Genomic DNA, 230,686 nt, shown 5'->3' with positions numbered 1-230,686 from the left:
GGCTATGCGCCGAAGGTGCTCGCGATCACCGGCACGAACGGCAAGACCACGACGACCTCGCTCACGGGGCTGCTGTGTCAGCGCGCCGGCAAGTCGGTGGCGGTGGCGGGCAATATCAGCCCGGCCGCGCTCGACAAGTTGTCGGAAGCGATCGACAAGACCGCGCTGCCCGAGGTCTGGGTGCTTGAGCTCTCGAGTTTCCAGCTCGAAACGGCCTATACCTTCGAGCCCGATGCTGCCGCGGTGCTCAATATCACGCAGGATCATCTCGACTGGCACGGCGGTCTCGATGCCTACGCGGCCGCGAAGGGCCGTATCTTCGGCAAGCAGACCATCCGCGTGCTCAATCGCGAAGACGCGCGCGTAATGGCGCTCGCGACGGCTGGACTGCCCGCTGCGGGCGCTGCCACGGCGCGAGATGCAAGCGAATCGGGTTCGCGTGTCGTCACGTTCGGACTCGACGAGCCGGCGCACGATGGTGACTTCGGCCTGCTGCGCGAATCGGGCCTCGCGTGGCTCGCTCATGCGATCGATCAGGCCGACGCGCCGCCCGAATCGGCCTCGACGCGTCGTCGCCGCAATGCGGGACCCGAACCCGAAATCGCGCTCAAGCGCCTGATGCCGGTCGATGCGTTACGGATCCGCGGATTGCACAATGCCGCGAATGCGCTTGCCGCACTCGCGCTGACGCGTGCCATCGACCTGCCGCTCGCTGCGTTGCTGCATGCGCTGCGTGAATACCGCGGCGAGCCGCATCGCGTCGAAGCGATCGCCTCACTGAATGGGGTCGACTATGTCGACGACAGCAAGGGCACGAACGTGGGCGCGACGGTCGCTGCGCTCGACGGCCTTGCCCAGCGCCTCGTGTTGATTGCGGGTGGCGACGGCAAGGGGCAGGACTTCGCACCGCTGGCGGCGCCCGTCGCACGCTGGTGCCGCGCGGTCATGCTGATCGGACGCGATGCCGCGCAATTGCGCGAAGCGCTTGCGGGTACCGGCGTCGAGCTGCAGGAACACGCGACGCTCGAGGCCGCCACGCGCGCGGCCGCGGCGCTCGCCGAGCCGGGCGACGCGGTACTGCTCTCGCCGGCCTGCGCGAGCCTCGACATGTTCCGCAACTACGCTCATCGCGCGCAAGTATTCAAGTCGACGGTCGAAGACATCGCCGCGGACCAGGGGATGGTGCTATGAGCTTCATTCAACGCGTGACCAATCGCTTCCTGCAGTCGGATTCGGCCTTGCCCGAAGGTGCGGCAACGGCCGGCTCGACGACAGGCCGTGCGTCGCGTCGCGCATCGGAGAGCGGGACCTCGAGCGGGCTCAACCGCATCAGTCCGACGCGCTCGAAGATGCTCGAGTACGACCACACGCTGATGTGGATCGTCATCGCGTTGCTCGGACTCGGCCTGGTCATGGTGTATTCGGCATCGATCGCGATGCCCGATTCGCCGAAGTATTCCGCGTACACGACGAATCACTTTCTCGTGCGTCATATCGTGTCGCTCGTGGTCGGGCTTGGGGCGGCGGTCTTCGTGTTCCGCATTCCGATCAACAGCTGGGACAAATGGGCGCCGCGGCTGTTCGTCGTGTCGCTGCTGCTGCTCGTGATCGTGCTCGTGCCGCATATCGGCAAGGGCGTGAACGGCGCGCGCCGCTGGATTCCGCTCGGCATCACGAATATGCAGCCGTCGGAAATCATGAAGCTCGCGGTGACGGTCTACGCCGCGAACTATACGGTGCGTAAGCAGGACTTCATGCACAGCTTCAGCAAGGGCTTCCTGCCGATGGCGTTCGCCGTCGGCGCGGTCGGCGCGCTGTTGCTGCTCGAGCCGGACATGGGCGCATTCATGGTGATCGCCGCGATCGCGATGGGCCTGCTGTTCCTCGGCGGCGTGAATGCCAAGCTGTTCGGCGGTCTGGTCCTGACGGCGGTCGGCACCTTCACCCTGCTGGTCTGGGCATCCCCGTGGCGTCGTGCACGGATCTTCGCGTATCTCGATCCGTGGGATGAGCAATACGCGCAGGGCAAGGCCTATCAGCTCACCCACTCGCTGATCGCCTTCGGCCGCGGCGAGTGGTTCGGCGTCGGCCTTGGCGGCAGCGTTGAAAAGCTCAACTACCTGCCCGAAGCGCATACCGACTTCATCCTCGCCGTGATTGGCGAAGAACTCGGCTTCGTCGGCGTGCTCGTCGTGATCCTGTTGTTCTACTGGATCGTGCGTCGCGCGTTCGAGATCGGCCGCCAGGCGCTGGCACTCGATCGCGTGTTCGCGGGCCTCGTCGCGAAAGGCATCGGCCTGTGGATCGGTGCGCAGACGTTCATCAACATGGGTGTGAACCTCGGTCTGTTGCCGACCAAGGGCCTTACGTTGCCGCTCGTCTCGTTCGGCGGCTCCGGCATTTTGCTCAACTGCGTGTCGATCGCGTTGCTGCTGCGCGTGGACTATGAGAACCGGGTACTGATGCGCGGAGGCAAGGTATGACGCATGCGCGCACCCTGATGGTGATGGCTGGCGGCACCGGCGGACATGTGTTCCCGGGGCTCGCGGTCGCCCATCGGATGCAGGCGCAAGGCTGGCGCGTGGTGTGGCTCGGCAACCCGGGTGGCATGGAGGCGACGCTCGTCCCCAAGCACGGCATTCCGATCGAGTTCGTGCGTTTCGGCGGTCTTCGCGGCAAGGGCATCGCGACCAAGCTCAAGCTTCCGCTCAACCTGCTGCGCGCATGCATGCAGAGTCTCGGCGTACTGCGCCGGATCAAGCCCGATGTCGTGCTCGGCATGGGCGGCTACATCACCTTTCCGGCCGGCATCATGACGGCATTAACGGGGCGTCCGCTCGTGCTTCACGAGCAGAACTCGATCGCAGGTCTGGCGAATCGCGTGCTCGCGAAACTTGCGAAGCGGGTGCTCGTTGCTTTCCCGGGTGCGTTGCCGGGCGGCGAATGGACGGGCAATCCGATTCGTGACGAACTCGCCGATATCGCGTCTCCCGCGCAGCGCTACGCGAGCCGTACGGGTCCGCTCAAACTGCTCGTGGTCGGCGGAAGTCTTGGCGCGGCCGCGCTCAATGAGGTCGTGCCGCTCGCCCTGGCGAAGCTGCCTGCGGATGCACGTCCGCACGTGGTTCATCAAGCGGGCGCCAAGCATATCGGCGCGCTCAAGACGTTCTACGAGAACGCCGGACTCGGCGGCGACGCGAATATCCGGCTCGTGCCGTTTATCGACGATATGGCGAGCGCGTATGCGGAGGCCGATCTCGTGATCTGCCGGTCCGGCGCGATGACGGTCGCGGAAATCGCCGCAGTCGGCGTGGCCGCGCTGTTCGTGCCGTTCCCGTATGCGGTCGACGACCACCAGACAACGAATGGCCGTTTCCTCGCCGACACGGGTGGCGCGTTGCTGATTCAGCAGCGCGAGCTCACGGTCGATGGACTCGCGGACTGGATCGGCGCGCAGACGCGCGACAGTCTCGCGGAAATGGCAGGGCATGCGCGCGAACGCGCGAAGCCCGACGCGACCGATGTGGTCGCAGGCGTTTGCGCCGCCGTCGCGCAACGCAAGGAATCTCTATGAAGCACATCGTCAAGAATATTCATTTCGTCGGCATCGGCGGCGCGGGCATGAGCGGCATCGCCGAAGTGCTGTTGAACCTCGGCTATCACGTCAGCGGCTCCGATCTCGGCCGCAGCGCCGTCACGGACCGGCTCATTGCGCTCGGCGCACGCGTGGCCTTTGGTCACGATGCCGCGAATATCGAGGGTGCGAATGCGGTGGTCGTGTCGACGGCCGTGCGCTCGGACAACCCCGAAGTGCTCGCCGCGCGTCAGCGCCGCGTGCCGATCGTGCCGCGCGCGGTCATGCTCGCCGAACTGATGCGCCTCAAGCAGGGCATTGCGATCGCGGGCACGCACGGCAAGACCACGACGACGAGTCTCGTGGCGAGCGTGCTCGCCGCAGGCGGCCTCGATCCGACCTTCGTCATCGGTGGCCGGCTCAATAGTGCCGGCGCGAATGCGCGGCTCGGCACGGGCGACTTCATCGTCGCCGAAGCCGATGAGTCCGATGCGTCGTTCCTGAATCTGTTCCCCGTGATCGAGGTGATCACGAACATCGATGCCGACCATATGGACACATATGGTCACGACTTCGCACGACTCAAGCAGGCCTTTATCGAGTTCACGCACCGCCTGCCGTTCTACGGCATTGCCGTGCTGTGCGTCGACGATCCGAGCGTGCGCGAGATCCTGCCGTTCGTCTCGAAGCCCATTATTCGCTATGGCTTCGCTCAGGATGCACAGGTCCGCGCGACCGACGTCGTCGCGCGCGACGGCAAGATGATGTTCACCGTGCTGCGCGAAGAAGCGACGCCGCTGAAGATCGAACTGAACCTGCCGGGCACACACAATGTGCAGAATGCGCTCGCCGCGATTGCAATTGCGACTGAACTTGAGGTCGCAGATGCCGATATCCAGAGAGCGCTAGCTGAATTCAACGGTGTGGGCCGACGCTTTCAGCGCTATGGCGAAGTCGCGACGGCCACGGGTGCCTACACCTTGATCGACGACTACGGGCATCACCCCGTCGAAATGGCCGCGACGATCGCGGCCGCGCGCGGTGCATTCCCGGATCGACGTCTCGTGCTCGCGTTTCAGCCGCATCGCTTCACGCGGACGCGCGATTGCTTCGAGGACTTCGTCAAGGTGCTGTCGACGGTGGATGGGCTGGTGCTGACCGAAGTCTATGCGGCCGGTGAGGCGCCGATCGTGGCGGCCGACGGTCGCGCGCTCGCGCGTGCCTTGCGCGTCGCGGGCAAGGTTGAGCCTGTCTTTGTCGAAACGGTCGACGAGGTGCCGGATGCGCTGTCGAGCTTCGTGCAGGACGGCGACGTGGTGATCACGATGGGCGCGGGTTCGATCGGCACGGTGCCGGGCAAGCTTGCGCAGGAACAGAAGGTGTAACGACGCAATCGGCGCCGCGGTCAACGTCCCGCGGCTGGATGCGTTGAGATGAACCGGTTTGCAGCGAGTCGGAGTCGACCGTCAGCAAAGCAGCGTTCGTCAGTCGAAGGATGAAGTGGACAAGAGCGGGGGAACAAGCCGGTCTTGCCACACGTTGAATACACCGTGCGGCACGTGTCGCGCGGATGGAATCGGTTAGCGGGTATTGAACATCGGGATGAAAGCAGTGGATCCGAAAGCGTTTGGGAAAGTGGCCGTGCTGATGGGCGGCGTGTCGGCGGAGCGTGAGGTCTCGCTGAATTCGGGCCGGCTCGTGTTGTCTGCGCTGCGCGAGCGCGGTGTCGACGCGCATGCGTTCGATCCGTCGGAACGGCCGCTGTTCGATCTGCAGCGCGAGGGGTTCGCGCGCGTGTTCAACGCCTTGCATGGCGGATACGGCGAGAACGGCGCCTTGCAGGGCGCGCTCGAGTTTCTTGGCGTGCGGTATAGCGGCACGGGCGTGCTCGGCTCGGCGCTGGGCATGGACAAGCTGCGTACGAAGCTGATCTGGCAACAGACCGGTATCCCGACGCCGCCGTTCGAGGTCGTGTATCGCGGCGAAGACTATGCCGCGCGCGTCGACGGCATCGTGGCGAAGCTCGGTCTGCCGTTGTTCGTGAAGCCGGCGAGCGAAGGCTCCAGCGTCGCGGTGATCAAGGTCAAGTCGGCCGAGACGCTGGCCGCGGCGCTCGAAGAAGCGGCGCGCTACGACACCGTCGTGCTCGCCGAGAAGAGCATCGACGGTGGCGGTGAATTCACCGTGTCGATCGCGGGCGATCTGGATCTGCCGATTATTCGCATCGTGCCGGCAGGCGAGTTTTACGACTACCACGCGAAGTACGTGGCGGACGACACGAAGTATCTGATTCCGAGCGGGCTGACGAGCGGCAACGAAGCACGATTCAAGGCGCTTGCGCGACGCGCGTTCGAGATCCTCGGATGCAGCGGCTGGGGGCGCGCGGACTTCATGCTCGACGCCGACGGCAACCCGTACTTCCTCGAGGTCAATACGGCGCCGGGGATGACGGACCACTCGCTGCCGCCGAAGGCGGCGCGTGCGGTCGGTATCAGCTATGCCGATCTGGTGCTGGCGATTCTGGCGCAGACACTGGTCGACGAGAAGTGATGAAAGGAGTGCCCGGAAACTCGATACGAAAACTGAGATTCCGGGAGCAACACCAGTAGAGAAATCGAATACTGTTGGGCGCTTCGCGAAAGATGCGGCAAACGTATTCGAAATGGACACACAAAGTAACAAAACCTGACCGAAAGCAACTGAACGATGTGGCATAACGTCCGCCAACTCAATATGATCGCCTCCGCGCTCTATGCGCTGGTGGCGCTCGCGATATTGGGCACGGGTGCGCGCTGGATGTCGCAGCGACCGACGTTCGCGCTGCATGCGATCCAGATCGACGGCGACACTGACCATGTCAATGCGCTGACGGTGCGGCAGACGATCGTCGATCACCTGAAGGGCAACTTCTTCACGGTGAACCTCGAGACCGCACGCACGGCGTTCGAGTCGATGCCGTGGGTGCGTCATGCGAGCGTGCGCCGCGTGTGGCCCGACAAGCTGGCCGTCGATATCGACGCATACAAGCCGCTCGGCACCTGGGGTGACGACCGGATGGTCAGTGTCGATGGCGAGTTGTTTACGGCGAACCAGGGCGAGGTCGAAGGCGACCTGCCCGTGTTCGACGGACCGGAAGGCAGTGAGCATGACGTGGTCGCGCGGTATCGCGATTTCGAGGCCTGGTTCGCACCGCTGCATGCGAAGCCTGTCGAGGTCACGCTGTCGCCACGGTATGCGTGGACAGTGAAGCTCTCGAACGGACTGCAGATCGAATTTGGCCGCGAGCGCAATGCGCAGACGCTCGCAAGCCGCGCGGCACGCTTCGTCTCGTCGTGGGACCAGACGACGCAGCGCTGGGGCAAGGACATCGAGTACGCAGACCTGCGCTACCCGAACGGTTTTGCAATACGCAGTGCAAGTGTGCAGATTGCCGACGACCCTGCAGCCGGGAAGACCACCGGCGCGAAGCCAGCGGCGCCGTCGGCGAAACCTGCGGTCAAACCGGCGGCAAAGCCGTCGGGCAACAACGGGAATTCGGTCAAAACCATCGGCAAACCGGGAATCGCCGCGCCGAAGCAACAAGGGGTGAGGCAATGAACGCGATCCAGACCGTACAGCGCTTGCCGCACGTATCAAACGCCATGAGTCATACGCTATGAGACAAGATTACAAAGACCTGCTGGTCTCCCTCGATATCGGGACCTCCAAGGTCGTCGCCATCGTGGCCGAGCTCAAGGGCGAAGGTCACTACGAGGTGATCGGACTCGGGCAGAGCGACTCGAAGGGATTGAAGAAGGGCGTCGTCGTCAATATCGAGGCGACCGTCCAGTCGATCCAGCGCGCGCTCGAGGAAGCGGAGCTCATGGCCGACTGCAAGATCACCAACGTCTTCACGGGGATCGCGGGCAGCCACATCCGGAGCTTCAACTCGAGCGGGATGGTGGCGATCAAGGACAAGGAAGTCACGCAGGCCGACGTGGCGCGCGTGATCGAGACCGCGAAGGCGATCAACATTCCGACCGACCAGCAGGTGCTGCACATCCTGACGCAGGAATTCATCATCGACGGCCAGGAAGACGTGCGCGAGCCGATCGGGATGAGCGGCATCCGTCTCGAGGTCAAAGTGCATATCGTGACGGGCGCGGTGTCCGCGGCGCAGAACATCGTCAAGTGCGTGCGTCGCTGCGGTCTCGAGGTCAACGACCTGATCCTGCAGCCGCTTGCATCGAGCCTGGCCGTGCTGACTGAAGACGAGAAGGAGCTCGGCGTCGTGCTCGTCGATATCGGCGGCGGCACGACCGATATTGCGATCTATAGCGAAGGCTCGATCCGTCACACGGCCGTTATTCCGATCGCGGGCGACCAGATCACGAACGACATCGCGATGGCGCTGCGTACGCCGACGCCCGACGCTGAAGACATCAAGGTGAGCCACGGGATCGCCAAGCAGGCGCTCGCCGATCCGGAAGAAATGATCGAAGTGCCGGGGCTCGGCGAACGCGGTCCGCGCGTGTTGTCGCGTCAGGCACTTGCGGCGGTCATCGAGCCGCGCGTCGAAGAGTTGTTCTCGCTCGTGCATCAGGTCGTGCGCGAGTCGGGTTACGAAGAGTTGCTGTCGTCGGGCATCGTCCTCACGGGCGGCGCGGCGACGATGGAAGGTATGGCCGAGCTCGGTGAGGACATCTTCCTCAAGCCGGTGCGCATCGGCGTGCCCGAGTACGAAGGCGGCCTCGCCGACGTGGTGCGCAATCCGCGCTACTCGACGGCGATGGGCCTGCTGCTCGAAGGACGTTCGCAGCGTATGCGCGGACGCAAGGTCGCGGTCCAGTCGGGGTCGGCCAATCAGGTCTGGACCCGGATGAAGGAATGGTTCCTCGGCAATTTCTAGTCATGCAGTCGGAGGCATGACGCACGTGTGATTTGCAGCATGAGCGGTCCTGGTACGTTCGACACGGCATCGGTGGCCGCCCAGGTATCAGGCAGGTGCAGTAGGAGGCGTGACGGCGCAGCAGTCTGAAGTCGGCGTCGTCACGACGATCACGCAGTTCGCAGGATGCAGTGTGCAATTGACGCAGTTTGCTCAGTTTTGAATAGGGAGCAGCGCTGGTGTTCGGCGACCGGCGCGCGGCAAAGGGTTGCCCGATCCTTTGCCGGATAACGGCCGGGATGTTTTATCTCTGACGGAGGCACTCAATGGATTTCGAAATGCTGGAAACGGAAACCAACGGCACGATCATCAAGGTCGTCGGCGTTGGTGGTGCGGGCGGCAATGCCGTCCAGCACATGATCAACCGCGGTGTGCAGGGCGTGGAGTTCATCTGCATGAACACCGACGCGCAGGCGCTGGCCCGCTCGAAGTCGCAGGTCGCGATCCAGCTCGGCAAGACCGGCCTGGGCGCGGGCGCGAAGCCGGACATGGGCCGTGCCGCAGCAGAGGAAGCGCGTGAGCGTATTTCCGATTCGCTGCGTGGCGCGCACATGGTGTTCATCACCGCGGGCATGGGCGGCGGTACGGGTACGGGTGCGGCACCCGTGGTCGCACAGATCGCCAAGGAAATGGGGATTCTGACGGTCGGCGTGGTCTCGAAGCCGTTCGAATTCGAAGGTGGCAAGCGTATGCGCGTGGCGGAAGCCGGCTCCCAGCTTCTCGAAGAGCATGTCGACTCACTGATCGTGGTGTTGAACGACAAGCTCTTCGAGGTGATGGGCGACGATGCCGAGATGGACAAGTGCTTCCAGTGCGCCGACGACGTGCTTCATAACGCAGTCGCAGGCATCGCCGAAATCATCAACGTCGACGGTCTGGTGAACGTCGACTTCGAAGACGTGAAGACGGTGATGGGCGAGCAAGGCAAGGCGATGATGGGCACGGCGACGGTTGCCGGCGTTGATCGCGCGCGTCTGGCTGCCGAGCAGGCTGTTGCGAGCCCGCTGCTCGAAGGTGTCGATCTGTCGGGCGCGCGCGGCGTGCTCGTGAACATCACCGCGAGCCGTTCGCTGCGTCTGTCGGAAACGCGTGAAGTCATGAACACGATCAAGAGCTACGCCGCGGACGACGCGACGGTGATCTTCGGTACGGTCTATGACGACGCGATGGGCGATGCACTCCGCGTGACGGTGGTCGCAACGGGTCTGGGTCGTGCCGCCAAGAAGACGATGGCTGCGCCGATGACGCTGCTGAAGACCGGTACGGACAACATGCCGGTCAACACGATGATGCACAGCCATCAGCCCGCGATGACGACCGACTACGGTGCGCTGGAAACGCCGGCAGTCTGGCGCAGCACGCGCGAGACGGCGGCTTCGCACGTTGCAGCGCTGCAGGAAAAGGGCGTCGACACGTACGACATCCCGGCCTTCCTGCGCAAGCAGGCAGACTGAGACCGGTTCGCGCCGGAGAAGTGAAAGTTGTTTCGTGTATAAGCGTCGGCATGCACTCGACGCGGCCTTTGAGGCTGCGGGAAGACGTGTCGCCCGACGAGGGGTGTTGCGGAGTCGCCGGGGACGCCGCACGCCGGGCATCGTGAACAGCGACGGTCTTGCGCCTCGGGCAGGGTGCGGGAACGGGTAAGACTCGCGGGGGAAATCCCGCTGCCAGCGGTGTGTCTCGGGCCAGCCCCGGGGTTGCCGCACGGTATGGAGCTTGCTGCTCTCTCGGTGACGTGAAGTTTTGCATCAGAAGAAGTGTCCGGCCGTCCGACGTGCCTCCGTTCGGGCGGCCGGCGCAATACGCCGCCAGGCTTGCGGGCCGGGCTGGTGCAGGTGGTAGTGAGAGGCGAGGAAAGCAGGTGGTTGAGCGGCCGTAGTCAGGCAGATGCCGGCAGCCCAGCAGGCCGATCAGTCGATGCATGACTGTCACGCGCCTGTCGTAATGCCGGGAAACAGTTGGAAACGGCGGCTTTATCCGAATAGGTTATACTCGAGCCTATTAAGTAATCGGTCGCGATTGCGATAATTTATAGAGTCTTAGAGTCCGACATGCTGAAGCAGCGAACCATCAAATCGATCGTCAAAACGGTCGGCATCGGGATCCATTCGGGTCGCAAGGTCGAATTGACACTGCGCCCCGCGGGCCCTGATACCGGCATCGTCTTTACGCGCGTCGATCTGCCTCAGCCTGTCGAGATTCCAGCTCGTGCGGACAGCATCGGCGATACGCGACTTGCTTCCGTGCTGCAACGCGATGGTGCACGTGTCTCGACCGTCGAACATCTGATGTCGGCTTGCGCCGGCCTCGGTATCGACAATATGTACGTCGACGTGACTGCCGAAGAAATCCCGATCATGGACGGCAGCGCAGCGTCGTTCGTGTTCCTGATCCAGTCGGCGGGCATCGAGCAGCAGGACGCAGCGAAGAAGTTCATCAAGGTCACGAAGCCCGTCGAGATTCGCGAAGGCGACAAATTCGCGCGCCTTGATCCGTACTTCGGTTTTCACCTCAAGTTCCGGATCGACTTCCGTCACCCGGCCGTGGATCGCACGGGCCAGGAATGTGAAGTCGATTTCGCCGATACGTCGTACGTGCGTGAAATCTCGCGTGCGCGGACGTTCGGTTTTGCCCACGAGTTCGAGCAGCTGCGCGAGATCGGCCTGGCGCGCGGCGGCAGCATGGAAAATGCGATCGTGCTCGACGAATACCGGATCCTGAATAACGACGGCCTGCGCTATAACGACGAGTTCGCGAAGCACAAGATGCTCGACGCGATCGGCGATCTCTACGTGATCGGCCACCCGCTGCTCGCGTCGTACACCGCCTACAAGTCGGGCCATGGCCTGAACAACGCCTTGCTGCGCGAATTGCTCAAGCGCGAAGATGCCTACGAGATTGTCACGTTCGAAGACGCGCAGACAGCACCGCGTGGCTTTGAATACGACGCACAAGCGGTATTTGCCTGATATTCGCTTCTGCCTCGGTGAGTACGGCGTAGGCACTCGATGAGCAATTGGTGAGCGCGCGGTAAGGGCTCTATCCGCAGTACCGTACAAAACAAAATGCCTCGCACTCGCGAGGCATTTTGTTTTAATGGCCAATATTTTTCTGAATGCCAGGTTGATCAGGAAACGCGGCTTTTCCGGCCTTATTTACCGGATATAGGGCGATATTCACCCCATGATGAATGGGTATCCAGCCACCCCGCCATGCGCATTGAGGCCGTTTCGCCGATTATTTAGGTGTGTTTCCGGCGTGCCGGGCCACCATGCGTTCCAGGGCGTCGCGCAGCGGCGACGGTTCGAGATTGCCGGCCAGTTCGCTCAGGCACTGGACGCCGGCGGCCGATACCCGTGCCTGCTTGACGCTCGCTTCGCGCGGCGCTTCGGGTTTCACCTTGACCTTGAAGCCGCTGACCGGCCAGCCCCGTTGTTGCAGCGATTGCACGAGGCCGCGCTCCAGATGACGCAATCGGGCCGCCAGTGCGCTGTGTGCCGCGAAAATCGTCAGCATCTCGCCCTTGATTGTGCCGACCGTCACATGGGGCGCAAGATAGTCGGGCAAGATCGCACTCAGGTCGCGCTCGAGCGCCGCGACCTGGCGGACGCCGGCCCGCAGCGCGGCAAGCGCGTCGGTTTCGCCGAGCAGATCGCCGACCGCGCGCGCCGACGGCTTGCGCGCCGAGGCGTGCGTGCGGCGCGGCGGCCGCATATTCGTAGGATCAGGCATGACGCGAGCTGCGAATTCTTGAAATTTCGAAGGATGCAATCATTGTAATAGCCAGTGCCGTCCCGAAAGGCAACGTCTTGCCCGAACCCCCGTGGTTTCGCGGCTCTGACGCGAAGCCCGGAGGGGTTGGCGTGATAAAATCCCGCTTTTGCAAACCCCGAGGCCAAGCCGGCGGGGCGCGAAGGCGCGCCACGACGCAGACGATCCGATGATTTCCGGTGTTCTTAAAAAGCTCTTTGGCAGTCGTAACCAGCGACTGATCAAGCAATATCAGAAAAATGTCGTCGCGATCAATGCGCTCGAGTCGCAGATGGAGCAACTCAGCGACGATCAACTGAGCGCAAAGACAGTCGAGTTCCGTCAGCGTGTCGCATCGGGCGAAACGCTCGACCGGTTGTTGCCGGAAGCCTTTGCCGTGTGCCGCGAAGCAAGCCGTCGCGTGCTCAAGATGCGCCACTTCGATGTGCAGCTCATCGGCGGGATGGTGCTTCACTACGGCAAGATCGCTGAAATGCGCACCGGTGAAGGCAAGACGCTCGTTGCAACGCTTGCAGCCTATCTGAATGCGCTTTCGGGTCATGGCGTGCACGTCGTGACCGTGAACGATTACCTCGCGCAGCGCGATGCCGAATGGATGGCGCGCCTCTATAACTTCCTCGGGCTCAGCGTCGGTATCAACCTGTCGCAGATGGAGCACGACCAGAAGCAGCAGGCCTACGGCGCGGATATTACGTACGGCACGAACAACGAGTTCGGCTTCGACTATCTGCGCGACAACATGGTGTACGACACGACGCAGCGGGTTCAGCGAGCGCTGAACTTCGCGATCGTCGACGAAGTGGACTCGATCCTGATCGACGAAGCGCGTACGCCGCTGATCATTTCGGGTCAGGCCGAAGATCACACCGAGCTGTACATCAAGATGAACGCGCTGCCCGCGCAGCTCGAACGTCAGATCGGCGAAGAAAAGGCCGACGGCACGGGCGTCGAAGTCCCGGGTGACTACACACTCGACGAGAAGGCGCGTCAGGTGTTCCTGACCGAGCGCGGTCACGAGAAGGCCGAAGCGCTGCTCGCGCAGTGGGGCCTGATCGGCGAGGGCGAAAGCCTCTACGCGCCGCAGAACATCACGCTGATGCACCACGTGTACGCTGCATTGCGCGCGCACACGCTGTTCTACCGCGACCAGCACTACGTCGTGCAGAACGGCGAAGTCGTCATCGTCGACGAGTTCACGGGCCGTCTGATGGCGGGCCGGCGCTGGTCCGAAGGCCTGCACCAGGCCGTGGAAGCCAAGGAAAGCGTGCAGATCCAGCACGAGAACCAGACGCTCGCATCGATCACGTTCCAGAACTACTTCCGCATGTACGGCAAGCTGTCGGGCATGACCGGCACGGCCGATACGGAAGCGTACGAATTCCAGGAAATCTACGGTCTCGAGACCGTCGTGATCCCGACGAACCGTCCGCCCAAGCGGATCGACAAGCAGGACCAGATCTACAAGTCGGCACGCGAGCGCTACAACGCGGTCATCAACGACATTCGCGATTGCTACGAGCGCGGCCAGCCGGTGCTCGTCGGCACGACGTCGATCGAAAACTCGGAACTGCTGTCGGGTCTGCTGAATCAGGCCAAGCTGCCGCACCAGGTGCTCAACGCGAAGCAGCACCAGCGCGAAGCCGAGATCATTGCGCAGGCCGGCCGGCCCAAGATGATCACGATCGCGACGAACATGGCAGGCCGCGGTACCGACATCGTGCTCGGCGGCAACGTCGAGAAGCAGGCAGCGTTTATCGAAGCCGACGAGGCGATCCCTGCGGACCAGAAGCCGGCGCGGATCCAGAAGCTGCATGACGAGTGGCAGACGCTGCACGACCAGGTGAAGGCGGCCGGCGGTCTGCATATCATCGGTACCGAACGTCACGAATCACGCCGGATCGACAACCAGCTGCGCGGCCGTTCAGGTCGTCAGGGTGACCCGGGTTCGTCGCGTTTCTACCTCTCGCTCGAGGATCCGCTGCTGCGCATTTTCGCGGGTGACCGCGTGCGCGCGATCATGGATCGCCTCAAGATGCCGGAAGGCGAAGCGATCGAAGCGGGCATCGTGTCGCGCTCGATCGAGTCGGCGCAGCGCAAGGTCGAGGCCCGCAACTTCGACATCCGCAAGCAGCTGCTCGAATATGACGACGTCTCGAACGATCAGCGCAAGGTGATCTACCAGCAGCGTAACGAACTGCTCGAAGCGACCGATATTTCGGAAACGATCGCTGCGATGCGTCAGGCCGTGTTTGCCGAAATGACGCGTAACTACGTGCCCGAAGGTTCGATCGAAGAACAGTGGAACCTGCCGGGTCTCGAGCAGTTGCTGCGCGACGAGTGGCAGCTCGACGTGCCGCTGGCCTCGCATGTGGAAGGCGCCGAAACGATCGACGACGAGGAAATCGTCGAACTCGTGAGCGCCTCCGCCGAGCAATCGTACGATTCGAAGGTTGGGCTGATCGGCCGCGAGGGCTTCAGCAACTTCGAGCGCTCGATCATGCTGCAGACGCTCGATCGCAACTGGCGTGAGCACCTCGCCGCGCTCGACCATCTGCGTCAGGGGATCCATCTGCGCGGCTATGCGCAGAAGAACCCGAAGCAGGAATACAAGCGCGAAGCGTTCGAACTGTTCGCGGCGCTGCTCGACTCGATCAAGCTCGAAGTCACGCGCATCGTGATGAACGTGCAGATCCAGTCGGCTCAGCAGCTCGAAGACGTGGCGGACGACCTCGAAGAAAATGGCGGCCGGCTCGAGAACGTGCACTATCAGCACGCCGAGTACAACGAAGCGGGCACGGCCGTCGAATCTGACGATTCGGTCGCCGTCGCAGCGGTATCGGCCGGTGCGGCTGCGGCAGCCGTTGCGGCAGGCAGCGATCACGCAGCAGCGGCCGGCACCGAACCGCGCGTTGCGCTGCCGAAGGTCGGACGCAACGATCCGTGCCCGTGCGGCAGCGGCAAGAAGTACAAGCAGTGTCACGGTAAGCTGGCATGATCCTGAGCAAGCCCCGCCCGGCGCGGGGCTTGTGCCGATCCGAGATCGGCTGAACCTCCCCCGCAGCCACGCCGCGGGTTTTCCTCCCAGGGCCGTGCCGTCGTTCGGCGGACGCGGTCCGTTCGAATCGAAGCGCACAACGATGCCCGTCAATTTCCCCTCGATCGATCCCGCCCAACTTCAGCCTGTCGCCGGTGTGACACTTGGCTGGGCCGAAGGCAATATTCGCAAGCCCAACCGCAAGGACGTGCTCGTGATCTCGCTCGACGAGGGCACGACGGTCGCGGGCGTGTTTACGAAGAATCGTTTCTGCGCAGCACCCGTCATCGTCTGCCGCGAGCACCTTGCCAAGGCGCCGGCGGCGGGCGGCATTCGCGCGCTCGTGGTCAACACCGGCAATGCCAATGCCGGCACCGGCGAACCGGGGCTGGCTGACGCTCGTGCGACGTGCGCGGAGCTTGCCCGGCTGACGGGGTTCAAGGCCGAGCAGATCCTGCCGTTCTCGACGGGCGTGATTCTCGAACCGCTGCCGCTCGACCGTCTCAAGGCGGCGCTGCCCGATGCGCTCGCGCATCGCGACGCGGCGAACTGGTTTCTCGCGGCGCAATCGATCATGACGACCGACACCTTGCCGAAGGTCGCGTCGAAGCAGGTCACGATCAACGGACATACCGTCACGATGACGGGCATCAGCAAGGGCGCGGGCATGATCAAGCCCAATATGGCCACGATGCTCGGCTTTCTCGCCCTCGATGCGAAGATCGCGCAGCCGGTGCTCGACGAGCTCGTGAAATACGTGGCTGACCGTTCGTTCAACTGCGTGACCGTCGATGGCGATACGTCGACCAACGACTCGTTTATCGTCATGGCGTCGGGCCGTTCGTCGTTGCCCGAGATCGCTTCGACGAACGATCCGTCGTACGCGGCACTGCGCGACGCAGTCACCGCCCACGCGCAGACGCTGTCGCAGCTGATCGTGCGCGACGCCGAAGGCGCAACCAAATTCATCACCATTCAGGTCGAAGATGGCCGCGACGTCGAAGAATGCCGCAAGATCGGATACTCGATCGCGCATTCGCCGCTCGTCAAAACGGCCTTCTTTGCATCGGACCCGAACCTCGGCCGTATCCTGGCCGCGGTCGGCTATGCGGGCGTCGACGATCTCGACGTCAGCCGGATCGATCTGTACCTCGACGACGTGCATGTGGCGAGGAACGGCGGTCGCAACCCCGACTACCGTGAAGAAGACGGCCAGCGCGTCATGAAGCAAGCGGAAATCACCGTGCGTCTGCGCCTTGGGCGCGGGCAGGCGGAGGCGACGATCTGGACGTGCGATCTCTCGCACGACTATGTGAGCATCAACGCCGATTACCGCTCCTGACCATCAGCCCGAGCGCATCGGGCTACGGATACCGGGTTTCAAATTCGATGGACAAGCTTGAACAATTTCTCGCGCGTGCCGAGCAACTGCTCGCACGCGTCGAATCGCTGCTGCCGCCCGCGGCGCCCGATGTCGCGTGGGATTCGGCGGTGGCGTTTCGCTGGCGCACGCGTCAGGGACGCGGCTTCCTTCAGGCCGTGCCGAACACCTCGGCGATCGCGCTCGACGATCTGCAGAACATCGAGCGCCAGAAGCAGCTGATCGAGCAGAACACGCGGCAGTTCGTGAACGGCCAGCCGGCGAACAACGTGCTGCTGACCGGCGCACGGGGCACCGGCAAATCGTCGCTGATCAAGGCGTGCCTCAACGCGTTCAAGGATCAGGGCCTGCGGCTTATCGAGGTCGACAAGGACGATCTTCACGATCTCGGCGATATCGTCGATCAGATCGGGGGTCGACCCGAACGATTTATCGTGTTTTGCGACGACCTGTCGTTCGAAGAGGGTGAGTCGGGATACAAGGCGCTCAAGGTCGCACTCGACGGCTCGGTCGCCGCGCAGTCGGACAATGTGCTGATCTATGCGACGTCGAACCGGCGCCATCTGTTGCCCGAGTACATGAGCGACAACGAGACGTACAAGCACACGAGCGACGGCGAGATTCATCCCGGCGAAGTGATCGAAGAGAAGATCTCGCTGTCCGAGCGGTTTGGCCTGTGGGTGAGCTTCTATCCGTTCAAGCAGGACGATTACCTGGCGATCGTCTCGCACTGGATGAAACACTTCGGTCGCAGCGATGCAGATGTCGAAGCGGCGCGCGGCGATGCGCTGATCTGGGCGCTCGAGCGCGGATCGCGGTCGGGACGGGTGGCGTGGCAGTTCGCGCGTGACTGGTCCGGGCGTGCACAGGGTTAAGCGATGAGCGATGCACGAGAGGTGGCCGCGGCGGGGGCTGCGGCTAACGGTACTTCCGACGCCGCGCGCGATGTCGCCGCGGATGGCCGGCCCGTCACCGAGGTGGCGGTCGGTATTCTGGTGAAGCCGGATGGGCAGTTTCTGCTTGCGCAGCGACCGGACGGCAAGCCGTACGCGGGGTATTGGGAGTTTCCGGGCGGCAAGCTCGAAAAGGGTGAGTCGGTCGAAGCCGCGCTCGGGCGCGAGCTCCATGAGGAGCTCGGCATCACCATCGGCGATTGCGAACGCTGGCGCGTGCTTGAACACGACTATCCGCACGCCTATGTGCGGCTGTATTTCTGCAAGGTCCGCACGTGGGAAGGCGAGCTGGTCGGTCGCGAGGGTCAGGCGTTCTCGTGGCAGCAGCAGCCGATCACGGTCGATCCGCTACTGCCGGCAACGATTCCCGTGCTTGACTGGCTGAAGCAGGGCTGAACGGCCTAATTCAAATCTTTATGCTCCGGATCGTCCGGCAGACCTTCACCGGTTTTGCCGGGGATCGTATATTTTTCGGCCGCCCAGGCGCCGAGGTCGATCTGTTTGCATCGTTCGGAGCAGAACGGGCGATATTTGTTTTGCTCCGACCATTCGACTTTCTTGTCGCAGGTCGGGCAGTTCACGAAAGTTGTCATAGCTGGATCTCTCGCTCGAGAGTCGCCGGCAAGCGGCGCGCAAGGGCGCGAGGGGCATCGCCCCGGTGCGCTGCGCGCTTACAGCGTGCAGAGTGTCAGTTCGAATGGAATGTCGCTATCGACCGCGCGCGGGCGAAGATCGCCGCCTTGAGTCGTGAATCTGACCCACAGCATATATTTATTCGCGCTCGCCTCGGGAATCACGCGCGCTTCGACGGGGACACGGACCTGCATCAGATGATAGGTCCTGCCCGAGAGCATTTGCTGATAGCTCCCTTGCACCGCCATAACCTTCGCCGATTGACCCGACTCGCGCGCGAGGCGCAGGACGATCGCGGCCGCGTCGCGCAACGGCAGCATGGGCATCACCCATTTGGCGATGTCCTGGCGGCGTTGCTCAACCGGCAGCTGTTGCCATGCGTAGTAGGACGGCAGGTCGAAGCGGCAGGTGCCGCCCGGAATGATCGCGCGGCTGCGGATGCTCGTGAGCCACTCGTTTTCGGCCAGATGCTGAGTCGACTTGCCCTGCATCTGGTTCAGATTCGCAAGCGTGCCCTCGATTTCTCCGAGCACGACTTCAAGCGTCGACTGCTCGATCTCGGGGTTGTTGCGAAACGGCGCAAGCGTGACGCGCTGCCGCTCAAGTTCCTTGAGCAGGTCCGATTTGAGATCGGAGCGTCCCGCCACTTCCGAGATTTCGAATAGCGTCGTCAGCGCGACGTGGTGCTCGCGCGGGTCTTCCTGATGCAGGAAGAAAGAGAAGCGGTCGAACAGATCTTCGAGCCGCAACAGCGTTCGGATTCGCTCGTTGAACGGATACTCGTAGAGGATCAATGCTCGCCTTTGCCGGGACCGGGTTGAAAAGTTTTGTCATTCTAATGCTGCCCGTGCTCTGGTCGCAACGACGGCGCGAGCCTAATGCGCTTGAGCGAGCAAGAGATAGCGTCCGTGCAACGCGTCGACCTCGGCATAAATCGCTTCACGGGTTGCATGATCGTTGTCGATCACGTCGTCGGCCGCCGCAAGCCGCGCCGATCTCGACGCCTGACGCGCGATGATGGCTTCGACCTGTTCGCGTGTGAAGCCGTTGCGCGACATGACGCGCCCGATCTGCGTTTCGGGCGTGCAGTCGACGACGAGGACGCGGTCGACGCGACTGCGCCAACGCCCCTCGTCGCCCGATTCCACCAGTAGCGGAACCACAAAGACGCGATAGGCGCCGGTTGCGGCCTCGGCGGCAGCATTGCTCGCCGCCCGGATAAGTGGGTGGGTAATCGCTTCGAGCTTGCGCCGCGCCCCCTCGTTGCCGAAGACCAGCGTGCGCATGCGCGCACGGTCGAGCGCGCCTTCAGGCGTCACGTACTCCGGGCCGAAGTCACGTTCGATCGCGGGCATCGCCGCGCCGCCCGGGGCGGTGAGCGCGTGCGCGATCAGGTCGGTGTCGATGATCGTCGCGCCGAGCGCCCCGAGGCGATCCGCGACCAGTGTTTTCCCGCTGCCGATGCCGCCCGTCAGGCCAACGGAAAACATGTTGCGGGGCGCGTCTCCGGAGCGGTTGGCCATTGTTAGCCGCCGAATCCGGGCGTACCGTGCAGTGCCATCGCGGGCCACAGCGGCGTACCGGCAAACAGCGTGATGCATGCGGCGATCGCAAGGAACGGTCCGAACGCCAGCGGTTCGTCCCGGCGAAGGCGTCGCAGGGCGAGCAGCGCGAGGCCAACGGCCGCGCCGGACAGCGAAGCGAGCACCAGCACCTGAACGAGCGCCCCCCAACCGAGCCACGCACCGATTGCTGCGAAGAGCTTGAGGTCGCCCAGGCCAATGCCCTCGACTCTGCGCAACCACCAGAAGCCCCAGTAAATAAGCCAGAGGAATGCGTAGCCCGCTGCCGCACCGATGACGGCATCGGCCAGCGTTGTGAACGTCGGCCCGAGATTCACGATCAGGCCGGCCCACAGAAGCGGCAGCGTGATCGAATCGGGAAGGAGGCGGGTCTGCCAGTCGATGCAAGTGAGGGCGAGTGCAACGGCAGCGAATCCGAAGGCGAACACAGCGGTCCAGCCGGGGCCGAACCGCCACCAGGCGAGGGCGGCGAGCAGACCGGTGACGAGCTCGATGAGCGGATAGCGCGCCGGAATCGGTGCGTGGCAGGCGCTGCAACGGCCGCGCAGGGCGAGGTAACTGATTACCGGGATGTTTTCCCAGGGGCGCAGGACATGGCCGCATGCGTCGCAGCGCGAACCCGGATGCATCAGGTTGAAGGCGGGCGCGGTGGGCGCGGCGGATCCTCCGATTGACGTTGATGACGTCTGTGATGCGGAAGCAGATGGCTCAGATGTGGTGGATGACGCAGGCGCCGTGGAGACAATCGACGACACGGACGAGCCGAAGGACGCGGACGCCGATGACCTCGGCGCCGACGATGATGTGGGTTCGTCGCTCGTCAGGCTTGCCTCACCGGTCTGTATCTCTTCGAGATACGCTTCGACTGTGGTTTGCCAGTCACGCTCGAGCATGATCGGGAGTCGATGAACGACCACCGTGACGAAGCTGCCGATCACGAGACCGAAAGCGATGACGAACGCATATTGCGCCGGGGGCGGCAGCAATGCGAATCCGTCGAACAGAGAAAACAACCCGTTCAGCATCGTCTTGAGTCTGGTTGGTCGAGCGCGTGAAAAGGGCAGCGGCGATGGCTGGGTGGGGCGCTCGGTGGCCGCCCATGCTACACCAGCCGTGCGGACGTTGATATCGTATCCGGATCAGACCGCATGCCCGAGCTCAATGATCGGCAGATAGAGCGTCAGCACGATGCCGCCAATCAGCAGGCCAAGCACGGCGACCAAGGCGGGTTCGAGAAGACTCAGCACGCTTGCGATTTGCGCATCGAGGTCGTGATCGGCCATGTCGGCGAGGTCCATGAGCACCGCATCGAGCGCGCCGGTCTGCTCTGCAATGGCAACGGGCCCGACGATCGAAGGCGGAAATGCCGGCCGCGCGGTGCCGGTCGAGCAACTTGCCAGCGCGAAGGACAAGCGCTCGCCACGCCGGATGCGCGCGCTCGCGTCTGCGGTGGCCCGGTCGAACGACGGATGCCCGCTTGTTCTCGACAGGATATCGAGCGCATCCGCGAGCGGGACGCCCGCGTGAAGCAGGATACCGAGCGCCCGACACCACCGTGCGACACAGCGTCGGGCAATGAACGCGCCGATCAACGGCACGATCAGTACGTGTCGCGCGCACGTATCGCGGAGCTTCCGACTGCGGCGAAGCATCGCGGCCCACGCACAGTAGGCGGCGATGACTCCGCCCAAACCATAGGGCAAACCGGATGCGATCGCGTGAGAGCCTTCGATGACCGCCTGGGTCGCCGGCGGCAGCGCCGCGTTGAAGCTCGCGAAGATCTCTTCGAACGTCGGTATGACCCACCGGGCGAGTACGGTGACGACAGTGAGGGCGAAGACCAGCAGACAGGTCGGGTAGGTAAGGGCAGCACGAAGTCTGGCGCGTTGAGCGGCAGCCCTGCTTCGTTCGTCTGCGATACGCAGCAGCACGGCCGCAAGTGACCCCGATGCCTCGCCGACGGCGATCAGTGCACGGTGCTGCTCGTCCAGCCAACGTGGATGACGTGCCAGCGCGTGACTCAACGCGACGCCCTGTGTGACATCCCGGCGCACCGCGGACAGCAACGCACTCACCGCCGGACGCGGCGCACCGGCTTCGAGTACGTCGAGCGCAGCGATCAGCGGCAGCCCCGCATTGAGCAGACTGGCGAATTGACGCAGCGACGCCGTGAGATGTGCGGGTTTGACGGCGCGCGGCGTGCCTGCCCGGTCCGGACGACGGTTCCCTGACGCCAGCGTTGACGGCGCATTTCGTACCGGTGTGATGCTCGCATCGAGCGTCTCTCGCCGACGCGGCAGATCCGACGCCTCTGGCGTATGTCGTTCGCGAAGATCGGGCGTCACATCCGGTGTGCGAGGCAGCGCTGACTTCGTCGGGGCGAGTCGGCTCACAGATCGAACTCCGTCGCACTCAATGCCGCTTCGAGCGATGTCTCGCCGCGCAGCACCTTGACGAGTGCCGCATCGCGCAGGGACGCAATGCCCTCGGCGCTTGCCTGGACGGTCAGCGACCGCACGCTCGCTCGTTCGATGATGCGGTCTCGCAGCGAAGCCGAGATCGGCATCACCTGATGCACGCCGACGCGCCCTTTGTATCCGATCCGGTGACACTCGTCGCATCCGCCCGCGCGGTGCAGCGGGGTTCCGCGTTCGATGATGGCATCGGAGTAGCCCGCGGCGCGGAGCACGTCTCGATGCGGTCGATAGGGCACTTTGCAGGCCGGGCAGAGACGTCGCACGAGTCGTTGCGCCGTGATCAGGCGGATCGCCGCGGCGAGGTTGTGCGGCTCGATGCCGATATTGAGCAGGCGGGCGAGCGTCGACGGTGCGTCATTGGTATGCAGCGTCGACAGGACGAGATGGCCCGTATGCGCCGCCTTGACCGCGACGTCAGCGGTATCGCGATCGCGGATCTCGCCGACCATGATGACGTCAGGATCCTGTCGCAGCAGCGCGCGCAATGCGACGGCGAAGCTGAGCCCCGCCTTTTCGCAGATCGGCACCTGATTGACGCCCGCAAGCTGAAGCTCGGCGGGGTCCTCCACGGTGCAGATATTCGAAGCGATGTTGTTCAACGCATGCATGAAGCCGTAGAGCGATACCGTCTTGCCGCTCCCGGTCGGCCCCGTGACAAGCAGCAGACCATGGGGGGCACTCAGCGTTCTCGACACGATGGTTTCGTGCTCAGGCTCGAAGCCGAGCGCTTGCAGGCTCAGGTTCCCGGGGAGCGTGTCGAGCCGTCGCAACACGAGCTTCTCGCCGTACAGGGTCGGCAGTGTGCTGACTCTGAACTCATCGATCACCGTGGCGCTTGTCCGGATACGCAGCCGGCCATCCTGCGGCACGCGTCGCTCGGCGATATCGATGCGCGACAGGACCTTGATGCGCGTGACAACCGCATCGCGCAGCATGGCTGCGGGCCGCGGCAGCACGTGCAAGACGCCGTCGACACGGATTCGCACACGCCAACCATGCTCGTCGGGTTCGATGTGAATGTCCGACGCGCGGCGTGCGCCGGCGTCCTGAAGGATGTCTCGCAAAAGACGAGCGGCCGGCGAGTCGGCGATATCGTCCTGCGTGGTGACGGGCTGGACCGGAGGTCGCGCAGGCCAGCCTGCGTCACGTGTGTCGCGTGCGTCGTTCGTCATGAGGGCTCCGCTTCGAAACGATCGAAGCCCTATCGTCAGCCGCGGCGAGCACAGTGCACAGTCGACCGGACGGCCAGTGAATGGGCGCACCATCCATCAATTGTCTCGGCGATGGGACGCTCCAGCGCGTCCGCTCATGCAAGCCCAAGCCCAAGCCCAAGCCCAAGCCCAAGCCCAAGCCCAAGCCCAAGCCCAAGCCCAAGCCCAAGCCCAAGCCCAAACGTAGGCGCAAACCTCCGAGCCCTAAGTGACGACAGTCGCGGCCCTGAAACCAGGCTTCAAGCTCGAGCGCGAGCCACGGGCGGTTTGAACAGTTTGACCGTCTTCACCGCCTGGTTGTCGATCTGCATGACCTCGAGCCGGCAGTCGCCGATCTTGAGTGCGACATCCCCTTCGGGAATCTCTTCGAGGATTTCGAGAATCAGCCCATTGAGTGTCTTCGGGCCGTCGACGGGCAACTTGAGCCCGAGCCATCGATTGAGCTCGCGAAGCGGCATGGCCCCCGCGACGATGCATTCGCCGCTCGCATTCCAGCCGGCGCGCGTGTTCGCCGAACGCGGGATCGACGTCGTGAACTCGCCGATCAATTCCTCGATGATGTCTTCCGGCGTCACGAGCCCCTGAACTTCGCCGTATTCATTCACGATCAGACCGATGCGCTGCCGGTTCTCCTGGAAGAACTGGAGCTGCTGGAAAACAGGGGTGCCGGACGGGACAAAGTATGGTTCGGCGAGCAATTCGCGCAGCGTCTCACGGTCGAGTTCTTCATGGTGATGCAGTGCCGCCAGCGTCTTGCGAACATGGAGCACGCCCAGCACGCGATCGATGTCCGTCTCGTAGACGACGATCTTGTTGTGATAGCACGTCTCGAGTTGCCGGACGATCTGATCGAGCGACGCCGTCAGGTCGATCGCTTCGATGCGAGGGCGCGGCACCATCACGTCGTCGACGGTGATGTTTTCGAGTTCGAACAGGTTGAGCAGAATGCTTCGGTGCTTCGTCGGCATGAAGCTGCCCGATTCGACGACGATGCTGCGCAGCTCTTCGGTCGTCATGCGCGCATTGTTCGCATTGCGCGTATTGATCCGCAGCAGCCGCAGGATGCCGGTCGCGAACAGATTGACGAACCAGATGATGGGCCGCATCGCGCGCATCAGCGGCGCGATGATGAAGCTCGCGGGCAGCGCGATCTTTTCCGGATACGTCGCACCGACGATCTTCGGCGTGATTTCAGCAAACACGATGATCAGGAACGCGACAGCACCCGTCGTGATCGACAGCACGACGTTGTTGTTGCCGAACGTATGCAGGGCAAGCGACGTCGTGAGCACCGGGATCAGCGTGTTGATCAGGTTGTTGCCGATCAGCACTGCGCTGAGCAGATCTTCGGTCCGTGCGAGCAGACCCTGTGTGTTCTTGGCGCCGACGACGCCTTTTTGTGCGAGGTGTTTGAGACGATGGCGATTGAGCGCCATCATCGCGGTTTCAGAGATCGAGAAGAAACCGGACAGCAACAGGAGGATAGCGACAAGCCCTGCCTGCGCCCATAAGGGAAGCGATTCCACGCGTCGGGATCAATGGAGAGGGAGTTGGGGACACTATAGCAGACCGTTTTTGCACACCGCCGGGCGGGGCGTTTCGGGCTTGCTGCGTGATCGAGGGGGTGATTCGGAGACCTGGAAAGAAGCGTCGACATTGCGGCGAACGCTGTTGCGATCACCTCGGCGTCACGTCCGATCACCGTTACCGTTGTCGACGCTCGTTCGAAGAGCACAAATAAAAAAACCGCACGACAAGGTGCGGTCTTTTTACTTACTGCGAATTCTGGTCGGGGTGAGAGGATTCGAACCTCCGGCCTCTACGTCCCGAACGTAGCGCTCTACCAGGCTAAGCTACACCCCGAATTGATTTCCTCGTTGCCGCGTCAGGAAGAACGTGACGTCGAGTAAGAACATAAGTCTAGCAGGCTTTCTTTATAAATGGAATCGGGAAATCGAACAATCGCGTCGAAGGCCGCGCGCGCTTCGCGTTCCGCGCATTGCAGCGTGTAGTCGAGCGCGCCCGAACGCGTGATCGCCGAGAAGATCGTATCGAATCGATCGGTGCCGCCTTGTTCGATCGCTTCGCGCGCCAGCGTGCGTTCTTCGGCGTTGCCATGCTGCATCAGCCAGATCAGGGGCAGCGTCGGCTTGCCCTCGCGCAGGTCGTCGCCGGCGTTCTTGCCCATCGATTCCGGCGTGCCCGTGTAGTCGAGCCAATCATCCATGATCTGGAATGCCGCGCCGATGTGGCGGCCGTATTCAGCGGCAGCAGCTTCTTCGGCGGGTGCCGCGCCGGCGAGCACGGCGCCGAGTTCGGCGGCGGCCTCGAACAGCTTGGCGGTCTTGTAGCGGATGACCTGCATGTACCGCGCTTCGTCGACGTCGGGGTCGTGCATGTTCAACAGCTGCAGGACTTCCCCTTCGGAGATGATGTTCGTCGCGTCGGACAGGATCTGCATGACGCGCATCGAATCGACGCCCACCATCATCTGAAATGCACGCGAGTACAGAAAGTCGCCGACCAGCACGCTCGCGGCGTTGCCGAACAGGGCATTGGCCGTTTGCTTGCCACGCCGCAGGGCCGATTCATCGACCACGTCGTCGTGCAGCAGCGTCGCGGTGTGAATGAATTCGATGACGGCCGCGAGCTCATGGCGGTGCGGGCCCGTGTCGCCGAGCGCGCGTGCAACGATGAGCAGCAGCGCGGGGCGCAGGCGCTTGCCTCCCGCACCGATGATGTATTCGGAGATCTGGTTGATCAGGACAACCTCCGACGCCAGGCGCTTCCGGATGACCCGGTTTACCTGTTCCATATCTTCGGCGATGGGTGCGAGGAGGCTTGTAGCGGAGGTCGTGGCGGTCAACGCAGGTACCGAAAGTCTTGTTGAATAACCGGGCGATTATAGACTGAACCGCTGTATTCCCGTCGCATCGGCCGCGCGAGGCGGACAGACTTGCGCGAAACCAGATGGCCGCCGCGCTGGCAAGCGCGCGTCGGGTGCATGGCCGGACCGTCGGCAAGTCCTTTGTACGTTGCCTTTGACCGCAGGCAAAACTTCTGTATAATCAATCGTTTCTCCGCGTGGTGCGGGGGAAAGAATGAATTCGAGTGAGGTTCAACAATGTACGCGGTCATAAAAACCGGCGGCAAGCAATACAAGGTTGCTGCTGGCGAAAAACTGAAAATAGAACAGATACCGGCAGACATTGGCGCAGAAATCACGCTTGACCAGGTGCTGGCAGTCGGCGAAGGTGAGTCGATCACGTTCGGCGCACCCCTGGTTAGCGGGGCTTCGGTCAAGGCTACCGTGATCTCCCAAGGTCGTCACGACAAAGTGAAGATCTTCAAGATGCGTCGTCGTAAGCACTATCAGAAGCGTGCTGGCCACCGCCAGAACTACACTGAAGTGCGCATCGAAGCGATCAACGCCTAAGGGCCAAGGAGCACATCAATGGCACACAAAAAAGCAGGCGGCTCGTCCCGTAACGGCCGCGACTCCGAGTCGAAACGCCTTGGCGTGAAGGTGTACGGCGGTCAGGCAATCCTGGCTGGCGGCATCATCGTTCGCCAACGCGGTACGCGTATGCACGCAGGCAACAACGTCGGTCTGGGCAAGGATCACACCTTGTACGCACTGGCTGACGGCCACGTGGAATTCACGATCAAGGGCGCGGCGAAGAAGCAATTCGTCAACGTCGTCCCGGTCGCTGCGGAGTAAATCGGAATCGGGCGCGTGTCGCAGATGATGATCGAGGCGAAGCCCGTCATGATCTGATCGACCCCAGCGCTCGACCGAGCCGCAGAGCGGCTTTGTCCGCCCTGGCCACGAAGGCCCCGCCTTTCAGCGGGGCCTTTTTTGTTTCTGCGCGCGTTCGTGCACTAGTGTGTAGTGATGCACGTGTCTGCGCGATCGTTCGCATGTTCCTGCCGCGTGTTGTTGTCACGCGTCGTCTGGCTCAGGCGAGCCGTTGCGGCGAACATCGGTTGTACCCCTTTATTGTTGAGCGTCTGGTAGAGCGGTCTCGCACGTCGACGGCCGCTGCACCAGGCGCTTTGAGAGAAGCAGCATGAAATTCATAGACGAAGCCCGCATCGAAGTGATCGCCGGCGACGGCGGCAATGGCAGTGCGTCGATGCGGCGTGAGAAGTTCGTGCCGTTCGGCGGCCCCGACGGCGGCGATGGCGGACGTGGCGGCAGCGTGTTCGCGATCGCGGACCGCAATATCAACACGCTGATCGACTATCGCTACGCGAAGAAGCATCTCGCGCGCAATGGTGAGAACGGTCGCGGCGCCGATTGCTACGGCAAGGGCGGCGACGACGTGACGTTGCGTATGCCGGTCGGCACGATCATCACCGATATGGACACCGGTGAGCTGATCGCCGACCTGACCGAGCACAATCAGGAAGTCACGCTTGCCGAAGGCGGTCAGGGCGGGCTCGGCAATCTTCACTTCAAGTCGAGCACGAACCGCGCGCCGCGCCAGAAGACGGACGGCAAGCCCGGTCAGCGCCGCATGGTCAAGCTCGAGCTCAAGGTGCTCGCCGACGTCGGTCTGCTCGGCATGCCCAATGCCGGTAAGTCGACCTTTATTTCGTCGGTGTCGAACGCCAAGCCGAAGATCGCGGACTACCCGTTCACGACGCTCGCACCGAACCTCGGTGTCGTGCGCGTCGGGCCGAGCCAGAGCTTCGTGATCGCCGATATTCCCGGCCTGATCGAAGGTGCGGCCGAAGGCGCGGGCCTGGGTCACCAGTTCTTGCGCCACCTCCAGCGTACCGGCCTGCTCCTGCATCTTGTTGACCTGGCGCCGTTCGACGAAGAGACCGACCCGGTCGCCGAAGCCAAGGCCATCGTCAATGAACTCGCTAAGTACGACGAGGCGTTGCACGACAAGCCGCGCTGGCTGGTGCTCAACAAGCTCGACATGCTCGATGAAGACACGCGGAAGAAGCGCGTCGCGGACTTCGTCAAGCGGTTCAAGTGGAAGGGGCCGATCTTCGAAATCTCGGCACTCACGGGCCAAGGGTGCGAAGCGCTGACGTACGCGATCTTCGACTATCTGGCCAAGCACGGCGCAGCCGGCCAGGCAGCCGAAGCCGAAGAACTCGCGGCAGATCCGCGATTCCGCGAAAGCGCGTCGAATACGCGTGCGCAAGCTTCCGACGTGCAGTCAGGCGAGGCCGAGTAAGCAGAGCAGGCAGCGTAGCGGGGCTTTCTTGCGTCGCATCGGCCCGACCGTCGCAACGCAGCGAGACGCCGCTCGCCCCGCTCGCAAATAATTTCACGTTACACGCGTCCGGGGCTGCACAAGCAGCCCCTTCGCATGGCATCCTCGCCATTCCGGACGCGTCATCCACCGATGTCCGGTCCATTGCGCCACCGGTCTACCCCTCCGATGGCATGCTGCTGCGCGACGCGAGCTAACAGCGCGACGACGGGCAACTGCGCGCATTCCGGCCCGGGCCACATTGATGTGGCGGCCGATTTCACAACATTCGCCAATCAGGTGGGGCAAACATGCGGTCGGTGATAGCCGATGCCAAGCGGCTCGTCGTTAAAGTCGGTTCGAGTCTGGTAACCAATGATGGACGCGGACTCGACCATGAGGCCATCGGTCGATGGGCGCAGCAGATTGCCGAACTGCGCAAGCGGGGCAAAGAGGTCGTGCTCGTCAGCTCGGGTGCCATTGCTGAAGGGATGCAACGACTCGGGTGGGTCAAGCGCCCGCGCGAGATCGACGAACTTCAGGCTGCGGCCGCCGTCGGTCAAATGGGACTCGCGCAAGTCTACGAAAGCCGTTTTGCCGAGCGCGGTATCCGCACCGCTCAGATCCTGCTGACCCACGCCGATCTTGCCGATCGTGAACGTTATCTCAACGCACGGTCGACGCTGCTGACCTTGCTGCGTTTGTCTGTCGTGCCGATCATCAACGAGAACGACACCGTCATCACCGATGAAATCAAATTCGGCGATAACGACACGCTCGGCGCGTTGGTCGCGAATCTCATCGAGGGCGACGCACTGATCATCCTGACCGACCAGCGCGGTCTCTATACGGCCGATCCGCGCAAGGACCCGAATGCGCAATTCGTCAGTGAGGCGGTCGCGGGGGATCCTGAACTCGAGGCAATGGCAGGTGGCGCCGGCACGAGTGTCGGCCGCGGCGGCATGCTCACGAAGATCATCGCGGCGAAACGCGCCGCACACAGCGGTGCGAACACGGTGATCGCAAGTGGCCGCGAGCCCGACGTGCTCGTGCGTCTTGCTTCAGGTGAAGCGATCGGCACGCAGCTGGTCGCACGCATGGCGCGTCTCGCCGCGCGCAAGCAATGGATGGCCGATCATCTTCAGGTGCGTGGTCGTGTCGTCATCGACGACGGCGCGTGCGCCAAGGTGTCCTCGGAGGGCAAGAGCTTGCTGCCGATCGGTGTCGTCGATGTGCAAGGTGTCTTCGCGCGTGGGGAGGTCATCGCCTGCGTCAATGCGCAAGGACGTGAAGTCGCGCGCGGTCTGACGAACTACGGCAGCACTGAGGCACGCATGATTCAGCGCAAGCCGAGTGCGGAGATCGAAGGCGTGCTCGGCTATATGCTCGAACCGGAACTCATCCACCGCGACAATCTGGTCATTGTTTGACGCGCGCAGTGCCAGCGTGTGAGCCGCCCGCCATCGCGAATCGGTGGTGAGCGGCGTGCTGCGACTACGATCAATGCTTTGGGCAGACGTCGCGTGAGTGCATTGCTCCGCCGCCCAGACTCTTCACCGTCTCAACGTACACGCTGATCGGTGAGTGTCTTCTTGTACCGGATGTTATCGACGATCGTCTTGGCGTCGCCCGCGATGGTCGAGAAGTCGCAGAAATAGTCCTTCGCCAGCGTGTTCTGATACGCGTTGAGCGAGTTGTACTGAATCCTTTCCCAGTCCGTCGACGTGTCGGTGTCCCATGCGGTGCCGTCCTCGTCGATCGCGTCATACAGCTTCCATTGCTGGCCGTCGCCGCAGCGAATGCCTTCGTATCTGACGTTACGCGCGCCGGCCGGGCTGGTGATCACCACGGTGTACCGGACCACGCCGTCCTTACCGATCGACAACGATTTGGGATCGATGGCGAAGGTGAGGGTGGTGCCCTTCGAGACTTCGAACGGCAGTAATTTGTCGTAATCGGGAAGCGGCGGCGGTGTGACGTCCTTGTCTTCGACGAATACCGATTTGCGATCGAACAGGTACTCGAAGGTGCTTTGGTCGCCGCCGGATGTGGAAGCATTGCTGGCCGGGCCGTTCATGCCGGGCGTGGTGCCGTCGTTGGGGCCGGCGGCCACGAACGCCGGCGAGAGGGCCAGGCAAGTCAGCGACGCAAGGAGACTCGCGCGAAGTGCGCGTTGGGGCAGGCGAGAGAAGTTCAAGATCTTCAAATCCAGGGCGGACAGCGCGTCAAAACGCTGTCTCGTCGGTGATGTCCGGGGTCGGGATGGATCGATAGGCTTCGTCGGCGCGCGAAACGCGGGCGCGCCGCACGACACTCAGACCTGTGAGTTTGCCACGGGTTCGGTCATCCTGACCCGAACCCGGAGAAAGGCAGTCGTTAGCTCGCGCTCGACCTCACCCGTGAGGCGGTAGCGACAAGCTCGAATGCAGGATGCCGACATCCTCGACGTCGCGCGCCGAACCAACGGTGCTCGCACCCGCTTGCGGCCCAGGCTGAGACGGCCGTGACACGGGCCTCGGCACCGGACGCGGCGCAGGTGAAGCCTCGCGCCGACGCGCAGGCGCATCGCACGGACCGCCTACCTGTCCGTTCGGACGCCTCAAAAAGCGCGACAACTCCGAAAGCGCCAGCTGATACACATCCCGCTTGAACTCGATCACCGCATCGAGCGGCACCCAGTATTCATTCCATCGCCACGCATCGAACTCGGGATGGTCAGTGGCACGCAAGCAGATGTCACAATCCCGGCCTACCATCCGGAGCAAAAACCAGATCTGTTTCTGCCCACGATAGTGGCCGCGTACCTCGCGCTTGATAAACTTGTCGGGCACCTCATAACGCAGCCAGTCGCGCGTGCGACCGAGCACTTTGACGTGTTGGGGCATCAGGCCCGTTTCTTCGTGCAACTCCCGGTACATCGCCTGCATCGGGTTCTCGCCGAACTTGATGCCACCTTGCGGAAACTGCCACGAATGCTCGCGTAGCCTTTTGCCCCAAAACACTTCGTTGCGCGCGTTCAAGAGGATGATGCCGACGTTCGGGCGAAAGCCTTCACGATCCAGCATACAACCACCTTCGAATCCTTTAAAATTGCTTTGATTATAAACAGATAACGGGCGCCGCGCACCGTTTGAGGGACGACGCCCCGCCGAGCTGGCCGAATGGCCCAGGACCGGCGGTATGCGGCGCTCTCGTCTTTTTGGAACCCCCTGAATGAAAGCATCGCGTTTTTTTATCGGCACGCTCAAGGAAGCGCCTGCCGATGCTGAGATCGTCAGTCACCAGTTGATGGTTCGCGCGGGCATGATCCGCCGCGTCGCAGGCGGTATCTACGACTACATGCCACTGGGGCTGCGCTCGATTCGCAAGGTCGAGAAGATCGTGCGCGAGGAGATGGAAAAGGCAGGGGCACTCGAATTGCTGATGCCGGCGGTTCAGCCGGCCGAGCTCTGGCAGGAGTCGGGACGCTGGGCCAAGTATGGTCCCGAGTTGCTGCGTCTGAAGGATCGTCACGATCGCGAGTTCGTGATCGGGCCGACGCACGAGGAGGTCATCACCGACATCGCGCGTCGCGAGATCAAGAGTTATCGCCAGATGCCGGTCAACTTCTATCAGATCCAGACGAAGTTCCGCGACGAGATTCGTCCGCGCTTCGGTGTGATGCGTGGCCGCGAATTCATCATGAAGGACGCGTATTCGTTCGACAAGGACGTCGACGGTCTCAAGGTCACGTACCAGAAGATGTACGACGCCTACACGGCCGTGTTCAGCCGCATGGGCCTCGAGTTCCGCGCGGTCGCAGCTGACAACGGTTCGATCGGCGGCACGGGTTCGCATGAATTCCAGGTGATCGCCGATACGGGCGAAGACGAGATCGTCTATTGCCCGACGTCCGACTACGCAGCGAACATCGAAGCGGCTGAAGCGGTGTCGCTGATCGCAACGCGCGGCAACGCGACGCAAGCGATGACGAAGACGCCGACGCCGGGCAAGGCCAAGTGCGAAGACGTCGCGGCACTGCTCGGCATCCCGCTCGAGCAGACGATCAAATCCGTCGTGATGGCGATCGATGTCGCCGACCGCGAGCCGAAGATCGTGCTGCTGCTGGTGCGCGGCGATCACGCGATCAATGAAGTCAAGGTCACGAAGCTCCCGGGCCTCGGCGACGCGCGCATGGCGACCGAAAAGGAAATCATCGACACGTTCGGCACGCCGCCGGGCTATCTGGGCCCGATCGGCACGAAGAAGCCGGTGATGGTCATCGCCGACCAGACCGTCGCGAACATGAGCGACTTCGTCGTCGGTGCGAACGAGGTGGATTTCCACATCACCGGTGTGAACTGGGGCCGTGATCTGCCCGAGGCTGAAGTCGTCGCCGATATCCGTGAAGTCGTGTCGGGTGATCCTTCGCCGGACGGCAAGGGCGTGCTCGAGATCTGCCGCGGTATTGAAGTCGGTCAGGTGTTCCAGCTTGGCACGAAGTATTCGGATGCGATGAATGCGACGTACCTCGATGAGTCGGGCAAGCCGCAACCGATGGTCATGGGTTGCTACGGCATCGGGATCACGCGCGTGCTCGGCGCTGCGATCGAACAGAACTTCGATGCGCGCGGGATCATCTGGCCCGAAGCGATTGCACCGTTTGAAGTGGTCGTATGCCCGATGGGCTATGACCGCAGCGAAGCCGTGCGCGCCGAGACGGATCGTCTCTACGCGGAGTTGCTCGCAGCAGGTATCGACGTGATCGTCGACGATCGCGGCGAGCGCCCGGGTGTGATGTTCGCCGACTGGGAACTGATCGGCGTGCCGCACCGGCTCGTCGTCGGCGACCGCGGCCTCAAGGAAGGCAAGGTCGAATATCAGGGCCGCCGCGACGCGGAGCCGACGCTGCTGCCGGCATCGGATGCCGTCGGTCATGTGACCCAACGCGTGAACGCGGCGCTCGGTCGATAATCGGCTGACTCGACTCGCAAGCGGTATGAGAGTAGGACTCGGCCCTTGCGGGACGAGTCCTTTTACTTTGTGCGTGCGCGCGCATCTCGCATGCATCCGTTCCGCTGAATACAGCGCCTCAATGAAGGCTGCCTCATGGAATACAACTTCCTGTCCGCGACGATCCTGCTGGTGCTGATCACGGATCCGATCGGCAATATTCCGATCTTCATCAACGCGCTCAAGCGTGTGCCGGTCAAGCGCCGGCCGACGGTCATCATTCGAGAAGTCGCGATCGCATTCGGGATTCTGGTCGCGTTCATGCTTGGCGGCCGGCAGTTCCTGCAGGCGATGCACCTGAGCGATCTGTCGATGCGCATCGGCGGGGGCATTGTGTTGTTTCTGATCGCGCTGCGCATGGTGTTTCCGCATCCCGATGGCGCGTTGGGCGGAGGGCCGTCACAGGCCGAGCCCTTGATCGTGCCGCTGGCGATTCCAGCCATCGCGGGACCGTCGGCGATCGCGACGGTGATGCTGCTCGCGTCGCAGGCGCCGGACAAGCGCTTCGAGTGGCTCGCCGCGCTGACCGTGACCATGCTGATCAGCGGGGTCGTGCTGCTTGCATCGGATCAGATTCAGAACTGGCTCGGTGAGCGCGCGGTGGCGGCACTCGAACGGCTGATGGGTCTCGTGCTGATCGCGATCTCGGTCGATATGCTGCTCGAAGGCATCCGGATTTTTGTGCGGCAGCTATCGACGGGCGGATAAGACCGATCAGCGAGCGCCAATGACAAAGGGCTGCAGTGTGAACTGCAGCCCTTTTCGTTTCGCGAGCGCCAGCTTATCGCGGCACCGTCAACGCACGGATCGCCGGCAGATTGCGCCAATATCCCTTCACATCCATCCCGCAACCGAACACATAACGATCGGGGACTTCGAAACCGCAGAAGTCCGGACGCAGTGGCTTCGACTGCGGAATCATCTTTTCGCAGAGCACGGCCGACTTGAAGGTCTTCGCACCCATGGCGACGATCCGGTCGCGAATCGCAGCCATTGTCTGACCTTCATCGAGGATGTCGTCGATCACGAGCACGGTGCGATCCTTGACCGACTCACCCGGCGCGACGCGCCAGTGCATATCGCCGCCCTGCGTCGTGTTGTGATATCGCGTGAGGTGCACGTAGTCGAACTCGAGCGGAAAATCGAGGTGGGGCAGCAGCATGCCCGTGAATACGGCCGCGCCACCCATCACCGAGAGCAACAGCGGAAACGAATCGCCGAGCTCGGCGCGAATCTCGGTGGCCATCCGGCGAATCGATGCCTCGACATCAGTCGCGGACACGATCTCTTCCGAGGTCTTGAACAGTTCGAGGGCTTCTTCGCGATTCATCGGCGTGGTCGGTGGGTTTTCGGGTGTATCTATATTAGTAGGGCTTGGCTCAACGCATGCCGGGCATCATGCCCTTCATGCCGCGCATCATCTTTGCGAGATTGCCGCCCTTGAGCTTTTTCATCATGCCGCGCATCTGTTCGAACTGCGCGAGCATCCGGTTGACTTCCTGCACCTGAACGCCGGCGCCGGCCGCGATGCGGCGCTTGCGGCTTGCCTTGATGAGATCGGGCTTCGAGCGTTCGGCCGCAGTCATCGAATTGATGATGCCTTCCATGCGGCGCATCTGCTTCTCGGCCTGGTTCATATCCGCATTGCCCGCCGCTTGCTGGAACTGTGCGGGCAGTTTGTCGAGCAGCGAGCCGAGCCCGCCCATCTTCTTCATTTGCGACAGCTGCGCGCGGAAATCGTTGAGGTCGAAATCGCCGCCCTTCTTGACCTTGGTCGCGAGCTTCTGTGCGGCTTCGACGTCGACGCCGCGCTGTGCTTCCTCGACGAGCGCGAGAATGTCGCCCATGCCGAGGATCCGGTTTGCCATCCGGTCCGGATAGAAGACTTCAAGCCCGTCGAGCTTTTCGCCGACACCGACGAACTTGATCGGCTTGCCCGTGACGTGGCGTACGGAGAGCGCCGCACCGCCGCGCGAATCACCGTCGAGCTTGGTCAGCACGACGCCCGTCAGCGGCAGCGTGTCGTTGAACGCCTTCGCGGTGTTGACGGCATCCTGACCGAGCATCGCGTCGACGACGAACAACGTCTCGGCAGGCTTGATCGCCGTGTGCAGCGCGGCGATTTCCTTCATCATCGCTTCGTCGATACCGAGCCGGCCGGCCGTGTCGACGATCAGCACATCGTGATAGTGCTTCTTCGCCCAGTCGAGCGCAGCGAGTGCGATATCGACAGGCTTCTGATCGGGTTGCGACGGGAAGAAATCGGCGCCGACCTGTTCGGTCACGGTCTTCAGCTGTGCGATAGCCGCGGGACGGTAAACGTCGCACGACACCGTCAGCACTTTCTTCTTCTGCTTTTCGCGCAGCAATTTGGCGAGCTTGCCGACGGTCGTCGTCTTACCCGCGCCCTGAAGACCGGCCATCAGAATGATGGCGGGGGGCGCGACCGCGAAATTGAGTTCGGCCGCCTTGCCTTCGTAGTCGCCGCCGATGACCGCGGTCAACTCGCGTTGAACGACCGAGACGAGGGCCTGGCCTGGCGTGAGGCTCGCGATGACTTCTTCGCCGAGCGCCTTTTCCTTGACCTTGGCGACGAACTCGCGCACGACGGGCAACGCGACGTCGGCCTCGAGCAGGGCGAGACGCACTTCGCGCAGCATGTCCTGGGTGTTCGCCTCGGTCAGGCGGGCTTCGCCGCGCAGCGTCTTGACGACGCGCGCCATCCGTTGAGTCAGATTGTCGAGCATAGTGGCGCAGGGATATTCATTGGCCGGGCCGCCGGATGGGCGATGCGTCCGAATCTCGGACGCGGAGCATTCGGGGAGCAGCGTCCGGCGCGCGAAGCGGCCGGGTGTACCCCTCGGGGCGGCGGGACCTTGGTGTAAACTTCAAACATGATTATTGTACTGTATGCACTGACCGCTCTCCTTTACGGCACGCTCTCCGCGTCGGCGTGGCGTTCGCGCCTGCGCTTCGCAGACGTGCCGGGCGACGTGCTCGGTGTCGCGCCGCAGAGTCTTTCGCCGCGCGATCGCGGGCTGCTCGCGGCGGCGCTCGTCACCCACGGTGCACTGCTCGAACTCACGATTTTCCCTGAAGGCGAAATGGTCTATGGCTTCGCCTTCGCACTCTCGGCGATGTTGTGGCTCGGCGTGCTGATCTACTGGATCGAGAGCCTGTTCTTTCCGCTCGACGGCCTGCGCATGCTGGCGTTGCCCGTCGCGTTTGTTGCCTCGCTCCTGCCGCTCATGTTCGGCGGCGTCAAGGTCCTGCCGTATTCGGCGGACGTTCTGTTCAAGCTGCATTTCCTCGTTGCGAATGTCGCATATGGATTGCTCGCGCTCGCGGCTGCCCATGCAGCATTGATGTTGCTCGTCGAGCGTCGCCTGCACACGGTGCGCAGTGCGCGCGTGAGTCTCGCCCGTCCCGACAGCCGCGCGGCATTGCGCGCGGCAACGCGCGATCCGTCAGTGGATCACTGGGCCAGCAACTGGCTCGACGCGCTGCCGCCGCTGCTGACGCTCGAGAAGTTGCTGTTCCGTCTGATCTGGGCCGGGTTCGCGGTGCTGACGCTCGCGCTCGCCTCGGGCATTCTCTTTAGTGAGCAGCTGTTCCATCAGCCGCTGCGTTTCGATCACAAGACCGTCTTCGCGCTCCTGTCGTGGGTCATGTTCGGCGGTGTGCTGACGGGCCGCACGTTTTACGGATGGCGCGGACGCACGGCGTTGCGCTGGGTGCTGGCCTCGTTCGTCGCGCTGCTGCTCGCGTACGTGGGTAGCCGTTTCGTGCTCGAGGTGCTGCTGCACCGCCCCGTCGTTTAGGAACCTCGCATGTCGCGATTCATTCTTCTGATCCTGATCGGCCTGATCGCCAACTGGTGGTGGCGCAATCTGCACCGCCAGCGCATGCCGGGCTCGCGCTCGCAACAGACGGGCTCCGCGCGATCGGCAGGCTCACGCGCATCGGGCACGACCGATGCAGGTAGCGCGCGGTCGGCCGGCGGCTCGCCTTTTTCGAAGGGCAAGCCTGCGCAGGCCGCTTTGCCCGAGCCGATGGTGCGATGCGCATTCTGCGACACGCACCTTCCGGTATCGGAAGCGACCTCGTCGGGTGGACTGCATTTCTGCCATCCGCGGCACGCGCACGACTATGCCGTGCGCGTTGCGCAGAGCGGTGACGGCCGGTGAAGACGGCCGTCGACGACGCTGGCTGGTACGCGCACGCGATCCGCGAGCCCTCGCCAAATTTCGACGCGCGCCCTGAAGGCGTCGCGCCAAGCCTGCTCGTGCTGCACAACATCAGCTTGCCACCGGGGCAGTTCAACGGGCAGGCGGTCATCGAGTTCTTCCAGAATCGTCTCGACTGGGACGCTCATCCGTTCTACGCGCAGATCCGCAATGTCCGCGTGTCGTCCCACTTTTTGATCCGGCGCGACGGCACGGTGGTGCAGTTCGTGTCATGCAACGACCGCGCATGGCATGCAGGCGTCTCGACGTTTTTCGGCCGGGATCGCTGCAATGATTATTCGATCGGCATCGAGCTCGAAGGCAGTGACGAACAGCCCTTCGATGATGCACAATACGCGCCCCTCGCGAACCTCGCGTCCGCGCTGATCGAGCGCTATGCGCTCGCGGCGGTGGCGGGGCATTCGGATATCGCGCCGGGTCGCAAGACCGACCCGGGACCGCATTTCGAATGGCGGCGACTGCGTCGCATGCTTGCGTTGCCCGCTGAGTATTTTCCCTACCTCGGAGCAGACCAGCTCGACGTGCGTTGATCGACGCACACGGGCATCGATATGCACGCGTTGGAGGTGCATATCGATCGGGATCCGCGCCGGCAAAGCGTCTTCGACGGTATTGCCCGGCCGGTTGAGATGGTCATTTTTTTGACATACATCCGTGCGATCCCAAGCCAGTTCGGCCTGTGCGAATGTCAAGCGTGGACGGCCAAATTTTTTGTTTGGAACCGCACACGGACGACACTATACTTTGTGCACACAGACGGGCGGGGCACTACATATAGTGTTTTCAAGTCGAATTCTCCCCCCTCGTTCCGGAAGGCGTCTGGCACCCGGGTTGGCTCCCGACAGGACTGCTCCTGATCCTCGCCAGCGCGTTCCGGACATCGTCTGATTGGTTGGCGTCCCCGACATCCGTCGCACCGGACGCAATGGGTTTTCCAGGCAGTGTGTTTTCAGGCGCCGCAATTCGGGCGTCTGACCGCAGTACTTGCATCAAGGAAGGGCCGAGCGTGTGGCGTGAGCTTGGGTTGCGTCGTCGAGCACATGGAATGTGTGCCGGCACCGCAGAGCGCCAGCGACCAATGGGGATGGTGGCCGGCCCGCCCGCAACATCGACCGCGGCTCGACCGCAGACAGTGAACACAGACCAGGAGCTTTGCAAATGCAAACCGAAAACGTGACGACGACGTCGCCAGGCCAATTGCTCGCTGAAGGAGCAGGCCGACTTGGCAATGCGCCGGGGGCACAACCGCTTGCCCCGTCCTCGGCCTATGCCGACTACAAGGTGATTCGCCGTAACGGCTCGGTGGTCGCATTCGAACCGTCGAAGATCGCGATCGCAGTCACGAAGGCCTTTCTCGCCGTCAATGGCGGTCAGGGCGCTGCTTCCGCGCGTGTGCGCGAACTCGTCGAGCAGATGACCCAGAGTGTGGTGCGCGCATTGCTGCGCAGCCGTCCCAACGGCGGCACGTTCCACATTGAAGATATTCAGGACCAGGTCGAACTCGCGCTGATGCGCGAAGGCGAGCACAACGTCGCGCGTGCTTACGTCCTCTACCGTGAAAAGCGTTCGCAAGAGCGTTCGCACGAGTCGGAGTCGCAACCGGCCAGCGGCCTCAATGTCGTCGACAACGGCGTTACGCGTCCGCTCGACCTCAACGCACTCAAGTCGCTGATCGAATCGGCCTGCTCGAACCTCGGCGAAGCCGTCAAGGCGGAGCCGATCGTCGCAGAGACCGTCAAGAATCTGTATGACGGCGTGCCGCTGAGCCAGGTCTATGACTCGGCGATTCTCGCTGCGCGCACGATGATCGAAAAGGAGCCGGCGTACAGCCAGGCGACGGCTCGTATCCTGCTGCACACGATCCGCAAGGAAATCCTCGAAGAGGAAGTCTCGCAAGAAGAGATGGCGTCGCGTTACGCCGAGTACTTCCCGCAATTCATCAAGCGCGGTATCGAAGCCGAACTGCTCGATGAAAAGCTGGGCCAGTTTGACCTCAAGCGCCTGGGCGCCGCGCTCGACTCGAGCCGCGACCTGCAATTCGGCTATCTCGGCCTGCAGACGCTCTACGATCGCTACTTCCTGCATCACGACGGCGTGCGCATCGAAATGCCGCAGGCATTCTATATGCGTGTCGCGATGGGCCTGTCGCTCAACGAGATCGACCGCGAAGCCCGTGCGATCGAGTTCTACAACGTGCTGTCGACGTTCGACTTCATGAGCTCGACGCCGACGCTGTTCAACTCGGGCACGCGCCGCTCGCAGCTGTCGTCGTGCTACCTGACGACGGTCGCCGACGATCTCGACGGTATCTACGAAGCGCTGAAGGAAAACGCACTGCTCTCGAAGTTCGCGGGCGGCCTCGGCAACGACTGGACGCGCGTTCGTGCGCTCGGTTCGCACATCAAGGGCACCAACGGCAAGTCGCAAGGCGTCGTGCCGTTCCTCAAGGTCGTCAACGACACGGCCGTCGCGGTCAATCAGGGCGGCAAGCGCAAGGGCGCGGTCTGCGCGTACCTCGAAACGTGGCACCTGGACATCGAAGAATTCCTCGAGCTGCGCAAGAACACGGGCGACGACCGTCGCCGCACGCACGACATGAACACGGCGAACTGGATTCCCGACCTGTTCATGAAGCGCGTTCACGAAAACGGCGAATGGACGCTGTTCTCGCCGTCGACCTGCCCGGATCTGCACGACAAGTTCGGTGCGGAATTCGAAAAGGCCTACCTCGGCTACGAAGAGAAGGTCGCACGCGGCGAACTGAAGCTGTTCCGCAAGATTCCGGCCGCGCAACTCTGGCGCAAGATGCTGGGCATGCTGTTCGAAACGGGCCATCCGTGGATCACGTTCAAGGATCCTTGCAATGTGCGCTCGCCGCAACAGCACGTCGGCGTCGTTCACTCGTCGAACCTGTGCACCGAGATCACGCTGAACACGAGCGACAGCGAAATCGCGGTCTGCAACCTGGGTTCCGTCAACCTCGTCGCCCACCTGAAGAAGGAAGGCGGTGCGCTGGTCCTCGACCAGGACAAGCTCAAGAAGACGATCTCGGTGGCGATGCGCATGCTCGACAACGTGATCGACATCAACTACTACGCGGTCGCGAAGGCTCGTAACTCGAACCTCAAGCACCGTCCGGTCGGCCTGGGCATCATGGGCTTCCAGGACGCGCTGCATCTGCTGCGCACGCCGTATGCTTCGGACGCGGCGGTCGAGTTCGCCGATCGCTCGATGGAAGCGGTCTGCTACCACGCGTACTGGGCGTCGACCGAGCTCGCGCAAGAGCGCGGCCGTTACTCGAGCTACCGCGGTTCGCTGTGGGATCGCGGCATCCTCCCGCAAGACACGCTGAAGCTGCTCGCGGATGCACGCGGCGGCTATGTCGAAGTCGACGAGTCGAGCACGATGGACTGGGACGCACTGCGCGGTCGTATTGCGCAGCACGGCATGCGCAACTCGAACTGCGTGGCGATCGCACCGACGGCGACGATCTCGAACATCATCGGCGTGTCGGCCTGTATCGAACCGACGTATCAGAACCTCTACGTGAAGTCGAACCTGTCGGGCGAGTTCACGGTGGTCAACGAGTACCTCGTGCGTGATCTGAAGGCGCGCGGTCTGTGGGACGAAGTCATGGTCGCCGACCTCAAGTACTTCGACGGCAGTCTGTCGCGTATCGACCGGATCCCGGCCGACCTTCGCAATATTTACGCAACGGCGTTCGAAGTCGATCCGAAGTGGCTCGTCGAAGCGGCCTCGCGTCGTCAGAAGTGGATCGACCAGGCACAGTCGCTCAATATCTATATGGGCGGCGCATCGGGCAAGAAGCTCGACGAGGTCTACAAGCTCGCGTGGTTGCGTGGCCTGAAGACCACGTACTACCTCCGCACGATGGCGGCGACGCACGTCGAGAAGTCGACGGTCGCTCACGGCGCGCTCAATGCAGTGCCGTCGAGTGGTGCGGGCGGTGCAGGTGGCGCGGGTGCGGGTGGTGCGAATGCAGGCGGCTCGGGTGTCACGTCGTCGTCGTTCGGTGGCGTGCTCGCGAGCTCGGCTTCGGCAGCGGGCACGGCACATGCGACCCCTGTCGCGAGCGCACCGATTGCCGTGGCTCCTGCGGCGATCGACACGGCGCCTGCGATCAGCGAAGACGACATCGCCGGTCCGGTCTGCATGATGCGTCCGGGCGACCCGGGCTTCGACGAGTGCGAAGCCTGCCAGTGATGTGAGGGGTCGGGCGATGCGCATGCATCGCCCCTCATCACGGCGAGGAGCGCCGTCGAGCGAAGCAGGATGATCGATCGACGACGCGCTTCCTGACCTTGCCATGACCGGACCGTCGACTTCGAACGCGCAAGCCGCTCTCTATATATAGAGAGGTCGACGAATCCGATGCTTCGACATGCGGTGCATCGCCAGGCAATGCATCGCTGAGCGGGTGGCCAGAAGGCGACTCGCATCACACGCGAACGACACATCCACTACGCGTGAATCGATCACAAGTTTTCCCGAAGCCTCGATCGAAGTGATGTCGAAGCGCACTTCGAAGTGATCGACAAACATCACTCGCGAGCAGGTGAAGCGACATCACTTCACGTTGCTCAATGCAGTGACTCGATACGTTGCATTCGCTGTTCATCACGATGTGTGACTGCGAGTGTTGTATGAAGGTCGCAGCATCCAAACAAATTCGTCAATTTTCTTCAGCGAAGTCTTTTATCGCTGAAGAAAAGATGGTACAAACCGATCTAACTTGAAGGTGAACATTCATGCTCAACTGGGATGACGAGATCACTGCCGTAACTCCCGCGAGCGGCGAGCAATCGAACGCATTGCGCGCACCCGCCGGAGCAGTCATTGCTCCTCGCACTGCAACCGCTTCGGTTGCAGCTCAGCACGCTTCCCTTCCGCAAGACATCTTCGCGCGCGATATCGCGACGCCTCCGGTGAATGTCGCTGCTTCGGTCGAACACGCGTCGACCGAGCGTGTGAATATTGCAGACAAGCGCATCATCAACGGCACGACGGACGTCAATCAGCTCGTGCCGTTCAAGTACAAGTGGGCGTGGGAGAAGTACCTCGCCGGCTGCGCGAATCACTGGATGCCGCAAGAAGTGAATATGTCGCGTGACATCGCGCTCTGGAAAGACCCGAACGGTCTGACCGAAGACGAGCGCCGGATCGTCAAGCGCAACCTCGGCTTCTTCGTGACGGCCGACTCGCTCGCCGCGAACAATATCGTGCTCGGCACGTATCGCCACATCACGGCACCCGAAGCCCGCCAGTTCCTGCTGCGCCAGGCGTTCGAGGAAGCGATCCACACGCACGCCTACCAATATATTGTCGAGTCGCTCGGGCTCGACGAGAGCGAGATCTTCAACGCGTATCACGAAGTCGAGTCGATCCGCGCGAAGGACGAGTTCCTGATTCCGTTTATCACGGTGCTGACCGATCCGTCGTTCAAGACCGGCACACCCGAAACCGACCAGCAACTGCTCAAGTCGCTGATCGTGTTCGCCTGCATCATGGAAGGCTTGTTCTTTTACGTCGGCTTTACGCAGATTCTTGCGCTGGGCCGCCAGAACAAGATGACCGGCGCAGCAGAGCAATATCAATACATCCTGCGCGACGAGTCGATGCACTGCAATTTCGGCATCGACCTGATCAATACGATCAAGCTCGAAAATCCGCATCTGTGGACGCCGGCATTCCGCGCCGAAATCGCGGCATTGTTCCAAAAGGCAGTCGATCTCGAGTATCGCTATGCCGAGGACACGATGCCGCGCGGCGTGCTGGGTTTGAATGCGTCGATGTTCAAGAGCTATCTGCGTTTCATTGCGAATCGCCGTTGCCAGCAGATCGGTCTCGATGCGCTTTTCCCGAACGAAGAAAATCCGTTCCCGTGGATGAGCGAGATGATCGATCTGAAGAAGGAACGCAATTTCTTCGAGACGCGCGTGATTGAATATCAAACGGGTGGCGCACTGAGCTGGGAGTGAGCTCGCGCAACTCGAAAAGAGAGTTGATTGGGGAGTTTGAATGCATCGGTACGGCGTGACCGGATACCGCGGTATCGATGCAAACAGAATTTGTGGAGCATGGTCGCCTGAATGCAAAGCGCGCCGAGTGGCTTAAGAGCCCCGCACGACGATGACAAGCACTTTGCCAGCCCTTCAGTGGGTCGGGCCAACTACCCCCGAAATAAAGCTGCCAGCCGAGCTGGCGACTTGATCAAACGACTATCGCCGGCACGATTGCCGGTTCGTATTTGGCGCGCACGGACCAGAATGGCCGTGTGCGCCTTGCCGTATTCATTAGCGTAAGCACGTCGAAAACGCGTACGCCGATGAATGGCCCGCTTCGTAGCGGGCGCGCCTGCGCGCGCCTTCGGGAAGCGGGTTTTGATGAAGGGTGTGGTTTGTTCGACTCTTACTTGAAACCTGAAGGAGCACGTTATGGCAACCGCCAAGAAAGCAGTAGCAAAGAAGGCACCGGCTAAGAAGGTCGCAGCAAAGAAGGTCGTCGCAAAGAAGGCAGCGCCGGCTAAGAAGGTCGCTGCAAAGAAGGTTGCAGTGAAGAAGGTTGCTGCGAAGAAAGTCGCAGTGAAGAAGGTTGCTGCGAAGAAGGTTGCAGTGAAGAAGGTCGCAGTGAAGAAGGTTGCAGCCAAGAAGGCAGCACCGGCGAAGAAGGTCGCAGCGAAGAAAGTTGCAGTGAAGAAGGTTGCAGCGAAGAAGGCAGCACCGGCCAAGAAGGCTGCAGCGAAGAAGGCTGCGCCTGCTAAGAAGGCCGCTGCCAAGAAGGCTGCCCCTGCGAAGAAGGCTGCCGCGAAGAAGCCTGCTGCTAAGAAGGCTGCCGCCAAGAAGCCTGCTGCCAAGAAGGCTGCCGCTGCCCCCGCCGCCGCTGCCCCTGCTGCGTCGGCAACGGTTGCCCCGGCTGCGCCGGCGAGCAATGTGAAGACGGCTCTGAACCCGGCAGCAGCATGGCCGTTCCCGACGGGCAGCCGTCCGTAAGCAGTGCGTGCATGACATCGGCACGCTTCGGGCGTGTCTTGGTTGAGTAGGCCTACTCAATCCGATCCCGCCACCGGCTCGCCGGTAGGCGGGATTTTTATTTGAGCCTCAACGGATCGACCGCGCGTCGCGAGACGCCGTCAAAAGAAAAACGGCGGGCATCGATGATGCGCCGCCGTTCTCTTGTGTCTCGCCGTGTGATGCACCGTTCGACTACGTCACCCGGTGCGATACATCGTCAGCTTCGATTCGCTTCAATTCCCGTCAATTCGTCGAGTCGCGAATCAGTGCGTCACGCGCGTCGTGCCGCCGCTCGATAGCAAGCGAACCCGATCACCTGCGCGGAACAGTTCGCCCGTTTGCTCCTGCGTGATCGCACGCAGATCGCCATTATCCAGACGCACCGTCAGTTCGACACCATCGCGCGTGGCCACGCCGTTCTCGATCGCATTGCCGGCCACTGCGCCCGCGATGCCACCGACGATCGCCGTCAGGATCGAGCCCTTGCCACCGCCGATCGCGCTGCCGGCCACTGCACCGACTGCGCCACCACCGACTGCGCCAAGACCGCTCGGCTGACCGCCGTTCGATTGAATCTTCACTGCGCGCACGCTTTCGAGCGTGCCGAAGCGCACCGTCTCTTCACGCTGCGCTGCGGTTGCCGTGTAGACGTCCGGCGACGTGCTGTAGTTGGCGCAACCCTGCAGGGCGGCAACGCCCAGCAGGGAAATCGCGAGTGCGAAGCGCACCATGCCTTTCATACCCTTCTCCCTTCCCAAAGAATCACGGCAGAGCGTAGCCGAACGCCTGCTTGAAGCGTTCAGCAATCTCCTCACGTGAGAATGCGTAATTTTGCGGACCCTGTTCGGCGATCTTGAGTGCGCCCATCAGGCTCGCGAGACGACCTGTCGTTGCCCAGTCCCAGCCTTGCTCGATGCCGTAGAGCAGACCGCCGCGGAATGCATCGCCGCAGCCGGTCGGATCGACGACGCGTTCGGCCTTGACCGCCGGAATCGCTTCGACACGTCCATTATGGTGGATCTGGGCACCGTGCTCGCCCAACGTCACGATGACAGCGTCGACCTTGGCGGCGATCTCGTCGATCGACCAGCCCGTCTTGTCGCTCAGCAACTTTGCCTCGTAATCGTTGACCGTCACGTAAGTGGCAAGTTCAATCATGCGGCGGAGGTCTTCGCCGCTCAGGATCGGCAGACCCTGGCCCGGATCGACGATAAACGGGATGCCGGCCGCTGCGAATTGCTCGGCGTGCTCGCGCATGCCGTCGAGACCGTCGGGCGATACGATGCCGAGACGCACGCCGTCTTCGCGCTCGACCTTGTTCAGGTGCGATTGCATCATCGCGCCCGGGTGGAACGCGGTGATCTGGTTGTTATCGAGGTCGGTCGAGATCATCGCCTGGGCCGTGTACTGGCCTTCCAGGGCGCGCACGTGGCGCGTATCGAGTCCGAGCTTCGCGAGCCGGTCGAAGTAGGGTTGCGCGTCGTGTTCGCCGACTGTGCCCATGATGCGCGCGTCGCCGCCGAGCATATGGAGCGCGTAGCCGATATTGCCCGCGCAGCCGCCGAATTCGCGGCGCATCGTCGGCACGAGAAAGCTCACGTTCAGGATATGCACCTGGTCGGGAAGGATATGTTCCTTGAACCGGCCTTCGAACGTCATGATGGTGTCGTAGGCGATCGAACCGCAGATCAGCGAAGCCAAATCAAACCTCTTGAATATGAAAAAGCCGCGGTAGCCGCGGCGTCAATGGGACTCGTTCCGAGTTCCGAGATCCGGCCGGGGCATCCACGCGATCCATTGGATCGATGATGCGCCGCCGGACGGCAATTCGCGACGGTTTCCCCGTGTATCGGTATAACCGCCGTTTACTTGAGGGCTGCGAGCGCCGCGTCGTAATTCGGCTCGGTCTTGATTTCCTTGACGAGCTCGGCGTGCAGCACCTTGTCGTCTTCGTCGAGCACGACGACCGCGCGTGCGGTCAGGCCCGTCAGCGGGCCGCTCTTGATGTCGACGCCATAGGCCGACTTGAACGCCGGATCGCGGAAGGTCGACAGCGTGATCACGTTTTCGAGGCCTTCGGTCGCGCAGAAACGCGACATCGCGAACGGCAGATCGCCCGAAATGACGAGCACGACGGTGTTGTCGAGGCCGCCGGCCGACTCGTTGAACTTGCGTGTCGACGTCGCGCACGTTGGCGTGTCGAGGCTCGGGACGATGTTGAGCACCTTGCGCTTGCCCGCGAAATCCGCGAGCTTGACGTCGGCGAGCGTCTTGCCGACCAACGAAAACGACGGCGCTTGCTGGCCGGCATTCGGGAACGTGCCGCCGACTTCGATCGGGTTGCCGCCGAGGGTAACTTGACTCATTGCTTTACTCCGCCCTTGTTCAGGGACTCGTCAGGGATAGAAGATCAGAACTTTATAGTTCGCAGGTGCCGTGCCGGTCGCCGTGAGCTGCAGATTGACGGCCTGGTGTCCGTCGGCAGCCAGGCCACCGTTGAGGTCGGCGCCTGCGGGCAGATACTGGCCGGGCGCGACCACGCGGCGGATCACGAGCTGATTATTCTGGTCGAGCAGCGAAATTTCGAGCGACGGCCAGGCAAGCGCCAGCGCCGCACGGTTGTGCAAGCTCATCGCAAGCTGGAACTGGTTGGGCACCGTGCTTTGCGTCAGCGTTGACGATTCGATCTGAAGCTGGTCGATCGCGCGCGGCGGGGTGACCAGGCAGCCGAGTTTCGCGCAAACGCTGTGATAGGTGGCGACCGAGTTCGGCCAACGCGACATGATCGGCTCGCGTTGCCACCAGGCCAGCTGCGCGACGAGCAGCACGAGCAGCAGCAATGCCACGATCCAGCCGAGCGCGCGCCGCGCGGGATGAAGCTCGTGCGCGTGCGTGTCGTGCGGCTCGACACGAATCCGGAAGTCATTGCCCGAGTCTTCCGCGAGCGGTGCGAACGCCGGTGAAGCGGTCGCGGCTTCGGCTGCGGCAGCCGCTCCTGCACCTGCAGCAGCAGTCGCCGCCGCGAACGACAGGGCCGGTTCCATGCGCGTGTCTGCGGGCGGTGCCCACGGATCCGTGTGATGGTTCGCGCCGTAGTTCGGCGTGGAGGACGTCGGCTCGACGTCGATCACTTCATCGTCGTGGCCGTAGTGAGGAACGGTGCCGTGCTGCAGGTCGTCGAGTTCGCCCGTGCGAGGCTCGACCCCGTTGGTGTCGTGCAGCTGGGCTTGCTCGGCGGCCTCGTGATCGTCGTGCGCGCCCGAGAATGCGGACTGCGCGGCTTCGGCGCCGGCAAATGCTCCTGCGTCGCCGAAGTCGTGAGCCTCGTGCGCTTCGTGACCCTCATGCACGTCGTGCGACGCATGCGATTCGTGTGCCGCAGTGTCTTCGTGATGTTCGAGCGGCTCGCTTTGGGCGTCGGCATGGAACGTGTCTTGCGCATGCACGCCTTCGTGCGTGGCGCCGTCATGATCCTGCGCAACACCATGCGTCGCGTGTTCCGCGAACGCATCGTGATCGGACGACGTGTGTGCCTCGGCTTCGTCGGACGCCGTGTGCGTCGTCGCATCGCCATGCTCGTCGACCGGCGCGTGCGCCGCGGCTTCCTCGCGGGCGAGGTCGTCGATGTGCGTGCCGGGGACCGGCACTTCGCCGAAATCGGGTGAATCGATGACCGGCGTCGGCGGCGTGGCGCCCAGGGGCGTGGCAATGTGCTCGGGTTCGGGGGCTTCGTGGCTGAAGTCGACGCGCGGCGCGAACGGGCCCGACGGCGCGCCCGGCGGCAACTCACCGAAGGTCTCATCCCATTCGGGCGGCGTTGCGGGCGCCGGCTTGCGACCCTCCGCGTCACCGCGACCTGCCTCGAACGCATCCGCGTCCGTGTCGAAGTCCGGCGCGAGGCGCGGCTCGGTCCGTCCAAGCGAATCGGCGAAATGTTCGGGGTGCTCGACAAATTCCGGCGGTACGGCGGGGGCCGGAGCTTCGGCATGTGCGGCGGCGTCTGCGTGTGCCTCGTCGTGCGATGCGGGTGCGTGTTGGCCCGCGTGCTCGTCGTGAGCTTCGTGTTCGAACGACGCGGGTTCCTCGGGGAGGGCTGCCTGTGCGAACTCGGCGGCTTCCGCGGCATCGTGAGCGACGTCCGGGTGACCCTCGTGTTCCGCAGCCTCACCGGCGGCCTGTTCAGCGGCCTCGGCGGCTTCGTGATGCGCACCTTCAGCAGCTTCAACGGTTTCGTGATGCTCAGCTTCGCCAGCCGGGTGATGTGCGGCAACAGCGTCGTCAGCGCCATCAGCGGCTTCGTGTTCGCCCGCATGATGCGATTCGTGCGAGGCCTCTTCATGCGCCGGAGCGTCGTGCTCAGGCGAGCCATGCAGCCCCTGCGTCACACCTTCGTCGTGCGAACCGGTGATCTGTTCTTCATCGGCGGACAGATGCGACGCTTCGATCGAATGCCGTGCTTCGTCGGTTGCCGCGTCGTGCTCAGCGGGTACCGCGTCGTGCGGATGCGAGAGATCGCGTCCTTCGAACTCGGGCGTGTCGTGCGGTGCTTGCTCGACAGCTTGCTCGTCGATATCCGCATGCGACGCTTCGATCGCATGACGTTCTTCGTGCTCGACGGGCGTCGATTCGGTGTGCGCAGCGTGCTTCGCGGCGAGTGCCGCCGCAGCCGCGGCAGCGGCCGCTGCGGCCGTTTCGCCGATGGTCGGCTCGGCATGCGCCACACCGGATTCGTGTGTCGCCTCTTCATGCACATCATGCTGCCCGGTCGGGGCAGCTGCAGGTGAGGACGACTCAACAGGCGTGGACGGAGCAGCAGGTGCCGGCGGCGCCGCTTTCGCGGGCGGAGGTTCAACCTGATGAAGTACGCCGTCGAATACTTCACGGCAATGTCCGCAACGGACGAGGCCCCGATGCAGCTTGAGCTGGTCGGGGACAATCCTGAACACGGTCTGGCAATGGGGGCAGCGGGTCGCGAGCGCCATAGAAGCCAAGTAGCCGGAGGCCGGTCGGTGGGCAATGGCGCTATTCTACTAACGATTCGCGCCACCCCGTCATCAACGAAACTTGTCAGGCGGCGTGTGCGCTGCCGCTCAGACAAACCCATCCTTCGTGTTCACGCCATACGGTCAGCGCGATATAGGGTGCGTAGGCGGCAATCACTTCTTCCGCCTGACGCGCGAGCACGCCCGAGAGAGCGAGCTGGCCACCTGCGCGAACGCGCGAACTCAGCATCGATGCCATGAGCTTGAGCGGGTTCGACAGGATATTGGCGACGACGATATCGAACTGACCATCGGGTGCATCGTCGGGCAACGCGTAGTCAACGACCGCATGATTGCGTTCGCTGTTCGAGCGCGCCGCGTCGACGGCTTGCGGATCGATATCGACACCGACGACACGCCGCGCACCGCATTTGTGCGCAAGAATCGCCAGAATCCCTGAACCGCATCCGTAGTCGAGCACGCTTTCGCCGCCATGCACGGTCTGCTCGAGCCACTCCATGCAGAGCCGCGTCGTCGGGTGACTTCCCGTGCCGAATGCGAGGCCCGGATCGAGTTCGAGAATCAACGCGTCGGGATCGGGCGCGTCATGCCACGACGGCACGACCCAGATGCGCTTGCCGATCGGAATCGGATCGAATTGCGATTGCGTGAGCCGAACCCAGTCTTCATTGGCGACATCGCGCACCGTGTGCGACGGCACCTGTTCGAGATCGAGTTCGTTCGCAGCCGCAGCGAGCAGCACGTCGGGCTCGGCGTCGGGCGACACCAGCGCGATTACGCGCGAGTGCGTCCAGGCCTCGCGCTCCGGCGTGAGGCCGGGTTCGCCGAACAACGGTTGCTCGTCGGGCGTATCCGCATCGGCATCTTCCACCGACACGGATAACGCACCGAGATCCATCAGCGCATCAGACAGCGCTTCCGCATGTTCGCGACCGATTTCGATCACGAGTTCACGATAGCTCGCCTGCTCAGACATCCTCGGACACCGCGTTCTTGCGCTCGTCGAGACGATGCTCAAGATAGTGAATGCTCGTGCCGCCTTCGACGAACTTCGCGTCGATCATCATCTCGCGATGCAGCGGGATGTTGGTATCGATGCCTTCCACGACCATCTCCGACAGCGCGATGCGCATGCGGTTGATGGCCTGTTCGCGCGTCGCGCCGTAAGCGATGAGCTTGCCGATCATCGAGTCGTAGTTCGGCGGCACGAAGTAGCCGTTGTACGCGTGCGAGTCGACACGAATGCCGGGGCCGCCCGGCGTGTGCCACGACGTGATGCGACCCGGCGACGGCGTGAACTTGAACGGATGCTCGGCGTTGATCCGGCATTCGATCGCGTGGCCGCGGAACTCGATATCGCGCTGGCGATAGCGGAGCTTTTCACCGGCGGCGACGCGGATCTGTTCCTGCACGATGTCGACGCCCGTGATGAGTTCCGACACGGGGTGCTCGACCTGCACGCGCGTGTTCATCTCGATGAAGTAGAACTCGTTGTTCTCGTAGAGGAACTCGAACGTGCCCGCACCGAGATAGCCCATCTTCTTGCACGCGTCGGCGCAGCGGTCGCCGATACGATCGATCAGGCGGCGCGCAATGCCGGGCGCCGGCGCTTCCTCGATGACCTTCTGGTGGCGGCGCTGCATCGAGCAATCACGCTCGCCGAGCCAGATGGCGTTCTTGAACTGGTCGGCCATCACCTGGATTTCGATATGGCGCGGGTTCTCGAGGAACTTCTCCATATAGACCTGGGGATTGCCGAACGCGCGGCCGGCTTCTTCCTTGGTCAGGTTGACGGCATTGACGAGCGCGGCTTCGGTATGGACGACGCGCATACCGCGTCCGCCACCGCCTCCGGCTGCCTTGATGATGACCGGATAACCGACCTGACGTGCGATCCGGATGATTTCCTTCGGATCGTCGGGCAGGGCGCCTTCCGAGCCCGGCACGCACGGCACGCCGGTCTTGATCATGGTCTGCTTGGCCGAGACCTTGTCGCCCATCATCCGGATGGTTTCAGGCTTCGGGCCAATGAACGTGAAGCCCGACTGCTCGACGCGCTCGGCGAAGTCCGCGTTTTCCGACAGGAAGCCATAACCCGGGTGGATTGCTTCGGCGTCGGTAACTTCGGCCGCGCTGATGATCGCGGGCATGTTCAGGTACGACAGCGGCGACGGCGCCGGGCCGATACACACCGCTTCGTCCGCAAGGCGCACGTACTTCGCTTCCTTGTCGGCTTCGGAATAAATCACAACGGTCTTGACGCCGAGCTCACGGCACGCACGCTGGATCCGCAGGGCAATTTCGCCGCGGTTGGCGATCAGGATTTTTTCAAACATGGCGAGGGGCGCTCGCTTACGCGATCACGAAAAGCGGTTGGCCGTATTCGACTGCCTGACCGTTTTCGACCAGGATTTCCTTGATGACGCCGCCCTTGTCGGCTTCGATCTCGTTGAGCAGCTTCATCGCTTCGATGATGCAGATCGTGTCGCCTTCCTTGACGGTATCGCCAACCTGAACGAACGCGTCGGCGCCCGGCGACGGTGCGCGGTAGAACGTACCGACCATCGGCGATGTGACGACGTGACCTTGAGCGATGGCAGCGGCCGGTGCGGCGGCTTCGCCGGCAGCAGCGGGTGCTGCCGGGGCTTGCGGTGCGATGCCGGCCTGGGGAGCGGCATATTGCATCGGTGCTTGCGGCATGTACACGGGCGCTGCGTTCTTGACGATGCGAACCTTGCCTTCGCCTTCGGTCACTTCGAGTTCAGAAATGCCGGACTCGGACACGAGGTCGATCAAGGTTTTGAGCTTACGAAGATCCATCGAATATCCCCAGATTCAAATCGCTATATACGAATTGCGGCGCCCTCCTGGGGGCGCCGCGCTGTCAGACGCGCCGCGGAGTCAGGCTCGCGGCGTCGTGGCGATGCGGTCCAACGCGAACTCGAGTGCGTACAGGTAGCCTTTCGAGCCAAGCCCGACGACGACCCCTTCTGCGATGTCGCTGAAGAACGAGTGATGCCGGAACGACTCGCGGCGATGCACGTTCGACAGGTGCACTTCGACAAACGGAATGGCTGTCCCGGCAAACGCGTCGCGCAGGGCGACGCTCGTATGGGTGAACGCACCCGGGTTGATGACGACGAATTCGACCTTTTCCTCACGCGCGGCGTGGATCCGGTCGATCAGTGCACCCTCGTGGTTGCTCTGAAAAGTGCCGAGCTCCACCCCGGCCTGCTGCGCGCGTGCTGTCAGGGCCGCGTTGATGTCGGCCAGCGTCTGATGGCCGTAGACGGCCGGCTCGCGCGTGCCCAGCAGATTGAGGTTGGGGCCGTGAAGCACCAGAATTCGAGGGGTCATACTAAATTTCGGTTCCGCGAAGTTGGCCGCACTTTACCGCCGTAAGAAAGAAGTTGTCCAGCAGAAGAAGAAAACGAACGGCCGGACGGCCACAGGAATACGCCGATTTTGCAGCTTTGTCGCGGAATTTCTTTGAATCCTTGCTTGTCACGCCGGTAAAACGCGAGAACGCATCAAAAGAGCGACGATCGGGGCATGAATGCGTTTGCGCGTGACTTTCGGAAATACTTTCCGGACGCGGCGCAATGGTGTCGCTTGCGTTCGCAACCAGGCAGCTTAAAACGAACGCAAGTGGTATCGGAGGATAGGCGAGTCGGCTAGAGCGCGTCGAGCGTTTGTGCGAGTTTCTCGGGTTTTACCTGACCCAGCGTTGTCGCACGCACCTTGCCGGTTTTATCGATGACGACGGTGAATGGAAGCGCGCCTTGTTCGTCACCGAACTGGCGTGCGAGGTCGCCACCGCCGAAACCGGCGATCACGAGCGGGTAGTTCACATTGACGCGGTGCACGAAGCCCTGAACGTTGGGGACCGTGTCGACGGCGATGCCGACGAAATTGATGCCCTTGGCCTCATATTGTTTATGAAGCGCCGACAAAGCAGGCATTTCGGCGATACAGGGGCCGCACCACGAGGCCCAGAAGTTCACGACGAGCGGTTTGCCGCGAAATTGCGACAGGGCTTGCTGCGTGTTGTCAGGCGCGGGCAACGTGGTTGCCCAAAGCGCGGACACCGCCGCATCGGAGCCATGTTCGGCGCCGCTTGCCCAGTCGACGACGCGCGGACCGGCAAACACCCCAACCGCCAACGCAGCGCAAGCCACCAGTGCGGGAGCGAGAAAACGTCGAGCCATGTGAATCCAACCTCAAAAAACAGAAATCCCATTGAGCATCGGGGTGCGAAGCGGCGCGCGCGCATCGCCTCGGCTGACACAGCGCAAACCGCAACTCCGGTTGCGCCGCCCGTCGCATCGCCTATGGCGATGTCGGTCGCCTACCTATCGATGCGCCGTATCGGCGCTGCCAACGGGCCCCGTGCCCTTATTTTCCGGCGCTGCAGTCAGCAGCGCATTGACCGCGGCTTCATTGGCGCGCATCGGCCGGCCCCTGCCGTCCGAACGTACCGCGCCGCGCAAATCGTCCGTGTCATACAGTGCAACGTGAATCCAGATGCGATCCGCTACCGCGGCATCGCGCCATGGAAAGCTCAATGTCTCGACCTGCCCTCGACCCGCAAAGTGCCGGGTCTCCGACACTTCATACTGCACCCCGGCGTTCAGCAGGAAGATCGCGACGTCTTTCGCGTTGTCGCAGAACGCCTGCAGGTGCACGTCCGAATGCTGGTTGGCCGTGCCATTGAGCACTGCACCCACCAGATACGGCTGGAACTCCGCGAGCCGGTGCATCCATTCCAGAGCAACGGCCCGCAGCGCCTGTAGCGTCTGCGGCTGGCTATCCGCCTGGAACAACGCCTGATATTCGCGAATTTCTTCTTCGATCTGCTCGTTATCGGGCAGCCATTCCCCGGCAATACGCGTATCGCCAATGATCTGGCGCGCAGCCTTACGTTTTGCCGTCGAGTAATCGAGGCCGTCTTCGGCGATCAAACGCGCCGCGACCGTCGCGATTTCGTCGCGCACGCGCCGTGGGTCAAGATAGGGTTTGCGAGACATACGGGGATGATACCCGACTGGCCGGTCGGTGCCTCTCTAGTTGAGCCGGACCCGGGAAAGCGGTTGCAACGACGGGCAATCGGGGCGCCGTTTGCCACGCGGCGGGCGGAGGCGGTCGGGTACAATGCCACGATTTCGGCGCGCGCTTTTCAGGCTCACATGCATATTCATATTCTTGGCATCTGCGGCACGTTCATGGGTGGCCTGGCGGTGCTCGCGCGCGAGCGCGGCCACCGTGTGACGGGATGCGATGCCGGGGTCTATCCGCCGATGAGCACACAGCTCGAGGCGCAGGGCATCGAGCTGATCGAGGGCTATGGCGAAGACCAGATTGCGCTGGCTCCCGATCTGTTCGTGATCGGCAACGTCGTCTCGCGTGGTAATCCGCTGATGGAAGCGATTCTCGATCGCGGCCTGCCGTACGTGTCGGGTCCGCAGTGGCTCGGCGAACATGTGCTGCAAGACAAATGGGTGCTTGCCGTCGCGGGGACGCACGGCAAGACGACGACCTCGTCGATGCTCGCCTGGCTGCTGGAAGATGCCGGCTACAACCCGGGCTTCCTGATCGGCGGCGTGCCACTGAATTTCGGGATCTCGGCGCGGCTGACCGATTCGGATTTCTTTGTCATCGAAGCCGACGAGTACGACACGGCGTTTTTCGACAAGCGTTCGAAGTTTGTGCACTACCGGCCGAAGACGGCGATCCTGAACAACCTCGAATTCGATCACGCGGATATCTTCCCCGATCTCGGCGCCATCGAGACGCAGTTCCATCATCTGGTGCGCACGGTGCCGAGGATCGGACGCGTCGTCGTCAACGGCATTGAGCCGGCGCTCGACCGCGTGATCGAGCGCGGCTGCTGGAGCGAGCTCGAACGCTTCGGCGTCACCGACGGCTGGGAGGCAGTGGCGCTCGACGGTCAGGCGCCCGACGCGATCGATACGCGATTCGGTGTGACGTTCGGTGGCCAGCGCGTCGGTGAAGTCAACTGGACGGTGCAGGGCGCCCATAACCGAATGAACGCGCTCGCGGCGATCGCGGCTGCGCGCCATATCGGCATCGTGCCCGAGCAGGCGGCCGAATCGCTGTCGCGTTTCCAGAGCGTCAAGCGGCGCATGGAGGTGCGCGGCACGGTTAACGGCGTGACGGTCTACGACGATTTCGCCCATCACCCGACGGCGATCCGCACAACGGTTGCAGGGCTGCGCCGCCGTCTCGGGCCGGATGGCGGCCGGATTCTCGCCGTGCTCGAGCCGCGCTCGAACACGATGAAGCTTGGCGTGATGAAGGCGCAGCTGCCCGGCAGCCTCGAAGGCGCCGACCGCGTCTACGGATATGGCGCGCCAAGCGGTCGCGACGCGCTGGGCTGGAACCTCGCTGAAGCGCTCGGTCCGCTCGGCGAAACGGCACGCGCGTTCGACAATCTTGAAGCGCTGGTGAGCGCCGTCACGCATGACGCGCGCGAAGGCGACCACGTGCTCGTAATGAGCAACGGCGGTTTCGGCGGCGTGCACGACAAGCTGCTCAAGGCGCTTGCCGCACCCTCGCAACGCGGAGCCGCTGCGTGATTGTTTACCTGCATGGGTTTCGTTCGTCGCCGCGTTCGTTCAAGGCGCGGCTGCTGGCGGAACGCATGTCGGAGCGCGGTCTTGCGCATGAATGGTTGTGCCCGACGTTGCCCGTGTCGCCGCTCGAGTCGATCGCGCTGGTCGAACAGGCGCTTGCGGGGATTCCTGCCGATCAGGTGAGCCTGATCGGCAGTTCGCTCGGCGGCTATTACGCGACTTACCTCGCCGAGCGTCACGGGTATCGCGCCGTGCTGCTCAATCCCGCGACCGATCCGGGTCGCGATCTGTCGCATTACGTCGGCGAGCAGACACTGTGGCATGGAGGCGGCAGCATCGTCGTCGAACCGCGCCATATCGATGAATTCAGAACATTGGCGGTCGCGTCGATCACGCGGCCGGAACGTTATTACCTGATTGCCGCAACGGGCGATGAAGTGCTCGACTATCGAGACATGTTGAAGTTCTATGCTGGAGTCACGACGACGCTCATCGAGGGTTCGGATCACGGCATCAGCGACTTCGATCACTACTGCGACCGGACGCTCGCTTTTTGCGGCATTGTCTAGAGAGTATTGCGTGAACGTTTTTTTTGAGGAATCAGGCAGTTTCAAGGCCGGCACGGTGCTCGCCAAGCAAGGCGACGCGTTCCAGGTGGAATTGCCCGGCGGGCGGCGTGCCAAGGTCCGCAACAAGGAAGTGCTGCTCGAGTTCGACGCGCCGACGCCGGCGGAACTCATGCAACAGGCCGATGCCGAGTCACAGGACATCGACCCCGAATTTCTTTGGGAATGCGCGCCCGCCGACGAGTTTGCGTTCGGCGCGCTCGCGGACGACTACTTCGGCGCCAAGCCGAGCCCGGTCAAGCAGGCCGGGCTGCTGTTGCGCATCCATGCGTCGCCGATTTACTTCCGCAAGAAGGGGCGCGGTCAGTATCAGCGCGCACCGGAAGAGCAACTGCGTGCCGCGCTGGCCGGACTCGAGCGTCGCCGCCAGCAGGCTTTGGTCCAGCAGGGCTACGAAGACGAACTCAAGGCGCGTCGTTTGCCCGACGCGTTCAAGGGCAAGGTCATCGGCCTGCTGACGAAGCCCGACAAGAACTCGATCGAATACAAGGCGCTCGAAGGCGCCGCGACCGCGCTTGGCGTGTCGCCGTCGCGTCTGATGCTCGACGCGGGTGGGGTGGCATCGCCGCGCGTGCTGCACGAAGCGAAGTTCCACGCCGAGTACTTCCCGTACGGCACGGGCTTCGCGCCGATCGAGTTCGCACCCGATCTCGCCGAGTTGCCCGTCGGTGAGGGCGAGGCATTCTCGATTGACGACGTCACGACGACGGAAATCGACGACGCGTTCTCGGTGCGCCGTCTGCCGGATGGCCGGATTCGCGTCGGTATTCACATTGCCGCTCCGGCGCTGGGTATCCAGCGCGGTGACGTAGTCGACCAGATCGCGCGCACGCGGTTGTCGACCGTCTATATGCCGGGCGACAAGATCACGATGCTGCCCGACGGCGTCGTCGACGTCTTCACGCTGAAGGAAGGTGGCCTGCGCCCGGCGCTGTCGCTGTACATCATCGTCAACGATTCGACGTATGAGATTGTGACGACCGAGACGCGCGCCGAGATGATTTTTGTGCGCAGCAATTTGCGGCACAACCACCTCGACGACATCGTCACGGAAGAGGCGCTCGACGCCGGCACGGGCGAGTATCCGCACAAGGAAGAGATCGCAATGCTGTGGCCGCTTGCGAAGGCGCTGTATGAAAAGCGCCAGCAGGCGCGGATCGGCTTTGGCCTGAAGCGCGAAGTCCAGCGCAACCACGACTTCAATTTTTACCTTGATGGCGAGCATGTGACGATCACGCCGCGCAAGCGGGGTTCACCGCTCGACTCGATCGTCGCGGAACTCGCGATCGTGGCGAACAGCACGTGGGGCGCGTTGCTCGGCGATCACGGCGTGCCGGGCATCTATCGCGCGCAACGCTCGTTTGGCCCGAACCGTACGCGCATGCAGACGTCGCCGGCGCCGCACGAAGGCCTCGGTGTCGATCAGTATGCGTGGAGCACGTCGCCGTTGCGGCGTTATGTCGACCTGGTCAATCAGTGGCAGTTGCTCGCGTGCGCCGAGCACGGCGTGGCCGCGAAGCTCGTTGCGCCGTTCAAGCCGAAGGACGCCGATCTGTATGCGGTGCTGCAGAGCTTTGACGAGACGTACGGCGCGTACGCCGACTACCAGAACAAGATGGAAACGTTCTGGTGTTTGCGCTGGATCCAGCAGGAGAAGCGCGAGCGCGTGTCGGCGACCGTCGTCAAGGGCGACCTCGTGCGGCTCGAAGAGATTCCGTTGATGCTGCATGTGCCGGGCCTGGGTGTGCATGCGCGCGGTACGCGTGTGCTGCTCGATGTGGTGTCGATCGACGAACTGACCGTCGAAGCGTCGACGCGTCTGGTCCAGGTGCTCGACACGCCGGTGGCGAGCGATGTCGCGGAAGCGGACGAGGGCGAGGACGAAGAATCCGATCAGGCCGAAAGCGCGGAAGTCGAACGCGCCGAGGGCGATGAGGATTCGGCGATGCGCGACGAAGCGCAACTGGCTGCAGAGGAGCAGGGCGCGGACTCAGAGGGCGGTCACGCTGAGCGTGCCGCAGGGGCTGAAGCGGCTGGCGGAGTCGAAGGCGCCAAGGGTTCTGGCGGCGAGCAGCAAGCTGACGGTGCGGAAGGCGCCGAAGGCGACGTGCACGCGAATGAGCATGCCGGAAGCGACGACGGAGCGAAGCACTGATGTCGACCGCATCGTCCGTGGGTGCCGCGGCGAAGACGCCAGCCACCGAATTCGATCGATACGTGGTGATCGGCAATCCGATCGCACATAGCAAGTCGCCGTGGATTCATGCGCGGTTTGCCGCGCAAACCGGCGAAGCGGTGGCCTACGATCGGCTGCTCGCGCCGGTTGATGCGTTCGTCAGTACGGTGCGGGCATTTATCGAGCAAGGCGGGCGCGGCCTTAACGTGACCGTACCGTTCAAGCTCGAAGCACATGCATTCGCTGACCGGTTGTCGCCGCGCGCGGCTGCAGCCGGCGCGGTCAACACGTTGAAGGTCGAAGCCGATGGTTCGGTCAGCGGCGACAACACGGATGGCGTCGGACTCGTGCGCGACATCGAGCAGAACCTCGGTGTCACGCTGGCTGGCAAGCGCGTGCTCTTGCTCGGGGCGGGTGGCGCGGCGCGCGGCGTCGTATTGCCGCTCGTCGACGCGGGCGTGCTCGAAGTGGCGATCGTGAATCGCACGGCGAGCAAAGCGATCGAGCTTGCCGCGACGTTCGAAGGCACACGCGCTCGTGTGTATGGCGGTAGTGCCGACATCGCCAACGGCGCATTTGATGTCATCGTCAACGCGACCGCAGGCAGCCTCGGCGGTGAGGTGCCGTCGTACGGCGTGGAGTCGGTCGGTGCCGAAACGCTGGCCTACGACATGATGTACTCGGCGCAGCCCACCGTTTTTATGCGCGACGCCGCCGCACGCGGCGCGCGCGTTGCGGATGGTCTGGGCATGCTCGTCGAGCAGGCCGCCGAGTCGTTCGCGATCTGGCGCGGTGTCCGCCCAGATAGCGCGACCGTGCTCGCCGAACTGCGCGCCATGCTCGCAGCACCGAGCCAGGCGACATGACCCTCGTCGTCGATTCGGTGCCGACCGGCCCGACGGGACGCTCGGGTTCGCGGCGTCGCGTATTCGGATGGCCCGCGTATGTGTTCGGGTTGCTCGCATTCGCGTGGATCGCGACGCAGGCCTTTTATTTCGTGCAGATCGGCATCTGGACGTTCATGAATCCGTCGGATACGGCGTTCATGCGCGCCGCAAAATGGCGGTTCTGGCACGACGGCGAGTCGATCACGTTCCAGCATCAATGGGTGCCGTACGACGGCATCTCGCGCAATCTCAAACGCGCGATCATCGCGTCGGAAGACGCGGACTTCGTGAACAACAAGGGCTACGAAGTCGACGCTATCCTGCAGGCATGGGAAAAGAACAAGAAGAAAGGCCATATGTCGGCTGGCGGATCGACGATCACCCAGCAACTCGCCCGGAACCTGTTTTTATCGACCGAAAAGACCTATATCCGTAAAGGGCAAGAACTCATCATCACCTTGATGCTCGAGTTCTGGATGGACAAGGAACGGATCTTCGAGATCTACCTGAACTCCGTCGAATGGGGCAAAGGCGTGTACGGCGCACAAGCCGCAGCAGCTCACTACTACAAGACCGATGCATCGAAGCTGTCGGTTGGCCAGTCCGCACGACTCGCCGTGATGCTGCCCCGACCGAAATACTTCGATGACCACCGCAACGGCCCCTACCTGACGAGCCGCGCCGCCGTCATCGCGCACCGCATGGGCGCTGCTGAACTTCCCTCCGACAAGTAGCCCCGGAACTCACTCCACGACGGCAGCCCCTCGGCTTGGTTCGTCCGAAATTGTTATACAAGTTTCGGACAAGGTGTTCACACGCGTCCGCTCTCTGCGTACACCCATTTACGCAACGCCGGAGGCACTAACCTATGCGATCCATCGCGCTGACTCGTTGTCGAGGCGGCCGCAACGACGCTTAGTTGAGAAAATATTCGTCCGGTGGGAGATGCGCATTGAGATCAACCTCGACGCCCTCAGTCAGTTCCTTTGTCCGCTCGAGGAGGGCGGGTGGAAAAGGAGCCGCGCGTCGAAGAAGTCGCTGAAAGGAGCGCGTCGAAAGATCGAGGGCGGGATCACTCTGGAGTTCGCTTTCGGCGCTGGCGCGTGTGATTGTGACTTCACCCGTCTGCGCGATTGTGTAACGGATCTTGTCACGCTTACCAAGTTTCAGCGCCAGCCGGATGGCTTCGGGCACTTCAGTTTGAAAGCAATCGGTGAGAGACGACTCTGCTGTCGTCACAAATTCAAAGGCCACGGTTGATCCTCTTTGACCCACCCAATATTAGGGCAATGAAATGGCATTGCCACGTCTGGTGCGCTATGCAAACTACAGGCTGCGCCGTGGCGAACAAATCCGCTTTCAAGATATGCGCAAATGGACGAACGAGACGACCATTCGGAAAGACATGTCGGTGAGGAGCGAAGCCTAGCCGAACATATTCAGCGTTCGGTTGCTCAGTCGAACGGCTTAAAAAACTCGGCCGGGTGAACACCCAGCAGCTGTGACAGCCGCCAGATCGCATCGATCGTGATGTTGATTCTGCAGCGTTCGATCTGGCTCACGTAGGTGCGGTGGAAGCCGAACGTGTTGGCCATGCCCTCTTGGGAGTAGCCGGCTGCTTGCCGTAGACGTCGCAGGTTGATAGCGACGAGCTTGCGGGCTTCGTTCGTTTCGGGAAGGGGTTTGAACATGGACGCTAGCGTGCTCAAAGTCTGAATTCAAATCCACCGATTCCTGCATATCCGTCTCACCAAATATACCTATACTCAACTATCGTTTTTCGGCGCAGAAGTGGGTTCCTCGCATAGGAGCTCGATGATCGGCGTCGAACGATGCAGCGTGGCTCGCCTCACCAGCAAGCTACACCGGGACAACGGAAGTGCTTCGTTGGCTGCCAGTAGAAAGAGCGGGAGAACACTCACAGTGCTCGCTTCGACGACTCGACGCATGCCATTTATTCCGTTGTCCTAATGCTTTGACGACCGGACCTACTCGATATGCGGAACGATGCTTACACTGAGTTCGAAACGAACCCACAACCCAAAGCCCAAATGCGCAGAGGTCGCGTCGGATCCTTCCGGGCGGGCGAATCCCCGATGATCAAACTGCAGGCCAAGTGGCTTCGAGCGGCAGGCTTCGATACCGGGACAGATTTCGTCATACACGTGACGCAGGGGATGCTTGTCCTCGTGTCCGCCTCGACGATTTCAAGCTCCAACGAGAAGATTGAGCGTCCGCCCCTGGCGACTGAAGCGCTTATGCGTGGCCGTTCTGCGAAACGCTCCCGCTGACTCGCGCGTCGATATGGCCCGATGTGAACTCGTGATCCGTCGGCGGTATTCGAGCAGCCGACGGGTTTCGTGAGCGCATAGCCTCCAGAGTGCCGCTCTCCGAAGTTCCGCCGCGACCGCCGGTTCGTCGGGTCTTCGATGCTCGACTTCTGGATGAACAAGGCACGTATCGTCGAGATCTACGTGAATTCGGAGGCGTGTACGACGCACAAGCCACCATGGCTCATCGCCAGAAGACCGACGCGCCGAAGCTCTTAGTCGGCAAATCCGCACGGCTCGCGGTGATGCTGTTGCGCCTCCAATAATTCGACGACCACTGCAGCAGCGCGCGCGTGAAGCCGCGCTACCGTGATTGCGCTTCGTAATTCCCTGCCACGCGCAATGGCCTTCGCCATTGCCACCGGTATTGCGTCGGGAAGAAGCCACCAGTCAAAAGCCTCTCGACGATTGATGCAGTCTCTCAGCGCGAAACGTGAAAGCGCGTGCAGGCTGCGCAAGGCACCATCGCGCGAATCATCCCAAGCGGACCACCTCACGCGCAGAATTGCCGGCCACCGATTCGGAAGGCTCCAGTCAAATCGCGCGCATATTTTTCGCACCTTAGAGCTACGCATGCCGAGTGAACCCGAAGCGCCAACTGTTTCCACAACGCTGGCTGAAGAGTGGGCAGCGCAGCACGCCGACTTGGTCGAGGCGTATGCGGCGATGCTGGAACGAGAGGGGTTACCGCTAGAGCGGTATCGAAGCTTCTAAGTCTGAATGCGCGGTGGGACACATCTTTGTCCCGAAGCTGATGAGTGAAAACGCGTGTGTGTCTGCATTGGGTGGAACGACCTTGCGCGGCCACAGGCCGGGTTGTCATTTGACAACCAAATCGGCTGTCCCCATACTGGAGATCCCTGATGGCTCGTTCCTCTCATCCGAAGAAAGAGGTTGAGGAAGCGCTGAGGTACGCCGAAGAGCAGAGTTGGCGCGTTGAAGTCGGCGGCAGCCATGCGTGGGGGCGGATGTACTGTCCGTACAACGATGACGAATGCCGCTGCGGCGAGTTCTGCATCATCAGTGTGTGGAGTACACCGAAGAACCCCGGCAACCATGCGCGAGTTTTGCGGCGCGTCGTGGATAACTGCACTGCGCATCGCGGGCAGGGCCAGTCCGACGACGATGCCAAGGAGTAAAACGATGGAATACTCGTTCACCCTGAAGTACCAACTCACTGACGATGATCGCGACATCGATTCGCTGGTCGAGCGCTTGGGCGAAGCAGGGTGTACTGATGCGCTGGTTGGCATCGGGCAGCCGGGACGACTGGCGTTGGAGTTCGTTCGCGAGGCGCCGGATGCCGATGCTGCTGTACGTAGCGCGTTGGCTGATGTGCGCAGCGCTCTGCCGTCGGTCAAGTTGATCGAGGCGTCGCCGGATTTGGTTGGTCTAACCGATGTGGCCGAGCTGGTTGGCGTGTCGCGGCAGAACATGCGCAAGCTAATGCTTGCCAACCCGGGCAGCTTCCCGACGCCGGTTCATGAGGGCAGCGCGTCGTTATGGCATTTGGCGGACGTCTTAGCCTGGTTGCAGACCAAGGGAACCTATCTGCTAGCCAAGGAGTTGTTCGACGTGGCCAAGGTGGCGTTGCAGGTGAACGTGGCGAAAGAGGGCGGCCGGATATCGTGTTCGACTTTTAGCGAGTTGCGAGCTCGGCTCGGATAAGCGAGGTCGCTTAGGTAAATTTCGGCGCTAGGTCGCTCAACGACAGCGGTCACGTAGATCGCGTGCTTCCAGCCGCCCTCGGTGCGTGAGTACGCGCCACTTGAAATTCGGTTTTTGCGACACGTACCCGCCCATTGTCGCCGAGCTCGATGCTAGCGGATGGTCTCCGAGTGTTACGGGTATGCGCGATTTTTTAACGCGTTCAATCGCCCTATGAATATCGTCTCAGCTAACGCGAAGACGGTGATTGTTGCGCCATGTCTATTGTTCCTTCCTTCTGGCGAAGTCGGTCGTCAGTCAGATCAGCCGACCAAACGCGTCCTGCTCTTCCTTTGCGAACTCGATGCGAGTATCTCTGGCAAGCGTCTTCATGCGAGAGGCAAATGCGGGGAGATGTCCACGTTGTACGATCTTGACGCACGTTGATACCGCGTCAGGGATTCGAGCAGAAAAGAGAAATTCAGATTCATCAACGGCCGATAGCAACAGCTCTCCGTTGTTATCCATCGAACATTCGTACAACGGTGCATCGATCACGATGACTGGGAACGTAAAAGTAAGTCGGGGGATGTCACCTAAGTCTCTGCGCGCCAGATCGTGACAGCCCTTTATCGCAGACATTGCGGCTGAGTAAGCGGAGTCGTTGTTCCCCGCGAACGCTTGTCGCAGGCCGTATCCACACCTGTCTGATCGGCTCACGTGTTTCGCAAACCATGGCGATTTTCCCGGCTGTCGACTGACCACCGCTGCCATCGCATCCTTCGAGAGAACGCCGAACGCGAATATTCGATTAAAGCGTGCGAGGGCGTCCTCCGATGTAAGGACGACCCACGGGTTCGACGAAGCCTTGCATTCGATAACGAATGAGACCTCAATAATGCCGAAGCTATCGGGGTCCGAAGCCACAACATCAAGCTCACGCCCTTTGTTGGTCTCGCGATCAACGAATATTCCTGCTTGACGGACATCGAACTCGACCTTGCGAAATGCGGAAGCCACGTCCATCTCAAGAGGAAACCCGGTCTTCTGTATCCATTCGTATAGCTTGCTTTCAAGGATTGAGTCATTGTGCGTCATAAGATCTTCTCAACGAAACTTATTTGTCTGATGATAGACTTCGGCAAAGCGAGAGATAGCGGTAGCGAAACCTATACAAATTATCGGAGGCTATGTGGCTGCGCGAGTCCTGGAGGACGTTTTTGTTACAGAAGGCGTTCCGGAAGAAACATTTATTGATCCACCTAACTTCAATGATATCTATGTCGACGTCCGACACCCGACTAAACCGGTGGTGATTGAGGGTCCGTCGGGTACAGGGAAGACATCTACCATCAAGAAGATATTGGAAAGGCTTGGCCGTTCGAGCGATGCTGTGTATTTGACTGCACGCAGCGGCGAGGACGTCGCGATGATTGGCCTACTGGTAGATGATCCCTCGTATGGAATATTCGTGATCGATGATTTTCATCGCTTGCCGGCGCACTACCAAGACAAACTCGCACAAATCGCAAAGCTTGCGGCTGATGAAAGTGACGCAAAGCAGCAAAAAAAGCACCCGAAGCTCGTTCTTATCGGCATCAATGAGGTCGGTGCAAAGCTAATCGAAATGGCAGCCGACGTTGCGAAACGGTGCGGAATTCATCGAATCGAGGCAGGGCGGTTGGTCGACTCGCGCGCCTTGATAGCGAAAGGTGCCTCTGCTTTGAACGTCGAATTTTCTGACGAGGATGGATTTCATGAGGAAAGTCGAGGAGATTATTGGCTTCTTCAGACGCTTTGCAAGCAAGCATGCCTTGCTGCAGGGGTCATGGAGTCCAAGGACGACAAGGTAAGAATAACTCCCGATTTCGTTAGTATTCGGAAAAAAATTGTCGATAATCTGGCGAATGCATACCTTGAGTCGGTTAAAGAGTTTTGTCGAGGGCGGCGCTTTCGACCAAGCAACGACCCTTATTATCGTATTCTGAGATTTATAGCCACGCAGGGAGAAAGTTCCAGCGTAGATCTTGTCGAGTTGGCTAATGCGAATCCAAGCATTGCCGGTAGCATTAACAACGTGAAAGACCACCGGCTGTCTGTGCTGATTCAAGAAAAGCCAAAGGTGGGGCAATACCTTTATTACAATCGACAGACAAACAGATTCTCAGTTGAAGATCCCGCTCTCTTTTATTATCTTCGTCATCTAGATTGGGATAAGGTGCGATCCGACTGCGGCTTTCGCGATGCAGCGATTCAGCACACTTGGGATCTCGCAATTAGTTTCGCCGGCGAAAATCGAGAGCTCGCCAAGTACGTCGCGGATAAGTTGAAAGAAATGGACGTGAGCGTCTATTTTGACGAAGACTACGAGGTCGCGATTCTTGGGAAAAAACTTAGCGACGAGTTTGAGACCGTCTTCGGGAAATCGGCAAAATACGTAGTGTGCTTTCTTGATAAGCACCATCGCGCGAAGATCTGGCCAACTTTCGAGCGAGACGTATTTGCCCGTCGGGTGGAGGATCAGGCTGTTATTCCAATTTATCTTGATGATGAGAAATTTGTCGCTATTCCGTCAGACTTGTACGGAATTTCATTCAAGGTAAATCGAGAAACGGAGCCTGACTGGCGCCGACGGGCTAATGACGAGATTGTTCTAAAACTAGTCGATAAAGTCGCCTGATCCAATGTTCGGCTAGCCGATTGCCTGATCACGGGCGTGGAGGGTGACGATGGCGTCCTTCTGCGCCCAATTATTATCGTACGGTGGTCGTCAATCGGTTTTTCGCCCTTTCGACGAAATAAATTCATAGGCACGTGACTACTTGCGACAATCCCCTAGCTCATCAGAAGGTATACGGAGCCTCTCGGTCAGACTAAACACCCGAGGAGTGATTATCTTGTTTGTCGCTAAGCACGCCCCCAAGAAAACAAAACGAACGGGAGTGACGTTGAGTTGAAGCTAGGTTTCAACAGGCTCACGTCGAAGTTGGGAAAGTTTTTGCTGCCCTGCAAGTCGAGTGATTTAGGCTGCGTTGCTCAAGCGAATTAGGCATCAATTTTTTTCGCGTTTGTGGAAGTTAGCGGCGCAATGCATAGGTTCGGGCAAGAAAGTGATTTCGCCTTTGGCGGTGAACGAAGTGTTCAATGCTGAAACAGCGTCGTTTGTTATTGTCGGACCTCTTTCATTAACCATCGGTACTTAAGGGAAGCGCATTGCGTCGTTTCGTGGCGTATCGGGCCAGGCCGGCTGCGCTTTGGTGCTTAAGCAAGCTGCCAAAGAGCGCGTACGTCTCAGTTGTCGTCGATAGCCTCAAAAAACTCGACTAAATACACAGACGGGTTTCGTCATTCATGTGACGCAAGGCATGCTCGTCCTTGTGTCCGCTTCGACGATCTCAAGTTGTAACCGGAAGATTGAGGTCAGCCGACGACGGTAGGCGAATCCACACGTGTTTGTTCCGTAAAGCGTGATCGCTGACGTGCCTCCATCGTTATGGCCCTCGCGGACTAACCGTTCGCCCTGCCCGAAATGCGGGCCAAGGCTCCGCACCACCCGAGCCTTGGCGCCTGAAACGCGACGAACACTTCACTAAACTAACTTCCGCGGGACGCCCGCCGTCCCGCCACCCATCCCCTCGGTCATTCTGTCCGGACGCTCCGCGCCGCAGCACATCTCGGTCAACCCTCCCGCCAGCGCAGATAATTTGCCGCTCAATTGGCCTCGCAGCGCACCTGCAGCATCGATCCTTATCCGGATAGACCTAGGCAATCGGCTAACTCCCTGTTTTCATTGTCGCAACGCACCAATTCCCATTAAATGAGAGCGTCATTCAGATATTGAACGCTTGGTTGCCCCGTCCTAAAATCCGCCGCAGCGTGACCGGGTCGACCGGCTGCGCAATCAGCGCGACACGGGCTACCCCGCATCGCAGATCAGAACAAGATCGGGAGACACACGGCTGGGCCGCCGCACACGGCAAGCGCGATACCGCGCACAGTGCGACGCAGCCCTGCGTGCGAACGCGAAGCACCAGCGGAACATCATGGACAAGACGCTCAACCACGCACTCACCGAGGATCACCCTCAGGGCGAGCACGCGTCGACCCCGTTGCACATGGCGGCCCCGGCCGCAGCCGGCAACGGACGCGCCCCCGGCTCGCCTGCGCAGCCGCTTAAAGCCGCAGCGGGCGCCACTGTCCAGACGCCTTCGACGCTGACCGACGCGACCCCGCAGCAAGCCGGTACACAGACGTTGCTGCGTGGCCTCGCGATTCTCGAAGCCGCCGCCGCAGGCGCGCGTGACCTCAAGACATTCGGTGCCGCACTCGGCACGACGCGCTCCACGACGCATCGCCTCGTGTCGAGCCTCGTGCAAGCACGCTATCTGCGTCAGGTGCAGGGCGGTTATCTGCTCGGCCCGAAGCTCATCGAGCTCGGCGCGGTGTCCCTTGAACAAATGCCGCTGTCGGCCGTTGCGCGCCCGCACCTCGAACGCCTTGCCGAAGCCACGCGCGACACGATTCACCTCGGCGTGCGCGAAGGCGGCGATGTGCTGTATATCGACAAGATTCCCGGCACGCGCGGGCTCGAAATGCGTTCGCGTGTCGGCCATCGCATGCCGCTCGCGTGGACGGGCATCGGCAAGGCGCTGATTCTCGATCTCGCACCGACGGCTTGGGAAGCCCTGTGGGACGCGGCCCGCCGCAGCCCCGACTACGCCGACCTGCCGACACCGTACACGCGTGACACGTTTATCGACCGCATGACCGGCTATGCCGGCCTCGGTCACACGTTCGACCTCGAAGAAAACGAACCCAGTATCCGATGCGTCGCCGCGCCTGTTCGCGACGCGTCCGGCTTGATCGTCGCTGCGCTTTCCGTCGCGAGCACGATCCCTTATATGCCGCTCGAGCGCATGCAAGAGCTGGTTCCGGTGATTCAGCGCGAAGCCCGCGCAATCTCCGAAGAACTCGGCTGGCGTGCGCCACAACCTACGACCCGACGGATCAAACGATGAGTGAAGCAGTCAGCAGTGTGTCGCGTCCCGATGAACCGGGCGCGGCGCACGACACCCCCGCGGACCTGTCGCAAGCCGTGCTCGTGGCCCTCGACTGGGGTACGAGTTCGCTGCGCGCCTACCTGTTCGCCGCACAAGGCAAGGTGATCGCGGTGCGCAACCTGCCGTGGGGCGTGATGAAGCTGCCGCGTCCCGCCGCCGAAGGCGGTTTCGACGAAGCGTTCGAAGCGGCCTGCGGCGACTGGCTCGATGCGCGTCCCGGTCTTCCGCTGATTGCGTGCGGCATGGTCGGCAGCGCACAGGGCTGGGTTGAAGCCACGTATATCGACACGCCCGCGGACGCGAACCGCCTCGCATCGTCGCTCGCTGAAGTGCGCACGCAGCGCGGCGTGACGTTGCGCATCGTGCCGGGTGTGCTCGAACGCGGCGCACTGCCCAACGTCATGCGCGGTGAAGAGACGCAGATCCTCGGCGCGATGCTCGGCGACCGTGCGGCAGGCCAGGGCGATGCGTCACGGAAGACGCTGGTCGGCCTGCCGGGCTCGCACGCAAAGTGGGCGATCGTCGAAGGCCGCAGCATCGAACGTTTCCACACATTCATGACCGGCGAGGCGTTTGCCGCGCTGCGCGATCACACTATTCTCGGCCGCACGATGCGTACGCCCGATAACCCCGACAGCGAAGCATTCCTGCGCGGCGTCTCGGTCGCGCGCGGTGCGTCGGAAGCCGGCATGCTCGCAACGATTTTCTCGACGCGCACGCTCGGCCTCACGGGTCAGCTCGACGCGGCCCAACAGCCCGACTATCTGTCGGGCCTGCTGATCGGTCACGAACTCTCTGGCCTCGAAAAGCTGCTCGAACACGAAGGCGCAACCTGGACTTCGCAGCCCGTGTTGCTGATCGGAGAAACGACGCTCGTCGAACGCTACCGCCTCGCGCTCGCGCACTTCGGCTGCACGCACGCGCAGACCGTGCACAACGCGACCGAACGCGGCCTCTGGCAGATCGCCAGCCAGGCCGGCCTGATCGAACCCGCTGCAAACGCGCCGCGCTGAGCGCATTGCCCGACATCACACTGGACGCAGACGCCTTATGACTTCCCCCGCCGCCACCGCCATCCCTTACCACCCGCACGCGGGCCTGCACGCCGCCATGCAGGCGTGCCCGCTGATCGCGATTCTTCGCGGTGTCCAGAAGCACGAAATCGTCGCGATCGGCGAAGCGCTCGTCGATGCCGGTTTCCGTGCGATCGAAGTCCCGCTGAATTCGCCGGATCCGTTCGAGAGCATTCGCGTGCTGCGCGCGGCGATGCCCAAGGACGTGATGGTTGGCGCCGGCACGGTGCTCAGCGTGGAGCACGTCTATGAAGTCGCACGTGTCGGCGGCGATCTGATCGTCATGCCGCACAGCGATCCGGCCGTCGTTCGCGCCGCCAAGGCAAAGGGACTCGGCTCTTCGCCGGGTGTGGCGACGCCGACTGAAGCTTTCGCAGCGCTCAGCAATGGCGCCGACGTCCTCAAGATGTTCCCGGCCGAACAACTCAGCGTATCGGTCGTCAAGGCATGGCGCGCCGTCGTGCCGATGCACGTGCCGCTCGTGCCGGTCGGCGGCATCACGCCGACCAATATGGGTCCGTTCCTCGCGGCCGGCGCATCGGGCTTCGGCCTGGGCTCGGCACTCTACAAGCCGGGCAACACGGCAGAAGAAGTCGGCGCGAATGCGCGTGCATTCGTTGCCGGCCTGAAGACCGCTCGTGCAGAGGCACTCGCCAAATGAACCGGCTCGACGGCAAGGTCGCGATCGTCACAGGCGCTGGGCAGGGCATCGGCGCCGCGATTGCGCGTGCGTTCCTGCGTGAAGGTGCGGCGGTCACGCTCGCCGAGCGCAATGGCGCGCAAGCCGAAGCCTATGCGCAGACGCTGCGCAATGAGCTGCCGGGCGCGCGCGTACTCGCCGTGCAGACCGACGTGACCGAGCGTGCGACGGTCGAGCATGCCGTCGCTGAAACCGAGCGTGCGTTCGGCCCGCTCGACGTGTTCGTCAACAACGCGGGCATCAACGTGTTTCGCGATCCGCTGACGATGACCGACGAAGACTGGAAGCGCTGCTTCTCGGTCGACCTCGACGGCGTCTGGAACGGTTGCCGCGCGGCGCTGCCGGGCATGGTCGAGCGCCGCCGCGGCTCGATCATCAATATCGCGTCGACGCACAGCTTCAAGATCATTCCGGGCTGCTTCCCGTATCCGGTCGCCAAGCACGGCGTGATCGGCCTCACGCGCGCGCTCGGCATCGAGTACGCCGCACAGGGTGTGCGCGTCAATGCGATTGCGCCCGGATATATCGAGACGCAGCTCGTGATCGATTATTGGAATGAACAGGCCGATCCCCAGGCGGCGCGCGAAGCGACCTATGCGCTGCAGCCGCCCAAGCGGATCGGCAAGCCGGAGGAAGTCGGTATGACCGCGGTGTTCCTGGCAAGCGATGAAGCCACTTTCATCAACGCCAGCACGATCACGGTCGACGGAGGACGCTCGGCGCTGTACCACGATTGAACGCTGCTCAGATCAACGTCGATGCCGCGACGGGTGTAGCGCGGCGACGACGGCAGTGAACGCCAGCCGGATTGGCCGCGCCCGACTGGCGATATCGAACAAGCGGCCAACTACCTTCTCGTAAGGAGACACAAGATGCAACGCAGAATGTTTGTCAGCCTGATTGCCGCCGCCGCGGCCATGAGCTTCGGTGCCGGCGCTGCGCACGCTGCCGACCCGGTCAAGATCGGCTTCATCGTCAAGCAACCGGAAGAACCTTGGTTCCAGGACGAGTGGAAGTTTGCCGACCAGGCTGCGAAGGAAAAGGGTTTCACGCTGGTCAAGATCGGCGCGCAAAGCGGCGACAAGGTGATCACGGCGATCGACAACCTGGCTGCACAGAAGGCGCAAGGCTTCGTGATCTGCACGCCTGACGTCAAGCTCGGACCGGGCATCGTCGCAAAGGCCAAGGCTGACGGCCTCAAGATGATGACGGTCGATGACCGCCTCGTCGATGGTACGGGCAAGCCGATCGAAAGCGTGCCGCACATGGGCATTTCGGCATCGAAGATCGGCAACCAGGTCGGTCAGGCGCTTGCGGACGAAATCAAGAAGCGCGGCTGGGACATGAAGGAAGTCGGCGCGATCAAGGTGTCGTTCGAGCAGTTGCCGACGGCGCATGACCGTACGTCGGGTGCAGTCGAAACGCTGACGGCCGCTGGCTTCCCGGCAGCGAACATCATCGACGCGCCGCAAGCGAAGACGGACACGGAAAACGCGTTCAACGCAGCGAACATCGCGATCACGAAGAACCCGCAGTTCAAGCACTGGGTTGCATTCGGTCTGAACGACGAAGCCGCTCTGGGCGCAACGCGTGCAGCAGAAGGCCGTGGCTTCAAGGCCGACAACATGATCGCTGTCGGTATCGGCGGTTCGGAATCGGCGATCAACGAGTTCAAGAAGCCGAGCGCAACGGGCTTCTTCGGTACGGTGCTGATCAGCCCGAAGCGTCACGGCTATGAAACGTCGCTCGACATGTACACGTGGATCACGGAAGGCAAGGCACCGCCCCCGCTCACGCTGACGACCGGCGCGCTGATGGAACGCGGCAACTACGAAGAAGTGCGCAAGCAGATGGGTCTGTAATTCCATCGCATGCAACCCGCCAGGCGTGTGAGCGCATGGCGGGACTTGATGTGAAAGATCCGCTTCGGCGGATCGGGACAACCGGTTTTCGTGGGTGCACATGCATGGGATTGTTTTGCGGCACGATGCGAAGCGACGGTAATCGACGTGCATACAGATGCGTACACACGCATTCGGATGCATGCCGGGACGTCAGACCGGTTGTCCGGTTTTCCTTGCTGCGCAAGGAAAGCAAAAGCGGTGCGCCTGATCGGGCGCCAGAATTCTTGGATTGGATGGAGGCGACGTGACCACGACGCTACGTTTTGACAATATCGGCAAGGTGTTTCCTGGCGTTCGCGCACTCGACGGCGTGTCGTTCGAGGTGAACGCGGGCGAGGTGCATGGCCTGCTGGGCGAAAACGGCGCGGGTAAGTCGACCCTGCTCAAGGTGCTCGGCGGCGAGTACCAGCCGGACTCGGGCCGCGTGCTCGTCGAAGGCAACGAAATGCACTTCGCGAGCGCGAAGGAATCGATCGCGGCAGGCATCGCGGTGATCCACCAGGAACTTCAATATGTCCCCGACCTCACGGTCGCGGAAAACCTCATGCTTGGCCGCCTGCCCAATTCGGCAGGCTGGGTGCACAAGCGTGAGGCCAAGCAGTACGTTCGCGAGCGTCTGCTCTCGATGGGCGTCGATCTCGACGTGAACAAGAAGCTGCGCGATCTGTCGATCGCCCAGCGTCAGATGGTCGAGATCTGCAAGGCGCTGATGCGCAATGCGAAGGTGATCGCGCTCGACGAGCCGACCAGTTCGCTGTCGCACCGCGAGACCGAAGTGCTGTTCAAGCTCGTGCGCGATCTGCGCGCGGAAGGACGCGCACTGATCTACATCTCGCACCGCCTCGACGAAATTTACGAACTCTGCACGGGCGCGACGATTTTCCGCGACGGCCGCAAGGTCGCTTCGCACTCGACGCTCGAGGGTGTCACGCGCGACCAGCTTGTGCGCGAGATGGTCGGCCGCGAAATCAGCGACATCTGGGGCTACCGTCCGCGCGAAGCGGGCGAGGTCCGCCTCGAAGTGCGCAATATGGAAGGCTCGAAGCTCGTCGAACCGACGAGCTTCTCGGTGCGCGCAGGCGAGATCGTGGGTTTCTTCGGCCTCGTCGGCGCAGGCCGCAGCGAGCTGATGCGCCTGATCTATGGCGCGGACCGCAAGGCCGCCGGCGAAGTCGTGCTCGATGGCAAGCCGCTCAAGATCAAGCACACGTCCGACGCGATCCGCGCAGGCATCGTGCTGTGCCCGGAAGACCGCAAGGAAGAGGGCATCATCGCGATCGCCTCGGTGTCGGAGAACATCAACATCAGCTGCCGTCGCCACTATCTGCGCGGCGGCCTGTTCCTCGATCACAAGCGCGAAGCGAAGACGGCCGATACGTTTATCGAGCGCCTCAAGATCAAGACGCCGAATCGCCGTCAGCGCATCCGCTTCCTGTCGGGCGGCAATCAGCAGAAGGCGATTCTGTCGCGCTGGCTCGCCGAGCCGGACATCAAGGTGGTGATTCTCGATGAACCGACGCGGGGTATCGACGTCGGCGCGAAGCACGAGATCTATAACGTGATTTATCAGCTCGCCGAACGCGGCTGCGCGATCGTGATGATCTCAAGTGAATTGCCCGAGGTGCTCGGTGTGTCGGATCGTGTGATCGCGATGAAGCAGGGCCGCATCGCGGGCGAGCTCACGCGGGCGCAGGCCAATGAGGCGAGCGTGCTGGATCTGGCGCTGCCGACGGGTCACCCGAAGAAGCAGCAACAGCCGGTCGCAGCCTGAACCGCGCTCAAACCATAGCGCGGCGCTCGGGACCCGCCGGTCCGGAACGCCGCTAGAACGAAGCACAGCCCACCCAAGGCCTAGAGAAAAGTTTGCAGGAGCCCACCATGGAAGTTAGAGAAAAGCTGGCCGAGACACTCGTGCCGCAGAAGAACGACAAGCAGCGCTGGCTGCAGCAGCTGACGGAATACAGCCTGATCGTCATTTTCCTCGTGATGTTCGTGACGACGTCGCTGTTCGTCGATCACTTCTTCTCGATCGAGAACATGCTCGGTCTCGCGCTGTCGGTCTCGCAGATCGGTATGGTCGCGTGCACGATGATGTTCTGTCTGGCATCGCGTGACTTCGACTTGTCGGTCGGTTCGACGGTCGCATTCGCCGGCGTGCTCTGCGCGATGGTGCTCAACGCCACGGGCAGCACGACGCTCGGCATCATCGCCGCGATCGTCGCGGGCTCGATCATCGGCTGGGTCAACGGTGCCGTGATCGCGTATCTGCGGATCAACGCGCTGATCACGACCCTTGCCACGATGGAAATCGTGCGCGGCCTCGGCTTTATCGTGTCGCACGGTCAGGCAGTCGGCGTCTCGTCGGATACGTTTATCGCCCTCGGCGGCCTGTCGTTCCTCGGCGTTTCGCTGCCGATCTGGGTCACGCTCGTGTGCTTTATCGTGTTCGGCATCATGCTGAACAACACGGTGTACGGCCGTAACACGCTCGCGATCGGCGGCAACCCCGAAGCGTCGCGTCTGGCCGGTATCAACGTCGAACGCACGCGCGTCTACATCTTCCTGATCCAGGGCGCGGTCACGGCACTGGCTGGCGTGATCCTGGCTTCGCGGATCACTTCGGGTCAGCCGAACTCGGCGGAAGGCTTCGAGCTCAACGTGATTTCGGCGTGCGTGCTCGGCGGCGTGTCGCTGCTCGGCGGTCGTGCCACGATCTCGGGCGTGGTGATCGGCGTGCTGATCATGGGCACGGTCGAAAACGTCATGAACTTGCTGAACATCGACGCGTTCTACCAGTACCTCGTGCGCGGCGCGATCCTGCTCGCCGCTGTGTTGCTCGACCAGTTGAAGAACCGCGGCTCGCGCGACTAAGCGTTTCGCTGCACTGCATCATCGATTTGCGTGCGCCGGCTGATGCCGGCGCACGCATAATGGCGCCAGTTTTTTCAAATTCCGTAAGGGGCGCGCCGTCACCCCGTGCCGGGTCACCGCGCAGTTGTCACGGTGGCCTGCGAGCATGGACGGCGTGCCTGCGATGCCTGCCAGCATTCGGAAACAAGCCGACACGAATGATCGGCCACCAATCTGTCTATACCGCTCCGGCTTCGCTGCCCGCCAGGCGGGCGCCGCCGGCTCCGATCCAAATTCATTGAAGGGATTCAGATGTCGTCTCCTTATGGCCAGTTTCCGAGCCTCGTCGATCGCACCGTTCTGATCACCGGTGGCGCGACCGGCATCGGCGAAGCATTCGTCGAGCATTTCGTCGCCCAGGGTGCGAAGGTCGGCTTTGTCGATCTCGACCAGGCTGCCGGCGAAGCGCTCGCTGAACGTCTGGGCGATGCGCGCCACAAGCCCATTTTCCTGCGCTGCGACCTGACCGATATCGACGCGCTGCGCAAGGCCGTCGCCGATATTCGCGCCGCGCTCGGCCCGATCGGTGTGCTCATCAACAATGCGGCCAATGACGTGCGCCATACGATCGAATCGGTGACGCCGGAAAGCTTCGACAAGGGCATCGCCGTCAATCTGCGTCATCAGTTCTTCGCGGCGCAGGCCGTGATCGACGACATGAAGTCGCTCGGGGGCGGGTCGATTATCAATCTCGGCTCGATCAGCTGGCTGCTCAAGAATGGCGGCTATCCGGTCTATGTTGCATCGAAGGCGGCGATCAAGGGCCTCACGCGCGGCCTCGCGCGCGATCTCGGTCCGTTCAATATCCGCGTCAACGCGCTGGTGCCGGGCTGGGTGCTCACGAAGAAGCAGCGCGAAATGTGGCTGACCGACGAAGGTCGTGCCGATATCAAGCGCGGTCAATGCATCGACGCCGAGTTGATGCCGGAACATATTGCACGCATGGCTCTGTTCCTTGCGGCCGACGATAGCAATATGATCACGGCTCAACATCTCGTCGTCGACGGAGGCTGGGCTTGAAAGCACAATTGCTGCTCGATACCAAGTGCACGCTCGCGGAAGGTCCCATCTGGGACGCCCGCGCGCAAGCGCTGTTCTTTACCGATATCTACGAATCGGTGCTCTACCGGCACGATCCCGCACGGCGCGAACTCAAGACGTTCGCCATGCCGGAGCGGCTCGCGACCTACGCACTGTGCGAAGACGACCGCTATCTGCTGCTCGGACTTGAGTCGCGTCTGGCGTTCTATGAGATCGCAACGGGCCGGGTGACCACCATTGCCGAGATCGAGACGGGCATGCCGACGCGCCTCAACGACGGCCGCCTCGATCGTGAAGGGCGGTTCGTGTTCGGTACGAAGGACGAATCGGGCGAGCATAAGGTGCAGTGCGCTTTTTACCGGCTCAACCTCGACCTGTCGGTCGAGCGCCTGCCGCTGCCGGCGTGCGAAATCTCGAACAGTCTCGCGTTTTCGCCCGACGGCCGCACGATGTACTACTGCGACACGCCGACGCGCACGATCCGTGTCTGCGACTATGCGGTTGACGGTACGATCAGCAACGACCGGCAGTTTCTGGCGCTGACCGACGACACGGGCTATCCCGATGGTTCGGCGATCGACAGCAACGGCAACCTCTGGAATGCGCAGTGGGAAGGCCGGCGCGTGGTGTGCTACAGCCCGCAGGGGCGCGAGCTTCAGCGGATCGAGGTGCCCGAGTTGCAACCGAGCTGCCCGGTGTTCGGCGGCGAGGACTTTGGCACGCTGTACGTGACGACCGCGCGTGAAAACATGACGGATGCGCAACTTGAAGCCGAACCGACCGCGGGCGGCATCTATGTTGCGCAGACGGGCGTGAACGGCGCGCGTGGCCTGCCGGACACGCGCTTTGGTGCAAAGCCCGCGTTCGCGGCGTAGCGGAGTCAAGTCTTGCCTGTGAAGTCGCCTCACTCGTTGAAGCAGAAGTCGTCGCGCACCGAGCGCGTCACGCTGGCCACGCCGGCGTTACGCCTCGAACTCGCGCCGGGCATTGGCGGCGGGATCACCCGTTTTGACTGGATGCGCGGCACGGATGCCGTGCCGCTGTTCCGCCCGGTCGAGCAGGCGCGGGTTGCCGACCCGACCGAACTCGCCTGTTTCCCTCTCGTGCCGTATTCGAACCGGATCGCCAACGGGCGATTCGTGTTCGAAGGCCGTGAGGTCGACGTCGCACCGAACCGCGCTGACGAACGTTTCCCCCTGCACGGCTCGGGATGGCTCAAGGCCTGGACGGTCGAAGCCGCCACCGGGACGAGCGCGACGCTGTCGTTGGTCGAACGCGGGCGTCCGTATGCGTTCTATGCCGCGCAGCATTTCGAGGTTGTCGACACGACGCTGACCGTGCGTATCGAGGTCGAGAATCGCGGGAAGGTGGCGTTGCCGTTCGGCATCGGCCTGCATCCCTTTTTGCCGCGAACCCCGCAGACTTTGCTGCTCGCGCCTGCGACGGGCATGTGGCAATCCGGCAGGGACTGGTTGCCGACGCGGCATCTTCACACGCCCGCTGCGTACAGTTACGGCATTGCTTATCCCTTACCCGGGCGCATGGTAAATCACGCGTTTACGGGCTGGATGGGGCGTGCGCGCGTGCTCTGGCCCGAACTCGGACTGGCGCTCGACGTCGCGGCGGACACGGACCAATACCTGCTCTATACGCCCGAGCGGAAGGACTGGTTTTGCTTCGAGCCCGTCGATCATCCGGTCAACGCGGTCAATCTGCCGGGCGGCGCCGTCGCCCATGGCATGACGGCGCTTGGGCCGGGGCAGCGTCTTGAACGCACGTTCCGATTTACGGCGGACCTGTTCGCTACAATATCGCTGTTTCAGCCGCGCGCTGACTGAAGTGGCCGATGCGGTGCGGCGCGTGCAGCACCCGTCCTCAACACCCGATCTCCATGTCTTTTACCCGTAGCCTTGCGTCCGCGTGGGCGCGCACCGACTCGCTCCTCTGCGTCGGGCTCGATCCCGAACCGAAGCGGTTTCCCGCTCACTTCGCCGGGCGCGACAACGCGATTCTCGAGTTCTGCCGTGCGATCGTCGATGCGACGGCGCCGTTCGTATCGTCCTTCAAGCCACAGATTGCGTACTTCGCGTCGAATCGCGCCGAAGCCCAGCTCGAGCAGTTGATCGAGCATATTCATGAGCATCACGCCGGCATTCCGGTCATTCTCGACGCGAAGCGCGGCGATATCGGCAGCACGGCTGAGCAATACGCGCGTGAGGCCTTCGAGCGATATCGCGCGGACGCAGTGACGGTGAATCCGTATATGGGCTTCGATTCCGTCGAGCCGTATCTCGAACATGAGGGCAAGGGCGTGATCGTGTTGTGCCGTACGTCGAACCCCGGTGGGTCGGATCTGCAGTTTCTCGAGACGGGCGGGCGTCCGTTGTATCAGCACGTGGCCGACCTTGCAGCGAACAAGTGGAATGCAAGTGGCGAGCTGTCGCTCGTGGTTGGCGCGACGTTCCCCGCAGAGATCAAGGAGGTCCGTTCGATCGTTGGCGACATGCCGCTGCTGATTCCGGGCATCGGCGCGCAGGGCGGCGACGTGGTGGCGACGGTGAGCGCCGGGCGCACGGCCAACGGGACAGGGATGATGATCAATTCGTCGCGCGCGATTCTTTACGCGGGCAACGGAGAAGATTTCGCCGAGCGCGCCGCCGACGCAGCGCGCGCGACGCGCGATTCGATCAACTCGGCACGCGCGACGGCAGCGGCGCGGTGAGCATCGAGAGCGTCTGACCGGGACGGCCGCGTGAGTGGCCGCCGGCCCCGACGCTTATTCGCTCTCGTCGAGCATCGTCAGCAAGCCGCGCAGTGCATGGGCGGCAGCCTGAATGCGGATCTGGCGACGATCACCCTTGAGATGCATCGTCTGGCAGAGCGTGTGAACACGGTCGCTCCAGCCGAATGACACGGTGCCGACAGGCTTCTTGTCGGTTCCGCCGCCGGGGCCAGCGATACCCGTCACCGATACCGCGAGCTGCGCGCGGCTGTTGCGCAGCGCGCCTTCCGCCATCGCGCGCGCGACGGCCTCGCTGACCGCGCCGTGTTTGTCGATCAGCTCCGCGGGGACACCGATCATCTCGGTCTTGGCCTGATTCGAATACGTGACAAAGCCGCGCTCGAACCACCCGCTGCTCCCGGAGATATCGGTGATTGCGCCGGCGATCATGCCGCCCGTGCACGATTCGGCCGTCGTCAGCATCAGACGCTCCTCGCGCAGGCGGTTGCCGACCCGGATCGCGAGCTGGTGAAGCGTATTTTCAGTGTCCATAGTAGGTGCGTACGAGCGCGATCACGAGCAGCGTCATAAAGGCCGCGACGATATCGTCGATCATGATGCCGAGGCCGCCCTTGAATGTCCGGTCGAACCAGCGGATCGGCGGCGGCTTGATCATGTCGAACAGGCGGAACACGACAAAAGCGAACAGTTGTCCGGCAAACGTCGCAGGCGTCACGAACAACATGACCAGCCAGAACGCGACGATCTCATCCCAGTTGACCGCACCGGGGTCGGCCGCGCCGAGGCGGCGCGCCGTGAAGTCCGTGGCCCAGATGCCGACGAAGAAGCCGAGCACGATCAGCGCGATCCATCCGGCGGAGGTCAGGTAGGGATTGAGCACCAGGAACGACACCCAGCCGAACACCGTACCGACCGTGCCGGGCACGAACCGCGACAAGCCGGTGCCAAAACCCAACGACAGCAGATGGGCCGGGTGGGAACGCATGAATTCGGCGGTCGGTCGCGCGCCGCGGTTCTTGCCGCCCGATGGCGCTTGCGGGCCGAGGTTCGACGGGCCGCCATCGCCCGTCGGGCCAGGTCCTGGGCCACCGTCAGTCGCGGAGCCCTTGCGATTGCGGAAGTAGCCAAAGCGGCCGCCAAAACGGCGACGAAGCTGAGCGTCGCGTTGTGCGTTTCGCTCGGCTTTGCGCTCGGGGTCGGCGTCAATAATGTCGTGGGGGTCAGTCATCGAAGTGATCGAATCCGCGCAAGGCAAGCGGCACGGGCTTGCCGTCGCCATCGGTCCAGACGATACGGGCCTCGTCGGCGCGTGTGTCGAAGGCCGTTATTGTACCGACGCGCGTGACAGGCACGCGACACGACGCGCCGGCGGCCAGCACGGCGTCGCGCGCGGTCACGGGCGCGGTGAAGCAGAGTTCGTAATCGTCGCCGCCGGCGACCGTGCACTGTCGCTGAATCATGGCGGGCTGATTGGCAAGAATCGCCGAACGAGGCAGGGCGTCGAGGTCGATCCGGGCGCCCGCGTTCGAGCGCTCAAGGATATGGAGGACGTCTCCCGCGAGGCCATCGGAAATATCAAGCGCCGCATGCGCGACGCCGGCCAGCGCAGCCCCGAGTGCCAGGCGCGGCTCGGGCCAGTCCATGGCACGACGCGCGGTCGCCAGATCTTCAGGTGTGAGCGGCCACTCCTCTCGCAGTCCGCCCAGCGCAAGCCGTGCATCGCCGAGTGTGCCGGAGATCCAGATATCGTCACCGGGCGCCGCTGCGTCACGGCGCAGGGCGCGCGTCGCTTCGACATCACCGAACACCGTTACGCACAGGGTCAGCGGGCCCTTGGTCGTGTCGCCGCCGATCAATTCGCAACCGCTACGGTCGGCGAGCGCATACAGGCCGTCCGAAAAGGCTTCGAGCCACGCTTCGTCGATCGACGGCAGCGCCAGCGCGAGCGTGAACGCGCGCGCGGCGGCGCCCATCGCAGCGAGATCCGACAAGTTCACGGCGAGCGTCTTGTGGCCCAGCGCCCGGGCATCGGCTCCGGCGAAGAAGTGCCGGTCCTCGACGAGCATGTCGGTCGAAATCGCAAGCACGCGCCCCGGCCTCGGCGCAAGCAGCGCGCAGTCGTCGCCGACGCCGAGAATCGCGGCATCGGGAGATTTTTCATGTCGCGAGAAATAGCGGCTGATCAAGCTGAATTCGTTGAGCATTGAAGGAAATTGGCGTCGGCGGGCCGATTCGTGCGGCATTGCAGCATAGACAGGCAAGATGTTCCACCCCCAGTTCGCGGTATTTTCGGCGCTACAATGGGCTAGAAAACGGATTCTAATCTCCTCAGCTTCAAGCCTCTTTCATGTCCTCTCCCGCCGATAAACTTCGCGAAGCCGCCCTCGACTACCACGAGTTCCCCACCCCCGGCAAAATCGCCATTGCGGCGACCAAGCAGCTCCTCAACCAGCGTGACCTCGCACTGGCCTACTCGCCAGGCGTTGCCGCGGCGTGCGAGGAAATTGTTGCCGACCCGCTGAACGCCGCGCGATTCACGTCGCGCAGCAATCTGGTGGGCGTCGTCAGCAACGGCACCGCCGTGCTCGGTCTCGGCAATATCGGGCCGCTCGCCTCCAAGCCGGTCATGGAAGGCAAGGCCGTGCTGTTCAAGAAATTCGCCGGTATCGACGTCTTCGATATCGAGCTCAACGAGATGGACCCGCTCAAGCTCGTCGACGTGATCGCCGCGCTCGAACCGACGTTCGGCGGGATCAACCTCGAGGACATCAAGGCACCGGACTGCTTCACCGTCGAGCGCGAATGCCGCAAGCGCATGAAGATTCCGGTGTTCCACGACGACCAGCACGGTACGGCGATCGTCGTCGCGGCGGCCGTGACCAATGGGCTCAAGGTCGTCAACAAGGACATCAAAAAGGTCAAGCTGGTCGCCTCGGGTGCGGGCGCCGCGGCGCTCGCGTGCCTGGACCTGCTGATCGACATCGGTCTGCCGCTGGAAAACATCTGGGTGACCGACCTCGCCGGCGTCGTCTATGAAGGCCGTACCGAGCTGATGGATCCGGACAAGGAGCGGTTTGCGCAAAAGACCGACGCGCGCAAGCTGGCCGAAGTCATGGAAGGCGCCGATATTTTCCTCGGCCTGTCGGCCGGCGGCGTGCTCAAGCAGGACATGGTCCAGAAGATGGCCGACCGGCCGCTGATCCTGGCACTCGCGAATCCGAATCCGGAGATCGCGCCGGAAGATGCGCTGGCCGTCCGTCCGGACGCAGTGATCGCGACGGGCCGCACGGATTACCCGAACCAGGTCAACAACGTGCTGTGCTTCCCGTTCATTTTCCGCGGGGCACTCGACGTCGGCGCGACGACGATCACCAAGGAAATGGAAATCGCGGCCGTCAATGCGATCGCCTCGCTCGCGCGTCAGGAGCAAAGCGACGTCGTGGCAACGGCCTACGGCATCCACGATCTGTCATTCGGCCCGCAGTACCTGATTCCGAAGCCGTTCGATCCGCGCCTGATCGTCAATATCGCGCCGGCGGTGGCTCAGGCAGCGATGGACGGCGGCGTCGCGACGCGTCCGATCGAAGACATGGATGCGTACCGCCAGCATCTGCAGCAGTTCGTGTACGCCAGCGGCACGATCATGAAGCCGATCTTCCAGGTCGCGCGCAGCGTGGAGGCCACGAAGAAGCGCATCGTGTTCGCCGAAGGTGAAGAAGAGCGCGTGCTGCGCGCCGTGCAGATCATCGTCGACGAAGGCATTGCGACGCCGATCCTGATCGGCCGTCCGGCGGTCATCGAGCAACGCCTGAAGCGCTACGGGCTGCGCCTCGAGCCGGGCAAGGACTTCACGATCGTCAATCCCGAGCACGACGAGCGCTATCGCGATTACTGGCAGACGTACTTCAAGATGATGGCGCGCAAGGGCATTACCCAGCAGCTCGCGCGCGTCGAAATGCGCCGCCGCACGACGCTGATCGGCTCGATGCTGATCCACAAGGGCGAGGCGGACGGGATGATCTGCGGCACGATCAGCACGCCGCACCGCCATCTGCACTTCATCGACCAGGTGATCGGCAAGCGCAAGGGCTCGTCGGTGTATGCAGCCATGAACGGCCTGATCCTGCCGGGGCGCCAGATTTTCATCGCCGACACGCACGTCAACGTCGACCCGACGCCCGAACAGCTGGCCGAGATCACGATTCACGCAGCCGAGGAAGTCCGCCGTTTCGGCATCGAGCCCAAGATCGCGTTGCTGTCGCACTCGAGTTTCGGTTCGAGCGCCGCGCCCACCGCGCAAAAAATGCGCGATACGCTCGAGATTCTCAAGGAAATTGCACCCGACCTCGAAATCGACGGTGAAATGCACGGCGATGCCGCGCTCGATGGTCGCTTGCGCAAGGAGCTGATGCCGGACTCGACGCTCGAAGGCGACGCGAATCTGCTGATCTGCCCGACGATCGATGCAGCCAATATCTCGTACAACCTGCTCAAGGTTGCGGCGGGCAACAACGTCGCGATCGGCCCGATCCTGCTCGGCGCGGCGCGTCCGATTCACGTGCTGACGGCGACCGCGACGGTGCGCCGGATCGTCAATATGGCCGCGCTCGTGGTCGTCGACGCCCTCGCGGCAGGTCGCGAGTAGTCATATTTGCGTCATATCGGGGCTGCGGCGCAAAGCCGCACCCCGCCTCATTCTGACGCCAACGGGCCCTGAAACGGGCCCGTTTTCCTTGTAAGTCAAACCCTTACCAGCACGCGGCCCCGCCCAAACGGCCGTTGATTCTGCGCGCGGTTAGGGATAACCTTACGCCTTCAGTGGTGGCACGCGTCCGTTGCCGACCACGATTGGCTCGGGGATCCGGGTCGACGCGATTCGTGCGGGTGGCCTGTTCCGGCATGCAAAGGACGGCGTCGTCTCCCGGGTATCGTCTTCCCTTTGTCGAGTGCCAGCCTGCCTGAACGTCCGTGCGACGCGTGTTCCGCGCGGTGGGATGCACCAGGCGAGCGACTGCGGCACTCAGCGTAACGGCTTCGCGTGGCGGTGTCCGGCGTGATCAAATCCGGCGCTCCCTGTGCGGCGAGCCGCCATTCCCCCCGGCAATGCTGACCCGACGGGCGATCACTATTAGACTTTTCAACGGATTCCAGAATGACCATGAGCGACAACGTTCTAGCGCAAGACGCCGGTGTCGCAAGCGACGTGTACGGGATGAGCGACAACACCAACCTTTTCCAGCGTGTGATGTCGATGCGCGAGGGCGGCCGCGACAGGCCCTTGCGCGAGATTCCGTCCGACGATGAGACCATGACTCTTTTCCAGACCGTTCGCCCGAATATTGTTCAGTCGATTCGTGCATTTCGCGTGCCGGATCTCGCCGACGAAGCCGTGCGTCTGGGTCACCACTTTTTGTATGCATGGTGCGCAAGCGCGGGGTCGAAGGCGGAAGTGCTCGAGCGGATTGCGACGGAATTCACGTTTCCCAAGCATTGCGGCAAGAACTACGACGCGTTGTACGACAGCCTGACCGATGCGATCGCCAAGGCCGGTCCGCAACCTGGCTTCGTCATCGTGTTGGAGGCGGTACCGACGGGGATCAAGTTCGACAAGGATGCGCGCGAGACGATGCTCGACGTATTCCGCGAAGCCGCGGAGTTCTGGGCCGAGCGCAAGGTCGCATTCCGCGTGTTCTATTCGTTTGCCTGAGCGGGGATTTCTGCGCGCTCTGCCCGTGCTGGCAGGACGCGATCGACCGCGTCCTTCGTACTGGCCGCGGTAGCGATTCGACCAGCTCGCTGGCGGTGCGAGCGTCAAGCTCCGGCAACACCCGGCTTCGATGTGACTTCAAACGCCGCGCCTTCATAGTCAGTGGTGATGACGACGGTGGCGTAATACTCCTCACCGCGTCGCACGAACGTAGGCCCCACCACGTAGGGTGAGTTGGTGGCCCCGAAATTGACCGTGACCTCGCCCGTTGCCGGGTCGCCTGGCAACTTCACGCACAGCATTTCGTTTGCTTTTCCCGACACAGGGATCGTGCCTCCGCTCCGTTCCAGCTTGATTTCCTTGACCCGCTCGACGGGTTTCGACCACGTCGGCACGCGGGCGCCGTTTTCGAGCTGTATCTCCGGAGCGCCATAGCGCTCCCATGCGTTGTCTTCCCAGACGTCGGCGGTTCCCCATCCGTGCTTTCCGGATGGCTGAGTCACGAGGCCGTTGTGCTCGACGATATCGGCGCGCGGCTGGGTTCGCTCCCGCAGCAGGTTCATGGCTTGCCGGCGTGCGTCTGCGGCATCAGGCCGAGTCGGCGACTTAACGCCCGAAACCTCGCCGGGCGAACGTGTCGCGAGCGATATCGGCGTCGAAGCAAGCAATCCCGCAGCCCCCATGACCTGAAGCACCACCAGCAACTGCTCCGCCGGGCTTAGCGGGCGACCTCCGTGTGGCTCTTTGTGATCGTCGGCGATTTTGACGGGCGCCTCGTGCCCGTCGGGTTCGGCTCGCGTTTGAGGACGCGCTTGCAAGCGCGCGTGGAGTGCCAAAGGCGATGAGAAACGTTGTGCTGCGACAGCTTCCGACATGATGACCCTCCTGGTCGTGGTGAACGACTCGAGGGTACGCATTGCCGGCATCACGAATCGCCGGTTCCGCTCACTGCAGCTGCTTGGTCCGCCTGGCACGGCGCGCCCGGGATGCGCATTCGGAGGTGTCGACAGCGACGGCGACCGGCGGTCGACGCTGTCGCTGGCAACCCGTCCGTTTTGCCTGCCGCTTCGCTACCAGCCGCTCCACCGCGTGGCCAGGGCCGCGAGCATCGCGAGCGCCGCGGTTTCCGTGCGCAGGATCCGTGCGCCGAGACTGAGCGGACGATAGCCTGCGGCAATGGCGGACGTTTCTTCGTCGTCCGAGAGTCCGCCTTCGGGGCCGATCAATATCTCGACGGGCACTGACGGTGCGGCAGCCGGGAGCGCATCGAGGCCCGGCGACGCCCGCGGCGACAGCATGAGGCGGATACGTTCAGGCGACACCGACGAGCTGGCGTCACCGGCCGCCGCGCCGGGTGCGGCAAACCCTTCACATTCGCCTTGTCCTCCGATCCACCTGCCGTAGTCGGTCGGGGCATCGACATCCGGAACCCGGTTGCGTCCGCATTGTTCACACGCGGCGCGCACAATGGCGCGCCAATGGTCGGTCCGTTTGACGGCGCGTTCGCCCGACAGGCGTACGACCGAGCGCGCCGTCGACAGGGGCACGACACGCTGCACGCCGAGTTCGACGGCTTTCTCGATGAGCCAGTCCATCTTGTCGCCGCCGGCAATGCCTTGCGCGAGCGTCACCGAGTAAGGCGTTTCCGCTTCGCGCGGATCGTGCTCACCGAGAGTCGCGGTGGCGTGGCGCTTGGCGATGTCGTCGAGGCGGGCCGAATACTCGCCGCCTGTACCGTCGAACAGCGTGATCGTGTCGCCGGGTTCGAGTCGCAGCACATGAACGTGGCGCACGATGTCGTCGGGCAGGTCGATGGCGGCGCCGGGCGCCAGGGTTTGCAACGGCGTCGCGAGATGAAAACGAGGCATGGAAGTCAGCGGAGTGCGTCAGGCCGGGGCGTGTGACGTTGGCGTGGCTGGCGGGGCAGGCCGGCGGGCCAGCCCCCAGCGATAGCCGTCGAGGTCTTCGATCTGGCAGAAGCGGTCGCCCCAGAACGAGTCCTGCGGGACCATGATCGATGTGCCGCCCGCAGCCAGCGCGCGCGTATGGGCGGCGTCGACGTCATCGACGTAGAGATAAAACAGGTGCGGCGCCTGGGTGTTCGACGTTCGCGGCGTCAGTGCGGTCGAGCCGAACGCGCCTTCCGGCGCGAACATCAGGATCAGTTGGCCTTGCCACGTCATTTCCACGTGCATCGTCGCGCCGTCCTCATTGACGGCGTCACGGACGGCGAATCCAAGGACCGTTTCGTAGAACGCCGTGCTCGCCTTCGCGTCGCGCACGCACAAATAGGGCGTGAGCCACGGCGTGTTCGAGGGCCGGGGGTCGGCCTGCGAGCTCGAGGATGGGGTTCGCTCGGCGGCGGAATCGGACATCGGCACTCCATGGAAACGGCGAATCGATAGTTTGCCACGCGTTCGCATGCCGGAAAAATCCGGCGTCGGGACGGCGCGCAGCGAAGGACAGCATTCTGTCATGCAGGCAGTCGACGAACGGCGTACGCTCTGGGGCCGAAAAAACATATCGGTCGGGCCCTGGTTTCCGCAAAGCGCGCAGGAGCCCATCTGGTAAAATCCGGGGCTTTGCCGCGTACCTGCTTCCGGCGCGCCGCGCCCAGTTCTTTGTTCCGTTCCGGGATTCCCGACATGACGACGACGTCTCTCAGCCCTTCCGCTCCCGCCGCATCGAACACCAGTACGCGCATGGCCAATGCCATCCGTGCACTCGCGATGGATGCCGTTCAGCAAGCCAACTCCGGTCACCCGGGCGCGCCGATGGGCATGGCCGATATTGCCGTGGCGCTCTGGCATCGCCATCTGCGTCACAACCCGACGAACCCGCACTGGCCTGATCGCGACCGCTTTGTGCTGTCGAATGGTCATGGCTCGATGCTGCTGTACTCGCTGCTTCACCTGACCGGCTACGACTTGCCGATGGAGGAGATCAAGCGTTTCCGCCAGATGCACTCGAAGACACCGGGTCACCCGGAATTCGGTATCACGCCGGGCGTGGAAACGACGACCGGCCCGCTCGGCCAGGGTCTTGCGAACGCCGTCGGCATGGCGCTCGCCGAAGCCCTGCTCGCGGCTGAATTCAACGACGGCGACGACAAGATCGTCGACCACCACACGTATGTGTTCCTCGGCGACGGCTGCCTGATGGAAGGCATCTCGCACGAAGCCTGCTCGCTCGCCGGCACGCTCAAGTTGAACAAGCTTGTCGCGCTGTATGACGACAACGGCATTTCGATCGACGGTCACGTCGAGAACTGGTTTGCCGACAACACGCCGAAGCGTTTCGAGGCCTACGGCTGGAATGTGATTCCGGGTGTCGACGGCCACAACATCGACGCGGTCGACGCCGCGATCAAGGCCGCCAAGACGTCGGATCGCCCGACGCTGATCTGCTGCAAGACGATCATCGGCAAGGGTGCGCCGACGAAGGCGAACAGCCACGACGCACATGGTGCGCCGCTGGGTGCACAGGAAATCGCTGCGACGCGTGCGGCGATCGGCTGGGAATACGAGCCGTTCGTGATTCCGCAAGATGTCTATGACGCATGGGATGCGAAGAAGAGCGGTGCCGGGTTTGAAAAGGAATGGACGGCTCGCTTCGCGGCATACGCGGGCAAGCACCCGCAACGCGCGATCGAATTCGAACGCCGCATGAAGGGCGAACTGCCGCGTGACTACGCCGAAAAGGCGAAGGCGCTGATCGACGCGACGGTCGCGAAGGGCGAAACGATCGCCACGCGCAAGGCGTCGCAAAACGCGCTCGACGGCATGGCCGCGGCGCTGCCTGAACTGCTCGGCGGTTCGGCGGATCTGACGGGTTCGAACCTGACGAACTGGAAGGCCAGCAAGCCGGTGCGCGCGGGCCACGACGGCACGATCCAGTGGGGCAATCACGTCAACTGGGGCGTGCGCGAGTTCGGCATGAGCGCCGCGCTCAACGGTATCGCGCTGCACGGCGGTTACCTGCCGTTCGGCGGCACGTTCCTGACGTTCTCGGACTACAGCCGTAATGCGCTGCGGATGGCCGCGCTGATGAAGATCCGTTCGATCTTCGTGTTCACGCACGATTCGATCGGTCTCGGCGAAGACGGTCCGACGCACCAGTCGGTCGAACATGTGTCGAGCCTGCGCCTGATCCCGCACCTCGACGTGTGGCGTCCGGCGGATACGGTCGAAACCGCGGTGACGTGGATCGAAGCCGCAAAGCGTCAGGGCCCGAGCGCCGTGATCTTCACGCGCCAGAACCTTGCATTCAACGAGCGTAGCGATGCGAAGATCGATGCGATCGCCAAGGGCGGTTATGTGCTCGTCGACTGGGACGAAGAGACGGTGTCGCGCAAGCTGATCCTGATCGCAACGGGCTCGGAAGTCGAACTCGCGGTCAAGTCCGTTGAGGCGCTCAAGCAAGCCGGTATCGGCGCACGTGTCGTGTCGATGCCGTCGACCAATGTGTACGACCGCCAGAGCGATGACTGGAAGGAATACGTGCTGCCGAAGGGTGTGGCGCGCGTCGCGATCGAAACCGGTGTGACGAGCTTCTGGGCGAAGTATGTCGGCCTCGAAGGCGGCGTCGTCGGTATCGATACGTTCGGCGAGTCGGCTCCCGCGGGCGAGTTGTTCAAGCATTTCGGATTCACCGTCGAGAACGTCGTGGCGACCGCCAAGCGCGTGCTCGGCATGTAATTGATCGATCAGACGGCAGGCAGCGTCGGACGGCGCACTCGATAACGGCCTGTGCGAACGGGCACGAGGCGCCAGACGAATCGTTTCACCGGCGCAGCAGGCATCAAGAGCCGCTGCGCCGAATTTGACCCTCAGGAGATAAGGACATGGCAATTCGCGTCGCAATCAACGGCTACGGCCGGATCGGCCGGAACACGCTGCGCGCGTTCTACGAAGCAGGCAAGAAGCACGACATCGAAATCGTCGCGATCAACGATCTCGGCAACGCCAATACCAATGCTCACCTGACGCAATACGACACGGTGCACGGCAAGTTCCCCGGCACGATCACGGTTGACGGCGACTACATGATCGTCAATGGCGATCGCATCCGCGTGCTCGCAAACCGCAACCCGGCCGAACTGCCGTGGGGCGAGCTCGGCGTGGACGTCGTGCTCGAATGCACGGGCTTTTTCACGACGAAGGAAAAGGCGAGCGCGCATTTGAAGGGTGGCGCCAAGAAGGTCGTGATCTCGGCACCGGGCGGCAAGGACGTCGATGCGACGATCGTGTACGGCGTGAACCACAAGAATCTCAAGAAGGAACACACGGTCATCTCGAACGCATCGTGCACGACGAACTGCCTCGCGCCGCTCGTTCAGCCGCTGCATGAAAAGCTTGGCGTGGTGTCGGGCCTGATGACGACGATCCACTCCTATACGAATGACCAGGTGCTGACGGACGTCTATCACGAAGATCTGCGCCGTGCGCGTTCGGCGACGCAAAGCATGATCCCGACGAAGACGGGTGCTGCATCGGCAGTCGGCCTCGTGTTGCCGGAACTCAACGGCAAGCTCGACGGCTACGCGATCCGCGTCCCGACGATCAATGTGTCGATCGTCGATCTGTCGTTCATCGCCGCGCGCGAAACGACGGTCGATGAAGTCAACCAGATCCTCAAGGACGCATCGGAAGGCGCACTCAAGGGCATTCTCGAGTACAACACGGCACCGCTCGTCTCGCACGACTTCAACCACAACCCGTCGTCGTCGGTGTTCGATGCCACGCTGACGAAGGTGTCGGGCAACCTCGTCAAGGTGTCGAGCTGGTACGACAACGAATGGGGCTTCTCGAACCGCATGCTGGACACGACGGTCGCATTCGCGAAGGCGCAGTAATCGGCGTCAGCGGCTCGCGCTGGTAGCGAGTCGTGCGGATAAAAAACCCGGCGAAGTTCGCCGGGTTTTTTTATGCCATGACGTCGGGTAACCATCCGAAAGGAAGCTGTGAATCGTTACGATTCGCATTCGTGTGGTCAGCCGAAGTGGAGGCGAGATTGCTGTCGGACTTTGAACGCCATCCCGGGTGAGGCAAGCGGCGAAGCGGTGATGACGCGCGGTGCGACGTTCGAACGTGGCTGCCGGCGGCAGGACTCGATGTGGCTTGCTCAGTGCTTCTTGTACGGACAATTCGTCTTCGTGCACGCGCCATACAACGCCAGCGCATGTTCGTGCAACGCGAAGCCGCGCTCGGCTGCAATGGCTTGCTGACGGCGTTCGATTTCGGCGTCGTAGAATTCTTCGACGCGGCCGCAGTCCACGCAGACCAGGTGGTCGTGGTGCGTGCCTTCGTTGAGTTCGAACACAGCCTTGCCCGACTCGAAATTACTGCGTGTGAGCAGGCCCGCTTGCTCGAACTGCGTCAATACGCGATACACCGTCGCAAGCCCGATATCGAGCTCTTCATGCAGCAGGTGCCGATAGACATCTTCGGCGGTCAGATGTCGCACGCTGCTGTTCTGAAAAATCTCGAGAATCTTGAGGCGCGGCAGGGTCGCTTTCAGGCCGATATTTTTCAAGTCGGCGGGATTGGTCATGGCTCTGCGTCCCTAGAGTACAATACGAAGCCCCAATCATAATGGGATTTCCTGGGCGGCATCAAAGATCTCGCGTCATCGAACGCGGAACAATGGGTGAAATGAGTTCAACTTTCTTCAATCGTGGCGTTCGCCACGCGGGTTTCGTGACTGTTGCCGTCGTGTGTGCCGCTGTACTTGCTGCCTGCTCGACCTACAACAGCGTGACGCACCAGGTCATCGACCGCATTACGCCGTATCACCTGACGATCGAGCAAGGCAACTTCGTCTCGGCTGAAACGGCTGCGCAGTTACAGAAGGGCATGACGCGCGATCAGGTCAAGACGCTGCTCGGCACGCCGTTGCTGACGGACATGTTCCACCAGGATCGCTGGGACTACGTGTTCTCGTTCCGTCGCGGTCCGCGCGAAATCGTCCAGCAACGTGACCTCGTCGTGATCTTCAATGGCGACACGCTCGATCACTGGAGCGGCGCGGAAGATCTGCCGAGCGAGCAGGAATTGCTCGCCGCGATCGACGGTGACGACAAGCAGTCGAACCTGCTGCGCCAGGAGCGTATCGCGAAGCAGGCGAGCGCGGCGTCGGAAGCTGCGGCAGCGGGTGCTGCAAGCCAGCCCGAGACGACTGCGCCGAATGCCAATGCCTCGTCGTCTGGCGTCGCGCCGAACGTGGCGGCAGCCAATGCGGCCAACGCAGCGACATCGATCGACACGGCACCGTCGCGCAATGCGAAGCCGGTGCCCAATGGTTCGCAGATTCCGCAGCCGGTCATCGGTGGCGTACAGCAACCGCAAGGCCAGCCGCAGATCAACCTGCAACGCAAGCCGGCGCCGCAGCAAGGCAACAACAACGCCGTGCCCGATTCGAGCGGCCTCGATCGCGTGCTGAGCGCGAGCGATGCGGCTGTCAGCGGTGCACCGGCACCGACGCCGTCGCCGGCGCCGCCGCAATCGGGATCGAACTGATGCGAGTCGCCATCGCCGGCGCAAACGGCCGCATGGGCCGGATGCTTGTCGAAGCCGTACTCGCCGACCCGGACGCGCAGCTGGCCGGTGCGCTGTGCATCCAGGGCAGCGACGCCGTCGGGCAGGATGCCGGCGCGTTTCTCGGTACGACGACCGGCGTCGCGATGTCCGACGACGTGGATGCGGTCCTCTCGAAGGCCGAGTATCTGATCGACTTCACGCGTCCCGAAGGCACGCTCGCGCACCTCGCGATCGCTCGCCAGCACGGTGTGAAGATGATCATCGGCACGACCGGCTTCAACGACGCGCAGAAGGCCGAGCTCGATGCGGCATCGAAGACGCTGCCGATCGTGTTCGCGCCGAACATGAGCGTGGGTGTTAACGTCACATTCAAGCTGCTCGATCTCGCCGCACGCTTCCTGTCGACCGGCTATGACATCGAGATCATCGAAGCTCACCATCGCCACAAGGTCGACGCGCCGTCGGGCACGGCGCTGCGCATGGGCGAAATCATCGCCAACGCGCTCGGCCGCGACCTCTCGAAAGATGCCGTGTACGGCCGAGAAGGCGTGACCGGCGAGCGCGATCCGTCGACGATCGGCTTCGCGACCGTGCGTGGCGGCGATATCGTCGGCGATCACACCGTCCTGTTCGCCGGGCTCGGCGAGCGCATCGAAATCGCGCACAAATCGTCGAGCCGCGTCAGCTACGCTCGTGGCGCGCTCGTTGCTGCACGGTTTCTTGCCGACAAGACGCACGGCCTCTACGACATGCAGGACGTGCTCGGCCTCGCCTGATCGGGAACCCCGGCGGCGATGGGCGGTCATCACTGACTCGACTTCACGGAGCCGTCGATGGGTGAGACGGGTGTCATTCACTATTTGCGTACCGGTGACGCAGTCACGCAGGCTGTTGCGTGGCTGCTGCTCGCCATGTCGTTGCTCAGCTGGTGTTTCCTGCTCGTCAAGGCGTGGATCGTCGTGCGCGCCCGGCGCCACGCGCCGCGAGCCATCGCGGTGTTCTGGCAGGCGCCTACGCTGAGCGACGGTGTGTCCGCGATGCGTCGCGACGATACCGAGCGTGTGTTCACGCCGCTCGCCGAAGCCGCACTTCACAGTCTCGAAGCCGATGTGCCCGGCGCATTGCTGGCGAGGGTGGACCGCGGCGATCGTGTCATGCGCAGCTTGCGGCAAGCCCTGCAGCGTTCGCAACGTCGCCTCGAATTCGGCCAGGTGCTGCTGGCATCGATCGGCAGCACTGCGCCATTCATCGGCCTGCTGGGGACGGTCTGGGGGATTTATCACGCGCTCGGCCGGATCGCGCAAAGCGGGCAGGCCTCGATCGATAGCGTCGCGGGCCCGGTCGGCGAGACGCTGATCATGACGGCGTTCGGTCTGGTCGTCGCGATCCCCGCCGTGCTGGCCTACAACATTCTTGGACGCCAGGTTCGCCAACTGGGCGAGGACCTCGACGGTTTTGCGCGCGATCTGCACGCGTTCGCGCTTGCGCCGGCGAGCCCGGCCGCCGCGATGCGCGCGCCCGGTGTGGCCGCTGCGCCCAGGGAACCGGGCACGTCGCGCGCCGCGCGGGTCTGATGGCGCGGCACGCACACGGTCCTCACACGCGGAGACGCATTCATGGCATTCGGTGGCTTCGGCGACGGCGAGCAAGGGGGCACGACCCGCGGACCGATGTCCGACATCAATATGACCCCGCTGATCGACGTGATGCTCGTGCTGCTCGTGATCTTCATCATCACGGCGCCGTTGCTCACGCGAGCGGTCAAGCTCGATTTGCCGCGTGCGTCGGCCGTCGCCGCGCCGGATAGCACCCGGACGGTCGATGTCTCGATCGACGCGAAGGGGCAGATTTATTGGGATGCGGCGCCGCTCGACGAAGCCGGACTTCGCGCGAAACTGGCCTCCGCGGGCAAGCAGAACCCGGTGCCCGAAGTGCATTTGCGCGCGGACCGTGCGACCCGCTATGAAACGATCGCCCGCGTGATGGCCGATGCCCAGCAGGCCGGCGTGTCGCGGATCGGTTTCGTGACGCTGCCGGACCAGGCGAATACTGGCGCCAGTTCGGCCACGCCGGCCGCAACCGGGAACTAGCGCGGTCATGGCGCGCCGCGTCAGACGGTATAATCGCGGCTTGCCCCAAAATGACACGCATGCCGCCTGCATCGCGGCGTGCGACTCTCGCGTACCACCCGACCTCCGCCATGCAAGAAAAGTACGTTCCCGCAGACGTTGAATCCGCCGCGCAAGCACAGTGGCGTGAACGCGACGTCTACAAAACCGTCGAGACACCCGATCAGGACAACAAGTTCTACTGTGTGTCGATGCTGCCCTATCCGTCGGGCAAGCTCCATATGGGGCACGTACGCAACTACACGATCAACGACGTGATGGCGCGCTACCTGCGCATGCAGGGCCGCAATGTGCTGATGCCGATGGGCTGGGACGCGTTCGGCATGCCTGCCGAAAATGCAGCGATGGCCAACAACGTGCCGCCCGCGAAGTGGACCTACGACAACATCGCTTATATGAAGAAGCAGATGCAGTCGATGGGTCTCGCGATCGACTGGTCGCGCGAGGTTACGACGTGCAAGCCTGACTACTATCGCTGGAACCAGTGGCTGTTCCTCAAGCTGCTTGAGAAGGGCATCGTCTACAAGAAGACGGGCACCGTGAACTGGGATCCGATTGACCAGACCGTGCTCGCGAACGAGCAGGTCATCGACGGCAAGGGCTGGCGTTCGGGCGCCGTCGTCGAGAAGCGCGAGATCCCGATGTACTACATGCGGATCACGCAGTACGCGGACGAACTGCTCGGCGACCTCGACGGCCTCGGCTGGCCCGAGCGCGTGAAGGTCATGCAGCAGAACTGGATCGGCAAGAGCTTCGGCGTGAACTTCGGCTTCCCGTACGAAATCGACGGTGAGTCGAAGCTGCTGCGCGTGTTCACGACGCGCGCCGACACGATCATGGGCGTGACGTTCGTGGCCGTGGCCGCCGAGCATCCGCTCGCGACGCGGCTCGCGCGCAACAAGCCGGAACTCCAGCAATTCATCGACGAATGCAAGCGCGGCGGTGTCGCCGAAGCCGATGTCGCGACGATGGAAAAGAAGGGCAAGCCGACGGGCTTCTTCGTCACGCACCCGCTCACGCAGGAGCGCGTGGAAGTCTGGATCGGCAACTACGTGCTCATGAGCTACGGCGAAGGCGCCGTCATGGGCGTGCCCGCGCACGACGAGCGCGATTTCGCGTTCGCGCTCAAGTACGCGCTGCCCGTCAAGCAGGTCGTGGCAGTCGGCGACAACGACTACTCGACGACAGTCTGGGCCGAGTGGTACGGCGACAAGGAAAACGGCCGTCTGATCAACAGCGGCAAGTACGACGGCCTGACGAGCAAGGAAGCGATCGACGCGATCGCGATCGACCTCAAGGATCTCAGCCTCGGCGACAAGCAAGTGACGTGGCGCCTGCGTGACTGGGGTATCTCGCGCCAGCGCTACTGGGGCACGCCGATCCCGATCATCCATTGCGAGCACTGCGGCGATGTGCCGGTGCCCGAAGCGGATCTGCCCGTCGTGCTGCCCGAGGACCTCGTTCCGGACGGTTCGGGCAACCCGCTCGCGAAGTCGGCGGCGTTCCTTAACGTCAAGTGTCCGAAGTGCGGCGCCGATGCGCGCCGCGAGACCGACACGATGGATACGTTCGTCGATTCGTCGTGGTACTTCTATCGCTATGCGAGCCCCGATGCGCCGACCATGGTCGACGAGCGTACCGACTACTGGATGCCGATGGATATGTACATCGGCGGCATCGAGCACGCGATTCTTCACTTGCTGTATTCGCGCTTCTGGGCGAAGGCATGCCGCGATCTCGGCCTGATCAAGTTCGGCGAGCCGGCAGCGAACCTGCTCACGCAGGGCATGGTGTTGAATTCGACTTATTACCGCGAAGATCCGTCGGGCAAGCGCACGTGGTTCAACCCGCTCGACGTGACTTTGACGGCTGACGGTGCGACCCTCAAGAGCGATGGCCAGCCGGTGATTGCAGGCGGCGTCGAAAAGATGTCGAAGTCGAAGAACAACGGCGTCGACCCGCAGTCGCTGATCGATTCGTACGGCGCCGACACGGCACGCCTGTTCACGATGTTTGCCGCGCCGCCCGAGCAAAGTCTCGAGTGGGCCGACTCGGGTGTCGAAGGGGCCAGCCGCTTCCTGCGCCGCCTGTGGAACTACGCGTATGCGCAGCGCGAGCTGCTCAAGTCGGGTCGTGTCGATCGCGCCGCATTGCGCACCGCCGCGCTGACTGACGCGCAGAAGGCATTGCGCCTTGAAATCCACACGGTGCTCAAGCAGGCTGAGTTCGACTTCCAGCGCATCCAGTACAACACGGTCGTTTCGGCATCGATGAAGATGCTCAATGCGATGGAGGCGGCCAAGACCGCAGGCGACGGCGAGCACGGCGCAAACGTGCTGCGCGAGTCGTATGCGATCCTGCTGCAATTGCTGTATCCGGTCGTGCCGCACATCACGGTCACGCTCTGGGACGAGCTCGGCTATCGCGACGAATTCGGCACGGACCTGCTCGACACACGCTGGCAGGGTGTCGACGAGAAGGCGCTCGACGTCTCGGAAATCGAACTCGTGCTGCAGATCAACGGCAAGGTGCGCGGCGCGCTGACCGTCGCGAAGGACGCGACGCGCGAAGTCATCGAAAAGGCGGCGCTCTCGCATGAGATGTTCGAGCGCTTCGGCAATGGCCAGGCACCGAAGAAAGTGATCGTCGTGCCGGGCCGACTGGTCAACGTCGTTGTTTGAACCACACCAGCGGCGTGCCGGACCGCGCTTCACGGTCCGGCACCTTGCGCGACGCAGCGCGTGACTTGAGGGAGTGACAGTGATTCGGCTTAGCGCTTTCGCCATTACCGCGGCATGCCTGCTCAGTGCGTGCGGCTTCCAGCTGCAGGGACGAGAGGACTATCCGTTCAAGAACCTCTATATCCAGTCGGGTGGCTCGCGTGAAATGAACGCGCTGCTCACGCGCAAGATCGAGGCGGGCTCGGATACCCGGGTCGTCAAGGAAGTCGGCGGTGCCGATGCGATTCTCGTGCTCAGCGAGGGCAAGGGACAGGGCACATTGAGTCTGAGCGCAGCGGGTATCGTCGAGGAATACGAGCTCGACCTGACGCTGAGCTACCAGCTGATCGCGAAGAACGGCGCAGTGCTGATTCCGTCGTCGTCGATCGCGCTGAACCGCTCGATGACCTACGACAACCAGTTCGCGCTCGCCAAAGAGTCCGAAGCCGACATTCTGTATCGCGACATGGAACACGACGCGGTTGACCAGTTGTTGCGTCGTCTTGCCGTCGTGCACACGCTGGAGCCTGGCGAAGAACCGGCGGCGCCCGCCGTCAATCGCCGCGCTCCGTTGCCGACGCCGCCGCTCTGATCTCACCGTCCTGACATCGCAAACGCCATGCAGCTGCGTGCCGACTCGCTCGGTGCCCACCTCGCCAAAGGGCTAGGGCACCTCTACACCGTCTACGGCGACGAGCCCCTGCTCGTCCAGGAGGCGGTCGATGCGATTCGCGTCAGCGCACGTGCGGTGGGCTTCACCGAGCGCAATGTCTTTACGGTCGAACGCGGATTTGACTGGAGCAGCCTGCTGGGTGCGAGCCAGTCGATGTCGCTGTTCGGCGACCGGCAACTCGTCGAAGTCCGGATTCCGACCGGCAAGCCAGGCAAGGAAGGCGGCGAGATGCTCCAGCAGATCGCCGCGTCGTCGAGCGACGATGTGCTGACGCTGATCACGCTGCCTCGGCTCGACGCAGCGACGCAGAAGACGGCCTGGTTCAATGCGCTCGTCGACGGTGGCGTCGCGATCAAGGTCGATAAAGTCGAGCGCGCGCAACTGCCGGGCTGGATCGGTCAACGCCTCGCGGCGCAAGGCCAGCGCCTTGCGCCGGGCGAGTCCGGCAAGCGCGCGCTGGAATTCATTGCCGAACGCGTCGAAGGAAATCTGCTCGCCGCGCATCAGGAAATCCAGAAGCTCGCGCTGCTGCATCCGGCCGGTGTGCTTGATTTCGAGTCGGTGCAGGACGCCGTGCTCAATGTGGCGCGCTACGACGTGTTCAAGCTGAGCGAAGCGGTGCTTGCGAACGATGTCGGCCGCACGGCCCGCATGCTCGACGGGTTGCGCGGCGAAGGCGAGGCTGCGGTGCTCGTACTCTGGGCGCTGACCGAAGAAATCCGAACGCTGCTTCGCGTGAAGCGTGGCATGGCTTCAGGCAAGCCGCTCGCGGTGCTGCTGCGCGAGAACCGCGTCTGGGGTCCGCGTGAACGACTGATGGGGCCTGCTGTGTCGCGTGTGAACGAAGCGGCGCTCGAGCGGGGCCTTGAACTCGCGGCGAAGCTCGACAAACAGGTCAAGGGGCTGACCGGCCTCGGCGGCACGCGCCGCGGCTCGGCGTCCGTGGCTTTGCCACCGGCCGATCCGTGGGCAGGGTTATTCGAGCTGGCCATGGCGGCCATGACGCCGGCACGGCGCGCAGCATAACGTGACACAGGATGTGATGAGATGGGTGCGAACGATCAAGTAACGACGCAGGCGAGCGCGGCCACTGACGTCAACGACTACATGGACAGCGTCGGGCGCCGCGCGCGCGCGGCATCGCGTGCGATCGCCAAAGCGAGCACCGCGGCCAAGAATGCGGCACTGAAGGCGATTGCGGACGCGATCCAGCGCGACGTGGAGACCCTGCGCGCGGCGAACGCACGCGACGTCGAACGCGCCAAAGTCAACGGACAGGACGCCGCGTTCATCGACCGGCTCACGCTGTCGGACAAAGCGCTGCGCACGATGATCGAGGGCCTGAACCAGGTCGCCGCGCTGCCTGACCCGGTTGGCGAGATCAGCAACCTCAAGTTCCGTCCGACGGGCATTCAGGTCGGCCAGATGCGCGTGCCGCTCGGCGTGATCGGCATCATCTACGAGTCGCGCCCGAACGTGACGATCGACGCGGCGGCGCTCTGCCTGAAGTCAGGTAACGCGACGATCCTGCGTGGCGGTTCCGAAGCGATCGAAAGCAATACCGCGCTCGCTCGCGCGATCGGAGAAGGCCTCGCTGCGGCGGGCTTGCCCGCGGATGTCGTGCAAGTCGTTGAAACGACGGATCGCGCGGCGGTCGGCAAACTGATCACGATGACCGAGTACGTCGACGTGATCGTGCCGCGCGGCGGCAAGAGCCTGATCGCACGCCTGATGGCCGACGCGCGTGTGCCGATGATCAAGCACCTCGACGGCATCTGCCACGTCTACATCGACGATTGCGCCGACGTGGAGAAGGCGCTGCGCATTGCGGACAATGCCAAGACGCATCGTTATGGGACGTGCAACACGATGGAAACGCTGCTCGTGGCGCAGGGCATCGCACCGCGCGCGCTGCCGCTGCTTGGCAAGCTGTTTCGTGACAAGAGCGTCGAGCTTCGCGTCGACGGTGAGTCCAAGGCGATTCTGCATGCATCGGGCATCGACGACGTCACGGATGTGCAGCCGGAAGACTGGTCGACCGAATATCTCGCGCCGATTCTCGCGGTCAGGATTGTCGCCGGGCTCGACGAGGCGATCGACCATATCAACACCTATAGCTCAGCCCATACCGACGCGATCGTGACGGAAGACCACGACCGTGCGATGCGTTTCCTGCGCGAAGTCGATTCGGCGAGCGTGATGGTCAACGCGTCGACGCGTTTCGCGGACGGATTCGAGTTCGGCCTCGGCGCTGAAATCGGCATCTCGAACGACAAGCTCCACGCGCGCGGCCCGGTCGGGCTCGACGGGCTGACCTCACTCAAGTATGTCGTGCTCGGTCACGGCGAAGTTCGACAATAGGCGGCGCGACACGATGCTCTGGATCAAGGCGCTACATATCGTTTTTGTCGCTTCGTGGTTTGCCGGCTTGTTTTATCTGCCCCGGATCTTCGTCAATCTCGCGATGGAGACGGATCAGGCGGCGACTGCGCGCTTGTTGCTGATGGCCCGCAAGCTGTTCCGCTTCATGACCTTTATCGCTGTACCGGCGATCGGGTTCGGCCTGTGGCTGTTCCTCGTCATCGGGATCGGACAAGGGCAGGGGTGGATGCACGCGAAGCTCGGGGTGGTCGCGCTGGTCATCGTCTACCACGTCATGTGCGGGCGCATCCTCGTGCAATTCGAGCGCGGCGCGAACACGCGTTCGCACCGCTTCTATCGCTACTTCAATGAATTGCCCGTGCTCGCACTGCTGGCCGCGGTGATTCTGGTCGTCGTCAAACCGTTCTGAGCGCTGCAACCTGGCGGTTGTGTCGACCCATCCGCCGCACGACGGCTGATTGTTCCGCAGCGTCGTGACGGGAAGCGAACCGGAACGGCCTACGCCACGTTGACCGTTCCAATCGACCGATCGCTCTACGCTGCGGCCCGGCCGATCGTTTCCCACAGAAACGCATAAACGAGCGCCGTGCTGCGCGCCGCGTCGCGCGGGTCCGGCGTTGCGCCATGGCCGCCCTGCGTTTCCTCGTAGTACCAGATATCCGAATGGCCTTGCGCCTGCATTTTCGCCGCCATCTTGCGCGCGTGAGCCGGGTGCACGCGATCGTCGCCTGCCGCGGAAGTGAACAGCACTGCCGGATACTTCACGTCGGCCTGCACGCGGTGATACGGCGAATAGGCGGCAAGGAAGCGCGCATCGTCGGGTGAGTCCGGGTCACCGTACTCTTCCATCCATGAAGCGCCGGCGAGCAAGCGGTGGAAGCGTTGCATGTCGAGGACCGGTACTTCACACACGACGGCGCCGAACAGCTCGGGATGCCGGACCATGCACGCTGCGACGAGCAGGCCGCCATTGCTTCCGCCCTGAATGCCGAGTTGCGCCGGTGTTGTGAGTCCGTCGGCGATCAGCGCGCGCGCGACGCTGACGAAGTCGTCGAATGCGATATGGCGCTGGTCGCGAATCGCCGCGCGGTGCCATTCGGGACCGTATTCGCCGCCGCCCCGGATATTGGCGACCACATAAAGCCCACCCTGCTCGAGCCAGCCCATACCGGGGCTGCTCGCATAGTGAGGCTCGAGCGCGATTTCGAAGCCACCGTATCCGTAGAGCAGACACGGCGCGGCGACGCGCTGTTCCGATTCGATGATCGCGCGCTTGCCAATGACCCAATACGGAATGGCCGTCCCATCGGGTGCCGTCGCGCTCGCGCGTCTGACCGTCAGGTCGGCGGCTTCGAAAGAGGCCGGCAACTGTTGAATCCGCCGATGATCGCCAAGATCGTCGGCACGCGCGTCGCCGAGCCAGAGCGTCGGCGGCTCGAGGTAGTGATGGCTGACGATAAAGAGCGTGTCGTCGAGCAAGTCGTCGACGAACCACGTCGATGCCTCGCTGCCGGCGGCAGCTGGCATGTCGCGGAACGTGTGGACCGCCGGGTCGACGGCGACGTGGGCGGCCACGTAGGCCGAAGCGCCCGGCATGATGCCCGCTTCGATGGCACCCGAGCCAAGCGAAAACACGGCCTCCACGGCGGGGGCGGATTCGGCGGCCTGGATCAGGCGTTCAACCGACGGCGGTTGCCAGAAACGCGTGCGCGTAAGCAGGTCGTCCGTGAAGTTGATGGCAGCCCAGTCCTTGCCCGTCTCGAACCCCGCGAAGGCGGTCTTGTCGCCGGGCGTGAACAGCGGCAGGAACGCCCGCGAGCCCGCGAGAAACGCATCTTCGCGAATCGCGAGAAGACAGCCTCCGCGGTGCACGGTGTCGTGGATCGTCCAGTCGCGACTCGGTGCGATCATCAGCCAGCCCTTCCACGTATAGACGTCCGCGTTGAGCGGCACGTCGTACGCGTGCCACGTGGCTCCGTCCTCGTCGAGCCAGTGCGTTGTGCCTTCGTCGAACGTGATGCTTCGAAACGCGAAGTGGCGCTGGCTTTCGACATCGAACGACGCCGACGCGGAAATGTCTCCCGGCTCGCAGGCGAAGACGACCCGGGCGTCGTCCGGGGTCGTGCCGCGCGACCATTTGCGCACTTCACGCGGGTAGCCCGAGCGCGTGACGCTCGGATGCGTCGTATCGCCGTCGCTCGGATCCCATTCGAGGTACAGGGTGTCGCGATCGATCCAGCTTGCACCGTGCTTGCCGACCTGGTCGATGTGAAAGCCGTGCGTGACGAACTCGTGTTTCACGAGATCGAACTCGCGGATCACGATCGCATCGCCACCCCCCGGTGACAGAAAGATCAGCGCGCGGTCGCGGTCGGGGTAGAGCACCGACGCACCGTGCCAGGCCCAATCGACCTCCTCGTCCTCGCTCAACGCGTCGAGATCGAGCAGGGTTTGCCATTCGGGCGTGCCGGCAAGCCAGGCGTCCCAGCGCGTGCGGCGCCAGATGCCGAGCGGATGGGCTTCGTCCTGCCGGAAGTCGTGAGCCCAGTCGCCGTGGCGCGTGGGTATCACGAGCTGGTCCGGCGACAGCGCTTCATCGACGAGCCGGCGCACGAGCGTCTCGAAGCCGTCGCCGTGCGCAAATTCTGTGAGCGTGCGTGTGTTCTGCGCGCTCACCCATTCCGACACCGGTTTGGCGTCGCTGTCTTCGAGCCAGCCGTACGCGTCATCGGGTGATTCCCATCCTGCGGTCAGATTTTCCGCGGCGGCTGAAAGATCGGAAGCGGATGCCGGATCGGACTCGGTTGAATGGGCAGAGCTTGATGTGGCGGGGGAGAGCGGGCGATCGGAGGGCGTGTGCATTACGGTTCGCAGGGCAGTGAAGAGCAGCCCCGGAGGGCCGTGGCCCACATAATCGCACAGCCGTGCGCGCGGGCGAGGGGGGTGTTTGAGTTAAAATTCGAAGCTCTTACTTCAAGAAGACCAATAAAACGATCGCGGCACTGCGGCCGGCAAGGAGCACAATCGATGGTATCCCCGCATCACAATCTGCAGAAGGTCACCGCCCGCGTCATCGAGCGTAGCCGCGCCACGCGCGAAGCCTACCTCCAGCGCATCGCCGATGCGCAGGGCAAGTTCCCCGCCCGCGACGCGCTGTCATGCGCGAATCTCGCCCACGGCTTCGCAGGACTTGTCGGCGACGACAAGATGAAGATCAAGGCGGTGCGCGTACCCAATATCGCGATCGTGTCGTCGTATAACGAGATGCTCTCGGCGCACGCGCCGTTTGTGTCCTACCCCGACATCATCAAGCGCGCGGCCAATGAAGCCGGCGGCGTCGCGCAGTTTGCCGGTGGTGTGCCCGCCATGTGCGATGGCATCACGCAGGGCAATCCCGGCATGGAGCTGTCGCTGTTCTCGCGCGAAGTCATTGCGATGTCGACCGCGGTAGCGCTAACACACAATATGTTTGACGCCGCTTTATGTCTGGGCATCTGCGACAAGATCGTGCCTGGGCTGCTGATCGGCGCCTTGCAGTTCGGCCATCTGCCGACGATTTTCGTGCCGGCTGGCCCGATGACGAGCGGCCTGTCCAATGACGACAAGGCCAAGACGCGCCAGCGTTTTGCAACCGGCTCGTGCGGCCGCGACGAGTTGCTCGAAGCCGAAGCCCAGGCCTATCACGGCCACGGCACCTGCACGTTCTACGGCACCGCCAACAGCAACCAGCTGCTGATGGAAGTCATGGGCCTGCACTTGCCGAGCACGGCGTTCGTGCATCCGCATACGCCGCTGCGCGATGCGCTGACGGGAGAATCGGCCCGCCGCGTGTTGCAGCTGACCGCTGACGGTGCGAACTACACGCCGATCGGTCACGTGGTCGACGAGAAGGCGATCATCAACGGCATCGCCGCGCTGCTCGCAACCGGTGGTTCGACGAACCATACGCTGCACCTGGTCGCCATCGCGCGCGCCGCTGGCGTGCTGATCGACTGGAACGATTTCGACGAGCTGTCGCAATCGACGCCGCTGCTCGCGAAGATCTACCCGAACGGCAAGGCCGACGTGAACCACTATCACGCCGCGGGCGGCATGGCCTTCCTCGTGCGCGAGATGCTCGGCGCGGGCCTGCTCCACGAAGACGTCACGACCGTCGCCGGCAAGGGTCTGTCGCACTACACGAAAGAACCGAAGCTCATTGACGGCAAGCTTCAATGGGTTGACGGTGCAGCCGAGTCGCTCGATGCGAAGGTGTTACGCCCGGTTGCCGAGCCGTTCCAGGCCGATGGTGGCCTGCGCCTGATGCAGGGCAAGCTCGGCCGCGGCGTGATCAAGATCTCGGCCGTGGCACCCGAGCATCGCACCGTGCGCGCGCCGGCGATCGTGTTCGACTCGCAGGAAGAAGTGCAGGCCGCTTTCGACGCCGGCAAGCTCAACCAGGACTTTGTGGCGGTCGTGCGCTTCCAGGGCGCGCGTGCGAACGGGATGCCCGAATTGCACCGCCTCACGCCGCCGCTCGGCGTGCTTCAGGACAAGGGCTTCAAGGTCGCGCTGGTGACCGACGGTCGTATGTCGGGTGCGTCGGGCAAGGTGCCCGCGGTGATCCACATCTCGCCGGAAGCGTTGCTCAATGGGCCGCTCGGCAAGGTGCGCACCGGCGACAAGATCGTGATCGACGCCGAAGCGGGCATTCTCGACGTCGACATCGACGAGCAAATCTGGGCGCAGCGCGAAGTCGCGAAGCCGCAGCATCAGGATCAGAATGAAGTCGGTTTCGGCCGCGAGTTGTTTGGCGTGTTCCGTTCGCAGGCGATGCCGGCTGAGTTTGGCGCGTCGGTGTTTGGTGCGTTGCCGGGCGAACATGCACACGGCAAGAGCGCGACAACCGCTGGAACGCATGCGGCAACCGGTGCTGCCAGCGTGACCGCCGGTCAGTGAATCCGCAGAACAATGAATCCATCGAAGGAGCAAGCAATGATCAAAGTCAGCGATATCGTTCGTATCGGTCCGGTTATTCCGGTTCTCGCGTTCGATTCCGTCGAAGAAGGTGAAGCGGTCTGCCGCGCGCTGTACGAAGGCGGCGTCAAGGTGCTCGAAATCACGCTGCGCACCGAAGCCGGCCTGGGTGTGATCGAACGCGCGAGCAAGATTGCCGACGATATCGTCGTCGGTGTCGGTACGCTGACGAAGCCCGAGCAAGTCGCGGCCGCGAAGAAGGCGGGTGCTCAGTTCGGCGTGTCGCCGGGCCTCACGCGCGAACTTCACGACGCTGCGGTCAGCGCCGGTCTGCCTTTGCTGCCGGGTTGCATGACGCCGTCGGACCTCGTTCAGGCGATCAGCTTCGGGTACGAGATCGTCAAGTTCTTCCCGGCTCAACAGGCCGGTGGCGTGCCGATGCTGCAGGCTTTCCACGGCCCGTTCCCGACGCTGCGTTTCTGCCCGACCGGCGGTATCACGCCTGAAACGGCGCCGAACTTCCTCGCGTTGCCGAACGTCGTGTGCGTCGGCGGTTCGTGGATGACGCCGAAGTCGGCCGTGTCGGCGAAGGACTGGGCCGAAGTCACGCGCCTCGCGCGCGGCGCCAGCCAGCTCGCTCACCATCACGCGCAGAAGGCGGCTTAAGCCTTCGGATGTTCTCGGACGTGGATCCCGAATCGCTGCTTTAGCGGATCACTGCATTCGCGAATTACAGTATTCCCGAACTACTGCTTTACCGAGTTATTGGATTCAAGAAATATCGTTACCGAATTACCGAATTACCGAATTACCGAATTACCGAATTACCGGGTTATTGAATTACCGCATCACCGCTTTGCTCCACATAACAACGCGGGCCGCCGATGCCCGTCATTTCAGGAGGCCTGCATGGGAGCCGTACACGGTACCCCGTTGCTGATCGAAGCCCTGGTCGCAATCATTGCGCTGATCGTTCTGATCGCGCGCTTCAAAATCAATCCTTTCGTTGTTCTCCTTGTCGTCTCGCTGTTGCTGGCGGTATCTGCCGGCATGCCGATGGATAAGGTCGTCAAAGCGTTCGAAACCGGTGTGGGCGGCACGCTTGGACACATTGCGCTCGTGATCGGGCTTGGGACCATGCTCGGCAAGATGATGGCCGAATCGGGCGGCGCCGAGCGTATAGCGACCACGTTAATCGGCTGGTTCGGCGAGGAGCATGTGCATTGGGCCATGATGTGCATTGCCGTGATCGTCGGATTGCCGGTGTTCTTCGAAGTCGGTTTTGTGCTGCTGATTCCGATCGCATTCAATCTGGCCCAGCGCACGGGTAAGTCGATGGTGCTGGTTGGCGTCCCGATGATCGCGGGCTTGTCGATCGTGCATGGCCTGATTCCACCGCACCCGGCAGCCTTGATCGCCGTGCAGGCGTTTCATGCCGATATCGGCAAGACGATTGCGTTCGGCCTGCTTGTCGGTATCCCGACGGCCATCGTTGCAGGGCCCCTGTTTGCATTGTCGATCTACAAGCATGTGCATCTGAACCCCGACAACGCGATTGCGCGGCAGTTCATCGGCAGCCGGGCCGAGCGCGGTGTGTCCAAAGACGAGGAGGCGGGTGACGGCAAGGCGGGCTCGCGCGGCGCGAAACCGGCTGACAAACATGTGGGTAACGGGAAAGGCGCAGCAGATTCCAGCGCGCGCGGCGAGTCCGGGCGTGTCGCTGTGGCCCGTGCGGGTCACCCCTACCCGGCCGACCTGCCGAGCTTCGGCATTACGTTGTTCACGGTGTTGCTGCCCGTCGTGCTGATGTTGATCGGCAGCTGGGCGGATGTCTTTACGCCCGCGCATTCAACGGCGAACGACATCATCCGGTTGCTCGGCAACTCGGTTGTGGCGCTGCTGATCGCGGTGCTTGTGAGCTTCTGGACGTTCGGCCGCGCGCGTGGTTTCGATCGTGATCGGATCCTCTCGTTCGTCAACGACAGCCTGGGACCGATCGCCGGCATTCTGCTCGTGATCGGCGCGGGCGGCGGCTTCGGCGCTATCCTCCGCGAAACAGGGATCTCGCAGCAGATCATCAATTCGTCGAAGGTGCTGAGCTTGTCGCCGCTGATGCTGGGGTGGCTCGTTGCCGCGCTGATCCGTCTTGCGACGGGCTCGGCGACCGTGGCGATGACCACCGCGTGCGGTATCGTTGCACCGCTGGCGACAGCCGCGACGGCCACGGTCCGGCCCGAATTGCTCGTGCTGTCGACAGGGGCGGGGTCGCTGATCTTCTCCCACGTGAACGATGCGGGCTTCTGGCTCGTGAAGGAATACTTCGGGATGACGATCTCGCAGACGTTCAAGACCTGGTCGCTCTGCGAGACGATCATTTCGGTGCTGGGGCTCGTGCTCACGCTCGCTCTTGCGTCGGTGATCTGAGCAGCGTGTGAGTGGTCGGCGGGCGGCAGATGAGCGCTTGCGCTTGGCGGTCGTGAGCGCGTTGTGTCACGCTTGCACCCTGCAGAGAACAGGTAGGAAACAGGAGCCACGATGATTCTGATAGCGATGGGCGTGTCGGGCAGCGGCAAGTCGACCGTCGGCGAGCAGCTCGCCGCGAAGCTCGGCTGCGGTTTTGCCGATGCCGATGCGTTTCACAGCGAAGCGAACAAGAAGAAGATGCACGCGGGCATCCCGCTGACCGACGACGACCGCTGGCCGTGGCTGCGTGCGATCCGTGCGGACATCGAAGCGCGTCGCGCTTCGGGCGTGGACTACGTCTACGCGTGCTCGGCACTCAAAGCGTCGTATCGAGAGATCCTGCGTGCCGGCGACAAGGACGTCATCTTCGTCTATCTGCGCGGTTCGCGTGAAGTGCTCGAGAAGCGGCTTGCTGGCCGCAAGGGGCACTTCTTCGACCCGTCGCTGCTGCAGAGCCAGCTCGATACACTCGAGCCACCGGGGCCGCACGAGGCGGTGGTCGTGGACATCGACCAAAGCCCCGAGACGCTGGTCGATGAAGTCATCGACATGGTCGGACGGCACGACAAGGGGTGATGGGGTGGCAAGTGGCGTCGCGACGGCTGTCGCGGCGTCAGAGCGCGCTGCGAGTGTGCTGACGCAGTCGACCCCGCGTCCTTGATCCTGTCGGCCGCCGCGTACAATGTGGCCTTGTCTCCCCGCCGGATCCGCCGATGTCCTCTTTCGAATTCTTTGCCCCTTGCCCCCGTGGTCTCGAGGCCCCGCTCGTTGCCGAGCTCCACGAGATCAGTGCTCACGCGCCCATCAAGGTTGGCGCGGAGGTGCCCGGTGGCGTTCACTTTGCGGGCGAGTGGGCAGCGGCGTTCGCGGCCAACCTGCATTCGCGTATCGCGAGCCGCGTGCTGCTCAAGATCGCATCGCGGCCCTATCGCAACGAACACGATATCTTCGCGTTTGCGCTCGAGCAGCCGTGGGAACGGTGGTTCACCGCGAACCAGACGCTGCGTATCGATGTGACGGCGATCAAATCGCCGTTGCGCAGCCTGGAGTTCACGACGCTCAAGGTCAAGGACGCCGTCTGCGATCGGCTGCGCGACAAGACCGGCGCACGGCCGAACATCGACACGGCAGAGCCCGACGTCCGGATCTTCGTCTTCGTGACGGCGACCGACTGCACGCTCTACCTCGATACATCAGGCGATCCGCTGTTCAAGCGAGGCTGGCGCCTCGACAAGGGAGCTGCGCCGCTGCGCGAGAACCTGGCCGCCGGCATTTTGCGTCTGACCGGCTGGACGCGCGACACACCGCTTTACGATCCGATGTGCGGCAGCGGCACGTTCCTCGCCGAAGCCGTTCAGCAAGCGCTCGGCGTTGCACCGGGTGTGCAGCGCCGGTTCGGTTTCGAAAAGCTCAAGGGCTACGACGTCACGGCATGGCAGTCGCTCAAGGTCGCCGCGATGGATAACGCGCGTGCGGCGCGTAGTGCGAAGACCAGCGACCTGCTGATTTTTGGCAGCGATATTTCGGGCGACATGCTCGAGAAAGCGCGCAGCAATTTGTCACGCGCCGGTGTGCCGACCTTGTCGCTCAAGCAGCTCGACGCACGCAATATGGTGGCACCCGTCGAGGGCCCCGGCATTCTGGTTGCGAATCCGCCGTACGGCGAACGTATCGAAGTCCGCGGCCGCGGCCCGCGTGGCGAAGCGAGGCCGACGTCTCGCAGCGAACGCGAGCAGTCGCGCGGCGGTCGCGGTGCCCGAGGCGACGCTGGCGACACGCGCGGTGGCTATCGCGGAGGCGCAGGTGACGATGAGACACCGCGAGGATTCGAACGAGCGCACAACGACGACCTGGGCGCCGAGTTTTTCCAGTCGTTCGGCACCGCGCTCAAACAACACTTCACGGGCTGGCATGCGTACATGCTGACCTCCGACCGCGGATTGCCCGGCCAACTGCGCCTGCGCGAATCGGCCAAGACCCCGCTCTACAACGGCGCACTCGAATGCCGCCTGTTCCGCTTCGACGTCGTCGCCGGCTCCGTACGACGTCGTGATGCTGACGAAACACCGACCCAAACAGGCAATGCGTCGGGCGAATGAGCGGATAGGGTGGCGTTGATTACGTCGTCCGAGCCGATTGCTGCCATAGTTCGAGAGGTGTAGCGTTCCGTTGCTAGCCACCAGGACTCGCGGGAAACTGCCCCTGAACATACGAAAGTGTTGGAACAAAAGAGCCCGCAGCCATGCGGGCTTTTTTTGTTTTCTCGCCACTACCAACGCGGATTCTTGAACGCTTCGACGAGGAAGTCGACAAGGCAGCGTACCTTTTGCGGTAACTGTTTTCGCGTTGGATACACAGCGTAGATACCGAGTTCGATGGCCGTGAATTCGGGAATCAGATGGACGAGGCGTCCGGCCCGGATGTCTTCGCCGACGATAAAGCTTGGCAGGTAGATCACGCCTTCATTTGCCAACGCGATGGCTCGGCACGTGTCGCCGTTACTCGAATAGACCCGCGCACGTGTTCTGACGGATGCGGTTCCGTCGGGTCCTGCGAATTCCCATTCATCACGAGCGGCGAGGTTCGAATAGGCGACCACTGCGTGGTTCGCCAAGTCACGAGGATGCGACGGTGCGCCGTGACGCTCGATATATGCGGGCGATGCGCAGACAAGCATTTGCGTGCTCGCGAGCTTGCGGCTCACGAGCGACGAATCGGCGAGCGCTGAGATGCGAATCGCAACGTCGTAGCCTTCGTCGACGAGATCGACCATCCGGTCATTGAGCACGAGATCGAGTTCAATCTGCGGGTACTGCGCCATGAACGGACCCCATAGCGGTGCCAGATGCAGGATGCCGAAACTCATCGGCATATTGACGCGCACGATGCCGCCGGGTTGTCCTGTCCTCTGACTGATTTCCGCTTCCGCCTCGTCCATCGCCGCGAGGATTTCCTTCGCGCGCTGATGGAATGTCCTGCCTTCCTGTGTCAGCGACAAGCGCCGTGTGGTTCGATGCAGGAGCCGCACGCCCAGTCTCTGCTCGAGGGTGTCGACATGGCGCGACACGGTGGCTTTCGACATCCTGAGCGAGTCGGCCGCACCGATAAACGTGCCGATGTCGACGACTTCGACGAACACTTGCATTTCAAGGCTGCGGTCCATGAATTGGGATAATGTATGGAACAATAATTCCCAATTCTAGATGTTTATCGCCAACCTTGGCGCGAATACAGTGACGTCCATCAGGCAGCGCATCGATTCCAGCGGTGACTACCTCTTCAACCCACCTATCCAGTTTGAGGTCACGACATCATGAAGAACTTTTCTCTCGATGGACAAAAGGACGAAATCGTTCTGTTCGCTCGTATTCTGTTGGTCGTCTTGTTCGTACTGTTCGGTTGGCAAAAGCTCACGGGATTTGCAGGCACGATCGACTATATGACGCACGTCGGCGCACCGTTGCCGACGATCTCGGCGGCGATTGCAGTGGCTGCGGAACTCGGTGGTGGTCTGTTGATACTGGTCGGTTTCTTCACCCGGCCCCTCGCGTTGCTGCTTGCCGTCTACACGGTAGCGACCGCGCTGATCGGCCATCGGTATTGGGCCATGACGGGCATGGAGCAATACGCTGCCATGATCAACTTCTACAAGAACATCAGCATCGCCGGTGCGTTCCTTCTGCTCGCAGTAACGGGTCCGGGACGTTATTCGATTGATCGCAAGTAAATCGATGCACAGCAAAACAAAGGGGCCGAGCATTCGCTCGGCCCCTTCGTCGTTTCGTCGACAAATCAGTCTGTGACGCGACGGCGTCGTACGTCGATCCAGCGTTTCAGCAACTGCAGTTCCGCCAAATCGATCTACCTTCCGACCGGCGTTACTCGACCGCTTTCACCATATCCTCGACGACCTTCTTCGCGTCGCCGAACACCATCATCGTCTTGTCCATATAGAACAATTCATTGTCGAGGCCCGCATACCCTGAGGCCATCGAGCGCTTGTTCACGATGACGGTCGAGGCCTTGTACGCCTCGAGAATCGGCATCCCTGCAATGGGCGACTTCGGATCTTTGGCCGCAGGATTCACGACATCGTTCGCACCGAGCACGAGCACGACATCGGTCTGACCGAACTCCGCATTGATGTCTTCCATTTCGAAGACCTGGTCGTACGGCACCTCGGCTTCCGCGAGCAGCACGTTCATGTGCCCCGGCATGCGACCGGCGACGGGGTGAATCGCGTACTTCACCTCGACGCCTTTCTCGACGAGCTTGTCGGTGAGCTCTTTGAGCGCGTGCTGCGCACGTGCGACGGCCAGGCCGTAGCCCGGCACGATCACGACGGATTCGGCATTGCCGAGCATGAACGCCGCATCATCGGCCGAACCCGATTTCACCGGACGCTGCTCGGTACTTCCACCGGTCGCCGCCGAAGCTTCGCCGCCAAAGCCGCCAAGGATCACGTTGAAGAACGACCGGTTCATCGCCTTGCACATGATGTACGAGAGGATCGCACCGGACGAGCCGACCAGCGACCCCGCGACGATCAGCATCGAGTTGTTCAACGAAAAACCGATACCCGCTGCCGCCCACCCCGAATACGAATTGAGCATTGACACGACGACCGGCATATCGGCGCCGCCGATCGGGATGATGATCAGCACACCGAGCGCAAACGCGATCAGCGTCATGATGATGAACGGCAGCCACGATTGCGACAGGAAGAAGATCACGCCGAAGCCGATCATCGCGATCGCAAGCAGCAAGTTGATCAGGTGCTGGCCCGGATAGACGACGGGCGCGCCCTGGAACAGCCGGAACTTGTACTTGCCCGAGAGCTTGCCGAATGCGATGACCGAACCCGAGAACGTGATCGCGCCGACGAAGGTGCCGATAAAGAGTTCGACACGATTGCCATAGGGCAGCGTCGGATCGCCTTGCGGCGCCAGGCCGAATGCCGATGGCTCGGAGACCACCGCATAGGCGATGCACACTGCAGCCAGACCGATCAGTGAGTGCATCGCGGCAACGAGCTCGGGCATCTTTGTCATCTCGACCCGATTGGCGACAAAAGCGCCAATCGCACCGCCGATCACCAATGCGCCGAACAGCAAGCCAAGCCCGGTGCCGAGCGGTAGCTGCATTTCAGCCGCACGGTTATAGATCAGTGCGAGCGTCGTCAGCACGGCGATCGCCATGCCGCTCATGCCGAACACGTTGCCGCGCCGCGCGGTGGTCGGGTGCGAAAGACCCTTGAGCGCCTGGATAAAGCAGACCGAGGCGACGAGATAGAGAAGGGTGACGACTTCGTAGCTCATTTGCCGCCCTCCGTGCCCGTTGCGTCCTTCTTAGGTGTCTTCTTGCGGAACATTTCGAGCATGCGGCGCGTGACCAGGAAGCCGCCGAACACATTGATTGCCGCGAGCAGGACCGCGATCGTGCCGAAGACTTTGCCGGCAGGGCTCACGGTGAGCGCAGCCGCGAGCATTGCACCGACGATCACGATGGCCGAGATCGCATTGGTCACCGCCATCAATGGCGTATGCAGAGCAGGTGTCACGGTCCAAACCACGTGATAGCCGACATAGACGGCCAGCACGAACACGATCAGATGATTGACCAGTTCCATGGAGTCTCCCCGTCAGGCCTTGCGCGCGAGTTCGCCATCGCGCGTCAGCAGCGTCGCGGCGACGATGTCGTCGTCGAGGTCGATATGAAGCTTCGCTTCCTTGTCGATGATCAGCTTGAGGAAGTCGATCAGGTTGCGGGCATAGAGCGACGACGCATCGGCAGCGACCGTGGCAGGCAGGTTCGTGTGGCCGATGAGTTGCACGCCATGTCGCACGACTGTCTTGCCCGCTTCGGTCAGCGGACAGTTGCCGCCTCGCCCGTGAGGCTGCTCGATGCCGCGGCCTGCAGCCAGATCGACGATGACCGAGCCCGGCTTCATGGCCTTGACGGTCTCCTCGTCGATCAGCGTTGGCGCGGCACGCCCCGGAATCAGCGCCGTCGAGATCACGATATCGGCTTGCTTGAGCCGTTCGTGAACCGCGGCCGACTGCCGCTTGAGCCAGGCGGGCGGCATCGGGCGCGCATAGCCGCCGACGCCTTCCGCGGCTTCGCGTTCTTCGTCGGTTTCGTAGGGCACGTCGATGAACTTCGCGCCGAGCGACTCGATTTGTTCCTTGACGGCCGGGCGTACGTCCGACGCCTCGATCACCGCGCCAAGGCGCTTGGCCGTCGCGATGGCCTGCAGGCCCGCGACGCCTGCGCCGAGCACGACGACCCGGGCCGCCTTGACGGTGCCCGCCGCGGTCATCAGCATCGGCATGAAGCGCTGATACAGCGCGGCGGCCATCAGCACCGCCCGGTAGCCGGCAATATTGGCCTGTGAGGACAGGACGTCGAGGCTTTGTGCCCGTGTCGTGCGCGGCGCGGATTCGAGCGCGAATGAGGTCAGGCCCGCGGCGGCGAGGCGCGCAGCCTGCTCGGTATCGAACGGGTCGAGCATGCCGACCAGCACGCTGCCGGGTTTCATGAACGGGAGTTCAGGGTCGATCGGGGCGCGGACCTTGAGTACGATCTCCGCACCCAGGGCACCGGCGGCGTCGACGATCTCGGCGCCTGCGGCCCTGAAGGCTTCGTCCGTGAAGAAGGCATGCGCACCGGCGCCGGCCTGAACGAGAACCTGATGCGACGCGCTTGCGAGGCGTTTGACCGTTTCCGGCGTCGCCGCGACACGCGTTTCTCCTTCCCGCACTTCGGCGGGTATGCCAATACGCATTCCGTTACCCCCTTGTTCTTTGCAGACCGGATAGCGTGGCAGACGCTGTCCGAAAGACGAGTGAGACGAGGCTGGTACGACTGTATCTGACGTGGACACGACTTTAACCGACATCGGACGGAAAAAGTGTCAGTGCCTGTCTCGGCGTAGGGCGGGTAAAACCGAACAGCGCCAGCGCATGGAACGCGCTAGGCGTTGTCGCATCGCGCGTGGCGCTTCGTAAGCCGCTCGCTGTGTCCCCGTCCTGGCGGGGCGGGGGCCAGGTCGACGGGCCTGCGGGAGCAACTGGCTCATTGAGCTGACGACGGGGCATTCAAGCGCGCTTGCCACCTTCCCGGTAGAATGCGAAGTCATTGAATCCTGAGGAAATTTCCCCAAAGCGGTTTGTCATGAGGCAATCGCAATCTCTGCATTGCGCGGAGAAAGGGGGCTCGGGACGCAGCACGAACAACGGTACGAATCATGGCGAAGCAAAAGGTGGTGGTGGGCATGTCGGGCGGGGTCGACTCGTCGGTGACGGCCTGGCTGCTCAAGGAACAGGGTTACGACGTCGTCGGCCTGTTCATGAAGAACTGGGAAGACGACGACGACAGCGAATACTGCTCGACGCGCGAGGACTGGATCGACGTCGTCTCGGTGGCCGATCTGATCGGCATCGATGTCGAAGCGGTCAACTTTGCGGCCGAATACAAGGACCGCGTGTTCGCGGAATTCCTGCGCGAATATTCCGCGGGACGCACGCCGAACCCCGATGTGCTGTGCAACGCCGAAATCAAGTTCAAGGCGTTTCTCGACCATGCGATGGCGCTCGGCGCCGACACGATCGCAACCGGACACTACGCACGCGTGCGCCGGGCCGCCGATGGCCGGGTCGAGCTGCTGAAAGCCAAGGACCTGACCAAGGACCAGAGCTACTTCCTCCATCGTCTGTCCCAGCATCAGCTTGATCGCGCGATGTTCCCGCTTGGCGAGATTCCGAAGACGGAAGTGCGCCGGATTGCCGCGGAAATCGGTCTGCCGAACGCAAAGAAGAAGGATTCGACGGGGATTTGCTTTATCGGCGAGCGCCCGTTCCGCGAATTCCTCAACCGCTATCTTCCGACGCAGCCCGGGCCGATGAAGACGGCTGACGGCACGGTCGTCGGCGAGCATATCGGTCTCGCGTTCTATACCCTCGGACAGCGCAAGGGGATTGGTCTGGGCGGCAGCCGCGAGGGCAGTGGCGAGCCGTGGTTTGTCGCGCGCAAGGAGATGGCGACGAACACTTTGTATGTCGTCCAGGGGCACGATCATCCGTGGCTGGCCGCACCGTCGCTAACGGCCATCGATGCGAGCTGGGTCGCAGGCGAGCCGCCGGCCGAAGGCATCAAGATCGCAGCCAAGACGCGCTATCGTCAATCCGACGCGCCCTGCACGGTGCTCAGTGCAAACGCGACAGGCGGCTTCACGCTCGGCTTCGACGACGCGCAGTGGGCGGTGACGCCCGGCCAATCGGCCGTGCTATACGACGGCGACGTGTGTCTCGGTGGCGGAATCATCGAGCACGCGGGCGCCGACGTGGCGGCGCAATCGGCGGCGATCGCGGAATCGGTAGCCTGACAGCATGTTCGAGTCACAGCGCGGTTCGAGCAGCACCGCGACGCGTGTGGCGGGGCAAGACAGACCAGAAGGAAAAGCGGCGCCGTGAGGGCGCCGTTTTTATTCGCGGATCATGTCGCGTCGATGAAAGACGCCGGACCTGCCATCGACGTCATGGTCGAACTGCCGTGCCGTGCCGTGAGGGGCACGTGCGGCCGGTCAGTCGTGCGGGACCGTGTCCGCGAACGATGGCCGTTGCATCAGCTTGTCGTAAAGCTTGGCCAGGTTGGGATACGTCTCTTGCCACGCGACATCCGGCAGCCGGAACGAGACGTAACCGAGCGCGCAGCCCACGGAGATATCGGCGAGCGTCAGATGGTTCGACACGCACCATGCATTGTTGCCGAGCCCCTTGGACATCGCGGCAAGACCGTGCTCGATCTTTTGCGTCTGACGGGCGACCCAGGAAGGGCTGCGCTCCGATGCCGCGCGCATCGTGCTTTCCACGCGGATCAGAACGCCGGCGTCGTTGACGCCATCGCCCAGCGCTTCCCAGCACCGCACCTCGGCACGCTCGCGCCCGCCCGGGGGAATCAGCTTGCCAACGGGAGTCATTGTGTCGACGTACTCGCAGATCACACGCGAGTCGAATACCGCCTCACCGTCTTCCATGACGAGGCACGGCACCTTGCCGAGCGGGTTGTATTCGTCGATGCGTGTATCGGCGGCCCAGACGTTTTCAAGCTCGAGCTGGTAGTCGATCTTCTTTTCAGCCATGACCACGCGTACCTTGCGGACGAATGGGCTGGTCAGCGAACCGATGAGTTTCATCTTTGCCCTTGAAATTGACCGGTAGGAGTATAGCGGCCCGCCTTTAACGCCCGGAAGGTGTCGAAGGATTACAACATGCGGTAGACGCAAGGTCTGCGGGTTGTGCTTGTCGACTGGCGGCTCGCCCGGCCGATATCGGCACCGATGGTAAAATCCCGGGTTCCTTTCCGATGTACCGACTGCTGCCCGCGTGTCGCGAGGCCTTTGCACCAGCAATGTGCGTCGCGGTGTGCCGGATGGCCTTCTTGCAAAAGCCGATCATGTCCGAACTCCGTCCCGAATCCCTGAGCGCCTTGACCGCGCTGTCGCCGCTCGATGGCCGCTATGCGTCGAAGACCGAAGCCCTGCGCGACTGGCTCTCCGAAGCCGCATTCATGCGCCATCGCGTCGAGGTCGAGATCAACTGGCTGATCGCGCTGTCGCAAGCGGGCCTGCCTGAAGTGCCGCGTTTCTCGACCGAAGCGGAAAAGCATCTGCTCGGTCTCGTCGAGCGCTTCTCCACTGCCGACGCCGCGCGCATCAAAGACATCGAGCGCGTGACGAACCATGACGTCAAGGCCGTCGAATACTGGCTCAAGGAGTCGGTCAAGGGACAGGCGGAACTCGAGCGCGCGAGCGAATTCATTCACTTTGCGTGCACGTCGGAAGACATCAACAACACCTCGCATGGCCTGATGCTCAAGGGCGCGCGCGAGCACGTCATGTTGCCCGCGCTGCGCAAGCTCCAGCAGAAGCTGGTTGCGCTGGCGCACGACAATGCGTCGCTGCCGATGCTCTCACGCACGCACGGTCAGCCGGCGAGCCCGACGACGCTCGGTAAGGAGCTGGCCAACGTGGCGGCGCGCCTCTCGCGCGCCATCGACCGCGTTGCGGGCGTTCAGCTGCTCGGCAAGATGAACGGAGCCGTCGGCAACTACAACGCTCACCTGAGCGCGTACCCGGAACTCGACTGGGAATCGTTCTCGCGCGGCGTCGTAGAACAGCGCCTCGGCCTGACGTTCAACCCCTATACGATCCAGATTGAACCGCACGATTACATGGCCGAACTGTTCGACGCGGTGTCGCGTGCCAACACGGTGCTGCTCGACCTGAATCGTGATGTCTGGGGATACATTTCGCTCGGTTATTTCAAGCAACGCCTGAAGGCCGGCGAAATCGGTTCGTCGACGATGCCGCACAAGGTCAACCCGATCGACTTCGAAAACTCGGAAGGGAATCTGGGCCTTGCGAACGCATTGCTGCGTCATCTGGCCGACAAGCTGCCGGTCTCGCGCTGGCAGCGCGACCTGACCGACTCGACGGTGCTGCGCAATATCGGCGTCGCGTTCGGCTATTCGCTGCTCGCGTACGACGCGTGCCTGCGTGGGCTCGACAAGCTCGAAGTGAATCCGGCGCGTCTTGCCGAAGATCTCGACAACTGCTGGGAAGTGTTGGCGGAACCGGTACAGACCGTCATGCGCCGCTATGGCATCGAGAATCCGTATGAGCAGCTCAAGGAACTCACGCGAGGCAAGGGCATTACCCGCGAAGCGCTGCAAACCTTCATTCAAGGCCTCGCGATCCCCGATGACGCGAAGCAGCGCCTGCTCGAGATGACGCCGGGTTCGTATATCGGCAAGGCGACGGAACTCGCCGGACGCATTTAAAGGCGACCGGCTGCGGGCGACCGCAGTCGTAGCTATCCGTGAAGATGAAGAAAGGCCGCGCTGACAAGCGCGGCCTTTTTATTACGTCGACGCTGCGAGGACGTCGGGCCTCACGGGCATGACGGCATCATGGGCGTCGGTGCTGCAGCGATCGGCTTCGATTTGCTTCCCGCTGTGGCCGGCTTGGCAGGCGGCGTCAGCGTATTGGGCATCTCGCTGAGCTGGGTGATCACGCCGCCGATATCGGCCGCGATCTGTTCGAGCTCGCGACGATGGCCCTGGGCAATCGCTTCGTAGCCCCCGCCGATCTGCTCGTTGACCACCGAGCGGCAGGTCATCACCGGCAGATCCGACTGGTTCTGCAGATCCGTGCGGCGCACCGTCCAGACCAGATCGATCGACGTGCTCGTGCCTGGTACGGAGATAAAGCGGCGCACGGTCAGGCCGACGCGATACACCGGCAGCTTGGACGGATACGTCGACCGGTACACGTCGATCGTATGCAACGAGCGCGACAGATACTCCGAGATCGATCCAGAGATCTCGGTCTGCAAGGGCGCGATCCAGCGTTGGTGCTCGACGACCGCGACGCGGCCGTTGCCAAGATCGGTCACCATCTGCGCCCGCGCAACTTCATCGGGCACGACGGCATCGGTCACTTCGATATAGAACGGTGCAGCCTCGGCGACAGATGGCTTGTAAGCCGTCGTCGCATCCTTGCCGCGCAGCGTATAGAAGTGATCAGGCGGCGTGTCGGCACAGCCGGCCAGCAGGGTCGCGGCGGCGATCGATGCCGCAAGAATCGGTGTGATGAGTGGCGTCACAGCGCGAGCGGCAAGCCGCGGCAGCCGACGTGTCGTGCGCGACGCGCCGCTCAGGTGCGCGCCGAGGGCTTTTATTGTTCGATCCGGCATCATGGTTTGGTGTCCTCGGAGGGATCCTGGGGCTTGCCACGCAGCAGCGATTCAGGGTGCCGTTCCAGATAGTCGGCGAGCTGGTTCAGCGATTGCATCGTGCGGTTCAATTCCTGAATCGCGCGGGTCACGTCGGATTGCAGCGGCGAGTCGGACTGCAGCACCTGATTCGCCGAGCGGAACGTCTTCTGCGCTTCATCGAGCGTGGCCTTCGCTTCCGGTGCGATCTCGTTGTTCAGCTGACCGAACAACACGTTCGCATTCTTGAGCGTGTCGTTGAGGTTGTTGCCAATCTGATCGAACGGAATCTTGTTGAGCTTCGCCGCGATATCGGCCACCTGTTGCTGGAGCTCGTCGAGCGTGCTCGGCGTCGTCGGCAATTCGACCGGGTCCTTCGTGTAGTCGATCTGCGCCGGCGGTACGCGCGGGAAGAAGTCGAGCGCGATATAGAGCTGGCCGGTAAGCAGATTGCCGCTACGCAATTGCGCGCGCAGGCCGTGCTTGACCATCGCCGCAAGCCGTTCGCGGCCCGCCTCCGATCCGGGTTGCGCGTTCGCATTGAAGCGTGTGCCGAGGCGCATCGGATAGATATCGACGGCGACCGGCATCTGGATCGTCTTCGTTGCCCGGTCGTATTCGACCCCGATCGACACGACACGACCCAGCGTGATGCCGCGGAAGTCGACCGGCGCGCCCGGCGTGAGGCCGCGCAGCGACTGGTTGAAGCGCATGATCACGCGCGTCGGGATCCCGTCGGGATCGCGCATCGCATCGGGCTCGTCGATGGCGAGCCGGTACGACGTGTTCTCGCCGGTAGGATTGCCGGGCGGCTGCCCTTGCGGACTCTGGAATGCGACGCCCCCTGCGAGGATGGCAGCGAGCGATTGGGTATCGAGCTTGATACCGTTCGCATCGAGACGCACGTCGATCCCGCTTGCCTGCCAGAACCGGGTATTGCTGCGCACGTACTGGTCGTATGGCGCGTTGACGAACACACGCACAGTCACGCCGCTGCCGTCACGGTTCAGGTCATAGCCGACGACCTGACCGACCGTCACGCGTCGATAGAACACGGGCGATCCGATATCGAGCGAACCCAGCGAATCGCCTCGCAGCACGAACTGCCGGCCTTTCTGGTCACCGGTCACAGCAGGCGGTTGTTCGAGGCCGACGAATTCGCGACGTTCATCGTGCGAGCGACCGGCGTCGACACCGATGTAGGAGCCTGACAGCAGCGTCGACAGGCCCGACACGCCACTCGCAGCGACACGCGGGCGCACGACCCAGAAGCGCGTGTCGGCCACGGCGAAATTCTCGGCCTGTTTCGTGAGTTCGACTTCGATCAGTACATGCGAGCGATCGGGCGCGAGCGTGATGCGTTTGACCTCGCCGATATTGACGTTCTTGTACTTGACCTGTGTCTTGCCTGCGTCGATCCCTTCAGCCGTCAGGAAACTGATCGTGATCGTCGGTCCGCGGTCCGCGACCGTCTTGATCGCCAGCGTGATCCCGATGACCGCCGCGAGCAGCGGGATCAGCCAGACGAGCGAGGGCAGCCAGCGACGGCGGCGTTGGACGACGGGATCCGGAATGTCGCCGGGCAACGGCAGCGGATCGTCTGATTCAGGCGGTTCGGGCCGTTCGCCATTAGTCATGGTGTTGTCCTGAGTTTTCGATGGTGTCCCAGATGAGGCGTGGGTCGAACTGATGTGAAGCGAACATGGTGAGCACGACGACCAGGCCGAACGCCACGGCGCCCGGGCCCGCGTAGATGGTCGCGAGAGACTGGAAATGCACGAGAGCAACGGTCAGCGTCACCACGAAGACGTCGAGCATCGACCATCGACCGATGAATTCGACGAGCCGGTAAAGACGGGTGCGCTGAATGGGCCGCCACCGCGAGCCGGCCTGCGCAGTGCCCGCAAGAATCGCGAGAACAATCAGCTTGAGCATCGGCACCATGAAGCTTGCGATAAACACGATGATCGCCAATGGCCACGAACCGGAGGTCCAGAAATAGACAATGCCGCTCATGATCGTGTCGTCTTCAGCGCCGAAGATCGATGACGTGTGCATGACCGGTAGCAGGTTCGCCGGCAGATACATGATCGCCGCGGAAATCAGCAGCGCCCACGTCCTCGACAGACTGTCGGGCTTGCGCGAATGCAGCGTCGCGCCGCAGCGGCGGCACACTTCCTTTTCGGCGCCGGGCACGTGCCGGTTGAGCAAGCCGCACGAATGGCACGAGACCAGGCCGCACCGCGCCGCGGTCAGATAGGTGTGCGGCGCAGCGGGTGCGGGCTGCGACGTTTTCGAACCCGGCTCGCGCGCTGTCGTTGCGTCAGCCGTTGCCGCCGGCTGCGAATCCGGGCCGATGCCGGGGCGGGGAGTCGACGAATCGCCGGGCGTTGAGGACGTCGTCATGTCGGCCTCCGGGGTGGATTGCGGTCGTCGGGGGGGGTGCGACGCATCGCGCGTTGCTGCGGACCCCTGTGGCGCTTGCGCCGGGACAGGCACGCCTGCGGTGGCAGTCGCCATGGTGGGCTCGTGCGATACCCCACCGCGCGCCGCGTGCAGGCGCAACGCGGTAATGCGCACAATGGTGTCGTCCGCCAGATCCCATAGGTCGCGCGGATCGAAGCTCACAAGCGCCGCGATCAGGAAGGTCAGCGCGCCGAACGCGAACATCGCGATTTCGGGGATGACCCGGGCGAGGCTTGTCATTTTCACGACCGTGATCAGTACGCCAAGCATGAACACTTCGATCATGCCCCAAGGCCGAACGGCCTGAATGGTGCGCAATATGAGGTCGAATCCCGGCGGCTTGCGGCCGAGCCGCAATGGCATCAGCAAATAGATCAGCGCCATCATTTCCACAAACGGGAACGCGATGGTGACGGTGGCGACCATGAACGCGATCAGCGTGCGGTCGCCGTCGATCAGGTTCAGCACGGCGCCGATCAATGTCGTGCGCGTCGTGATGCCATTGGCTTCGAGCTCGACGATCGGAAACGCATTGGCGATCAGGAAGGTGATCAGCGCCGCGAACGCGATCGCGAGCTCGCGGTCGGCTGAGCGCAGACCGACGTGCCGGTACAGCGTCGTGCCGCAGCGCGAGCAGCGCGCCGACGCGAGTCCGGTCAGATGATGTTTGTGGTGCAACGTGTCGCAGACTTCGCAGGCGATGTAGTTGTCTTGTTCCATGTAGTTCGTCAATCGTACTCGTGATCCGAAGGGAACGATGACACGGGCGCCAGCTGCGGCGCACGCCATGGTATCAAACGCGTGGGTCAGGGCGCGATTCGCCGCACGACGCGAGACACCGGTATCGGATTGGGCCTATACTGGCACCGGTCTTTGTGTTGTCAATTATTAATACGTCGCGGGCGGCATGGCGCTGTCGCGGCGTTGTGGCAGCGCCTGCGCTGTGCCCTCCCTCCAACGTTCGATCTTCCGAGCCCTGTTTTGCCGATCCGCGAGCCGCTTTTGCCCCGCACGGTGCTGATCCCCCTGATCGTTGCCTGCGCGCTGTTTATGGAGCAAATGGACGCGACAGTCATTGCGACTTCATTACCAATGATTGCAACGGATCTGCATGAGAGCCCGATTGCGCTCAAGCTCGCGCTGACATCGTACCTCGTGAGCCTCGCTGTCTTCATTCCGGTGTCGGGATGGATGGCGGATCGCTTCGGCTCGCGGACCATCTTCCGTGCTGCGATTGCCGTTTTCATGGGCGGTTCGATCCTTTGCGGGCTATCCGATTCCCTTGCGGCGTTCGTGGTCGCGCGGTTCCTGCAGGGCATGGGTGGAGCAATGATGGTGCCCGTCGGGCGGATGGTCATCTTGCGAAGTGTGACAAAGACCGAACTCGTGCAGGCGCTCAACTATCTGACCATCCCCGCGTTGATCGGTCCAATCATCGGCCCGCCGCTCGGCGGTCTGATCACGACGTACCTGAACTGGCGCTGGATCTTCTTCATCAACATTCCGATCAGTGTGCTCGGTATCTGGCTCGCGACCCGCTTTATCGATGAGCTGCGTTCCGAGCGGCCGCCGCCGCTCGACTGGCCGGGATTCCTGCTGTCGGCGTTCGGGCTCAGTCTGACGATGCTCGGTCTGGCGACGACGGGCCGGCACCTTGTCTCGACGCGCGTCTCGACCGGATGTCTGGTGACCGGCGCGCTCACGCTCGGTCTCTACTATTGGCACGCGCGGCGCGCCGAACATCCGTTGCTCCGCCTCGAATTGTTCAAGGTGCAGACGTTTCGCGTCGGCGTGCTCGGAGGTTCGTTGTTCCGGATGGGCATCGGTGCATTGCCGTTTCTGCTGCCCTTGTTCCTGCAACTCGGCTTTGGCCTGACGCCGTTCCAGTCGGGCGTACTCACATGCACCGGTGCAGCCGGGTCGATGTGCATGAAGACCTTGTCACGCAAGATCCTCAAGCGCTTCGGATTTCGCACGGTGCTGGTCAGCAACCTGGCAATCGCTTCGGCATCGTTGATGGCAATTGCCCTTTTTACAGCACAGACGTCGCACCTTGCGATTGCGGCGACGCTGCTGGCCGGCGGCGTGTTCCGCTCGCTCCAGTTCACGAGTCTGAATGCGATCTCGTACGCGGATATCGACCATGCCGACGTGAGTCAGGCGTCGAGTATCGCGAGCGCGGTTCAGCAGCTGTCGCTCGGGATGGGGGTGACAGTGGGCGCGTTCGCGCTGCAGGCCTCGAGTGCGCTGCAGGGCCATGCGACGCTGGTCGCGTCGGACTTTCGGCCCGCTTTTGTGCTGATCGGCTTGCTCTCGTTTTCATCGATGCGGTTCCTGCGCCAGTTGCCTGAAACGGCAGGTGCCGAAATCTCGGGCCGGGCCGCCTGATCGCCCTGCACCGTGCTTCACAAGGCCGCTGGCGGCCGCATGTACGCCGCGAATCCCGGAGTTGCCTCCTGCGGGCCTCGCTTTGATTGGGGCCGGGTCGACGCATTCGCGCCGATGCGTAATAATCCGCGCGCCTGATGTGCACGGGCATCGCGCCTCGCGCGTTGAGTCAGCCCGTGGCCGCAAAGCTGGCCGCACGATGCACCGGAATGCCCGATGAGTCTTACGATGATTTCCGCCCAGCTGAGCGCACTGGCGAGCGCATCTGCGCTGGCCAGCGCGTTGGCGCTTGGCAGCCCCGCCGACATGCAGGCCGATACGGCACACAGCACGGTCAGCGCGACGATTCGCCGAGCGGACGTACCCATCGTCGGCCGGTTCTCCCATTTCGACGCCCAGATCGCATTCGATCCGGCCAGTCCGAAGCATGCGCACGCACGCGTGAACATCGACACGCGGAGTTTTGATCTCGGTGATGCCGATGCGAATCGGGTCGCGCGGGGGCGTGACTGGTTCGATGCCGCGGAGTATCCGTCGGCGAGCTTTGCCTCGACGTCGATCGTGCCGGCGGGCGGCGACAAATACAGCATGACGGGCCGCCTCACGATTCGCGGCAGGACGCAGGACGTGGTGGTGCCGGTCAGCGTCAGTCAGGATGGCGCCATGCGGGTATTCGACGGCAGTCTGCCGGTGAACCGGCTGCGCTTTGGCGTGGGCCGCAACGCGCCGGCTTCAGAGGTCGCCGGTGTGGCCGACGAGGTCGTGATTCGATTCCACCTCGTCGTGCGGCGATAAACGCACGGTCATAAAAAAAGCCGGCTCAGTGTTCGAGCCGGCTTTTTGCTTTTCAGGCGGGACGGTTAAACCTGCGCCCCCGCGTTCGGATCGTTCGGATCGTGCTTGGGCTGGGACTGCTTGAGCAGGTCCTCGCGCTTGACGCCGAGCCACATCGCGAGTGCCGCGGCCACGAACACCGACGAGTAGATACCGAACAGAATACCGATCGTCAGTGCGAGCGCGAAGTAGTGCAGCGACGGGCCACCGAACAGGAACATCGACAGCACCATCATCTGCGTCGAACCGTGCGTGATGATCGTCCGCGACATCGTGCTCGTGATCGCGTGGTTGATGACCTCGGTCACGCTCATCTTGCGCTGGCGGCGGAACGTCTCGCGAATCCGGTCGAAGATCACGACCGATTCGTTGACCGAATAGCCGAGCACGGCAAGCACGGCTGCAAGCACCGACAACGAGAACTCCCACTGGAAGAACGCGAAGAAGCCCAGGATGATCACGACGTCGTGCAGGTTGGCGATCACGCCAGCGACGGCGTATTTCCACTCGAACCGGAACGACAGGTAAATCACGATGCCGATGACCACACAGGCGAGCGCCAGCAAGCCGTTGGTCGCGAGTTCCTTGCCAACCTGCGGGCCGACGAATTCGACGCTTTGCAGCTTGGCGCCCGCGTCCTGCTGCTGGAGCGCCGCCATGACCTGATCGCTTTCCTGCGCGGACGACAGACCGTTCTTGAGCGGCAGACGCACGATCACGCTATTGGACGAACCGAAGTTCGCGACCTGCGCGTCGGTGTAGCCCATCTTGTCGAGCGTCGTACGGATCGGATCGGTTTGCGCGACGTGCGGGTATTGCACTTCGAGCACCGTCCCGCCCGTGAATTCGATCGACAGGTGCAGGCCCCGGTGAATCAGGAAGAACACGGCCAGCAGGAAGGTGATCAACGAAATGACGTTGAACACCAGCGCGTGGCGCATGAACGGAATGTCTTTGCGGATGCGGAAAAATTCCATGATGAAGCTCCAGTTCAGCGCTTGGCGGTCGGGGCGCGCTTGGCGCCAACGGGCTTGGCCGTCGTCGCTTTAGCGCCGGTCGCGGACTTCGCCGCCGGTGTGCGCACCGGGCGATTCGCCGCATCGACGACTTCGTCGGCGACTTCCGTGCCGCCGTCATCGTCGACCAGATCGATCGAAGCCGTCGCACCGCCCGGCCGCCAGACTTGCCCGATGGCCAGCGACTTGAGCCGCTTCTTGCCGCCGTACCAGAAGTTCACGAGACCGCGCGAGAAGAACACGGCCGAGAACATCGACGTGAGAATCCCGATGCAGTGGACGATCGCGAAGCCGCGCACCGGGCCCGAGCCGAAGGCCAGCAGCGCCAGGCCGGCGATCAGGGTCGTGACGTTCGAGTCAAGAATGGTGCCCCATGCGTGCCGGAAGCCTTCCGAGATCGCGGTCTGCGGCGCGGCGCCGCGGCGCAGCTCTTCGCGGATCCGTTCGTTGATCAGCACGTTCGAGTCAATTGCCATACCGAGTGCAAGCGCGATAGCGGCGATACCCGGCAACGTCAGCGTTGCCTGCAGCATCGACAGGGTCGCGACGAGCAGCAGCAGGTTGACCGACAGCGCGATCACCGAGAATGCGCCGAACAGCAGGTAGTACGCGACCATGAAGATCGTGATCGCCGCAAAACCGTACTGAACCGAATCGAAGCCCTTGCGGATATTGTCCGCACCGAGGCTCGGTCCGATCGTGCGTTCTTCGATGATGTTCATCGGCGCGGCAAGCGAACCGGCGCGCAGCAGCAGCGCGAGATCGTTGGCCGCTTCGGTCGACGCCGCGCCCGTGATCTGGAAGTTTTCGCCGAGCTCCGACTGGATCGTCGCCACCGTCAGCACTTCGCCCGAGCCGCGCTCGAACAGCACGATCGCCATCGGCTTGCCGATGTTGTCGCGCGAGACGTCACGCAGGATGCGGCCACCCGCCGAATTCAGGCGGATCTTGACGGCAGGACGCTGGTGTTCGTCGAACGTCGCGCCGGCGTCGGTGATCTGGTCGCCCGTGAAGATGACCTGCTTGCGCAGCAGCACGGGCGCGCTGTTGCCTTGCGTGAACAGCTGGTCGCCCGGCGGAACCGGGTCGGTCGGCGACGGATGCAGACCGTTCGGATCGGCCAGACGCGCTTCGAGCGTGGCCGTACGGCCAATGATGCTCTTGGCCTTGGCCGTGTCCTGAACGCCCGGCAATTCGACGACGATGCGTTCGGGGCCTTGCTGCTGGATCACCGGTTCGGCGACGCCCAGTTCGTTGACGCGGTTATGCAGCGTCGACATGTTCTGCTTGAGCGCGTTGTCCTGCACCGTCTTGATCGCGGCCGGCGAGAACGTGCCGACCACTTGAGCGCCGCTCGCTGCAGGGCGCGTGGCCCACTGGAGTTCGGTCACGCGATCCGTCAGGACGCCGCGCGCCGTATCGGCAGTCGCGGTATCGGCGAAATCGATGACGACCGACTGGCCTTCGCGGTTCACGCCGCCGTCGCGGATTTCCTTGTCGCGCAGCGCATTGCGGGCATCGGTCGCATCGGCGTCGAGCCGCTTGGCGATCGCGCCGTTCATGTCGACTTCAAGCAGGAAGTGCACGCCACCGCGCAAGTCCAGACCCAGGTACATCGGCAGCGCATGCATGGCCGTCAGCCATTTCGGCGACTTGCTCTGCAGGTTCAGCGCAACCACGAAGGTCGGATCGTTCGGATCGGCATTGAGCGCCTTCGACACCACGTCACGCGCATGCAGCTGCTCGTCGGTGGTCGCGAGACGCACGCGCACGCTGGCCGAGGTCGAGCTGTTGTCGAACGTGATGTCGTTGGAATGGATCTGGGCCGCGCTCAGCGCGTCCTCGACCTTTTGCATCACGGAGGTGTCGACCTTCGCCGTCGCCTTGCCGCTCGACACCTGGATTGCCGGCGCTTCTCCGAAGAAGTTGGGCAGCGTGTAGAGCAGGCCGATGGCAAGCGCCACCAGCATGACGAGGTACTTCCAGAGGGGATAACGATTCATGGGAGGGCCCAACGAAAAATATCAGGGCGTGTAGTGGCCACGAAATTGACGCAAACGGCGGGCACTTGAACGCTCGAAAGGGCCAGGGCTGAAAACGCGGACGGCCGCGCAAGTGCGCGACCGCTGGTCAGATCACGTATCAGTCCCATCAGGCCGTTCTCGGACATCATGGCCCGGCAACGTGGCTCAGAGCGACTTGATCGTGCCCTTGGGCAGGATGGTCGTCACGGCCGCCTTCTGGACGGTGATTTCGACGCCGTCGGCCACTTCGACACCGACGTATGCTTCGCCAACCTTCGACACCTTGCCGACGACGCCGCCGTTCGTGATGACTTCGTCACCCTTGGCCATGGCAGCGAGCATGTTCCGGTGCTCTTTCTGGCGCTTCATCTGGGGCCGGATCATGATGAAGTAAAGCACCGCAAACATGAGCAGCAGCGGCAGGAACGTCATGAGGCTCGATTCGGCGCCACCACCACCCAGGACTTGCGCAGATGCGTTGGAAATAAACACTAAGGTCTCCGTCGACTGAAGCTGAAATTAGCCAGGCATTCTACCACTCCCGCCGGGGCGGAATTGGCAGGGGGACTCGTGTGAAACCCGGAGGGCGCGGTCACCGTAACACCTGACATGAGGATGTCAGCCGGGTGCGGCAGGTCATACGGACGCAGAGCGCAGAAACGTCAGCGGCCATCGATTGCATCGCTTTTTGAACGCGGGGAGCGTGGGTGATGGCGTTTCATGTCGGAAGGATGCGCGGGCCGCTTCGCGACGCGCTCCGCCGATCCGCTCGCGAAGCGCTTTTCTGGTTGCCAACGCTCATGCCATCTCTACACGCCGTTGCCGAACATGTCCGTTCTGCGTCACACCGGGCGCATGCGCCTCGTACCCCCTCACCGCGCCACCCGGCAGTGCAGCACGCCGCTCATGCGGCGGCGCCTCAGCAGCTGTCGGCGCTGCAGCTCGAACAGGGCGTCGTCACGCTGCCGCTTAGCGCAAGCAAGGCGGACCGGCCGATCCAGATTCCGTTCGAGGTTCCGCCCGGCAAGGTGTTTCTCGTGGCAGCGCTGAGTGGCGGCACTGGCGGCGCGATTCTGTCGATACAGCGGCCGGACGGAACATCCCTCGCTGCGGCTGAACGCGCCGGTCTCGACAACGGGACTTACAAGCTATACGCGTTCGACCTCCGCACGGCGGGACCCGGTGAAGCTAGCTCCCTTGTCGCGCAGATCAGCGTGACGCCCGGGACGAAGGGTTTTCGCAACGTCAAGCTGGCGATCAAGGCTGCCGGCTTCGGTGTTACGCGCGAATAGCGATGGGTGACGCGCGCTTGTGACCGATAACGCGCGCGTGTCTTACCCTGCGCCCCGCGCGCGGTCTGCATGGAAACGCTGGCGAAACGCGTCATACGCATGCGCCTCGATTGCCTGGCGGACCTCACCCATCAGTTCGAGGTAATAGTGCAGATTGTGAATCGTGTTCAGTTGTGCGCCGAGGATTTCGCCGACGCGGTGCAGGTGGTGCAGATAGCCGCGCGTGAAATTGCGGCATGTGTAGCACGAGCACGATTCGTCGAGCGGGCGCAGGCTCGACTTGTGGGACGCGTTCTTGATCTTGACGTCGCCGAACCGCGTGAAAAGCCAGCCATTGCGCGCGTTGCGGGTCGGCATCACGCAGTCGAACATATCCACGCCAAGGGCGACACCCTCGACGAGGTCTTCGGGGGTGCCGACGCCCATCAGATAGTGCGGCTTGTGAGCGGGGAGTTTCGGACCGATGTGCGAGAGCACGCGCATCATGTCTTCCTTCGGTTCGCCCACCGAAAGCCCGCCGATGGCTAAACCGTCGAAGCCGATGTCGGCGAGGCCGGCGAGCGACTCGTCGCGCAAGTCTTCGAACATACCGCCCTGCACGATGCCGAATAGGGCATTCGGGTTCTCGAGCTTGTTGAATTCATCGATCGACCGCTTGGCCCAGCGCATGGACATGCGCATCGACTCCGCGGCTTCCTTGTGACTTGTCGCCACGCCGTTGGTCGCATAGGGCGTGCATTCGTCGAACTGCATGACGATGTCCGAGTTGAGCACACGCTGGATCTGCATCGAGATCTCGGGCGACAGGAAGAGTCGATCACCGTTGATCGGCGATGCGAACGTCACGCCTTCTTCGCTGATTTTGCGCAGGTCGCCGAGGCTGAAGACCTGGAAGCCGCCCGAGTCGGTGAGGATCGGCTTCTTCCATCCCATCAGGCCATGCAGGCCGCCATGCGCGGCCATGATCTCGTTGCCCGGGCGCAGCCACAGGTGAAAGGTGTTGCCGAGGATGATCTGCGCACCGATCTCGTCGAGATCGCGCGGGGTCATCGCCTTGACCGTGCCGTAGGTACCCACGGGCATGAAGATCGGCGTTTCGATGACGCCGTGGTTCAGGGTCAGGCGGCCGCGGCGCGCGTTGCCGTCCGTCGTCAGGAGGTCGAATTTAAGCATGGTCGGGGGTCTGGGGTGCGCGGGTCAGCAGCATCGCGTCGCCATAGCTGAAAAAGCGGTAGCGGGCGTCGATCGCGTGCCGGTAGGCCGCGCGGATCGTGTCGTAGCCGGCAAAGGCCGACACGAGCATCAGCAGCGTCGACTTCGGCAAATGAAAGTTGGTGATCAGGCGATCGACGATATTGAACGAGTAGCCCGGCGTAATGAAGATATCCGTGTCGGCGCTGCCGGCGCGCAGGGTGCCGGCAGGCGCGCCGGCACGGATGGCGTCGCGCGCGGCCGCTTCGAGCGCGCGCATTGACGTGGTGCCGACGGCGATGACGCGGCCGCCCGCTTCACGCGTGGCGGCGACGGCGCTGACGAGCGTCGCGGGGATGTCGTACCACTCGGTGTGCATCTTGTGCTCGTCGAGCTTTTCGGTGCGCACCGGCTGGAAGGTCCCCGCCCCGACGTGCAGCGTGAGCGTGGCGCGCCGGACACCCGCCGCATCGAGCTTTGCGAGCATCGGATCGTCAAAGTGCAGACCGGCCGTTGGCGCCGCGACGGCGCCCGGGTTCGCGGCATAGACCGTCTGATAGCGAGTTTCGTCGTTCGTGTCGGCTTCGTGGGCGATGTACGGCGGCAGGGGCAAACGGCCGTACTGCTCGATCAGCGTGAGGCAGTCATCGGGAAACTCCAGCGTGAAGAACGGTTCGATGCGCGGACCGATCGTCACGTCGAATGCGTCGGCGAGCCGGATGGTGGTGCCTTCAACCGGGCTCTTGCTCGCACGGATTTGTGCAAGCGCGGTGCGCGGTCCCGTCAATCGCTCGATCAGGACCTCGATTTTGCCACCGCTCGCCTTGTGCCCGTGAAAGCGGGCTTTGAGCACTTTGGTGTCGTTGAATACGAGCAGGTCTCCGGGGCGGATGCACTCGAGCAAGTCGGAAAAATGGCGGTCGGTCAACCGGGCGTCGGATCCCGTGCCTTGCACGTCGAGCAGACGGCTCGCCGTGCGGTCGGCGAGCGCGGTCTGCGCGATCAGTTCGGGCGGCAGGTCGAAATCGAAATCGGAAAGCGTGTACATGCAGGAAGCAATCGGGTGCGTGCACCAATGAAGCAGTGCTGAGGACGCGAGACAAACCGCTATTGTAACGATGACGTTGCGCAAGGCGCGATTCGCCGGATTCTGAAAAAGTTCGTCCCCCATCCGGATCAGACTGGTCCTGACCAGCCGGGATGCGACGGAAGCGTCACCGATCATGTGACGTGAAAACCGCGCCTTGGTCGACACGCGGGCGCCGTTGTCCAGCACGAAGCAGCACGAGGGCCGGTGCCCACTTCGATGTTCGCTGCCAGGGAGATCGTCTATGTTGAGCTTGTTTTCCAGCGTGATTGGCGCCGTCGCTCGCGGGTATCAACCTCCTGCCTATGCGCCAGGAGTCCCGGGCGTCGCTGCGACGATCGCTGCAAATATGGTGCCGCGTCGGGCCGATGCGGCGTTACCAGGTTTCCTCGAAGACGTCGATGTGGGCGGCGAGGACGTCCAACCGACATGTGGACGGACACCGGCGGCGTCCGAGGCGCGCGCGCCTCGCGCCGATTCAGCCCGAACGAACGAAAAGCACTGTTTCGTGTCGATCGGCGATTTTGATGTGCCCCATCAAGAAGCAAGTGCACGGCAGTCAGAGCCATCGGACAGCAGCACGGAGCCATGGAACGACGACCGTTTCTGGTTCGACCGACATGAGGGGCTGAATACCTTCGGATACAAAGCTTCGATCGTGACGTCGGTGGGGATTAGCCGGGCCGATGTGCGCACGGGCCGCACGCGGTCCTTCGAATGCGCCGGGGGGCAGTTGTACCGGTTGCGCGTTCCGGTGCCGGACGGAGCCCGCGGTTATCTGCGCATCCGTGCGAATAGTCCGGGACATACTTTTGAGATGCAGGTCAGGACAGGCGGTGACGCATGCGAAGGGGTTCATCGGATCGTCGTTTGCGACCCCCTTCGATCGGGCGGCTATCAGTGCGAAATACTATTCGACGACGGTCAGGTGGACAATTCGGACTTCGTTATCGTCGAGCTGTTCTCGAAGACCGACGCGCGCATCGACTTCCGGGCGCAATAGCAAGGGGCGCATCGCCGCGCGACGGCGACTGCGTGAACGGGCACAGATTAGAATCGGGGTTCGCGACGACTCCGCATCGCGGCCGCGCGGGTACGACGCCCGCGCCCTGCGGAGTCCGGAACCCTGTCATTGTTCGACCCCTGTGCCCAAATCGCCTTCTGTGACTGCCGCGTTGACCGATTCGCCCAACGAGGACGATGTCGCGCCGGAGAACGACCGCGCCGGTTCGGCATCTCGCAAGCGTGGATCCCGAAAGGCTGAGCCGCGCGAGCGAGCGGCCGCGAAACCCGAGGCGCGCAAACCCGTTACGACTGCGGACAAGCTTGCGCGGATGGGCCTGGCGCGCGACATCGATTTCGCCTTGCATCTGCCCATGCGCTATGAGGACGAAACCGAACTCACGCCGATCGACGATCTGCTGCCCGGGCAGTCGGCGCAAGTCGAAGGCGTTGTCGTTGACAATGAGATCGCCTATCGTCCGCGCCGTCAGATGGTCGTCAAGATCGCGGATGACGCGCGCAACGAGCTGACCCTGCGTTTTCTCAATTTCTACGGCAGCCAGACCAAACAACTCGCTGTCGGCGTGCGGGTTCGCGCGCGCGGTGATGTGCGCGGCGGATTCTTCGGCATGGAGATGGTTCATCCGTCCTACCGGGTCGTTTCGGAAGGCGATCCGTTGCCGCAGTCGCTCACACCCGTCTATCCGAGTACGGCGGGCGTGCCGCAAGCCTATCTCCGCAAGGCGATCGACCGGGCGCTCGAGCGAACGTCGCTGCCCGAGATCCTTCCTGCGCCGATTGCGGCAGCCTATCTTGAGCCGATGCAGGTGCCGCAGCTTGCACAGGCCGTGCGCACCCTCCATCACCCGGGTGCGGACGAAAGCCAGAGTGCGCTCATGGATGGATCGCATCCGGCGTGGTTACGCATCAAATTCGATGAGTTGCTTGCTCAGCAACTGTCGCTGCAGCGCGCACACGCGGCCCGTCGGGCACGGTCTGCGCCGACGCTCGCTCGGCGTGTGGCAGACGCGCAGTCGCTCGTCGCGCGTTTCGAGCAAGCGCTGCCGTTTGCCCTGACCGGCGCCCAGCAGCGCGTGTGGGGCGAAATCGGAGCGGAACTGGAAGCTGCGCATCCGATGCAGCGGCTGCTCCAGGGCGATGTCGGGAGCGGTAAGACGATCGTCGCGGCACTCGCTGCCGCGCAGGCCATCGATGCGGGTTATCAAGCGGCGCTGATGGCGCCGACCGAAATCCTTGCTGAGCAGCACGCGCGTAAATTGCGCGCCTGGCTCGAGCCGCTCGGTGTCAGCGTCGCCTGGCTTGCGGGCAGCCTCAAGGCGCGCGACAAGCGCGCGGCCGTCGAGGCTGCGGCGAATGGCACGGCGCAACTCGTCATCGGCACGCATGCACTGGTGCAGGACACGGTCGAATTCGCCAGGCTCGGTCTTGTCATCGTCGACGAGCAGCACCGCTTCGGTGTGGCGCAGCGACTGGCGCTGCGTGGCAAGGCAAAAAAAGCGCGTGACGCGTCATCGGGCGACGCGGTGTCGCAGGTCGTCGATGTGCACGGCGAGCGCGTGCAGGGTGCCGTTCAGACGGATCGGCGCGACGAATCGTACGCCGACGCGCACCCTGATTCACACGCGTTTCAGCCGCATCAACTCATGATGAGCGCTACGCCGATTCCGCGCACGCTCGCCATGACGTACTACGCCGATCTCGACGTCTCCACGCTCGACGAGCTGCCGCCCGGCCGCACGCCGGTGCTCACCAAACTCGTGTCGGACGCGCGTCGTGACGAGGTCATCGCGCGCGTGCGCCAGGCCGCGTTGAGCGGACGCCAGGTCTACTGGGTGTGTCCGCTGATTGAAGAAAGCGAAGCGCTGCAACTTCAGACGGCCGTCGATACGCATGCGACGCTGGTGGCCGCGCTACCCGAGCTCGCGGTCGGCCTCGTTCACGGCAAGCTGGCGCCGGCCGAGAAGGCCGCCGTCATGTCCGGGTTTATTGAAAACCGGATCCAGCTGCTCGTTGCGACGACCGTCATCGAAGTGGGGGTCGACGTTCCGAATGCGTCGCTGATGGTCATCGAGCATGCCGAGCGCTTCGGCCTCGCGCAGCTCCACCAGTTGCGGGGTCGGGTCGGACGGGGCAGTGCCGCGTCGATCTGCGTGCTGATGTATGCAAACCCGTTGTCGCTGACCGCGCGTGCCCGCCTGTCGACCATGCGCGAGACGGCCGATGGTTTTGAAATCGCCCGTCGCGACCTCGAGATCCGTGGTCCGGGCGAGTTTCTGGGCGCACGGCAGTCGGGCGCCGCGATGCTGCGGTTTGCCGATATCAATGAAGACGGCTGGATGATTGAGCCTGCCCGCAGCGCCGCCGCCCGGCTGCTCAACGATTACCCACAGGCTGCCCAGGCGCATCTCGATCGCTGGCTGGGTGGCCGCGAACATTTTCTCAAGGCCTGACGTGATCGCGCCGCGTGTCGGGTCGGCCTGAGCGGCGAGCCGTCTGCGCGAGCGGAAGATCACCACGGCGGAGCCTCGCGCGGTCCCGGGCGCGCGCCGTTCCCTGGCATGACGCCACCGGCTTGAAAGCGCTTTGTGGTTTCGGCTTCTTGGCGAAGCCATCGGCAAGGTGTATAAGAGAGAAAATCTATCGAAGTGCCTTGCCGATAACCAATGACCCTTACCGAACTCAAATACATCGTCGCGGTGGCGCGGGAACGCCATTTCGGCCGCGCGGCGGAGGCGTGTTTTGTCAGCCAGCCGACGTTGTCCGTTGCGATCAAAAAGCTGGAAGACGAGCTGAACGTGCAGATTTTCGAACGCGGCACGAGTGAGGTCAGCGTCACCCCGGTGGGCGAGCAGATTGTGGCGCAGGCGCAGCGTGTGCTCGAGCAGACGCTCGCCATCAAGGAGATCGCGAAGCAGGGCAAGGATCCTCTGGTCGGTGCGCTCCGTCTGGGCGTTATTTATACGATCGGACCGTATCTGCTGCCGACGCTGGTCAAGCAAATGATTGACACGGTCCCGCAGATGCCATTGATGCTCCAGGAAAACTACACGCTGAAGCTGATCGAACTGCTCAAGCAGGGTGAGATCGACGCTGCGATCATGGCCTTGCCGTTCCCTGAAACGGGTCTGATGGTGCGGCCGCTGTACGACGAGCCTTTTGTGGTCGCCGTACCGGCGGGCCACCGGTGGGAAGACCGGGACTACGTCGACGCCGACGATCTCAAGCAGGAAACGATGCTGCTGCTGGGCTCCGGACATTGCTTCCGCGACCATGTGATCGGCGTGTGCCCGGAACTCATGCGCTTCTCGCAGAATTCCGACGGTATCCAGAAGACGTTCGAGGGCTCATCGCTCGAAACGATCCGGCATATGGTCGCGAGCGGCGTGGGCATTACCGTGCTGCCACGGACGTCGTTGCCGCAGATCGGCGCGATGACCGATGGCGCCGCCGCAAACACGGACGCCGGACTGCTGCGTTACGTGCCGTTCCGCGAACCCGTGCCGGATCGCCGTGTCGTGCTGGTCTGGCGCAAGAGTTTCACGCGCCAGAAAGCGATCGACGCTATTTTTGACGCCGTCATGGCGTGCACCATTCCGGGCGTGAAGCGCCTCGATCTGCCGGCGAACGTCAATTAGTCTGTTCGCAGGACTTGCCAGCGCCGGGTCGCGGCACGCCCGGTGCTTCGGCTACACTAGGCACCCACGCCACACATCGCTCCAAGGAGTCATCATGGCCAAAAAAGAAACAGGCAGCCCGTCGATCAACATCGGTATCAACGACAAGGACCGCAAGAAGATCGCCGAGGGCCTGAGCCGTCTGCTTGCAGACACCTACACGCTGTACCTGAAGACGCATAATTTCCATTGGAACGTCACAGGCCCGATGTTCAATACGCTGCATCTGATGTTCGAAGGGCAGTACAACGAACTCGCGCTCGCCGTGGATTCGATCGCGGAACGCATTCGTGCGCTGGGCTTCCCGGCACCGGGTACGTACAAGGAATTCGCCAAGTTGTCGTCGATCCCCGAAGCAGAGGGCGTGCCCTCGGCTGAAGACATGATCCGTCAGCTCGTCGAAGGTCACGAAGCCGTCACGCGCACGGCGCGTGCAACGTTCCCGGAGACCGACGCGGCCGCCGACGAACCGAGCGCCGATTTGCTCACGCAACGCATGCAGACGCACGAAAAGACGGCGTGGATGCTGCGTTCGCTGCTCGCTGCCTGACCGGATTGAATTAAAAAACGCCCCGCGCCAGCGGGGCGTCTCGCATCTGACGGACCATGAGTACTGTTTCTTTGACTGACCGGATTCCGCTGTATCTGCGCCTGATCCGGATGGACAAGCCCATCGGCAGCCTGCTGCTGCTGTGGCCCACGCTAAATGCGCTGTGGATCGCCTCGCACGGCCATCCGCCGGTCAGCATTCTCTTGATCTTTGTCGTTGGCACCGTGCTGATGCGCTCGGCTGGCTGCGCGATCAACGACTACGCCGATCGCGACTTCGACCTTCACGTGCGCCGCACGGCGCAGCGCCCGCTGACATCGGGACGCATCCGCGCGTGGGAGGCCGTGACAATCGCGCTCGTGCTGTCTTTTATTTCTTTTTTATTGATTCAGCCGCTCAACGGATTGACCAAATGGCTATCGGTCGTCGCGTTGTTCGTGGCGGGCAGCTACCCGTTCATGAAGCGGTTTTTCGCGATTCCGCAGGCTTACCTGGGCATCGCGTTCGGCTTTGGCATTCCGATGGGATTCGCGGCGGTACAGGACACCGTGCCTGCGCTTGCGTGGATCATGTTGCTTGCCAATATCTTCTGGTCGGTGGCCTACGACACGGAATATGCGATGGTCGATCGGGAAGACGATCTCAAGATCGGCATCCGGACATCGGCCATCACCTTCGGGCGTTTCGACGTGCTCGCGATCATGCTGTGCTACGCCGCGGTGTTTGCGATCTACGCCGGCATTGGCGTCGTGCTGCACTTCACCTGGCCGTTCTGGCTCGGCCTGGCCGGCGCGATTGCTTGCGCGATCGTGCATTACCGGATGATCCGCACGCGTGACCCGAAGGCGTGCTTTGCCGCGTTTCGCCATAACAACTGGCTCGGCGGCATTCTGTTCGCCGGGCTCGCAGCACAATACTGGTTCTAGGCGCAGCGCGTCGCTCAGGCGATACGCCGCTCCGCTGTGGACTGACCCCGGAAACCGCTCCGGGGTCGACTCATCCCGACAGGGCAGTCGATCAGCCCTGACCGAATTCCTCACCCATCTCATAGGCACGCTGCCGCGCGGCGGACGTGCCTTTGACGATCGCCTCGGCGATGCCCGACTCCATGAACGAGGCGATGGCGGCTGCAGTCGTGCCGCCCTTGGATGTCACGCGCTCGCGCAGCAGGCTCAGCGATTCCTCGGACTGCGCGGCAAGCTGAGCGGCGCCCGTAAAGGTGCCGACCGCAAGGCGCCGCGCTTCTTCGGGCGGAAAGCCCAGATTCTGCGCGGCCGTCGCGAGTGCTTCCATGAAATAGAACACGTAGGCCGGGCCGCTGCCCGACAGCGCCGTGATGCTGTCGATTTCGGCTTCGTTGTTGCACCACACGACCTCGCCGACGGCTTCGAGCACCTGTTCGGCCAGCATCCGTCCGTCGTGGTTGACGGTCGGCGAGGCCAGCAGACCCGTCACGCCGAGTCCGACGAGCGCCGGCGTATTCGGCATGGCGCGCACGATGCGGGCGTGATCGCCAAGCCAGCGCGCGACATCGGTCGAGCGCACGCCTGCGGCGATGCTGATGACGAGCTGGCGTTCGACGATAAACGGCCGGACTGCGGTTGCGGCCTCCTTGAGCGTCTGCGGCTTGACCGCGATGACGATCGCGTCATAGTCGGCGAGCTTGCCCGAGGCCGCCTCGCCGGTGACGATGCGGAACGTCTTTTCAAGCCGGTCGCGCGTTTCGGCGACCGGATCGACCGCATAGAGGTAGCCTGCCGGAGTGCCCTGCTTAATCAATCCGCCGATAAGCGCGGTAGCCATATTGCCGCCACCGATGAATGCGATTTTCATGGTTGAACGTGGTTGCCTGAGTGTGCTTGATTGAGTGTGTATCGGTGCGTGTTAGTGCACGCTAGTGCGCGTCACCGTGTGCAAGGGTAGTGCGTTGCGTCTGCCGGGCGATGACATCAGTGTGCTGCATAGTCGCGCACGCCAAAAATCGCCGTGCCGATTCGCACGATCGTGGCCCCTTCGAGCACCGCCGCCTCGAGATCCGACGACATGCCCATCGACAGCGTGTCGAGCGCGTGCCCATCGGCGCGCAGTTGTTCGAACAGCTCGCGCAGCGCGCGATGTGGCACGCGTTGCGCTTCGATCGTGTCTGCCGGCTCAGGGATGGCCATCAGCCCGCGCAGCGTGAGGTGCGGCAGCATCGCGATCGATTTCGCGACGGACCGCACCTCGTCGGCAGCCAGTCCGCTTTTGGTGGACTCGCCGCTGGTGTTGACCTGGATACAGATATTGAGCGGTCCCAGCGCTTCGGGCCGCTGTGCCGACAAGCGCTCGGCGATCTTGAGCCGGTCGACCGAGTGAACCCAGTCGAAACGCTCGGCGATCGGCCGCGTCTTGTTGCTCTGCACGGGACCGATGAAATGCCACGTCGTCGCCGTGCGGATATCCGTGAGGCTGTCCAGTTTCTGCAAGGCTTCCTGCAGGTAGCTTTCACCGAAGATTGTCTGGCCGTGCTCGTAGGCCTCGCGAACTGCCTCGGCCGGGAACGTCTTGGACACGGCCATCAATGCGACGGACGACGCCGGGCGATGGGCAGCGGAGGCCGCCTGCGCAATGCGCTCGCGGACGGTATCGAGTTGGGAAGCGATGTCGGACATGAAAGCACTGCAAAAAGGCAAACGCGCGGGCACCGCCCGCCGCGGGATCCATCGGTCATTGACGCAAATTATACGGGGCGCGTGACGCACCGGCCCACGTCAACTCACGATGCGATCGACCAGTTCGATCCAGTGCATGACCGGCGTCGACGTGCCGCTTTGCAGATGTGCGATGCAACCGACGTTGCCCGAAAGAATGGCCTGAGGCTCGGTGGCCGACAGCTTGCTGAGCTTCTGGTCGCGCAGCCGGTACGACAAGCCCGGCTGCAGAATCGAGTAGGTACCGGCCGAGCCGCAGCACAGATGGCTGTCGGCGGGTAGCCTGACCTCGAGACCGAGTCCCGCGAGCAGGTTCTCGACGCTGCCGCGTATCTGCTGGCCATGCTGAAGCGTGCAGGGCGGATGGTAGGCAACGACATGAAGTTCGCGGCGGGCGCCGCGTTCCGCGACACGTTCGGCGAGCTCGCTTTCGAACGCTGGGAGGATCTCGCAGACATCTCGCGTGAGTTCGCTCACGCGCCGCGCCTTCGCCGCGTATTCCGGATCGCTACGCAGCAGATGGCCGTACTCGCGCACCGTCGCGCCGCATCCCGATGCGTTCATGACGATTCCCTCGATACCGGCTTCGATATACGGCCACCATGCGTCGATGTTGCGCCGCATATCGTCGAGGGCCTCGGCCTCGTAGTTCAGATGCAACCGCAATGCGCCGCAGCAACCCGCGGCGGGCGCGCTGACGAGCTGGATGCCGAGCGCATCGAATACGCGCGCCGTCGCGTTGTTCACATTGGGCATCATTGCCGGCTGCACGCAGCCGTCGAGCATCAGCATCTTGCGTGAATGCGAGCGCGTCGGACGGATGCCCGCATCGCGCCGCGCGGGCAGCTTGTCGCGCAGTTTGCGCGGCAGCACCCGCCTGAAGTTGAGGCCGACGCGATAGACCGTGCCGAACAGCGAAGGCTGCGGCAGAAAACTCGCGAGCGTGCGTCGAAGCGCGCGTTGCGCGAACGTGCGCGGCACCATCTCCTCGACATGCTTGCGTCCGATTTCGACGAGGCGCCCGTACTGCACGCCCGACGGGCAGGTCGATTCGCAGCTTCGGCACGTGAGACAACGGTCGAGATGCTGCTGTGTGCTGCGTGTGACCGGGGCGCCCTCGACCATCTGCTTGATCAGGTAGATCCGGCCGCGCGGCCCGTCGAGCTCATCGCCGAGCAGCTGATACGTCGGGCACGTCGCCGTGCAGAAGCCGCAATGCACACATTTGCGCAGAATCCGGTCGGCTTCGTCGCCGTCGGGGGTCATGCGAATGAATTCGGCCAGGTTCGTTTGCATGGATCGATATGGGTTTCGTCTCGCGTGCCGCGGGTGGGCGACGACGATCAGAAGTCGGGGTAAAGACGGCCGCGATTGAAGATATTCGCGGGATCGAAGGTCTGCTTGAGCCGCCGGTGAATCGCCATGAGCGGCGGCGCGAGGGGCGTGAACACACCGACGCGCTTGTCGCCGCCGCGGAACAGCGTGGCGTGTCCGCCGGCCTGACGCGCGCTTGCGCGCAGCTGATGCGGATCGGCATCGGTCACCCACCACCGCTGGGCGCAGCCCCATTCCATCAGACGCTGGCCCTGTAGCATCGCCGGTTCGGCAATCGGGGGGACGGCGATGCGCCACAGGCCGCAACCGTCGGGGATATCCGCGAAGTAGGGATCGGTCTGCTCGCGCAAGCCATCCCAGAAGCGGGTCGCCTCGACAGCGTCGACGGCTTCGCCGCCGAGCGTGCTGCGTGCCGATTTGATGGCCGCTTCGGCGCCCGACAAGCGGATCGCCATCACGCCATTGCGCCACGCCGTCGCGGAAATGGGCAGCGGGCGGCCGGCCCATTCATTGATCTTGCGAACGGCGTCGCTCGCGCTGCAATCGAACTTGAGCGTCGTCTCGGCGACGCTCACGGGCAGCACTTTGATCGACACTTCGAGAATCAGCCCGAGGGTGCCCAGCGAACCGGCCATCAGTCGCGCGACGTCATAACCGGCGACGTTCTTCATGACGCGACCGCCGAAATTGAGGCGCTGGCCGTGGCCGTCGAAAATCGATGCGCCGAGCACGAAGTCGCGCACGGCGCCGGCGAACGGGCGTCGCGGTCCGGCAAGTCCGGCCGCCACGACGCCGCCGATCGTCGCCCGCTGGCTGCCGGCGAGATGCGCGAAGTGAGGCGGCTCGAACGGCAGCATCTGCTGATGGCTCGCGAGCACCTGTTCGATTTCGGCAAGCGGCGTGCCGCAGCGGGCGGTGATCACGAGCTCGGCGGGGTCGTATTCGATGATGCCCGTGTACGCACGCGTGTCGAGCACGTCGCCCGTGACGGCCTGTCCATACCAGTCTTTCGTGCCGCCGCCGCGGATGCGCAGCGGTGTGCGCTGGGCCGTCGCAGTCGTGATTTGCGAGCGAAAGGTGTCGAGCACATTCCCCTCGGGGATCCGGGAGCGTTCCATGTTTCAGAACCTCGGCAGGTCGGGAAACGGCAACTGGCCACGCACGATGTGCATCTTGCCGTAGTCGGCACATCGTGCCCGCGTCGGGATCGCCTTGTCGGGGTTCAACAGGCTGTCCGGATCGAATGCGCGCTTCACGCCGAAGAACGCTTCACGCTCCTCGGACGAGAACTGCACGCACATCGAGTTGATTTTTTCGATCCCCACGCCGTGTTCGCCGGTAATGGTGCCGCCGAGTTCGACGCAGGCTTCAAGAATGTCGGCACCGAACGCTTCGGCGCGGTGCCACTCGTCGAGATCGTTGCCGTTGAACAGAATCAGCGGATGCATATTGCCGTCGCCCGCGTGAAATACATTCATGCAGCGCAACTGATAACGCGCTTCCATCTCCGCAATGCGCTTGAGCAGCAGACCGATGCTTCGCCGCGGAATGGTGCCGTCCATGCAGTAGTAATCGGGCGAAATACGGCCCGCTGCGGGGAACGCATTTTTGCGCCCGGACCAGAACCGGAGCCGCTCGGGCTCGGAGCGTGACACCTGGATGCGTGTCGCGCCGTGTGCCCGGAGCACGGTCGTCATGCGTTCGACCTCTTCGGCGACTTCCTCGGGCGTACCGTCCGACTCGCACAGCAGGATCGCCTGGGCGTCGATATCGTATCCGGCCTCGACGAACTCCTCGACGGCACGCGTCGCCGGCTTGTCCATCATTTCAAGCCCGGCCGGAATCAGTCCTGCGGCAATGATCGCGGCGACCGCTTCTCCGCCTTTTTCGACATCGTCGAAGCTCGCCATGATGACCTGTGCGGTTTGCGGCTTCGGAATCAGCCGGACCGTGACTTCCGTCACGACCGCGAACATGCCCTCGCTGCCGATCAGCACGGCGAGCAGATCGAGGCCCGGCGAGTCCGGTGCCAGCGATCCGAATTCGACGATCTCACCTTCCATCGTGACCGCGCGCACGCGCAGCACGTTGTGCACGGTGAGTCCGTATTTGAGGCAGTGCACGCCGCCCGAATTTTCGGCGACGTTTCCCCCGATCGTGCAGGCAATCTGCGACGAGGGGTCCGGCGCGTAGTAGAGGCCGAACGGCGCGGCGACCTCGGAGATCTGCAGATTGCGCACGCCCGGCTGGACGGTCACCGTTCGGGCATACGGGTCGACTTCGACGATGCTGCGCAGCCGTGCAAGCGACAGCACGAGACCATTCTTCATCGGCATGGCACCCCCGGACAGGCCGGTGCCTGCTCCGCGCGGCACGACCGGGACTTTGAGCCGATGACACACTTGCAGGATGCGCTGCACCTGAACTTCGTTTTCGGGCAGCGCAACCGCGAGCGGCATCCGCCGGTAAGCGGCGAGTCCGTCGCATTCGTAGGGGATCGTGTCTTCGCTTCGATGCAGCAACACGCGCGATGGCACGACGCTGGACAGCGCCGCCACCAGTTCGCGCTGACGCGCTTCGAACGCGTCCTGGCTCAACTCGGCCGCGGCGGGCGCGGCAGTCTCGCTGTTCATGATGTTTCGCGCTCGAGAGTAAACATCTTGCCCGGGTTCATGAGGTTCGCGGGATCGAGCGCGAGCTTGATCGCGCGCATGACGTCGAGTGCGTCTTCACCGTGTTCCTCGCGCATAAAGCCCATCTTGTGCAAGCCCACGCCGTGTTCGCCCGTGCAGGTGCCGCCGAGCGACAGCGCGCGGCGCACGATCAGGTGGTTGAGCCGTTCGGCTTCCTCGAATTCTTCGGGCCGGGTCGGGTCGACGAGAATCGCCACGTGGAAATTGCCGTCGCCGACATGCCCGACGATCGGGCAGGGCAACGGTGACGTCGCGAGATCCGCTTCCGTACCTGCAATGCACTCGGCGAGCTGGGAAATCGGCACGCAGACATCGGTCGTGATCGCCCGGCTGCCCGGCTTGAGCTGAAGCATCGCGAAGTACGCGTTGTGTCGGGCGTTCCACAGACGGCTACGGTCTTCGGGATGGGTCGCCCATTCGAATTGTTCGCCGTGATGCTCTGCGGCAATCTGGCCGACGAGCGCGGCCTGTTCAGCGACGCTCGCTTCGCTGCCGTGAAATTCGAAGAACAGCTGGGGGGCTTCCTTGAGCGTCAGATGCGCATACTGATTGAGTGAGCGCGCCGCGAGCGCGTCGACGAACTCGACGCGGGCGATCGGCACGCCGAGCTGGATCGTCTGGATCACGGCGTTGACGGCGTCGACCATGCCCGGGAATGTGCAGCGTGCGGCCGACACGGCTTCCGGCAAGGGGTGCAGTCGCACCGTGACTTCGGTGATCACGCCGAGCGTGCCTTCCGAGCCGACGAACAGGCGTGTGAGATCGTAACCGGCCGATGACTTGCGCGCGCGCGTGCCGGTGCGGATCATCCGGCCGTCGGCGAGCGCGACTTGCAGACCCAGCACGTTTTCCCGCATGGTGCCGTAACGCACGGCATTCGTGCCCGATGCGCGCGTCGCGCACATGCCGCCGAGACTGGCATCGGCGCCCGGATCGATCGGGAAGAACAGCCCGGTGTCGCGCAGCGCCTCGTTGAGCTGCTTACGCGTGACGCCGGGTTCGACCGTCGCGACGAGATCCTTCGCATCGATCGAGAGGATGCGGTTCATCCGCGACAGGTCGATCGAAATACCGCCTCGAACAGCGAGCACATGCCCCTCGAGAGACGAGCCGACGCCGAACGGGATCACGGGCACCTGGTATTGCGCGCAGAGCGCCAGGGTGCGCGCGACTTCATCGGTTCGCTCGGCGAACACGACTGCATCGGGCCATTGCGGCTCGAATGCCGATTCGTCGCGCCCATGTTGCGCACGCATCGCATCGGTGATCGACAGGCGATCGCCGAAGACGTCTTGCAACGCGGCCAGCAACGCCGCGGGCAGGGCGGCGCGCCCGACCGTTGCCGGGGGTGCGGGGTGATTCACTGCTGCCTCCTCCCGTGCCGAAATCCAACGGGACAGTGTGATCGCTTGATTGCGATTTTCATTGTGCGGCATGCCAAAGCATGCGCGGTTCAAGCGATTCTACTGCCGAATAGCCGATCAGGGCGCGCACCGTGCAGGTTCTATAATGGCCGCGCGTCGGCTTGACGCGGCAGCGGAGGAGCAGTAATGGGGAATCGGTTGAGCAAGATCGCGACACGTGTCGGCGATGACGGGTCGACGGGCCTGGGCGATGGCTCGCGCGTGAGCAAGGCGGGCGCCCGGATTGCTGCGATCGGCGATGTCGACGAACTGAACTCGACGCTCGGCGTGCTGCTCTGCGAAACCTTGCCCGATGAAGTGCGCGCGGCGCTGACACGCATTCAGCACGATCTGTTTGATCTGGGCGGCGAGCTTTGCATGCCCGGGCAATCGGTATTGCGCGATGCGCAAGTCGAGCAGCTCGACGCGTGGCTCGAACAGTACAACGCCACGCTGCCCCCGCTCGCGGAATTCATTCTCCCGGGCGGCGCACGCACGGCCGCGCTGGCGCATGTGTGCCGCACGGTGTGCCGGCGCGCGGAGCGATCTGTCGTGACGCTGGACACACAAGAGGCCGTCGAGCCGCATGCGCGCCAGTATCTGAACCGGCTGTCCGACCTGTTGTTCGTTCTCTCCCGCGTGCTCAACCGGGCCGCAGGCGTCACGGACGTGCTCTGGCTCAACGAGCACCGGCGCTAAATTCTGACGCAGGTTGCGGGGGCTTCTTCACAGCCCCCCGCACCGGTGGCACCGTACCGCTCAGTTGCCGCGGCCGCTCTTGACGCGTCGCTGACGCACCGATTCGGCGAGGCCTTCGAGGACCGGCACCGTCTCGTCCCACGAAATGCACGCATCGGTGATGCTCTGCCCATAGGTGAGCGCGCAGCCTTCGACGAGATCCTGACGTCCCGGGACCAGATGCGACTCGATCATCACACCGATGATCCGGTCGTCTCCGCCGGCGATCTGGCGGCCGATGTCTTCGCAGACCGGGATCTGGTTTTCGTGCTTTTTCTGGCTGTTCGCGTGGCTCGCATCGATCATGAGGCGTGCGGCAAGCCCTGACTTGCCGATGTCCGCGCAGGCTGCGTCGACGCTGGCCGCATCGAAGTTCGGCGCCTTGCCGCCGCGCAGGATGATGTGGCAATCCTCGTTGCCCGACGTCGACACGATTGCCGAGTGCCCGCCCTTCGTCACGGACAGGAAATGGTGCGGCTGCGAGGCAGCCTTGATCGCGTCGACGGCGATCTTCACGTTGCCGTCCGTGCCGTTCTTGAACCCGACCGGGCATGACAAGCCCGAGGCCAGTTCGCGATGCACCTGAGACTCGGTCGTGCGCGCGCCGATCGCTCCCCACGAGATCAGATCGGCAATGTATTGCGGGCTGATCATGTCCAGGTATTCGGTCGCGGCCGGGAGTCCGAGTTCATTGATCCCGACGAGCAATTCGCGCGCGGTGCGCAGGCCGTCGTTGATCTTGAAGCTGTTGTCGAGGTGCGGGTCGTTGATCAAGCCCTTCCAGCCGACCGTCGTGCGCGGCTTTTCGAAGTACACGCGCATGACCACCTCAAGCTCGCCGGCCAGCTTCTTGCGGGTTTCGGCGAGGCGCGCCGCGTACTCGAGCGCAGCCTTCGGGTCATGAATCGAGCAGGGACCGACGATCACGACGAGTCGGTCGTCCATGCCGTGGAGGATCCGGTGAATCGCGTTGCGCGCCGTGTAGATCAGCTCGGCCGATTCATCGCGGCAGGGCAGTTCGCGGATCAGGTGCGAGGGGGGCGTGAGTTCCTTCAATTCGCGGATGCGAACGTCATCGGTATTGTGCGGAATCATCGGTGTTCTCCTTGTTGTGCCATCGGGATCCGCTACGCAGTTGCCGCTGACAGGTTCGTTCAGTGAGAGTGTTAAAAAATCCGGGCATAAAAAAACCGCCAGACTCGCTGGCGGTTTTTTCGGTGTTGGTTGCTTTCAGTTCAGCAGCGACCCTCTCCATCCGCCAGCGGTGCGAGAAACGCATAAAACCAAAAGTAAAAGCGGCTGGCGAACATGGACGGGTGCTTGGCTAAAAATGAAGCGGATTCCGCTTTATACCGGCCGAAAGCGCATTATGCAAGTGTCGGCCGATCATATTGCGCGCAATGTGCGTGACTTAAACCAATCGTGCAAATAGTCTGCGCGGCAAATTCTTCGCTATCAGGCCGCGTCACCGGTAATTCGAGACTATCGCGTGGCAGAGCCGGCGTGGCTTTGCGGAGAGTCGATGCGGCGCGGTCCACCGAATCCGTCGCGCGGAAACCCCATATTGGAGATGCAGGATATCCGCGCGGCTGCAAATCGACCCTCGTGACCGGACTCAGGCGAGAACGCGCTCAAGCCCGGTCGCGGGCTTCCTTTGCGAGCTTCTTACTGCGCCGTGCCACCGACCGTCATCTGATCGATGCGCAGCGTCGGCTGGCCGACGCCGACCGGCACGCTCTGACCTTCCTTGCCACAGACGCCGACGCCCGTATCGAGCGCCATGTCGTTGCCGATCATGCTCACGTACTTGAGCGACTCGGGTCCGTTGCCGATCAGCGTTGCGCCCTTAACCGGATAGGTGATCTTGCCGTCTTCGATCATGTAGGCCTCCGAGGCCGAAAACACGAACTTGCCGTTCGTGATGTCGACCTGCCCACCGCCAAAGTTGACCGCATAGAGCCCGTTCTTGACCGACGCGATGATTTCCTGCGGATCCTTGTCGCCGCTGAGCATGTAGGTGTTCGTCATGCGCGGCATCGGCAGTGCGGCATACGATTCGCGGCGCGCATTGCCCGTCACGGGCACCTTCATCAGGCGGGCATTCAGCGAATCCTGGATATAGCCCTTGAGCACGCCGTCTTCGATCAGGGTCGTGCACTGGGTCGGGTTGCCTTCGTCGTCGATATTGAGCGAGCCGCGCCGATTCGGCAGCGTGCCGTCGTCGACCACCGTCACGCCCCGCGCGGCAACGCGCTCACCAACGCGGCCGGCAAACGCCGACGAGCCCTTGCGGTTGAAATCGCCTTCGAGACCGTGACCGATTGCTTCGTGCAGCAGCACGCCGGGCCATCCCGGTCCGAGCACGACGGTCATGCCGCCGGCCGGCGCCGGGCGCGCATCGAGATTGACGAGCGCGCCGCGCACGGCGTCGTCGACATAGCGTTCGATGAGCTCGTCAGTGAAGTAGCCGTAGTCATAGCGACCGCCGCCGCCGCCGCTGCCGATCTCGCGGCGGCCGTTCTGCTCGGCGATCACCGTGACCGACAGGCGCACGAGCGGGCGGATGTCCGCCGCAAGCGCACCGTCGCTGCGTGCAACGAGCACCACGTCATATTCGCCGGCGAGGCCCGCCATGACCTGCTTGATGCGCGGATCGCGCTTGCGTGCAATCGCCTCGACACGCTCGAGCAGCGCCACCTTCTGGGTCGCGTCGAGCGACGCAAGCGGGTCGGCCTGCAGGTAGAGATCGCGCCCCGAGACACCGCGCAGGGCGCTCGCGACCTTGACGCGCGTCTTGCCCGAACCGCCGTCGCGCCCGATCGCGCGCGTGGCGTGCGCGGCCTGACGCAGCGCTTCGGCCGACAGATCGTCCGAGTACGCAAATGCGGTCCGGTCGCCGGCGACGGCTCGCACGCCCACGCCCTGGTCGATCGAAAAACTGCCCGACTTGACGATGCCTTCTTCGAGGCTCCACGCCTCGCTGCGTGTCGCCTGGAAGTACAGGTCCGCGTAGTCGACGCGGTGCGTGAAGATGTCGCCGAGCGTGCGCAGCAGCAAGGCTTCGTCGAGTCCGTACGGCGTCAGCAGCACGTCTTTGGCAATGGCGAGGTTCTGAATTCCAGGTTCGATGATCTTCATGCGCAGCTATGAAATGATGTTCTTGAAATCGGTGATCCGTCCGACGCGCGGAGGCGCGCCTTACGCGAGCACGCGGTGACGAAGCGCCGGCAGACTCTGCCGGACTTCGCCGATCCGCGCGGGATCGATGTCTCCCGCGACCACGCCGGGTCCTTCGTCGCGCTGCGCGACGATGGTGCCCCACGGGTCGATCAGCATACTGTGGCCCCATGTCCGGCGGCCGTTTTCGTGCTTGCCGCCCTGGGCCGCGGCGAGCACATAGCACTGATTCTCGACGGCCCGCGCGCGCAGCAACATCTCCCAGTGCGCCTGGCCCGTCGTATAGGTGAAGGCGGCGGGCACGACAATCAAGGCGCAATCGCCGAGTGCCCGGTAAAGCTCAGGAAAACGCAGGTCGTAGCATACCGAGAGGCCCACGTGCCCGAATGGCGCGTCGAAGCCGCGCACTTCGGTGCCCGGGCGAATCGTCCGGGCCTCGTCGAAGGCTTCAGTGCCTTTGACGAAATTAAACAGGTGGATCTTGTCGTACCGGACGATTTCGCGGCCCTGCGGATCGTAGACGAACGTGGCGTTGAGCACGCGCGAGGGCTCAGGCGCGGCCACCGGCAAGGTTCCGCCGATGATCCAGATGCCGAGGCGCCGCGCCGTGTCGGCCAGAAAGGTCTGGATCGGGCCGTTGCCGGCCGGTTCGCGCAGGGCCACCTTGTCAGTGTCCGAGTGACCCATGAAACAGAAGTACTCGGGCAGCAGCACGAGGCGCGCGCCGTCTTGTGCGGCTTGCTCGATCAGCGTCGCAGCCTGTTCGAGGTTGCGTTCGACGCTTGGCGCGCTGACCATCTGGATGGCCGCGACGCGGTACGGAAGCAGGGCAGTTTCGATCGGATCGTTCATCGCGGCAACAAGGGCGACACCGCAGGCGGCGCGGGCTGGCCGTTCGTCCGGAGGCCGTGTCGGCCCCGACCGGCGGCGCTTCAGTTCGCGGTTTCCTCGGTGACGGGATGGCCCATCTTACCCTCATCGGATTTGATGCGCTTAATCGTGGGTTTGTGCCACGTCCCGGTCACTTCATAGTCACGCGAGAAGGTGTTCGAGATCGACTCCGAGAGCAGGTACTGGCCGACATAGGTGCCCAGGCCAAGCAAGGGGTTGATGACAGCGATCGCGACCGACGCGGCGCCGAAGCTCAGCGTCGGGATCACCTTCACATGCAGGTCCTGCTCGTGGTCGACGAGGTTGACCGTGCCGGCCATCGTGGCGCGCGCGGGCTGCGTCACGAGTTTGAAATCGTCCGTCCTGGCGAGGCCATCGTGAATCGACGCCGTGGCCGTGATCGAGTCGAACGCGAGGCCGTGCCCTGCGACGTCGCGGAAATTCATCGTCAGGACCTTGAGCAGCGTTTGCAGCGACAGCAGGCCCAGCAGCTTGGCCACGCCCGGGTCGACCTTCACGAGCGTGCCGTCGCGCAGGTCAGCGGACAGCGAGCCGTTGAGCGTCGGATAGTTGATGGTCGTCGGGCCGCTGCGCCAGCCGACCTTGCCCGACAGCGTGCCGTTGCCGTTTTCAATTGTCCGGGCCAGTCCGAGGTTGGTCAGCAGGGCGCCGGCGTCGTGCACGTCGACCTTGAACTGAAGCACGGTGCGGCGCGGAATCGCCGGATCGTCATTGTCGAAGTCCTCGCCGGGCGACATGAACCGCGCGCGGCGCGAGGTGCGCCAGTTGCCGCTCGCGGTCAATGTGGCGGCGGGGTTGTCGAGTACGAGCTGATCGAGCAGCCACACCGGTTCGTTGTCGATATTCGTGTTCCGGGCGTTGACCTTGAGCTTGCCGAGGCTGTGGCCATAGACGATCAGGTCTTCAACCTCGAGATCGACGGCCGGAAACTCCGTCGACTGGCGCTCGAGCATCCTGCCGACAACGTCGTTCTCGGTGACTTTCGGAATATCGAGCTTGGCCAGGCGTGCCTGCAGATCTCCGTGTTCGCCATGCGACGGGGCGCGCCATGCCACATGGCCCGACACCTGGTTCGATGCGAGGTTGGCTTGCCACGTGTCACCTTCGTGCGACGCGCCGAGCACGACGTTTTCCCAGTGGCGCTTGAGCAGCGTGAGGTTGTCGACGTGGGCGGCGATGCGCGTGGGCGCAAAGCTGGCTCCGGCACGTGCTGCGGTGCCCGCATCGGCCGGCGTTCCTGCACCGACGCCGGCGATCGCACCCGAGGCCGCGCCGGCCGGCGCGGCCGCACGATCGGAGCCGCGCGTCGACGCAGTCTCTTCTGCTTGTGACTGTGGTGCCGGGGCCGCTTCCGTACCAGCTTGTTGTGCCGTCGCGGGCTGACCGATCGACGATGCCGGGGCGGGGACGGATGCCAGCGACGTTGCCGGTGCCGAAGCCGCAGCGCTGTCGACCTGCGCGGTAGCGGGCGCCGCCGCTTGTGCGGAAGCGCTCGCGGCGACGCCGCCCGAAGCTGACGCCGATACGTCGGCCTTCGGCGGCGGCGCGTCGCGCGTGGGCGTCGCATTCGGATGCAGAACCTTGTCGAGCGCGACGCGCCATGCGTCGAGGTCGAGGCTCGGCAGATCCACAGCGGCAACGACACCGTCATTGGGCAACGTCGCAGGCTTGTTCACGCCGATCGCGCCTTTGAGTGCGACGGGGTGCGCCACGCCGCGCACAAGATAGTTGGCGGCGAGCGCACCGCTCGTCATCTCGATTTGCGAGACGCTTTCGTCCGGATCGCTTCCCGGCCCGCCGCTCAGGCGGCGTAATGAGGCGACGGTCGGCCAGGCGTCCGCCTCGCTTTTGTGCAGCGGGGCGGGCAGATCGATGCCGAGGCCGACGAGGTCGGAGCGCAGCGTCAGATCGGGAATCGTATGGCGTTCGCCGTGCACGTTCAGAGAATAGGGCAGCGCGCCGCTCAGGTGTTCAAGCAGTGCATCGGTCGCAGGCGTGCGGGCCATGTCGCGCGCCTTGTCCACGCCGACGCGGCCGATCAGATCGACCGACACGCTGCCGTCTTCATTGAGCCCGCCTGTGCCGCGGATCGGGCCGCCGAAGATCTGGCCATTGACGCCGGCCATCTGAACGGTATGCCCCGTGAAGTCGATGGCGCCGCCGAGACCCGTCACGGTCGGCAAGTTCGCATACGTCAGGTCGTTGCCCTGCAGCATCACACGACCCTTGACGCCCGTTTTACCGAACTCGGGCGCGCGCGGCACGGTGACCGTCAGCGCAAGCTTCGCATTGCCTGTCGTCTTGATCTTTTCCGTGGCGCGGTCGACGGAATCGGGGACCGGGCTGTCGTTCAGATACTGCAGCATGTCGCCGAGCGGTCCGCGCGCCGAGCCGTCGATGATGAGTGACCGCGAGCGATCTCCAAGATCGGCAATCTCGCCCGTCACCTTGTCAACCTTGACCCCGCGATACCGTGCCGCGTCGATTTCAAATCGCAGCAGCTTGTTCTCGAGCAGGAACCGTCCGTCGATGTCATCGAACTCCGGCCAGTTTTCAAGCTTGCCGAAGCTCGTGCGCTTCGGCGGCCAGGGCGATGGATCGAATCGGGCGGCCGTGAACGGCGCGACGATCTTGAACTGGCCGTGCTGATCCGGATGCGAATACGGGAACTGATCGAGGTTGCCGTGCACCGCGATGGTCGCGCGATGACCGGTGCCGGCGACGAGGGCGTGGCCGAGGTAGGTGCGGAGCTTCTCGCTCATCGACGTCGGCAGATAGCGCGGCACGCGCGAGACAACGAGGGAATCGAAGTCCGCATCAAGGTCGAGAAAGCCGCGACCGGGCGCCGACTTGTGATATTTGATGTTCATCCCGCCGCGTGCGTCGGCGTTCGCGAAGCTGAACTTGTCGATGTTGACGTCGATCGCGGGCTGATTCGGATCGGCCGTGTCCTTGATCGACCAGGTGGTGCGGGCGGCAAGCGTGTCGAAGTCGAGCTCGGGTTCGTCGAACAGTCCCCGGATCGTGACCGAAGCGTCGCGCGCGTCGAGGTCGATGACACCTTTGCCTTCGTCGGCGTCGACGGTGCCCTTGAGGTTGTCAAACCCCGGCAGTCCGCTATACGGGTGGTGGTGCGCATTGAGTCCGGGCTTGGGCATCTGGGCCGAGACACCGAGTCCGTCGAATGCGGCCTTGAAGCGCACATGCTCGATTGCCTGAACCTTGTTGTTGCGCTGGGCCATTTCGGCCTGCTCGGTCGACGGCGCCGGACGCGCGAAGGCGATCGCATAGTTGCGCAGCATGCCGCGCGGCTCGAAGCGTGCGAGTGCATCCGCGACCGGATCGGGCAGCGGGAGCGTGCGCGCGATGTCGGCAAGCAGACCGACATCCATCGCGTCGCCGTCAATACTGAAGCGTTCGCCGTGTGCAGCGAGCGCCCGGCTCGCCGCGGCGGCGCCGCTGGCCGTGGCGAGCGCGCGACGGCCGAGGTTCGGTCCCTGGTAGGCCGCGCTGAGTCGACTGATGTCGAGGCGGCGGATCAGTGGCGTGCCGTCCGACAGCGGCCGCTCGCCGCCGAATTCGAGCGCGAGCTGGTGAACGTTGAACGTGGCGCCGTCGTTGTCCTGCTCGAGGTCATAACGGAGTTCGGCTGCCGGCACGCTGAGCACCGGGCGGTCTTTCACGAGTTCAAGCGCGAGCGTGTGGCCGGACAGCGCGCCGCGGGCCTGGGTGACGCGCCCGCCGGTGAAGTCGAACCACATCCGGCCGCCGACGCTTCCGGCATCGACGACGATGGGCAGCGACATATATTGAGCGGCGACGTGCAGGTCGAGCGGGCCGGCCTGCGCATACGCCGCGCCATCCCAGCCGCCCGCGTCACCGACCTGACCGAACAGCGCGCTGCGGAAATTCGCACGAAAGTCGAGCGGACCGTGGAGCACGTAGTCGTCGGGCTGCGCCTGAAGGCCGATTTCGTGGGTGCGGCCGTCGTTGATCAACGCAAAACGGATGTCACGCAGCGCAAACTCGGGCGCGTCACGCGTGTGGTCGCGCCAGCGCAACGTGCCGCCGCGCAGAATGATGGCGCGTTGCGACAGCAGCCAGTTCGGGAACGCGCGGTTGTGCTTGCCTTTGAACGCAAGATGAACCCCGCCGATCGAAAGTCCGCCCGACGCGTCACGTTCGATCAGCACATCAGGCGAATCGACGACGAGTCGCGAAAACACCAATTGGGCGCGGATGAATGATTCCCACGCGAGTTGTGCGTTGGCGTGCGGAATCGACAGGCCCGTCACGCCTTGTGCGTTCGTGATGGTCAGCTGGTCGATATCGACGCCGGGCTGCAGTCCTGTCCAGCGTGCCGACAGCTTGCCGATATGGACCGTCGCGTGGAGCGCTTGAGAGAGTTCAGCCTCGATGCGAGGACGAGCGAGACCGATATCCGGCAGTAACAGATACCGGAGCAGCACGATGGCGAGCGTTGCGCCGAAGTACAGCACGAGGGCGCCGACCAGCAGCACCTTGAATATGCGCCGCAACAGGCGGTAGCCACCCGGGTGCGAACTGTCGATGCGCGGCTCGTCGAGGGCGACGGACGTTTCCGGGCGTTCGGACATGCTGCGGGGGTCGTATGCGTATGGTAGTTTGCTGGGGCGTCGAAGGCACTTTAACACAGGCATTGCCCGGCCCGCGAGGCGGCGTGGGTCCGCCGGGAGGCGCGCCAGTGCTCGTTCAACTCTGTTCTATCCCGTTCTATTCAAGCGTGCCTCGCGGCCGCTGCGTACCCCTTTCGCGATGATCGATACCCCCTTGCTGTGCGAAGCGTTCTCGTCCTATGCCACGCGCGTGCTGCACGCGAACCCGGAACTGGCGGCGCGCCTGCCGGAGCTTGCCGGCCGGCCGGTCACACGTGAATGGATGGAGCGCCGCCTCGAGGCACTTGGCGTCGGGCCCGTGGCAGCGCCCGGCGCGGAAGGCGCAAACGCTGAACGTCCGGGCGAGGATGTCCTCAAGCAGGCCTTGCGCCGTCTTCGCGCGGAGGTCTACCTGATTGTGATGGAACGCGACCTCGCCGGCGTGGCGGACGTCGCCGAAGTCACGGGCGCCATGACCGATCTGGCGGAAATCGCTATCCAGCGCTCGCTCGAGGTGCTCGACGCGGAATTGCGCTCGACGTTCGGTGCGCCGCTCGGCGAGACGGACGGCGCGCCGCTGACGCTCGGTGTGGTCGGCATGGGCAAGCTCGGCGGCCGCGAACTCAACGTGTCGTCCGACATCGACCTGATTTTCGTCTACGAGGAAGAGGGCGAAACGGCCGGCGGTCAGCGTAAGCCCTTGTCGAATCACGAATACTTCACGCGTCTCGGCAAGCGTCTGATCGCCGCCCTGTCGGAGCTGACTGCCGACGGCTTCGTCTTTCGGGTCGACATGCGCTTGCGCCCGAACGGCGACTCGGGCGCGCTGGTGTCGAGCCTTGGCATGCTTGAAGAATATTTCTACGTCCAGGGTCGCGAGTGGGAGCGCTATGCGTGGATCAAGGGGCGCCTGGTGAGCCGCACGGACGACGCCAGCGGCGCACGCCTCGCGAATCTGCTCGACGGGCTCGTCAAGCCGTTCGTCTACCGGCGCTATCTCGATTTCAACGTAATCGGCGCGTTGCGCTCGCTCCACGAACAGATTCGTCGCGAGGCCGAGAAGCGCGCGACGATGCGCCCCGAGAAAGCCGATGACATCAAACTGGGGCGCGGAGGGATTCGCGAGATCGAGTTTTCGGCCCAGGTGTTCCAGCTGATCCGCGGCGGGCAGGACGCTGGGTTTCGCGTACGGCCTACGCTTGAGGTCTTCGCTCATGCGGTGTCGCTCGGCCTGCTCGCCGCGCCGATCGCGGCACAACTCTCGAATGCTTACCTGTTTTTCCGGCGCGTCGAGCACCGTCTCCAGTATGCTGACGACGCGCAGACGCATGCGTTGCCGGTCGATCCCGATGCCCGGGCACGTCTCGCCACATCGCTGGCTCATGTCGACTACGCGTCGTTGCTCGACGAGATCAACCGTCACCGCGCACTCGCCGAAGCGCAGTTCGATCGCATTTTCGCCGATAAAAACAACGGGGCGTCGGGGCCGGCTGCGGTCGTGCCGCCAACGGCGTCGGCCGCCGCGTTCACTGCCGCCGCGACCGCTGCAGCGACCTCTGTGGCTTCGACAATGCCACCCACCGATGCCACGGGTCATCATCATGCCCGCGCACAGGACTCGACACAGTCATTCGTGTCCGGCACCGACCTCTGGAACGAGGGTCTGCTCGACGAAGAGGTCGGCCCCGCACTCGCGGCTCAGGTCGCGCGTCTGGGCTTCAGTGATGCGACCGCCATGCTTGCGCGACTGCAAGTCATGCGGGGTTCGACGCGCTATTCGACGTTGCCCGAACGCAGCCGCGATCGTTTCGACCTGCTCGTCACGCGCGTGCTCGACGCCGCGCGCTCACTGCCTGCCGATCAATGCGATGCAATCGTGTTGCGTTTCCTCGATCTGCTCGAGGCGGTCGCGCGTCGCGGTGCCTATCTCGCGCTGCTGGCCGAATATCCCGCTGCGCTGATGCGCGTGCTCTCGGTAATCGGTGCATCACGCTGGGCCGCGGGCTATCTTCAGCAGCATCCTCAATTGCTCGACGAGCTGCTCGACGACGAGGCGCTGTCGGCGCCGTCGGACTGGGTGGCGTTCAAGCAATCCTTGTCGAGGCGGCTCGCACATGCCGACAGCGCCGAGCAGCAGCTCGATCTGCTGCGTCACGCGCAGCACGCCGAGACATTCCGGATCCTGTTGCTCGACCTCGCCGCGCATATCACCGTCGAGCGGATCAGCGACCTGTTGTCCGAACTGGCCGACGCAGTGCTCGAAGTCACCCTGGAGGCTGTCTGGCGGCAGATGCCGAAGCGTCATCGCGATGCGCCTCGGTTTGCCGTGATCGCGTACGGCAAGCTCGGCGGCAAGGAGCTGGGCTACGCGTCCGACCTCGATCTGATCTTCCTGTATGAAGACGACGATGAGCGTGCCGATGAAATCTACGCGGCATTTGCACGGCGTTTGATCACATGGCTCACGACCGCGACAGGTGCCGGTCAGCTCTACGATGTGGACCTGCGGCTGCGTCCGAACGGCTCGTCGGGGCTGCTCGTGACGTCGCTCGACTCGTTCCGGCGCTACCAGCTTCGAGAAGGCGATGGCTCGAATACAGCATGGGTGTGGGAGCATCAGGCGTTGTCGCGGGCGCGCTTCGCGTGTGGTGACGCCGCGATCGGTCAGGCGTTCGAGGCCATCCGGTCGCAAGTGCTGACGCAGCACCGCGAGGCGTTGCCGCTCGCGCAGGAAATCGTGGCCATGCGCGATCGCGTGCTCGAAGGCCATCCGAATCGCACCGCATTGTTCGATTTGAAGCACGACCGCGGTGGCATGGTCGACGTCGAATTCATCGTCCAATATCTCGTGCTTTTGCACGCGTCGAGCCATCCGGAATTGCTGCTGAACACGGGCAATATCGCGCTGCTGCGCGAGCTTGCGCATTTCGGTCTGATGCCCGACAGCGAGGCCGAAGCGGTCGGCAACGCCTACCGGCGGTATCGCGCGATCCAGCACAAGATGCGGCTCGACGGCATGGATGCGGCGCGCGTGCCCGAGGAAACCGTGGCCGGGGAAAAGGCCGCCGTGCAGGGCTTGTGGCGCCGGATCTTTGATGGCGTGCAGCCAGCGCCGCTCGGTGCAATCGGTATCGAGCGTTAGACCGCAGCGGCGAATCAGGCGCCGCAACGATCGGTGGCGCAGGCTACGCTGGCCGCAACGTTCAGTATTGAGCGCTGCGCCGACCTACGCGACCGAAATACGCGATCGACCTACGGGAATCAGGCCGCGAGCATTTCCTTCGCGTGCTTGCGCGTCGTCGCAGTGATTTCGACGCCGCCGAGCATGCGCGCGATTTCCTCGACGCGGCTCGGCTTGTCGAGCGGATCGACGGACGACACGGTGCCCGCGTCGACGGTGCGTTTGGCAACGCGGAAGTGATATTCACCGCGCGCAGCGACCTGCGGCAGGTGGGTCACGCAGAGGACCTGACGCATGCGGCCGAGCTGGTGAAGCAGCCGGCCGACCACTTCGGCGACCGCGCCGCCGATACCCGTGTCCACTTCGTCGAAGATCAGCGTTGGCGTCGGGCTGGCTGCGCTGGCGATCACGGCGAGCGCGAGGCTGATCCGTGCCAATTCGCCACCTGACGCGACTTTCGCGAGCGGCCGTAGCGGCACGCCCGCGTGGCCGGCTACGCGGAATTCAATCTGTTCAAGACCGTTCGGCCCGCCGTTGGGCTGCGGCACGAGCGCGACCTCGAAGCGGCCTCCTGCCATGGCCAGTTCCTGCATGCCGGTCGTCACGGCTTCACCAAGCGCCTTCGCGTGGCGCGTGCGTTCCTTCGACAGCTTTTTCGCGACGTCCTGATAGGCCTTCTGCGCTGCCGCTTCGGCGGCGCGCAAGGCATCGAGGTCGGCGGCGGCGTCGAGCGCCTCGAGTTGAGCGCGGCGCTCCTTGTGTTCGTCCGGCAGCGACTCGGGCTGCAGACGGAATTTGCGCGCCGCGGAGTGCAACGCGTCAAGGCGTGCATCGACCTCGGCAAGCCGATCCGGGTCGAGGTCGAGTCGTTGCGCGTAATGATTGAGCGAGTAGACCGCTTCCTGAATCTGGATTTCGGCCGGCTCGAGCGCCGCGAGCGCATCGGACAGGTCTGAATCGACCTCGGCCAGGTTGCGCAGCCGCGCGATGACCGCTGCGATCTGGTGCAGCATCGATTCGTCGGATTCGGACAGCGCGCCCAGCGCGGACTGCACGCCGTCGATCAGGTTGGCGGCGTTCGACAGGCGGCGATGCTCGACGTTGATCTCTTCCCATTCGCCGGCCTGCGGCTTGAGCTTGTCGAGTTCGGCGAGCTGCCAGGCAAGGCGCTCGCGTTCGAGCTGGATTTCGCGATCGCGGGACACGGCGGCTTCGATCGCAGCGCTCGCATCGCGTACCGCGCGCCACGCGCGCGACGTATCGGCCGCGAGGTTTCCCAGACCCGCATGCGTATCGAACAAGTCACGTTGCGCGTCGGCACGCATCAGCAATTGGTGCGCATGCTGTCCATGAATATCGACCAGCATCTCGCCGACCTCGCGCAACTGCACGAGCGTCGCTGCCGTGCCGTTGATAAACGCGCGCGACCGGCCGTTGGCATCGATGACCCGGCGCAGCAGAACAGTCCCTGTCTCGCCTTCGAGCGCCTGCTCCGCAAGCCATGCGTCCACGGCGGGGTAAGTCGAAAACTCGGCTGTGATGTCGGCGCGCGCCTGGCCGGTGCGCACGGACGATGCATCCCCGCGTGCGCCGAGCGTCAGGGCAAGCGCATCGATCAGGATCGATTTGCCGGCGCCGGTTTCCCCGGAGAAGACGGTAAAGCCGGTGTCGAACTCGAGGTCGAGCGCGTCGACGACGACGAAATCGCGAATCGAAAGATGACGCAGCATGGCAGACGTGCTCTCCAGGGCGGCACGGGGTGGAGCTGAAAACAGAAATGTACCTGAGTGCGCGTGACACTCAAACGGGAGGCCCGCTCAGTCCCTCGTCAGCCGCGCAGCTCGTCGTCTTCGTGCGACGGGTACTCGTTCCAGTGAAGTTTCTTGCGCAGCGTCGCGAAGTGGCTGTGGCCGACCGGATGCAGGAAGGGCACCGTATGTTTGGCGCGGCGGACCTCGATCACATCGTTGAGCTCCAGCGCGGTGAACGCCTGCATGTCGAAGTTCGCATTGACGTCGCGACCCGCGACGATCTTGATCGCGATCTCGGAGTCGTCGGGCAGCACGATGGGGCGGTTCGACAAGGCGTGCGGGGCAATCGGCACGAGCACGATGCCTTCGAGCTGCGGATGGAGAATCGGGCCCTGGGACGAGAGCGCATACGCAGTCGACCCCGTGGGCGTTGCGACGATCAGACCGTCGGAGCGCTGGTTATACATAAAGCGCCCGTCGACCGAGACCCGCAGCTCCGCCATGCCGGAAAAGCCTGAACGATTGACCACGACATCGTTCAGCGCATCGGAGCGGAAAATCGTCTGGCCTTCGCGGCGGATCCGCGCTTCGAGCAGCGAGCGCTCTTCGCGCTCGAACGCGCCGCCGAGCATGTCGAGCACGACCGTCCGCATCTCTTCGAGCGGGATGTCCGTAATAAACCCGAGGCGGCCGGCGTTGATCCCGATCAGCGGCGTGCCGAACGGGGCCAGTTCGCGGCCGATACCCAGCATCGTGCCGTCGCCGCCGACGACGACGGCCACGTCGGCGCGTTCGCCGATCTGCGCGGGGCTCAGGCGCTCGAAGCCGTCGAGTCCGAGGCTGACGCCCGTCTCGGCTTCGAAAACGACCGTGTAGCCTTTGCTGGCGATGCACGTCGCCAGCGTCTTGAGGGGTTCAGCGATGCCCGGTGTATTGGCTCGGCCGATCAGCGCGACGGTCTTCAATAGTCTCCCCTTTTTTCCATGCCCCGAATTACACCATAGGATATGCCGGGCGGGCACGCGGTTCCGGATGTCGAGGTTTGTCCGGATGTCGTGCCGGCTTCGCACAATTGCGCGGCAATCGTGGAAAAGCGGGCAATGAAACGTCCTTTTAACCCGCATGCACGCCGCCGCCATCCGGTTACAATCGGTCCATGCTCGACCCACGCGCCCAAACCCTGCTCAAGACCCTGATCGAACGGTACATCGCCGAAGGTCAGCCGGTCGGCTCGCGCACGCTGTCGAAGTTCTCGGGGCTGGAGCTGTCGCCCGCGACGATCCGCAACGTGATGTCCGATCTCGAGGAGCTTGGACTCGTCTCGAGCCCGCATACCTCTGCGGGACGGGTGCCGACGCCGCGTGCCTATCGGCTGTTCGTGGACACGATGTTGACCGTCCAGCCGCTTTCCGACGACGAGCAGGTCAAGCAGAACGTCCAGCAACGGCTTACGCCGGCCGAACCGGCCAAGCTTGTCGCAGCAGCGGCGAGCGTGTTGTCGAACCTGTCGCAGTTCGCGGGCGTCGTGCTGACGCCGCGCCGCAGCCATGTGTTCAAGCAGATCGAGTTCATGCGGCTGTCGGAGAAGCGGATCCTGCTGATCATCGTGACGCCCGAAGGCGACGTGCAGAACCGCATCATGGCGACGCAGCGCGAATATTCGCCCGCGCAGCTGATCGAAGCGTCGAACTACATCAATAGTAATTTCGCGGGTCTCAGTTTCGACGAAGTGCGCCGGCGTTTGCGCACCGAAATCGATCAATTGCGTGGCGACATGACCGTGCTGATGCAGCAGGCCGTGGCGGCGAGCACCGACGAAACGGATCCCGGCGAAACGGTGCTGATTTCAGGCGAACGGAACCTGCTGGAGGTTGCCGACCTGTCGTCGGACATGGCGCGGCTGCGCAAGCTGTTCGACGTTTTCGACCAGCGCACGAGCCTGCTCCAGCTACTCGACGTGTCGAGCCACGCGCAGGGCGTGCAGATCTTTATCGGCGGCGAGTCGAACCTCGTACCGATCGAGGAAATGAGCGTCGTCACCGCACCCTACGAGGTCGACGGCAAGATCGTCGGCACCCTAGGCGTCATCGGCCCGACCCGGATGGCGTATCAACGTGTGATTCCGATTGTCGATATCACGGCACGTTTGCTGTCGAATGCGTTGAGCCAGCATTGAGTCGTCACGCGTGCCGCGCTTGACGGCGCCACGCACCCAATCGGCGCCATAGAAGAATCGTATCGGCTGACTGGTCGCAAGCGCGGCCATCCGGGTGCACAATGGCCCCTTCGCCGACTCTCTGCCGAACTGATGCGATTCGATCTTGAACTTCCTTCCCAGGACCCGAATGCGACGGCGCAGCGCACGGCGGTGTTGCTGATCAATCTCGGCACGCCCGACGCGCCGACGCCGCGCGCGGTACGCAAATACCTGGCTGAATTCCTGTCGGACCCGCGCGTCGTCGAAATCCCGCAGTGGATCTGGCAACCGATTCTCCGTGGCGCGATCCTGCCGTTTCGCGGCCGCGCGTCGGCCCACAAATACACCTCGGTCTGGATGCCCGAAGGCTCGCCGCTGCGCGTCTACACCGAGCAACAGACCAACGCATTGCGCGCATGGTTTGTGGCGCACGGCGTGCCAGTGCTGGTCGATTACGCAATGCGCTACGGCTCGCCGTCCATCGCGGACGTCCTCGGCCAGCTCAAGCGCGCCGGCGCCGATCGCATCCTGCTGCTGCCGATGTATCCGCAATATGCCGCATCGACCGTGGCCACCGCGTTCGACAAGGTCGCGGACGCAATGCGGCGCATGCGCAATCAACCCGAGATCCGCGCGATCAAACAATATCCGGATGCGCCGGGCTATATCGCTTCACTCGCGGCGCAGATTCGCGAATATTGGGCGATTCATGGCGTGCCGAATTTCGCCGCAGGCGACCGATTGTTGTTGAGTTTTCACGGCTTGCCCAAGCGCACGCTGAACCTCGGCGATCCGTATCACAACCAGTGTCAGCTCACGGGTGGTCTGCTGGCCCAGGCACTTGGTCTCGACGAGACGAGTTGCCGGGTGACCTTCCAGTCGCAGTTCGGTCGCGAGGAATGGCTCCAGCCCTATACGGCGCCGACGCTTGCCGAACTCGGCGCCGCAGGCGTTCGGCGCGTCGACGTGTTTTGCCCGGGCTTCACGGCGGACTGTCTCGAAACGATCGAAGAGATCGGCATGGAAGGGCGCGACGCGTTTCTGAAGGCCGGCGGCAAGGAATATCATCGCGTGCCGTGCGTGAACGCGTCGCCGGCGTTCATCGAGGCGCTCGGCCAGATCGCGTTGGCCAATCTTGGCGGGTGGGTCGAGGTTCAGGCGGTCGCGTCGCCCGCGGACCGCAGGGCGGCCGCGCAGGATTTCCTGCACGCCGTTCGTTGACCGCGACTACCCAGTCGGGTTGCTCGGAAGCGTGACTAGCGCGCCTGTTTGGCCCGTCCGGAGAACGACGCAATCCGAAAAGGCACTCCGCTGTTTTTTGCTCTGATACGTTGATGCAATACAAGATTTCAACCGAACCCACCGCGCGCCTGCGCATCGACAAATGGCTATGGGCGGCGCGCTTCTTCAAGACGCGCTCGCTCGCCGCGGATGCGGTCGGGAAGGGCCGTGTAAGGGTGAACGGCGATGCGGTGAAGACTGCAAAGGAAGTACGCGTCGGCGATCTTGTGACGATCGAGATCGAGCGGCTGCGCTGGGAAGTTGAAGTCCTCGGAATCTGCGATGTGCGGGGACCCGCCACGGTCGCGCAGACGCTCTACGCGGAGACCCCGGAAAGCACAAAGGCGCGATCCGATGAGCTGGCGCGCCGCAAGACGTTTCATGAACCGGCGGCCGAGCGCCATGGCCGGCCGACCAAGCGCGACCGGCGCGATATGGATCGATTTTCGGGCGGGGATTAAGTCAGCGGTTCGTCGCGATGCGGGCCCGTCAGCAGGGCGAGCACCTGGCGTACACGAGCGGTCCAGAGCCGAAGCGCGTCGGCCACGTCAGTCAGACGGGCGTTTCAGTCGCTACGTTCACCGGCACGCGGCCGGCCGGGGTGCGACCCATTGCATGATCGTCGCCTTTGCGCCGCCGTATTCGGAATTGCAGCGCGTGACCGCGCCGGACATACAGATTTCCAGGGTCGTGGCAATCAGCACGGCCATGATGGTTGCAACCGCAAAGCTGAGTCTCATGACGATTCCTTCGCTTGCGCTTTGCACGTTTTGTCCATGACACCCAACCCGAGCGCAACCTTGATGCCCGGAGCCTGGCTGTCACGGGCGGGCGTCAGCTACGACGCCACCGGAGCTCCCCACTCCGGAAAGACGTTGGCGCGAAGCACACAGGGCGACGTCGGGATGCTCGTGGATTGACCTGAGAGGGTCCGAAGCAACTCCGGCGTCGGCCGTAAGGCCGGTTGACCGTGCTCGCGCTCGTATGCGCGTGATGACAATGAGTGTAGGTCAGCCAAAAAGACCCCTCAATCATATTGAGGTATCGGCACGACACCCTATGTAACGAGCTATTGCAAACCGCGGGCGGTGAAAAAATTTGTCAAATTGATCCTTGAAATGGGGCCGATAGGCCCGATATCGGGCAAGGCGTGACTTTGGCGACACGCGGTCCGATTCCGGGGCGAAAAATTTCGGGGCCCGATCAGGACCTGATAGCATGCCGCGCTGGTCGGGCATGCCGTGCCGATTGCGCGACCCAGGCAGTGCGTGCGTTTGCGCGTGCGTCCGTTCCGGATGCCCCGGGTACGCAGCCTGCGCAGGACTCCGGCAGGCCGCGACCCGCACGACCGGCGAATTGCCGGGCTTCCCGGGCGCCGGGCTTCCCCGGTAACGGCAGCGCGACGCCGCGGCCGGACAGCAATGTCTGCCGCCTGTTCACCAGTAATCGATTGATGACCCAGACGGAATGAGCATGGAAGAGAACCAAGCGACGCAGAACCCGGGCGAAACCCCCGAGAACGCTGCTGCCGCCCAGGCAGCGAGCCAGGCAGCCGGCGCGGCAGCGCCCGGCGCCGATGCACCGGCGGCAGGCGCCACGGATGCGGCAACCGGCGCCCAGGCCCTCGCCGATGCGCAGGCCAAGCTGGCCGAGATGCAGGAAAACTACCTGCGCGCCAAGGCCGAGACGGAAAACGTGCGCCGCCGCGCGCAGGAAGAACTCGAAAAGTCGCACAAGTTTGCGATCGAGCGTTTCGCGGAACATCTGCTGCCGGTCGTCGACAGCCTCGAAGCCGCGGCCGGTGACACGACGGGCGATCTCGGCAAGATCCGTGAAGGCGTCGAACTCACGTTGCGCCAGCTGAATTCGGCGCTCGAGAAGGGTCGCGTCGCGGTCATCAACCCGATTGGCGAGAAGTTCGATCCGCACCGCCACCAGGCGATTTCGATGGTGCCGGCCGATCAGGAGCCGAACACCGTGGTTGCCGTGCTGCAGAAAGGCTTCCTGATCGCCGACCGCGTGCTGCGTCCCGCGCTCGTGACGGTCGCAGCAGCAAAGTAAGCGAAGCAGCCGAGGGGCGAACGCACGCGGACGGGCCGCGGTCGGGTGATTGAAAAAAATATCGCCCTGATCAAAAAAGGGTCTTGAAACGAAGTAGCGTGCCCCTATTTAGCTGACATCAGACATTGAGTGCCTTGCAGGCGATGCAGGGCCGGAACCAAAGCATTCACGGAGATTTGACACATGGCCAAAATCATCGGTATCGACCTCGGCACGACGAATTCGTGCGTGGCGATCATGGAAGGCAACACGACGAAAGTCATCGAAAACGCGGAAGGCACGCGCACGACGCCGTCGATCATCGCCTATATGGAAGACGGTGAAGTCCTCGTTGGCGCACCCGCCAAGCGTCAGGCCGTCACGAACCCGCGCAATACGGTGTACGCGGCGAAGCGCCTGATCGGCCGCCGTTTCGAGGAAAAGGAAGTCCAGAAAGACATCGGACTGATGCCTTACAAGATCGTCAAGGCCGACAACGGTGACGCCTGGATCGAAGTGCGCGACCAAAAGCTCGCTCCGCCGCAGATCTCGGCCGAAGTGCTGCGCAAGATGAAGAAGACCGCCGAAGACTATCTCGGCGAGCCGGTGACGGAAGCCGTGATCACGGTGCCCGCGTACTTCAACGACTCGCAGCGTCAGGCGACGAAGGATGCCGGCCGCATCGCGGGTCTCGACGTCAAGCGCATCATCAACGAACCGACGGCGGCTGCACTCGCGTTCGGTCTCGACAAGGCTGAAAAGGGCGACCGCAAGATTGCCGTGTACGACCTCGGTGGCGGCACGTTCGACGTGTCGATCATTGAAATCGCTGACGTCGACGGTGAAACGCAGCTCGAAGTGCTCTCGACGAACGGCGATACGTTCCTCGGCGGTGAAGACTTCGACCAGCGCATCATCGACTACATCATCAGCGAGTTCAAAAAGGACCAGGGCGTCGACCTGTCGAAGGACGTGCTCGCGCTGCAACGCCTGAAAGAAGCGGCTGAAAAGGCCAAGATCGAGCTGTCGAGCTCGGCGCAGACCGAACTGAACCTGCCGTACATCACGGCCGATGCAAGCGGTCCGAAGCACTTGAGCCTCAAGCTCACGCGCGCCAAGCTCGAAGCGCTGGTCGAAGACCTGATCGAACGCACGATCGAACCGTGCCGCAAGGCCATGAACGACAAGGGCCTGAAGGTCGGCGACATCGACGACGTGATTCTCGTCGGCGGTATGACGCGGATGCCGAAGGTGCAGGAGAAGGTCAAGGAGTTCTTCGGCAAGGAACCGCGCCGTGACGTGAACCCGGACGAAGCCGTGGCCGTCGGTGCTGCGATTCAAGGTCAGGTTCTGTCGGGCGACCGCAAGGACGTGCTGCTGCTCGACGTGTCGCCGCTCTCGCTCGGTATCGAGACGCTCGGCGGCGTGATGACGACGATGATTTCGCGGAATACGACGATCCCGACGAAGCACGGTCAGGTGTTCTCGACGGCCGACGACAACCAGGGCGCCGTGACGATCAAGGTGTTCCAGGGCGAAGGCGAGATGGTCGTTCGCAACAAGCTGCTGGGCGAGTTCAACCTCGAAGGCATCCCGCCCGCACCGCGTGGCGTGCCGCAGATCGAAGTGTCGTTCGACGTCGATGCGAACGGCATCCTGCACGTGTCGGCGAAGGACAAGGCGACCGGCAAGGAAAACAAGATCACGATCAAGGCGAACTCGGGTCTGTCGGAGCAGGAAATCGAGCGCATGGTCAAGGACGCTGAAGCGAATGCGGCCGAAGACAAGAAGCTGCGTGAGCTCGCCGAATCGCGTAACCAGGCTGATGCGCTGATCCACAGCAGCCGCAAGGCGCTGACGGAATACGGCGACAAGCTGGAAGCCGACGAGAAGACGAAGATCGAAGGCGCGATCAAGGACCTCGAAGACGCCGTGCGTGGCGGCGAAAAGGCCGACATCGACGCGAAGGTCGAAGCCCTGTCGGCTGCATCGCAGAAGCTCGGCGAAAAGATGTATGCCGACATGCAGGCCGCGCAGGCTGCAGGCGGCGCGCAAGAGGGCGCTGAGCAGGCTGGCGAAGCACATCAGGCTTCGGGCAAGGCCGAAGACGACGTCGTCGACGCCGACTTCAAGGAAGTGAAGAAGGACTAAACGTTCCAGGCAGGCCGTCCGCGTTACACCGGACGGCCGTTTTGCTTGTGGAATACGGCGCCTGGCGACCCTTTTGGGGCGACCAGGCCATATCGTTTTTGTGAGGGTCGCAAGGCCCGCAGCGAGTCGTACCGAGAATTATGGCGAAACGGGATTACTACGAGGTTCTGGGCGTTGCCAAGAACGCGAGCGAAGACGAAATCAAGAAGTCGTATCGCAAGCTCGCGATGAAGTATCACCCCGACCGGAACCCGGACAACAAGGATGCGGAAGAGCATTTCAAGGAGGCCAAGGAGGCCTATGAAATGCTGTCCGACGCGCAGAAGCGCGCAGCGTACGATCAGTACGGCCACGCCGGTGTCGACCCGAATATGGCGGGCGCGGGCGGTCAGGGATTCGGCGGATTTGCCGAAGCATTCGGCGATATCTTCGGTGACATCTTTGGCCAGGCGGCGGGCGGTGCGGGTGCGCGCGGCGGCCGCGGCGGCGGCGGTCCGCAGCAATATCGCGGCGCCGACCTGCGCTACAGCATGGAGATCACGCTCGAGCAGGCGGCCCATGGCTACGAGACGCAGATCCGCGTGCCGAGCTGGACGACCTGCGACATCTGTCACGGCAACGGCGCGAAGCCGGGCACCAAGCCCGAGACCTGCCCGACGTGCGGTGGCAGCGGTGCGGTGCGCATGTCGCAAGGCTTCTTCAGCATCCAGCAGACGTGCCCGAAGTGCCATGGGTCGGGAAGCTATATCCCCGAGCCTTGCGCGAACTGTCACGGTGCCGGCAAGGTCAAGCAGACGAAGACGCTCGAGGTCAAGATTCCGGCAGGGATCGACGACGGCATGCGTATCCGTTCGGCCGGCAACGGCGAACCGGGTCTGAACGGCGGACCGTCGGGCGACTTGTTCGTCGAGATTCATATCAAGCCGCACACGGTGTTCGAGCGTGATGGCGACGACCTGCATTGCCAGATGCCGATCGCCTTCACGACGGCGGCGCTCGGTGGCGAGATCGAAGTGCCGACGCTGTCGGGGCGCGTGACGTTCCCGGTGCCCGAAGGCACGCAGTCGGGCCGTACGTTCCGCTTGCGCGGCAAGGGTATCAAGGGCGTGCGGGCTTCGGTGCCCGGCGATCTCTACGTGCACGTTGTCGTCGAGACACCGGTCAAGCTCACGGACACGCAGCGCGAGTTGCTCAAGCAGTTCGAGAAGTCGCTCAACGAGGGTGGTGCGCGTCATAGCCCGCAGAGCAAGGGCTGGTTCGATCGCGTAAAGAGCTTCTTCGAATAAGCATGGCGTGGTGATGTCGTACGCGTTGCTCGATGATTGCAACGCGTCGGCGACGCAGGCGACGAGCCGGCTCTATACGGGCCTGGTTCGCGAGCTGGCGTCGTACGGCGCGCACGATGTGGATGCGGTGTGCGCGCAGGCGGCGCACGCTCTCGAGCACGAAGGGCTACATGCGGTCGTGCTTGCCGACTACGAGTGGGGTGCACTCGTGTCGGTCGACCATATTGCCGCCGACGTGGTGGAAAAAGCGCAGGCCGGGAAACCGGCCCTGCGCTTTTTGCTTTTTGCGCGGTGCGAGCGGCTCTCGCGTGAGCAGGTCGATGCATGGTTGGAAGACCAGGAAGCGGGGCTGAATCTGAAGCCCGACTCGATCGCCCCCCCCGCCCCGCATCCGACATCGGAGCCCGCCGTTGCGGGGCTCACACACATCGCGCGCGATACGACGCGCGCGCAGTTCGACGCGGCGATCGACGATATCCATGCCGCCCTCGAGCGTGGTGACACGTATCAGATCAACTACACATACCGTCTCGGGTTCGATACGTTCGGGCCACCCGTCGCACTCTATCGGCGCTTGCGTGCGAGGCAACCCGTGCGATACGGCGCGCTGATCGCGATGCCCGATGGACGCCACGTGCTGTCATGCTCGCCCGAACTGTTTCTGCAGCACGAGCGCGGCACGCTTCACGCACAACCGATGAAGGGCACGGCGGCGCGCGTCGACGACGCTGTCGAGGATCAGCGCGTACGCGAAGCGCTCGCCGCAGATCCGAAGAATCGCGCCGAGAACCTGATGATCGTCGACTTGCTGCGCAACGACATCGGCCGCGTCGCGGAGATTGGTTCCGTGTCGGTGCCCGAGTTGTTTTCGGTCGATGCCTATGGCCGCGTGTGGCAGATGACATCGACGGTGCGTGCCCGGCTGCGTGAGTCGTTGAGCTTCGCGCAGGTCCTGCGCGCGTTGTTTCCGTGCGGGTCGATTACGGGTGCACCCAAGCATCGCGCGATGGAGTTGATTGCCTCGCTCGAACAATCGGCGCGCGGCCTGTACACCGGGTCGATCGGCTGGCTCGATGCACCGTCGCCCGGTCAGCGCTGCGGCGATTTTTGCCTGTCGGTCGCGATCCGCACGCTGGTCCTCGAGCCGGGTGGGCGTACCGGCCAGATGGGTGTCGGCGCCGGCATCGTGCTCGACAGCGAAGCCGATTCAGAATGGGAGGAGTGCAAGGTGAAAGCGCGATTCGCGACCGGACTCGATTCGGGTATCGGCCTGTTCGAAACGATGCGTGCCACCCGCGATGGCGGGGTCGTCCACTTCGACCGGCATCTGGCCCGGCTCGTGCACAGTGCGGCCGAACTCGGCCTGCGTGCCGATGATGCCGCCATAGTCGAGGCAATGCGCGCGTATGTCGCGCTGCTCAGCGACGGCACGCATCGGGTCAAACTGTCGTTGAACTCAACCGGTCAGATCGAGATCGGTGGTGGCCCGCTTGTGCCCCTCGTGCCGCCTGCGCTACCTCCGCTGCATGCGCCGACCGTCGCCACGGACGGCGCTGACTCAGCGACGGCATCGCCCCCGTTCGATGTAAATATCGTCTTCGCAGACGAGTACGGATTTGGGCCGACCGACGCGGACAACGCGCTGCTCGCGCACAAAACGACTGCACGCGAAACGTACGATGCCGCGTGGCGCATGGCTGAGCAGCATGGCGCGTTCGACATGCTCTTCTTCAACTCGCGTGGCGAGCTGACCGAAGGCGGTCGCACCAATGTATTCGTGCAACTGGATGGGCGGTGGTTCACGCCGCCGCTGCACTGTGGATTGTTGCCCGGCATCCTGCGCGGCGTGATGCTCGAGGATCCGACATGGTCCGCGGCCGAACGCGTGCTGACGCGCGCCGATGTGAGGAACGCCGAGGCGATCGTTGTCTGCAACGCGCTTAGAGGCGCGCTGCGGGCGCACGTCGTCGAACGTGTCTAGAACGCGTGCTCGGGGCCGGGGAAGGTGCCTTCCTTGACGGCCTTCACATACGCGGCAATCGCTTCGTGCACGCTGCCGGCCGATTCGAGGAAGTTCTTGACGAAGCGAGGGCGCTTGCCTGGAAACACGCCGAGCATGTCGTGCAGGACCAGCACCTGACCCGAACAGTCGACGCCCGCGCCGATGCCGATCGTCGGAATGCTCAGCATCTGCGTGACCTCGGTGCCGAGCTTCGCGGGTACCGCCTCGATCACGACAAGTTGCGCGCCGGCCTGTTCGATCGCCTGCGCATCACGCCGCAGCTGATCGGCGCCTTCGTCGGACTTGCCCTGCACCTTGAAACCGCCAAACGCGTGCACCGATTGCGGCGTCAGGCCGATATGCGCGCAGACGGGGACCGAGCGATCGACCAGAAAGCGAATCGTGTCGGCGAGCCAGACACCGCCTTCGAGCTTGACCATTTGCGCACCCGCGCGCATCAGCGTGACAGCGTTGTTGAACGCGTCGACCGGCGTGCCGTAGCTGCCGAACGGCAAATCGGCAATCACGAGCGCGTTCTTGTTGCCGCGCGATACGGAGGCTGTGTGGTAAGCAATATCGGCGACCGTGACGGGCAGCGTCGTTGTATGCCCTTGCAGTACGTTGCCGAGCGAGTCGCCGATCAGCACCGAGTCGACACCGGCGGCGTCGCATGCCGCGGCGAAGCTTGCATCGTAGGCTGTCAGCATCGCGATCTTTTCACCGCGCGCGCGCATTTCGGCGAGGCGCGGCACCGTGATCGCCGTGCGCGCGGCATCTTGCAGATAACTCATGGAACGGGGCTCCAGGGAAGCACGCGCTTCAGGCGTGCGATTCAGGAAGAGGGGACACGGTTCGGGATCCGGCACTGGCCAAGATCGACGCGTTCGATGCGCTGGTCCGAGACCGCGGCGACAAAGTCGGCTGCGCGGCCCAGCCCCGGGATCACGATATCGGGGCTGACTTCGACGAGCGGCACGAGAACGAACGCGCGTTGCGTCATCCGCGGGTGCGGCACACAGAGGTCCGCCGTGTCGATGATGTCGTCACCGTACAGCAGGATATCGAGGTCGAGCGTGCGCGGCGCATTGCGAAACGGCCGCTCGCGGCCGAAGTGGTGTTCGATCGCGAGGCACAACGCGAGCAGCCGTGCTGCGGCGAGCGAAGTCTCGATCGCCACCACGGCATTCATATAGTCGTCGCCGCCCGCATCGACGGGAGCCGAGCGGTAGAAGCCCGACTTGGCAACAACAGTCAGGCCTGAGTGCTGCGCGAGGCAGACGACGGCATCCTTGAGCGTCTGCCGTGCATCGCCGAGGTTCGCACCGAGGCCGAGATAGGCTAACGTCATCTATGTGCTTCGTTTGTTACAAGTCCGTTCGGGGCGGTCGTTGCCACCCGTTCGGCAAGCATCTTGCCACGCCTCGCGGCATCGTGCTGCGTTCAGCCCTGTGCTATGCGCGGGCCGCATCAAACCACGCGGCATCATGCGCCCGGGTACGCGGCACGACACATTGCCGGCGATTCCGGGTGGTGAGTGGCGGATCGGCCGCGGACTGAGCGGCGTCATGCCGTGCACCGGCGATGCGTCGCGCAGTCCGTGACGAGATGTCACGCGTCGGGGGCGTCGCCCGACGAGGCGTCGGCATCATCGTCGGCATCGGCTCCGTGATGCGAACGCGGCGCGCCGTCGTCCGCCCCGGGCTTCGCACCGCTGCGTCCGCCGCGGCGGCGACGGCGGCGCGGGCCGCGTTCACGAGTCGAGCCCTGATTGAGCAACACTTCGCGAGCGGCGACGTCGCCTTCGACAAAATCCTTCCACCACGCGCCGACCGCGGCATCCAGCTCGCCCGATTCGCAACGCAGCATCACGAAGTCGAACGCGGCACGGAAACGCGGATGCTCGAGCAGGCGCAGGGCGGTACGGCCGCTGTGCTTTTCGAGCCGCGGCTGCATCGCCCAGATTTCCTTCATGTCGGCGACAAAGCGCTTTTGAATCGCCAGCTTTTCGGTCTGCGTGTCGAGCACTTCGTCCATCGCGCGATGCAGCGCCGGAATCGGATACTCGCCGCCGGCCGTATGCTTGTTCCAGCGGTCCTGCACCTGTTGCCACAACAGGGCGGCGAACAGAAAGCCCGGCGAGACGGGCTTGCCGGCGCGTACGCGATCATCGGTGCTGGTCAGCGCGAGCGAGACGAACTTCTCGCCATGCGGCTGTTCGAGCACGACATCGAGCAGCGGCAACAGACCGTGATGCAGGCCCTCGGCGCGCAGGCGCTGCAGACAGGCGAGCGCGTGGCCCGAGAGCAGCAGCTTGAGCATTTCGTCGAAGAGCCGCGCCGCGGGCACGTTGTTGATCAGATCCGCGAGGCGCGTGATCGGCGCGCGCGTGGCCGGGTCGATGTCGAAGCCGAGCTTGGCCGCAAAGCGTACAACGCGCAGCATCCGCACCGGGTCTTCGCGATAACGCGTCGCCGGATCGCCGATCATGCGCAGCGTGCGCGCACGGATATCGGCCATGCCGTTGTGATAATCGAGCACCGTCTGGGTGGCCGGATCGTAGTACATCGCGTTGATCGTGAAGTCGCGACGCGTCGCGTCTTCATGCTGCTCGCCCCACACGTTGTCGCGCAGCACGCGACCGCTCGCGTCGACCGCATGCGTGCGGCGATCGAGCTCCGAGCGCTTCAGGCGGCGCGGCGGCTCCGCGCTCGCGCTTTCCTGAGCCTGACCGCCACCACCGCTGTTACCGCCATTACCGCTACTGCCGGTCTCGGCGGCCGGATCGACGAGCGCGCGGAACGTCGACGTCTCGATGATGTCCTGGCCGAACTGCACGTGAACGATCTGAAAGCGCCGTCCGATGATCCGGGCACGGCGAAACAGCTTCTGGACCTGTTCGGGTGTTGCGTCCGTCGCGACGTCAAAGTCCTTGGGCGCGACGTTGAGCAACAGGTCACGTACGGCGCCGCCGACGATAAACGCACGGAACCCCGCCTGCTGAAGCGTATCGGTCACACGGACCGCATTGCGCGAGATCAGCGCGGGATCGATATGGTGAACGTCGGCCGACACGATGGTCGGCGTTGTCGGGGTGCGCGCATCGGCAGCATCGGCTGCCGCCGCATCGGCTTCGTCCTGGCCCAGTAGCCGGCGTATGAGTTTTTTTATCACTTGGCTTCGAACAGTTCGAGTACGCGCCAGCCATGCTGGGTGGCAAAAGCACGCAACGTCGGGTCGGGATTCGTCGCGATCGGGTCGGTGACCTTCTCGAGCAGCGGGATGTCGTTGCGCGAATCGCTGTAGAAATAGCTGCGCTCAAAGCTCGACCAGTCAAGGCCGAGCGAGGTGAGCCATTGCTCGGTACGCAGAATCTTGCCTTCCTGAAAGCTCGGGATACCGTCGATCTCGCCCGTGTAGGCGCCCAGCGGATCGCCGTCCACCGTGGCGGGCATCGGCGCGATCAGGCATTCGATACCGAAGGCGCGTGCAATCGGAGCCGTCACGAAGGCATTCGTGGCGGTGATCATGCAGACCAGGTCGCCAGCTTCCTGGTGGCCGCGCACGAGCTCGAGTGCGGCCGGCAGCATGGCCGGGTGGATCACTTCCTTCATGAACTGCTCGTGCCAGGCGTGCAACTCGTCGCGCGTGTGGCGCGTGAGTGGCTCGAGCGCGAAGCGAAGGTAGGCATAAATGTCCAGCGTTCCGGCCTTGTAGTCGGAATAGAACTTCTCGTGTTCGCGCAAAAAGCTCGCCTCGTCCACGATGCCCAGCCGGACCATGAAGCGGCCCCATTCGTGGTCGCTGTCGGTCGGCAGCAGCGTGTGATCGAGATCGAACAGTGCGAGGTTGCGTGCAGCTTTAGTCATGGGGCGATATTTTACTTGAAGCAGAAAAGGCGTTCCGCCTGGATGTGTCAGGGCGCGGCCGCCCCGTTTTCGGGGCTCGCGAGCATGGCGCGCAACAGGGGGAGTGTGACCGCCCGCTTTTGTTCGAGCGAGAAGCGGTCGAGCGCGTCGAACAAGGCCATCAGGCTCGGCATATCGCGTTTGAAGTGCGTGAGCAGGTACGGCGGCACATCGTCGGCGAGCGCGATACCGCGAGCGCGTGCGGCGTTCTTGAGCGCGAGAATCTTGCCGTCGTCATCGAGCGCTGCGACCTGATAAACAAGGCCCCAGCCCAGTCGCGTGCGCAGGTCGTCACGCACGGCGAGGCCGAGCGGCGCAGCATCGCCGGCGACGACGAGTGCGTGGCGGGCGTGGGCACGGACTTCATTGAACAGGTTGAACAGCGCGACTTGCTGAGCCCCCGACAACGCCTGGACGTCGTCGACCGCATAGATGGTCACGTCCGCGGAAAACTCGAAAGCGGCCAGCGGGCTGTGCGGACCGGCATAGCGCGCGCGGTTCCCGCCCGTGGCGTGGCACAGCGCGTGGAGCAGATGCGATCGGCCGCTTCCGCCGCTGCCCCACATGAATAGCGTACGGTCGGCAGGCGGCTCGCTGGCGCCAAGCGCCTCGTTAAGGCCGCGAAGCTGGGCGACAAGTTCGAGGTTCGCACCGGTGACGAAGCTGTCGAACGTCGCGGGCGGCGGCGTGCCGAGGTCGAGCACGAGCTGGCGCGCGGGCGGCGTGGACGAGGGCGGTGGCGCGAGGGAAGACATCAGGAAAGGCAGGGCCTGCTGCACGAATGCACGCGGTGTGATGCGAGAGTCGGGGCGGACCCTTGCGCATCGGTTAAAATCCGCATTCTACCGAACCTCACTGTTTGCTCCGCCATGAATGATCCCAAAGTCGGCACTGCCGCATCTGGTCTGTCCTATCGCGACGCGGGCGTCGACATCGATGCGGGCGACGCGCTGGTCGACCGTATCAAGCCGTTTGCCAAGAAGACGCTGCGCGACGGCGTGCTAGGCGGGATCGGCGGTTTCGGCGCGCTGTTCGAAGTGCCCAAGAAGTACCGTGAACCCGTGCTCGTGTCGGGCACCGACGGCGTGGGCACCAAGCTCAAGCTGGCGTTCGACCTCAACAAGCACGACACCGTCGGTCAGGATCTCGTCGCGATGAGCGTCAACGACATCCTGGTGCAGGGCGCCGAGCCCTTGTTTTTCCTCGATTATTTTGCGTGCGGCAAGCTCGACGTCGATACGGCGGCGCGCGTGGTCAAGGGCATTGCCGAAGGCTGTGAACTGTCGGGCTGTGCGCTGATCGGCGGCGAAACCGCGGAAATGCCAGGCATGTATCCCGACGGTGAATATGATCTCGCGGGCTTCGCGGTCGGCGCTGTTGAAAAGAGTGAAATCATTGACGGCAAGTCGATCGAACCGGGCGATGTGGTGCTGGGTCTTGCATCGAGCGGCATTCATTCGAACGGTTTCTCGCTCGTGCGCAAGATCATCGAGCGCGCAAAGCCTGACCTCGATGCGGATTTCGACGGCCGCTCGCTCGCGGACGCGCTGATGGCGCCGACGCGCATCTACGTGAAGCCGGTGCTCGCGCTGATGGACCAGATCAAGGTCAAGGGCCTCGCGCACATCACCGGCGGCGGCCTGGTCGAAAACGTGCCGCGTATTCTCCAGCACGGCCTGACCGCCGAACTCGACCATCGTGCGTGGCCGCTGCCGCCGCTGTTCGGCTGGCTGCAGAAGGAAGGTGGTGTTGCCGACGCGGAAATGCATCGCGTGTTCAACTGCGGCATCGGCATGGTGCTCGTGGTGTCGGCTGCCGACGCAAAGGCCGCGCAGGGTCTGCTCGCCGGCGCGGGTGAAACCGTCTGGCAGATCGGCACGATCCGCAAGAGCGCAGCAGGTGAGGCGCAGACGGTCGTGGTCTGATTGTCCTGTTTTGATCCGTCGTGCGTGAATACCGCGCCGGTGTGAATTAAGGTTGTGAACAGCCCGGTTGCGCGAATCGATGCAACCGGGTTTTTTTGTATGCAGCCCGCAACGTGCTAGTCAGTGTGGGAGATGAGCGGTCCAATGGTCTTCACCTTCTGGAGGACCGTGACACGCCGCTCTCCCTGCGCCCCGATGCTCGCCCCCGCACCGCTCGTCTTCCCCGTTCGCCAGGCCGCGCTCCTCGCGTCGCTACGCAGCCCTCACTGAATGCTGCGACTTCGGACGTCTCACCTTTGAGCGCCGGGCCGTCCGGGCCACATTCATCGAACGTTACGTTTTCTCTGCTGCCTGACGATCGGCATCGGCGCGCGGCGGATGAAATTCAATGGTGGGTCAATCGGATACAGGCATCCCGCGGCGAGGCGGTTGAGGACGCTTTCGATCAGGCGCTGCGGATACGGCGCGCAGGCAAACCCGTCCTGTTTGCAGCCCTCTCGGCAATGCAGCTCGGTGCCCAAACTCACGCTGCGACTGTGCAGGCCGCTGGCCGTTGCGCCACGGCGGGTGTCGCCACGCATCCGGCGCACGGTGTGGCGCCTTCGTTCGCCCCTCGCTTTCGCACGCAGCGCGCGGCGTCCAATGCGGCAGGCACCTTTTCGAACCGCACTCCTGGCGTTCTCGAAGCGACCGAAGCCATATCGAACAACACCCTCGCGGCTCTGGACGCGCTGAATGCGTCGACGATCGCGACCTGGCCAGCGCTCTCATGCGGTGTGTCAGGCAATGAAACGTCGCTCGCCTTATCCGGCAGCGAGAGCGCTTCGCCGGACGTGCGCGGCAATTTCACGACGACGCTGTGCGCGCTCGAGCGCTCGCTGCGATCCGTCGCAAGCGGGACACGTATGGCTTCCGGTGAGCGTGCAGCTACGCTGGCTGCCTTGCACGCGCTCGCAGCAAATTCGACGGATGGCGGTTTCCCCGTCGCCGAAGTCGCCCACGCTTTCACGAGAGTGCTCAACGAACGGGGCTCCCCGTTGACTGCCCCAGTGCACGCCCTCGAGAGCACGACGATTCAACGCATGCAATGCGTGCACGCGCTGGAGTGGCTGATCGATGGCAGGACACATGGCGATCCCTGGCATATCGCGGGCGAATCGCTGATCGACGCCGCGGTTGCCGGAATGCGCTTGCCAGAGTTGCGCGACAGGATGGTCCGGCGTGTCGGCAACCTGACGCGGGTCAATATGCCCGCCGCGCGTTGGGCCGTGACGACGATTCTGGCGGAGCGGCAGGCGAGCCTGCTATGCGCCGACGCTCCCGCAAATATGACCTACGGCAGTCTCGAGTGGGCCGATCTTGAGATCGGCTGCCAGGTTGCTCGAGTGTTCGATGCCGATCCGGCCTCCCTTAACTACACGACATTGGCCGGACTAGCCGTTGCACTCGACCAGGAAATTCGCACAGGCGCTCTGGATGCATCCTGGTTCGAACTCGGTGCCGATGCGTCGGTCATGTTTGCCGCGCAACTCAACGCCAGCGATGTGCGCGCCCGGCTCGAGCAGCCGTTGATCGATGTCCGTTCGCTACACAATTTCACCTTGCGTGAACTTGATCGGCACCGGCTCGACCGCTGGAAACGCGTGAATGCGACGATCGTCCACCTCGAGGCGTATTCGTCCGCCTTGAAGGCGCCAGTGGCTCGGCGCAGCGCATTGGCTGCCGAAGCGTTGCACGATCGTGGTTTGGATCCCGAGGAGGTCGTAACGACGGGCTCCTGGACATTACTCGACGATCTGCTTGCCGGGCCGCCCTATACCTCGACGAAGCTCAGAAAAGACGGCGCCACCACGATGGTGGAGGACACCCATCCGGGACGGACCGGCTCGAGATGGTTGCCGATCCTTGACGTTGACCAGACATTTGCCGACGCGTTCAGCCAGTGGATCGGCAACGTGCAGCGCACGTTATGCGACGTCGCGCATGACGCGCTCAACGCGTTGCGGCTTGCCGATCCCGCACTGGATGGCGCGGTCGACGAGGTCCGAGTGCTCGACATTCACGTGCGACGTTCGGCTGGCGAGCCGTTGTCGACGTTCGAGCTCATCGGCCACAGCACACAGCTCAAATACGAAAGCGGGCGACGGGCGTATGACGCCGCGGTGCGGGATCGTCTCCCTGGATCGTTCTACCCGGCCAGACCGGACACGACAATCGTGTGCATGCGACGCGGCCGGTTCCACCAGTACTACCTGCTCGACCTGCTCAGTCCGCGCGGCCCTGCGGTGGAAGCAATCGGAGCGAAGAGCGAAGCACTTCCCGGACTGCTTGAGGCGATGCGCGTTCGCCTGTTCTCCAGCGAAGCATTGACAGAGACGAGTCGTGGCGGGCGTTCGCGGGAATACCAGATCAAAGTCCGCGAGAAGTTTTCCCGGCTGGGCCGATGCCCCGGCGCGGCTGTCAAGTCGTCGGTGCCGGTATGCGCGGCCTCGCCCATCGACTGGGCCGCAGTCGCATGCGGACTCGCAGGTGCGGCGGCGGACAAAATGGCCGGAATGGTTCGGATGCAGGCCTACGGCCCCGTTGAGCGGAGCGCGGATTTGCCCACGCAGCGAACAGACAGCATCGGCTCAACCCTCGTGAAGATGTTTGTTCCGTTTGCCGCGTGTGTTGATTCAACACGGCGCGGAGAAGTTATCTCAGCGATCTTTTCGTGCGGAACGGATGTTGTTGGAGCGCTATTTGTCGCGGGCGTCGCAGTGCGGAGCGCGGCCGAACTGGGCACGCTCGCGTCGCGCCATGTGTTCGCGGCAATGCTGACGCGCTCGCTGCCCGCGGCGCATCAGCGTTACGTATTAGGCGGACTGGCGACCGCCTATCTTCACCACCTGCGTGACACGGCAGCGCGGGCCACGCCGCACCTGCTGCGCGAGGCGTTTAATGTGGTGGATCCCGGCTTCTCCGCTGCATGGCGATTGATATCCGCCAGCGCCAGGCAAGCACCGCGCGCGCTCGAATCGCTGCGAAGCCGGATGAAGGCAACGACTGAACTCGAAGGGTTCCGGTCAACGCCTGAGCCTTTGCGCAGTCTCTACGCCAAGGCATCACCCGAGCCGATAAAGCCACTCGCTGCCGGAGAGATCCCTGAGCGGGCCCCGTCTGCCGCGAACGCCAGGCCGCTCGACGTGGCCAAACCGGGCGATCGGGCGCGTGTCATGATCGACGGAACATCATTCGCAGTGGCATCCGGTGAGGACGTCGCGCGTGTCGCGGGTTCCGTGCTTGAGTCACCTGCTGGATTACCGGCCGTTTACCGCCTGCCCGTCGAATATGATCCGCAGCGTCGCGCGTGGCGCGTCGACGAACGGTTGCTCGGCAGCGATGCCAATCCCGACCGGGCTACGGCGCCTGCGCATGCAATCTCTCCGGGCGCACTCAGGCTTCAGGTGCTCGCCGAGATGCAGATACTTCTGCACAGTGCCGACGAAACGGCGTTCTCTTGGGGTTATTCGCGCGAGATCGATCTGCGCCTGCCCGAGCTCGACCTCGAAAGCGAGTCGCTCGACACATTGCGTGAGCGGTTTCTCGACGCGTCGCGCACCCCCATGGAACGCGGGCAAATCCTGCGCCTGATCGAAAACCGCGAGCTCGCGGAACTGTCGGCGCAGTGTCGCGACGAAATGTACCGGATGTGGGCCGACCCGTTGGTCCGGTCGCAGTTTGAAGAGGGATGTCTTGCGTATCGAAACGTGCTCATCCACGGCTGGATGCGCGATCTGCGGCTCATCGACTTGCACGTCCTCTTTCTTGCCGAGCACCATTCGCCTTACCAACGCGGCGCCCTGTGGGCTCGAATGCTCGACGCGAGTCAGATCGAACTCGCGCTCAATACCTTTGAACAAATGCGGTTCTGGCGCACGGCGGTTGATGATGGTGCAGCGCGGCCTGCGGAGTTCCTGATCGATGAACTGAGCCGTGAAGATTCGTATGAAGCCTGCTTGCGGCTGCTTGGACAAGGCCTGTTGTCTCCCGGCAGGCTCGGTGCTGTGCGGGCCCGTACCGTCGCGCACCGCGCGGCCATCGACGTGGAGTACGCGAGATTCAATATGCTTATACAGCGTGCCGTGCGTGATGACACGCTCAATTTCCAGCGCGCTTACGACGCGGAATTCACGCGGGCCCGCTTGGGCGATCACTCGATACTTGCTGCGCTCTACGAGCACACCCACTGGCCGTCGCTGACCGCCAGGCAGATCGGCACGCTTGCGGGCCGAATCGATCGGGCGCGCGAGCGTTGTGCAGAGCTGGAAGCGGCCGCTGACGCCATGCTGAGGCAGCGCATGGAGACGGCAGAGGCGCTCTTCAGGAGCATCGCCCCTGATAGTCTGACGCACGACTGGCTGGCCGACGTGCCGGGTGTCGGTGCCGACCTGGATCAGGCGCAGCTCGCGCGACGTTTTGTCGCCTCTGTTCATGCGGCGGATATCACGGTCGAGCAGCGTGCGCGCATTTACGAACGCTTTATCGTCACGCGCAATTTTGATCGGGTCTCGCGAACGATCGAACGGATGTCGCGCGACGTCAATCGTGTTCGATACGAACAGGGCTACGGTGATCCGGTGCAGACGCTGCGCGATGCCGGGTTCGATCCGGAGCGGTTGCGCACCCGCGGCGGTGTGCGCGCTTTCGAGCGGGCGCTGAGCGAGGCGCATGAACCGGAGACTTACGGCGCATTTCAGGCGATCCTCGAGCAACGGGCCGGCGAGGAAGGGACGCTGCAACTCCGCATCGCGCGGCACAACGTTGTGTCAACGCCGCGTGCCCGCGATTATCTGACGGGATATATACGGCGCGTGCCTGTGCCAGGCATCGAGCAGGAGACGAGCGAAGCTTATAGCGCGCTCTTTCGCTCGGGGCTGCTCAGCGACATGCAACTCGGTTCGCTCGCCGCACGTATCGATGAACAGCGACAGCAGCGCTTGATGCAGGGTGCGGGTGATGCGGTTGCGCTCTTCGAGCGGATTTTTGCGGCTTCGAGCAGGCCGACCAGCGTGCGCTACGTGCCCTCCATGATTTTGCCGCCGATGCTCGATGGCGTGCTGGGCGGGCCGTGCTGGCCCATGTCGATGATCACTGCGCTGGCGCTTGCTCAGGGGGTGGACAGGCTCGACGACTGGCTTGCCAGGTTGACGCGGCTCGCTGGCATACTGAATCGTGCTCGCGAGGTTGCGCAGCAGAGGGGAACGGCTGCGGGTGTCGTGCAGACCGCCATGGTGCCCACCGAGCAGGAAATCGAATACGTCGCCGAAACGGTGTCGGTATTGAGCAGGCTGACGCTCACGCAGCCCGATCTCCACGATGCGCTCGAGCATGGCGAATTGATCGACGAGCCGTCGGTTCGTGCCGCCGATTGGGTCGACGCGATACTTGTCGCGCCGCCGGGCGTGCGAATCGTCGGCACGCCGGACCACGCCATGGTCGTGGCAACCGAATTGCCTGCCGGCTTGCCGCGCTACGCCTGGTTCGAACCGAATTACGGGTTGATTGGCTATCAGGATGCGACGCAGTTTCGCGCATTTATGGAGAGCGCCATCCATTTGGAGTATGGCGACGACGAGGTGTTCGAGTTCTGGCGAGTCGATGCCAGTCGACTCGGAGCGATGCGCATCCCCCGCGACCCGGCTGACGCGGGCACGCTTTCCGACTTTATCGCAGGCACCCAAAAGGCGCCTGAGCCCGCACCCCTGGTGGATGAGGTGGCGGCCGAGGTCCCGATTGGTTAGCGCGTGCCGGCGATCCGGGTGCTTGCCGGTCGCGGGACCTCTTCAGTCAATGCGCGATGCATCGAGGGTGTCGATCGCTTCCAGTGCGCGGCGTGTCGTGCCCTCACGCGCACAGTCCACGACGATGCGCTCGGGGATGGCACGCAGCCAAGTGATCTGCCGCTTGCAGAGCTGCCGCGTCGCGAAGATGCCCTTGTCGCGCATGGCCGCCTTGTCGGTCAGGCCTTCGAGGTATTCCCAGACCTGCCGGTAGCCGACGCAGCGCATCGAGGTCATGCCGATGTCGAGGTCGCCGCGTGCGCGCAGCCGTTCGACTTCCTCGATCAGGCCGTGCGACAGCATCGCGTCGAAGCGCTGCGCGATACGCGCGTGCAATACGGATCGGTCGGAAGGTTCGAGCGAGACCGGCGCGAACCGGTACCCGGTATTCGCAGTGCGGCGCGGTTGCGAAAGCCATTCGGACATGGGCTTGCCGCTGCTCAGGTAAATCTCGAGCGCGCGTTGAATGCGTTGGGAATCGTTTGGCGGCAGTCGTGCGGCGGTGACCCGATCGACTTCGGCAAGCCGTGCATGCATCGCGGGCCAGCCATCGCGCAGACCTTCTTCGTCGAGGCGTGCGCGCAGTTCGGGGTCGGCCGTCGGCAGGTCGTTGAGGCCTTCGGTCAGCGCCTTGTAGTAGAGCATCGTGCCGCCCACGAGCACAGGGCGGCGGCCGCGCGCCCGAATCTCGCCGACGAGGCGTAGCGCGTCGTCGTGAAATTGCGCGGCCGAATAGGCGTCGGCCGGATCGATGATGTCGATCAGGTGGTGCGGCACGCTGTCGAGCTCTTCACGCGAAGGCTTGGCCGTACCGATATCCATGTCGCGGTAAACGAGTGCCGAATCGACGCTGATGATCTCGATCGGTTCGCGCTGCGCGAGCGCGAGCGCGGCGGCCGTTTTGCCCGACGCGGTCGGGCCGAGCAGACAGACGACGGGAATGGTCATGAGAGGCGCGCGACGATCGGCTCGAACATGAGCGTGACCCTGGGCGCAGGCATGTGGAGCACGACTATTGCCCGCGCATGAACAGGCGATCGAGATCGCCAAGCGTGAGCTGGAACCATGTGGGCCGCCCGTGATTGCACTGGTCGGCGCGTTCCGTCGCTTCCATTTGCCGCAGCAGTGCGTTCATCTCGTCGTGCGTGAGGCGCCGGTTCGCCCGCACCGCATGGTGGCAGGCGAGCGTGCCCAGCAACTCATGCTGGCGTTCGGTCAGCACGCGCGAGCCGCCGTATGCGTGCAGGTCCGCGAGCACGGCGCGTGCAAGCGATGTGAGGTCCGCATCGCGCAGCAGCGCGGGCACCGCACGAATGGCGAGCGTGGTTGGCGACAGGACGGCGATATCGAAACCCAACGCATCGAGCACGTCGCGGTGTTCCTCGACGGTGCCGATCTCGACAGGATTCGCCGGCATCGACATGGGAATCAGCAGCGGCTGGACGGCGATCGTACGATCGGAAAGCGCATGCTTGAACTGCTCGTAGAGAATGCGTTCGTGTGCCGCATGCATATCGACAAGCACGAGCCCGCGCGTATTTTGCGCAAGCACATAGACACCATGCAGCTGACCCAGCGCAAAGCCGAGCGGCGCGTCGTCAGGCAGACCGCGGTAGGCCTCGGCCGGCGACGCCGACGTGCCCGCGTGGGCCTCGCCAACCGTTGCCGGCGCATAGGCGCCCGCCGCGTCGGCAGCGAACGCAGGCAGTGCGCCGGGCGGCATCGTGGCACCGGCCGCAGCGTACGTGCCGTCGGCTTCTCGCCCGACAAGCAGATCCGGGCCGGCCGCTGGATCGTTCGCCCGCGCGGCCGCGGCGTCGGCTGCCCAGGCGGGTGGCGCATTGTCGCGCGCGATCAGCCCACCGTCGCTACCGCCAGCGGCCTGGGGTCCGCGCCCGCCGTAAAGCGCATCGTAGAGCGCGAGCGGCTGCGCGACGGGCAAGGTGCCCTGGCGCATGCGCATTTGCGAAATCCAGGCAGCCGTCGAGCCGGATGCTCCGCCCGCGGACGACCCGCCTGCGGAACCCGCGGGTGAACCGAAGGAACCGAAAGCACCGCCGGCAGGCGTCGCGCCCAGTGCGCGTGAGAGTTGTCCCGATGTGCCGCTGCCATCGATCTGCGTCGCATGGCCGAGCGCGGTCGTTTCGGGTGACGCGCCGGCATGCCGTGCAAGTGCGCGCTGCACGGCGTGGAACACAAACTGGTGAACCGAGCGCGATTCGCGAAAGCGCACTTCGATCTTCGACGGATGCACGTTGACATCGACCGACTCCGGCGGCACGTCGAGAAAGAGCACGTACGACGGATAGCGCTCGCCGTGAAGCACGTCTTCGTACGCCGCGCGCACGGCGTGGGTCAGCAACTTGTCGCGCACAAAACGGCCGTTGACGAAGAAATACTGCTGGTCGGCGCGCCCGCGGCTCGCCGTCGGCAACCCGGCAAAGCCATAGACCGCGACGGGGCCGGCACGCTCGTCGAGCGGCAGATGCGCCTGCGCGAATCCGTCGCCGAGCACCTTGGCCACCCGTTGTGCCGGCGACCCCGCACCCCAGTGCTCGAGCGCCTTGCCGTTATGCATGACCGAAAAGGTCACGTCGGGCCGCGCAAGGGCCGCGCGACGGACCATCTCGAGGCAATGGCCGAGTTCGGTCTGATCGGTTTTGAGGAATTTGCGCCGCGCGGGCGTATTGAAGTACAGCTCGCGGACTTCGATGGTCGTGCCGACGCCACCTGCGGCGGGCGAAATGTCGCCCGTGTCCGCATCGATGGCGACCGCGTGCGCCGAATCCGGCGTGCGGCTCGTGATCACGAGTTGCGATACCGAAGCGATCGACGCAAGCGCTTCGCCGCGGAATCCGAGCGTCGTGACGGCTTCGAGCTCCGATAGCGAGCGGATTTTGCTCGTCGCGTGCCGCATCAGTGCCAGCGGCAATTCATTCGACGGAATGCCGTGGCCGTCGTCGGCGATCGAGATCCGTTTGACGCCACCCTCGTCGAGCACGATGCGCACCGAGCCTGAGCCCGCATCGAGAGCATTTTCCAGCAATTCCTTGACGACCGAAGCGGGCCGCTCGACGACTTCGCCGGCGGCGATCTGGCTGATCAGCTGGTCGGGCAGGGCTGCGATCGAGCGGCGTTCGCGCGGTGCACGCGAAACCTCGTCATCGGGCGGGATCAGGGGTGTTTGGACTTCGGACATGGCCGCATTATAGCCAGTCGACCTATGCCGGCCGAACGGAAGCACTCACGCTGCCAAGGGTGAAATCGGGCCTAAGCGGAATTTAAGCCGCGGCGCGCCAGACTATGGGGAGTCGCACCGGTTTGCCACTGCGCATGACGGTCTTTTTTCGTGCGCAGCACTCGCCAATGTCAAGCCGTGAAGCGCCAGCCCGCGCCGGGCGCTCGGAGCGGCCAGACCGTTCCGGTATCATCTTGCGACGCTCAACTCGATCAACGATTCGATCAACGGGAATTCGATTTTGGACACGCTTTTGCAATTCGCGGGATATGTGCTGCATATCGACAAGTTTTTCGGCACGTTTATCGCGCAGTACGGTGCCTGGATTTACCTCGTGCTGTTTGCGATTGTGTTTTGCGAAACAGGCCTCGTTGTTCTGCCATTCTTGCCGGGCGATACGTTGCTTTTCGTTGGCGGCGCATTCTGCGTTTCGCATGCGCTGAGCCTGCCTCTGCTGATTGCATTGCTGATCATTGCGGCAGTGCTGGGTAATACGATTAACTTCCATATCGGCCGATATATCGGACCGAAGGTCTACGAAAAGGATTGGCGTTTTATCGATCAGAAGGCGCTGCGCAAAACGCACGATTTCTACGAGCGCCACGGTGGCAAGACGATCGTGCTGGCGCGCTTCGTTCCGGTGGTACGGACTTTCGCGCCGTTCGTCGCGGGTGTCGGCCAGATGAGCATCGCCAAATTCCAGATCTTCAATATTCTGGGCGCCGCCCTCTGGGTGTTGCTGCTCGTATTCGGCGGCTATTTCTTCGGCAATCTGCCTTTTGTGCGCCAGTACCTGAATGTGATCGTGCTGGTTGGCGTCGCCGCGGCGGCAGTGCCGGTGGCCGCCGGTGCGCTGTACAAACTTGTCCGCGGGCGCTCGACGCAATCCTGACCGTCGAATGTGACTCCCACGGCTCGCCGCGCGATGATCAGAAAAGTGGCGCCGCGGACTTGTAAAACAGCCCGGCCGTCCTCATGTGGGGTGACATTCACCGATTGCGGCAGTGACGCATCATGCGCGCCGGATGCGCAAATAAAGCGGCATTCACGCTGATTTCACATTGCGCAGGTGAAATTTTTACGCCATCGCCGGGCGGCCATGCAGTCGTTTCGGCCGAGGCTCGTTCAGCGGGCTGAAATGCCCCTTGCGAGCCGCGATAATGACACCATAATAGTTTGATTGACGTTGTTTCCGACCCCCGCCACGGTTATCCGATCGTGCGAGGAGCGGGATACCACGTTCCTGCAAGTGGCTTTACCGGGCGAAGCCGCGCAGATATCAGACGGCCATTCGCACCCGGTCCTCGCGGAGAGTTCTCGAATGTTGCTGCATGACCTGCTGGCGCAGTATGGCCCGCTTATCGTGTTTGCCAGCGTATTTCTGTCGGCCATCGGCTTGCCGGTGCCGGCTTTGCCCACGCTCATCCTGTTCGGCGCCATGGCGATGATGCATCCGGGCCCGGTGTGGCAGCAGCTGCTGCCGACGCTTGCCATGTCGGTCTGTGCAAGCGTGCTCGGTGATACGGTCTGGTTTCTCGCGGGGCGGGTGTATGGCGGCAAGACCCTGCAGACGATTTGCCGGGTCTCGTTGTCGCGCGACACATGCGTGAAGAAGACGGAGCGGTTTTTCGGCCGTTGGGGTGTGCGCATTCTCGCCGTGTCGAAGTTCATCCCAGGGTTGTCGCTGGTGTCGATTCCGCTCGCCGGGGCGATGGGCGTGCCGCTCACGATGTTCCTCCGTTACGACGCGATCGGCGGCGCGCTGTGGGCTGGCGTCGGCTTGCTCGTCGGTGTGGCGTTCGCGCCGCAAATCGACATGATCTTTGTGGGCATGAGCCGTCTTGGCAAGGACGCGGCGCTCGTGATCGGCGTGTTGGTGGTCGCTTACATCGCCTACCGCTGGTGGCGTCGTCATTCGCTGATGCAGACGCTGTCCGACGCGCGGATGTCGGTCGAGGAGCTGTACAAGCTCATGAAGATCGACGCGACGACGGACACAAAGCCTGTGATCTTCGATATTCGTTCGAACGAAAAGCGTCAGCTCGATCCGTATCAGATCCCGGGTTCGGTGTTCGCGGATGAGCGCGACCTCGACGAGATCGCGTCGACGTATGACCGGACTCGCAAGCTGGTGATCTATTGCTCGTGCCCGAACGAAGTGTCGGCCGCGTGGATGGCGAAAAAGCTCAACGAAATGGGCTTTTCGGACGTGATCCCGCTGCGCGGCGGCCTCGATGCGTGGCGCGACGCAGGCTGGCAGGTCGCGCCGATCGTCGAGGAAGCCGCCAACGACGCGGAAATCGGCGTGGCTGTGAAGGCAGTCTGACGGTCTGACCGCCTGCCCGACGCTATCGGATCCAACGAAACGGAATGCGCGCCCGGCTCACACCGGGCGCTTCAGGGCGATCCAGTCGTCTGGCGCCCTTTGATTCGTGGCCCGTTCCGTCGAGACCCTGTTCGCGGTCTCCTCGAGCGGAGGCCTTCTTTGGGGTAGTGCCCCAATTCTTACGTCCACCTGTCTGCAGGTAGGACAACACGCTTCTGACGTGATGCAATGTCACGTATGGGTATCGCGCGCGACGCACAGTCAGACCGCGTGATCGAGAACGAATTTCCGCAGTGTTTTCTCAGGAATGGCGATGACTTCGAATTCGAATGGTGATTCCCTGCTTCCCCAAAATGATGACGAGCAGGATGCGGCAGCGACCGGTGATGCCGGCGCCACCGCGTCCGCACCGCTCGAGGCCGCACCCGCCGAAGCGCCGTATTCGTCGTTGAATACGCGGATGCATCAGATGTTTCCGAAGCTCAGCGAGGCCAATATCGAGCGGATGCGTCAGTTCGGCGACATCGTCTGCTTCAAGGAAGGCACGCAGCTCGTGAAGGTCGGATCGCCCGCTCACGGCATGTATGTGGTGCTCGAGGGCGCAATACGGATCGTGCGGCGCGATGCCATGGGGCATAACGAATCGATGGGCGACAAGGGGCCCGGTCATTTTGTCGCCGAGGTCGCGTCGATTTCCGGCGGCCCGGCGCTCGTCGACGGGTTTGCCGCGACCGATTGCGAAGTGATTTCGATCTCGCCTGAACGCCTGCGCGCACTGCTCGTGGCCGACGCGGAGCTCGGCGAAATCATCATGCGCGCCCTGATTCTGCGTCGCGTGTCGCTGATCCAGCATGGCGCGGGCGGACCGGTGCTGATCGGTACCGGCCATGAGGCCGAACTCAATTCGCTGCAGGGCTTCCTCCGGCGTAACAACCATCCGCACACGGTGGTCGACGTCAAGACGGATCCCGACGCGGCCGCGCTGGTCGAGCGTGTCGCGGCGAAGGCGGAGGATTTCCCGCTCGTCATTTGCCCGGACGGCACGGTGCTGCGCAATCCCGACGAAGGCCAGCTCGCGACCTGCCTGGGTTGGCTGCCCGACTTCGACGAGTCGCACGTCTATGACGTGGCGATCGTCGGCGCAGGGCCGGCAGGGCTGGCCTCGGCGGTATACGCCGCGTCGGAGGGCTTGTCCGTTGCCGTCTTCGATTGCCGTGCACCAGGTGGGCAAGCGGGCACGAGCGCGCGCATCGAAAACTATCTCGGCTTCCCGACGGGCATCTCGGGTCAGGCGCTCGCCGGTCGTGCATTCGTACAAGCGCAAAAGTTCGGCGCGCATATCGCCATTCCGGCCGAGATCGTCTCGCTCGATTGCAGCTGCTCGGCGGCGACGCACTATCAGCTCGGCATCACGCTCAAGAGCGGCCAGCACGTAAACACACGCGCGCTGGTCGTCGCGTCGGGTGCGGTCTACAAGCGTCCGCCGATCGACAAGCTCGCGTGCTACGAGGGTCGAGGCGTCTACTACTGGGCATCGCCGGTCGAAGCCAAGCTGTGCAAGCACGAGGAAGTCGTGCTCGTCGGCGGCGGCAATTCGGCGGGGCAGGCAGCCGTCTACCTGGCTTCGCACGTCAAGCATCTGCACCTGTTTATCCGGGGCACGAGCCTTGACGCCAGCATGTCGCGTTATCTGATCGACCGCCTGGCGTCGTTGCCGAACGTCACGCTGCATCCGTGCACGCAGGTCTCGGCGCTCGAGGGCGACAATCGCGGCCTGTCGCGCATCAAGTACCGCAGTGCGTCGATGCCTGCCGAACAGACGATGGATGTCCGGTTTCTGTTCCTGTTTATCGGCGCCGATCCGAACACCGACTGGCTCAGCGACTGCGGCGTCGCGCTCGACAAGCATGGGTTTGTGTTGACCGGTGTCGCGGCGCGCCCGGGCAGCGAGATTCCGCCGCTCACGCTCGAGACGAGCGTCGACGGCGTGTTTGCGATCGGCGATGTGCGCTCGGGCTCGACCAAGCGCATCGCATCGGGCGTCGGCGAGGGTGCCGCGGTCGTCGCACAGATTCACGGCTTCCTGGCCAAGCAAGGGCAGGTCGCACCGACGACAGCGCAAGTGGTGGTGTAGGCGACCGGCGTCACCTTCCGATGAGGACGCGCGGTCGTATCGGCCGCGCGTGAATCAATCCCATGCGTGAGGCGGAAACGCTTGCACGCGCCGCGGAAGTGCCTGACTTCCGAGTTGCGCTCAGCGCCGCGCCGTCACGCCATGCGATTCTTGGCGAGCGGCGGGTTGGCCGCGAAATACCGTTTGATCCCGCGAAGAATCGCATCGGCCATCTGGTCGCGATACGCGTCGTTCTTGAGCTTCGTTTCTTCTTCGGGATTGCTGATAAACGCGGTCTCGACCAGGATCGACGGGATGTCCGGCGCTTTGAGCACGGCAAAGCCGGCTTGTTCGACCGAGCCCTTGTGAAGCTTGTTGATATCGCCAATCTCGTCGAGCACGAAGCTGCCGTAGCGCATGCTGTCGCGTATTTGCGCGGTGGTCGACATATCGAGCAGCGCGCGCGAAACGGTCTCGTCCTGGCTCTTGATATTGATCCCGCCGATCAGGTCCGACGCGTTTTCCTTGTCGGCCATCCATTTCGCCGCGGTACTCGACGCGCCGTGGTCGGACAACGCGAACACGGACGAACCGCGCGCTTCGGGCGTCGTGAACGCGTCCGCATGAATCGACACGAACAGGTCGGCCTCGACGCGTCGCGCCTTCTGCACACGCACGTTGAGCGGCACGAAGAAGTCGTCATCGCGCGTCATCATTGCCCGCATGTTCGGCTGCGACTCGATCTTCGCGCGCAGACGCTTGCCGATATCCAGAGCCACATGCTTTTCGTAGGTGCCGGACCCGCCGATCGCACCCGGGTCTTCGCCGCCGTGGCCCGGATCGATCGCGACGGTGAGCAGCCGCACGGTCTTTGAGCCCTTCTTGGGCGGCGCGGCCGGCAGCAGGCCGTCGTTGTCGGTATCGCCGTCCGCCTGCGCCATCGGAGAGGGTGGCGTCGGCGCCTTGACGAGCGGGGGCGTGACGGGCGGCTTGCCGCCCTTGGTCCCACCCGTACCGGCCGTGGTTCCCGCGAGCGGTGCGCTCGCGTTGTTCTTTGCGTTCGGCGCCGATTCGCCGTTCGCGTATTTCTGGAAAAACGCGTCGCTGTCGTCGTTCGACGAGGGGCCGGTATGGAACGGCGACGCGGCAAGCGTCCCGGCGTTCGTGCCCGACGTGGAACCGCCGGCGACTGTGTCGCCGGGCGCGCGCAGCGCGGGTTGCCTCGACGCAGGCGGCCGCGGCACGCCGTTGTTGGCGACCTGCGCCTGTGCCTGCGCCTGCTGCTCGGCGAAGTTCTGTTCCTTGTTCTCGGTGCGCGCGAGCAGCTCCATCAGCGGATCGGGCGGCACCGCGGGGTAGAGGTCGAACACGAGACGGTAGCGATATGAACCGGCCGGCGGCAGCGCGAACACCTGCGGCTTGGCAGCGTCCTTGAGGTCGAGCACGAGCCGTACGACATGCGGCGCAAACTGCCCCACGCGCACCGACTGGATCTGCGGATCGTTCGGTGTGATCTTCGACACGAGATCGCGCAGCGCCTGATCCAGATCGAGACCGTTGAGATCGACCACGACGCGATCGGGGTTCTGCAACAGGCGCGACGAGTAATCGAGCGGCTGATCGGACTCGATCGTCACGCGCGTATAGTCGCGAGCTGGCCAGACACGCACACCGAGCACGGAGCTCGCGAAGGCGAGCCGCGGGCCGACGAGGGCGAGCGCGAGCGTCGACACGCCCGCGCGCAGCATCTGCCGGCGTTTGCGATTCGGTGAGGCGGTCGCGGCCGCTTCGAGCGAACAGAACGGTTTGATCAGCATCGTGCGAGACAATCCTTGCCACGCGCGCTGTACGCGTTGGCGGTCAGTACCCGGCCTTCACCGGCGAGGTCGATGTTCAACGAAAGGTCGGGCACGCCAATCAGCGAGCCGGCCTTTTGCGGCCATTCGACGAGGCACAGTGCGTGACCGTCAAAATATTCGCGAAAACCCGCTTCGTTCCATTCGGCGGGATCGGAGAAACGGTAAAGATCGAAGTGATAGACCTCGTAGACGCGCGGCCCGGCGTTTTCGTTGACAGCCGGAGTGTCTTCAGACTGACTTTCGATTCGGCTTTCGATCCCGGTTTCAATCCGATAAGGTTCGACGAGCGTGTAAGTCGGACTGCGTACGCGACCTGTGTGTCCCAGTGCGCGCAAGGTCGCGCGTACGAGGGTGGTCTTCCCGGCGCCAAGGTCGCCGAGCAAATGAATGTGCAGGCCTTCGCCCGTGGCGCGCAGCGCTAACGCAAGGCGCGCGCCGAATGCGATGCTCGCCGCTTCGTCGGGTAACGCAAAGGTGCGTTCACTCAGCGGTGTGGCGGACTCGGCGGATACGGCGGGGGCTACGGGCATTGCGTAAAATAATCAGGATGAATCCAGTCAACGCCGCGCGAACGCCTCACCCCTCCGCCGTCAACACGACGCATGCGGAACATGTGTCGCTCGATGCCGATGCGCTGGCCTCGTTGGCGGCGCGCATCCGGCAGTGGGGGCGCGAACTCGGCTTCGACGCAGTCGGTATCAGCGACACCGATCTGTCCGAGGCCGAACAGGCGCTGCAAGCATGGCTCGCAGCGGGCTTCCACGGCGAGATGGATTATATGGCCAAACATGGCCTCAAACGCGCCAGGCCCGCCGAGCTTGTTCCAGGCACGCTGCGCGTCATCAGCTTGCGGATGGCTTACCTGCCCGCAATTTTGCCCGGTCTCGATGACGACACGACTGCACGCGAAGCGGCGCGACAGGACGATGTGCAGCTGTCGGACGACGCGCCTGACCGTGTATCCGGGACGGATACGAACCGGTCGACATCGCGCGCGGCGCCGTCTTCTCACGGAACCGTCGAGGAAAGCGACGCTCGCGCCGGGGCGAGTTCTGAGCGCGAAAAGCCCCGTCCGGACTGGCGTGCGGCGCAATTCGCGCGCTATGACCAGCCGGGCGAGGCGGTTGTTTCCGTCTACGCACGCGGCCGCGATTATCACAAAGTGTTGCGAAACCGGTTGCAGAAGCTCGCGGAGCGCATTCAGGCCGAGATCGGTCCGTTTGGTTATCGCGTTTTTACCGACTCGGCGCCCGTGCTCGAAGTCGCGCTCGCGGTGAAGGCGCGAATCGGTTGGCGCGGCAAGCACACACTGTTGCTCGAACGCGACGCCGGTTCGTTCTTTTTTCTCGGCGAAATCTTCGTCGACCTGCCTTTGCCGGCGGACGCCGATCCCATGGCGGCAACCGCGGACCGCGACGCGCTACCGGGCCTGACTGACACATCGCTTCCCGAGCGCGCGGTCTTCCCGGTTTCCGAAACCGAGCGCCCGCCGAGCGATGCAGCGCGCGATACGCCGCAAGCAGTCGCCGTCTCGACACCGTCGCGAAATGATGAGGCCGCGTCGACGTCACGGCGTCCGACGGGTCACTGCGGATCATGCACGCGATGCATCGACGTGTGTCCGACCGGTGCGATTGTCGCCCCCTACAAGGTCGATGCGCGCCGCTGCATCTCATATCTGACGATCGAGTTGGCGGGCAGCATTCCCGAGCCGCTGCGTCCGCTGATCGGCAATCGCATTTACGGCTGTGACGATTGTCAGCTGATTTGTCCGTGGAACAAATTCGCGCTGCCCTCGCAGGTCGACGATTTCGATGCGCGGAACAACCTCGATCGCGCGACACTGCTTGAACTCTGGGAGTGGACGGCGCACGAATTCGAAGACAGACTGGCAGGCACGGCGATTCGACGCATTGGCTACGAACGCTGGGTGCGCAACCTGGCGGTCGGTCTTGGCAATGCGTTGCGTGCGACGAGCGATGACGCGCAGCGAAGCGGGTACATCGAAGCGTTGCAGCGACGGGCGGACGATCCGTCGCCGCTGATTCGTGAACACGTCGAATGGGCTTTGCAGCAAACGACACAATGAGTCAAACGACGACCGATAACGCGGTGAACGACAGCGCAGCGAACGACGGTGCGATGAACGACACGGCAGCTCACGCCAGCAAGACGATCGCGCCGGCAGCATCACCCGCAGGCAAGACACCGGGACGCCGCGGCCGGCAGTCCAACGTCGTCGTGGACCAGGACGCGCCGTTTCCCGCCTCGCATGCACAAAGCCTCTATGCCATCGATGCGTTCTGCGATGCGCTGTGGCTCGAACAAGGACTTTCGCGCAACACCCTCGATGCCTATCGGCGCGACTTGCGTCTCTTCGCCGACTGGCTCGCACGGCGCAATGCGCGCACGCTCGCGCAAACCGAGAGCGATGACCTGATCGCCTATGCGGGCGCGAGAAAACTCGATAAGGCGAGTTCGGCCAACCGGCGCTTGTCGGTGTTCCGGCGTTTCTTTGCGTGGGCACTGCGCGAGCATCAGGTCACGGTCGATCCGACGCTTCGACTGCTGACGGCGAAGCAACCGATGCGCATGCCGTCGACGCTGACCGAAGCGCAGGTCGAGGCGCTGCTCGATGCCCCCGATGTCGAAGCGCCGCTCGGCCTTCGCGATCGCACGATGCTCGAGCTGATGTACGCGAGCGGCCTGCGCGTTTCGGAACTCGTGAATCTCAAAACCGTCGAGATCGGCCTCAACGAAGGTGTCGTACGAGCGATGGGCAAGGGGCTCAAGGAGCGGCTCGTGCCGTTCGGCGAGCAGGCGCACGAGTGGCTGTCGCGCTACCTGCGCGAGGCGCGCGGCGAGATTCTCGGGGCCCGCACAACTGACGCGATGTTCGTGACCGCGCGCGGTGAGGCGATGACGCGCCAGCAGTTCTGGAATCTGGTCAAACGCTATGCCGTCGAGGCGGGTATTGCCGCACGCCTGACGCCGCACACGCTGCGACACGCTTTCGCAACGCATTTGCTCAATCACGGCGCCGACTTGCGCGTCGTGCAGATGCTGCTCGGGCACGCCGACATTTCGACGACGCAGATCTACACGCACGTCGCGCGCGAGCGATTGAAGACACTTCACGCGACCCACCATCCGCGCGGCTGAGACCGTGCGCAAGACGTTGACACCAAGCACGCACACTGAACGATGAGCAAGACCAAGCACGTTTCCGAAACGCCGGCCACGCAATGGCTACGAAAGCACAAGATTCCGTTTGGCGAACATCCGTACGAGTACGTCGAACATGGCGGCACGGCTGAATCCGCGAAGCAGCTCGGCGTCGAGGAGCATGTCGTCGTCAAGACGCTGATCATGGAAGACGAACACGCCAAGCCGCTCGTCGTGCTGATGCATGGTGACCGTACGGTGTCGACCAAGAACCTCGCGCGTCAGATCGGCGTCAAGCGCGTCGAGCCGTGCAAGCCGGAAGTCGCCAACCGCCATTCCGGTTATCTCGTCGGCGGCACGTCGCCGTTCGGCACGCGCAAGGCGATGCCCGTGTATGTCGAATCGAGCATTCTCGAACTCGACCAGATTTACCTGAATGGCGGCAAGCGCGGCTATCTCGTGAGCATCGCGCCTTCGGTGCTGACGACGTTGCTCGAAGCGAAGCCCGTCGAGTGCGCGAGCGTCGATTGAGTCGATCTGTCGATCGATGACGGGTTCCTCGCAGTGCCGCCGGGTCCATACTTGCCCCTAGCGCCGCGCTGCGCCAGCTTCGCTACAATTGCGGCCGTTCTCCCACTCGGATTCATCAATGCTGAACCTGCTGATCGCCATCGTCCTCGCCTATCTCATCGGCTCGATTCCGTTTGCTGTCGTCGTGAGCAAGGCCATGCGGCTCGACGATCCGCGTACTTACGGCTCGGGCAACCCCGGCGCGACGAACGTGCTGCGCAGCGGCAACAAGCTCGCCGCCATCCTCACGCTGCTTGGCGACGCATTCAAAGGCTGGATCGTGGTGTGGCTCGCGATGACGTACAGCGACCGGCTCGATCTGGGCGAGGAAGCCATCGCACTGTGTGCGATCGCCGTGTTTCTGGGCCATATCTTCCCGGTGTTCCTCAAATTCAAGGGTGGGAAGGGGGTGGCGACCGCTGCGGGTGTGCTGCTCGCGCTGAGCTGGATTCTCGGCCTCGCGACGCTCGCGACCTGGCTCATCATCGCGTTCTTTTTCCGCTATTCGTCGCTCGCTGCGCTCGTGGCCGCGATATTTGCGCCGCTCTACGAGTTCTTCATGTACGGCCCCGGCCCGATTTCGGTCGCCGTCGTCGTCATGTCGATCCTGCTGATCTGGCGGCACGCGCCGAATATCGCCAAGCTCATGGCCGGCAAGGAAAGCCGGATCGGCGACAAGAAGAAGTCGTAGACGAGGGGAATCTGATCCGGGCCGGTCGGTTGAACGAGTGGCCCGGAGGTGCCGGCTCTGCCGCGGCTTAGTCGCGGAAGTTGTTGAAATCGAGCGGCGTGTCCGTGATTTCCTTCTTGAGCAGCGCGATCGTCGACTGCAGATCGTCGCGCTTGGTGCCGGTCACGCGGACCGCATCGCCCTGGATGCTGCCCTGAACCTTGATCTTGCTGTCCTTGATCGTCTTGACGATCTTCTTGGCGAGATCGCCGCTGACGCCCTTCTTGATCTTGATGACCTGCTTGATCTTGTCGCCGCCGATCTTCTCGACCTTACCGTAGTCGAGAAAGCGCACGTCGACGTTGCGCTTGGCCATCTTTGAGGTCAGGACATCCTTGACCTGATCGAGCTTGAAATCGTCATCGGCATAAGCCGTGAGTTCAAGCTCCTTCTGCTCGATGCGGGCATCGGAGCCCTTGAAGTCGAAGCGCGTCGAGATTTCCTTGTTGGATTGCTCGACCGCGTTCTTCACTTCGATCATATTGGCTTCACTGACGACGTCGAACGATGGCATGGCGTTTTCTCCGGGGTCTCGAGGCCCCTCGCTATAATCACGGGTCGCCGACATTTTACCGGCGTGGCCTGCTTTTCCAAGCCCTTCCAGCCCCGCCGCGTCTCATCCATGGTCAGTTTGTTCTCCGATTACGCACTGCGCGAACACAATACGTTCGGTTTCGACGTCCGCACACGGTATGCCTGCCAGATTGCCGGCGAGGCCGATATCGGGGAAGCGCTCGAGCAACAACGCTCTGACCCGGCGCTCGCGGGTCTTCCAAGACTGGTGCTCGGTGGTGGCAGCAATGTCGTGCTGACGCGCGACTTTCCGGGCATCGTCTGGCTGATGACCCTCAAGGGGCGACGCATTGTCGACGAGACCGCGCAAGACTGGCTCGTCGAAGCGGCCGCGGGTGAAAACTGGCATGACTTCGTTGCCTGGTGCCTCGATCAAGGCTGCAACGGGCTCGAAAACCTCGCCTTGATTCCGGGCACGGTCGGCGCCGCGCCGATCCAGAACATTGGCGCCTACGGCCTCGAGATGGCCGAGTATTTCGATTCGCTGCGCGCCTACGATCTGGCGAACGGCCATATCGTCGAATTCGATTGCGCGGATTGCGCGTTCGGTTATCGCGACAGTGTCTTCAAGCAGGCCGCGCGCGACCGCTATCTGATCGTCTCCGTGCGGTTCCGGATGCCCAAGGCATGGCGGCCCCGTGCGGCTTACGCGGACATCGCGCGTGAGCTCGCGGCGTCGGGCGTGAATGAGCCTTCGGCGCGCGACATCTTCGATGCTGTGGTTCGCGTGCGGCGTGCCAAGCTGCCCGATCCGGCGAGCCTGGGCAATGCCGGCAGTTTCTTCAAAAACCCCGTCGTCGGCGCCTCGCAGTTTGCCGAACTGGTCGCCAGGGTTCCCGATGTGGTGTCCTACGAGCAGCCCGACGGTTCGCGCAAGCTCGCCGCGGCCTGGCTGATCGACCAGTGCGGGTGGAAGGGGCGTGCGGTGGCCGATGCGGCCGTCCACGATCGTCAGGCGCTGGTGCTCGTGAATCGCGGGCGGGCGACCGGCGCCGATGTGCTCGCCCTGTCGCAGGCGATCCGCGACGACGTGTTCAACCGGTTTGGGGTGACGCTCGAGCCGGAACCTGTCGTCGTGTAGGCGCGACGGACCAGAGATTCGAGATCGGGCGAATGCCCCTGTCGCTGAGTAAGCGCCGCGACCTTGCGTGCACGCGTGGGCGGGGCGATCGCCCGGTTCTTCACCGAGTCGAATGAATAAAAAAAGCCGCCCGAGGGGCGGCTTTATCATTGCCAGCGCATGACCGCACTGGCCGTCGTCACTTGCGAGGCTTACGAGCGCTTGCGACGCGCGTTTTCGGCAATACGCATACGCAGCGCGTTGAGCTTGATGAAGCCGCCGGCGTCGGCCTGGTTGTAGGCGCCGCCGTCGTCGTCGAACGTCGCGATCGTCTTGTCGAACAGCGTGTTGTCCGAGTCACGCGACACGACGGAAACGCTGCCCTTGTAGAGCTTCACGCGAACCCAGCCGTTGACGTTCTGTTGCGTATGGTCGACCAGGACCTGGATTGCCTTGCGCTCCGGCGCCCACCAGTAGCCGTTGTAAATCAACGAGGCGTAGCGGGCGAGCAGATCGTCCTTGAGGTGGGCGACTTCGCGATCGAGCGTGATCGACTCGATACCGCGGTGGGCCTTGAGCATGATCGTGCCGCCCGGCGTTTCATAGCAGCCGCGCGACTTCATGCCGACATAGCGGTTTTCGACGAGGTCGAGACGGCCAATGCCGTGCTTGCCGCCGAGGCGGTTGAGTTCGGTCAGCATCTCGGCCGGCGACAGGCGCTTGCCGTTGAGCGTGACCGGATCGCCGTTTTCGTAGCCGATGTCCACGTATTCGGGTGCGTCCGGCGCCTTTTCAGGCGACACCGTCCAGCGCCACATATCTTCCTCGGCTTCCGCCTTCGGATCTTCGAGGTGGCGGCCTTCGAACGAAATATGCAGCAGGTTCGCGTCCATCGAATACGGGGCGCCGCCTTGCTTGTGCTTCATTTCGATCGGAATACCCGCCTTTTCGGCGTACGCCAGCAGCTTTTCACGCGAGAGCAGGTCCCATTCGCGCCACGGCGCGATGACCTTGATACCCGGTTCGAGGCCGTAGTAGCCGAGTTCGAAGCGGACCTGGTCGTTACCCTTGCCGGTTGCACCGTGCGAGACGGCTTGCGCGCCGGTCTTGCGTGCGATTTCGATCTGGCGCTTGGCGATCAGCGGACGGGCGATCGACGTGCCGAGCAGGTATTCGCCTTCGTAGATCGCATTGGCGCGGAACATCGGGAACACGAAGTCGCGCACGAACTCTTCGCGCAGATCGTCGATATAGATGTTCTCAGGCTTGATGCCGAGCTTGACGGCCTTGGCGCGCGCGGGCTCGAGCTCTTCGCCCTGGCCGATGTCGGCCGTGAACGTGACGACTTCGGCGTCGTAGTTGTCCTGCAGCCACTTAAGGATGACCGAGGTGTCGAGGCCGCCCGAATAGGCCAGCACTACTTTCTTGATTTCGCTCATGGTGAACTCGTGACGGATTCGCGACGGGGGGAAGAGGCCGCGAAGCCGGTTATTGTGACATTAAAGCGGTGACATCAAAGCAGAATGCCTAAAAAGCAGGCAGCAACCCTGAGGTTGCCGCCGGGGAATGAAGCTGGCGCGGTCGGCGACGGCGAGGTGCGATCGTGCCGTGACTGCGCACGGATCCCGACGATTCGCCGGCCCGACCCATCGCGACCTTTGTTGCCTCGCCGCGGCCGTGCCCGGGCGGGATCAGTGACTGACCTTGCCCAACATCAGGAATTCCATCAACGCCTTCTGCACGTGGAGCCGGTTTTCGGCCTCGTCCCAGACGACGCTTTGCGGGCCGTCGATCACATCGGCGGTCACTTCTTCGCCCCGGTGCGCCGGCAGGCAGTGCATAAACAGCGCGTCGGGCTTCGCGCGCGCCATCATCGCCGCGTCGACGCACCAGTCAGCGAACGCCTTCTTGCGGATTTCGTTTTCCTGCTCGAAGCCCATGCTGGTCCAGACGTCGGTCGTGACCAGGTCGGCTCCGTCGCAGGCGTCGCGCGGATTGTCGACGACTTCAAAACTACCATGCGTCGCGGGGTCGACCAGTGCCTGATCGAGCGCGTAGCCCGGCGGCGTCGATAGCCGGACCTTGAAATCGAGAATGTGCGCCGCCTCGATCCATGTGTAGAGCATATTGTTCGCGTCGCCGACCCAGGCGACCGTCTTGCCCGTGATCGGACCGCGGTGCTCGAAGTACGTAAAGATGTCGGCGAGTACCTGGCAAGGGTGGTATTCGTTGGTCAGTCCGTTAATGACCGGTACCCGCGAGTTTTCGGCGAAACGGTGCAGGATGTCCTGTCCGAACGTGCGGATCATGATGATGTCGGTCATGCGCGAGATGACTTGCGCGGCATCCTCGATCGGCTCGCCGCGGCCCAGCTGGGTGTCGCGCGTGCTCATGAACACGGCATGTCCGCCCAGTTGGTGAATGCCCGCTTCGAAGGACAGCCGCGTGCGCGTTGAATTCTTTTCGAAAATCATCGCGAGCGTGCGGTCGTGCAGCGGGTGGTATGTCTCGTAATTCTTGAACTTCTGCTTGAGGATGCGCGCGCGGTCGAGCAGGTACTCGTTTTCGTCGCGGGTGAGATCCTTGAACTGCAGATAGTGCCGAATGTTTTTCTGAGCCATAAAACAAAAATCGGCGGACTGACCCGGATCTGTTGACCCGGACGGCGCCGCCGTTCGTGGAATAAGTGCCTCCAGCATAAAGGATTTCACCCGCTTTGACGAGCCGCGCGGGCACGCGTGGTGCTGAGCCGGTCGGCGCGGTCGCAGGGCTCGGGAGTATGCTCCTGACGCTGACGAGCGCGGATGCCGAGTCTGTCGTGATGGCTCAACTCTTATAGAAGACTTGGGTCAAATCCCGTGATTGCTTTGCTGCCCTGCGGTATAATTTGGCCACTTTCCGGCGCGAGGATCGAGCCGGCAAGCGTGCTGCGGACCACGCGAGCATGAGGCCGGCGAGCACGGGACGAACAATGACGCGGGCATCCGATCCTTTCACGCGATAGCGTGAGTTTTCAGTCAGAGCCGGAGCTCAGACCACCGGCCCACAAGGTATTGCAAATGGCCGACGATACTTCTTTCCCAAGAGAGTTTTTCATCCAGGGTGTGACCAAAGAGGGAAAGACCTTTCGTCCGAGCGATTGGTCGGAGCGTCTGGCCGGCGTGATGGCGGCCTTCGGCCCCGGCGCATCCGGCGCAAACGCGCGACTCAAGTACTCCACCTACGTCCGTCCCGAGATGTTCGGCAATATCAAGTGCGTGGTCGTCGATGAACGGCTGCGCGATCTCGAGCCGATGGCGTTCGACTTTGTCATGAATTTCGCTCGCGACAATAACTTGCAGGTGACGGAAGGGTGCTCGATGCCCGATCACAAGGAGGCGGTCGACGCCGCGGCCAAGGCGGGGTCTGCCGCCAAGGCGAAAGTCTGACCGACGCCGGAATCTCGATCCAGCCATCGTGTATCGGTGGTTGGGCTGCGTGGACCGGATGGAATGCTTTAGACGACAAAAAGCCCGCTTTATCGACTAAAGCGGGCTTTTTTGCGCTACAAGGGTGCTGCGACCGGACCTGGCGGCCCGGCGATCGGCAAGCGAACCGTGCGATTAAGCGGCGGTCGACAGTGCCTTGACTGCAGCAGCCAGGCGGCTCTTATGGCGAGCAGCCTTGTTCTTGTGAACGATCTTCTTGTCAGCAATGATGTCGAGCGTCTTGGCGGATGCCTTGAACACTTCGGCTGCCTTTTCCTTGTCGCCAGCGTCGATCGCCTTACGGACTGCCTTGATGGCGGTGCGCAGCTTCGAACGCAGTGCGGAATTGTGGGAATTGGCTTTAGCGGCTTGGCGAGCGCGCTTGCGTGCTTGTGCGGTGTTGGCCATGGTGTCCTCGAACGGTTCCGGCAATGCGACTGCCGGCTTCGGCCGCGGTCGCGGAAATAGGGGAATTCAGAAACGGCGGAGTATAGCAGCGAGTCACCCGCCATGGCAACCGCCACGACGTTCGCCCGAACAACAGTTTCGCCGCTGGGGGCAAAAATGCCGATTCCGGCTACCTTTTCGCGATCGCTCCGATCCTACGCGCATTCAGCAGTTCAGCCGCGTCCCGGGGCGCCCGATACAGGACAACCCGGCACAACCGGTCAGCTCGTGACCACCGGGTAACGTGAGTTCGCAAGATCGTCGCACGCGGCGTACTGACGGGGCCCGCCAACGCCTCTGCCAGCCTCCGCCGCCCTGCGCATCGGCTTTTACTGGCAGTTACGAGTTCACACCGCGCACCGGGGCGGCGGTACGGGTTCGGTCCGTATAATACGCGCCAACATGAATCTACTCCGAGCCCTCCTAACCGTCAGCGGCTTCACGCTGCTCTCACGGATCGCCGGACTCGCGCGAGAAGTGCTCATTGCCCGCACCTTCGGCGCCAGTCCTCTCACCGATGCATTCAACGTCGCTTTCCGGATCCCGAATCTGCTGCGCCGTCTGTCCGCCGAGGGCGCGTTTTCGCAGGCTTTCGTCCCCATTCTGGCCGAATTCAAGCAGCAAAAGGGGCACGACGCGACCAAGGCGCTCGTCGACTCGATGACAACGGTGCTGGCCTGGGTGCTGTCTCTGCTGTCGCTGTTGGGCATGCTCGGTGCGTCGGCTGTCGTGTTCGCGGTGGCAACCGGCCTGAAGAACGAAGGTGACGGCTTTCCGGCCGCTGTTCATATGACGCGCGTGATGTTCCCGTACATCACGCTGGTGTCGCTGACGTCGCTCGCGGCAGGCGTGCTGAATGTCTACCGCAAGTTCTCCTTGCCGGCATTCGCTCCGGTGCTGCTCAACGTGTCGTTCATTTTCGCGGCGCTGTTTGTCGCACCGCACATGCCGGTGCCGATTTACGCGCTTGCGTGGGCGGTGCTCATTGGCGGCGTGCTTCAGTTCGTCGTCCAGCTGCCGGGCCTCAGGCAGATCGACATGTTGCCGCGGATCGACCTCAACCTGATGCGTGCGCTGCGTCATCCGGGCGTCAAGCGCGTGCTGGCCAAGATGGTGCCGGCCACGTTCTCCGTGTCGGTCGCACAGATCAGCCTGATCATGAACACGAACATCGCGTCGCGGCTGGCGGCGGGCAGTGTCTCGTGGATTACTTACGCCGACCGGCTGATGGAGTTTCCGACGGCCATGCTCGGCGTTGCCCTCGGGACGATTCTGCTGCCCAGCCTGTCGAAGGCGCACAGCGATGCCGATCACAACGAATATTCGGCCTTGCTCGACTGGGGATTGCGGCTGACATTCCTGCTCGCGGCGCCCAGCGCGGTCGCGCTGTTCGTGTTCGCGAAGCCGCTCGTTTCAACGATCCTCGACTATGGCCGGTTCAATGCGCATGACGTCGAGATGGTGTCGCGCGCGCTCACGGCCTATGGCGTCGGGTTGATCGGTTTGATCGTCGTCAAGATCCTGACGCCGGGCTTCTATGCGAAACAGGACATCAAGACGCCGGTCAAGATCGCCATTGCGGTGCTCATCTTCACGCAGACCTGCAACTACGTATTCGTGCCGATCTTTGCACACGCAGGCCTGTCGCTTGCGATCGGTCTGGGTGCATGCCTGAATGGCGTGCTGCTGTACATCGGTCTCGTTCGGCGCGGCATCTACAAACCGTCGGCAGGCTGGGGCAAATTTTTGATCCAGTTGCTCGGCGCATGTCTCGTTCTGGCCGGCGTTCTGCTATGGTTGAGTCAGAGCTTCGACTGGGTGGGCCTGCGCCATACGCCGTTCATGCGCTTGTGTCTGCTCGGAGCGAGCCTCGTTGCGGTTGCCGCACTGTACTTCGGCATGCTGTGGGCAATGGGATTCAAGTACACGTTCTTCAAACGACGGGTCAGTTGATGGCGACACGCCTGCTCGAATACTTCGGCACGCTGGTGGCCGAAGATGTTGGTTTTCCGCTGACGGAAGCGGCGCTTTCGCTTGCGCAGGATGCCTATCCCGATCTCGATCTGCAGGCCACCCTTGCGTCGATCGATGAGCTGGCGTTGCGTGTCAACAAGCGTATGCCGCCCGATGCTGCCATTGCGCAGAAGTTGCAGGTCCTGAACCGGTTCTTCTTCGGCGAACTCGGTTTCGCCGCGAATCTCAACGACTACAACGATCCCGACAACAGTCACCTCAATGTGGTGATCCAGCGCCGGCGCGGGATTCCGATTTCATTGGCGGTGCTCTATCTCGAGATCAGCTCGCAGATCGGTGTGCCCGCGCGCGGTGTCTCGTTTCCCGGCCATTTTCTGCTGCGCGTCACGACGCCTGCGGGCGAGATCATGCTCGACCCGACCACGGGTGAGGCGCTTTCAGAATCGCGGCTCGTCGACATGCTCGAACCGTACGTTCGCCAGCATTCGGGTGAGTCGATCTCGAGCGTGCTGCGCGCGCTGCTGATGCCCGCGACCGATCGCGAGATCATTGCGCGCATGCTTCGCAACCTGAAGTCGATCTATCTTCAGACCGAGCGGTGGCAGCGTTTGCTCGGCGTGCAACAGCGGCTCGTGACGCTGCTGCCTGACCGGATCGAGGAACGCCGCGATCGCGGCTTCGCGTTTGCACGGCTCGATTTCTTCCGGCCCGCGGTCGAGGACCTCGAGCGTTATCTCGAGGTGCGTCCGGATGCCGAAGACGCGACGGTCGTCGAGTCACAGCTTGAAGAGTTGCGTCAGCGCACGCGCGGCGAGGGCGCCGAGGGACGGTAGCAGCAAAGCCTTCCGCTTAAGCGTGCCGCGTGTCGCCCTTGACGACGGCGTCGTGCAGACTCGGCTTATAGCCGAGTGCGAAGGCGACTTCCGCAATTAAGAAGATCGGCGCGATAAACACCTGGAACAGGTTGTCGACGAGCGCGGGTTTGCGGCCTTCGAACACGTGTCCGATCAATTGCAGAATCCATCCGCCGACGAACAGCACGCCAAACGCCATCCATCCGTGCGCCATCGTCATCTGCGCCGTCATCGAATGCGCAATGCTCAGCAGGACGCCGAACAGAATCGTCGCGGCGATGGCCAGCGGTACATCAAGCCTGAAGTAATAGAGCAGAACGGGAATCACGGCGACGTCGGCGAGCGTGAACGGCGTGTGGCCGAGCGGCAGCCATGAGAGCGACAGCATGACTCCGAGCACGATGGCCGGCACGCCGACAAAGTGCGTCGCCTTGTTCTTCGCATTGCGGTGGTATTGCTGATACACGGACATCTGCTCGGCAAGCGACTTCATGGCTGTCTCCTGTTGGCATGTTGTTTTTATTCATGTCGACGCGCCTGCATGGCGATGGACGGGGTCCGCGACACAGGACCTGCGCCATACGTTATGGCGATATGCCCTATGCCACGCCTCGCATGCACGTCCTGCGGCCGTCGAAAGATTGTAGGCGCAGGGCAGCCGCCTGCGCGTGCAGGCGGCCACGTTTGGAGGACAGCCTCGGGTCCGCGATGTGCTCCGCGTCCCGCTTCGTTGCGGACTGCGCCGCGTGCTACGCGGCTTGCCCCGCTGCTCGCAGCGTCACTTACTTCGGTTGCATCCGGATTGCGCCGTCGAGCCGGATGACTTCGCCGTTGAGCATCGTGTTCGTCAGAATGTGTTTGACGAGCATGGCGTACTCCGCCGGCTTGCCCAGGCGAGACGGAAACGGCACGCTCGCACCGAGCGCATCCTGTACCTCTTGCGGCATGCCGAGCAGCATCGGCGTTTCGAAGATGCCGGGTGCGATGGTCATGACACGAATGCCGGTGCGTGCGAGATCGCGCGCGACCGGCAATGTCATGCCGACGATGCCGCCCTTGGATGCCGCATAGGCGGCCTGTCCGATCTGACCGTCGTAAGCAGCGACCGACGCCGTGTTGACGATCACGCCGCGTTCGCCATCGTCGAGTGCGTCGAGGCGGGCCATCGCCGCGGCGGCGAGACGGATCATGTTGAACGAGCCGATCAGGTTGATCGAGATCGTCTTCGCAAAGAGTTCAAGCGAGTGCGGGCCGTCCTTGCCGACGGTCTTCGATGCCGGTGCGATGCCGGCGCAGTTCACGAGCCCACGCAACGGGCCGAGGCCTTCGGCCGCACCGACCGCGGCGATGCCATCCGATTCGCTCGTGACGTCGCAACGCACGTAGGCGCCGCCGATGTCCTTCGCGAGCGCCTCGCCTGCCTCGGCGTTGAGATCGGCGATCACGACGCGCGCGCCGTTCTCGGCGAGCAATCGCGCCGTGCCGGCGCCGAGTCCCGACGCGCCGCCGGTGACGATAAACACGTTGTCCTTGATGTGCATCCGCTTGTCTCCTGGTTTTGCGGTGTCAATGACAGGGAGCAGGGTGTGCGCCCGTCATCCTGGTGCCGGAAGAACTTGTGGTCCTGCCCGGCGTTGCGTCACGCGTGCCAACAATAAAAAAGGCGACCCGCAGGCCGCCTTGTGACGAACACGCCATGCGTGCGCGTACCTCGCTTTACTTGAGTGCGTCGAACACGCGTTGGCGAATCGCGTCGACCGCACCCGTGCCCGAGATCTTGCGATACTGCGGCGCCTTGACCGGGGCGCTGGCGTCTTCGCTCTTCGCCCAGTTCGAGTAATAGTCGACGAGCGGACGCGTCTGAGCGACGTACACATCGAGACGCTTGCGAACGGTCTCTTCCTTGTCGTCGTCGCGTTGCACGAGCGGCTCGCCGGTCACGTCGTCCTTGCCTTCCACCTTGGGCGGGTTGAACTTGACGTGATACGTGCGGCCCGATGCCGGATGCACGCGCCGGCCGCTCATGCGCACGATGATCTCGTCGAACGGCACATCGATTTCGATGACGTAGTCGATCGCCACGCCGGCCTGCTTCATCGCTTCGGCTTGCGGAATCGTGCGCGGAAAGCCGTCGAACAGATAGCCGTTCACGCAATCCGGCTCGGCAAGGCGCTCCTTGACGAGATTGATGATCAGCTCGTCGGGCACGAGTTCGCCCGCGTCCATGAAGCCCTTGGCCTTGACGCCGAGCGGCGAGCCCGCCTTGACGGCGGCGCGCAGCATATCGCCCGTCGAGATCTGCGGGATGTTGTAGTGCTCCTTGATGTAGTTGGCCTGGGTGCCCTTACCCGCGCCCGGGGCGCCCAACAGGATCAAACGCATGGTGATGTCTCCAAGAAGGTGTGAATTCTTTTTACTGGTCCGCGGCCACGAGGGCGCGGACACGTTCGAGATCGGCTTGTGTATCGACGCCAGGTGCCGGTGCGTGCTCGGTGATCAGCACGCCGATGCGTTCGCCGTGCCAGAGTGCGCGCAATTGTTCGAGCGCTTCCGCCTGTTCGATCGGCGCCTGGCTGAGCTGCGGGAATCGCCGCAGGAAACCCGCGCGATACGCATAGAGGCCAATATGGCGATAGACGGACGCCGACGATGTCGGCATCGCGGCGACCTCTGGCCAGCTTGCCTGATAGGCGTCGCGTGACCAGGGAATCGGTGCGCGCGAGAAGTACAGCGCGACGCCGCGTGCGTCCGGCACGACCTTGACGATGTTCGGATTGAAAACTTCCGCCGGGTCCGAGATCGGATGGGCAGCCGTCGCGATCGCGCAATCGGGCAGCGCGGCCAGGTGGGCCGCGACGCCGCGTACGAGCGCTGGATCGATCAGCGGCTCGTCGCCCTGCACATTGACGATGATCTGTTCGTCATCCCACCCGCGCTGCTCGACGACCTCGGACAGGCGATCGGTGCCCGTCGGATGGTCGGCGCGCGTGAGCACGGCTTCGAAGCCGGCATGTGTGACTGCGTCGAATACGGACTGCGCATCCGTTGCGACGAGCACCTGCTGCGCGCCCGCTTCCTGAGCCCGTTGCGCGACGCGCACGACCATCGGCTGTCCGCCGATATCGGCGAGCGGCTTGTCGGGCAGGCGCGTCGAAGCCAGACGCGCAGGGATGACGGCGATAAACGGCGTTGGGGTGAGTGCGTCGATGTTCGATGCGGCGCTGCCGCTCGATGCGCGGCTCATCGGTCCCCGGTGGGACCGGGCTCGACGAGAGTGCCTTCGACGGTCTGGCGCGCTTCGCCAACGAGCATGACGGGGATGCCGTCGCGGATCGGGTACGCGAGTTTGTCGACGCTGCAGATCAGCTCCTGCGCGGAGCGGTCGTGCGTCAGAGGTCCCTTGCAAAGCGGGCAGACTAGGATTTCAAGCAGGCGTGCGTCCACGAAGTTTCTCCACAACAAGCGCAATGAGGCGCGGGTTCAGCACCGCTTCGACCGGGACTGCCCAGAGCCGGTCATCGCGCCAGGCGGTGCATTTTACCGCATCCTTTTCAGTGATCAGGACCGCATCGACGTCGTCATCGCCGAACGGGTTCGAATCGAAACGGTAATGATCGGGCAGGGCACGTGTCGATGGGGTAATCCCCTGTGCGCGCAATGTCGCGAAAAACCGCTCGGGTGCGCCAATGCCGGCCGACGCGAGCACGCGCGAATGGGCGAACTGCGACAGCGGCCGGCGCAGCGCGGGGTTGGCGACGTTCCACGCGTCGCCCGGTGCGAGCGTCAATGCGAACGTTTGAGGCCACGGCGGCAGCGCCCGGTCATAGGGATTGTTGACCAGCGTCGCGTCGCGCTTGCGCGACAGCGGTTCACGTAACGGACCCGCCGGCAACAAAAACCCGTTGCCGCCGAGGCGATGGTCGAAGACGACGATCTCGGCGTCGCGGCCGAGCCGATAGTGTTGCAGTCCGTCATCGCTGATGATGACATCGACTTCCGGATGGGCCTCGCGCAGCGTACGCGCCGCACGGACGCGATCGGGATGGACCACGACGGGTGCTGCGCTGCGGCGGCGTATCAGCAAGGGCTCGTCGCCGACGTCGGCCGCACTGGATCCAGTGTGCACGTCGACGGGCTCTGCGACCTTCGCGCCATAGCCGCGCGACACGATGCCCGGCGTCCATCCTGCTTCGCGCAACGCGTGCGCGAGTGCGATCACGGTGGGTGTCTTGCCGGTGCCGCCGACCGTGACGTTGCCGACTACCACCACCGGCACGCCAACGCGCTCGACCCGGCGCAGACCGAGTGCGAAGCTCATGCGGCGCGACGCCGCGACGGCGCCGAACACGAGCGACAGCGGCCAGAGCAGCCACGCGAGCCACCCGCGCTGTTGCCACGCTCGCGTGATGAAGAGTTCGGCCTGAGCCGATCGGGTTGACTTCAAAATGAGTTCAGGACGGGGTCGCGGGGCGGGTCAGGGGCACGAATTGTTAGTGTTCACGTCTCATATCGGCTGATCGACGCCGGGCGGATTGCGCTGTGTCTGCCCGCAGCGGGATCGATTGGCCGAAAACGCAAGCGCGGACACAGCGGGGTCGAGCACCTGTTTTTTGCATCTTTTGTACGAATTACAGCCGTGCGGCCCGCCACTTTAGCCTGCCGCGCGGACCGGGACAAGGTTGTTCACACCCGCCCAGGCCCTTTGGGCGGGCCTCAGCGCTATCCCCAGTTGCTGTGGATAACTTTGTGAAGAACTTTGCGAAAACCGTCATAAGTCATTCATACGGCAAGAATTGCGGTGCTCTGCCACGTTTTGAGGCGAACCGGTAAAGCTCGCCGCCGAACGCATGATTTTGCGGCGGCCTGCGCTTGACATTTCGCGCAAACCCCTGTCGCACAAGGCTCGCAGCGGACCGGGCGATATTCCCTGGCACGGCAGAAATTGCCGGAAAGCCACGGCTGGCGCGGGTTTCAATGTGCGCTACCGCACATTTCTCAGACAAGAAGTGGGCAATCGAACCCTATGTGGATAGCTTTCCAGGCCTTCACCGAAACACGGTTGCGGGTCCATCGTTTGCGAGCGGAAATAGTTTGCGCGGGCAAGGATTGAGGGGATTTCGCGGACTCGCGGCGTATGCAGGGTTTGTGCCCGGATCGGCTCCCAAGCCGCCACTGATCCTCCCTGATCCCGCCCCGATCCCGCGTCAGGTCGGGGCACCGATTCTGCGAGAGACCCGGCGCCGGCGTGGGGGTGTTCGTCAGATCGGGCGCGATGTCGGGTAAGCTTGTGGCCCCCGCAGACGTCATGCGCGCAATTCGTGGGCGATTGCCGAGCCCAATAACATGCGCCTCACTTTAGCGCCCGATGAATCGAGATACTGACTGGCCGGATTCGCCAGCTCCCGACATGCCGATGAGCGGCGGCGAACTCGTGCTGCCCGTGTCGGCGCTCAATCGCGCGATTGCCAATGTGCTCGAACGCGCCTTCCCGCTGGCCTGGATTTCAGGCGAGGTGTCCAACTTCACGCGCGCGGCGAGCGGCCATTGGTATTTCTCGATCAAGGACGCCGGCGCTCAGATCCGCTGTGTGATGTTCCGCGGTCGCGCGCAGTACGCTGACTTCATTCCGCGTGAGGGCGACAAGATCGAGGTGCGCGCGCTCGTCGCGATGTACGAGCCGCGCGGCGAACTGCAGCTCAATGTCGAGCAGGTGCGACGCACGGGACAGGGCCGGCTGTTCGAGGCCTTTCTCAAGCTCAAGAAGCAGCTCGAGTCGGAGGGATTGTTCGATGCGGATCGCAAGCGCGCATTGCCGCCGCATCCGCGCGCGATCGGCGTCGTCACGTCGCTGGCCGCGGCCGCGTTGCGCGACGTGCTGACGACGATCGTTCGCCGGGCGCCCCATGTACCCGTGATCGTGTATCCGGCACCGGTTCAGGGCGTCGACTCGGCGGCGCGGCTGCGCGAGATGGTCGAACTCGCGGGCCAGCGTGCCGAGGTCGATGTCCTGATCGTGTGTCGCGGCGGCGGTTCGATCGAGGATCTCTGGTCGTTTAATGACGAGGCCCTTGCGCGAACGATCGCGTCCTCGCCGATTCCCGTCGTGAGCGGCGTGGGCCACGAGACCGATTTCACGATTGCCGATTTCGCGGCCGACTTGCGCGCGCCGACGCCGACTGGCGCGGCAGAGCTCGTGAGTCCCCAGCGCGCCTTGTTGCTGCGCGATCTGTCGCAGCACCACGGTCAGCTTGCACGTGCGTTCGAGCGCGGCATCGAGCGCAGGGCGCAGCAGGTTGACTGGCTTGCGCGCCGCCTCGTGAGCCCGGCTGAGCGGCTCGCACGACAACGTCAGCATATCGATCAGCTCGCCGCGCGCCTCGCCGGCGCCGCTGCGAGGACGACGCAAAATGCGCATGCGCGGTTTGCGCTGCTTGAGATGCGCTGGCGCCGTCATCGCCCTGACGCGGAAGCCGGCCTGAAGCGCATCGATCAGGCGAGCGCACGGTTGACGCAAGCCTTCGAGCGCGGTCACGAACGCCGGATCGCCCGAGTGCGCGAGCTGGCCGCGCGCACGGAATTGCTGAGTCCGCGACGCACCCTCGAACGCGGCTATGCCGCGGTGCTCGACGCAAAAGGGCACGCAGTGCGCAGCCCGGCCGCGCTCGAGCGCGGCCGTCGCGTGACAGTGCATCTGGCCGACGGCTCGGCTGACATCGGCATTGCCGACGTGCAGCCGCGCCTCGATGCCGAGTTTTGAAGCGGGAGCCGTCATGCGCTCAGTCATGAACTCCGTTGTGCACTTAGTCATGCACCGGGTCACGAACGCGCGCATACACGCAGTCATGAAGCCTTCATTCACGGAGTTCAATTTCGTGAGCGTCGACATGAACGGCCCTGTCATCCAGCATTCATCCCGACGAGCGCCCGGCCTATGCCGGATCCGCCATCTGCCGAGGCCCTCCGCCGGGCATGAAAATCGCGGACACCCTTCATGAAGCGCGATCGCCTACAATCACAAGTCGCGCTTCATGCCGAGCATCAACGGTAGTCTCCGCCCAGTTTTTTCAAGTCCCCCCTACAACAGGAAGAAACACCATGGAACATACGTTGCCGCCGCTGCCCTATGCCAAGAATGCACTCGCGCCGCACATCTCGGAAGAGACGCTCGAGTTCCACTATGGCAAGCACCATCAAACCTATGTGACCAACCTCAACAAGCTGATCCCGGGCACCGAGTTCGAGAATCTGCCGCTTGAAGAGATCGTCAAGAAGTCGTCGGGCGGCGTGTTCAACAACGCAGCCCAGATCTGGAATCACACGTTCTTCTGGAACAGCCTGAAGCCGGGCGGCAGCCAGCCGTCGGGCAAGCTCGCCGACGCGATCAATGCCAAGTACGGTTCGTACGACAAGTTCAAGGAAGAGTTCACGAAGGTCGCCATCGGCACGTTCGGTTCGGGTTGGGCCTGGCTCGTCAAGAAGACGGACGGTTCGCTCGACATCGTTTCGACGAGCAACGCGGCCACGCCGCTGACCACGGACTCGAAGCCGCTGCTGACGCTCGACGTCTGGGAACATGCGTACTACATCGACTACCGCAACGCGCGTCCGAAGTTCGTCGAAGCGTTCTGGAACATCGTGAACTGGGACTTCGCTGCGCAGAATTTCGGCGGCTAAGTATTGGCCGCTAAGTTTCGGCGGCTAAAGATGTGATGCGACGTGCGGCGGATCCGCCGCGCGTCGTTGCAAGGCATGAAGAAAGCCCTCCTGCTGCGAACTGCATTCCCACAGTCCGGATGTCGATCCGGGCCTTGGGAGGGCGGTTCGGCCGGAGGGCTTCTGTTTTTTGCAGGTGGCGTATCGAGATGTCGACCGCTTTGAGGGCGTTGCCACAGCAATGCAGAAAATATCGAATGGCCGGCCTGCGCATCGCGCCGTAGCCGGCCTTGCCGATCACCACATGATCACGCGATCCTTCGGTGCGAGGTACAGCGCGTCGCCCGGCTTGACGCCGAACGCGTTGTAGAACCCGGGCTGATTGCGCACCGGTCCTTCGACGCGGAATTCGAACGGCGAGTGCGGGTCCGATTTGATCTGCGCGATCACGGCCGCATCACGCGATTTGCCGCGCCAGACCTGTGCGAACCCATAGTAGAAGCGCTGCTCGCCGGTCATGCCGTCGATCACTGGCGAGGGTTTGTCGTGCAGCGACAGCTCATACGCCTTGTAGGCGACCGCCAGACCCGAGTTGTCCGCAATGTTTTCGCCGAGCGTCAGCGAGCCGTTGACGTGATAACCCTCGACCGGCGAGAACGCGTCGTATTGAGCGACCAGCCGGTGTGTCATGGCCTCGAATTGCTTGTGATCTTCAGGCGTCCACCAGTCGCGCAGGTTGCCGTCGCCATCGTATTGCGCGCCTTGATCGTCGAAACCGTGGCTGATCTCATGACCGATCACCGCGCCAATCGCACCATAGTTGACGGCATCATCGGCATCCGCATGGAAGAACGGCGGCTGCATGATCGCCGCCGGGAAGACGATCTCGTTCTTTTCGGGGTCGTAGTAGGCATTGACCGTCTGAGGCGTCATCTGCCACTCGGTCCGATCGACCGGCTTGCCAAGCTTGTTGATGTCATACGCATGCGCAAACGCCGACGTGCGCATGATGTTGCCGATCAGGTCGTCGCGTCGGATCACGATCGACGAATAGTCACGCCATTTCGACGGATAGCCGATCTTGACCGTCAGCTTGCCGAGCTTGGCGAGCGCCTGCTTGCGCGTTTCGGGCCCCATCCAGGTCAGGGTCGACATGCTGTGGCGATAGGCCGCAAGCAGATTGGTCACGAGCGCGTCGAGCCGTGCCTTGCGCTCGGGCGGGAAGTACTGCGCGACGTACGCTTGCCCGAGGTCTTCGCCGATCGAGCCGCTTACCAGGCTCACGCCGCGTTTCCAGCGCGCGCGGTCTTCCGGTTGTCCCTGGATCACCGTGCCGTAGAACGCAAAGTGCGCCTGATCGAAGGCCTTCGGCAATGAACCCGCGAAGCCGTTGATCAGTTTCCAGCGCAGATACACTTTGATGTCGTTGACCGGCGTCTGCGTGAGCAGGGCGTCGAGCGCGCTCACGTACGTGGGCTGACCGACGATGACGGAGTCGACTTTGCCGGCAAAGCCCGCTGCGTCGGCGTACGCCGGCCAGTCGAACGACGGTGACAACTTGGCGAGCTCCGCCATCGACACCTTGTTATAGGCCTTGACGGGGTCGCGCAGCGTGACCTTGTCCCACTGGATTTTCGCGAGCGCCGTTTCGAATGCGAGCACCTTGGGCGCTTCGGCGGCTGCATTCGCATCGCCCGAGAGTGTCATCAGGTGTTCGATGTATGCGACGTACTTCGCGCGCACGTCTGTGAAGCGCTTGTCGTCGAGCTGGAGGTAGTAGTCGCGATCCGGCAGGCTGGTGCCGCCTTGCTGAATATCGACGATGTAGCGCGTCGCGTCGCGATTGTCCTGGTGAATGTCAATGTGCACGGGCGTGCCGATGCCGAGCGTGCTCAGGTGCCCGAATTCGCTGGCGACGTCAGTGGGCGTGCGCATCGCGTCAATGCGTGCGAGTTCGGCGTCGAGCGGGTGAATCCCGAGCTTTTCGATCGTCGCTTCGTCCATGAAGCTCGCGTACAGATCGCCGATGCGTTGGGTCGACGTACCGGCGGCCGCGTGGGTCGAGGCATCGGCCTCGATGATGGTGTGCAGCTGCTCCTCGGTCGTGTCCCGAACGATGTTGAAACTGCCGAACGAGCTGCGGTCTGCCGGGATTTGAGTCGTGCTCAGCCACGCGCCATTCACCGCGCGGAAGAAATCGTCCTGAGGACGCACGGCGTGATCGAAATACTGTCGATCAATTCCCGAGCCCAACGTGGCGGTGTGTCGCGACGCGGCGCCGGAGGCGTTCTCGGCGATCGCGTTTGCAGGCGCAGCGCTCGCATGTCCGGATACAACTGCGGATACGAGGGCAGAAAGCAAAAGTGCGGCGGTCGTACTGGATTTGAGTGAAACCAAAGCAGATCCTCGTAGTGGCGATGACATCCTGCGCAAGCTTACCTGAGCGCGTCGATATCGAATCATCGCGACTTCGCGAGGGGCCAATCGCTCCAATCGTTCATGTCTCGCGCAGCCCAAAACCGTGTTCAAGCGCGTGTTTTGCCGCGTAGCCGTTCGCAAGCTTACGTTGGCTTACGAGTCGCAACTCTTGACGCGCACCCATGTCACGCTTGAGCCATGGTCCTGGTCAAAAGACCGGCGCCAATCACCGTCTCACGAGGATTGGATATGAAATTCGCAAAGACATGCGTGCTCTGCGCCGTGTGCAGCCTGAGCGTGCCGACACTCTCGTTCGCCGCTGAAACACAGGGTTCGACGAGCGTACCCAACACCGCAATGCAGATCGCCGCCGATTCACACGCGGCATTCTCCGATGCTGCATCGTCCGGCGCCGTATCGGCGGACAGCCGTGTGGCCGCCGACTCGCCAGTCGCTTCGAACGGCGTACCGGGGCATCCCATGTTGCACGATGGACCGCCCCTCATGACGCCAGGGGCGGGAATGCCAGGGCCGCGCCCGTTTGGCGGACGACCCGATGGTCCGCCTGAGCTCCATGCGGCGATCGAGACGATAGACGAGATCGAAGGTCTCTATATCGATACGGGCCGGGCCGGCGAGTTGCCTGCTTTCTATCGAAGTGTGCTGTCAAAGACGCACGATCCGATGCTGCGCAACCTGGTGATGCATCGTCTCGCCGATGCGCAGCTCAAGCCTGCGCATGCGGACGAGGCCATTGCCACACTGCACGATGCGCTGGACGAAACGCTTGCACGTCTGGATGCGATGGCGCCGGCGGCCAGGCGTTAAGTCCGCGGATCGTCACCACAACGAGAACCGCTGGTCGGGCGCCAGGTATAGCTTGTCGGTCGGCTTGACGCCGAACGCGTCGTAAAAGCCTTGCTGGTTGCGCACGGTCCCGTTGACGCGGAACGGGGCCGGCGAGTGCGTGTCGGACTTGATGTATTGAATCATCGCGGCGTCGGTCATCTTGCTCCGGTGCAGTTGCGCGAAGCCGTGATAAAAGCGCTGCTCACCGGTGAGTCCGTCGATCACAGCGGGCGTCTTTTTGCCGAGTGAAATCTTGTAGGCGTGATAAGCGGCATCCAGGCCCGCGCTCTCGGCGATGTTTTCCGACAAGGTTCTCGCGCCGTCGATGTGATAGCCGGGCAGAGGGGAATAGGCGTTGAATTGATCCTCAAGCCGTCGGGTCCTTGTCCGGTACTGCGTACGATCAGCCTCTGTCCACCAGTTGCGCTGGTTGCCGTTCGCGTCACGTTGTGAGCCGTCAACATCGAAGGCATGCGATATCTCATGGCCCATGACGAGGCCGAGGCCGCTGTAGTTGATCGCATCGTCAGCGTCGGGATAGAAAAACGGAGGCTGCATCATGCCCGCTGCCATGATGACCTGGTTGGTGCCTGTCGAATAGTGTGCGCTGACCTCAAAGGCATCGACTTGCCATTGATTCTTGTCGACCGGTCGATCGAGTTGGGCAATGCGATGATTGTAGTTTTCGCGTTGTGCCCGCTCGACATTGCCGAAGAGATCGTCGCGCGCGATCACGAGCTTCGAATAGTCGATGAGCGAGGATGTGCTGTCGGGGGCACCGAGGTGTGCCGTCATCTTTTCGAGCTTGAGCAGCGCATGCTGGCGCGTCTGCGGCTCCATCCAGCTGGCGTGCGCGATACGCTCCGCATAGGCTTGTTTCAAGTTGCTGAACATCGCCTGGACATAGGCCTTCTGATTTCGCGTGAAGTGCCGCTTGCCGTATTCGACGCCCGCTTCATCGAGGATATTCTCCGTCACGGCTTTGACGCCTCGCGACGAACGCGATGACGGTTCGGTCTGTCCGGACAGCACTTTGGCGAAGAACGCAAAATGGGCGTCTTCGAAAGACGTGTTCAGATACTGCGCCCGGGCAGTGGCGTAGTGATACCTGAGGTAAGTCTTGATCGTGTCGATCGATGTGCGTGCAAGCAGGCTGTCAAGCGATGCCATCTCGTTGGGATTCGCGATGTACATGGCGTTGGCCCGGCCCGCTATCCCTGCTGCCGCCCAATAGGCGGACCAGTTGAAATGCGGTGCGAACGCTTCGATCTCGGAAAACGAGTAGGTATTGTCGCTGCGTGTGGCAATGGCGGTTCCACTCGACTGCGCCGTCCCGGAACGGGCGACTGCGATCGCACGCTCGAATTCGACGATACGCTGCGCGTTGCGGCGCGCGTCGGCATCTCCCGATAGTTCAAGGATCCGTGCGACATAGTCCGACAAGCGCGCGCGAACTTCGACGGAATGTGCGTCCTGGTCGAGATACGTCGCGTCGTCTACCGTCGTTCCGAATGAAATGAAATTCAGGATGTGATGCTTCGTGTCGCGGCGATCCGGCGAGATCCAGAAACTGAAGACGGTCTGCACGTCGACGGATTCGAGGTAGGCCAGTACTTTCGCGACATCGTCCACTCCGTGAATCGCATTAATACGCTCGAACGTGGAATCGAGCGGCGACTTGCCAAGTGCGGCGAGACGAGCTTCGTCCATATAGCTCGCATAGAAGTCGCCTAGCCGCTGCATCGGCGTGCCGGCCGGCGCGGAGGAAGCCGCCGCACCTTCCAGCATCTCGAGCATGAGGCGCTGGGACCGGGCTTCGGCGTCCTGCCGATAGCCGATCGAACTTCGATTGGCGGGTATAGGCGTCTTGTCGATCCAACGGCCATTCGTTGCGCGATACAGATCGTCCTGAGGGCGGATCGATCGGTCGAACCACTGCTGCTCGATGCCGGATTGCGAGGCCGCCGAGGTGGGTTTGGCGCCGAGTACGCATTGGGCTTGCGAACCGCACAACGCAATCGTCAATGCGGCCAGGCCAACCAGTTTTAGCGCGCGGGTCTTTACTACTGCGGTCTTTGTTTCACGGGTCGTCGTGTTTCGGGGCGTTGTGCTCATGGGACAGGCATCCTCGTCGAAAGGCGTGTGCCGCGGCGACCTTTCCGAGGAGCTTTCCAGCTCAGGGACTCGCGACGGTGACGTCTGCCCGGGGCGGCAGACTCAGCCATTCTCCGCACGAAGCGCGGATGCCGATTTCACAAAGCGATTTCATGGAGAGCGGTCAGCCCTGGTGACGGGCGTCTGGCCTTGTCCGACGGGCAGGCGGATCGACACGGCCAGACCGCCGTCCGGTACATTCGCAAACACACATGCGCCGCCGCGCTCTTGCGCGAGCCGGTGCACGATGGCGAGCCCGAGGCCGCAATGACCTTCGCCGCCGCGCGACGAGTCGAGCCGCACGAAGGGCTGAATCACGGACGCAATCAGGTCGGGCTCGATACCCGGACCGTGATCGCGAACTTCGATGACCCAATAGTCGCCCTCCCGGCGCGTCGAGATGAGAACGGGCGGCTCGCCGTGATCAAGCGCGTTGTCGACGAGGTTCCCGACGAGGCGGTCGACGAGCGTGCGTGGCAGCGTGAACGCGTCGCCTGCCGACAGCGACAGCCCGAACAATGCTTCGACCTCGGGGTCGTCCGTCGCATCGGACCCGCCGTATTGCTCTCGCAGCGCCTCATCGACCCGGACGAGCGGGCCGGGGTCGGCCGACTCGTTCGCGAACAGGAGGAACTGCTCGACGATATGCGTCAGCGATTCGACATCGCGCAGAAAGCCCTGCCGCTCGCTCGTATCGTCCAGCAGGTCGGCGCGCAGCCTGAGGCGCATCAGCGGCGACTTGAGGTCATGCGCCACGCCGGCCAGCATCACCGCCTGGCTGTTCTCCGCGTCTTCGACACGTTGCATCATGTCGTTGAACGAATGCGCGAGTTCGCGCAATTCACGCGGACCACTGGTTTCGACCGGTGGCAAACGCTGCGAGCGGCCAAAAGCACGCGCTGCCTGCGCGACGCGTTGAACCGGAAGCTGGAGTTGCCACGCGGCGATCAGCGCAAGGACGATCGACGCGATGGCCATCACGCTGAGCTCGATCAGAAACGGCGGCGACGGCGGCTCGTCGAATGGCATCACGATCCATCGCGCGCTGGCCGGATAGCGGACCCACAGATTGGTCGGCTGTTCATGGTCGACGCGGATATCGGTGCCCGTGGGCAGGCGCGCCGCGAGCAGCGTCAACAGGTGCGAACTCATGACGCGGGTCGGGGCCGGCAATGCGAGCGCTTCGGACGCCGTTGCGTCGACGTAGCGCACGCGGCGCGGATGATGCATCGGGTCCATATTGGGCGGCCGGTGCATCGGGTCCATGTCGGGGGGAGGTTGCATGGGGTCGCCATCGGGAGGGCGGCCCATTGCGTCGGGACCCGGCGGGGGCATGCTGTCATCGTAGCGGGGGCCCGGCGGCTGGAGACTGTCGTGTCCCGGCCCCGCGGAGGGCGGCGGTCCACCGGGTCCGCCCGCGCTACCTGAGCCACCCGGATTTCGAGCCGCATCGATTCCGCGCGATGCCATCGCATGGGAGGGCATCCGCGGCATGGTGAATTCAGGAGGCCGCACCGAGCCTGTCTGTTCGTGGAGATGCGCAGTTTCAATCGCGATCTGCAGGCCGCGCGCGTACCCTTCCACATCGTGCTTCGGGCGTTGAAGCACGAGGATCGCGATGCCTCCGATCTGCACGAGCAACACGACGACCAGTGAGGTCAGGGCGAGGCGTACGAACAAGGTGTCGAAGCGTGCGCGAAACCCCGCGCTGCGCCGCGCATGCGGATTGCGGTCCGCGTGCTCAAGCTGCGGCGACTGCCTCGAATGCCACCACGACTTCATACGACGTCGGCGCCGATCCCGAGCTCTGCAAATTCACGCGCGTCCGGCACGAAGATGTAGCCCTTGCCGCGTACGGTCTGAACGTAGCGCGGGTTTGACGGGTCCGTCTCGATGACGCGGCGCAGGCGCCATGCGGAAACGTCGAGCGAGCGATCGCGAAACGCGTAGTCGTCGCCGTGCAGCAGATCGTGCAGGCGCGCACGCGACAGGACCGTGAGCGGGTGTGTGCTGAAGACCTTGAGCAAGGCGTATTCGCCGTCTCGCAGTTCCAGGCGCACGCCTTCTCGAACCAGCGTACGCGTTGTGTAGTCCAGCACAAACGGACCGAACGAGAACGTATCGCGTTGCTCCGGCGCGGCGCTTGGCACGCGGCCCCGGCGACGCAGCACGGCATTGATGCGGGCGAGCAGTTCGCGCGAATCGCACGGTTTGGTCAGATAGTCGTCGGCACCGAATTCGAGCCCGACGACGCGATCGACGACACCGCCGCGTCCCGACAGAAAAATCACCGGCACGTCGTCGCCGGCTTCTCGCAACGCTTTGAGCGCCTGCAGACCGTCGAGGTTCGGCATCATGATGTCGAGCAGGATCAGTGACGGTCGTTCGAGCGTGAGCCGGCGGCGCAGGCCGGACGCATCGTGCAGCACGGAGACATCCATGCCGCTGCCCTGAAGAACGCGGCGCAGCAGGTCGCGCACCACGGGATCGTCGTCGACGACAAGTACATGAGGTTTCATGCGGTTCATTCTATGACGCACACGCGTTTGCAGGAGCCGCCGCAGCTTACGTTCCTTACCTGGGCGGGCGTTTTTGCCTTACCGCGCCTTACCCTGCCGATGGGCACAGGCTCAGGACAATTCGCGGACGGCCTTGCCGGGTCGGGCTTTGCGGGGTGGGGAAGGTGGTTTCGGGCGAGTTCCCGGGAGATTTTTCCGGCAAAAGCCGCCGGGGGCGTTGCGGCGAATCCGATGCGCGACGCGGGGAATGCGCGCATCGGATCCGCAGTGCGCACGGTCAGGCGGACGTGCTCACGAAGCTGCCGGCCTGACCGAAGCCCTGACCGGGCCGGAGGTTGTCGGCGAGCGTCTGGACGAACGTTTCGAGCGAGGTGCCGGAGGTCGATCCAAAGGTGCTCGAGAAGTCGCTTTCGAGGGTGGCGATATCGCTGCTCAGCGACGATGTGCCCGATGTCGATGCAGTGCTCGAGGTGCTCGAGGTGCCCGACGAATCCGACGACGTGTCGCTCGATGCCGTATCGCTGGATGTCGAGCTGTCCGAACTGGTCGACGCACTGCTCGCGCCAATCGCCTGGGCGAGGGCGTTCAGTGCGCCGCCGAGGTCACCGTAACCCCCCGAGGGCGGGGGCGGCGGCGTATTGCCCGCGGCGCTGATCGACGAGTCGCTGCTGTCGCTCGAATCGGTCGACGCGGATTGCGTGCCGGGCTGCATGCTCGAGAGCATCTGGAACATCGCGCCGATGAGCTCCTGCAGCGCGGTCGATGTCGACGGATCGGTGCTGCTGGTCGACGACGCATCGTCGGTCGATGACGTTGATGAGGTCGAAGCGGTCGACGTTGCATCGGTGGAGGTACCCGATGTCGAAGTCGATGCGGTCGTGCCCGTCGAGGCCGTGGTCGTCGTGCCCGATGACGTGGTCGACAGGTCGCTCGACAAGCCGAGTTCGGCGAGCGTCTTCTCGAGCGCGGCGATGAAGGGGTTGGTGCTCGACGTGCCCGAGCTGCTCGACGCGCTCGTGCTCGATGCATCCGTCGACGAGCCGCACGACGACGTGCTGCCCGATTGCAAAGCGTAGAGGCCGTAGCTCGCCGAGCTGCCGGTCAGACTGCTGATGCTCATGGTGGTCTCCTGGTTCTCCGGTGTGGAGGGAGTTCTCACGATAAGCACTGCTTTCGTTACAGAATCTTCAATATGCGGGGACGCACGTTTTCAATTTCAAACGGCGTAACCCCGCGTAAGGAAGCGTCAGAAGGAAGGATCAGCCGATCACCATTCGGCGACCGCGCCGTCTGCATGACGCCAGACCGGGTTATGCCAGTCGGGTGCATTCTTGCTGCGCTCGATAACGACTTCCTCGTCGATCTCGACGCCCAGGCCCGGGCCCTTCATTGCATGGATATGGCCGTTGTCGAACTTGAAGACATCCTTGTTCTTGATGTAATCGTTGACCTCGCCACCCTGGTTGTAGTGGATGCCCATGCTCTGTTCCTGCAGCACGGCGTTGCGCGAGACGAAGTCGACGTGGAGGCACGATGCGAGTGCGATCGGGCCGAGCGGGCAATGCGGCGCCAGCGCGATGTCATATGCTTCGGCCATCGACGCGATCTTCACGCATTCCGTGATGCCACCGGCGTGCGACAGGTCAGGCTGGACGATCGACAGGCCGCCTTGCGCGAAGACGCGCTTGAATTCGAAGCGAGAGAACATGCGCTCGCCCGCAGCGATCGGGATAAACGTGCGCTCGGCCAGCTTCGGGTAATACTCGGCTTGTTCGGCGAGCACCGGCTCTTCGATGAACAACGGCCGGAACGGTTCGAGCTCCTTGATGAGCACGGGCGCCATCGGAGCCGACACGCGGCCGTGGAAATCGAGGCCGAAGTCGACCGAGTTGCCGAGCTTCGAGCGGATCTCGCCGATCTTCGCGACAGCCTTGTCGACGGCGCGCGCCGTATCGACGATGCCCATTTCTTCGCAGCCGTTCATCTTGAACGTATCGAAGCCCACGGCCATGAGCTTTTTCATGTGCTCGACGATGTCGTCGGGACGATCGCCGCCCACCCAGCTGTACGTCTTCATCTTGTCGCGCACCAGGCCGCCGAGCAGTTCATACACCGGCACGCCAAGCTTCTTGCCCTTGATGTCCCAGAGCGCCTGATCGATACCGGCGATCGCGCTCATGAGGATCGGGCCGCCGCGATAGAAGTTCGAGCGATAGAGCGTCTGCCAGATGTCATTGATGCGCGACGGGTCCTGGCCGATCAGCGTTTCGCCCATTTCGATAACGGCGGCTTCGACGGTGCGCGCGCGGCCCTCGATGACGGGCTCACCCCAGCCGACGATGCCCTCGTCGGTTTCGATCTTGAGGAACATCCAGCGCGGCGGCAGGCGGTACGTGGTCAGCTTGGTGATTTTCATGACGTGGATCGATGTGCTTCAGACGTGTTCGGTCGGGTTCAGTCGTGTTCAGACGGGGTCAGGCGAATTCGTGGAAAAGCGATTCGAGCGATATCGCGACGGCAGCGACCGGCTGCAATCGGTCGATGCGGGATTCCCGGCTCGAGGGCGCTCAGTATGCCTCGCTTTGCGCCGCAGCGACGAGTAATTGGGATGCGTCCCACAACGCGGGTAATCGGTGCGAAAAGCGCCTTTTCACTGACGATTCGTCGCCTATTCTTCTAAGCGGATCCCGAATAGCGGGATGGTTTGCGGCGGCGCAGCATCGGCGGGGGATGTCGATGGATGCGACGCCGGTCTTTCGGATGACTCGCGGACTACTGCGAACGCACATGGGCGCGCGCCGCGGTTACAGATCAAACGTGTTTACCCGACCTTGACTTCGTTGCCGTCATTGTCGATCATTCGATCAATAGACGAACAAATGATCGACTTTAGTTCAGTGGATGATCTTGCACTCATGAAGCGTGCACTCACCCACTGAAGGCAATCACAGGAGACATCTTGGTCCTCAACGACAAAGTGGCCGTGCTTACGGGTGCGGCGAGCGGTATTGGTGAAGCGGTAGCACGCCGGTATCTCGAAGCGGGCGCGAAATGCGTGCTCGTCGACGTCAAACCCGCTGCGGATATCGCGCAGCGCTTTGCGTCCTACGGGCCGGACCGCGTGATTGCGATCCAGGCCGACGTCACGCGCCGTGACGACATCGACCGCATCGTCTCGAGCGCGATCGAGCACTTTGGTCACATCGACATCCTGTTCAACAACGCCGCGCTGTTCGATATGCGCCCGCTGCTCGAAGAGTCGTGGGACATCTACGACCGCCTGTTCGCCGTCAATGTGAAGGGCATGTATTTCCTGATGCAGGCTGTTGCGCGTCAGATGGTCGAGCGGGGGCAGGGCGGCAAGATCATCAACATGTCGTCGCAGGCAGGACGCCGCGGCGAAGCGCTCGTCTCGCATTACTGCGCGACAAAGGCCGCCGTGCTGAGTTATACGCAGTCCGCTGCGCTCGCACTCGCACCGCATCACATCAATGTGAATGGCATTGCGCCGGGTGTCGTCGACACGCCGATGTGGGACTCGGTGGACGGCCTCTTTGCGAAATACGAGGGCTTGCAGCCCGGTGAAAAGAAGAAGCAGGTCGGCAAGGCGGTTCCGCTCGGGCGCATGGGTCTGCCCGACGACCTGACCGGCGCGGCGCTTTTTCTCGCATCGCGCGATTCGGACTACATCACCGCTCAGACGCTCAACGTCGATGGCGGTAACTGGATGAGCTGAACGGACGACGCCGCGCCGATGAACCGCGTCAGGCGTGTTCCGGTGGCGGCAGCGCAAAGGAGGGTGCGAAGCAGGCGGCGCTCCTTCGCAGCATCGGCTCGCGCAACACGACATTGGCAACACCGCATACGCGTCACTGCATTGGCATCAAGTCGTTGGTATTGAGTCGTTTGCATTGAATCGTTCGCATTGATTCGTTTGCATGAGTTCGTTCGCATTGATTCGTTCGCACCAGATCGTTTTTAACCGGCAACACCACACCCGGCCATCAAGATCAAGTAAGCCGGCACCCTCAGGAGACGCAACATGAAACGAATTTCCCGGCCGTGGCAGGCCGTGATTCCGGCAGCTGCCGCCATGCTCGCTTGCACGGCGTTCAATGCACAGGCCGCCACGACGGTCACCATCGCGACGTTGAACAATCCGGACATGATCGAGCTGAAGAAGATCTCGGCCGAGAACTTCGAGAAGCAGAACCCGGACATCAAGCTGAACTGGGTGATTCTCGAGGAAAACGTGTTGCGTCAACGCGCAACCACTGACATCACGACCAACAGCGGCCAGTTCGACGTGATGGCGATCGGCACGTATGAAGCGCCGCAGTGGGGCAAGCGCGGCTGGCTCGCGCCGATGACCGGTCTGTCTGCCGACTACGATATCGACGACGTCGTGAAGACGGCGCGTGACGGCCTGTCGTACAACGGCACGCTTTATGCGCTGCCGTTCTACGTCGAAAGCTCGATGACGTTCTACCGCAAGGATCTGTTCGCGGCGAAGGGTCTCAAGATGCCCGATGCACCGACGTACGACCAGATCAAGGACTTCGCGGACAAGCTGACCGACAAGTCGGCCGGCGTGTACGGCATCTGCTTGCGTGGCAAGGCCGGCTGGGGCGAAAACATGGCCTACGTGTCGACGCTCGTGAACGCATTCGGCGGGCGCTGGTTCGACGAGAACTGGCACGCTCAACTGACGTCGCCCGAGTGGAAGAAGGCCGTGAATTTCTACGTCGACCTGCTCAAGAAGGATGGCCCTCCGGGAGCGAGCTCGAACGGCTTCAATGAAAACCTGACGCTGATGTCGGGCGGCAAGTGCGCGATGTGGATCGACGCCACCGTCGCCGCCGGCATGCTCTACAACAAGAAGGATTCGAAGATCGCCGACACGGTGGGCTTTGCCGCCGCGCCGACCGAAGTGACGGCCAAGGGTTCGCATTGGCTGTGGTCGTGGGCACTCGCCGTGCCGAAGACGTCGAAGAATGCCGACGCTGCGAAGAAGTTCATCCAGTGGGCCACGTCGAAGGACTACATCGGTCTCGTCGCGAAGGACGAGGGCTGGGCTTCGGTGCCGCCGGGTACGCGTGAATCGACGTACAAGAATCCGGAATACCAGTCCGCTGCTCCGTTCGCAAGCTTCGTGCTGAACGCGATCCAGACGGCCAACCCGAATGACTCGTCGGCGCAGAAGATTCCGTACACCGGTGTGCAGTTCGTCGGCATCCCCGAGTTCCAGTCGTTCGGTACGGTGGTCGGCCAGTCGATTTCGGGTGCGGTTGCGGGTCAGATGTCGGTTGACCAGGCGCTCGCTGCAGGCAATGCCGCTGCCGATCGCGCTGTGAAGCAAGCCGGGTATCAGAAGTAAATCAGAAGCAAAGAAGCACAGAAGCACAGAAGCATCGATGAGCAGTCAGCGCGGAGCGGGGTGCGAAGTCAGCGCGCCGCCCGCGCAGTCAGTGTAGTCGCAGAGGTCTGCGCGGCGTTCAGGACGCCGCGTGACGACCCGAAGTCCGTCGCCCGGTGACCGCGCGGCGCACTCGACTCGCAGTACAAAGGAGACGAATTCATCATGGCAAACTCGAAAGCGGCGCTCGCCACCGGTCCGGTGGTCGTCGACGCGTCGACCCTCACGCCCCCCAAGGCACGCCGAGCGAGTCGCTGGCTCATGTCGCCTTCGGTGACGCTCCTGTTGATCTGGATGGCCGTGCCGCTCGCGATGACGATCTGGTACTCGCTGTCGAACTACAACCTGCTGAACCCTGACCTCAAGGGCTTCGCGGGTATCCAGAACTACCAGTTTCTTGCAGGCGACCCGGCATTCTGGCCGTCGATCGTCAATACGCTGGTGCTGATTGGCTCCGTGCTGATCATCACGGTCGTCGGCGGTACATTGATGGCCGTGCTGTTCGACCGCAAATTCCCGGGGCAGGGCATTGCGCGCCTGCTCGCGATTGCACCGTTCTTCGTGATGCCGACGGTCAGCGCGCTGATCTGGAAGAACATGATCCTGCATCCGGTCTACGGGCTGATTGCACGCGCCATGATCACGCTCGGGCTGCAGCCGATCGACTGGTTCGCCCAGTATCCGATGTTCGCGGTGATCCTGATCGTCGCATGGCAATGGCTGCCGTTCGCGTTCCTGATTCTGTTCACGGCGATCCAGTCGCTTGACCAGGAGCAGAAGGAAGCCGCGAAGATCGACGGTGCAGGCGCGATCTCGATGTTCTTCAATCTGACGCTGCCCCACCTGAAGCGCCCGATCACGGTCGTGATCATGATGGAAACCATTTTCCTGCTGTCGATCTTCGCCGAGATCTATACGACGACGAGCGGCGGCCCGGGCACAGCGACGACCAACCTGTCGTACCTGATCTACTCGCTGGGTCTGCAGCAATTCGATATCGGCCTCGCTTCCGCCGGCGGGATCATTGCGGTGGTGCTCGCCAACATCGTCTCGTTCTTCCTTGTGCGCATGCTCGCGCGCAACCTCAAAGGGGAGTATGAATCATGAGTTACTCCGCTTCGGCTTCACCGGCATCGGGCGGCGACTACGGTCAACCTGGTGCGGCGTCTTCGTCGCAGGCGGCAGGTGCCGCTCCTGGTGTGAGCACAATGGCCAGTACGATCGCTCACGCACCCGCAACGCCGGCCACGACCCCGGGCGTGCGCGCGAAAAAGCGGCGCAAGCCCAAAACCAAGACGTCGTTTGCCGACAATATGCTCGGCGTGGTCGCATGGATCATCGCGCTGCTGCTGTTCTTCCCGATCTTCTGGATGGCGATCACCGCGTTCAAGTCGGAAGGACAGGCGTATTCGACGCTGCTGTTGTTTACGCCGACGCTCGAGAGCTTCAGTGAAGTGTTCGCGCGCAGCAACTACTTCGCCTTTGCGTGGAACTCGATCCTGATCTCGCTTGGCGTCACGGTGATCTGTCTCATCATCGCCGTGCCGGCAGCCTACGCGATGGCGTTCTTCCCGACCAAGAAGACGCAGCAGATTCTGCTGTGGATGTTGTCGACGAAGATGATGCCGTCGGTCGGCGTGCTGATCCCGATCTATGTGCTCTGGAAGAACGCAGGGTTGCTCGATACCGTGACCGGGCTCGTCATCGTCTACACGCTGATGAATCTGCCGATCGCGGTGTGGATGGCCTACACCTACTTCTGCGAAATTCCGCGCGACATTCTGGAGGCCGGTCGTATCGACGGTGCGATGACCTGGCAGGAAATCGTGTTCCTGCTCGTACCGATGTCGCTGCCGGGCGTCGCATCGACGGCACTGCTGCTCGTGATCATGTCGTGGAACGAGGCGTTCTGGAGTATCAACCTGTCGAGCTCGCACGCTGCGCCGCTGACCGTGTTCATCGCCTCGTATTCAAGTCCTGAAGGGTTGTTCTGGGCAAAGCTGTCTGCGGCATCACTGCTCGCAGTCGCTCCGATTCTGATCGTGGGCTGGGTCTCGCAAAAGCAACTCGTGCGTGGTCTCACGTTTGGTGCGGTCAAGTAGGCAGGCCATCAGGGAGGCCGGGCGAGGTGCGTGGACCGCGCGACCTCGCTTCTTCGGAGACCGTTGATGAATGTCGAACCCATGGCGCCCGCATTTGATGCGCTGATTTGCGATTGCGACGGCGTGCTCATCGACAGCGAGGCGGTTGCGTCGAAGGTGCTGGTCGAACTGCTCGAGCAGCGTTGGCCGCATCTGCAGGTCGAGCCGCTGATTCAACCGCTGCTCGGTCAGCGTATCGAACGCGTGCTCGAAGCAATGGCCGAGCACGCGGGCGCAACGTTGAGCGATGACGACATCGCGGCGATCCGGCGGCGCGTCGAAGACGCTGCGGTGCTCGCGCCGGCCGTGCCGGGCATTGCCGATGCGCTCGACCGCATTCAGCTGCCCAAGGCATGTGCAAGCAACAGCCACACCGAATATGTAGAGACAGCGCTGATCCGCACGGGGCTTGCGCGGTTTTTCGACAATCGGCTCTGGTGTGCCGACCGGGTCGAACATCCGAAGCCGGCGCCCGATGTGTATCTGCGCGCGGCGGCGGATCTCGGCGTGCCGCCGGCGCGCTGCCTCGTCGTCGAGGACAGCGCAACAGGTGTGACGGCCGCAGTGCGCGCGAAGATGCCCGTGCTCGGCTATATCGGCGGCGCGCATGCGAGCGCCGCACAAATTCGGGTGCTCCGCGATGCGGGAGCCATCCATGTGTTCGAGGACATGCGGCAATTGCCGGTCATGATTGCGCAACTTTCGGCGGCGCGCCTGCTGCGCGCCGCACAGGACTAGCCAGGAGGCGATATGGCAAGCGTTACTCTCAAAAGCGTGGGCAAGCGTTACGACGAAGTCGAAGTGCTGCGGGACATCAACCTGAGCATCGGCGACGGCGAATTCGTCGTGTTCGTCGGGCCCAGCGGATGCGGCAAGTCGACCCTGTTGCGGATGATTGCGGGTCTCGAGGACATCAGCGAAGGCGATCTCGAGATCGACGCGACGCGCGTGAACGACGTGCCGCCGGCCAAGCGCGGTATCGCGATGGTGTTCCAGTCGTACGCCCTCTACCCGCATATGACGCTGTACGACAACATGGCGTTCGGTCTCAAGCTCGCCAAGACGCCGAAGGACGAGATCGACTCCGCTGTGCGCGGCGCGGCGAAGACCCTTCACATCGAACACTTGCTCGATCGTCGCCCGAAGCAGCTCTCGGGTGGTCAGCGTCAGCGCGTCGCGATCGGCCGTGCGATCACGCGCAAGCCCAAGGTGTTTCTGTTCGACGAACCGCTGTCGAACCTCGATGCCGCACTGCGTGTGAAGATGCGCCTCGAGTTCGCGCGCCTGCATGATGAGCTGAAGACCACGATGATTTACGTGACGCACGATCAGGTCGAGGCGATGACGCTCGCCGACAAGATCGTGGTGTTGTCCGCCGGCAATCTCGAGCAGGTCGGCTCGCCCGATACGCTGTACCACGCACCGGCGAACCTGTTCGTCGCGGGCTTTATCGGCTCGCCGAAAATGAACTTCCTGAACGGCACGGTCTCGGCCGTCGGCGCCGATGGCGTGACGGTGCGCTATGACACGGGCGACATGCAACGCGTCGCGGTGACCGCGGCAGGCGCGCAAGTCGGCGACAAGGTGACGGTCGGCATCCGTCCCGAACACGTGCTCATCGATCATTCGGAAGACGGTACGCGCGCGACGATCCTCACCATCGAGTCGCTCGGCGATGCAGCCTACCTGTACGCGCAGTCGCCGCTGGCCGTCGATGGCCTGATCGCCCGCATCCCGCCGCTCGAACGCCATCCGAAGGGCGCGCAGGTCAAGTTCGGCGCGATGCCCGAGCACTGCCACCTGTTCAATGCCGAGGGCCGCGCGTATCCGCGCAAGTTCGTCGAGCAGCTCCAGGTCGCATGATCCGGGTCACCGTCTTTCACTGAATCAAGGTCGTACCTATGGCACTTTCACATACTCCGGGCGCGGACGAGCGGATCATCCTTCATATCGGCACGGGCTCGTTTCATCGCGCGCACCAGGCCTGGTATCTGCACAAGCTCCGCGAAACGGGCACCGACGACGATCGCAAGTGGTCGATCTCCGCGGGCAATATCCGTAGCGACATGAATCCGACGCACGAGGCACTGGCGTCGCAGGGCGGACGGTACACGCTCGAGACGGTCACGCCCCAGGGCGAGCGTGCGTATGAGACGGTGACGTCGATCACGCGCGTGCTGCCGTGGTCGGCCGATCTGGCATCGCTCGTCGAAGCCGGGTCGTGGCCGCAGACGCGGATCATTGCGTTCACGGTGACGGAAGGCGGGTATTACCTCGACGAGCACAATCATCTCGACCCGTCGTATCCCGACCTCGCCGCCGATCTCGAAGGCGGACGCACGACGATCTACGGTGCGCTCGCGGCGATTCTCGACGCGCGTCGCCAGGCCGGCGCAGGTCCCGTGACGCTGCAGACCTGCGATAACCTGCGCA

194 protein-coding genes, 1 tRNA gene and 2 pseudogenes (2 of these 197 cut by a window edge) are annotated in these 230,686 nt (G+C 63.2%); 109 read left to right on the top strand and 88 right to left on the bottom strand.

What is annotated here, in order from left to right; genetic code table 11:
* The 9 genes from murD to lpxC all read left to right on the top strand — a co-directional run.
* A protein-coding gene (murD, locus tag ACMFWR_RS17625) for a UDP-N-acetylmuramoyl-L-alanine--D-glutamate ligase (RefSeq protein ID WP_413192881.1) crosses the window boundary here: on the top strand, nucleotides 1-1,191 show its 3' portion. It extends 354 nt beyond the left edge of the window; 1,191 of the gene's 1,545 nt are visible here — the last part of the coding sequence; the start codon falls outside the window, past its left edge; its stop codon occupies nucleotides 1,189-1,191.
* Nucleotides 1,188-2,483: a putative lipid II flippase FtsW gene (ftsW, locus tag ACMFWR_RS17620; protein ID WP_413192880.1), complete on the top strand. Its 1,296-nt coding sequence runs from the start codon at nucleotides 1,188-1,190 to the stop codon at nucleotides 2,481-2,483. Before murD ends, ftsW begins: the two co-directional genes overlap by 4 nt.
* Entirely contained in the window at nucleotides 2,480-3,574 is a 1,095-nt protein-coding gene (murG, locus tag ACMFWR_RS17615; RefSeq protein ID WP_413192879.1) for an undecaprenyldiphospho-muramoylpentapeptide beta-N-acetylglucosaminyltransferase, read from the top strand. Before ftsW ends, murG begins: the two co-directional genes overlap by 4 nt.
* A complete protein-coding gene (murC, locus tag ACMFWR_RS17610; RefSeq protein ID WP_413192878.1) occupies nucleotides 3,571-4,959 on the top strand; it encodes a UDP-N-acetylmuramate--L-alanine ligase in 1,389 nt (462 codons plus the stop codon). Before murG ends, murC begins: the two co-directional genes overlap by 4 nt.
* A 217-nt stretch (nucleotides 4,960-5,176) precedes the next feature.
* Nucleotides 5,177-6,124, top strand: a complete 948-nt coding sequence (locus ACMFWR_RS17605; protein ID WP_413192877.1) for a D-alanine--D-alanine ligase — start codon at nucleotides 5,177-5,179, stop codon at nucleotides 6,122-6,124.
* Between the two features lie 156 nt (nucleotides 6,125-6,280).
* Nucleotides 6,281-7,171: a cell division protein FtsQ/DivIB gene (locus ACMFWR_RS17600; protein WP_413192876.1), complete on the top strand. Its 891-nt coding sequence runs from the start codon at nucleotides 6,281-6,283 to the stop codon at nucleotides 7,169-7,171.
* A 58-nt stretch (nucleotides 7,172-7,229) separates the two neighbouring features.
* Nucleotides 7,230-8,462, top strand: coding sequence for a cell division protein FtsA (gene ftsA / locus ACMFWR_RS17595; RefSeq protein ID WP_413192875.1), 1,233 nt, complete (start codon nucleotides 7,230-7,232; stop codon nucleotides 8,460-8,462).
* A gap of 305 nt (nucleotides 8,463-8,767) precedes the next feature.
* Nucleotides 8,768-9,955 (top strand): cell division protein FtsZ, encoded by a 1,188-nt coding sequence (ftsZ, locus tag ACMFWR_RS17590; protein WP_413192874.1) that lies wholly within the window; start codon nucleotides 8,768-8,770, stop codon nucleotides 9,953-9,955.
* 597 nt (nucleotides 9,956-10,552) lie between these two features.
* Entirely contained in the window at nucleotides 10,553-11,470 is a 918-nt protein-coding gene (gene lpxC / locus ACMFWR_RS17585; protein WP_413192873.1) for a UDP-3-O-acyl-N-acetylglucosamine deacetylase, read from the top strand.
* Between the two features lie 268 nt (nucleotides 11,471-11,738).
* On the opposite strand, the gene ACMFWR_RS17580 is transcribed toward lpxC, so the two are convergent.
* Nucleotides 11,739-12,215 (bottom strand): DciA family protein, encoded by a 477-nt coding sequence (locus tag ACMFWR_RS17580; protein WP_413192872.1) that lies wholly within the window; start codon nucleotides 12,213-12,215, stop codon nucleotides 11,739-11,741.
* A gap of 226 nt (nucleotides 12,216-12,441) precedes the next feature.
* On the opposite strand from ACMFWR_RS17580, the gene secA reads away from it, so the two are divergent.
* The 4 genes from secA to ACMFWR_RS17560 all read left to right on the top strand — a co-directional run bounded on the left by secA (nucleotide 12,442) and on the right by ACMFWR_RS17560 (nucleotide 18,036).
* Nucleotides 12,442-15,267, top strand: coding sequence for a preprotein translocase subunit SecA (secA, locus tag ACMFWR_RS17575; protein WP_413192871.1), 2,826 nt, complete (start codon nucleotides 12,442-12,444; stop codon nucleotides 15,265-15,267).
* 142 nt (nucleotides 15,268-15,409) lie between these two features.
* Complete coding sequence (gene argJ / locus ACMFWR_RS17570; RefSeq protein WP_413192870.1) at nucleotides 15,410-16,648, top strand: bifunctional glutamate N-acetyltransferase/amino-acid acetyltransferase ArgJ; 1,239 nt, start codon at nucleotides 15,410-15,412, stop codon at nucleotides 16,646-16,648.
* A gap of 47 nt (nucleotides 16,649-16,695) precedes the next feature.
* Entirely contained in the window at nucleotides 16,696-17,562 is an 867-nt protein-coding gene (locus ACMFWR_RS17565; protein ID WP_413192869.1) for an ATP-binding protein, read from the top strand.
* Between the two features lie 3 nt (nucleotides 17,563-17,565).
* Entirely contained in the window at nucleotides 17,566-18,036 is a 471-nt protein-coding gene (locus tag ACMFWR_RS17560; RefSeq protein ID WP_413192868.1) for an NUDIX domain-containing protein, read from the top strand.
* Between the two features lie 5 nt (nucleotides 18,037-18,041).
* Here ACMFWR_RS17560 and yacG read toward each other — a convergent pair whose 3' ends face one another.
* The 6 genes from yacG to ACMFWR_RS17530 form a co-directional block, all read right to left on the bottom strand.
* Nucleotides 18,042-18,233, bottom strand: a complete 192-nt coding sequence (yacG, locus tag ACMFWR_RS17555) for a DNA gyrase inhibitor YacG (RefSeq protein ID WP_413192867.1) — start codon at nucleotides 18,231-18,233, stop codon at nucleotides 18,042-18,044.
* 78 nt (nucleotides 18,234-18,311) lie between these two features.
* A complete protein-coding gene (gene zapD, locus ACMFWR_RS17550) occupies nucleotides 18,312-19,067 on the bottom strand; it encodes a cell division protein ZapD (protein ID WP_413192866.1) in 756 nt (251 codons plus the stop codon).
* Nucleotides 19,068-19,148: 81 nt separating this feature from the next.
* Nucleotides 19,149-19,763 carry a dephospho-CoA kinase gene (gene coaE, locus ACMFWR_RS17545; RefSeq protein WP_413194946.1) on the bottom strand — a complete coding sequence of 205 codons (615 nt, stop codon included), beginning with the start codon at nucleotides 19,761-19,763 and terminating at the stop codon, nucleotides 19,149-19,151.
* 35 nt (nucleotides 19,764-19,798) lie between these two features.
* A complete protein-coding gene (locus ACMFWR_RS17540) occupies nucleotides 19,799-20,881 on the bottom strand; it encodes a prepilin peptidase (protein ID WP_413192865.1) in 1,083 nt (360 codons plus the stop codon).
* Nucleotides 20,882-20,995: 114 nt separating this feature from the next.
* Complete coding sequence (locus ACMFWR_RS17535; RefSeq protein ID WP_413192864.1) at nucleotides 20,996-22,249, bottom strand: type II secretion system F family protein; 1,254 nt, start codon at nucleotides 22,247-22,249, stop codon at nucleotides 20,996-20,998.
* Nucleotides 22,246-23,505, bottom strand: a complete 1,260-nt coding sequence (locus ACMFWR_RS17530) for a GspE/PulE family protein (protein WP_413192863.1) — start codon at nucleotides 23,503-23,505, stop codon at nucleotides 22,246-22,248. The genes ACMFWR_RS17535 and ACMFWR_RS17530 overlap by 4 nt, the downstream gene beginning before the upstream one ends.
* An 80-nt stretch (nucleotides 23,506-23,585) precedes the next feature.
* Between ACMFWR_RS17530 and ACMFWR_RS17525 the strand changes: the two genes are divergently transcribed.
* Nucleotides 23,586-23,756, top strand: coding sequence for a hypothetical protein (locus ACMFWR_RS17525; RefSeq protein WP_413192862.1), 171 nt, complete (start codon nucleotides 23,586-23,588; stop codon nucleotides 23,754-23,756).
* Between the two features lie 27 nt (nucleotides 23,757-23,783).
* Here the strand turns inward: ACMFWR_RS17525 and ACMFWR_RS17520 are convergent, their stop codons facing one another.
* From ACMFWR_RS17520 to ACMFWR_RS17510, 3 genes are all read right to left on the bottom strand, one after another.
* Nucleotides 23,784-25,070 (bottom strand): HlyC/CorC family transporter, encoded by a 1,287-nt coding sequence (locus tag ACMFWR_RS17520; protein ID WP_413192861.1) that lies wholly within the window; start codon nucleotides 25,068-25,070, stop codon nucleotides 23,784-23,786.
* Between the two features lie 260 nt (nucleotides 25,071-25,330).
* A tRNA-Pro gene (locus ACMFWR_RS17515) sits at nucleotides 25,331-25,407 on the bottom strand.
* Nucleotides 25,408-25,429: 22 nt separating this feature from the next.
* On the bottom strand, nucleotides 25,430-26,359 hold the full coding sequence (locus tag ACMFWR_RS17510) for a polyprenyl synthetase family protein (protein ID WP_413192860.1): 930 nt from the start codon (nucleotides 26,357-26,359) through the stop codon (nucleotides 25,430-25,432).
* A gap of 309 nt (nucleotides 26,360-26,668) precedes the next feature.
* On the opposite strand from ACMFWR_RS17510, the gene rplU reads away from it, so the two are divergent.
* The 4 genes from rplU to proB all read left to right on the top strand — a co-directional run bounded on the left by rplU (nucleotide 26,669) and on the right by proB (nucleotide 30,187).
* On the top strand, nucleotides 26,669-26,980 hold the full coding sequence (gene rplU / locus ACMFWR_RS17505; RefSeq protein WP_413192859.1) for a 50S ribosomal protein L21: 312 nt from the start codon (nucleotides 26,669-26,671) through the stop codon (nucleotides 26,978-26,980).
* An 18-nt stretch (nucleotides 26,981-26,998) separates the two neighbouring features.
* Nucleotides 26,999-27,265: a 50S ribosomal protein L27 gene (gene rpmA, locus ACMFWR_RS17500; RefSeq protein WP_413192858.1), complete on the top strand. Its 267-nt coding sequence runs from the start codon at nucleotides 26,999-27,001 to the stop codon at nucleotides 27,263-27,265.
* A 349-nt stretch (nucleotides 27,266-27,614) separates the two neighbouring features.
* Nucleotides 27,615-28,739, top strand: a complete 1,125-nt coding sequence (gene obgE, locus ACMFWR_RS17495) for a GTPase ObgE (protein ID WP_413192857.1) — start codon at nucleotides 27,615-27,617, stop codon at nucleotides 28,737-28,739.
* Nucleotides 28,740-29,068: 329 nt separating this feature from the next.
* Nucleotides 29,069-30,187: a glutamate 5-kinase gene (gene proB / locus ACMFWR_RS17490; RefSeq protein ID WP_413192856.1), complete on the top strand. Its 1,119-nt coding sequence runs from the start codon at nucleotides 29,069-29,071 to the stop codon at nucleotides 30,185-30,187.
* A 131-nt stretch (nucleotides 30,188-30,318) separates the two neighbouring features.
* Here the strand turns inward: proB and ACMFWR_RS17485 are convergent, their stop codons facing one another.
* Together ACMFWR_RS17485 and ACMFWR_RS17480 are read right to left on the bottom strand one after the other, a co-directional pair.
* Complete coding sequence (locus tag ACMFWR_RS17485; protein WP_413192855.1) at nucleotides 30,319-30,954, bottom strand: CNP1-like family protein; 636 nt, start codon at nucleotides 30,952-30,954, stop codon at nucleotides 30,319-30,321.
* A gap of 196 nt (nucleotides 30,955-31,150) precedes the next feature.
* Nucleotides 31,151-31,822 (bottom strand): RNA pyrophosphohydrolase, encoded by a 672-nt coding sequence (locus ACMFWR_RS17480; RefSeq protein WP_413194945.1) that lies wholly within the window; start codon nucleotides 31,820-31,822, stop codon nucleotides 31,151-31,153.
* 148 nt (nucleotides 31,823-31,970) lie between these two features.
* Here ACMFWR_RS17480 and ACMFWR_RS17475 point away from each other — a divergent pair, with 148 nt between their 5' ends.
* Nucleotides 31,971-33,710 carry a proline--tRNA ligase gene (locus ACMFWR_RS17475; protein ID WP_413192854.1) on the top strand — a complete coding sequence of 580 codons (1,740 nt, stop codon included), beginning with the start codon at nucleotides 31,971-31,973 and terminating at the stop codon, nucleotides 33,708-33,710.
* A 135-nt stretch (nucleotides 33,711-33,845) separates the two neighbouring features.
* Nucleotides 33,846-34,457 (top strand): MarC family protein, encoded by a 612-nt coding sequence (locus ACMFWR_RS17470; protein WP_413192853.1) that lies wholly within the window; start codon nucleotides 33,846-33,848, stop codon nucleotides 34,455-34,457.
* A 73-nt stretch (nucleotides 34,458-34,530) separates the two neighbouring features.
* Here ACMFWR_RS17470 and ACMFWR_RS17465 read toward each other — a convergent pair whose 3' ends face one another.
* A complete protein-coding gene (locus tag ACMFWR_RS17465) occupies nucleotides 34,531-35,079 on the bottom strand; it encodes a hypoxanthine-guanine phosphoribosyltransferase (RefSeq protein WP_413192852.1) in 549 nt (182 codons plus the stop codon).
* 49 nt (nucleotides 35,080-35,128) lie between these two features.
* Nucleotides 35,129-36,496, bottom strand: coding sequence for a signal recognition particle protein (gene ffh, locus ACMFWR_RS17460; RefSeq protein WP_413192851.1), 1,368 nt, complete (start codon nucleotides 36,494-36,496; stop codon nucleotides 35,129-35,131).
* A gap of 147 nt (nucleotides 36,497-36,643) precedes the next feature.
* Here ffh and ACMFWR_RS17455 point away from each other — a divergent pair, with 147 nt between their 5' ends.
* The 7 genes and pseudogenes from ACMFWR_RS17455 to ACMFWR_RS17425 all read left to right on the top strand — a co-directional run bounded on the left by ACMFWR_RS17455 (nucleotide 36,644) and on the right by ACMFWR_RS17425 (nucleotide 45,006).
* Complete coding sequence (locus ACMFWR_RS17455) at nucleotides 36,644-37,570, top strand: inner membrane protein YpjD (RefSeq protein ID WP_413192850.1); 927 nt, start codon at nucleotides 36,644-36,646, stop codon at nucleotides 37,568-37,570.
* Between the two features lie 9 nt (nucleotides 37,571-37,579).
* Nucleotides 37,580-37,936 carry a PP0621 family protein gene (locus tag ACMFWR_RS17450; protein ID WP_413192849.1) on the top strand — a complete coding sequence of 119 codons (357 nt, stop codon included), beginning with the start codon at nucleotides 37,580-37,582 and terminating at the stop codon, nucleotides 37,934-37,936.
* A complete protein-coding gene (gene ampD, locus ACMFWR_RS17445) occupies nucleotides 37,933-38,526 on the top strand; it encodes a 1,6-anhydro-N-acetylmuramyl-L-alanine amidase AmpD (protein ID WP_413192848.1) in 594 nt (197 codons plus the stop codon). The genes ACMFWR_RS17450 and ampD overlap by 4 nt, the downstream gene beginning before the upstream one ends.
* A 628-nt stretch (nucleotides 38,527-39,154) precedes the next feature.
* On the top strand, nucleotides 39,155-42,220 hold the full coding sequence (locus ACMFWR_RS17440; protein WP_413192847.1) for a ribonucleoside-diphosphate reductase subunit alpha: 3,066 nt from the start codon (nucleotides 39,155-39,157) through the stop codon (nucleotides 42,218-42,220).
* Between the two features lie 545 nt (nucleotides 42,221-42,765).
* Nucleotides 42,766-43,995: a ribonucleotide-diphosphate reductase subunit beta gene (locus ACMFWR_RS17435; RefSeq protein ID WP_413192846.1), complete on the top strand. Its 1,230-nt coding sequence runs from the start codon at nucleotides 42,766-42,768 to the stop codon at nucleotides 43,993-43,995.
* Between the two features lie 111 nt (nucleotides 43,996-44,106).
* Nucleotides 44,107-44,417, top strand: a pseudogene (locus ACMFWR_RS17430) (hypothetical protein); the annotation flags it as partial.
* A gap of 34 nt (nucleotides 44,418-44,451) precedes the next feature.
* On the top strand, nucleotides 44,452-45,006 hold the full coding sequence (locus ACMFWR_RS17425) for a histone H1-like DNA-binding protein (protein ID WP_413192845.1): 555 nt from the start codon (nucleotides 44,452-44,454) through the stop codon (nucleotides 45,004-45,006).
* Nucleotides 45,007-45,290: 284 nt separating this feature from the next.
* Here the strand turns inward: ACMFWR_RS17425 and ACMFWR_RS17420 are convergent, their stop codons facing one another.
* The 10 genes from ACMFWR_RS17420 to ACMFWR_RS17375 all read right to left on the bottom strand — a co-directional run bounded on the left by ACMFWR_RS17420 (nucleotide 45,291) and on the right by ACMFWR_RS17375 (nucleotide 55,057).
* Nucleotides 45,291-45,767 (bottom strand): glycine zipper 2TM domain-containing protein, encoded by a 477-nt coding sequence (locus ACMFWR_RS17420; protein WP_413192844.1) that lies wholly within the window; start codon nucleotides 45,765-45,767, stop codon nucleotides 45,291-45,293.
* Between the two features lie 22 nt (nucleotides 45,768-45,789).
* Complete coding sequence (locus ACMFWR_RS17415) at nucleotides 45,790-46,728, bottom strand: carbohydrate kinase family protein (protein WP_413192843.1); 939 nt, start codon at nucleotides 46,726-46,728, stop codon at nucleotides 45,790-45,792.
* Nucleotides 46,729-46,892: 164 nt separating this feature from the next.
* Complete coding sequence (gene tpx, locus ACMFWR_RS17410; protein ID WP_413192842.1) at nucleotides 46,893-47,393, bottom strand: thiol peroxidase; 501 nt, start codon at nucleotides 47,391-47,393, stop codon at nucleotides 46,893-46,895.
* A gap of 30 nt (nucleotides 47,394-47,423) precedes the next feature.
* Nucleotides 47,424-49,973, bottom strand: coding sequence for a zinc-ribbon and DUF3426 domain-containing protein (locus ACMFWR_RS17405; protein ID WP_413192841.1), 2,550 nt, complete (start codon nucleotides 49,971-49,973; stop codon nucleotides 47,424-47,426).
* A gap of 121 nt (nucleotides 49,974-50,094) precedes the next feature.
* On the bottom strand, nucleotides 50,095-51,006 hold the full coding sequence (gene prmA / locus ACMFWR_RS17400) for a 50S ribosomal protein L11 methyltransferase (RefSeq protein ID WP_413192840.1): 912 nt from the start codon (nucleotides 51,004-51,006) through the stop codon (nucleotides 50,095-50,097).
* The gene (gene accC, locus ACMFWR_RS17395; protein ID WP_413192839.1) at nucleotides 50,999-52,366 is read right to left on the bottom strand and encodes an acetyl-CoA carboxylase biotin carboxylase subunit; all 1,368 of its coding nucleotides are present in this window, start codon (nucleotides 52,364-52,366) and stop codon (nucleotides 50,999-51,001) included. Before accC ends, prmA begins: the two co-directional genes overlap by 8 nt.
* A gap of 16 nt (nucleotides 52,367-52,382) precedes the next feature.
* Nucleotides 52,383-52,850 carry an acetyl-CoA carboxylase biotin carboxyl carrier protein gene (accB, locus tag ACMFWR_RS17390; protein ID WP_413192838.1) on the bottom strand — a complete coding sequence of 156 codons (468 nt, stop codon included), beginning with the start codon at nucleotides 52,848-52,850 and terminating at the stop codon, nucleotides 52,383-52,385.
* A gap of 81 nt (nucleotides 52,851-52,931) precedes the next feature.
* Entirely contained in the window at nucleotides 52,932-53,387 is a 456-nt protein-coding gene (gene aroQ / locus ACMFWR_RS17385) for a type II 3-dehydroquinate dehydratase (protein WP_413192837.1), read from the bottom strand.
* A gap of 317 nt (nucleotides 53,388-53,704) precedes the next feature.
* The gene (locus ACMFWR_RS17380) at nucleotides 53,705-54,238 is read right to left on the bottom strand and encodes a TlpA family protein disulfide reductase (protein ID WP_413192836.1); all 534 of its coding nucleotides are present in this window, start codon (nucleotides 54,236-54,238) and stop codon (nucleotides 53,705-53,707) included.
* Between the two features lie 144 nt (nucleotides 54,239-54,382).
* The gene (locus ACMFWR_RS17375) at nucleotides 54,383-55,057 is read right to left on the bottom strand and encodes a UDP-N-acetylmuramate--alanine ligase (RefSeq protein ID WP_413192835.1); all 675 of its coding nucleotides are present in this window, start codon (nucleotides 55,055-55,057) and stop codon (nucleotides 54,383-54,385) included.
* 132 nt (nucleotides 55,058-55,189) lie between these two features.
* On the opposite strand from ACMFWR_RS17375, the gene mpl reads away from it, so the two are divergent.
* The 5 genes from mpl to mtgA are packed head-to-tail and all read left to right on the top strand — an operon-like array spanning nucleotide 55,190 to nucleotide 61,046.
* Nucleotides 55,190-56,626 (top strand): UDP-N-acetylmuramate:L-alanyl-gamma-D-glutamyl-meso-diaminopimelate ligase, encoded by a 1,437-nt coding sequence (gene mpl / locus ACMFWR_RS17370; protein WP_413194944.1) that lies wholly within the window; start codon nucleotides 55,190-55,192, stop codon nucleotides 56,624-56,626.
* Nucleotides 56,623-57,192, top strand: coding sequence for a YqiA/YcfP family alpha/beta fold hydrolase (locus tag ACMFWR_RS17365; RefSeq protein ID WP_413192834.1), 570 nt, complete (start codon nucleotides 56,623-56,625; stop codon nucleotides 57,190-57,192). Before mpl ends, ACMFWR_RS17365 begins: the two co-directional genes overlap by 4 nt.
* Before the next feature lie 10 nt (nucleotides 57,193-57,202).
* On the top strand, nucleotides 57,203-59,404 hold the full coding sequence (locus ACMFWR_RS17360) for a ribonuclease catalytic domain-containing protein (RefSeq protein ID WP_413192833.1): 2,202 nt from the start codon (nucleotides 57,203-57,205) through the stop codon (nucleotides 59,402-59,404).
* Nucleotides 59,404-60,291: a shikimate dehydrogenase gene (aroE, locus tag ACMFWR_RS17355; protein ID WP_413192832.1), complete on the top strand. Its 888-nt coding sequence runs from the start codon at nucleotides 59,404-59,406 to the stop codon at nucleotides 60,289-60,291. The genes ACMFWR_RS17360 and aroE overlap by 1 nt, the downstream gene beginning before the upstream one ends.
* Nucleotides 60,288-61,046 carry a monofunctional biosynthetic peptidoglycan transglycosylase gene (mtgA, locus tag ACMFWR_RS17350; protein WP_413192831.1) on the top strand — a complete coding sequence of 253 codons (759 nt, stop codon included), beginning with the start codon at nucleotides 60,288-60,290 and terminating at the stop codon, nucleotides 61,044-61,046. Before aroE ends, mtgA begins: the two co-directional genes overlap by 4 nt.
* Nucleotides 61,047-61,227: 181 nt before the next feature.
* Here mtgA and ACMFWR_RS17345 read toward each other — a convergent pair whose 3' ends face one another.
* Entirely contained in the window at nucleotides 61,228-61,566 is a 339-nt protein-coding gene (locus ACMFWR_RS17345) for a type II toxin-antitoxin system PrlF family antitoxin (RefSeq protein WP_413192830.1), read from the bottom strand.
* A gap of 200 nt (nucleotides 61,567-61,766) precedes the next feature.
* Nucleotides 61,767-62,003: a helix-turn-helix domain-containing protein gene (locus ACMFWR_RS17340; RefSeq protein WP_413192829.1), complete on the bottom strand. Its 237-nt coding sequence runs from the start codon at nucleotides 62,001-62,003 to the stop codon at nucleotides 61,767-61,769.
* Nucleotides 62,004-62,309: 306 nt separating this feature from the next.
* Here ACMFWR_RS17340 and ACMFWR_RS17335 point away from each other — a divergent pair, with 306 nt between their 5' ends.
* The 4 genes from ACMFWR_RS17335 (at nucleotide 62,310) to ACMFWR_RS17320 (ending at nucleotide 64,310) form a co-directional block, all read left to right on the top strand.
* Complete coding sequence (locus tag ACMFWR_RS17335) at nucleotides 62,310-62,603, top strand: SymE family type I addiction module toxin (protein WP_413192828.1); 294 nt, start codon at nucleotides 62,310-62,312, stop codon at nucleotides 62,601-62,603.
* Between the two features lie 381 nt (nucleotides 62,604-62,984).
* Nucleotides 62,985-63,356 (top strand): type II toxin-antitoxin system CcdA family antitoxin, encoded by a 372-nt coding sequence (locus tag ACMFWR_RS17330; RefSeq protein ID WP_413192827.1) that lies wholly within the window; start codon nucleotides 62,985-62,987, stop codon nucleotides 63,354-63,356.
* Between the two features lie 149 nt (nucleotides 63,357-63,505).
* A complete protein-coding gene (locus tag ACMFWR_RS17325; protein ID WP_413192826.1) occupies nucleotides 63,506-63,781 on the top strand; it encodes a hypothetical protein in 276 nt (91 codons plus the stop codon).
* A gap of 4 nt (nucleotides 63,782-63,785) precedes the next feature.
* Entirely contained in the window at nucleotides 63,786-64,310 is a 525-nt protein-coding gene (locus ACMFWR_RS17320; RefSeq protein WP_413192825.1) for a helix-turn-helix transcriptional regulator, read from the top strand.
* 297 nt (nucleotides 64,311-64,607) lie between these two features.
* Here ACMFWR_RS17320 and ACMFWR_RS17315 read toward each other — a convergent pair whose 3' ends face one another.
* Entirely contained in the window at nucleotides 64,608-65,387 is a 780-nt protein-coding gene (locus ACMFWR_RS17315; protein WP_413192824.1) for a hypothetical protein, read from the bottom strand.
* A 94-nt stretch (nucleotides 65,388-65,481) separates the two neighbouring features.
* Between ACMFWR_RS17315 and ACMFWR_RS17310 the strand changes: the two genes are divergently transcribed.
* The 12 genes from ACMFWR_RS17310 (at nucleotide 65,482) to pyrF (ending at nucleotide 79,699) form a co-directional block, all read left to right on the top strand.
* Nucleotides 65,482-66,969, top strand: a complete 1,488-nt coding sequence (locus ACMFWR_RS17310; RefSeq protein WP_413192823.1) for a TIR domain-containing protein — start codon at nucleotides 65,482-65,484, stop codon at nucleotides 66,967-66,969.
* A 1,363-nt stretch (nucleotides 66,970-68,332) separates the two neighbouring features.
* Nucleotides 68,333-69,307 carry an IclR family transcriptional regulator gene (locus ACMFWR_RS17305; RefSeq protein WP_413192822.1) on the top strand — a complete coding sequence of 325 codons (975 nt, stop codon included), beginning with the start codon at nucleotides 68,333-68,335 and terminating at the stop codon, nucleotides 69,305-69,307.
* The gene (locus ACMFWR_RS17300; RefSeq protein WP_413192821.1) at nucleotides 69,304-70,362 is read left to right on the top strand and encodes a 2-dehydro-3-deoxygalactonokinase; all 1,059 of its coding nucleotides are present in this window, start codon (nucleotides 69,304-69,306) and stop codon (nucleotides 70,360-70,362) included. Before ACMFWR_RS17305 ends, ACMFWR_RS17300 begins: the two co-directional genes overlap by 4 nt.
* Nucleotides 70,363-70,399: 37 nt before the next feature.
* Nucleotides 70,400-71,083 carry a 2-dehydro-3-deoxy-6-phosphogalactonate aldolase gene (locus tag ACMFWR_RS17295; protein WP_413192820.1) on the top strand — a complete coding sequence of 228 codons (684 nt, stop codon included), beginning with the start codon at nucleotides 70,400-70,402 and terminating at the stop codon, nucleotides 71,081-71,083.
* Complete coding sequence (locus ACMFWR_RS17290) at nucleotides 71,080-71,859, top strand: SDR family oxidoreductase (RefSeq protein WP_413192819.1); 780 nt, start codon at nucleotides 71,080-71,082, stop codon at nucleotides 71,857-71,859. Before ACMFWR_RS17295 ends, ACMFWR_RS17290 begins: the two co-directional genes overlap by 4 nt.
* 135 nt (nucleotides 71,860-71,994) lie before the next feature.
* Nucleotides 71,995-72,984: an arabinose ABC transporter substrate-binding protein gene (locus tag ACMFWR_RS17285; RefSeq protein ID WP_413192818.1), complete on the top strand. Its 990-nt coding sequence runs from the start codon at nucleotides 71,995-71,997 to the stop codon at nucleotides 72,982-72,984.
* Between the two features lie 286 nt (nucleotides 72,985-73,270).
* Entirely contained in the window at nucleotides 73,271-74,797 is a 1,527-nt protein-coding gene (gene araG / locus ACMFWR_RS17280; RefSeq protein WP_413192817.1) for an L-arabinose ABC transporter ATP-binding protein AraG, read from the top strand.
* A 107-nt stretch (nucleotides 74,798-74,904) separates the two neighbouring features.
* Complete coding sequence (araH, locus tag ACMFWR_RS17275; RefSeq protein WP_413192816.1) at nucleotides 74,905-75,897, top strand: L-arabinose ABC transporter permease AraH; 993 nt, start codon at nucleotides 74,905-74,907, stop codon at nucleotides 75,895-75,897.
* A 291-nt stretch (nucleotides 75,898-76,188) separates the two neighbouring features.
* Nucleotides 76,189-76,956 (top strand): SDR family NAD(P)-dependent oxidoreductase, encoded by a 768-nt coding sequence (locus ACMFWR_RS17270; protein WP_413192815.1) that lies wholly within the window; start codon nucleotides 76,189-76,191, stop codon nucleotides 76,954-76,956.
* Entirely contained in the window at nucleotides 76,953-77,852 is a 900-nt protein-coding gene (locus ACMFWR_RS17265; RefSeq protein ID WP_413192814.1) for an SMP-30/gluconolactonase/LRE family protein, read from the top strand. The genes ACMFWR_RS17270 and ACMFWR_RS17265 overlap by 4 nt, the downstream gene beginning before the upstream one ends.
* Before the next feature lie 18 nt (nucleotides 77,853-77,870).
* Nucleotides 77,871-78,815 (top strand): aldose 1-epimerase, encoded by a 945-nt coding sequence (locus tag ACMFWR_RS17260; protein WP_413194943.1) that lies wholly within the window; start codon nucleotides 77,871-77,873, stop codon nucleotides 78,813-78,815.
* Between the two features lie 53 nt (nucleotides 78,816-78,868).
* A complete protein-coding gene (pyrF, locus tag ACMFWR_RS17255; protein WP_413192813.1) occupies nucleotides 78,869-79,699 on the top strand; it encodes an orotidine-5'-phosphate decarboxylase in 831 nt (276 codons plus the stop codon).
* Between the two features lie 54 nt (nucleotides 79,700-79,753).
* Here the strand turns inward: pyrF and ACMFWR_RS17250 are convergent, their stop codons facing one another.
* Genes ACMFWR_RS17250 through thiL form a run of 3 tightly spaced genes read right to left on the bottom strand, consistent with a single transcriptional unit; the run spans nucleotide 79,754 to nucleotide 81,924 of the window.
* Nucleotides 79,754-80,251, bottom strand: coding sequence for a CinA family protein (locus tag ACMFWR_RS17250; protein ID WP_413192812.1), 498 nt, complete (start codon nucleotides 80,249-80,251; stop codon nucleotides 79,754-79,756).
* On the bottom strand, nucleotides 80,241-80,948 hold the full coding sequence (locus ACMFWR_RS17245) for a phosphatidylglycerophosphatase A (protein WP_413192811.1): 708 nt from the start codon (nucleotides 80,946-80,948) through the stop codon (nucleotides 80,241-80,243). Before ACMFWR_RS17245 ends, ACMFWR_RS17250 begins: the two co-directional genes overlap by 11 nt.
* Nucleotides 80,941-81,924: a thiamine-phosphate kinase gene (gene thiL / locus ACMFWR_RS17240; RefSeq protein ID WP_413192810.1), complete on the bottom strand. Its 984-nt coding sequence runs from the start codon at nucleotides 81,922-81,924 to the stop codon at nucleotides 80,941-80,943. Before thiL ends, ACMFWR_RS17245 begins: the two co-directional genes overlap by 8 nt.
* Nucleotides 81,925-82,067: 143 nt before the next feature.
* Here thiL and ACMFWR_RS17235 point away from each other — a divergent pair, with 143 nt between their 5' ends.
* Nucleotides 82,068-84,365, top strand: a complete 2,298-nt coding sequence (locus tag ACMFWR_RS17235; RefSeq protein ID WP_413192809.1) for an NADP-dependent malic enzyme — start codon at nucleotides 82,068-82,070, stop codon at nucleotides 84,363-84,365.
* A 513-nt stretch (nucleotides 84,366-84,878) separates the two neighbouring features.
* On the top strand, nucleotides 84,879-85,427 hold the full coding sequence (locus ACMFWR_RS17230) for a barstar family protein (protein ID WP_413192808.1): 549 nt from the start codon (nucleotides 84,879-84,881) through the stop codon (nucleotides 85,425-85,427).
* A 104-nt stretch (nucleotides 85,428-85,531) separates the two neighbouring features.
* Here the strand turns inward: ACMFWR_RS17230 and ACMFWR_RS17225 are convergent, their stop codons facing one another.
* The 3 genes from ACMFWR_RS17225 to ACMFWR_RS17215 all read right to left on the bottom strand — a co-directional run bounded on the left by ACMFWR_RS17225 (nucleotide 85,532) and on the right by ACMFWR_RS17215 (nucleotide 87,802).
* Entirely contained in the window at nucleotides 85,532-86,302 is a 771-nt protein-coding gene (locus ACMFWR_RS17225; RefSeq protein ID WP_413192807.1) for a hypothetical protein, read from the bottom strand.
* Nucleotides 86,303-86,497: 195 nt separating this feature from the next.
* Nucleotides 86,498-87,295, bottom strand: a complete 798-nt coding sequence (locus tag ACMFWR_RS17220; RefSeq protein ID WP_413192806.1) for a 16S rRNA (uracil(1498)-N(3))-methyltransferase — start codon at nucleotides 87,293-87,295, stop codon at nucleotides 86,498-86,500.
* A gap of 18 nt (nucleotides 87,296-87,313) precedes the next feature.
* A complete protein-coding gene (locus ACMFWR_RS17215) occupies nucleotides 87,314-87,802 on the bottom strand; it encodes a VOC family protein (protein ID WP_413192805.1) in 489 nt (162 codons plus the stop codon).
* 270 nt (nucleotides 87,803-88,072) lie between these two features.
* Between ACMFWR_RS17215 and tkt the strand changes: the two genes are divergently transcribed.
* Nucleotides 88,073-90,124: a transketolase gene (tkt, locus tag ACMFWR_RS17210; RefSeq protein WP_413192804.1), complete on the top strand. Its 2,052-nt coding sequence runs from the start codon at nucleotides 88,073-88,075 to the stop codon at nucleotides 90,122-90,124.
* A 146-nt stretch (nucleotides 90,125-90,270) separates the two neighbouring features.
* Nucleotides 90,271-91,281, top strand: coding sequence for a type I glyceraldehyde-3-phosphate dehydrogenase (gene gap, locus ACMFWR_RS17205; RefSeq protein ID WP_413192803.1), 1,011 nt, complete (start codon nucleotides 90,271-90,273; stop codon nucleotides 91,279-91,281).
* Between the two features lie 269 nt (nucleotides 91,282-91,550).
* On the opposite strand, the gene fur is transcribed toward gap, so the two are convergent.
* On the bottom strand, nucleotides 91,551-91,979 hold the full coding sequence (gene fur / locus ACMFWR_RS17200) for a ferric iron uptake transcriptional regulator (RefSeq protein WP_413192802.1): 429 nt from the start codon (nucleotides 91,977-91,979) through the stop codon (nucleotides 91,551-91,553).
* A gap of 101 nt (nucleotides 91,980-92,080) precedes the next feature.
* Here fur and ACMFWR_RS17195 point away from each other — a divergent pair, with 101 nt between their 5' ends.
* The 9 genes from ACMFWR_RS17195 (at nucleotide 92,081) to ACMFWR_RS17155 (ending at nucleotide 101,278) form a co-directional block, all read left to right on the top strand.
* Nucleotides 92,081-92,944, top strand: coding sequence for an outer membrane protein assembly factor BamE (locus ACMFWR_RS17195; protein WP_413192801.1), 864 nt, complete (start codon nucleotides 92,081-92,083; stop codon nucleotides 92,942-92,944).
* Nucleotides 92,944-93,741, top strand: a complete 798-nt coding sequence (gene dapB, locus ACMFWR_RS17190) for a 4-hydroxy-tetrahydrodipicolinate reductase (RefSeq protein WP_413192800.1) — start codon at nucleotides 92,944-92,946, stop codon at nucleotides 93,739-93,741. The genes ACMFWR_RS17195 and dapB overlap by 1 nt, the downstream gene beginning before the upstream one ends.
* Before the next feature lie 57 nt (nucleotides 93,742-93,798).
* Nucleotides 93,799-94,539: a MotA/TolQ/ExbB proton channel family protein gene (locus ACMFWR_RS17185; protein WP_413192799.1), complete on the top strand. Its 741-nt coding sequence runs from the start codon at nucleotides 93,799-93,801 to the stop codon at nucleotides 94,537-94,539.
* A 42-nt stretch (nucleotides 94,540-94,581) separates the two neighbouring features.
* Nucleotides 94,582-95,055, top strand: coding sequence for an ExbD/TolR family protein (locus ACMFWR_RS17180; protein WP_413192798.1), 474 nt, complete (start codon nucleotides 94,582-94,584; stop codon nucleotides 95,053-95,055).
* Nucleotides 95,056-95,165: 110 nt separating this feature from the next.
* A complete protein-coding gene (gene leuS, locus ACMFWR_RS17175; RefSeq protein WP_413192797.1) occupies nucleotides 95,166-97,775 on the top strand; it encodes a leucine--tRNA ligase in 2,610 nt (869 codons plus the stop codon).
* A 79-nt stretch (nucleotides 97,776-97,854) separates the two neighbouring features.
* Nucleotides 97,855-98,406 carry an LPS assembly lipoprotein LptE gene (gene lptE / locus ACMFWR_RS17170; RefSeq protein ID WP_413192796.1) on the top strand — a complete coding sequence of 184 codons (552 nt, stop codon included), beginning with the start codon at nucleotides 97,855-97,857 and terminating at the stop codon, nucleotides 98,404-98,406.
* 27 nt (nucleotides 98,407-98,433) lie between these two features.
* Complete coding sequence (holA, locus tag ACMFWR_RS17165) at nucleotides 98,434-99,513, top strand: DNA polymerase III subunit delta (RefSeq protein WP_413192795.1); 1,080 nt, start codon at nucleotides 98,434-98,436, stop codon at nucleotides 99,511-99,513.
* Nucleotides 99,514-99,534: 21 nt separating this feature from the next.
* Complete coding sequence (locus tag ACMFWR_RS17160) at nucleotides 99,535-100,848, top strand: glutamate-5-semialdehyde dehydrogenase (RefSeq protein ID WP_413192794.1); 1,314 nt, start codon at nucleotides 99,535-99,537, stop codon at nucleotides 100,846-100,848.
* A 13-nt stretch (nucleotides 100,849-100,861) separates the two neighbouring features.
* Entirely contained in the window at nucleotides 100,862-101,278 is a 417-nt protein-coding gene (locus ACMFWR_RS17155; protein ID WP_413192793.1) for a CopD family protein, read from the top strand.
* A 125-nt stretch (nucleotides 101,279-101,403) separates the two neighbouring features.
* Here the strand turns inward: ACMFWR_RS17155 and ACMFWR_RS17150 are convergent, their stop codons facing one another.
* Complete coding sequence (locus ACMFWR_RS17150) at nucleotides 101,404-103,731, bottom strand: prolyl oligopeptidase family serine peptidase (protein WP_413192792.1); 2,328 nt, start codon at nucleotides 103,729-103,731, stop codon at nucleotides 101,404-101,406.
* Nucleotides 103,732-103,896: 165 nt separating this feature from the next.
* On the opposite strand from ACMFWR_RS17150, the gene edd reads away from it, so the two are divergent.
* The 5 genes from edd to ACMFWR_RS17125 all read left to right on the top strand — a co-directional run bounded on the left by edd (nucleotide 103,897) and on the right by ACMFWR_RS17125 (nucleotide 110,387).
* Nucleotides 103,897-105,807, top strand: a complete 1,911-nt coding sequence (edd, locus tag ACMFWR_RS17145) for a phosphogluconate dehydratase (RefSeq protein ID WP_413192791.1) — start codon at nucleotides 103,897-103,899, stop codon at nucleotides 105,805-105,807.
* Nucleotides 105,808-105,843: 36 nt separating this feature from the next.
* Complete coding sequence (eda, locus tag ACMFWR_RS17140; RefSeq protein ID WP_413192790.1) at nucleotides 105,844-106,491, top strand: bifunctional 4-hydroxy-2-oxoglutarate aldolase/2-dehydro-3-deoxy-phosphogluconate aldolase; 648 nt, start codon at nucleotides 105,844-105,846, stop codon at nucleotides 106,489-106,491.
* A gap of 243 nt (nucleotides 106,492-106,734) precedes the next feature.
* Nucleotides 106,735-108,249 (top strand): SLC13 family permease, encoded by a 1,515-nt coding sequence (locus ACMFWR_RS17135; protein ID WP_413192789.1) that lies wholly within the window; start codon nucleotides 106,735-106,737, stop codon nucleotides 108,247-108,249.
* Nucleotides 108,250-108,360: 111 nt separating this feature from the next.
* A complete protein-coding gene (locus ACMFWR_RS17130; RefSeq protein WP_413192788.1) occupies nucleotides 108,361-108,864 on the top strand; it encodes a gluconokinase in 504 nt (167 codons plus the stop codon).
* A 137-nt stretch (nucleotides 108,865-109,001) separates the two neighbouring features.
* Complete coding sequence (locus ACMFWR_RS17125; protein ID WP_413192787.1) at nucleotides 109,002-110,387, top strand: THUMP domain-containing class I SAM-dependent RNA methyltransferase; 1,386 nt, start codon at nucleotides 109,002-109,004, stop codon at nucleotides 110,385-110,387.
* A gap of 170 nt (nucleotides 110,388-110,557) precedes the next feature.
* Here the strand turns inward: ACMFWR_RS17125 and ACMFWR_RS17120 are convergent, their stop codons facing one another.
* Complete coding sequence (locus ACMFWR_RS17120) at nucleotides 110,558-111,433, bottom strand: LysR family transcriptional regulator (RefSeq protein WP_413192786.1); 876 nt, start codon at nucleotides 111,431-111,433, stop codon at nucleotides 110,558-110,560.
* Nucleotides 111,434-111,601: 168 nt separating this feature from the next.
* On the opposite strand from ACMFWR_RS17120, the gene ACMFWR_RS17115 reads away from it, so the two are divergent.
* Nucleotides 111,602-112,015, top strand: coding sequence for a DoxX family protein (locus ACMFWR_RS17115; RefSeq protein ID WP_413192785.1), 414 nt, complete (start codon nucleotides 111,602-111,604; stop codon nucleotides 112,013-112,015).
* A gap of 151 nt (nucleotides 112,016-112,166) precedes the next feature.
* Here the strand turns inward: ACMFWR_RS17115 and ACMFWR_RS17110 are convergent, their stop codons facing one another.
* Genes ACMFWR_RS17110 through ACMFWR_RS17100 form a run of 3 tightly spaced genes read right to left on the bottom strand, consistent with a single transcriptional unit; the run spans nucleotide 112,167 to nucleotide 115,072 of the window.
* Complete coding sequence (locus ACMFWR_RS17110; RefSeq protein WP_413192784.1) at nucleotides 112,167-113,606, bottom strand: NAD(P)(+) transhydrogenase (Re/Si-specific) subunit beta; 1,440 nt, start codon at nucleotides 113,604-113,606, stop codon at nucleotides 112,167-112,169.
* Nucleotides 113,603-113,917, bottom strand: a complete 315-nt coding sequence (locus tag ACMFWR_RS17105) for a proton-translocating transhydrogenase family protein (RefSeq protein ID WP_413192783.1) — start codon at nucleotides 113,915-113,917, stop codon at nucleotides 113,603-113,605. The genes ACMFWR_RS17110 and ACMFWR_RS17105 overlap by 4 nt, the downstream gene beginning before the upstream one ends.
* Before the next feature lie 12 nt (nucleotides 113,918-113,929).
* Nucleotides 113,930-115,072, bottom strand: a complete 1,143-nt coding sequence (locus tag ACMFWR_RS17100; protein WP_413192782.1) for a Re/Si-specific NAD(P)(+) transhydrogenase subunit alpha — start codon at nucleotides 115,070-115,072, stop codon at nucleotides 113,930-113,932.
* Between the two features lie 462 nt (nucleotides 115,073-115,534).
* Here ACMFWR_RS17100 and mnmA point away from each other — a divergent pair, with 462 nt between their 5' ends.
* A complete protein-coding gene (gene mnmA, locus ACMFWR_RS17095) occupies nucleotides 115,535-116,671 on the top strand; it encodes a tRNA 2-thiouridine(34) synthase MnmA (protein ID WP_413192781.1) in 1,137 nt (378 codons plus the stop codon).
* 198 nt (nucleotides 116,672-116,869) lie between these two features.
* On the opposite strand, the gene ACMFWR_RS17090 is transcribed toward mnmA, so the two are convergent.
* A complete protein-coding gene (locus ACMFWR_RS17090; protein WP_413192780.1) occupies nucleotides 116,870-117,481 on the bottom strand; it encodes a glutathione S-transferase N-terminal domain-containing protein in 612 nt (203 codons plus the stop codon).
* Nucleotides 117,482-117,741: 260 nt separating this feature from the next.
* Here ACMFWR_RS17090 and purB point away from each other — a divergent pair, with 260 nt between their 5' ends.
* Nucleotides 117,742-119,127: an adenylosuccinate lyase gene (gene purB, locus ACMFWR_RS17085; RefSeq protein WP_413192779.1), complete on the top strand. Its 1,386-nt coding sequence runs from the start codon at nucleotides 117,742-117,744 to the stop codon at nucleotides 119,125-119,127.
* Between the two features lie 110 nt (nucleotides 119,128-119,237).
* Here the strand turns inward: purB and ACMFWR_RS17080 are convergent, their stop codons facing one another.
* From ACMFWR_RS17080 to ACMFWR_RS17070, 3 genes are read right to left on the bottom strand one after another with little or no spacing between them, the layout of a single operon-like run.
* Nucleotides 119,238-120,044, bottom strand: coding sequence for a membrane integrity-associated transporter subunit PqiC (locus ACMFWR_RS17080; RefSeq protein ID WP_413192778.1), 807 nt, complete (start codon nucleotides 120,042-120,044; stop codon nucleotides 119,238-119,240).
* A complete protein-coding gene (locus ACMFWR_RS17075) occupies nucleotides 120,041-121,696 on the bottom strand; it encodes an intermembrane transport protein PqiB (RefSeq protein WP_413192777.1) in 1,656 nt (551 codons plus the stop codon). The genes ACMFWR_RS17080 and ACMFWR_RS17075 overlap by 4 nt, the downstream gene beginning before the upstream one ends.
* On the bottom strand, nucleotides 121,689-123,257 hold the full coding sequence (locus ACMFWR_RS17070; RefSeq protein WP_413192776.1) for a paraquat-inducible protein A: 1,569 nt from the start codon (nucleotides 123,255-123,257) through the stop codon (nucleotides 121,689-121,691). The genes ACMFWR_RS17075 and ACMFWR_RS17070 overlap by 8 nt, the downstream gene beginning before the upstream one ends.
* 327 nt (nucleotides 123,258-123,584) lie before the next feature.
* Here ACMFWR_RS17070 and ACMFWR_RS17065 point away from each other — a divergent pair, with 327 nt between their 5' ends.
* Nucleotides 123,585-124,913 (top strand): MFS transporter, encoded by a 1,329-nt coding sequence (locus tag ACMFWR_RS17065; protein ID WP_413194942.1) that lies wholly within the window; start codon nucleotides 123,585-123,587, stop codon nucleotides 124,911-124,913.
* Nucleotides 124,914-125,129: 216 nt separating this feature from the next.
* The gene (locus ACMFWR_RS17060; RefSeq protein WP_413192775.1) at nucleotides 125,130-125,708 is read left to right on the top strand and encodes a YceI family protein; all 579 of its coding nucleotides are present in this window, start codon (nucleotides 125,130-125,132) and stop codon (nucleotides 125,706-125,708) included.
* Nucleotides 125,709-125,773: 65 nt separating this feature from the next.
* Here the strand turns inward: ACMFWR_RS17060 and secF are convergent, their stop codons facing one another.
* From secF to yajC, 3 genes are all read right to left on the bottom strand, one after another.
* Nucleotides 125,774-126,724, bottom strand: coding sequence for a protein translocase subunit SecF (gene secF, locus ACMFWR_RS17055; RefSeq protein ID WP_413192774.1), 951 nt, complete (start codon nucleotides 126,722-126,724; stop codon nucleotides 125,774-125,776).
* Nucleotides 126,725-126,738: 14 nt separating this feature from the next.
* Nucleotides 126,739-128,766, bottom strand: coding sequence for a protein translocase subunit SecD (secD, locus tag ACMFWR_RS17050; protein ID WP_413192773.1), 2,028 nt, complete (start codon nucleotides 128,764-128,766; stop codon nucleotides 126,739-126,741).
* A 186-nt stretch (nucleotides 128,767-128,952) separates the two neighbouring features.
* On the bottom strand, nucleotides 128,953-129,219 hold the full coding sequence (gene yajC / locus ACMFWR_RS17045) for a preprotein translocase subunit YajC (RefSeq protein ID WP_413194941.1): 267 nt from the start codon (nucleotides 129,217-129,219) through the stop codon (nucleotides 128,953-128,955).
* Between the two features lie 458 nt (nucleotides 129,220-129,677).
* Here yajC and ACMFWR_RS17040 point away from each other — a divergent pair, with 458 nt between their 5' ends.
* Nucleotides 129,678-130,079, top strand: a complete 402-nt coding sequence (locus ACMFWR_RS17040; protein WP_413192772.1) for a hypothetical protein — start codon at nucleotides 129,678-129,680, stop codon at nucleotides 130,077-130,079.
* Between the two features lie 42 nt (nucleotides 130,080-130,121).
* On the opposite strand, the gene tgt is transcribed toward ACMFWR_RS17040, so the two are convergent.
* Both tgt and queA read right to left on the bottom strand, forming a co-directional pair.
* On the bottom strand, nucleotides 130,122-131,252 hold the full coding sequence (gene tgt / locus ACMFWR_RS17035; RefSeq protein WP_413192771.1) for a tRNA guanosine(34) transglycosylase Tgt: 1,131 nt from the start codon (nucleotides 131,250-131,252) through the stop codon (nucleotides 130,122-130,124).
* The gene (queA, locus tag ACMFWR_RS17030; protein WP_413192770.1) at nucleotides 131,245-132,318 is read right to left on the bottom strand and encodes a tRNA preQ1(34) S-adenosylmethionine ribosyltransferase-isomerase QueA; all 1,074 of its coding nucleotides are present in this window, start codon (nucleotides 132,316-132,318) and stop codon (nucleotides 131,245-131,247) included. The genes tgt and queA overlap by 8 nt, the downstream gene beginning before the upstream one ends.
* A gap of 388 nt (nucleotides 132,319-132,706) precedes the next feature.
* Here queA and ACMFWR_RS17025 point away from each other — a divergent pair, with 388 nt between their 5' ends.
* From ACMFWR_RS17025 to ubiA, 5 genes are all read left to right on the top strand, one after another.
* Nucleotides 132,707-133,360, top strand: a complete 654-nt coding sequence (locus ACMFWR_RS17025) for a hypothetical protein (protein ID WP_413192769.1) — start codon at nucleotides 132,707-132,709, stop codon at nucleotides 133,358-133,360.
* 172 nt (nucleotides 133,361-133,532) lie between these two features.
* A complete protein-coding gene (recG, locus tag ACMFWR_RS17020) occupies nucleotides 133,533-135,830 on the top strand; it encodes an ATP-dependent DNA helicase RecG (protein WP_413192768.1) in 2,298 nt (765 codons plus the stop codon).
* A gap of 213 nt (nucleotides 135,831-136,043) precedes the next feature.
* Nucleotides 136,044-137,015, top strand: coding sequence for a LysR substrate-binding domain-containing protein (locus ACMFWR_RS17015; protein WP_413192767.1), 972 nt, complete (start codon nucleotides 136,044-136,046; stop codon nucleotides 137,013-137,015).
* Nucleotides 137,016-137,109: 94 nt separating this feature from the next.
* Nucleotides 137,110-137,604 carry a Dps family protein gene (locus ACMFWR_RS17010; protein ID WP_413192766.1) on the top strand — a complete coding sequence of 165 codons (495 nt, stop codon included), beginning with the start codon at nucleotides 137,110-137,112 and terminating at the stop codon, nucleotides 137,602-137,604.
* 71 nt (nucleotides 137,605-137,675) lie between these two features.
* Entirely contained in the window at nucleotides 137,676-138,530 is an 855-nt protein-coding gene (gene ubiA / locus ACMFWR_RS17005; RefSeq protein ID WP_413194940.1) for a 4-hydroxybenzoate octaprenyltransferase, read from the top strand.
* Between the two features lie 91 nt (nucleotides 138,531-138,621).
* Here the strand turns inward: ubiA and proC are convergent, their stop codons facing one another.
* The 6 genes from proC to ACMFWR_RS16975 form a co-directional block, all read right to left on the bottom strand.
* The gene (gene proC, locus ACMFWR_RS17000; protein ID WP_413192765.1) at nucleotides 138,622-139,437 is read right to left on the bottom strand and encodes a pyrroline-5-carboxylate reductase; all 816 of its coding nucleotides are present in this window, start codon (nucleotides 139,435-139,437) and stop codon (nucleotides 138,622-138,624) included.
* A gap of 116 nt (nucleotides 139,438-139,553) precedes the next feature.
* Nucleotides 139,554-140,255 (bottom strand): YggS family pyridoxal phosphate-dependent enzyme, encoded by a 702-nt coding sequence (locus ACMFWR_RS16995; protein ID WP_413192764.1) that lies wholly within the window; start codon nucleotides 140,253-140,255, stop codon nucleotides 139,554-139,556.
* Between the two features lie 99 nt (nucleotides 140,256-140,354).
* Nucleotides 140,355-141,590 carry a glycolate oxidase subunit GlcF gene (gene glcF, locus ACMFWR_RS16990; RefSeq protein WP_413192763.1) on the bottom strand — a complete coding sequence of 412 codons (1,236 nt, stop codon included), beginning with the start codon at nucleotides 141,588-141,590 and terminating at the stop codon, nucleotides 140,355-140,357.
* 47 nt (nucleotides 141,591-141,637) lie between these two features.
* On the bottom strand, nucleotides 141,638-142,747 hold the full coding sequence (gene glcE / locus ACMFWR_RS16985) for a glycolate oxidase subunit GlcE (RefSeq protein ID WP_413192762.1): 1,110 nt from the start codon (nucleotides 142,745-142,747) through the stop codon (nucleotides 141,638-141,640).
* 3 nt (nucleotides 142,748-142,750) lie between these two features.
* On the bottom strand, nucleotides 142,751-144,262 hold the full coding sequence (locus tag ACMFWR_RS16980; RefSeq protein WP_413192761.1) for an FAD-linked oxidase C-terminal domain-containing protein: 1,512 nt from the start codon (nucleotides 144,260-144,262) through the stop codon (nucleotides 142,751-142,753).
* A complete protein-coding gene (locus tag ACMFWR_RS16975) occupies nucleotides 144,259-145,686 on the bottom strand; it encodes an FAD-binding oxidoreductase (protein WP_413192760.1) in 1,428 nt (475 codons plus the stop codon). Before ACMFWR_RS16975 ends, ACMFWR_RS16980 begins: the two co-directional genes overlap by 4 nt.
* A gap of 186 nt (nucleotides 145,687-145,872) precedes the next feature.
* On the opposite strand from ACMFWR_RS16975, the gene ACMFWR_RS16970 reads away from it, so the two are divergent.
* Nucleotides 145,873-146,424, top strand: a complete 552-nt coding sequence (locus ACMFWR_RS16970; RefSeq protein ID WP_413192759.1) for a cob(I)yrinic acid a,c-diamide adenosyltransferase — start codon at nucleotides 145,873-145,875, stop codon at nucleotides 146,422-146,424.
* A 60-nt stretch (nucleotides 146,425-146,484) separates the two neighbouring features.
* On the opposite strand, the gene aroG is transcribed toward ACMFWR_RS16970, so the two are convergent.
* The 4 genes from aroG to ACMFWR_RS16950 all read right to left on the bottom strand — a co-directional run bounded on the left by aroG (nucleotide 146,485) and on the right by ACMFWR_RS16950 (nucleotide 155,168).
* A complete protein-coding gene (gene aroG, locus ACMFWR_RS16965) occupies nucleotides 146,485-147,558 on the bottom strand; it encodes a 3-deoxy-7-phosphoheptulonate synthase AroG (protein WP_413192758.1) in 1,074 nt (357 codons plus the stop codon).
* 570 nt (nucleotides 147,559-148,128) lie between these two features.
* A complete protein-coding gene (tldD, locus tag ACMFWR_RS16960; RefSeq protein ID WP_413192757.1) occupies nucleotides 148,129-149,601 on the bottom strand; it encodes a metalloprotease TldD in 1,473 nt (490 codons plus the stop codon).
* A gap of 60 nt (nucleotides 149,602-149,661) precedes the next feature.
* A complete protein-coding gene (locus ACMFWR_RS16955; protein ID WP_413192756.1) occupies nucleotides 149,662-150,492 on the bottom strand; it encodes a carbon-nitrogen hydrolase family protein in 831 nt (276 codons plus the stop codon).
* Between the two features lie 80 nt (nucleotides 150,493-150,572).
* Nucleotides 150,573-155,168 (bottom strand): YhdP family protein, encoded by a 4,596-nt coding sequence (locus ACMFWR_RS16950; RefSeq protein WP_413192755.1) that lies wholly within the window; start codon nucleotides 155,166-155,168, stop codon nucleotides 150,573-150,575.
* A gap of 178 nt (nucleotides 155,169-155,346) precedes the next feature.
* On the opposite strand from ACMFWR_RS16950, the gene glnE reads away from it, so the two are divergent.
* A complete protein-coding gene (glnE, locus tag ACMFWR_RS16945) occupies nucleotides 155,347-158,328 on the top strand; it encodes a bifunctional [glutamate--ammonia ligase]-adenylyl-L-tyrosine phosphorylase/[glutamate--ammonia-ligase] adenylyltransferase (RefSeq protein ID WP_413192754.1) in 2,982 nt (993 codons plus the stop codon).
* Nucleotides 158,329-158,447: 119 nt separating this feature from the next.
* Here glnE and recN read toward each other — a convergent pair whose 3' ends face one another.
* The gene (recN, locus tag ACMFWR_RS16940; RefSeq protein WP_413192753.1) at nucleotides 158,448-160,097 is read right to left on the bottom strand and encodes a DNA repair protein RecN; all 1,650 of its coding nucleotides are present in this window, start codon (nucleotides 160,095-160,097) and stop codon (nucleotides 158,448-158,450) included.
* Between the two features lie 98 nt (nucleotides 160,098-160,195).
* A complete protein-coding gene (locus ACMFWR_RS16935; protein WP_413194939.1) occupies nucleotides 160,196-161,125 on the bottom strand; it encodes an NAD kinase in 930 nt (309 codons plus the stop codon).
* A 149-nt stretch (nucleotides 161,126-161,274) separates the two neighbouring features.
* Between ACMFWR_RS16935 and hrcA the strand changes: the two genes are divergently transcribed.
* The 3 genes from hrcA to ACMFWR_RS16920 all read left to right on the top strand — a co-directional run bounded on the left by hrcA (nucleotide 161,275) and on the right by ACMFWR_RS16920 (nucleotide 164,057).
* The gene (hrcA, locus tag ACMFWR_RS16930) at nucleotides 161,275-162,294 is read left to right on the top strand and encodes a heat-inducible transcriptional repressor HrcA (protein WP_413192752.1); all 1,020 of its coding nucleotides are present in this window, start codon (nucleotides 161,275-161,277) and stop codon (nucleotides 162,292-162,294) included.
* Nucleotides 162,295-162,426: 132 nt separating this feature from the next.
* Entirely contained in the window at nucleotides 162,427-163,536 is a 1,110-nt protein-coding gene (gene hemH / locus ACMFWR_RS16925; RefSeq protein WP_413192751.1) for a ferrochelatase, read from the top strand.
* Between the two features lie 113 nt (nucleotides 163,537-163,649).
* Complete coding sequence (locus tag ACMFWR_RS16920; RefSeq protein WP_413192750.1) at nucleotides 163,650-164,057, top strand: RNA-binding S4 domain-containing protein; 408 nt, start codon at nucleotides 163,650-163,652, stop codon at nucleotides 164,055-164,057.
* A gap of 117 nt (nucleotides 164,058-164,174) precedes the next feature.
* Here the strand turns inward: ACMFWR_RS16920 and ACMFWR_RS16915 are convergent, their stop codons facing one another.
* Nucleotides 164,175-164,336 carry a hypothetical protein gene (locus tag ACMFWR_RS16915; RefSeq protein WP_413192749.1) on the bottom strand — a complete coding sequence of 54 codons (162 nt, stop codon included), beginning with the start codon at nucleotides 164,334-164,336 and terminating at the stop codon, nucleotides 164,175-164,177.
* A 727-nt stretch (nucleotides 164,337-165,063) separates the two neighbouring features.
* Here ACMFWR_RS16915 and grpE point away from each other — a divergent pair.
* From grpE to pabB, 4 genes are all read left to right on the top strand, one after another.
* A complete protein-coding gene (gene grpE / locus ACMFWR_RS16910) occupies nucleotides 165,064-165,657 on the top strand; it encodes a nucleotide exchange factor GrpE (protein WP_413192748.1) in 594 nt (197 codons plus the stop codon).
* 183 nt (nucleotides 165,658-165,840) lie between these two features.
* Complete coding sequence (dnaK, locus tag ACMFWR_RS16905; protein WP_413192747.1) at nucleotides 165,841-167,787, top strand: molecular chaperone DnaK; 1,947 nt, start codon at nucleotides 165,841-165,843, stop codon at nucleotides 167,785-167,787.
* Nucleotides 167,788-167,927: 140 nt separating this feature from the next.
* Nucleotides 167,928-169,073 carry a molecular chaperone DnaJ gene (gene dnaJ, locus ACMFWR_RS16900; protein WP_413192746.1) on the top strand — a complete coding sequence of 382 codons (1,146 nt, stop codon included), beginning with the start codon at nucleotides 167,928-167,930 and terminating at the stop codon, nucleotides 169,071-169,073.
* 13 nt (nucleotides 169,074-169,086) lie between these two features.
* Nucleotides 169,087-171,054, top strand: a complete 1,968-nt coding sequence (gene pabB / locus ACMFWR_RS16895; protein ID WP_413192745.1) for an aminodeoxychorismate synthase component I — start codon at nucleotides 169,087-169,089, stop codon at nucleotides 171,052-171,054.
* On the opposite strand, the gene panB is transcribed toward pabB, so the two are convergent.
* The 5 genes from panB to hda form a co-directional block, all read right to left on the bottom strand.
* Entirely contained in the window at nucleotides 171,051-171,866 is an 816-nt protein-coding gene (gene panB, locus ACMFWR_RS16890) for a 3-methyl-2-oxobutanoate hydroxymethyltransferase (RefSeq protein ID WP_413192744.1), read from the bottom strand. The two genes, pabB and panB, sit on opposite strands and share 4 nt — an antisense overlap.
* A gap of 41 nt (nucleotides 171,867-171,907) precedes the next feature.
* The gene (folK, locus tag ACMFWR_RS16885; RefSeq protein WP_413192743.1) at nucleotides 171,908-172,423 is read right to left on the bottom strand and encodes a 2-amino-4-hydroxy-6-hydroxymethyldihydropteridine diphosphokinase; all 516 of its coding nucleotides are present in this window, start codon (nucleotides 172,421-172,423) and stop codon (nucleotides 171,908-171,910) included.
* Between the two features lie 260 nt (nucleotides 172,424-172,683).
* Nucleotides 172,684-174,246: a polynucleotide adenylyltransferase PcnB gene (gene pcnB, locus ACMFWR_RS16880; protein WP_413192742.1), complete on the bottom strand. Its 1,563-nt coding sequence runs from the start codon at nucleotides 174,244-174,246 to the stop codon at nucleotides 172,684-172,686.
* Complete coding sequence (locus ACMFWR_RS16875) at nucleotides 174,243-174,941, bottom strand: HAD family hydrolase (RefSeq protein ID WP_413192741.1); 699 nt, start codon at nucleotides 174,939-174,941, stop codon at nucleotides 174,243-174,245. The genes pcnB and ACMFWR_RS16875 overlap by 4 nt, the downstream gene beginning before the upstream one ends.
* Before the next feature lie 47 nt (nucleotides 174,942-174,988).
* Entirely contained in the window at nucleotides 174,989-175,735 is a 747-nt protein-coding gene (gene hda / locus ACMFWR_RS16870) for a DnaA regulatory inactivator Hda (RefSeq protein WP_413192740.1), read from the bottom strand.
* A 114-nt stretch (nucleotides 175,736-175,849) separates the two neighbouring features.
* Between hda and purM the strand changes: the two genes are divergently transcribed.
* Nucleotides 175,850-176,905, top strand: coding sequence for a phosphoribosylformylglycinamidine cyclo-ligase (gene purM / locus ACMFWR_RS16865; protein WP_413192739.1), 1,056 nt, complete (start codon nucleotides 175,850-175,852; stop codon nucleotides 176,903-176,905).
* A gap of 323 nt (nucleotides 176,906-177,228) precedes the next feature.
* Here purM and ACMFWR_RS16860 read toward each other — a convergent pair whose 3' ends face one another.
* Entirely contained in the window at nucleotides 177,229-177,486 is a 258-nt protein-coding gene (locus tag ACMFWR_RS16860; RefSeq protein ID WP_413192738.1) for a hypothetical protein, read from the bottom strand.
* A 12-nt stretch (nucleotides 177,487-177,498) separates the two neighbouring features.
* Between ACMFWR_RS16860 and ACMFWR_RS16855 the strand changes: the two genes are divergently transcribed.
* Complete coding sequence (locus ACMFWR_RS16855) at nucleotides 177,499-182,688, top strand: hypothetical protein (protein ID WP_413192737.1); 5,190 nt, start codon at nucleotides 177,499-177,501, stop codon at nucleotides 182,686-182,688.
* A 42-nt stretch (nucleotides 182,689-182,730) separates the two neighbouring features.
* Here ACMFWR_RS16855 and miaA read toward each other — a convergent pair whose 3' ends face one another.
* Together miaA and mutL are read right to left on the bottom strand one after the other, a co-directional pair.
* Nucleotides 182,731-183,675 (bottom strand): tRNA (adenosine(37)-N6)-dimethylallyltransferase MiaA, encoded by a 945-nt coding sequence (gene miaA, locus ACMFWR_RS16850; protein WP_413192736.1) that lies wholly within the window; start codon nucleotides 183,673-183,675, stop codon nucleotides 182,731-182,733.
* A 64-nt stretch (nucleotides 183,676-183,739) separates the two neighbouring features.
* Complete coding sequence (gene mutL / locus ACMFWR_RS16845) at nucleotides 183,740-185,926, bottom strand: DNA mismatch repair endonuclease MutL (protein ID WP_413192735.1); 2,187 nt, start codon at nucleotides 185,924-185,926, stop codon at nucleotides 183,740-183,742.
* Nucleotides 185,927-186,206: 280 nt separating this feature from the next.
* On the opposite strand from mutL, the gene ACMFWR_RS16840 reads away from it, so the two are divergent.
* The 3 genes from ACMFWR_RS16840 to ACMFWR_RS16830 all read left to right on the top strand — a co-directional run bounded on the left by ACMFWR_RS16840 (nucleotide 186,207) and on the right by ACMFWR_RS16830 (nucleotide 190,425).
* A complete protein-coding gene (locus ACMFWR_RS16840) occupies nucleotides 186,207-186,857 on the top strand; it encodes a VTT domain-containing protein (RefSeq protein WP_413192734.1) in 651 nt (216 codons plus the stop codon).
* Nucleotides 186,858-187,289: 432 nt separating this feature from the next.
* On the top strand, nucleotides 187,290-188,291 hold the full coding sequence (locus ACMFWR_RS16835) for a DedA family protein/thiosulfate sulfurtransferase GlpE (RefSeq protein ID WP_413194938.1): 1,002 nt from the start codon (nucleotides 187,290-187,292) through the stop codon (nucleotides 188,289-188,291).
* A 313-nt stretch (nucleotides 188,292-188,604) separates the two neighbouring features.
* Complete coding sequence (locus ACMFWR_RS16830) at nucleotides 188,605-190,425, top strand: FAD-dependent oxidoreductase (protein ID WP_413192733.1); 1,821 nt, start codon at nucleotides 188,605-188,607, stop codon at nucleotides 190,423-190,425.
* 134 nt (nucleotides 190,426-190,559) lie between these two features.
* Here ACMFWR_RS16830 and ACMFWR_RS16825 read toward each other — a convergent pair whose 3' ends face one another.
* Entirely contained in the window at nucleotides 190,560-192,221 is a 1,662-nt protein-coding gene (locus ACMFWR_RS16825) for an N-acetylmuramoyl-L-alanine amidase (RefSeq protein ID WP_413192732.1), read from the bottom strand.
* Complete coding sequence (tsaE, locus tag ACMFWR_RS16820; RefSeq protein WP_413192731.1) at nucleotides 192,215-192,793, bottom strand: tRNA (adenosine(37)-N6)-threonylcarbamoyltransferase complex ATPase subunit type 1 TsaE; 579 nt, start codon at nucleotides 192,791-192,793, stop codon at nucleotides 192,215-192,217. The genes ACMFWR_RS16825 and tsaE overlap by 7 nt, the downstream gene beginning before the upstream one ends.
* Nucleotides 192,794-193,032: 239 nt before the next feature.
* Here tsaE and queG point away from each other — a divergent pair, with 239 nt between their 5' ends.
* The 4 genes from queG (at nucleotide 193,033) to plsY (ending at nucleotide 196,689) form a co-directional block, all read left to right on the top strand.
* The gene (gene queG, locus ACMFWR_RS16815; RefSeq protein ID WP_413194937.1) at nucleotides 193,033-194,352 is read left to right on the top strand and encodes a tRNA epoxyqueuosine(34) reductase QueG; all 1,320 of its coding nucleotides are present in this window, start codon (nucleotides 193,033-193,035) and stop codon (nucleotides 194,350-194,352) included.
* Nucleotides 194,353-194,405: 53 nt separating this feature from the next.
* The gene (gene xerD / locus ACMFWR_RS16810) at nucleotides 194,406-195,425 is read left to right on the top strand and encodes a site-specific tyrosine recombinase XerD (protein ID WP_413194936.1); all 1,020 of its coding nucleotides are present in this window, start codon (nucleotides 194,406-194,408) and stop codon (nucleotides 195,423-195,425) included.
* 42 nt (nucleotides 195,426-195,467) lie between these two features.
* Nucleotides 195,468-195,959, top strand: a complete 492-nt coding sequence (ybaK, locus tag ACMFWR_RS16805) for a Cys-tRNA(Pro) deacylase (RefSeq protein WP_413192730.1) — start codon at nucleotides 195,468-195,470, stop codon at nucleotides 195,957-195,959.
* 118 nt (nucleotides 195,960-196,077) lie between these two features.
* Entirely contained in the window at nucleotides 196,078-196,689 is a 612-nt protein-coding gene (gene plsY, locus ACMFWR_RS16800) for a glycerol-3-phosphate 1-O-acyltransferase PlsY (RefSeq protein WP_413192729.1), read from the top strand.
* Nucleotides 196,690-196,756: 67 nt separating this feature from the next.
* On the opposite strand, the gene ACMFWR_RS16795 is transcribed toward plsY, so the two are convergent.
* The gene (locus tag ACMFWR_RS16795; RefSeq protein ID WP_413192728.1) at nucleotides 196,757-197,242 is read right to left on the bottom strand and encodes a YajQ family cyclic di-GMP-binding protein; all 486 of its coding nucleotides are present in this window, start codon (nucleotides 197,240-197,242) and stop codon (nucleotides 196,757-196,759) included.
* Between the two features lie 108 nt (nucleotides 197,243-197,350).
* Here ACMFWR_RS16795 and murB point away from each other — a divergent pair, with 108 nt between their 5' ends.
* Nucleotides 197,351-198,382, top strand: a complete 1,032-nt coding sequence (gene murB / locus ACMFWR_RS16790; RefSeq protein ID WP_413192727.1) for a UDP-N-acetylmuramate dehydrogenase — start codon at nucleotides 197,351-197,353, stop codon at nucleotides 198,380-198,382.
* 191 nt (nucleotides 198,383-198,573) lie between these two features.
* Here murB and ACMFWR_RS16785 read toward each other — a convergent pair whose 3' ends face one another.
* Complete coding sequence (locus tag ACMFWR_RS16785) at nucleotides 198,574-199,800, bottom strand: argininosuccinate synthase (RefSeq protein WP_413192726.1); 1,227 nt, start codon at nucleotides 199,798-199,800, stop codon at nucleotides 198,574-198,576.
* Nucleotides 199,801-200,052: 252 nt separating this feature from the next.
* The gene (gene argF, locus ACMFWR_RS16780; RefSeq protein ID WP_413192725.1) at nucleotides 200,053-200,982 is read right to left on the bottom strand and encodes an ornithine carbamoyltransferase; all 930 of its coding nucleotides are present in this window, start codon (nucleotides 200,980-200,982) and stop codon (nucleotides 200,053-200,055) included.
* A 438-nt stretch (nucleotides 200,983-201,420) separates the two neighbouring features.
* On the opposite strand from argF, the gene ACMFWR_RS16775 reads away from it, so the two are divergent.
* Nucleotides 201,421-201,789, top strand: a complete 369-nt coding sequence (locus ACMFWR_RS16775; RefSeq protein WP_413192724.1) for a DUF3579 domain-containing protein — start codon at nucleotides 201,421-201,423, stop codon at nucleotides 201,787-201,789.
* Nucleotides 201,790-201,963: 174 nt separating this feature from the next.
* On the opposite strand, the gene rpsT is transcribed toward ACMFWR_RS16775, so the two are convergent.
* Nucleotides 201,964-202,236: a 30S ribosomal protein S20 gene (rpsT, locus tag ACMFWR_RS16770; protein ID WP_413192723.1), complete on the bottom strand. Its 273-nt coding sequence runs from the start codon at nucleotides 202,234-202,236 to the stop codon at nucleotides 201,964-201,966.
* Nucleotides 202,237-202,677: 441 nt separating this feature from the next.
* On the opposite strand from rpsT, the gene murJ reads away from it, so the two are divergent.
* Complete coding sequence (gene murJ, locus ACMFWR_RS16765; protein ID WP_413192722.1) at nucleotides 202,678-204,228, top strand: murein biosynthesis integral membrane protein MurJ; 1,551 nt, start codon at nucleotides 202,678-202,680, stop codon at nucleotides 204,226-204,228.
* Nucleotides 204,228-205,082 carry a SirB1 family protein gene (locus tag ACMFWR_RS16760; RefSeq protein ID WP_413192721.1) on the top strand — a complete coding sequence of 285 codons (855 nt, stop codon included), beginning with the start codon at nucleotides 204,228-204,230 and terminating at the stop codon, nucleotides 205,080-205,082. The genes murJ and ACMFWR_RS16760 overlap by 1 nt, the downstream gene beginning before the upstream one ends.
* Nucleotides 205,083-205,098: 16 nt before the next feature.
* Here ACMFWR_RS16760 and ACMFWR_RS16755 read toward each other — a convergent pair whose 3' ends face one another.
* The 6 genes from ACMFWR_RS16755 to lpxK all read right to left on the bottom strand — a co-directional run bounded on the left by ACMFWR_RS16755 (nucleotide 205,099) and on the right by lpxK (nucleotide 209,547).
* A complete protein-coding gene (locus tag ACMFWR_RS16755) occupies nucleotides 205,099-205,596 on the bottom strand; it encodes a DUF962 domain-containing protein (RefSeq protein ID WP_413192720.1) in 498 nt (165 codons plus the stop codon).
* Between the two features lie 289 nt (nucleotides 205,597-205,885).
* Complete coding sequence (locus ACMFWR_RS16750) at nucleotides 205,886-206,644, bottom strand: 3-hydroxyacyl-CoA dehydrogenase (protein ID WP_413192719.1); 759 nt, start codon at nucleotides 206,642-206,644, stop codon at nucleotides 205,886-205,888.
* 175 nt (nucleotides 206,645-206,819) lie between these two features.
* Nucleotides 206,820-207,485: an adenylate kinase gene (gene adk, locus ACMFWR_RS16745; RefSeq protein WP_413192718.1), complete on the bottom strand. Its 666-nt coding sequence runs from the start codon at nucleotides 207,483-207,485 to the stop codon at nucleotides 206,820-206,822.
* A gap of 31 nt (nucleotides 207,486-207,516) precedes the next feature.
* On the bottom strand, nucleotides 207,517-208,347 hold the full coding sequence (gene kdsB / locus ACMFWR_RS16740; RefSeq protein WP_413192717.1) for a 3-deoxy-manno-octulosonate cytidylyltransferase: 831 nt from the start codon (nucleotides 208,345-208,347) through the stop codon (nucleotides 207,517-207,519).
* A complete protein-coding gene (locus ACMFWR_RS16735; RefSeq protein WP_413192716.1) occupies nucleotides 208,344-208,547 on the bottom strand; it encodes a Trm112 family protein in 204 nt (67 codons plus the stop codon). The genes kdsB and ACMFWR_RS16735 overlap by 4 nt, the downstream gene beginning before the upstream one ends.
* Nucleotides 208,528-209,547 (bottom strand): tetraacyldisaccharide 4'-kinase, encoded by a 1,020-nt coding sequence (gene lpxK / locus ACMFWR_RS16730; RefSeq protein ID WP_413192715.1) that lies wholly within the window; start codon nucleotides 209,545-209,547, stop codon nucleotides 208,528-208,530. The genes ACMFWR_RS16735 and lpxK overlap by 20 nt, the downstream gene beginning before the upstream one ends.
* Before the next feature lie 921 nt (nucleotides 209,548-210,468).
* Here lpxK and xseA point away from each other — a divergent pair.
* Nucleotides 210,469-211,860: an exodeoxyribonuclease VII large subunit gene (xseA, locus tag ACMFWR_RS16725; RefSeq protein ID WP_413192714.1), complete on the top strand. Its 1,392-nt coding sequence runs from the start codon at nucleotides 210,469-210,471 to the stop codon at nucleotides 211,858-211,860.
* A 338-nt stretch (nucleotides 211,861-212,198) separates the two neighbouring features.
* Nucleotides 212,199-212,777, top strand: coding sequence for a superoxide dismutase [Fe] (gene sodB / locus ACMFWR_RS16720; RefSeq protein ID WP_413192713.1), 579 nt, complete (start codon nucleotides 212,199-212,201; stop codon nucleotides 212,775-212,777).
* A 10-nt stretch (nucleotides 212,778-212,787) separates the two neighbouring features.
* Here the strand turns inward: sodB and ACMFWR_RS16715 are convergent, their stop codons facing one another.
* Together ACMFWR_RS16715 and ACMFWR_RS16710 are read right to left on the bottom strand one after the other, a co-directional pair.
* Nucleotides 212,788-213,060 (bottom strand): hypothetical protein, encoded by a 273-nt coding sequence (locus ACMFWR_RS16715; protein ID WP_413192712.1) that lies wholly within the window; start codon nucleotides 213,058-213,060, stop codon nucleotides 212,788-212,790.
* Nucleotides 213,054-215,180 carry a M13 family metallopeptidase gene (locus tag ACMFWR_RS16710; RefSeq protein ID WP_413192711.1) on the bottom strand — a complete coding sequence of 709 codons (2,127 nt, stop codon included), beginning with the start codon at nucleotides 215,178-215,180 and terminating at the stop codon, nucleotides 213,054-213,056. The genes ACMFWR_RS16715 and ACMFWR_RS16710 overlap by 7 nt, the downstream gene beginning before the upstream one ends.
* Nucleotides 215,181-215,423: 243 nt before the next feature.
* Between ACMFWR_RS16710 and ACMFWR_RS16705 the strand changes: the two genes are divergently transcribed.
* Nucleotides 215,424-216,002: a hypothetical protein gene (locus ACMFWR_RS16705; RefSeq protein WP_413192710.1), complete on the top strand. Its 579-nt coding sequence runs from the start codon at nucleotides 215,424-215,426 to the stop codon at nucleotides 216,000-216,002.
* Between the two features lie 12 nt (nucleotides 216,003-216,014).
* On the opposite strand, the gene ACMFWR_RS16700 is transcribed toward ACMFWR_RS16705, so the two are convergent.
* From ACMFWR_RS16700 to dgoD, 5 genes are all read right to left on the bottom strand, one after another.
* Nucleotides 216,015-218,138, bottom strand: coding sequence for a M13 family metallopeptidase (locus ACMFWR_RS16700; protein ID WP_413192709.1), 2,124 nt, complete (start codon nucleotides 218,136-218,138; stop codon nucleotides 216,015-216,017).
* 150 nt (nucleotides 218,139-218,288) lie between these two features.
* Nucleotides 218,289-219,959 (bottom strand): ATP-binding protein, encoded by a 1,671-nt coding sequence (locus tag ACMFWR_RS16695; protein WP_413192708.1) that lies wholly within the window; start codon nucleotides 219,957-219,959, stop codon nucleotides 218,289-218,291.
* Nucleotides 219,956-220,696: a response regulator gene (locus tag ACMFWR_RS16690; RefSeq protein ID WP_413192707.1), complete on the bottom strand. Its 741-nt coding sequence runs from the start codon at nucleotides 220,694-220,696 to the stop codon at nucleotides 219,956-219,958. The genes ACMFWR_RS16695 and ACMFWR_RS16690 overlap by 4 nt, the downstream gene beginning before the upstream one ends.
* 277 nt (nucleotides 220,697-220,973) lie before the next feature.
* A complete protein-coding gene (locus tag ACMFWR_RS16685) occupies nucleotides 220,974-221,816 on the bottom strand; it encodes a hypothetical protein (protein ID WP_413192706.1) in 843 nt (280 codons plus the stop codon).
* 147 nt (nucleotides 221,817-221,963) lie between these two features.
* Nucleotides 221,964-223,112, bottom strand: a complete 1,149-nt coding sequence (dgoD, locus tag ACMFWR_RS16680) for a galactonate dehydratase (RefSeq protein ID WP_413192705.1) — start codon at nucleotides 223,110-223,112, stop codon at nucleotides 221,964-221,966.
* A 543-nt stretch (nucleotides 223,113-223,655) separates the two neighbouring features.
* Here dgoD and ACMFWR_RS16675 point away from each other — a divergent pair.
* The 7 genes and pseudogenes from ACMFWR_RS16675 to dalD all read left to right on the top strand — a co-directional run.
* Nucleotides 223,656-224,432: an L-iditol 2-dehydrogenase gene (locus ACMFWR_RS16675; protein ID WP_413192704.1), complete on the top strand. Its 777-nt coding sequence runs from the start codon at nucleotides 223,656-223,658 to the stop codon at nucleotides 224,430-224,432.
* 306 nt (nucleotides 224,433-224,738) lie between these two features.
* Nucleotides 224,739-226,073 (top strand): ABC transporter substrate-binding protein, encoded by a 1,335-nt coding sequence (locus ACMFWR_RS16670; protein WP_413192703.1) that lies wholly within the window; start codon nucleotides 224,739-224,741, stop codon nucleotides 226,071-226,073.
* A gap of 204 nt (nucleotides 226,074-226,277) precedes the next feature.
* Nucleotides 226,278-227,219, top strand: coding sequence for a carbohydrate ABC transporter permease (locus ACMFWR_RS16665; protein ID WP_413192702.1), 942 nt, complete (start codon nucleotides 226,278-226,280; stop codon nucleotides 227,217-227,219).
* A 212-nt stretch (nucleotides 227,220-227,431) separates the two neighbouring features.
* Nucleotides 227,432-228,214, top strand: a pseudogene (locus ACMFWR_RS16660) (carbohydrate ABC transporter permease); the annotation flags it as partial.
* A gap of 66 nt (nucleotides 228,215-228,280) precedes the next feature.
* On the top strand, nucleotides 228,281-228,991 hold the full coding sequence (locus tag ACMFWR_RS16655) for an HAD family hydrolase (RefSeq protein WP_413192701.1): 711 nt from the start codon (nucleotides 228,281-228,283) through the stop codon (nucleotides 228,989-228,991).
* Nucleotides 228,992-229,003: 12 nt separating this feature from the next.
* Nucleotides 229,004-230,116 carry an ABC transporter ATP-binding protein gene (locus ACMFWR_RS16650; protein ID WP_413192700.1) on the top strand — a complete coding sequence of 371 codons (1,113 nt, stop codon included), beginning with the start codon at nucleotides 229,004-229,006 and terminating at the stop codon, nucleotides 230,114-230,116.
* A gap of 38 nt (nucleotides 230,117-230,154) precedes the next feature.
* Nucleotides 230,155-230,686 carry the start of a D-arabinitol 4-dehydrogenase gene (gene dalD / locus ACMFWR_RS16645; RefSeq protein ID WP_413192699.1) on the top strand. The gene runs 896 nt beyond the window's last position, so 532 of the gene's 1,428 nt are visible here — the first part of the coding sequence; its start codon is at nucleotides 230,155-230,157; the stop codon falls past the right edge of the window.

The organism is Pararobbsia alpina (assembly GCF_965118125.1).
Lineage (GTDB): Bacteria > Pseudomonadota > Gammaproteobacteria > Burkholderiales > Burkholderiaceae > Pararobbsia > Pararobbsia alpina_A.
Note: the sequence above shows the minus strand (reverse complement) of the source record. Positions and strands in the feature narration are given on the sequence as shown.

What these genes read in the sequence shown, in the direction of transcription:
- ftsW (WP_413192880.1), top strand. Translation starts at nt 1,188, where the DNA reads ATGAGCTTCATTCAACGCGTGACCAATCGCTTCCTGCAGTCGGATTCG.
- murG (WP_413192879.1), top strand. Translation starts at nt 2,480, where the DNA reads ATGACGCATGCGCGCACCCTGATGGTGATGGCTGGCGGCACCGGCGGA.
- murC (WP_413192878.1), top strand. Translation starts at nt 3,571, where the DNA reads ATGAAGCACATCGTCAAGAATATTCATTTCGTCGGCATCGGCGGCGCG.
- ACMFWR_RS17605 (WP_413192877.1), top strand. Translation starts at nt 5,177, where the DNA reads ATGAAAGCAGTGGATCCGAAAGCGTTTGGGAAAGTGGCCGTGCTGATG.
- ACMFWR_RS17600 (WP_413192876.1), top strand. Translation starts at nt 6,281, where the DNA reads ATGTGGCATAACGTCCGCCAACTCAATATGATCGCCTCCGCGCTCTAT.
- ftsA (WP_413192875.1), top strand. Translation starts at nt 7,230, where the DNA reads ATGAGACAAGATTACAAAGACCTGCTGGTCTCCCTCGATATCGGGACC.
- ftsZ (WP_413192874.1), top strand. Translation starts at nt 8,768, where the DNA reads ATGGATTTCGAAATGCTGGAAACGGAAACCAACGGCACGATCATCAAG.
- lpxC (WP_413192873.1), top strand. Translation starts at nt 10,553, where the DNA reads ATGCTGAAGCAGCGAACCATCAAATCGATCGTCAAAACGGTCGGCATC.
- ACMFWR_RS17580 (WP_413192872.1), bottom strand. Translation starts at nt 12,215, where the DNA reads ATGCGGCCGCCGCGCCGCACGCACGCCTCGGCGCGCAAGCCGTCGGCG.
- secA (WP_413192871.1), top strand. Translation starts at nt 12,442, where the DNA reads ATGATTTCCGGTGTTCTTAAAAAGCTCTTTGGCAGTCGTAACCAGCGA.
- argJ (WP_413192870.1), top strand. Translation starts at nt 15,410, where the DNA reads ATGCCCGTCAATTTCCCCTCGATCGATCCCGCCCAACTTCAGCCTGTC.
- ACMFWR_RS17565 (WP_413192869.1), top strand. Translation starts at nt 16,696, where the DNA reads ATGGACAAGCTTGAACAATTTCTCGCGCGTGCCGAGCAACTGCTCGCA.
- ACMFWR_RS17560 (WP_413192868.1), top strand. Translation starts at nt 17,566, where the DNA reads ATGAGCGATGCACGAGAGGTGGCCGCGGCGGGGGCTGCGGCTAACGGT.
- yacG (WP_413192867.1), bottom strand. Translation starts at nt 18,233, where the DNA reads ATGACAACTTTCGTGAACTGCCCGACCTGCGACAAGAAAGTCGAATGG.
- coaE (WP_413194946.1), bottom strand. Translation starts at nt 19,763, where the DNA reads ATGTTTTCCGTTGGCCTGACGGGCGGCATCGGCAGCGGGAAAACACTG.
- ACMFWR_RS17540 (WP_413192865.1), bottom strand. Translation starts at nt 20,881, where the DNA reads ATGCTGAACGGGTTGTTTTCTCTGTTCGACGGATTCGCATTGCTGCCG.
- ACMFWR_RS17530 (WP_413192863.1), bottom strand. Translation starts at nt 23,505, where the DNA reads ATGACGAACGACGCACGCGACACACGTGACGCAGGCTGGCCTGCGCGA.
- ACMFWR_RS17525 (WP_413192862.1), top strand. Translation starts at nt 23,586, where the DNA reads ATGGGCGCACCATCCATCAATTGTCTCGGCGATGGGACGCTCCAGCGC.
- ACMFWR_RS17510 (WP_413192860.1), bottom strand. Translation starts at nt 26,359, where the DNA reads ATGGAACAGGTAAACCGGGTCATCCGGAAGCGCCTGGCGTCGGAGGTT.
- rplU (WP_413192859.1), top strand. Translation starts at nt 26,669, where the DNA reads ATGTACGCGGTCATAAAAACCGGCGGCAAGCAATACAAGGTTGCTGCT.
- rpmA (WP_413192858.1), top strand. Translation starts at nt 26,999, where the DNA reads ATGGCACACAAAAAAGCAGGCGGCTCGTCCCGTAACGGCCGCGACTCC.
- obgE (WP_413192857.1), top strand. Translation starts at nt 27,615, where the DNA reads ATGAAATTCATAGACGAAGCCCGCATCGAAGTGATCGCCGGCGACGGC.
- proB (WP_413192856.1), top strand. Translation starts at nt 29,069, where the DNA reads ATGCGGTCGGTGATAGCCGATGCCAAGCGGCTCGTCGTTAAAGTCGGT.
- ACMFWR_RS17480 (WP_413194945.1), bottom strand. Translation starts at nt 31,822, where the DNA reads ATGCTGGATCGTGAAGGCTTTCGCCCGAACGTCGGCATCATCCTCTTG.
- ACMFWR_RS17475 (WP_413192854.1), top strand. Translation starts at nt 31,971, where the DNA reads ATGAAAGCATCGCGTTTTTTTATCGGCACGCTCAAGGAAGCGCCTGCC.
- ACMFWR_RS17470 (WP_413192853.1), top strand. Translation starts at nt 33,846, where the DNA reads ATGGAATACAACTTCCTGTCCGCGACGATCCTGCTGGTGCTGATCACG.
- ACMFWR_RS17465 (WP_413192852.1), bottom strand. Translation starts at nt 35,079, where the DNA reads ATGAATCGCGAAGAAGCCCTCGAACTGTTCAAGACCTCGGAAGAGATC.
- ffh (WP_413192851.1), bottom strand. Translation starts at nt 36,496, where the DNA reads ATGCTCGACAATCTGACTCAACGGATGGCGCGCGTCGTCAAGACGCTG.
- ACMFWR_RS17455 (WP_413192850.1), top strand. Translation starts at nt 36,644, where the DNA reads ATGATTATTGTACTGTATGCACTGACCGCTCTCCTTTACGGCACGCTC.
- ACMFWR_RS17450 (WP_413192849.1), top strand. Translation starts at nt 37,580, where the DNA reads ATGTCGCGATTCATTCTTCTGATCCTGATCGGCCTGATCGCCAACTGG.
- ACMFWR_RS17440 (WP_413192847.1), top strand. Translation starts at nt 39,155, where the DNA reads ATGCAAACCGAAAACGTGACGACGACGTCGCCAGGCCAATTGCTCGCT.
- ACMFWR_RS17435 (WP_413192846.1), top strand. Translation starts at nt 42,766, where the DNA reads ATGCTCAACTGGGATGACGAGATCACTGCCGTAACTCCCGCGAGCGGC.
- ACMFWR_RS17425 (WP_413192845.1), top strand. Translation starts at nt 44,452, where the DNA reads ATGGCAACCGCCAAGAAAGCAGTAGCAAAGAAGGCACCGGCTAAGAAG.
- ACMFWR_RS17420 (WP_413192844.1), bottom strand. Translation starts at nt 45,767, where the DNA reads ATGAAAGGCATGGTGCGCTTCGCACTCGCGATTTCCCTGCTGGGCGTT.
- tpx (WP_413192842.1), bottom strand. Translation starts at nt 47,393, where the DNA reads ATGAGTCAAGTTACCCTCGGCGGCAACCCGATCGAAGTCGGCGGCACG.
- prmA (WP_413192840.1), bottom strand. Translation starts at nt 51,006, where the DNA reads ATGTCTGAGCAGGCGAGCTATCGTGAACTCGTGATCGAAATCGGTCGC.
- accC (WP_413192839.1), bottom strand. Translation starts at nt 52,366, where the DNA reads ATGTTTGAAAAAATCCTGATCGCCAACCGCGGCGAAATTGCCCTGCGG.
- accB (WP_413192838.1), bottom strand. Translation starts at nt 52,850, where the DNA reads ATGGATCTTCGTAAGCTCAAAACCTTGATCGACCTCGTGTCCGAGTCC.
- aroQ (WP_413192837.1), bottom strand. Translation starts at nt 53,387, where the DNA reads ATGACCCCTCGAATTCTGGTGCTTCACGGCCCCAACCTCAATCTGCTG.
- ACMFWR_RS17380 (WP_413192836.1), bottom strand. Translation starts at nt 54,238, where the DNA reads ATGGCTCGACGTTTTCTCGCTCCCGCACTGGTGGCTTGCGCTGCGTTG.
- ACMFWR_RS17375 (WP_413192835.1), bottom strand. Translation starts at nt 55,057, where the DNA reads ATGTCTCGCAAACCCTATCTTGACCCACGGCGCGTGCGCGACGAAATC.
- aroE (WP_413192832.1), top strand. Translation starts at nt 59,404, where the DNA reads ATGTCGACCGCATCGTCCGTGGGTGCCGCGGCGAAGACGCCAGCCACC.
- mtgA (WP_413192831.1), top strand. Translation starts at nt 60,288, where the DNA reads ATGACCCTCGTCGTCGATTCGGTGCCGACCGGCCCGACGGGACGCTCG.
- ACMFWR_RS17340 (WP_413192829.1), bottom strand. Translation starts at nt 62,003, where the DNA reads ATGTTCAAACCCCTTCCCGAAACGAACGAAGCCCGCAAGCTCGTCGCT.
- ACMFWR_RS17335 (WP_413192828.1), top strand. Translation starts at nt 62,310, where the DNA reads ATGCGGAACGATGCTTACACTGAGTTCGAAACGAACCCACAACCCAAA.
- ACMFWR_RS17330 (WP_413192827.1), top strand. Translation starts at nt 62,985, where the DNA reads ATGGCCTTCGCCATTGCCACCGGTATTGCGTCGGGAAGAAGCCACCAG.
- ACMFWR_RS17325 (WP_413192826.1), top strand. Translation starts at nt 63,506, where the DNA reads ATGGCTCGTTCCTCTCATCCGAAGAAAGAGGTTGAGGAAGCGCTGAGG.
- ACMFWR_RS17320 (WP_413192825.1), top strand. Translation starts at nt 63,786, where the DNA reads ATGGAATACTCGTTCACCCTGAAGTACCAACTCACTGACGATGATCGC.
- ACMFWR_RS17315 (WP_413192824.1), bottom strand. Translation starts at nt 65,387, where the DNA reads ATGACGCACAATGACTCAATCCTTGAAAGCAAGCTATACGAATGGATA.
- ACMFWR_RS17305 (WP_413192822.1), top strand. Translation starts at nt 68,333, where the DNA reads ATGGACAAGACGCTCAACCACGCACTCACCGAGGATCACCCTCAGGGC.
- ACMFWR_RS17300 (WP_413192821.1), top strand. Translation starts at nt 69,304, where the DNA reads ATGAGTGAAGCAGTCAGCAGTGTGTCGCGTCCCGATGAACCGGGCGCG.
- ACMFWR_RS17295 (WP_413192820.1), top strand. Translation starts at nt 70,400, where the DNA reads ATGACTTCCCCCGCCGCCACCGCCATCCCTTACCACCCGCACGCGGGC.
- ACMFWR_RS17290 (WP_413192819.1), top strand. Translation starts at nt 71,080, where the DNA reads ATGAACCGGCTCGACGGCAAGGTCGCGATCGTCACAGGCGCTGGGCAG.
- ACMFWR_RS17285 (WP_413192818.1), top strand. Translation starts at nt 71,995, where the DNA reads ATGCAACGCAGAATGTTTGTCAGCCTGATTGCCGCCGCCGCGGCCATG.
- araH (WP_413192816.1), top strand. Translation starts at nt 74,905, where the DNA reads ATGGAAGTTAGAGAAAAGCTGGCCGAGACACTCGTGCCGCAGAAGAAC.
- ACMFWR_RS17270 (WP_413192815.1), top strand. Translation starts at nt 76,189, where the DNA reads ATGTCGTCTCCTTATGGCCAGTTTCCGAGCCTCGTCGATCGCACCGTT.
- pyrF (WP_413192813.1), top strand. Translation starts at nt 78,869, where the DNA reads ATGTCTTTTACCCGTAGCCTTGCGTCCGCGTGGGCGCGCACCGACTCG.
- ACMFWR_RS17250 (WP_413192812.1), bottom strand. Translation starts at nt 80,251, where the DNA reads ATGGACACTGAAAATACGCTTCACCAGCTCGCGATCCGGGTCGGCAAC.
- ACMFWR_RS17245 (WP_413192811.1), bottom strand. Translation starts at nt 80,948, where the DNA reads ATGACTGACCCCCACGACATTATTGACGCCGACCCCGAGCGCAAAGCC.
- thiL (WP_413192810.1), bottom strand. Translation starts at nt 81,924, where the DNA reads ATGCTCAACGAATTCAGCTTGATCAGCCGCTATTTCTCGCGACATGAA.
- ACMFWR_RS17235 (WP_413192809.1), top strand. Translation starts at nt 82,068, where the DNA reads ATGTCCTCTCCCGCCGATAAACTTCGCGAAGCCGCCCTCGACTACCAC.
- ACMFWR_RS17230 (WP_413192808.1), top strand. Translation starts at nt 84,879, where the DNA reads ATGAGCGACAACGTTCTAGCGCAAGACGCCGGTGTCGCAAGCGACGTG.
- ACMFWR_RS17225 (WP_413192807.1), bottom strand. Translation starts at nt 86,302, where the DNA reads ATGTCGGAAGCTGTCGCAGCACAACGTTTCTCATCGCCTTTGGCACTC.
- ACMFWR_RS17220 (WP_413192806.1), bottom strand. Translation starts at nt 87,295, where the DNA reads ATGCCTCGTTTTCATCTCGCGACGCCGTTGCAAACCCTGGCGCCCGGC.
- ACMFWR_RS17215 (WP_413192805.1), bottom strand. Translation starts at nt 87,802, where the DNA reads ATGTCCGATTCCGCCGCCGAGCGAACCCCATCCTCGAGCTCGCAGGCC.
- tkt (WP_413192804.1), top strand. Translation starts at nt 88,073, where the DNA reads ATGACGACGACGTCTCTCAGCCCTTCCGCTCCCGCCGCATCGAACACC.
- gap (WP_413192803.1), top strand. Translation starts at nt 90,271, where the DNA reads ATGGCAATTCGCGTCGCAATCAACGGCTACGGCCGGATCGGCCGGAAC.
- fur (WP_413192802.1), bottom strand. Translation starts at nt 91,979, where the DNA reads ATGACCAATCCCGCCGACTTGAAAAATATCGGCCTGAAAGCGACCCTG.
- ACMFWR_RS17195 (WP_413192801.1), top strand. Translation starts at nt 92,081, where the DNA reads ATGAGTTCAACTTTCTTCAATCGTGGCGTTCGCCACGCGGGTTTCGTG.
- dapB (WP_413192800.1), top strand. Translation starts at nt 92,944, where the DNA reads ATGCGAGTCGCCATCGCCGGCGCAAACGGCCGCATGGGCCGGATGCTT.
- ACMFWR_RS17185 (WP_413192799.1), top strand. Translation starts at nt 93,799, where the DNA reads ATGGGTGAGACGGGTGTCATTCACTATTTGCGTACCGGTGACGCAGTC.
- ACMFWR_RS17180 (WP_413192798.1), top strand. Translation starts at nt 94,582, where the DNA reads ATGGCATTCGGTGGCTTCGGCGACGGCGAGCAAGGGGGCACGACCCGC.
- leuS (WP_413192797.1), top strand. Translation starts at nt 95,166, where the DNA reads ATGCAAGAAAAGTACGTTCCCGCAGACGTTGAATCCGCCGCGCAAGCA.
- holA (WP_413192795.1), top strand. Translation starts at nt 98,434, where the DNA reads ATGCAGCTGCGTGCCGACTCGCTCGGTGCCCACCTCGCCAAAGGGCTA.
- ACMFWR_RS17160 (WP_413192794.1), top strand. Translation starts at nt 99,535, where the DNA reads ATGGGTGCGAACGATCAAGTAACGACGCAGGCGAGCGCGGCCACTGAC.
- ACMFWR_RS17155 (WP_413192793.1), top strand. Translation starts at nt 100,862, where the DNA reads ATGCTCTGGATCAAGGCGCTACATATCGTTTTTGTCGCTTCGTGGTTT.
- ACMFWR_RS17150 (WP_413192792.1), bottom strand. Translation starts at nt 103,731, where the DNA reads ATGCACACGCCCTCCGATCGCCCGCTCTCCCCCGCCACATCAAGCTCT.
- edd (WP_413192791.1), top strand. Translation starts at nt 103,897, where the DNA reads ATGGTATCCCCGCATCACAATCTGCAGAAGGTCACCGCCCGCGTCATC.
- eda (WP_413192790.1), top strand. Translation starts at nt 105,844, where the DNA reads ATGATCAAAGTCAGCGATATCGTTCGTATCGGTCCGGTTATTCCGGTT.
- ACMFWR_RS17135 (WP_413192789.1), top strand. Translation starts at nt 106,735, where the DNA reads ATGGGAGCCGTACACGGTACCCCGTTGCTGATCGAAGCCCTGGTCGCA.
- ACMFWR_RS17130 (WP_413192788.1), top strand. Translation starts at nt 108,361, where the DNA reads ATGATTCTGATAGCGATGGGCGTGTCGGGCAGCGGCAAGTCGACCGTC.
- ACMFWR_RS17125 (WP_413192787.1), top strand. Translation starts at nt 109,002, where the DNA reads ATGTCCTCTTTCGAATTCTTTGCCCCTTGCCCCCGTGGTCTCGAGGCC.
- ACMFWR_RS17120 (WP_413192786.1), bottom strand. Translation starts at nt 111,433, where the DNA reads ATGCAAGTGTTCGTCGAAGTCGTCGACATCGGCACGTTTATCGGTGCG.
- ACMFWR_RS17115 (WP_413192785.1), top strand. Translation starts at nt 111,602, where the DNA reads ATGAAGAACTTTTCTCTCGATGGACAAAAGGACGAAATCGTTCTGTTC.
- ACMFWR_RS17110 (WP_413192784.1), bottom strand. Translation starts at nt 113,606, where the DNA reads ATGAGCTACGAAGTCGTCACCCTTCTCTATCTCGTCGCCTCGGTCTGC.
- ACMFWR_RS17105 (WP_413192783.1), bottom strand. Translation starts at nt 113,917, where the DNA reads ATGGAACTGGTCAATCATCTGATCGTGTTCGTGCTGGCCGTCTATGTC.
- ACMFWR_RS17100 (WP_413192782.1), bottom strand. Translation starts at nt 115,072, where the DNA reads ATGCGTATTGGCATACCCGCCGAAGTGCGGGAAGGAGAAACGCGTGTC.
- mnmA (WP_413192781.1), top strand. Translation starts at nt 115,535, where the DNA reads ATGGCGAAGCAAAAGGTGGTGGTGGGCATGTCGGGCGGGGTCGACTCG.
- ACMFWR_RS17090 (WP_413192780.1), bottom strand. Translation starts at nt 117,481, where the DNA reads ATGAAACTCATCGGTTCGCTGACCAGCCCATTCGTCCGCAAGGTACGC.
- purB (WP_413192779.1), top strand. Translation starts at nt 117,742, where the DNA reads ATGTCCGAACTCCGTCCCGAATCCCTGAGCGCCTTGACCGCGCTGTCG.
- ACMFWR_RS17080 (WP_413192778.1), bottom strand. Translation starts at nt 120,044, where the DNA reads ATGATGCCGGATCGAACAATAAAAGCCCTCGGCGCGCACCTGAGCGGC.
- ACMFWR_RS17075 (WP_413192777.1), bottom strand. Translation starts at nt 121,696, where the DNA reads ATGACTAATGGCGAACGGCCCGAACCGCCTGAATCAGACGATCCGCTG.
- ACMFWR_RS17065 (WP_413194942.1), top strand. Translation starts at nt 123,585, where the DNA reads ATGGACGCGACAGTCATTGCGACTTCATTACCAATGATTGCAACGGAT.
- ACMFWR_RS17060 (WP_413192775.1), top strand. Translation starts at nt 125,130, where the DNA reads ATGAGTCTTACGATGATTTCCGCCCAGCTGAGCGCACTGGCGAGCGCA.
- secF (WP_413192774.1), bottom strand. Translation starts at nt 126,724, where the DNA reads ATGGAATTTTTCCGCATCCGCAAAGACATTCCGTTCATGCGCCACGCG.
- secD (WP_413192773.1), bottom strand. Translation starts at nt 128,766, where the DNA reads ATGAATCGTTATCCCCTCTGGAAGTACCTCGTCATGCTGGTGGCGCTT.
- yajC (WP_413194941.1), bottom strand. Translation starts at nt 129,219, where the DNA reads ATGACGTTCCTGCCGCTGCTGCTCATGTTTGCGGTGCTTTACTTCATC.
- tgt (WP_413192771.1), bottom strand. Translation starts at nt 131,252, where the DNA reads ATGCTTAAATTCGACCTCCTGACGACGGACGGCAACGCGCGCCGCGGC.
- queA (WP_413192770.1), bottom strand. Translation starts at nt 132,318, where the DNA reads ATGTACACGCTTTCCGATTTCGATTTCGACCTGCCGCCCGAACTGATC.
- ACMFWR_RS17025 (WP_413192769.1), top strand. Translation starts at nt 132,707, where the DNA reads ATGGTGCCGCGTCGGGCCGATGCGGCGTTACCAGGTTTCCTCGAAGAC.
- ACMFWR_RS17015 (WP_413192767.1), top strand. Translation starts at nt 136,044, where the DNA reads ATGACCCTTACCGAACTCAAATACATCGTCGCGGTGGCGCGGGAACGC.
- ACMFWR_RS17010 (WP_413192766.1), top strand. Translation starts at nt 137,110, where the DNA reads ATGGCCAAAAAAGAAACAGGCAGCCCGTCGATCAACATCGGTATCAAC.
- proC (WP_413192765.1), bottom strand. Translation starts at nt 139,437, where the DNA reads ATGAAAATCGCATTCATCGGTGGCGGCAATATGGCTACCGCGCTTATC.
- ACMFWR_RS16995 (WP_413192764.1), bottom strand. Translation starts at nt 140,255, where the DNA reads ATGTCCGACATCGCTTCCCAACTCGATACCGTCCGCGAGCGCATTGCG.
- glcF (WP_413192763.1), bottom strand. Translation starts at nt 141,590, where the DNA reads ATGCAAACGAACCTGGCCGAATTCATTCGCATGACCCCCGACGGCGAC.
- glcE (WP_413192762.1), bottom strand. Translation starts at nt 142,747, where the DNA reads ATGGAACGCTCCCGGATCCCCGAGGGGAATGTGCTCGACACCTTTCGC.
- ACMFWR_RS16980 (WP_413192761.1), bottom strand. Translation starts at nt 144,262, where the DNA reads ATGAACAGCGAGACTGCCGCGCCCGCCGCGGCCGAGTTGAGCCAGGAC.
- ACMFWR_RS16970 (WP_413192759.1), top strand. Translation starts at nt 145,873, where the DNA reads ATGGGGAATCGGTTGAGCAAGATCGCGACACGTGTCGGCGATGACGGG.
- aroG (WP_413192758.1), bottom strand. Translation starts at nt 147,558, where the DNA reads ATGATTCCGCACAATACCGATGACGTTCGCATCCGCGAATTGAAGGAA.
- tldD (WP_413192757.1), bottom strand. Translation starts at nt 149,601, where the DNA reads ATGAAGATCATCGAACCTGGAATTCAGAACCTCGCCATTGCCAAAGAC.
- ACMFWR_RS16955 (WP_413192756.1), bottom strand. Translation starts at nt 150,492, where the DNA reads ATGAACGATCCGATCGAAACTGCCCTGCTTCCGTACCGCGTCGCGGCC.
- ACMFWR_RS16950 (WP_413192755.1), bottom strand. Translation starts at nt 155,168, where the DNA reads ATGTCCGAACGCCCGGAAACGTCCGTCGCCCTCGACGAGCCGCGCATC.
- glnE (WP_413192754.1), top strand. Translation starts at nt 155,347, where the DNA reads ATGATCGATACCCCCTTGCTGTGCGAAGCGTTCTCGTCCTATGCCACG.
- recN (WP_413192753.1), bottom strand. Translation starts at nt 160,097, where the DNA reads ATGCTGCGTCATCTTTCGATTCGCGATTTCGTCGTCGTCGACGCGCTC.
- hrcA (WP_413192752.1), top strand. Translation starts at nt 161,275, where the DNA reads ATGCTCGACCCACGCGCCCAAACCCTGCTCAAGACCCTGATCGAACGG.
- hemH (WP_413192751.1), top strand. Translation starts at nt 162,427, where the DNA reads ATGCGATTCGATCTTGAACTTCCTTCCCAGGACCCGAATGCGACGGCG.
- ACMFWR_RS16920 (WP_413192750.1), top strand. Translation starts at nt 163,650, where the DNA reads ATGCAATACAAGATTTCAACCGAACCCACCGCGCGCCTGCGCATCGAC.
- ACMFWR_RS16915 (WP_413192749.1), bottom strand. Translation starts at nt 164,336, where the DNA reads ATGAGACTCAGCTTTGCGGTTGCAACCATCATGGCCGTGCTGATTGCC.
- grpE (WP_413192748.1), top strand. Translation starts at nt 165,064, where the DNA reads ATGAGCATGGAAGAGAACCAAGCGACGCAGAACCCGGGCGAAACCCCC.
- dnaK (WP_413192747.1), top strand. Translation starts at nt 165,841, where the DNA reads ATGGCCAAAATCATCGGTATCGACCTCGGCACGACGAATTCGTGCGTG.
- dnaJ (WP_413192746.1), top strand. Translation starts at nt 167,928, where the DNA reads ATGGCGAAACGGGATTACTACGAGGTTCTGGGCGTTGCCAAGAACGCG.
- pabB (WP_413192745.1), top strand. Translation starts at nt 169,087, where the DNA reads ATGTCGTACGCGTTGCTCGATGATTGCAACGCGTCGGCGACGCAGGCG.
- panB (WP_413192744.1), bottom strand. Translation starts at nt 171,866, where the DNA reads ATGAGTTATCTGCAAGATGCCGCGCGCACGGCGATCACGGTGCCGCGC.
- folK (WP_413192743.1), bottom strand. Translation starts at nt 172,423, where the DNA reads ATGACGTTAGCCTATCTCGGCCTCGGTGCGAACCTCGGCGATGCACGG.
- ACMFWR_RS16875 (WP_413192741.1), bottom strand. Translation starts at nt 174,941, where the DNA reads ATGACTAAAGCTGCACGCAACCTCGCACTGTTCGATCTCGATCACACG.
- hda (WP_413192740.1), bottom strand. Translation starts at nt 175,735, where the DNA reads ATGTCTTCCCTCGCGCCACCGCCCTCGTCCACGCCGCCCGCGCGCCAG.
- purM (WP_413192739.1), top strand. Translation starts at nt 175,850, where the DNA reads ATGAATGATCCCAAAGTCGGCACTGCCGCATCTGGTCTGTCCTATCGC.
- ACMFWR_RS16860 (WP_413192738.1), bottom strand. Translation starts at nt 177,486, where the DNA reads ATGCGTGGCGACACCCGCCGTGGCGCAACGGCCAGCGGCCTGCACAGT.
- miaA (WP_413192736.1), bottom strand. Translation starts at nt 183,675, where the DNA reads ATGACCATTCCCGTCGTCTGTCTGCTCGGCCCGACCGCGTCGGGCAAA.
- mutL (WP_413192735.1), bottom strand. Translation starts at nt 185,926, where the DNA reads ATGTCCGAAGTCCAAACACCCCTGATCCCGCCCGATGACGAGGTTTCG.
- ACMFWR_RS16830 (WP_413192733.1), top strand. Translation starts at nt 188,605, where the DNA reads ATGACTTCGAATTCGAATGGTGATTCCCTGCTTCCCCAAAATGATGAC.
- ACMFWR_RS16825 (WP_413192732.1), bottom strand. Translation starts at nt 192,221, where the DNA reads ATGCTGATCAAACCGTTCTGTTCGCTCGAAGCGGCCGCGACCGCCTCA.
- tsaE (WP_413192731.1), bottom strand. Translation starts at nt 192,793, where the DNA reads ATGCCCGTAGCCCCCGCCGTATCCGCCGAGTCCGCCACACCGCTGAGT.
- queG (WP_413194937.1), top strand. Translation starts at nt 193,033, where the DNA reads ATGGATTATATGGCCAAACATGGCCTCAAACGCGCCAGGCCCGCCGAG.
- xerD (WP_413194936.1), top strand. Translation starts at nt 194,406, where the DNA reads ATGAACGACACGGCAGCTCACGCCAGCAAGACGATCGCGCCGGCAGCA.
- ybaK (WP_413192730.1), top strand. Translation starts at nt 195,468, where the DNA reads ATGAGCAAGACCAAGCACGTTTCCGAAACGCCGGCCACGCAATGGCTA.
- plsY (WP_413192729.1), top strand. Translation starts at nt 196,078, where the DNA reads ATGCTGAACCTGCTGATCGCCATCGTCCTCGCCTATCTCATCGGCTCG.
- ACMFWR_RS16795 (WP_413192728.1), bottom strand. Translation starts at nt 197,242, where the DNA reads ATGCCATCGTTCGACGTCGTCAGTGAAGCCAATATGATCGAAGTGAAG.
- murB (WP_413192727.1), top strand. Translation starts at nt 197,351, where the DNA reads ATGGTCAGTTTGTTCTCCGATTACGCACTGCGCGAACACAATACGTTC.
- ACMFWR_RS16785 (WP_413192726.1), bottom strand. Translation starts at nt 199,800, where the DNA reads ATGAGCGAAATCAAGAAAGTAGTGCTGGCCTATTCGGGCGGCCTCGAC.
- argF (WP_413192725.1), bottom strand. Translation starts at nt 200,982, where the DNA reads ATGGCTCAGAAAAACATTCGGCACTATCTGCAGTTCAAGGATCTCACC.
- ACMFWR_RS16775 (WP_413192724.1), top strand. Translation starts at nt 201,421, where the DNA reads ATGGCCGACGATACTTCTTTCCCAAGAGAGTTTTTCATCCAGGGTGTG.
- rpsT (WP_413192723.1), bottom strand. Translation starts at nt 202,236, where the DNA reads ATGGCCAACACCGCACAAGCACGCAAGCGCGCTCGCCAAGCCGCTAAA.
- murJ (WP_413192722.1), top strand. Translation starts at nt 202,678, where the DNA reads ATGAATCTACTCCGAGCCCTCCTAACCGTCAGCGGCTTCACGCTGCTC.
- ACMFWR_RS16760 (WP_413192721.1), top strand. Translation starts at nt 204,228, where the DNA reads ATGGCGACACGCCTGCTCGAATACTTCGGCACGCTGGTGGCCGAAGAT.
- ACMFWR_RS16755 (WP_413192720.1), bottom strand. Translation starts at nt 205,596, where the DNA reads ATGAAGTCGCTTGCCGAGCAGATGTCCGTGTATCAGCAATACCACCGC.
- ACMFWR_RS16750 (WP_413192719.1), bottom strand. Translation starts at nt 206,644, where the DNA reads ATGCACATCAAGGACAACGTGTTTATCGTCACCGGCGGCGCGTCGGGA.
- adk (WP_413192718.1), bottom strand. Translation starts at nt 207,485, where the DNA reads ATGCGTTTGATCCTGTTGGGCGCCCCGGGCGCGGGTAAGGGCACCCAG.
- kdsB (WP_413192717.1), bottom strand. Translation starts at nt 208,347, where the DNA reads ATGAGCCGCGCATCGAGCGGCAGCGCCGCATCGAACATCGACGCACTC.
- xseA (WP_413192714.1), top strand. Translation starts at nt 210,469, where the DNA reads ATGAATCGAGATACTGACTGGCCGGATTCGCCAGCTCCCGACATGCCG.
- sodB (WP_413192713.1), top strand. Translation starts at nt 212,199, where the DNA reads ATGGAACATACGTTGCCGCCGCTGCCCTATGCCAAGAATGCACTCGCG.
- ACMFWR_RS16710 (WP_413192711.1), bottom strand. Translation starts at nt 215,180, where the DNA reads ATGTCATCGCCACTACGAGGATCTGCTTTGGTTTCACTCAAATCCAGT.
- ACMFWR_RS16705 (WP_413192710.1), top strand. Translation starts at nt 215,424, where the DNA reads ATGAAATTCGCAAAGACATGCGTGCTCTGCGCCGTGTGCAGCCTGAGC.
- ACMFWR_RS16700 (WP_413192709.1), bottom strand. Translation starts at nt 218,138, where the DNA reads ATGAGCACAACGCCCCGAAACACGACGACCCGTGAAACAAAGACCGCA.
- ACMFWR_RS16695 (WP_413192708.1), bottom strand. Translation starts at nt 219,959, where the DNA reads ATGAAGTCGTGGTGGCATTCGAGGCAGTCGCCGCAGCTTGAGCACGCG.
- ACMFWR_RS16690 (WP_413192707.1), bottom strand. Translation starts at nt 220,696, where the DNA reads ATGAAACCTCATGTACTTGTCGTCGACGACGATCCCGTGGTGCGCGAC.
- ACMFWR_RS16685 (WP_413192706.1), bottom strand. Translation starts at nt 221,816, where the DNA reads ATGAGCATCAGCAGTCTGACCGGCAGCTCGGCGAGCTACGGCCTCTAC.
- dgoD (WP_413192705.1), bottom strand. Translation starts at nt 223,112, where the DNA reads ATGAAAATCACCAAGCTGACCACGTACCGCCTGCCGCCGCGCTGGATG.
- ACMFWR_RS16670 (WP_413192703.1), top strand. Translation starts at nt 224,739, where the DNA reads ATGAAACGAATTTCCCGGCCGTGGCAGGCCGTGATTCCGGCAGCTGCC.
- ACMFWR_RS16665 (WP_413192702.1), top strand. Translation starts at nt 226,278, where the DNA reads ATGGCAAACTCGAAAGCGGCGCTCGCCACCGGTCCGGTGGTCGTCGAC.
- ACMFWR_RS16655 (WP_413192701.1), top strand. Translation starts at nt 228,281, where the DNA reads ATGAATGTCGAACCCATGGCGCCCGCATTTGATGCGCTGATTTGCGAT.
- ACMFWR_RS16650 (WP_413192700.1), top strand. Translation starts at nt 229,004, where the DNA reads ATGGCAAGCGTTACTCTCAAAAGCGTGGGCAAGCGTTACGACGAAGTC.